226 protein-coding genes, 21 pseudogenes and 2 riboswitches (2 of these 249 running past the window's edge) are annotated in these 225,310 nt (G+C 66.3%); of the genes and pseudogenes, 117 read left to right on the forward strand and 130 right to left on the reverse strand.

Annotation, left to right across the window (positions count from 1 at the left end; all coding sequences use genetic code 11):
• From MSG_RS12800 to gcvP, 10 genes are all read left to right on the forward strand, one after another.
• On the forward strand, positions 1-337 hold the 3' portion of the coding sequence (locus MSG_RS12800; protein ID WP_096440101.1) for a CDP-alcohol phosphatidyltransferase family protein. It extends 260 nt beyond the left edge of the window; only the last 337 of its 597 coding nucleotides appear in the window; its start codon lies beyond the left edge, outside the window; it ends in the stop codon at positions 335-337.
• Positions 330-1,253 carry a DUF881 domain-containing protein gene (locus tag MSG_RS12805; RefSeq protein ID WP_096440103.1) on the forward strand — a complete coding sequence of 308 codons (924 nt, stop codon included), beginning with the start codon at positions 330-332 and terminating at the stop codon, positions 1,251-1,253. The genes MSG_RS12800 and MSG_RS12805 overlap by 8 nt, the downstream gene beginning before the upstream one ends.
• A 37-nt stretch (positions 1,254-1,290) precedes the next feature.
• On the forward strand, positions 1,291-1,623 hold the full coding sequence (locus tag MSG_RS12810; RefSeq protein ID WP_077081077.1) for a small basic family protein: 333 nt from the start codon (positions 1,291-1,293) through the stop codon (positions 1,621-1,623).
• A gap of 22 nt (positions 1,624-1,645) precedes the next feature.
• Positions 1,646-2,476: a DUF881 domain-containing protein gene (locus MSG_RS12815; protein ID WP_105886891.1), complete on the forward strand. Its 831-nt coding sequence runs from the start codon at positions 1,646-1,648 to the stop codon at positions 2,474-2,476.
• Positions 2,477-2,513: 37 nt separating this feature from the next.
• Positions 2,514-2,912 (forward strand): glycine cleavage system protein GcvH, encoded by a 399-nt coding sequence (gene gcvH, locus MSG_RS12820; RefSeq protein ID WP_096440105.1) that lies wholly within the window; start codon positions 2,514-2,516, stop codon positions 2,910-2,912.
• A 292-nt stretch (positions 2,913-3,204) separates the two neighbouring features.
• Positions 3,205-3,660 carry a glycogen accumulation regulator GarA gene (gene garA, locus MSG_RS12825; protein WP_096440107.1) on the forward strand — a complete coding sequence of 152 codons (456 nt, stop codon included), beginning with the start codon at positions 3,205-3,207 and terminating at the stop codon, positions 3,658-3,660.
• A complete protein-coding gene (ftsR, locus tag MSG_RS12830) occupies positions 3,660-4,415 on the forward strand; it encodes a transcriptional regulator FtsR (protein ID WP_096440109.1) in 756 nt (251 codons plus the stop codon). The genes garA and ftsR overlap by 1 nt, the downstream gene beginning before the upstream one ends.
• Before the next feature lie 112 nt (positions 4,416-4,527).
• On the forward strand, positions 4,528-5,022 hold the full coding sequence (locus MSG_RS12835; RefSeq protein WP_076058092.1) for a bifunctional nuclease family protein: 495 nt from the start codon (positions 4,528-4,530) through the stop codon (positions 5,020-5,022).
• 283 nt (positions 5,023-5,305) lie between these two features.
• Entirely contained in the window at positions 5,306-5,938 is a 633-nt protein-coding gene (locus tag MSG_RS12840) for a MerR family transcriptional regulator (protein WP_096440111.1), read from the forward strand.
• A gap of 40 nt (positions 5,939-5,978) precedes the next feature.
• Positions 5,979-6,076: riboswitch (glycine riboswitch) on the forward strand.
• Positions 6,077-6,190: riboswitch (glycine riboswitch) on the forward strand. It begins immediately after the preceding riboswitch.
• Between the two features lie 43 nt (positions 6,191-6,233).
• Entirely contained in the window at positions 6,234-9,071 is a 2,838-nt protein-coding gene (gcvP, locus tag MSG_RS12845) for an aminomethyl-transferring glycine dehydrogenase (protein ID WP_096440113.1), read from the forward strand.
• Between the two features lie 25 nt (positions 9,072-9,096).
• On the opposite strand, the gene MSG_RS12850 is transcribed toward gcvP, so the two are convergent.
• Positions 9,097-9,615, reverse strand: coding sequence for a MarR family winged helix-turn-helix transcriptional regulator (locus tag MSG_RS12850; protein WP_096440115.1), 519 nt, complete (start codon positions 9,613-9,615; stop codon positions 9,097-9,099).
• 77 nt (positions 9,616-9,692) lie between these two features.
• On the reverse strand, positions 9,693-10,184 hold the full coding sequence (locus MSG_RS12855; protein WP_096440117.1) for a beta-class carbonic anhydrase: 492 nt from the start codon (positions 10,182-10,184) through the stop codon (positions 9,693-9,695).
• 210 nt (positions 10,185-10,394) lie between these two features.
• On the opposite strand from MSG_RS12855, the gene MSG_RS12860 reads away from it, so the two are divergent.
• From MSG_RS12860 to MSG_RS12895, 8 genes and pseudogenes are all read left to right on the forward strand, one after another.
• Positions 10,395-11,903 (forward strand): ferritin family protein, encoded by a 1,509-nt coding sequence (locus MSG_RS12860; protein ID WP_096440119.1) that lies wholly within the window; start codon positions 10,395-10,397, stop codon positions 11,901-11,903.
• A gap of 5 nt (positions 11,904-11,908) precedes the next feature.
• A complete protein-coding gene (locus tag MSG_RS12865; RefSeq protein ID WP_096440121.1) occupies positions 11,909-12,154 on the forward strand; it encodes a toluene-4-monooxygenase system B family protein in 246 nt (81 codons plus the stop codon).
• Complete coding sequence (locus MSG_RS12870; protein WP_096440123.1) at positions 12,147-12,482, forward strand: Rieske 2Fe-2S domain-containing protein; 336 nt, start codon at positions 12,147-12,149, stop codon at positions 12,480-12,482. Before MSG_RS12865 ends, MSG_RS12870 begins: the two co-directional genes overlap by 8 nt.
• Positions 12,479-12,790, forward strand: a complete 312-nt coding sequence (locus tag MSG_RS12875; RefSeq protein ID WP_096440125.1) for an MmoB/DmpM family protein — start codon at positions 12,479-12,481, stop codon at positions 12,788-12,790. The genes MSG_RS12870 and MSG_RS12875 overlap by 4 nt, the downstream gene beginning before the upstream one ends.
• 3 nt (positions 12,791-12,793) lie before the next feature.
• Positions 12,794-13,783, forward strand: a complete 990-nt coding sequence (locus tag MSG_RS12880) for a ferritin family protein (protein ID WP_096440127.1) — start codon at positions 12,794-12,796, stop codon at positions 13,781-13,783.
• A gap of 60 nt (positions 13,784-13,843) precedes the next feature.
• Positions 13,844-15,104, forward strand: a pseudogene (locus MSG_RS12885) (DUF222 domain-containing protein).
• A 35-nt stretch (positions 15,105-15,139) separates the two neighbouring features.
• Positions 15,140-15,813, forward strand: a pseudogene (locus MSG_RS12890) (TetR/AcrR family transcriptional regulator).
• Positions 15,803-16,453 (forward strand): enoyl-CoA hydratase-related protein, encoded by a 651-nt coding sequence (locus MSG_RS12895; protein WP_096440129.1) that lies wholly within the window; start codon positions 15,803-15,805, stop codon positions 16,451-16,453. The pseudogene MSG_RS12890 and the gene MSG_RS12895 overlap by 11 nt, the downstream one beginning before the upstream one ends.
• Positions 16,454-16,455: 2 nt before the next feature.
• On the opposite strand, the gene MSG_RS12900 is transcribed toward MSG_RS12895, so the two are convergent.
• From MSG_RS12900 to MSG_RS12935, 8 genes are all read right to left on the reverse strand, one after another.
• The gene (locus MSG_RS12900; protein WP_096440131.1) at positions 16,456-18,540 is read right to left on the reverse strand and encodes a substrate-binding domain-containing protein; all 2,085 of its coding nucleotides are present in this window, start codon (positions 18,538-18,540) and stop codon (positions 16,456-16,458) included.
• Between the two features lie 99 nt (positions 18,541-18,639).
• A complete protein-coding gene (locus tag MSG_RS12905; RefSeq protein WP_096440133.1) occupies positions 18,640-20,826 on the reverse strand; it encodes a malate synthase G in 2,187 nt (728 codons plus the stop codon).
• Between the two features lie 285 nt (positions 20,827-21,111).
• Entirely contained in the window at positions 21,112-22,152 is a 1,041-nt protein-coding gene (locus MSG_RS12910; RefSeq protein WP_096440135.1) for a hemolysin family protein, read from the reverse strand.
• A complete protein-coding gene (locus MSG_RS12915; protein ID WP_096440137.1) occupies positions 22,149-23,519 on the reverse strand; it encodes a hemolysin family protein in 1,371 nt (456 codons plus the stop codon). Before MSG_RS12915 ends, MSG_RS12910 begins: the two co-directional genes overlap by 4 nt.
• Before the next feature lie 173 nt (positions 23,520-23,692).
• Complete coding sequence (locus MSG_RS12920) at positions 23,693-25,129, reverse strand: GuaB1 family IMP dehydrogenase-related protein (protein WP_096440139.1); 1,437 nt, start codon at positions 25,127-25,129, stop codon at positions 23,693-23,695.
• A gap of 22 nt (positions 25,130-25,151) precedes the next feature.
• On the reverse strand, positions 25,152-26,621 hold the full coding sequence (gene gndA, locus MSG_RS12925) for an NADP-dependent phosphogluconate dehydrogenase (protein WP_096440141.1): 1,470 nt from the start codon (positions 26,619-26,621) through the stop codon (positions 25,152-25,154).
• Positions 26,622-26,724: 103 nt separating this feature from the next.
• Positions 26,725-27,675: a M56 family metallopeptidase gene (locus tag MSG_RS12930; RefSeq protein ID WP_096440143.1), complete on the reverse strand. Its 951-nt coding sequence runs from the start codon at positions 27,673-27,675 to the stop codon at positions 26,725-26,727.
• A 14-nt stretch (positions 27,676-27,689) separates the two neighbouring features.
• A complete protein-coding gene (locus tag MSG_RS12935; RefSeq protein ID WP_096440145.1) occupies positions 27,690-28,106 on the reverse strand; it encodes a BlaI/MecI/CopY family transcriptional regulator in 417 nt (138 codons plus the stop codon).
• A gap of 334 nt (positions 28,107-28,440) precedes the next feature.
• Here MSG_RS12935 and MSG_RS12940 point away from each other — a divergent pair, with 334 nt between their 5' ends.
• The 7 genes from MSG_RS12940 (at position 28,441) to MSG_RS12970 (ending at position 33,347) form a co-directional block, all read left to right on the forward strand.
• Positions 28,441-28,854, forward strand: coding sequence for a PaaI family thioesterase (locus MSG_RS12940; protein ID WP_096440147.1), 414 nt, complete (start codon positions 28,441-28,443; stop codon positions 28,852-28,854).
• Positions 28,855-28,907: 53 nt separating this feature from the next.
• Positions 28,908-29,210, forward strand: a complete 303-nt coding sequence (locus MSG_RS12945; RefSeq protein WP_096440149.1) for an urease subunit gamma — start codon at positions 28,908-28,910, stop codon at positions 29,208-29,210.
• Complete coding sequence (locus tag MSG_RS12950) at positions 29,207-29,518, forward strand: urease subunit beta (protein WP_096440151.1); 312 nt, start codon at positions 29,207-29,209, stop codon at positions 29,516-29,518. Before MSG_RS12945 ends, MSG_RS12950 begins: the two co-directional genes overlap by 4 nt.
• Positions 29,518-31,251: an urease subunit alpha gene (locus MSG_RS12955; protein WP_096440153.1), complete on the forward strand. Its 1,734-nt coding sequence runs from the start codon at positions 29,518-29,520 to the stop codon at positions 31,249-31,251. The genes MSG_RS12950 and MSG_RS12955 overlap by 1 nt, the downstream gene beginning before the upstream one ends.
• Positions 31,252-31,256: 5 nt before the next feature.
• A complete protein-coding gene (locus MSG_RS12960) occupies positions 31,257-31,892 on the forward strand; it encodes an urease accessory protein UreF (protein ID WP_096440155.1) in 636 nt (211 codons plus the stop codon).
• Between the two features lie 139 nt (positions 31,893-32,031).
• Positions 32,032-32,703 (forward strand): urease accessory protein UreG, encoded by a 672-nt coding sequence (gene ureG / locus MSG_RS12965; RefSeq protein WP_096440156.1) that lies wholly within the window; start codon positions 32,032-32,034, stop codon positions 32,701-32,703.
• Positions 32,703-33,347 carry an urease accessory protein UreD gene (locus MSG_RS12970; RefSeq protein WP_096440157.1) on the forward strand — a complete coding sequence of 215 codons (645 nt, stop codon included), beginning with the start codon at positions 32,703-32,705 and terminating at the stop codon, positions 33,345-33,347. Before ureG ends, MSG_RS12970 begins: the two co-directional genes overlap by 1 nt.
• Here MSG_RS12970 and MSG_RS12975 read toward each other — a convergent pair.
• From MSG_RS12975 to MSG_RS12985, 3 genes are all read right to left on the reverse strand, one after another.
• Positions 33,344-34,732, reverse strand: coding sequence for an NAD(P)/FAD-dependent oxidoreductase (locus tag MSG_RS12975; RefSeq protein WP_096440159.1), 1,389 nt, complete (start codon positions 34,730-34,732; stop codon positions 33,344-33,346). The genes MSG_RS12970 and MSG_RS12975 overlap by 4 nt on opposite strands.
• Before the next feature lie 175 nt (positions 34,733-34,907).
• Positions 34,908-35,825 carry an LLM class F420-dependent oxidoreductase gene (locus MSG_RS12980; protein ID WP_096440161.1) on the reverse strand — a complete coding sequence of 306 codons (918 nt, stop codon included), beginning with the start codon at positions 35,823-35,825 and terminating at the stop codon, positions 34,908-34,910.
• A gap of 61 nt (positions 35,826-35,886) precedes the next feature.
• Positions 35,887-36,564, reverse strand: a complete 678-nt coding sequence (locus MSG_RS12985) for an SDR family oxidoreductase (protein ID WP_096444444.1) — start codon at positions 36,562-36,564, stop codon at positions 35,887-35,889.
• A 171-nt stretch (positions 36,565-36,735) separates the two neighbouring features.
• Here MSG_RS12985 and modA point away from each other — a divergent pair, with 171 nt between their 5' ends.
• The gene (gene modA / locus MSG_RS12990; protein WP_096440163.1) at positions 36,736-37,512 is read left to right on the forward strand and encodes a molybdate ABC transporter substrate-binding protein; all 777 of its coding nucleotides are present in this window, start codon (positions 36,736-36,738) and stop codon (positions 37,510-37,512) included.
• A gap of 34 nt (positions 37,513-37,546) precedes the next feature.
• Here the strand turns inward: modA and MSG_RS12995 are convergent, their stop codons facing one another.
• Both MSG_RS12995 and MSG_RS25875 read right to left on the reverse strand, forming a co-directional pair.
• Entirely contained in the window at positions 37,547-37,876 is a 330-nt protein-coding gene (locus MSG_RS12995) for a DUF732 domain-containing protein (protein ID WP_096440165.1), read from the reverse strand.
• Between the two features lie 408 nt (positions 37,877-38,284).
• Entirely contained in the window at positions 38,285-38,416 is a 132-nt protein-coding gene (locus MSG_RS25875) for a hypothetical protein (protein WP_258173967.1), read from the reverse strand.
• A 154-nt stretch (positions 38,417-38,570) separates the two neighbouring features.
• Between MSG_RS25875 and MSG_RS13000 the strand changes: the two genes are divergently transcribed.
• The 6 genes from MSG_RS13000 (at position 38,571) to MSG_RS13025 (ending at position 43,484) form a co-directional block, all read left to right on the forward strand.
• Positions 38,571-39,317 (forward strand): ABC transporter permease, encoded by a 747-nt coding sequence (locus MSG_RS13000; RefSeq protein ID WP_096444446.1) that lies wholly within the window; start codon positions 38,571-38,573, stop codon positions 39,315-39,317.
• A 6-nt stretch (positions 39,318-39,323) separates the two neighbouring features.
• Complete coding sequence (locus MSG_RS13005) at positions 39,324-40,445, forward strand: sulfate/molybdate ABC transporter ATP-binding protein (RefSeq protein ID WP_096440167.1); 1,122 nt, start codon at positions 39,324-39,326, stop codon at positions 40,443-40,445.
• A gap of 116 nt (positions 40,446-40,561) precedes the next feature.
• Entirely contained in the window at positions 40,562-41,599 is a 1,038-nt protein-coding gene (locus tag MSG_RS13010) for an alanine and proline-rich secreted protein Apa (protein ID WP_096440169.1), read from the forward strand.
• Positions 41,600-41,728: 129 nt separating this feature from the next.
• On the forward strand, positions 41,729-42,028 hold the full coding sequence (locus MSG_RS13015) for a GlsB/YeaQ/YmgE family stress response membrane protein (protein WP_096440171.1): 300 nt from the start codon (positions 41,729-41,731) through the stop codon (positions 42,026-42,028).
• A 140-nt stretch (positions 42,029-42,168) separates the two neighbouring features.
• Positions 42,169-42,447 carry a GlsB/YeaQ/YmgE family stress response membrane protein gene (locus MSG_RS13020; RefSeq protein WP_096440172.1) on the forward strand — a complete coding sequence of 93 codons (279 nt, stop codon included), beginning with the start codon at positions 42,169-42,171 and terminating at the stop codon, positions 42,445-42,447.
• A gap of 14 nt (positions 42,448-42,461) precedes the next feature.
• The gene (locus MSG_RS13025) at positions 42,462-43,484 is read left to right on the forward strand and encodes a zinc-binding alcohol dehydrogenase family protein (protein ID WP_373421192.1); all 1,023 of its coding nucleotides are present in this window, start codon (positions 42,462-42,464) and stop codon (positions 43,482-43,484) included.
• 6 nt (positions 43,485-43,490) lie between these two features.
• Here the strand turns inward: MSG_RS13025 and MSG_RS13030 are convergent, their stop codons facing one another.
• The 4 genes from MSG_RS13030 to MSG_RS13045 all read right to left on the reverse strand — a co-directional run bounded on the left by MSG_RS13030 (position 43,491) and on the right by MSG_RS13045 (position 48,948).
• Positions 43,491-44,216 carry a CPBP family intramembrane glutamic endopeptidase gene (locus MSG_RS13030; RefSeq protein WP_096444448.1) on the reverse strand — a complete coding sequence of 242 codons (726 nt, stop codon included), beginning with the start codon at positions 44,214-44,216 and terminating at the stop codon, positions 43,491-43,493.
• 506 nt (positions 44,217-44,722) lie between these two features.
• Positions 44,723-47,101 (reverse strand): phosphoketolase family protein, encoded by a 2,379-nt coding sequence (locus MSG_RS13035; protein WP_096440176.1) that lies wholly within the window; start codon positions 47,099-47,101, stop codon positions 44,723-44,725.
• A 46-nt stretch (positions 47,102-47,147) separates the two neighbouring features.
• Positions 47,148-47,990 carry an SDR family oxidoreductase gene (locus tag MSG_RS13040; RefSeq protein WP_096440178.1) on the reverse strand — a complete coding sequence of 281 codons (843 nt, stop codon included), beginning with the start codon at positions 47,988-47,990 and terminating at the stop codon, positions 47,148-47,150.
• 46 nt (positions 47,991-48,036) lie between these two features.
• Complete coding sequence (locus tag MSG_RS13045) at positions 48,037-48,948, reverse strand: undecaprenyl-diphosphate phosphatase (protein ID WP_096440180.1); 912 nt, start codon at positions 48,946-48,948, stop codon at positions 48,037-48,039.
• A gap of 81 nt (positions 48,949-49,029) precedes the next feature.
• On the opposite strand from MSG_RS13045, the gene MSG_RS13050 reads away from it, so the two are divergent.
• Together MSG_RS13050 and MSG_RS13055 are read left to right on the forward strand one after the other, a co-directional pair.
• Entirely contained in the window at positions 49,030-50,514 is a 1,485-nt protein-coding gene (locus tag MSG_RS13050; protein ID WP_096440182.1) for an acetyl-CoA acetyltransferase, read from the forward strand.
• A 109-nt stretch (positions 50,515-50,623) separates the two neighbouring features.
• Positions 50,624-52,738, forward strand: a complete 2,115-nt coding sequence (locus MSG_RS13055; RefSeq protein ID WP_096440184.1) for an NAD-dependent epimerase/dehydratase family protein — start codon at positions 50,624-50,626, stop codon at positions 52,736-52,738.
• Positions 52,739-52,743: 5 nt separating this feature from the next.
• On the opposite strand, the pseudogene MSG_RS13060 reads toward MSG_RS13055, so the two are convergent.
• The 5 genes and pseudogenes from MSG_RS13060 to MSG_RS13080 form a co-directional block, all read right to left on the reverse strand.
• Positions 52,744-53,185, reverse strand: a pseudogene (locus MSG_RS13060) (DUF72 domain-containing protein).
• A 7-nt stretch (positions 53,186-53,192) separates the two neighbouring features.
• A pseudogene (locus MSG_RS13065) lies at positions 53,193-53,836 on the reverse strand (endonuclease).
• Positions 53,837-53,878: 42 nt separating this feature from the next.
• The gene (locus MSG_RS13070) at positions 53,879-54,211 is read right to left on the reverse strand and encodes a TfoX/Sxy family protein (protein ID WP_096440186.1); all 333 of its coding nucleotides are present in this window, start codon (positions 54,209-54,211) and stop codon (positions 53,879-53,881) included.
• 86 nt (positions 54,212-54,297) lie between these two features.
• Positions 54,298-56,616, reverse strand: a complete 2,319-nt coding sequence (gene lon, locus MSG_RS13075; protein ID WP_096440188.1) for an endopeptidase La — start codon at positions 56,614-56,616, stop codon at positions 54,298-54,300.
• Positions 56,617-56,686: 70 nt separating this feature from the next.
• On the reverse strand, positions 56,687-57,361 hold the full coding sequence (locus MSG_RS13080; RefSeq protein ID WP_308737785.1) for a sulfite exporter TauE/SafE family protein: 675 nt from the start codon (positions 57,359-57,361) through the stop codon (positions 56,687-56,689).
• A 242-nt stretch (positions 57,362-57,603) separates the two neighbouring features.
• Here MSG_RS13080 and MSG_RS13085 point away from each other — a divergent pair, with 242 nt between their 5' ends.
• Positions 57,604-58,377, forward strand: coding sequence for an AraC family transcriptional regulator (locus MSG_RS13085; RefSeq protein WP_096440190.1), 774 nt, complete (start codon positions 57,604-57,606; stop codon positions 58,375-58,377).
• Here MSG_RS13085 and MSG_RS13090 read toward each other — a convergent pair.
• The gene (locus tag MSG_RS13090; protein WP_096440192.1) at positions 58,366-58,917 is read right to left on the reverse strand and encodes a CGNR zinc finger domain-containing protein; all 552 of its coding nucleotides are present in this window, start codon (positions 58,915-58,917) and stop codon (positions 58,366-58,368) included. The genes MSG_RS13085 and MSG_RS13090 overlap by 12 nt on opposite strands.
• 159 nt (positions 58,918-59,076) lie before the next feature.
• On the opposite strand from MSG_RS13090, the gene MSG_RS13095 reads away from it, so the two are divergent.
• Positions 59,077-59,289, forward strand: a complete 213-nt coding sequence (locus MSG_RS13095) for a hypothetical protein (protein WP_096440194.1) — start codon at positions 59,077-59,079, stop codon at positions 59,287-59,289.
• Here the strand turns inward: MSG_RS13095 and MSG_RS13100 are convergent.
• On the reverse strand, positions 59,286-60,524 hold the full coding sequence (locus MSG_RS13100) for an alpha-hydroxy acid oxidase (RefSeq protein WP_096440196.1): 1,239 nt from the start codon (positions 60,522-60,524) through the stop codon (positions 59,286-59,288). The genes MSG_RS13095 and MSG_RS13100 overlap by 4 nt on opposite strands.
• An 18-nt stretch (positions 60,525-60,542) precedes the next feature.
• Between MSG_RS13100 and MSG_RS13105 the strand changes: the two genes are divergently transcribed.
• The gene (locus tag MSG_RS13105; protein WP_096440198.1) at positions 60,543-60,977 is read left to right on the forward strand and encodes a DUF1810 domain-containing protein; all 435 of its coding nucleotides are present in this window, start codon (positions 60,543-60,545) and stop codon (positions 60,975-60,977) included.
• Here the strand turns inward: MSG_RS13105 and MSG_RS13110 are convergent.
• From MSG_RS13110 to MSG_RS13120, 3 genes are read right to left on the reverse strand one after another with little or no spacing between them, the layout of a single operon-like run.
• Positions 60,974-62,287, reverse strand: coding sequence for an alpha-amylase family protein (locus MSG_RS13110; protein WP_096440200.1), 1,314 nt, complete (start codon positions 62,285-62,287; stop codon positions 60,974-60,976). The two genes, MSG_RS13105 and MSG_RS13110, sit on opposite strands and share 4 nt — an antisense overlap.
• A 10-nt stretch (positions 62,288-62,297) precedes the next feature.
• Entirely contained in the window at positions 62,298-62,834 is a 537-nt protein-coding gene (locus tag MSG_RS13115; RefSeq protein WP_096440202.1) for an alkyl hydroperoxide reductase, read from the reverse strand.
• A 25-nt stretch (positions 62,835-62,859) separates the two neighbouring features.
• A complete protein-coding gene (locus tag MSG_RS13120; RefSeq protein WP_096440204.1) occupies positions 62,860-63,447 on the reverse strand; it encodes a peroxiredoxin in 588 nt (195 codons plus the stop codon).
• Positions 63,448-63,550: 103 nt separating this feature from the next.
• Here MSG_RS13120 and MSG_RS13125 point away from each other — a divergent pair, with 103 nt between their 5' ends.
• The 4 genes from MSG_RS13125 to MSG_RS13140 are packed head-to-tail and all read left to right on the forward strand — an operon-like array spanning position 63,551 to position 66,453.
• Positions 63,551-64,513, forward strand: a complete 963-nt coding sequence (locus tag MSG_RS13125; protein WP_096440206.1) for a hydrogen peroxide-inducible genes activator — start codon at positions 63,551-63,553, stop codon at positions 64,511-64,513.
• A gap of 9 nt (positions 64,514-64,522) precedes the next feature.
• A complete protein-coding gene (locus MSG_RS13130) occupies positions 64,523-65,224 on the forward strand; it encodes a hypothetical protein (RefSeq protein WP_096440207.1) in 702 nt (233 codons plus the stop codon).
• Positions 65,225-65,234: 10 nt separating this feature from the next.
• Positions 65,235-65,678: a PPOX class F420-dependent oxidoreductase gene (locus tag MSG_RS13135; protein WP_096440209.1), complete on the forward strand. Its 444-nt coding sequence runs from the start codon at positions 65,235-65,237 to the stop codon at positions 65,676-65,678.
• Between the two features lie 16 nt (positions 65,679-65,694).
• Positions 65,695-66,453 carry an enoyl-CoA hydratase/isomerase family protein gene (locus MSG_RS13140; protein ID WP_096440211.1) on the forward strand — a complete coding sequence of 253 codons (759 nt, stop codon included), beginning with the start codon at positions 65,695-65,697 and terminating at the stop codon, positions 66,451-66,453.
• A gap of 31 nt (positions 66,454-66,484) precedes the next feature.
• Here the strand turns inward: MSG_RS13140 and MSG_RS13145 are convergent, their stop codons facing one another.
• On the reverse strand, positions 66,485-66,676 hold the full coding sequence (locus MSG_RS13145; protein WP_096444450.1) for a (2Fe-2S)-binding protein: 192 nt from the start codon (positions 66,674-66,676) through the stop codon (positions 66,485-66,487).
• Between the two features lie 252 nt (positions 66,677-66,928).
• Here MSG_RS13145 and bfr point away from each other — a divergent pair, with 252 nt between their 5' ends.
• The 5 genes from bfr to MSG_RS13170 all read left to right on the forward strand — a co-directional run bounded on the left by bfr (position 66,929) and on the right by MSG_RS13170 (position 72,632).
• Positions 66,929-67,417, forward strand: a complete 489-nt coding sequence (gene bfr, locus MSG_RS13150) for a bacterioferritin (protein WP_096440213.1) — start codon at positions 66,929-66,931, stop codon at positions 67,415-67,417.
• 90 nt (positions 67,418-67,507) lie between these two features.
• On the forward strand, positions 67,508-69,589 hold the full coding sequence (locus MSG_RS13155; RefSeq protein WP_096440215.1) for an MDR family MFS transporter: 2,082 nt from the start codon (positions 67,508-67,510) through the stop codon (positions 69,587-69,589).
• 42 nt (positions 69,590-69,631) lie between these two features.
• The gene (locus MSG_RS13160; protein ID WP_096444452.1) at positions 69,632-70,126 is read left to right on the forward strand and encodes a carboxymuconolactone decarboxylase family protein; all 495 of its coding nucleotides are present in this window, start codon (positions 69,632-69,634) and stop codon (positions 70,124-70,126) included.
• 29 nt (positions 70,127-70,155) lie between these two features.
• Entirely contained in the window at positions 70,156-71,508 is a 1,353-nt protein-coding gene (locus MSG_RS13165; protein WP_096440217.1) for a type I glutamate--ammonia ligase, read from the forward strand.
• The gene (locus tag MSG_RS13170; RefSeq protein WP_096440219.1) at positions 71,505-72,632 is read left to right on the forward strand and encodes an amidohydrolase family protein; all 1,128 of its coding nucleotides are present in this window, start codon (positions 71,505-71,507) and stop codon (positions 72,630-72,632) included. Before MSG_RS13165 ends, MSG_RS13170 begins: the two co-directional genes overlap by 4 nt.
• 313 nt (positions 72,633-72,945) lie before the next feature.
• On the opposite strand, the gene MSG_RS13175 is transcribed toward MSG_RS13170, so the two are convergent.
• The 8 genes and pseudogenes from MSG_RS13175 to MSG_RS13210 all read right to left on the reverse strand — a co-directional run bounded on the left by MSG_RS13175 (position 72,946) and on the right by MSG_RS13210 (position 78,896).
• On the reverse strand, positions 72,946-73,404 hold the full coding sequence (locus MSG_RS13175; protein WP_096440221.1) for a nuclear transport factor 2 family protein: 459 nt from the start codon (positions 73,402-73,404) through the stop codon (positions 72,946-72,948).
• Between the two features lie 148 nt (positions 73,405-73,552).
• Positions 73,553-74,880: pseudogene (locus MSG_RS13180) on the reverse strand (cytochrome P450).
• Between the two features lie 59 nt (positions 74,881-74,939).
• Positions 74,940-75,350: a lipoprotein LpqH gene (locus MSG_RS13185; RefSeq protein ID WP_181159223.1), complete on the reverse strand. Its 411-nt coding sequence runs from the start codon at positions 75,348-75,350 to the stop codon at positions 74,940-74,942.
• Positions 75,351-75,366: 16 nt separating this feature from the next.
• Positions 75,367-76,197, reverse strand: coding sequence for an SDR family oxidoreductase (locus MSG_RS13190; protein WP_096440223.1), 831 nt, complete (start codon positions 76,195-76,197; stop codon positions 75,367-75,369).
• A gap of 38 nt (positions 76,198-76,235) precedes the next feature.
• Entirely contained in the window at positions 76,236-76,709 is a 474-nt protein-coding gene (locus MSG_RS13195) for an SRPBCC family protein (protein WP_170063155.1), read from the reverse strand.
• Between the two features lie 37 nt (positions 76,710-76,746).
• Positions 76,747-77,157 (reverse strand): resuscitation-promoting factor RpfC, encoded by a 411-nt coding sequence (gene rpfC, locus MSG_RS13200; protein ID WP_197705029.1) that lies wholly within the window; start codon positions 77,155-77,157, stop codon positions 76,747-76,749.
• Positions 77,158-77,293: 136 nt separating this feature from the next.
• Positions 77,294-77,875: a chorismate mutase gene (locus MSG_RS13205; protein ID WP_096444456.1), complete on the reverse strand. Its 582-nt coding sequence runs from the start codon at positions 77,873-77,875 to the stop codon at positions 77,294-77,296.
• A 34-nt stretch (positions 77,876-77,909) separates the two neighbouring features.
• On the reverse strand, positions 77,910-78,896 hold the full coding sequence (locus tag MSG_RS13210) for an esterase family protein (protein ID WP_096440229.1): 987 nt from the start codon (positions 78,894-78,896) through the stop codon (positions 77,910-77,912).
• Positions 78,897-79,567: 671 nt separating this feature from the next.
• Between MSG_RS13210 and MSG_RS13215 the strand changes: the two genes are divergently transcribed.
• On the forward strand, positions 79,568-80,692 hold the full coding sequence (locus MSG_RS13215; RefSeq protein WP_096440231.1) for a DUF7159 family protein: 1,125 nt from the start codon (positions 79,568-79,570) through the stop codon (positions 80,690-80,692).
• 9 nt (positions 80,693-80,701) lie between these two features.
• Here the strand turns inward: MSG_RS13215 and MSG_RS13220 are convergent, their stop codons facing one another.
• The 3 genes from MSG_RS13220 to MSG_RS13230 are packed head-to-tail and all read right to left on the reverse strand — an operon-like array spanning position 80,702 to position 83,574.
• Positions 80,702-81,253: a YceI family protein gene (locus MSG_RS13220; RefSeq protein ID WP_096440233.1), complete on the reverse strand. Its 552-nt coding sequence runs from the start codon at positions 81,251-81,253 to the stop codon at positions 80,702-80,704.
• Complete coding sequence (locus tag MSG_RS13225; RefSeq protein WP_096440235.1) at positions 81,250-82,263, reverse strand: alcohol dehydrogenase catalytic domain-containing protein; 1,014 nt, start codon at positions 82,261-82,263, stop codon at positions 81,250-81,252. Before MSG_RS13225 ends, MSG_RS13220 begins: the two co-directional genes overlap by 4 nt.
• Positions 82,264-82,302: 39 nt before the next feature.
• Complete coding sequence (locus MSG_RS13230; RefSeq protein WP_096440237.1) at positions 82,303-83,574, reverse strand: cytochrome P450; 1,272 nt, start codon at positions 83,572-83,574, stop codon at positions 82,303-82,305.
• A gap of 275 nt (positions 83,575-83,849) precedes the next feature.
• Here MSG_RS13230 and MSG_RS13235 point away from each other — a divergent pair, with 275 nt between their 5' ends.
• The 3 genes and pseudogenes from MSG_RS13235 (at position 83,850) to MSG_RS13245 (ending at position 84,685) form a co-directional block, all read left to right on the forward strand.
• Complete coding sequence (locus MSG_RS13235; protein ID WP_096440239.1) at positions 83,850-84,248, forward strand: hypothetical protein; 399 nt, start codon at positions 83,850-83,852, stop codon at positions 84,246-84,248.
• A 47-nt stretch (positions 84,249-84,295) separates the two neighbouring features.
• Positions 84,296-84,403, forward strand: a pseudogene (locus MSG_RS25170) (hypothetical protein); the annotation flags it as partial.
• 54 nt (positions 84,404-84,457) lie between these two features.
• Positions 84,458-84,685: an Rv1893 family protein gene (locus MSG_RS13245; RefSeq protein WP_096440241.1), complete on the forward strand. Its 228-nt coding sequence runs from the start codon at positions 84,458-84,460 to the stop codon at positions 84,683-84,685.
• A gap of 6 nt (positions 84,686-84,691) precedes the next feature.
• On the opposite strand, the gene MSG_RS13250 is transcribed toward MSG_RS13245, so the two are convergent.
• The 3 genes from MSG_RS13250 to pstS all read right to left on the reverse strand — a co-directional run bounded on the left by MSG_RS13250 (position 84,692) and on the right by pstS (position 87,587).
• Positions 84,692-85,822 carry a nitronate monooxygenase gene (locus tag MSG_RS13250; RefSeq protein ID WP_096440243.1) on the reverse strand — a complete coding sequence of 377 codons (1,131 nt, stop codon included), beginning with the start codon at positions 85,820-85,822 and terminating at the stop codon, positions 84,692-84,694.
• Between the two features lie 136 nt (positions 85,823-85,958).
• Positions 85,959-86,423, reverse strand: coding sequence for a hypothetical protein (locus tag MSG_RS13255; RefSeq protein WP_096444458.1), 465 nt, complete (start codon positions 86,421-86,423; stop codon positions 85,959-85,961).
• A 48-nt stretch (positions 86,424-86,471) separates the two neighbouring features.
• Positions 86,472-87,587 carry a phosphate ABC transporter substrate-binding protein PstS gene (pstS, locus tag MSG_RS13260; RefSeq protein WP_096440245.1) on the reverse strand — a complete coding sequence of 372 codons (1,116 nt, stop codon included), beginning with the start codon at positions 87,585-87,587 and terminating at the stop codon, positions 86,472-86,474.
• A gap of 257 nt (positions 87,588-87,844) precedes the next feature.
• Here pstS and MSG_RS13265 point away from each other — a divergent pair, with 257 nt between their 5' ends.
• On the forward strand, positions 87,845-89,785 hold the full coding sequence (locus tag MSG_RS13265) for a flavin-containing monooxygenase (RefSeq protein ID WP_096440247.1): 1,941 nt from the start codon (positions 87,845-87,847) through the stop codon (positions 89,783-89,785).
• A 27-nt stretch (positions 89,786-89,812) separates the two neighbouring features.
• Positions 89,813-90,838 carry an alcohol dehydrogenase catalytic domain-containing protein gene (locus MSG_RS13270; RefSeq protein WP_096440249.1) on the forward strand — a complete coding sequence of 342 codons (1,026 nt, stop codon included), beginning with the start codon at positions 89,813-89,815 and terminating at the stop codon, positions 90,836-90,838.
• Here the strand turns inward: MSG_RS13270 and MSG_RS13275 are convergent.
• The 3 genes from MSG_RS13275 to dtd form a co-directional block, all read right to left on the reverse strand.
• Positions 90,835-91,623 carry an HAD-IB family hydrolase gene (locus MSG_RS13275; RefSeq protein WP_096440251.1) on the reverse strand — a complete coding sequence of 263 codons (789 nt, stop codon included), beginning with the start codon at positions 91,621-91,623 and terminating at the stop codon, positions 90,835-90,837. The genes MSG_RS13270 and MSG_RS13275 overlap by 4 nt on opposite strands.
• Before the next feature lie 21 nt (positions 91,624-91,644).
• On the reverse strand, positions 91,645-92,556 hold the full coding sequence (locus MSG_RS13280) for a class I SAM-dependent methyltransferase (protein WP_096440253.1): 912 nt from the start codon (positions 92,554-92,556) through the stop codon (positions 91,645-91,647).
• Positions 92,557-92,623: 67 nt separating this feature from the next.
• Positions 92,624-93,055, reverse strand: coding sequence for a D-aminoacyl-tRNA deacylase (dtd, locus tag MSG_RS13285; protein ID WP_096440255.1), 432 nt, complete (start codon positions 93,053-93,055; stop codon positions 92,624-92,626).
• 46 nt (positions 93,056-93,101) lie between these two features.
• On the opposite strand from dtd, the gene MSG_RS13290 reads away from it, so the two are divergent.
• Both MSG_RS13290 and MSG_RS13295 read left to right on the forward strand, forming a co-directional pair.
• Positions 93,102-93,413, forward strand: coding sequence for an MTH1187 family thiamine-binding protein (locus tag MSG_RS13290; protein ID WP_096440257.1), 312 nt, complete (start codon positions 93,102-93,104; stop codon positions 93,411-93,413).
• Between the two features lie 73 nt (positions 93,414-93,486).
• Positions 93,487-94,776: a competence/damage-inducible protein A gene (locus tag MSG_RS13295; protein WP_456299068.1), complete on the forward strand. Its 1,290-nt coding sequence runs from the start codon at positions 93,487-93,489 to the stop codon at positions 94,774-94,776.
• Between the two features lie 80 nt (positions 94,777-94,856).
• Here MSG_RS13295 and MSG_RS13300 read toward each other — a convergent pair whose 3' ends face one another.
• The gene (locus MSG_RS13300) at positions 94,857-96,167 is read right to left on the reverse strand and encodes an MFS transporter (protein ID WP_373421193.1); all 1,311 of its coding nucleotides are present in this window, start codon (positions 96,165-96,167) and stop codon (positions 94,857-94,859) included.
• A gap of 165 nt (positions 96,168-96,332) precedes the next feature.
• On the opposite strand from MSG_RS13300, the pseudogene MSG_RS13305 reads away from it, so the two are divergent.
• From MSG_RS13305 to MSG_RS13315, 3 genes and pseudogenes are all read left to right on the forward strand, one after another.
• Positions 96,333-96,839: pseudogene (locus MSG_RS13305) on the forward strand (amidohydrolase family protein).
• Positions 96,840-96,943: 104 nt separating this feature from the next.
• Positions 96,944-97,345 carry a phage holin family protein gene (locus MSG_RS13310; protein WP_096440261.1) on the forward strand — a complete coding sequence of 134 codons (402 nt, stop codon included), beginning with the start codon at positions 96,944-96,946 and terminating at the stop codon, positions 97,343-97,345.
• A 330-nt stretch (positions 97,346-97,675) separates the two neighbouring features.
• The gene (locus MSG_RS13315) at positions 97,676-98,095 is read left to right on the forward strand and encodes an anti-sigma factor antagonist (RefSeq protein ID WP_096444462.1); all 420 of its coding nucleotides are present in this window, start codon (positions 97,676-97,678) and stop codon (positions 98,093-98,095) included.
• Here the strand turns inward: MSG_RS13315 and MSG_RS13320 are convergent.
• The 5 genes and pseudogenes from MSG_RS13320 to MSG_RS13340 form a co-directional block, all read right to left on the reverse strand.
• Positions 98,092-98,331 (reverse strand): annotated as a pseudogene (locus MSG_RS13320) (FAD-dependent oxidoreductase); the annotation flags it as partial. The gene MSG_RS13315 and the pseudogene MSG_RS13320 sit on opposite strands and share 4 nt — an antisense overlap.
• 23 nt (positions 98,332-98,354) lie before the next feature.
• Positions 98,355-98,885, reverse strand: a complete 531-nt coding sequence (locus tag MSG_RS13325; RefSeq protein WP_232011283.1) for a hypothetical protein — start codon at positions 98,883-98,885, stop codon at positions 98,355-98,357.
• A 117-nt stretch (positions 98,886-99,002) separates the two neighbouring features.
• Positions 99,003-99,497: an SRPBCC family protein gene (locus tag MSG_RS13330; RefSeq protein WP_096440264.1), complete on the reverse strand. Its 495-nt coding sequence runs from the start codon at positions 99,495-99,497 to the stop codon at positions 99,003-99,005.
• Positions 99,497-100,126: a nitroreductase family protein gene (locus tag MSG_RS13335; RefSeq protein WP_096440266.1), complete on the reverse strand. Its 630-nt coding sequence runs from the start codon at positions 100,124-100,126 to the stop codon at positions 99,497-99,499. Before MSG_RS13335 ends, MSG_RS13330 begins: the two co-directional genes overlap by 1 nt.
• A gap of 32 nt (positions 100,127-100,158) precedes the next feature.
• Positions 100,159-100,641 carry a carboxymuconolactone decarboxylase family protein gene (locus tag MSG_RS13340; protein ID WP_096440268.1) on the reverse strand — a complete coding sequence of 161 codons (483 nt, stop codon included), beginning with the start codon at positions 100,639-100,641 and terminating at the stop codon, positions 100,159-100,161.
• A gap of 194 nt (positions 100,642-100,835) precedes the next feature.
• On the opposite strand from MSG_RS13340, the gene MSG_RS13345 reads away from it, so the two are divergent.
• Positions 100,836-101,525, forward strand: a complete 690-nt coding sequence (locus MSG_RS13345) for a hypothetical protein (RefSeq protein WP_232011284.1) — start codon at positions 100,836-100,838, stop codon at positions 101,523-101,525.
• A gap of 205 nt (positions 101,526-101,730) precedes the next feature.
• Here the strand turns inward: MSG_RS13345 and MSG_RS13350 are convergent, their stop codons facing one another.
• The gene (locus MSG_RS13350) at positions 101,731-102,711 is read right to left on the reverse strand and encodes an NAD(P)H-dependent flavin oxidoreductase (RefSeq protein ID WP_096440273.1); all 981 of its coding nucleotides are present in this window, start codon (positions 102,709-102,711) and stop codon (positions 101,731-101,733) included.
• Positions 102,708-103,100, reverse strand: coding sequence for a tautomerase family protein (locus MSG_RS13355; RefSeq protein ID WP_096440275.1), 393 nt, complete (start codon positions 103,098-103,100; stop codon positions 102,708-102,710). Before MSG_RS13355 ends, MSG_RS13350 begins: the two co-directional genes overlap by 4 nt.
• A gap of 90 nt (positions 103,101-103,190) precedes the next feature.
• Here MSG_RS13355 and MSG_RS13360 point away from each other — a divergent pair, with 90 nt between their 5' ends.
• The gene (locus MSG_RS13360) at positions 103,191-104,066 is read left to right on the forward strand and encodes a LysR family transcriptional regulator (RefSeq protein WP_096440277.1); all 876 of its coding nucleotides are present in this window, start codon (positions 103,191-103,193) and stop codon (positions 104,064-104,066) included.
• Between the two features lie 24 nt (positions 104,067-104,090).
• Here the strand turns inward: MSG_RS13360 and MSG_RS25590 are convergent.
• From MSG_RS25590 to MSG_RS13380, 4 genes and pseudogenes are all read right to left on the reverse strand, one after another.
• Positions 104,091-104,186: pseudogene (locus MSG_RS25590) on the reverse strand (SRPBCC family protein); the annotation flags it as partial.
• 39 nt (positions 104,187-104,225) lie between these two features.
• Positions 104,226-105,230 (reverse strand): zinc-binding dehydrogenase, encoded by a 1,005-nt coding sequence (locus tag MSG_RS13370; RefSeq protein ID WP_096440279.1) that lies wholly within the window; start codon positions 105,228-105,230, stop codon positions 104,226-104,228.
• A 60-nt stretch (positions 105,231-105,290) separates the two neighbouring features.
• A pseudogene (locus MSG_RS13375) lies at positions 105,291-105,532 on the reverse strand (transcriptional regulator).
• A 31-nt stretch (positions 105,533-105,563) separates the two neighbouring features.
• Positions 105,564-106,289: a hypothetical protein gene (locus MSG_RS13380; protein WP_142404516.1), complete on the reverse strand. Its 726-nt coding sequence runs from the start codon at positions 106,287-106,289 to the stop codon at positions 105,564-105,566.
• A 48-nt stretch (positions 106,290-106,337) separates the two neighbouring features.
• On the opposite strand from MSG_RS13380, the gene MSG_RS13385 reads away from it, so the two are divergent.
• From MSG_RS13385 to MSG_RS13405, 5 genes are all read left to right on the forward strand, one after another.
• Entirely contained in the window at positions 106,338-107,060 is a 723-nt protein-coding gene (locus MSG_RS13385; protein WP_096440284.1) for an MBL fold metallo-hydrolase, read from the forward strand.
• A 331-nt stretch (positions 107,061-107,391) separates the two neighbouring features.
• Complete coding sequence (gene aceA, locus MSG_RS13390; RefSeq protein WP_096440286.1) at positions 107,392-109,692, forward strand: isocitrate lyase ICL2; 2,301 nt, start codon at positions 107,392-107,394, stop codon at positions 109,690-109,692.
• Between the two features lie 350 nt (positions 109,693-110,042).
• Complete coding sequence (locus MSG_RS13395; protein WP_096440288.1) at positions 110,043-110,267, forward strand: hypothetical protein; 225 nt, start codon at positions 110,043-110,045, stop codon at positions 110,265-110,267.
• A 157-nt stretch (positions 110,268-110,424) separates the two neighbouring features.
• Positions 110,425-110,778: a hypothetical protein gene (locus MSG_RS25350; RefSeq protein WP_181159224.1), complete on the forward strand. Its 354-nt coding sequence runs from the start codon at positions 110,425-110,427 to the stop codon at positions 110,776-110,778.
• Between the two features lie 132 nt (positions 110,779-110,910).
• Positions 110,911-112,074, forward strand: a complete 1,164-nt coding sequence (locus MSG_RS13405; RefSeq protein WP_096444464.1) for an LLM class flavin-dependent oxidoreductase — start codon at positions 110,911-110,913, stop codon at positions 112,072-112,074.
• Positions 112,075-112,409: 335 nt separating this feature from the next.
• Here MSG_RS13405 and MSG_RS13410 read toward each other — a convergent pair whose 3' ends face one another.
• A complete protein-coding gene (locus MSG_RS13410; protein ID WP_096440292.1) occupies positions 112,410-112,865 on the reverse strand; it encodes an SRPBCC family protein in 456 nt (151 codons plus the stop codon).
• Positions 112,866-113,203: 338 nt separating this feature from the next.
• On the opposite strand from MSG_RS13410, the gene MSG_RS13415 reads away from it, so the two are divergent.
• A complete protein-coding gene (locus MSG_RS13415; protein WP_096440294.1) occupies positions 113,204-114,277 on the forward strand; it encodes a serine hydrolase domain-containing protein in 1,074 nt (357 codons plus the stop codon).
• Here MSG_RS13415 and MSG_RS13420 read toward each other — a convergent pair whose 3' ends face one another.
• Positions 114,278-114,655 (reverse strand): hypothetical protein, encoded by a 378-nt coding sequence (locus tag MSG_RS13420; protein ID WP_096440296.1) that lies wholly within the window; start codon positions 114,653-114,655, stop codon positions 114,278-114,280. It lies immediately after the preceding gene.
• An 85-nt stretch (positions 114,656-114,740) separates the two neighbouring features.
• Between MSG_RS13420 and MSG_RS13425 the strand changes: the two genes are divergently transcribed.
• From MSG_RS13425 to MSG_RS13435, 3 genes are read left to right on the forward strand one after another with little or no spacing between them, the layout of a single operon-like run.
• Positions 114,741-116,597 (forward strand): fatty acyl-AMP ligase, encoded by a 1,857-nt coding sequence (locus tag MSG_RS13425; RefSeq protein WP_096440298.1) that lies wholly within the window; start codon positions 114,741-114,743, stop codon positions 116,595-116,597.
• 36 nt (positions 116,598-116,633) lie between these two features.
• Entirely contained in the window at positions 116,634-117,305 is a 672-nt protein-coding gene (locus MSG_RS13430; protein ID WP_096440300.1) for a hypothetical protein, read from the forward strand.
• An 11-nt stretch (positions 117,306-117,316) separates the two neighbouring features.
• Positions 117,317-118,084: a YqjF family protein gene (locus MSG_RS13435; protein WP_096440301.1), complete on the forward strand. Its 768-nt coding sequence runs from the start codon at positions 117,317-117,319 to the stop codon at positions 118,082-118,084.
• 9 nt (positions 118,085-118,093) lie between these two features.
• Here the strand turns inward: MSG_RS13435 and MSG_RS13440 are convergent, their stop codons facing one another.
• Positions 118,094-118,861: an SDR family oxidoreductase gene (locus MSG_RS13440; RefSeq protein ID WP_096444466.1), complete on the reverse strand. Its 768-nt coding sequence runs from the start codon at positions 118,859-118,861 to the stop codon at positions 118,094-118,096.
• Between the two features lie 56 nt (positions 118,862-118,917).
• On the opposite strand from MSG_RS13440, the gene MSG_RS13445 reads away from it, so the two are divergent.
• Positions 118,918-119,394 carry a nuclear transport factor 2 family protein gene (locus MSG_RS13445; RefSeq protein WP_096440303.1) on the forward strand — a complete coding sequence of 159 codons (477 nt, stop codon included), beginning with the start codon at positions 118,918-118,920 and terminating at the stop codon, positions 119,392-119,394.
• An 83-nt stretch (positions 119,395-119,477) separates the two neighbouring features.
• Here the strand turns inward: MSG_RS13445 and MSG_RS13450 are convergent.
• Positions 119,478-119,606: pseudogene (locus tag MSG_RS13450) on the reverse strand (DJ-1/PfpI family protein); the annotation flags it as partial.
• Positions 119,607-119,761: 155 nt separating this feature from the next.
• Between MSG_RS13450 and tpx the strand changes: the two are divergent.
• Both tpx and MSG_RS13460 read left to right on the forward strand, forming a co-directional pair.
• Entirely contained in the window at positions 119,762-120,256 is a 495-nt protein-coding gene (gene tpx / locus MSG_RS13455; protein WP_096440305.1) for a thiol peroxidase, read from the forward strand.
• Between the two features lie 195 nt (positions 120,257-120,451).
• Positions 120,452-120,763 (forward strand): DUF4333 domain-containing protein, encoded by a 312-nt coding sequence (locus MSG_RS13460; protein ID WP_232011017.1) that lies wholly within the window; start codon positions 120,452-120,454, stop codon positions 120,761-120,763.
• A gap of 45 nt (positions 120,764-120,808) precedes the next feature.
• Here MSG_RS13460 and MSG_RS13465 read toward each other — a convergent pair whose 3' ends face one another.
• Together MSG_RS13465 and MSG_RS13470 are read right to left on the reverse strand one after the other, a co-directional pair.
• Positions 120,809-121,723 (reverse strand): NAD(P)H-dependent flavin oxidoreductase, encoded by a 915-nt coding sequence (locus MSG_RS13465; protein WP_258173979.1) that lies wholly within the window; start codon positions 121,721-121,723, stop codon positions 120,809-120,811.
• A 26-nt stretch (positions 121,724-121,749) separates the two neighbouring features.
• Positions 121,750-122,130 (reverse strand): NYN domain-containing protein, encoded by a 381-nt coding sequence (locus tag MSG_RS13470; RefSeq protein ID WP_096444470.1) that lies wholly within the window; start codon positions 122,128-122,130, stop codon positions 121,750-121,752.
• Positions 122,131-122,226: 96 nt separating this feature from the next.
• Between MSG_RS13470 and MSG_RS13475 the strand changes: the two genes are divergently transcribed.
• A complete protein-coding gene (locus MSG_RS13475; protein WP_096440309.1) occupies positions 122,227-123,411 on the forward strand; it encodes an acyl-CoA dehydrogenase family protein in 1,185 nt (394 codons plus the stop codon).
• Between the two features lie 9 nt (positions 123,412-123,420).
• Here the strand turns inward: MSG_RS13475 and MSG_RS25880 are convergent, their stop codons facing one another.
• The 3 genes from MSG_RS25880 to MSG_RS13495 form a co-directional block, all read right to left on the reverse strand.
• Positions 123,421-124,116 carry a PE domain-containing protein gene (locus MSG_RS25880; RefSeq protein ID WP_269458598.1) on the reverse strand — a complete coding sequence of 232 codons (696 nt, stop codon included), beginning with the start codon at positions 124,114-124,116 and terminating at the stop codon, positions 123,421-123,423.
• Positions 124,117-124,231: 115 nt separating this feature from the next.
• On the reverse strand, positions 124,232-125,053 hold the full coding sequence (locus MSG_RS13490) for an alpha/beta fold hydrolase (RefSeq protein ID WP_096440313.1): 822 nt from the start codon (positions 125,051-125,053) through the stop codon (positions 124,232-124,234).
• A 12-nt stretch (positions 125,054-125,065) separates the two neighbouring features.
• The gene (locus tag MSG_RS13495; protein WP_096440315.1) at positions 125,066-126,094 is read right to left on the reverse strand and encodes a cation diffusion facilitator family transporter; all 1,029 of its coding nucleotides are present in this window, start codon (positions 126,092-126,094) and stop codon (positions 125,066-125,068) included.
• Between the two features lie 61 nt (positions 126,095-126,155).
• On the opposite strand from MSG_RS13495, the gene MSG_RS13500 reads away from it, so the two are divergent.
• The gene (locus MSG_RS13500) at positions 126,156-127,058 is read left to right on the forward strand and encodes an NAD-dependent epimerase/dehydratase family protein (RefSeq protein WP_096440317.1); all 903 of its coding nucleotides are present in this window, start codon (positions 126,156-126,158) and stop codon (positions 127,056-127,058) included.
• A 25-nt stretch (positions 127,059-127,083) separates the two neighbouring features.
• On the opposite strand, the gene MSG_RS13505 is transcribed toward MSG_RS13500, so the two are convergent.
• Entirely contained in the window at positions 127,084-128,367 is a 1,284-nt protein-coding gene (locus tag MSG_RS13505; protein WP_232011018.1) for a hydroxyacid-oxoacid transhydrogenase, read from the reverse strand.
• A 212-nt stretch (positions 128,368-128,579) separates the two neighbouring features.
• On the opposite strand from MSG_RS13505, the gene MSG_RS13510 reads away from it, so the two are divergent.
• A complete protein-coding gene (locus tag MSG_RS13510) occupies positions 128,580-130,034 on the forward strand; it encodes an aldehyde dehydrogenase family protein (RefSeq protein WP_096440321.1) in 1,455 nt (484 codons plus the stop codon).
• Positions 130,035-130,103: 69 nt separating this feature from the next.
• Here the strand turns inward: MSG_RS13510 and MSG_RS13515 are convergent, their stop codons facing one another.
• Positions 130,104-130,358 carry a hypothetical protein gene (locus tag MSG_RS13515; RefSeq protein ID WP_096440323.1) on the reverse strand — a complete coding sequence of 85 codons (255 nt, stop codon included), beginning with the start codon at positions 130,356-130,358 and terminating at the stop codon, positions 130,104-130,106.
• A 208-nt stretch (positions 130,359-130,566) separates the two neighbouring features.
• Between MSG_RS13515 and MSG_RS13520 the strand changes: the two genes are divergently transcribed.
• Both MSG_RS13520 and MSG_RS13525 read left to right on the forward strand, forming a co-directional pair.
• Positions 130,567-131,211 carry an SOUL family heme-binding protein gene (locus tag MSG_RS13520; protein ID WP_096440325.1) on the forward strand — a complete coding sequence of 215 codons (645 nt, stop codon included), beginning with the start codon at positions 130,567-130,569 and terminating at the stop codon, positions 131,209-131,211.
• A gap of 9 nt (positions 131,212-131,220) precedes the next feature.
• Positions 131,221-132,081, forward strand: a complete 861-nt coding sequence (locus MSG_RS13525) for a class I SAM-dependent methyltransferase (RefSeq protein ID WP_096440327.1) — start codon at positions 131,221-131,223, stop codon at positions 132,079-132,081.
• Between the two features lie 2 nt (positions 132,082-132,083).
• On the opposite strand, the gene MSG_RS13530 is transcribed toward MSG_RS13525, so the two are convergent.
• Complete coding sequence (locus tag MSG_RS13530) at positions 132,084-133,094, reverse strand: NADP-dependent oxidoreductase (RefSeq protein ID WP_096440329.1); 1,011 nt, start codon at positions 133,092-133,094, stop codon at positions 132,084-132,086.
• A 48-nt stretch (positions 133,095-133,142) separates the two neighbouring features.
• Here MSG_RS13530 and MSG_RS13535 point away from each other — a divergent pair, with 48 nt between their 5' ends.
• The gene (locus MSG_RS13535; RefSeq protein WP_096440330.1) at positions 133,143-133,982 is read left to right on the forward strand and encodes a class I SAM-dependent methyltransferase; all 840 of its coding nucleotides are present in this window, start codon (positions 133,143-133,145) and stop codon (positions 133,980-133,982) included.
• Positions 133,983-134,160: 178 nt separating this feature from the next.
• Entirely contained in the window at positions 134,161-135,018 is an 858-nt protein-coding gene (locus MSG_RS13540; protein ID WP_096440332.1) for a TIGR03560 family F420-dependent LLM class oxidoreductase, read from the forward strand.
• Positions 135,019-135,399: 381 nt separating this feature from the next.
• Here the strand turns inward: MSG_RS13540 and MSG_RS13545 are convergent, their stop codons facing one another.
• The gene (locus MSG_RS13545; protein WP_096440334.1) at positions 135,400-136,236 is read right to left on the reverse strand and encodes a glycoside hydrolase family 16 protein; all 837 of its coding nucleotides are present in this window, start codon (positions 136,234-136,236) and stop codon (positions 135,400-135,402) included.
• A 703-nt stretch (positions 136,237-136,939) separates the two neighbouring features.
• Between MSG_RS13545 and MSG_RS25175 the strand changes: the two genes are divergently transcribed.
• Complete coding sequence (locus MSG_RS25175) at positions 136,940-137,089, forward strand: hypothetical protein (protein ID WP_170063156.1); 150 nt, start codon at positions 136,940-136,942, stop codon at positions 137,087-137,089.
• A gap of 131 nt (positions 137,090-137,220) precedes the next feature.
• Here MSG_RS25175 and MSG_RS13560 read toward each other — a convergent pair whose 3' ends face one another.
• The 3 genes and pseudogenes from MSG_RS13560 to MSG_RS25610 all read right to left on the reverse strand — a co-directional run.
• Entirely contained in the window at positions 137,221-137,862 is a 642-nt protein-coding gene (locus MSG_RS13560; RefSeq protein ID WP_096440340.1) for a carboxymuconolactone decarboxylase family protein, read from the reverse strand.
• Positions 137,863-137,949: 87 nt separating this feature from the next.
• The gene (locus MSG_RS25605) at positions 137,950-138,222 is read right to left on the reverse strand and encodes a hypothetical protein (protein ID WP_232011019.1); all 273 of its coding nucleotides are present in this window, start codon (positions 138,220-138,222) and stop codon (positions 137,950-137,952) included.
• A gap of 194 nt (positions 138,223-138,416) precedes the next feature.
• Positions 138,417-138,611 (reverse strand): annotated as a pseudogene (locus tag MSG_RS25610) (hypothetical protein); the annotation flags it as partial.
• 203 nt (positions 138,612-138,814) lie between these two features.
• On the opposite strand from MSG_RS25610, the gene MSG_RS13570 reads away from it, so the two are divergent.
• Complete coding sequence (locus MSG_RS13570) at positions 138,815-139,585, forward strand: glycerophosphodiester phosphodiesterase (protein ID WP_181159229.1); 771 nt, start codon at positions 138,815-138,817, stop codon at positions 139,583-139,585.
• 4 nt (positions 139,586-139,589) lie between these two features.
• Here the strand turns inward: MSG_RS13570 and MSG_RS13575 are convergent, their stop codons facing one another.
• Positions 139,590-140,237, reverse strand: a complete 648-nt coding sequence (locus tag MSG_RS13575) for a cutinase family protein (protein ID WP_096444474.1) — start codon at positions 140,235-140,237, stop codon at positions 139,590-139,592.
• Positions 140,238-140,368: 131 nt separating this feature from the next.
• Here MSG_RS13575 and MSG_RS13580 point away from each other — a divergent pair, with 131 nt between their 5' ends.
• The gene (locus tag MSG_RS13580; protein ID WP_096440342.1) at positions 140,369-141,043 is read left to right on the forward strand and encodes a class I SAM-dependent methyltransferase; all 675 of its coding nucleotides are present in this window, start codon (positions 140,369-140,371) and stop codon (positions 141,041-141,043) included.
• Here MSG_RS13580 and MSG_RS13585 read toward each other — a convergent pair.
• From MSG_RS13585 to MSG_RS13595, 3 genes are read right to left on the reverse strand one after another with little or no spacing between them, the layout of a single operon-like run.
• Entirely contained in the window at positions 141,024-142,100 is a 1,077-nt protein-coding gene (locus MSG_RS13585) for a glucosidase family protein (protein ID WP_096440344.1), read from the reverse strand. The two genes, MSG_RS13580 and MSG_RS13585, sit on opposite strands and share 20 nt — an antisense overlap.
• Positions 142,087-142,845, reverse strand: coding sequence for a class I SAM-dependent methyltransferase (locus tag MSG_RS13590; RefSeq protein ID WP_096440345.1), 759 nt, complete (start codon positions 142,843-142,845; stop codon positions 142,087-142,089). The genes MSG_RS13585 and MSG_RS13590 overlap by 14 nt, the downstream gene beginning before the upstream one ends.
• On the reverse strand, positions 142,839-144,095 hold the full coding sequence (locus MSG_RS13595) for a glycosyltransferase family 4 protein (RefSeq protein ID WP_096440347.1): 1,257 nt from the start codon (positions 144,093-144,095) through the stop codon (positions 142,839-142,841). The genes MSG_RS13590 and MSG_RS13595 overlap by 7 nt, the downstream gene beginning before the upstream one ends.
• A gap of 368 nt (positions 144,096-144,463) precedes the next feature.
• Between MSG_RS13595 and MSG_RS13600 the strand changes: the two genes are divergently transcribed.
• Positions 144,464-145,258 carry a DUF1906 domain-containing protein gene (locus tag MSG_RS13600; RefSeq protein WP_232011021.1) on the forward strand — a complete coding sequence of 265 codons (795 nt, stop codon included), beginning with the start codon at positions 144,464-144,466 and terminating at the stop codon, positions 145,256-145,258.
• A 7-nt stretch (positions 145,259-145,265) separates the two neighbouring features.
• On the opposite strand, the gene MSG_RS13605 is transcribed toward MSG_RS13600, so the two are convergent.
• The 6 genes from MSG_RS13605 to MSG_RS13625 form a co-directional block, all read right to left on the reverse strand.
• Positions 145,266-146,147 (reverse strand): alpha/beta fold hydrolase, encoded by an 882-nt coding sequence (locus MSG_RS13605; RefSeq protein WP_096440351.1) that lies wholly within the window; start codon positions 146,145-146,147, stop codon positions 145,266-145,268.
• A 187-nt stretch (positions 146,148-146,334) separates the two neighbouring features.
• On the reverse strand, positions 146,335-148,575 hold the full coding sequence (gene katG, locus MSG_RS13610) for a catalase/peroxidase HPI (protein ID WP_096444476.1): 2,241 nt from the start codon (positions 148,573-148,575) through the stop codon (positions 146,335-146,337).
• On the reverse strand, positions 148,554-148,994 hold the full coding sequence (locus tag MSG_RS13615) for a Fur family transcriptional regulator (protein WP_105886894.1): 441 nt from the start codon (positions 148,992-148,994) through the stop codon (positions 148,554-148,556). The genes katG and MSG_RS13615 overlap by 22 nt, the downstream gene beginning before the upstream one ends.
• Positions 148,995-149,082: 88 nt before the next feature.
• Positions 149,083-149,298, reverse strand: a complete 216-nt coding sequence (locus tag MSG_RS24880) for a hypothetical protein (RefSeq protein WP_142404517.1) — start codon at positions 149,296-149,298, stop codon at positions 149,083-149,085.
• A gap of 115 nt (positions 149,299-149,413) precedes the next feature.
• Positions 149,414-149,962: a cupin domain-containing protein gene (locus MSG_RS13620; protein WP_096440353.1), complete on the reverse strand. Its 549-nt coding sequence runs from the start codon at positions 149,960-149,962 to the stop codon at positions 149,414-149,416.
• A 27-nt stretch (positions 149,963-149,989) separates the two neighbouring features.
• Positions 149,990-151,033 (reverse strand): class I SAM-dependent methyltransferase, encoded by a 1,044-nt coding sequence (locus tag MSG_RS13625; protein ID WP_096444480.1) that lies wholly within the window; start codon positions 151,031-151,033, stop codon positions 149,990-149,992.
• A gap of 87 nt (positions 151,034-151,120) precedes the next feature.
• Here MSG_RS13625 and MSG_RS13630 point away from each other — a divergent pair, with 87 nt between their 5' ends.
• Both MSG_RS13630 and MSG_RS13635 read left to right on the forward strand, forming a co-directional pair.
• On the forward strand, positions 151,121-151,552 hold the full coding sequence (locus tag MSG_RS13630; protein WP_096440355.1) for a PPOX class F420-dependent oxidoreductase: 432 nt from the start codon (positions 151,121-151,123) through the stop codon (positions 151,550-151,552).
• Positions 151,549-152,367: an MOSC domain-containing protein gene (locus MSG_RS13635; protein WP_232011023.1), complete on the forward strand. Its 819-nt coding sequence runs from the start codon at positions 151,549-151,551 to the stop codon at positions 152,365-152,367. Before MSG_RS13630 ends, MSG_RS13635 begins: the two co-directional genes overlap by 4 nt.
• 6 nt (positions 152,368-152,373) lie before the next feature.
• On the opposite strand, the gene MSG_RS13640 is transcribed toward MSG_RS13635, so the two are convergent.
• Positions 152,374-153,114, reverse strand: a complete 741-nt coding sequence (locus MSG_RS13640) for a cutinase family protein (protein WP_096440357.1) — start codon at positions 153,112-153,114, stop codon at positions 152,374-152,376.
• 308 nt (positions 153,115-153,422) lie between these two features.
• Positions 153,423-153,972 (reverse strand): annotated as a pseudogene (locus tag MSG_RS13645) (thioredoxin family protein).
• A 78-nt stretch (positions 153,973-154,050) separates the two neighbouring features.
• On the opposite strand from MSG_RS13645, the gene MSG_RS13650 reads away from it, so the two are divergent.
• Complete coding sequence (locus tag MSG_RS13650; protein WP_096440359.1) at positions 154,051-154,980, forward strand: DMT family transporter; 930 nt, start codon at positions 154,051-154,053, stop codon at positions 154,978-154,980.
• Between the two features lie 13 nt (positions 154,981-154,993).
• Here MSG_RS13650 and MSG_RS13655 read toward each other — a convergent pair whose 3' ends face one another.
• A complete protein-coding gene (locus tag MSG_RS13655; protein WP_096440361.1) occupies positions 154,994-156,190 on the reverse strand; it encodes a glycosyltransferase in 1,197 nt (398 codons plus the stop codon).
• A gap of 56 nt (positions 156,191-156,246) precedes the next feature.
• Entirely contained in the window at positions 156,247-156,891 is a 645-nt protein-coding gene (locus tag MSG_RS13660) for a cutinase family protein (RefSeq protein WP_096440363.1), read from the reverse strand.
• Between the two features lie 198 nt (positions 156,892-157,089).
• Between MSG_RS13660 and MSG_RS13665 the strand changes: the two genes are divergently transcribed.
• Positions 157,090-157,908, forward strand: a complete 819-nt coding sequence (locus MSG_RS13665) for an LLM class F420-dependent oxidoreductase (RefSeq protein WP_096440365.1) — start codon at positions 157,090-157,092, stop codon at positions 157,906-157,908.
• On the opposite strand, the gene MSG_RS25180 is transcribed toward MSG_RS13665, so the two are convergent.
• Positions 157,905-158,075: a hypothetical protein gene (locus MSG_RS25180; RefSeq protein ID WP_162899206.1), complete on the reverse strand. Its 171-nt coding sequence runs from the start codon at positions 158,073-158,075 to the stop codon at positions 157,905-157,907. The genes MSG_RS13665 and MSG_RS25180 overlap by 4 nt on opposite strands.
• A gap of 157 nt (positions 158,076-158,232) precedes the next feature.
• Here MSG_RS25180 and zwf point away from each other — a divergent pair, with 157 nt between their 5' ends.
• A complete protein-coding gene (gene zwf / locus MSG_RS13670; protein ID WP_096440367.1) occupies positions 158,233-159,732 on the forward strand; it encodes a glucose-6-phosphate dehydrogenase in 1,500 nt (499 codons plus the stop codon).
• A gap of 395 nt (positions 159,733-160,127) precedes the next feature.
• Here the strand turns inward: zwf and MSG_RS26160 are convergent.
• A pseudogene (locus MSG_RS26160) lies at positions 160,128-161,613 on the reverse strand (L-lactate permease); the annotation flags it as partial.
• A gap of 153 nt (positions 161,614-161,766) precedes the next feature.
• Positions 161,767-162,615, reverse strand: coding sequence for an aldo/keto reductase (locus MSG_RS13680; RefSeq protein ID WP_096440369.1), 849 nt, complete (start codon positions 162,613-162,615; stop codon positions 161,767-161,769).
• Between the two features lie 166 nt (positions 162,616-162,781).
• Here MSG_RS13680 and MSG_RS13685 point away from each other — a divergent pair, with 166 nt between their 5' ends.
• Positions 162,782-163,663, forward strand: coding sequence for an HpcH/HpaI aldolase/citrate lyase family protein (locus tag MSG_RS13685; RefSeq protein ID WP_096440371.1), 882 nt, complete (start codon positions 162,782-162,784; stop codon positions 163,661-163,663).
• Here the strand turns inward: MSG_RS13685 and MSG_RS26165 are convergent.
• The 8 genes and pseudogenes from MSG_RS26165 to MSG_RS13720 form a co-directional block, all read right to left on the reverse strand.
• Positions 163,660-163,806: pseudogene (locus MSG_RS26165) on the reverse strand (biliverdin-producing heme oxygenase); the annotation flags it as partial. The gene MSG_RS13685 and the pseudogene MSG_RS26165 sit on opposite strands and share 4 nt — an antisense overlap.
• Positions 163,807-163,944: a hypothetical protein gene (locus tag MSG_RS26170; protein WP_373421194.1), complete on the reverse strand. Its 138-nt coding sequence runs from the start codon at positions 163,942-163,944 to the stop codon at positions 163,807-163,809.
• Between the two features lie 102 nt (positions 163,945-164,046).
• Positions 164,047-164,541: an FKBP-type peptidyl-prolyl cis-trans isomerase gene (locus tag MSG_RS13695; RefSeq protein ID WP_232011287.1), complete on the reverse strand. Its 495-nt coding sequence runs from the start codon at positions 164,539-164,541 to the stop codon at positions 164,047-164,049.
• Positions 164,542-164,780: 239 nt separating this feature from the next.
• Positions 164,781-165,962, reverse strand: coding sequence for a serine hydrolase domain-containing protein (locus MSG_RS13700; RefSeq protein WP_096440375.1), 1,182 nt, complete (start codon positions 165,960-165,962; stop codon positions 164,781-164,783).
• A complete protein-coding gene (locus MSG_RS13705; protein ID WP_096440377.1) occupies positions 165,959-167,422 on the reverse strand; it encodes a biotin carboxylase in 1,464 nt (487 codons plus the stop codon). Before MSG_RS13705 ends, MSG_RS13700 begins: the two co-directional genes overlap by 4 nt.
• A gap of 151 nt (positions 167,423-167,573) precedes the next feature.
• Complete coding sequence (locus MSG_RS13710) at positions 167,574-168,662, reverse strand: cytochrome P450 (protein WP_096440379.1); 1,089 nt, start codon at positions 168,660-168,662, stop codon at positions 167,574-167,576.
• Between the two features lie 145 nt (positions 168,663-168,807).
• The gene (locus MSG_RS13715) at positions 168,808-169,107 is read right to left on the reverse strand and encodes a hypothetical protein (protein ID WP_096440381.1); all 300 of its coding nucleotides are present in this window, start codon (positions 169,105-169,107) and stop codon (positions 168,808-168,810) included.
• A gap of 67 nt (positions 169,108-169,174) precedes the next feature.
• Entirely contained in the window at positions 169,175-169,984 is an 810-nt protein-coding gene (locus MSG_RS13720) for an NlpC/P60 family protein (RefSeq protein ID WP_170063157.1), read from the reverse strand.
• Between the two features lie 116 nt (positions 169,985-170,100).
• Between MSG_RS13720 and MSG_RS13725 the strand changes: the two genes are divergently transcribed.
• The 4 genes and pseudogenes from MSG_RS13725 (at position 170,101) to MSG_RS13745 (ending at position 172,652) form a co-directional block, all read left to right on the forward strand.
• Positions 170,101-170,325 carry a hypothetical protein gene (locus tag MSG_RS13725; RefSeq protein ID WP_197705000.1) on the forward strand — a complete coding sequence of 75 codons (225 nt, stop codon included), beginning with the start codon at positions 170,101-170,103 and terminating at the stop codon, positions 170,323-170,325.
• Between the two features lie 27 nt (positions 170,326-170,352).
• Complete coding sequence (locus tag MSG_RS13730; RefSeq protein WP_096440385.1) at positions 170,353-170,961, forward strand: LGFP repeat-containing protein; 609 nt, start codon at positions 170,353-170,355, stop codon at positions 170,959-170,961.
• A 432-nt stretch (positions 170,962-171,393) separates the two neighbouring features.
• Positions 171,394-171,615, forward strand: a pseudogene (locus tag MSG_RS13740) (DUF732 domain-containing protein); the annotation flags it as partial.
• A gap of 797 nt (positions 171,616-172,412) precedes the next feature.
• Positions 172,413-172,652, forward strand: a complete 240-nt coding sequence (locus tag MSG_RS13745; protein ID WP_096440389.1) for a hypothetical protein — start codon at positions 172,413-172,415, stop codon at positions 172,650-172,652.
• Between the two features lie 152 nt (positions 172,653-172,804).
• On the opposite strand, the pseudogene MSG_RS26015 reads toward MSG_RS13745, so the two are convergent.
• Both MSG_RS26015 and MSG_RS13750 read right to left on the reverse strand, forming a co-directional pair.
• Positions 172,805-172,981, reverse strand: a pseudogene (locus tag MSG_RS26015) (RES domain-containing protein); the annotation flags it as partial.
• A gap of 165 nt (positions 172,982-173,146) precedes the next feature.
• Positions 173,147-174,832 carry a GMC family oxidoreductase gene (locus tag MSG_RS13750; protein WP_170063158.1) on the reverse strand — a complete coding sequence of 562 codons (1,686 nt, stop codon included), beginning with the start codon at positions 174,830-174,832 and terminating at the stop codon, positions 173,147-173,149.
• A gap of 58 nt (positions 174,833-174,890) precedes the next feature.
• Between MSG_RS13750 and MSG_RS13755 the strand changes: the two genes are divergently transcribed.
• Together MSG_RS13755 and MSG_RS13760 are read left to right on the forward strand one after the other, a co-directional pair.
• The gene (locus MSG_RS13755; RefSeq protein ID WP_096440391.1) at positions 174,891-175,124 is read left to right on the forward strand and encodes a hypothetical protein; all 234 of its coding nucleotides are present in this window, start codon (positions 174,891-174,893) and stop codon (positions 175,122-175,124) included.
• Complete coding sequence (locus MSG_RS13760; protein WP_096440393.1) at positions 175,114-175,425, forward strand: type II toxin-antitoxin system PemK/MazF family toxin; 312 nt, start codon at positions 175,114-175,116, stop codon at positions 175,423-175,425. The genes MSG_RS13755 and MSG_RS13760 overlap by 11 nt, the downstream gene beginning before the upstream one ends.
• 31 nt (positions 175,426-175,456) lie before the next feature.
• Here MSG_RS13760 and MSG_RS13765 read toward each other — a convergent pair whose 3' ends face one another.
• The 3 genes from MSG_RS13765 to MSG_RS13775 form a co-directional block, all read right to left on the reverse strand.
• Positions 175,457-175,954 carry a PNPOx family protein gene (locus MSG_RS13765; RefSeq protein ID WP_096440395.1) on the reverse strand — a complete coding sequence of 166 codons (498 nt, stop codon included), beginning with the start codon at positions 175,952-175,954 and terminating at the stop codon, positions 175,457-175,459.
• The gene (locus MSG_RS13770) at positions 175,944-176,522 is read right to left on the reverse strand and encodes a nuclear transport factor 2 family protein (RefSeq protein WP_232011288.1); all 579 of its coding nucleotides are present in this window, start codon (positions 176,520-176,522) and stop codon (positions 175,944-175,946) included. Before MSG_RS13770 ends, MSG_RS13765 begins: the two co-directional genes overlap by 11 nt.
• A 738-nt stretch (positions 176,523-177,260) precedes the next feature.
• Complete coding sequence (locus tag MSG_RS13775) at positions 177,261-178,286, reverse strand: alpha/beta fold hydrolase (RefSeq protein WP_096440399.1); 1,026 nt, start codon at positions 178,284-178,286, stop codon at positions 177,261-177,263.
• A 421-nt stretch (positions 178,287-178,707) separates the two neighbouring features.
• Here MSG_RS13775 and MSG_RS13780 point away from each other — a divergent pair, with 421 nt between their 5' ends.
• Positions 178,708-179,349: a LysE family translocator gene (locus MSG_RS13780; RefSeq protein WP_096440401.1), complete on the forward strand. Its 642-nt coding sequence runs from the start codon at positions 178,708-178,710 to the stop codon at positions 179,347-179,349.
• Positions 179,350-179,393: 44 nt separating this feature from the next.
• Here MSG_RS13780 and MSG_RS13785 read toward each other — a convergent pair.
• Together MSG_RS13785 and MSG_RS24890 are read right to left on the reverse strand one after the other, a co-directional pair.
• A pseudogene (locus tag MSG_RS13785) lies at positions 179,394-179,741 on the reverse strand (ATP-binding protein); the annotation flags it as partial.
• Positions 179,742-179,834: 93 nt separating this feature from the next.
• Positions 179,835-180,023 carry a hypothetical protein gene (locus tag MSG_RS24890; RefSeq protein WP_142404519.1) on the reverse strand — a complete coding sequence of 63 codons (189 nt, stop codon included), beginning with the start codon at positions 180,021-180,023 and terminating at the stop codon, positions 179,835-179,837.
• A 267-nt stretch (positions 180,024-180,290) separates the two neighbouring features.
• Here MSG_RS24890 and MSG_RS13790 point away from each other — a divergent pair, with 267 nt between their 5' ends.
• The gene (locus MSG_RS13790; protein WP_096444486.1) at positions 180,291-181,313 is read left to right on the forward strand and encodes a CobW family GTP-binding protein; all 1,023 of its coding nucleotides are present in this window, start codon (positions 180,291-180,293) and stop codon (positions 181,311-181,313) included.
• Between the two features lie 337 nt (positions 181,314-181,650).
• On the opposite strand, the gene MSG_RS13795 is transcribed toward MSG_RS13790, so the two are convergent.
• Both MSG_RS13795 and MSG_RS25895 read right to left on the reverse strand, forming a co-directional pair.
• Positions 181,651-182,316 (reverse strand): nitroreductase family protein, encoded by a 666-nt coding sequence (locus MSG_RS13795; protein ID WP_096444488.1) that lies wholly within the window; start codon positions 182,314-182,316, stop codon positions 181,651-181,653.
• A 35-nt stretch (positions 182,317-182,351) separates the two neighbouring features.
• Positions 182,352-182,465: pseudogene (locus tag MSG_RS25895) on the reverse strand (2OG-Fe(II) oxygenase); the annotation flags it as partial.
• Between the two features lie 160 nt (positions 182,466-182,625).
• On the opposite strand from MSG_RS25895, the pseudogene MSG_RS13805 reads away from it, so the two are divergent.
• The 6 genes and pseudogenes from MSG_RS13805 (at position 182,626) to MSG_RS13830 (ending at position 189,152) form a co-directional block, all read left to right on the forward strand.
• Positions 182,626-183,086, forward strand: a pseudogene (locus MSG_RS13805) (RNA polymerase sigma factor).
• Positions 183,083-183,685, forward strand: a complete 603-nt coding sequence (locus MSG_RS13810) for a methylated-DNA--[protein]-cysteine S-methyltransferase (protein WP_096440404.1) — start codon at positions 183,083-183,085, stop codon at positions 183,683-183,685. The pseudogene MSG_RS13805 and the gene MSG_RS13810 overlap by 4 nt, the downstream one beginning before the upstream one ends.
• 250 nt (positions 183,686-183,935) lie before the next feature.
• Positions 183,936-184,865: an alpha/beta hydrolase gene (locus MSG_RS13815; RefSeq protein WP_096440406.1), complete on the forward strand. Its 930-nt coding sequence runs from the start codon at positions 183,936-183,938 to the stop codon at positions 184,863-184,865.
• Positions 184,866-184,946: 81 nt separating this feature from the next.
• On the forward strand, positions 184,947-185,555 hold the full coding sequence (locus tag MSG_RS13820; protein WP_096440408.1) for a TetR/AcrR family transcriptional regulator: 609 nt from the start codon (positions 184,947-184,949) through the stop codon (positions 185,553-185,555).
• A gap of 265 nt (positions 185,556-185,820) precedes the next feature.
• Entirely contained in the window at positions 185,821-186,255 is a 435-nt protein-coding gene (locus tag MSG_RS13825; RefSeq protein WP_096440410.1) for an MmpS family transport accessory protein, read from the forward strand.
• Positions 186,252-189,152: an MMPL/RND family transporter gene (locus MSG_RS13830; RefSeq protein ID WP_096440412.1), complete on the forward strand. Its 2,901-nt coding sequence runs from the start codon at positions 186,252-186,254 to the stop codon at positions 189,150-189,152. The genes MSG_RS13825 and MSG_RS13830 overlap by 4 nt, the downstream gene beginning before the upstream one ends.
• Here MSG_RS13830 and MSG_RS13835 read toward each other — a convergent pair.
• The 6 genes from MSG_RS13835 to MSG_RS13860 form a co-directional block, all read right to left on the reverse strand.
• The gene (locus MSG_RS13835) at positions 189,145-189,927 is read right to left on the reverse strand and encodes an SDR family oxidoreductase (protein ID WP_096440414.1); all 783 of its coding nucleotides are present in this window, start codon (positions 189,925-189,927) and stop codon (positions 189,145-189,147) included. The genes MSG_RS13830 and MSG_RS13835 overlap by 8 nt on opposite strands.
• Positions 189,928-190,377: 450 nt before the next feature.
• Positions 190,378-191,781, reverse strand: coding sequence for a WS/DGAT/MGAT family O-acyltransferase (locus MSG_RS13840; RefSeq protein WP_096440416.1), 1,404 nt, complete (start codon positions 191,779-191,781; stop codon positions 190,378-190,380).
• 70 nt (positions 191,782-191,851) lie between these two features.
• Complete coding sequence (ppsA, locus tag MSG_RS13845) at positions 191,852-194,137, reverse strand: phosphoenolpyruvate synthase (RefSeq protein ID WP_096440418.1); 2,286 nt, start codon at positions 194,135-194,137, stop codon at positions 191,852-191,854.
• A 31-nt stretch (positions 194,138-194,168) separates the two neighbouring features.
• The gene (locus tag MSG_RS13850; RefSeq protein WP_096440420.1) at positions 194,169-195,698 is read right to left on the reverse strand and encodes a bifunctional aminoglycoside phosphotransferase/ATP-binding protein; all 1,530 of its coding nucleotides are present in this window, start codon (positions 195,696-195,698) and stop codon (positions 194,169-194,171) included.
• 32 nt (positions 195,699-195,730) lie between these two features.
• Positions 195,731-196,618: a universal stress protein gene (locus MSG_RS13855; protein ID WP_096440422.1), complete on the reverse strand. Its 888-nt coding sequence runs from the start codon at positions 196,616-196,618 to the stop codon at positions 195,731-195,733.
• 59 nt (positions 196,619-196,677) lie between these two features.
• On the reverse strand, positions 196,678-197,592 hold the full coding sequence (locus tag MSG_RS13860; RefSeq protein WP_096440424.1) for a universal stress protein: 915 nt from the start codon (positions 197,590-197,592) through the stop codon (positions 196,678-196,680).
• A 258-nt stretch (positions 197,593-197,850) separates the two neighbouring features.
• Between MSG_RS13860 and MSG_RS13865 the strand changes: the two genes are divergently transcribed.
• A complete protein-coding gene (locus MSG_RS13865) occupies positions 197,851-198,663 on the forward strand; it encodes a universal stress protein (RefSeq protein ID WP_096440426.1) in 813 nt (270 codons plus the stop codon).
• A gap of 14 nt (positions 198,664-198,677) precedes the next feature.
• On the opposite strand, the gene fdxA is transcribed toward MSG_RS13865, so the two are convergent.
• The 9 genes from fdxA to MSG_RS13915 form a co-directional block, all read right to left on the reverse strand.
• The gene (gene fdxA / locus MSG_RS13870; RefSeq protein WP_096440428.1) at positions 198,678-199,034 is read right to left on the reverse strand and encodes a ferredoxin; all 357 of its coding nucleotides are present in this window, start codon (positions 199,032-199,034) and stop codon (positions 198,678-198,680) included.
• Between the two features lie 99 nt (positions 199,035-199,133).
• Positions 199,134-200,012: a universal stress protein gene (locus MSG_RS13875; protein WP_096440430.1), complete on the reverse strand. Its 879-nt coding sequence runs from the start codon at positions 200,010-200,012 to the stop codon at positions 199,134-199,136.
• A gap of 14 nt (positions 200,013-200,026) precedes the next feature.
• A complete protein-coding gene (locus MSG_RS13880) occupies positions 200,027-200,584 on the reverse strand; it encodes a GNAT family N-acetyltransferase (protein ID WP_162899210.1) in 558 nt (185 codons plus the stop codon).
• 553 nt (positions 200,585-201,137) lie between these two features.
• A complete protein-coding gene (locus tag MSG_RS13890) occupies positions 201,138-202,787 on the reverse strand; it encodes a GAF domain-containing sensor histidine kinase (protein ID WP_096444490.1) in 1,650 nt (549 codons plus the stop codon).
• Between the two features lie 151 nt (positions 202,788-202,938).
• The gene (gene dosR / locus MSG_RS13895) at positions 202,939-203,595 is read right to left on the reverse strand and encodes a hypoxia response regulator transcription factor DosR/DevR (protein WP_096440436.1); all 657 of its coding nucleotides are present in this window, start codon (positions 203,593-203,595) and stop codon (positions 202,939-202,941) included.
• 84 nt (positions 203,596-203,679) lie between these two features.
• A complete protein-coding gene (locus tag MSG_RS13900) occupies positions 203,680-204,630 on the reverse strand; it encodes a universal stress protein (protein WP_232011024.1) in 951 nt (316 codons plus the stop codon).
• 66 nt (positions 204,631-204,696) lie between these two features.
• Entirely contained in the window at positions 204,697-205,677 is a 981-nt protein-coding gene (locus tag MSG_RS13905; protein WP_181159226.1) for a 1-phosphofructokinase family hexose kinase, read from the reverse strand.
• A 25-nt stretch (positions 205,678-205,702) separates the two neighbouring features.
• On the reverse strand, positions 205,703-207,742 hold the full coding sequence (locus tag MSG_RS13910; RefSeq protein WP_096440442.1) for an erythromycin esterase family protein: 2,040 nt from the start codon (positions 207,740-207,742) through the stop codon (positions 205,703-205,705).
• 19 nt (positions 207,743-207,761) lie between these two features.
• Positions 207,762-207,932, reverse strand: coding sequence for a hypothetical protein (locus tag MSG_RS13915; RefSeq protein WP_373421195.1), 171 nt, complete (start codon positions 207,930-207,932; stop codon positions 207,762-207,764).
• Positions 207,933-208,312: 380 nt separating this feature from the next.
• On the opposite strand from MSG_RS13915, the gene MSG_RS13920 reads away from it, so the two are divergent.
• From MSG_RS13920 to MSG_RS13935, 4 genes are all read left to right on the forward strand, one after another.
• On the forward strand, positions 208,313-209,101 hold the full coding sequence (locus tag MSG_RS13920; RefSeq protein ID WP_162899211.1) for a bestrophin-like domain: 789 nt from the start codon (positions 208,313-208,315) through the stop codon (positions 209,099-209,101).
• Positions 209,102-209,169: 68 nt separating this feature from the next.
• Entirely contained in the window at positions 209,170-210,024 is an 855-nt protein-coding gene (locus MSG_RS13925; RefSeq protein ID WP_308737786.1) for an FAD-binding oxidoreductase, read from the forward strand.
• Between the two features lie 26 nt (positions 210,025-210,050).
• Positions 210,051-210,989 (forward strand): alpha/beta hydrolase fold domain-containing protein, encoded by a 939-nt coding sequence (locus MSG_RS13930; protein ID WP_096440446.1) that lies wholly within the window; start codon positions 210,051-210,053, stop codon positions 210,987-210,989.
• Positions 210,990-210,997: 8 nt separating this feature from the next.
• Complete coding sequence (locus MSG_RS13935) at positions 210,998-212,296, forward strand: cytochrome P450 (RefSeq protein ID WP_096440448.1); 1,299 nt, start codon at positions 210,998-211,000, stop codon at positions 212,294-212,296.
• A gap of 61 nt (positions 212,297-212,357) precedes the next feature.
• Here the strand turns inward: MSG_RS13935 and MSG_RS13940 are convergent, their stop codons facing one another.
• The 3 genes from MSG_RS13940 to MSG_RS13950 all read right to left on the reverse strand — a co-directional run bounded on the left by MSG_RS13940 (position 212,358) and on the right by MSG_RS13950 (position 215,264).
• Positions 212,358-212,693, reverse strand: coding sequence for a hypothetical protein (locus tag MSG_RS13940; protein WP_308737787.1), 336 nt, complete (start codon positions 212,691-212,693; stop codon positions 212,358-212,360).
• A 187-nt stretch (positions 212,694-212,880) separates the two neighbouring features.
• A complete protein-coding gene (locus MSG_RS13945; RefSeq protein ID WP_232011025.1) occupies positions 212,881-214,332 on the reverse strand; it encodes a PAS domain-containing sensor histidine kinase in 1,452 nt (483 codons plus the stop codon).
• Between the two features lie 74 nt (positions 214,333-214,406).
• Positions 214,407-215,264 carry a universal stress protein gene (locus MSG_RS13950; protein WP_096440450.1) on the reverse strand — a complete coding sequence of 286 codons (858 nt, stop codon included), beginning with the start codon at positions 215,262-215,264 and terminating at the stop codon, positions 214,407-214,409.
• A gap of 212 nt (positions 215,265-215,476) precedes the next feature.
• On the opposite strand from MSG_RS13950, the gene MSG_RS13955 reads away from it, so the two are divergent.
• Positions 215,477-215,866: a nitroreductase family deazaflavin-dependent oxidoreductase gene (locus MSG_RS13955; RefSeq protein ID WP_096440452.1), complete on the forward strand. Its 390-nt coding sequence runs from the start codon at positions 215,477-215,479 to the stop codon at positions 215,864-215,866.
• A gap of 66 nt (positions 215,867-215,932) precedes the next feature.
• Here the strand turns inward: MSG_RS13955 and MSG_RS13960 are convergent, their stop codons facing one another.
• Positions 215,933-216,919: an Acg family FMN-binding oxidoreductase gene (locus MSG_RS13960; RefSeq protein ID WP_096440454.1), complete on the reverse strand. Its 987-nt coding sequence runs from the start codon at positions 216,917-216,919 to the stop codon at positions 215,933-215,935.
• Between the two features lie 172 nt (positions 216,920-217,091).
• On the opposite strand from MSG_RS13960, the pseudogene MSG_RS13965 reads away from it, so the two are divergent.
• From MSG_RS13965 to MSG_RS13985, 5 genes and pseudogenes are all read left to right on the forward strand, one after another.
• Positions 217,092-217,409, forward strand: a pseudogene (locus MSG_RS13965) (transketolase C-terminal domain-containing protein); the annotation flags it as partial.
• Complete coding sequence (locus MSG_RS13970; RefSeq protein ID WP_096440456.1) at positions 217,406-218,596, forward strand: dihydrolipoamide acetyltransferase family protein; 1,191 nt, start codon at positions 217,406-217,408, stop codon at positions 218,594-218,596. The pseudogene MSG_RS13965 and the gene MSG_RS13970, both read left to right, overlap by 4 nt.
• 6 nt (positions 218,597-218,602) lie before the next feature.
• Complete coding sequence (locus MSG_RS13975) at positions 218,603-218,881, forward strand: acyl carrier protein (RefSeq protein WP_096440458.1); 279 nt, start codon at positions 218,603-218,605, stop codon at positions 218,879-218,881.
• Between the two features lie 154 nt (positions 218,882-219,035).
• Positions 219,036-219,989 carry an Acg family FMN-binding oxidoreductase gene (locus MSG_RS13980; RefSeq protein WP_232011289.1) on the forward strand — a complete coding sequence of 318 codons (954 nt, stop codon included), beginning with the start codon at positions 219,036-219,038 and terminating at the stop codon, positions 219,987-219,989.
• 95 nt (positions 219,990-220,084) lie between these two features.
• Entirely contained in the window at positions 220,085-220,525 is a 441-nt protein-coding gene (locus MSG_RS13985; RefSeq protein WP_096440462.1) for a pyridoxamine 5'-phosphate oxidase family protein, read from the forward strand.
• A 43-nt stretch (positions 220,526-220,568) separates the two neighbouring features.
• Here MSG_RS13985 and MSG_RS13990 read toward each other — a convergent pair whose 3' ends face one another.
• Entirely contained in the window at positions 220,569-220,937 is a 369-nt protein-coding gene (locus MSG_RS13990; RefSeq protein ID WP_096440464.1) for a SpoIIAA family protein, read from the reverse strand.
• Between the two features lie 69 nt (positions 220,938-221,006).
• Entirely contained in the window at positions 221,007-222,377 is a 1,371-nt protein-coding gene (locus MSG_RS13995) for a bifunctional lysylphosphatidylglycerol flippase/synthetase MprF (protein ID WP_373421197.1), read from the reverse strand.
• A 381-nt stretch (positions 222,378-222,758) separates the two neighbouring features.
• On the opposite strand from MSG_RS13995, the gene MSG_RS14000 reads away from it, so the two are divergent.
• From MSG_RS14000 to MSG_RS14010, 4 genes are all read left to right on the forward strand, one after another.
• The gene (locus MSG_RS14000) at positions 222,759-223,094 is read left to right on the forward strand and encodes a hydrogenase maturation nickel metallochaperone HypA (protein WP_096440467.1); all 336 of its coding nucleotides are present in this window, start codon (positions 222,759-222,761) and stop codon (positions 223,092-223,094) included.
• Between the two features lie 103 nt (positions 223,095-223,197).
• On the forward strand, positions 223,198-223,356 hold the full coding sequence (locus tag MSG_RS24905; RefSeq protein WP_142404522.1) for a hydrogenase nickel incorporation protein HypB: 159 nt from the start codon (positions 223,198-223,200) through the stop codon (positions 223,354-223,356).
• 214 nt (positions 223,357-223,570) lie between these two features.
• Positions 223,571-224,626: an NADH-quinone oxidoreductase subunit B family protein gene (locus MSG_RS14005; RefSeq protein ID WP_096440469.1), complete on the forward strand. Its 1,056-nt coding sequence runs from the start codon at positions 223,571-223,573 to the stop codon at positions 224,624-224,626.
• Between the two features lie 65 nt (positions 224,627-224,691).
• Positions 224,692-225,310, forward strand: the 5' end (the start) of a protein-coding gene (locus MSG_RS14010; RefSeq protein WP_096440471.1) for a nickel-dependent hydrogenase large subunit. Its footprint extends 1,181 nt past the window's final position; 619 of the gene's 1,800 nt are visible here — the first part of the coding sequence; it begins with the start codon at positions 224,692-224,694; its stop codon lies off the right edge, out of view.

Below are 225,310 nucleotides of genomic sequence, written 5' to 3' on the forward strand. Positions count from 1 at the left end.
GGCGCTGAGCGGAATCGTGCCGTGGTGGTTCGTCGCCACCCTGCTGGTCCGCGACGGGCTGCTGGCGGCGTGCCTTCCGCTGCTGCGCAGCCGCGGGCTGTCGGCGCTGCCGGTGACCTACATCGGCAAGGCCGCGACGTTCGCCCTGATGTCCGGCTTTCCGTTGGTGCTGCTGGGTACCTGGGATGCGGTGTGGAGCCGGGTGATCGGCGCCTGCGGCTGGGGCTTCTTGATCTGGGGCCTGTATGCGTACCTGTGGTCATTCGTGCTCTACGCGGTGCAGCTGACGTTGGTGATGCGCCGGCTGCCCAAAGTGCAAGCGGGCGCCCGTGACTGAGCCCGATCGCCTGCTCGGCGGCTACGACCCCAACGCCGGCCGCAGCGCTCACGCCGCGCAGCGGCCCACGCTCATCCCGGTGCCCTCCCTGCTGCGCGCCCTGCTGTCGGAGCACCTGGACCCCGGCTACGCGGCGGCGGCTGAACGGCGCGGCCGGGCCGGCACGCCGCCGGCCGGGCGCACACGCGCGCTCACCTGGATGTGGCAAGCCCTGGCGGCGATGCTCGTCGCCACGGTCTTTGCCGCCGCCGTCGCGCAGGCCCGGTCCGTCGAACCCGGGGTGCACAGCGCGCAGCAGCTGCTGGTGCGAACTGTCCGGGCCGAGGAGGGCTCCGCGGTCAGGCTGGCCAAGGACCGCAGCGCGCTGTCGGGCAGGGTGGACGAGGTGCAGCGGCACGCGCTGGCCGACAACGCCGAGGGGCAGCGGCTGCTCGGCCGGCTCGACGAGCTGAGCCTCGCGGCGGCCAGCCGGCCGATCATCGGGCCGGGGCTGACCCTCACCATCACCGATCCCGGTGCCAGCCCGAACCTTTCCGACGTGTCGAAGCAACGCGTCAACGGCAGTCGGCAGATCATCCTGGACCGCGACCTGCAACTCGTCGTCAACTCGCTGTGGGCCAGCGGCGCCGAGGGCATCTCGGCCGGAGGCGCGCGCATCGGGCCGAACGTGACGATTCGCCAGGCCGGGGGAGCGATCCTGGTCGACAACAACCCCACCAGCAGCCCCTACACGATCCTCGCGGTGGGGCCCCCGCACGAGATGCGCGACGTCTTCGACAACAGCCCCGGTCTGCAGCGTCTTAGGCTCCTGGAGATCTCCTACGGCGTGGGTGTCACCGTGAACGTCTCCGACGCCCTGTCGCTGCCCGCCGCGTCCGTCCGGGACGTCAAATTCGCCAAACAGATTGGGCCGTAATGAAAACAATCCCGATGTCACAGATGGTGGGCCGCGCATGATCGGCATCGCGGCGCTGGCGATCGGCATCGTGCTGGGCTTGATCTTCCATCCCGCGGTGCCCGAGGTGATACAGCCCTACCTGCCAATCGCGGTCGTTGCCGCCCTGGATGCCGTGTTCGGCGGCCTGCGGGCCTATCTGGAGCGCATCTTCGATCCCAAGGTCTTCGTGATTTCGTTCGTCTTCAACGTCTTTGTGGCCGCCCTGATCGTCTACGTCGGCGATCAGCTGGGCGTCGGCACCCAGTTGTCCACGGCGATCATCGTGGTGCTGGGTATCCGGATCTTCGGTAACGCCGCCGCCCTGCGACGGCGCCTGTTCGGGGCATGACGACCATGAAATCGAGGTCAACATGAGCCAGGACCCGCCAGACGACGGTGGCGAAAGTCGTGGCAGTGCGCCGCACGGCCGCCACGAGTTGCCGTCGAACAGTCCCCGGCCTGAGGTCGGTCCGGTGCAGCGGACGGGGCTGTCGGGGATGGTGCGCGGGGGGCGCTCCCGGCTGATATTCGGCGCGTTGGCGGTGCTGCTGTGCCTGGTCCTGGGCATCGCGATCGTCACTCAGGTCCGTCAGACCAAGACGGGCGACTCGCTGGACACGGCCCGGCCCGCGGATCTGCTCGTCCTACTGGACTCGTTGCGGCAGCGCGAAGCCACGCTGAACACCGAGGTGAACGACCTGCAGAACACCTTGAATTCGTTGCAGGCGTCCGGCAACTCCGACCAGGCGGCGATCAAAAGCGCGCAGGCGAGGCTGGCCGCACTGTCGATTCTGGTCGGCGCCGTCGGTGCCACCGGCCCCGGCATCACCGTCACCATCGACGATCCCGGTCCCGGAGTGTCTCCCGAGGCACTGCTGGACGTGATCAACGAGCTGCGGGCAGCCGGTGCCGAGGCGATCGAGGTCAACGACGCACACCAATCGGTGCGGCTGGGTGTCGATACATGGGTAGTGGGTAGTCCTGGCTCGTTGACCATCGACAGCAAGACCCTCTCGCCGCCGTATTCGGTTCTGGCGATTGGTGATCCGCCCACGCTGGCAGCGGCGATGAATATTCCCGGCGGCGCCCAGGACAGCATCAAGCGGGTCGGCGCACGGATGTCGGTGCAGCAGGCCAACCGGGTTGACGTCACCACCTTGCGACAACCAAAACCGCACCAATACGCTCAGCCCGTCAAGTGAACCTGCCCCTCGAGGCGCCGAAAAGAACAGGATTGCCGTGAGCGATATCCCGCCCGACCTGCACTACACCGCCGAACACGAGTGGGTTCGCCGCAGCGGGGATGACACCGTGCGGATCGGAATCACCGATTTCGCGCAGTCGGCACTAGGTGATGTCGTTTTTGTGCAGCTCCCCGACGCGGGCACGACGGTGACTGCCGGCGAGTCCTTCGGCGAGGTCGAATCGACGAAATCGGTGTCGGATTTGTTCGCCCCGATTTCGGGCACGGTGACCGCGGTCAACGGCGAGCTGGAGAGCAGTCCGCAGCTGGTCAATTCCGATCCTTACGAGGCCGGCTGGCTGGTCGACGTCCAGGTCTCGGACGTCGCCGAACTCGAGTCCGCGATTTCGGCGCTCCTGGACGCCGAGGCCTACCGCGGCACATTGACCGAATGACGGTTGCTAATGTCCCTGCCAGCCCTTCGCACGACGACATCGTGGGTCCTCACCCGGCCCGCGGCGGGCGGACCAGCCGGGGGGCAGGGCGAGCCGGGAAGCCGGCTGGCAATCGTGGCGGCCGTAGGCGCATTCCTTGCCGCTGCGCGGTACGGTCAACACACCAGCAGGAGAAGGCACGTAATCGGCAAGCCTGGGCCAACACACCGAGCGGGAACCTTAGCGTGAAGCCGGCCGAGCGGCCCGGTCAGACATCGCCACAGCGGCCAGTGAGGAGCAGCGCGTGACGGATATGGACAACGACTCTGACGAAGTCACGGTGGAGACCACCTCGGTCTTCCGGGCCGACTTCCTCAACGAGCTGGACGCGCCTGCGCAAACCGGCTCCGAGAGCGCGGTATCCGGGGTCGAGGGACTTCCGTCCGGCTCGGCGCTGCTGGTCGTCAAGCGGGGCCCCAACGCGGGATCCCGCTTCCTGCTCGACCAGCCCATCACCTCCGCCGGTCGGCACCCCGACAGCGACATCTTCCTCGACGACGTCACGGTCAGCCGCCGGCACGCCGAATTCCGGTTGGAAAACAACGAATTCCAGGTCGTCGATGTCGGTAGCCTGAATGGCACCTACGTCAACCGTGAACCGGTCGATTCGGCAGTACTGGCCAACGGCGACGAGGTGCAGATCGGCAAGTTCCGGTTGGTCTTCCTGACCGGGCCCAAGGGCGACGACGACGGGGGATCTTCAGGCTAGTGAGCGCACCCGATAGCCCGGCATTCGCCGGGATGTCGATTGGGGCAGTCTTGGACCTACTGCGGCCGGATTTCCCCGATGTCACCATTTCCAAGATCCGCTTCTTGGAGGCCGAAGGGCTGGTGACGCCGCAGCGCGCCGCGTCGGGGTACCGCAGGTTCACCGCATACGACTGCGCTCGGCTGCGCTTCATCCTGACCGCGCAGCGCGACCACTATCTACCCCTGAAGGTGATCAGGGCCCAGCTGGACGCCCAGCCCGACGGCGAGTTGCCCGCGGTGGGGTCGCCTTACGGCGTACCGCGATTGGTGTCGGTCGGGGGCAGCGCGGAGGTCGGCGACGCCGTCCGGGACGGGTCCGACACGGCCGCAGTGGCCCCGACCCGCGTCCGGTTGAGCCGGGAAGACCTGCTGGCCCGCTCGGGAGTCGACGACGACCTGCTCTCGGCACTGCTCAAGGCCGGCGTGGTCACCACCGGCCCGGGCGGTTTTTTCGACGAGCACACCGTCACGATCCTGCAGTGCGCGCGTGCCCTGTCCGACTACGGCGTGGAGCCGCGGCACCTGCGCGCGTTCCGGTCGGCGGCCGACCGGCAGTCCGATTTGATCGCCCAGATCGCGGGTCCGTTGGTCAAAGCCGACAAGGCCGGAGCCCGGGATCGCGCCGACGACCTGGCGCGTGAGGTCGCGGCGCTGGCCATTACTTTGCACACGTCGCTGATCAAGTCCGCCGTTCGCGACGTTCTGCATCGCTGAGGACTAGACTTCGTTCAACGGCTTGGCATTAGACGGCCCGGAGAAACGTTGCGTTTCGCTGGGTCGGCACGCCGAGCGCGAGGCGGACACGGCACGCGGAGGGCAGACGCAGATGGGTGAAGTTCGTGTTGTCGGCATTCGTGTCGAGCAGCCGCAGAACCAGCCGGTGCTGTTGCTGCGCGAGGCAAACGGTGACCGCTACCTACCGATCTGGATCGGGCAGTCGGAGGCCGCAGCGATCGCACTCGAGCAACAAGGGGTCGAGCCGCCTCGTCCGCTGACTCATGACCTGATCAGGGATCTCATTGCCGCGCTTGGACATTCGCTGAAGGAAGTGCGGATCGTCGATCTGCAAGAGGGCACCTTCTACGCCGACCTCGTGTTCGACCGCAACATCACGGTGTCCGCGCGCCCGTCCGACTCGGTGGCGATCGCGCTGCGCGTCGGCGTTCCGATCTACGTCGAGGAGGCCGTGCTCGCCCAAGCCGGCCTGCTGATTCCCGACGAGAGCGACGAGGAGCCCAACACCGCCGTCCGGGAGGACGAGGTGGAGAAATTCAAGGAATTCCTCGACAGTGTCTCGCCGGACGACTTCAAGGCCACCTGATCGGCCGTTCGCGCTGGCCGCGGGCAGGGGAGAAATGGGCGGCCGCCGGGTACTACCCTAGAGGCCGACATCACGGATGCGTCTCATCTGAAGCCGTGATGTCGACACGCCTGACGGATTCGCGGCCAGTTGCCCTCGGGGCGGCCATACTTTGATGACGGCTTAAGGTGCGGCGGCTATCGAACAGCGTAAGCTCTCTAGCACTCGGGCCTGAGCAAACGTGGCTGTTACGGCAGCCAAGTGCACGCAGCTACTACGAGCGCGATCGGCGAGAGGAACCAGGGTGAGCGAGCAGCCACGGCAGGAACAGCTCGACCTTGCTGCCCATGCGGACGCGGCAACCAGCAGTGAAGCCAACCTCACTGCGGCAAGCCAACCCGTGCAGCCCGGTCTGTTCCCCGACGATTCGGTACCCGATGAGCTGGTCGGCTACCGCGGGCCCAGCGCGTGCCAGATCGCCGGAATCACCTACCGCCAGCTGGACTACTGGGCGCGCACGTCTCTGGTGGTGCCGTCGATCCGCAGCGCGGCGGGGTCCGGCAGCCAGCGGCTGTACTCGTTCAAGGACATCCTGGTTCTCAAAATCGTCAAACGGCTGCTGGACACCGGCATCTCGCTACACAACATCCGCGTGGCCGTCGACCATCTGCGCCAGCGCGGCGTCGAGGACCTGGCCAACATCACGCTGTTCTCCGACGGCACCACCGTCTACGAGTGCACCTCGGCCGAAGAGGTCGTCGACCTGTTGCAGGGCGGACAGGGCGTGTTCGGTATCGCGGTGTCCGGCGCGATGCGGGAGCTGACCGGCGTGATCGCCGACTTCCCGGGTGAGCGCGCCGACGGCGGCGAATCTATCTCCGCGCCGGAGGACGAACTGGCGTCCCGGCGCAAGCACCGCGACCGCAAGATCGGCTAGCCGCGCGGCGCCTACCGGCCGAGTAGACTGGGTCGCGCATCGCACTCGAGCGGGAGAGTTTCGCGGCCGCCAGTCGCGGACGCCGAAGGAGCAATACCTCTCCATCAACCTCTCAGGCACCCGGACCGCACGAGTTAACGATGCCTCTGGAAAGCGGTGCAGACCGGTACGGTCCGCGCCCGCCGATGGGGAAAGGCGCTCGCGCCGAATCTCTCAGGCGCCTGGCGAACAGGTGAAGACAGAGGGAGAGGGCCAGTCGTCCTCTGCCTTCGTGATGCCGTCAGGAGTTTCGCCCGTGGGAGACCAATCAACCTTCGCAGACCGCCACATCGGCCCGGACGACCAGGCCGTCGCGGCCATGCTCGCCGTCATCGGCGTCGGCTCGCTCGACGAACTCGCCGCCAAGGCCGTCCCGTCTGGCATCCTCGACAAGCTGACCGAGACAGGCGCCGCATCGGGCCTGGACGGCCTGCCGCCGGCCGCCACCGAGAGCGAAGCGCTGGCCGAGCTGCGCGCGCTGGCCGACACCAACACCGTCGCGGTGTCGATGATCGGCCAGGGCTACTACGACACCCTCACACCGCCGGTGTTGCTGCGCAACATCCTGGAAAACCCGGCCTGGTACACCGCCTACACTCCATATCAGCCCGAGATCAGCCAGGGCCGGCTGGAGGCGTTGCTGAATTTCCAGACCATGGTCACCGACCTGACCGGGCTCGAGATCGCGAACGCGTCCATGCTCGACGAGGGCACCGCCGCCGCCGAGGCAATGACGTTGATGCATCGGGCGGTTCGCGGCCCGGCGAATAGGCTGGCCGTCGACACCGACGTGTTCGCCGCTACCGCGGCCGTGCTGGCCACCCGCGCCGAGCCGCTGGGCATCGAGATCGTGACCGCCGACCTGCGCGAGGGCCTGCCCGACGGGGACTTCTTCGGCGTCATCGCGCAGCTGCCCGGCGCCAGCGGCCGCATCACGGAGTGGAGTGCATTGGTGGCCCAGGCCCACCAGCGCGGGGCGCTGGTCGCGATCGGCGCCGACTTGTTGGCGTGCACGCTAATCGCGCCGCCGGGGGAGCTGGGTGCCGACGTCGCCTTCGGCACCACCCAAAGATTCGGTGTGCCAATGGGATTCGGCGGGCCGCACGCCGGCTATCTGGCGGTGCACTCCAACCATGCCCGGCAGCTGCCGGGCCGGCTGGTCGGGGTGTCCGTGGACGCCGACGGCGCCCCGGCCTATCGTCTGGCGCTGCAGACCCGCGAGCAGCACATCCGCCGCGACAAGGCGACGTCGAACATCTGCACCGCCCAGGTGTTGCTGGCGGTGATGGCCGCGATGTACGCCAGCTACCACGGCGCCGACGGGTTGACCGCGATCGCGCGCCGGGTGCACGGCCACGCCGCGGCCATCGCCGCCGGGCTGGGCTCGGCAACCGATGCGGCGCTGGTGCACGACACGTACTTCGACACCGTGCTGGCCCGGGTGCCCGGGCGCGCCGACGAGGTGCTGGCCGCGGCCAAGACCAAGGGCATCAACCTGTGGCGGGTCGACGCCGACCACGTGTCGGTCGCGTGCGACGAGGCGACCACCGGTGCGCACGTCGCCGCGGTACTGCAGGCGTTCGGGGAGTCACCCGGCGAGCCCTCCGACATCGAGATCGCCACGCGCACATCGGAATTCCTCACCCATCCCGCCTTCACGCAGTACCAGACCGAGACGGCAATGATGCGCTACCTGCGCACGCTGGCGGACAAGGACATCGCGTTGGACCGCAGCATGATTCCGCTCGGCTCGTGCACGATGAAGCTCAACGCCGCCGCCGAGATGGAGTCGATCACCTGGCCGGAATTCTCCCGGCTGCACCCGTTCGCCCCGGTCGCCGACAGCCCGGGACTGCGGCGGCTGATCGCCGACCTGGAGGCGTGGCTGGTGGGAATCACCGGGTACGACGCGGTCTCGCTGCAACCCAACGCCGGCTCGCAAGGCGAGTACGCCGGCCTACTCGCGATCCATGGCTACCACGCCAGCCGCGGTGAGCCGCACCGCAACATCTGCCTGATCCCGTCCAGCGCGCACGGCACCAACGCCGCGTCGGCCGCGCTGGCGGGCATGCGGGTCGTCGTGGTGGCCTGCCTGGACAACGGTGACGTCGATCTCGACGACCTGCGCGCCAAGATCAGTCAACACGCAGACCAGCTGTCGACGCTGATGGTCACTTACCCGTCCACCCACGGCGTCTACGAGCACGACATCGCCGAGATCTGCGCGGCGGTGCACGACGCGGGCGGCCAGGTGTACGTCGACGGCGCTAACCTCAACGCACTGGTCGGCCTCGCCCGGCCCGGCAAGTTCGGCGGTGACGTCAGCCACCTCAACCTGCACAAGACGTTCTGCATCCCGCACGGCGGTGGCGGCCCGGGCGTGGGCCCGGTAGCGGCGCGAGCGCATCTGGCGCCGTTCCTGCCGGGTCACCCGCTGGCCCCCGAGCTGCCCAAGGGCCACCCGGTGTCGTCGGCGCCCTACGGCTCAGCCTCGATCTTGCCGATCAGCTGGGCTTACATCCGGATGATGGGCCCGGACGGGCTGCGCGCGGCCTCTTTGACCGCGATCACGTCGGCCAACTACATCGCGCGACGCCTCGACGAGTACTTCCCGGTGCTCTACACCGGGGAGAACGGCATGGTCGCCCACGAATGCATCCTGGACCTGCGCGGCATCACGAAGTCGACCGGCGTGACCGTCGATGATGTGGCAAAACGATTGGCAGACTATGGTTTTCACGCGCCGACCATGAGCTTTCCGGTGGCCGGCACGCTGATGGTGGAGCCGACCGAGAGCGAGAGCCTGACGGAGGTGGACGCCTTCTGCGAAGCCATGATCGCGATCCGCCGCGAGATCGACCGCGTCGGCTCGGGGGAGTGGCCCGCCGAGGACAATCCGCTGCGGGGCGCCCCGCACACCGCCGAGTGCCTGGTGACCGACAAGTGGGAGCACCCCTACACCCGCGAGGAAGCGGCCTATCCGCTCGGGACGGCGTTCCGGCCGAAGGTGTGGCCGCCGGTGCGGCGCATCGACGGCGCGTACGGCGACCGCAACCTCGTCTGCTCATGCCCGCCGGTGGAGGCGTTCGCGTGAGCCGATGTCCGGTCTGCGCAGACCGTCACGCGGTGACGTGTTCGGCGCAGTCGACTCGCAGGTCCGCGATCGTCATCGGGATGTCGTAGAAGATGCAGCGGTAGCTTCGCGTGTCGGTCTGGACGGTTTCGAGCTGGACGCACGTGCTACATGCGCGTACCACCGGAAGTAGTTGGGCTTCATGGAGTTTCGCTATCACCAGCAGCAATGTGTCCAGCAGCTGCTCGGCTTCGGCACGGTCTAGCTTGGATGTCGCGACCTCGGCGCGTGCGGTCCACCGCGACAGTTCGGCCGCGGTCTTGCGGCCGGCCCGGGTCAATGCCAAGTCGTGACGGCGGCGGTCGTCGGGATCGGGCGTCCGAGCCACCAGGCCCTTGCGGACCAGCGCGGCGATCGCGTCACTCACGGTGGGATCGGCGACATTGAGTTCGCGAGCCAGCATGGTGCTGCGCGCGACGGGCGGCGGGCCGACGTAAAGCCAAGCGAGTAACCGCATTTGGGTGCTGGACAAGTCGTGGCTCTCTGCGGCCCGCCTGGCCAGCACGTGCAGAGCCTCGCCGACTCGGTCGAGGGCCGCGACGATCTTTGAGTCGAGGCTTAGGTGGCGTGCGCCTTCGGCCTTCAGCGCACGACCTCGTTCAGCTTGCCGGAGGCGACGTCGAAGATGAAGCCACGCAGCGATTCGTGCCTGGTGACAAATGGGCTGGCCTCGATGCGGCGCAACGACTGCCGGACGTCCTCCTCGAGATCGGAGAAGGCCTCGCCAGCCCATCCGGGTTTGATCCCCGTCTCGTCCTGAATGGTCTTCTTGAAGTCGTCGTCGGTAAAGGTGAGCATTCCGCAATCGGTGTGGTGGATGAGAATGATCTCCTTGGTACCCAGCAGGCGTTGGCTGATCGCCAGTGACCGGATCTCGTCATCGGTCACCACGCCGCCGGCATTGCGGATGACGTGAGCCTCACCGTCACCAAGTCCCAAAATCCGGTACACGTCGAGGCGGGCGTCCATGCATGCCAGCACCGCGACATGCTTGCTGGGCGGCAGCGGCAACGGCCCCTCGAAGGTGCTCGCGTAGGCGGCGTTGTTGGCCAGGTATTCGTCGGTAACCGTCATTGCAAACCTCGTCCCCTCTAGTTTTTCTGCCCCGGGTGGCACTCGTTCGGATGTTAGCGGCGATGCATAGCGGACTTGACCCTGCGAATCAGCCTGATCCTAATGCTTAGGAGTCCTCGGGATATACCGCATGATGGTTACCGTTCGCGTCATCGACGCAGCTCGACGTGGCTGACATCGCGCCCCCTATGACCGATCAAGGACGAACACATGCCCAAACTTTCCCGCAGTGATTGGTACGACCTGGCCCGCGACACCAATTGGACGTTTCGTTACGCCACCGAGGACGAGGTCTTCCCGGAAGAGCTGTCCGGGACGCACCGCGTTTCCGCCGAGGGCTGGCTCAAGTGGGACGAGCCTTACAAGATCGGCTACCGCGAGTACGTGCACAACCAGGTCACCAAGGACACGACGACGTACTCGCTGAAGAATGCGATCGGACGCTCGAAGCTGTTCGGGCGACTGGACCCCGGCTGGAAATCGGTGATCGTGGCGCACTACGGGGCGATCACGATGCCGGAGTACCTGGCGTCCATCGGTGAGGCGCGGATGGGCCGGTTCGGCCGCTCGGCCGCCTGGCGCAACACCGCCACCTTCGGCACCCTCGACGAGGTCCGCCACGGTCAGATCCAGGCGTTCTTCCCCTACGGTCTCCTCGACAAGGAACCGCGAGGCGACTGGGCGCTCAAGGCGTTTCACACGAACGACTGGATCGTGCTCGCGGTGCGCTATTTGTTCGACGACATGTTCGTGGCCAACGACGCCTTGTCGATCGCGCTGCAGTTGACCTTCACCTTGGAGACCGGGTTCACCAATCTGCAGTTCCTCGGGATGGCCGCCGACGCCATCGATGTCGGCGACCTGGAATTCGGCGCGCTGATCAGTTCGATCCAGACCGACGAGGCGCGCCATGCCCAGCAGGGCGAGCCCACCATCAAGGTGCTCATCGACAACGGCGAGGCCGAGTGGGGCCAGTTCCTGATCGACCACATGTTCTGGCGGTCGTGGCGCATCTTCGCGCTGCTGACCGGGTTGTCGATGGACTACTACACCCCGCTGGAAAGCCGGCGGATGAGTTTCAAGGAGTTCATCGAGGATTGGGTGGTCAAACAGTTCGCCGACCAATTCCGCGACTACGGGCTCGAATTCCCTTGGTATTGGGAGGAATTCATCAACGAGTTGACCTGGTATCACCACGCTATCCACCTCGGCGTGTGGTACTACCGGCCGACGGTGTGGTGGAATCCCGACGCGGGCGCGTCGGAGGCCGAGCGGCTATGGCTCGAGGAGAAGTATCCGGGTTGGAACCGCGACTTCGGCAAGCACTGGGACGTCATCACCGAGAACATCCGCAACGGTGACATCGCCGCGACCCTGCCCGAGACCCTGCCGATCACCTGCAACATGTGCCAGCTGCCGATCGTGCGCGCCGCGGGCGTGATCGTCGGCGCGCACACCGATCCCGCTCCGCTCACCCATGTGCACAACGACCGCAAGTACTTGTTCTGCTCCGAGCCGTGCCGGTGGATCTTCGCCCAACGGCCGGATCGATTCGCCGGTCACCAGTCCCTGATCGACCGGGTCCTGTCCGGCGAGATCAGCCCACCCGACCTCGGCACTGTCTTGCAGTACTTCGGGCTCTCGGCCGAGGAACAGGGCCAAGACGCCGACGCATACGCGTGGGCACTGGACGGCTCGACCAACGGATCGAAGGGCTGACAATCATGGCACTCCTTCCGCTGACCGCCCTGTTCGAGGGCGACGTCCTGGAACTGCTGATCCCCGTCGACGACGCAGACAGTGTCGAAGCCGTCAGCGCGGCCATCGCCCACCATGTCGTCGGGCACCGCGTCGCCCCACGCAATGCCCTGATCCGGTTGCGGCACAACGGCAAAGTGCTGGACCCGCAGGCCGGCATCGGGGCATCCGGTGTCGGGCCACTGGATCATGTCGAGGCCTTCTATGACTAGTGCGACGACCTGGACCGTCGTGGCCACCCTCGACGATCTGTGGGAGGGCGAGGTCGCGGAGTTCGCGGTGGGTGACCGGCCGATCCTGCTCGCCCACCTGCGGAGCGGAGAAATCCGCGCCTACGACGGTCTGTGCCCGCACGCCGGCTTTCCGCTGGCCGATGGCGATGTCGAGAACGACATCCTGACCTGCGGCGCCCATAGCTGGGAGTTCGACCTGTCCACCGGTGCCGGGGTGAATCCGGCCAACTGCCGGCTGCACACCTACCCGGTACGCCTGGACGGCGACCTGATCACCGTATCGCTGACCGAAGGAGACCACCGATGACCGCCGCCGCGGAGCAGGACAAACTCGTCGGCCCGGTCGTGCGCGGCTTCGATCCCGACATCGTCTCCGCACTCACCGACGCCATCTACATCGACAACCCCGACGCTGCCATCACCATCGACGACCATGCCGGATATGTCCGCATCCACGCCCCCCGGTTCCTGCGCGTGACCCGCGCCAGTCTGGAATCCGTTGCGGGCCACCCCTTCCCGCTGGCCACCCTGGAACCGGCACTGGTGGCGTTCGCGGGCCGGATCCGCTACGTCGGCGACGACGAACTGCACTGGTACCTGGAGCGAGAGGACTAACACATGACCGCGGCGAAAACCCGGCCGCTCAAAACCTGGAGCATCACCGGCGACACCCGGCGCAAGCCAACCGAATACGAGGCCGTCACCGGCCAATTCCACTACCACTTCAACCGCAGGCCGGCCCCCTTCGACCTCGACCCCGGCAGCGCCATCAACCGCTGGTACCTCAAACACCGCGAAGGCTCACCACTGCAGGCCGACACCTGGGAAGACTTCCGGGACCCCGCCGCGCTGAATTACCGCCGCTACATCGCACTGCAACACGACCGCGAGATCTACGCCGAGGGCGTGGTCGACCACTACGAGGCGCTCGACGGCGACGACAAGCTCGATCCCGCCTGGATCGAGACCCTGACCCGCATCTATGTGCCCGCCCGCTACCTGTTGCACGTCCTGCAGATCACCAGCCTTTACGTCGGCCAACTCGCCCCGAGCGCATACATCACCAACGCGGCGTTCTTCCAGGCCGCCGATGAGCTGCGCGCGCTGCAGTGGGTCGCCTACCGCGCCAAGTCGCTCTCGCTGACCCACGGCACACAATTGGCCAATACGGAAGCGACCCGGCGAATCTGGGAGACCGACGAAGCCTGGCAGCCCGCCCGCGAAACGCTCGAGCGCCTACTACTGGCCTACGACTGGGGCGAGGCCTTCACCGCGCTGAACCTGGCTGTGAAGCCCGCACTCGACGCGTTCTTCAAAGAAGCCTTCGTCGACCTGGCCAACCACAACCGGGACGGATTAACCGCCGCACTGCTGCAAGAATCCCGAGTCGACACCACGCGCAACCAAGCCTGGCATGCGGCACTGGCCCGCTACGCGGTGAGCGCTGATTCCACCAACCGCGCGGTCATCGACGGCTGGATCGAGAAATGGCGTCCCCGCGCCGAGCAGGCCGTCGACGGACTTGCCGCTGCCCTCCCCGATCCCGACGACAGCCAAGACCGGGCGGCGCGGTCGGTCGCCGCCTTCACCGCCCAGTGGGCCGACTGACCGCACCGGGGCGAATCACCGGGCGATGCGTTGTCGGTGGCGATGTCCATAATCGAAAGTATGTTCGATACTGCTGAGACGGCCGACCCATCGGCGCTGATCGAGCGCATCGCCGAACTGGAACGGGTCAAGTCCGCGGCCGCTGCGGATCAGGCTCGAGCGGCGGCCGCCTTGGACGCGGCGCGGTGCGCAGCCGAGGCGGCCGCCGGGATCCCCGCGGCCCAGCGCGGGCGGGGTGTGGCCGGCGAGATCGCGCTGGCCCGTCGGGACTCGCCCGCCCGGGGCAACCGGCACCTCGGCTTCGCCAAGGCCCTCGTGCACGAGATGCCGCATACTCTGGCGGCGCTGGAATGTGGGGGGCTTTCGGAATGGCGGGCCACGCTGATCGTGCGGGAGAGCGCTTGCTTGGACGTGGAGGACCGCCGCAGGCTGGACGCCGAGCTGTGCGTCGACGTGACCCGCTTGCACGGCATGGGCGACGCACGAGTGGTCGCCGCAGCCAAAGCGATTGCCTACCGGCTTGATCCGCATGCCGTCGTCGAACGGGCGGCCAAGGCCGAGAGCGAACGCACCGTCAGCATCCGGCCGGCGCCCGACACCATGACCTATCTGACGGCGTTGTTGCCGATGGCCCAGGGAGTTTCGGTGTATGCCGCGCTGCGCCGAGAGGCGGATACGTGCAGCGACGGACGCCCGGGCGGACAGGTCATGGCCGATACCCTCGTCGCACGGATCACCGGGCGGGACGCCACGGTCCCGGCCCCGATCGCCGTCAACCTGGTCCTGTCGGATGAGACGTTGTTGGGCGGCAGCGCGGCGCCGGGCGATGTCAGCGGCTACGGTCCTATCCCGGCGGCGGTGGCGCGCGATGGTGTCCGGCGCCGCAGGCGACCGACGGTCCCGAGCGACCCTGCGCAGGCTCTATGCGCATCCCCGCTCCGGTGCGCTGGTGGCGTTGGAATCGCGAGCCCGGCTGTTCCCGCGCGGGTTGGCGGCGTTCATCGAGTTGCGAGATCAACGCTGTCGCACCCCATACTGCGACGCGCCGATCCGACACCGCGACCATGCGCAACCCTGGTCCGAAGGAGGACCTACCGCCGCCGCCAACGGTCTCGGCTTATGCGAGCAGTGCAACTACACCAAGGAGTCCGCTGGCTGGCAGGTCACCACCGGCATCGATGAAACCCATACGCACATAGCGTCATTCGCCACCCCGACGGGTCGGACCTACCGGTCGGCAGCTCCGCCACGGGCGCCCACGATCACCATCAGCGACGTTGAAGTGCGAGTCGGCATCACACTGGCCCGGCATGCCGCCTAGCAGTAATAGAGCGACTGCTCTGTTATTGTGACTGGGTGCCCCGCCCGCGCCTGCACGATCCCGACATCGTTCTCGATGCCGTGGAGGCGCTTGCCGCGCGCTCGGGGCCGGCTGCGGTGTCGATTCGTGCGATCAGCGCGGAGGTCGGGGCGTCTAACGGGGCGCTTTATCACACGTTCGCCTCGCGAGGCGGGTTGATGGCACACGCCTGGCTACGCGCGGGTCGACGATTCTTGGCGGTCCAGACAGCGCTGGTCGACCAGGCCGGGGCGCAGTTGGGGGAGGGCGCCGGTGTCGATGCCGTCGTGGCCGCCGCCGACGCGCCGGTGATCTTCGCCCAGAAGTTTCCCGATTCGGGCGCGCTGCTGTTGAGCGTGCGTCGCCAGGACGTCCTCGCCGGAGACGTTCCGGATGAAACTGCTTCGGAATTAAGGGAATTGGCAAGCTACTGGTCAACCTGATGGTGTGCTTGGCGATCGAGATGTGGGACCGCAAAGACGCCGCCGCCGTTGAGGTCATCACCGCCTGCATCGTGGACCTACCGACCGCGCTGCTGTTGCGGCGAGGACGCCTGGGCAGCGCCAGTGCGCGCGCGCAGCTGCACGCCGCCGTTCGCGCGGTGCTGGCGGTGGGGCCAACGCCACCGCGTCGGCGTCGAGCCGATCCGCCCCTCACACCGCCGCAGAAAGGTAAGCTGCGTGACGCTTGAAATCGAGTACGACGAGAAGATCGCGGTCCTGAATCTGGGCGGCGACGAAAACCGTTTCTCCCCGGCATTTTTAGACGACTACGACGCCGCGATCGACCAAGTCGTCAGCGACGGCGCTCACGGACTGGTGACCGTTGCCAGCGGCAAGTTCTACTCCAACGGCTTGGACCTGGAGTGGCTAAGTGCCCACCCGGAGCAGGGCGAGGAGTACATCGGCCGCATCCATCAATTCTTGGCGCGAACGCTGACGCTGCCGGTGCCCACCGCGGCCGGTCATGCATTCGGCGCTGGTGCGATGCTGGCCCTGGCCCACGACTTTCGCGTCATGCGTGCGGACCGGGGATACTTCTGCCTTCCCGAGGTTGACATCCGTATCCCGTTCACCCCGGGCATGGCAGCGCTGGTCCAGGCCAAGCTCGGTCCGCAGGCGGCGGTCGCGTCGATGACGACCGGGCGGCGATTCGCGGGGCCCGACGCCGAGAAGGCCGGCATCGTCGACGCCACCGCCGGCGAAGGAGAGTTGCCCGGCGCCGCCATCGACCTACTTCGCCCGCTGGGCGCCAAAGACGCCGGCACGCTGGGCGCGATCAAGACCACCATGTTCGGTGCTGTCGCCCGCGCACTAACCGACGCCGGGTGACGTCAACTCAAAAAGGTGTTGATCGCGTTAGCCAGGTCGGGGGAGGCCGAGGTGGCCAGGTTTTGGTAGCTGCCACCACTGATCTGGGCGACCGCCTCCCAAGTCGCGCGATCAGGGTCGCCGCCGAAGTCGATGACGTTGACCGCGATCGGCTTGGCCGGGTCGGCGCTGGTGCGCAGGAAATTCTGCAGGCCCGGACCGTCGAGGGATTGGTCGGTGTGCGGCCCCGCGGTGATCACCAATATCGAATTCGTCTGCCCGGCAACAAATTTGGCCTGCGCTTCTTGGTAGATCAAGCGCAGCGTGGTGAACGACACGGCCCCGCCCGGCGACGCATACTGCTTGTCCAGCGCGCCGGTCAGTGCCGACGTTCGGGGTTGCCCGTTGACCTGGTCGCCGAGCGGGCCGATCGCGACCTCGGAGCGACCCTCGTGACCGTCGAATGTCCACAACCCCAGGATTGCGCTGGGCGGCAGCGCCTTGATCTTGTCGCTCAGTGCGGCAATCACGTTGGCGAGCCTGGTCTTTCCGCCCTCCTCGCCGGGCATCGACTGGTCGAGCATGATGGTCGCGGCCGACCCACTGGACGGGGTCGCCATGGCGTCGGCCAGCGTGACACGCATGGTGTCGTCACCCATCGACAGCGTCGATCCCAGGGTGGCGAAACTGGTCACGGGGCTGCTCGGCGGATTGACGCCGTTGACGCGGAACCCGGCCTTGGCCAGTTTCGCGAGCTGCTCGGGCTTGCGCATGTAGTGCGTGAACTCGCTGGCCGCCGAGGTCTGCTCCGACGACAGCCACGAGCCACTGAGCAACACCGTCGGATAATCGGCGACCGGGGTCGGCCCGGACGGCAGCCAGGAGGCCAGCGTGTTCTTCGCGTCGGCCAGTGACTGGCCGCGCTGGAACAGCTGCTGCTCGGTGGTGATCACCGCGTGCACCGGCGATGTCGCAGCGTCACCGGGCTTGAGCAGCACATTCATCGCTTCGGCCAGCGAGTTGTCCGCCAGCTTGGGTTGCCCGTTCAGCACGCCGCGCAGCGCGGCCGTCCCCTGCGTCGCGGGCGCACCGGGTGGCGCCGACGCGGCCGCCACCGCCTCACCGGCCAGGTATGCGGCGTCGCTGTTGCCGCGGGTCGGCAGCGCCAGCCGCAGCGAGCCCCAGCCGGGCAGGTTCACACCCGCCAGGGAGTTCGGGCTGGACTGCAGCCCGGGCAGCGCCCCCCAGCCCTGGTTGGACAACGCGTGCTGCAGCTCGGGCCGCAGCGCGAGCAGTACCGGCGACGTCACCAGCGAGCGGCTGTCGCTGATCGTCTTCTGACCGGCCACGGCGCTCAGGCGCGCGGCGGACACCGAGCTGCCAGGGATCCACAGGGCCGGCTGGCCGCCCAGCTCGGCGGACCACCTGCCGATGAATCCGGCCACGACGGCGTCGGAGCCGGCGGGCTTGACTTCGACCACCATGCAGTGGTCGCCGACCGGCCGAGCCGTCGAGTTATAGCTCTCCGCGAGCTGCTGCACCTGATCGGCGATCGACGAGTCGACAACGACGGAGACCGCCTCTTTGCCGCCGACGCAACGCGCGGCTGCCTGCTCCGAGCGATGGGAGAGCGCGTCGCCGAAAAAACTCCACAGGATGACGGTGCCGACCACCACGACGACGGCGACCAGCGCGACGATCACGCCGATGCTGACTCCGCGTCGGCCGCTGGTGCTGCGGTGACCGCCCCGCCAGTCGCTGAGCATCCGGCGCTTACCGCCGAACAGACCCATGCCGGCCGGCGCCGGTGGGGGGCCCGCCGGGCCTGCGGGTCGGGGCGGGAATTCGGGGTATTCGTCGTCGGCCGGGCCGACGGCCAGGGCATCGTCTTCGCCGTAGCGATCCTCATCCACGGCGAAGTCCGCGTCGGCGAAGTCCGCGTCGGCGAAGTCCGCGTCGGCGAAGTCCGCGTCGGCGAAGTCGTCCTCCGCGAAGTCGTCGTACCCGCGATCGGCATCGAGGTGGCGGGCCGCGTAGTCGTCGGCGGCGGCATCGTCTTCCGGCTCGCGGACGGAGTCCCCGGGTTCGGGCCTGCTGTGCCTACCCATGCCGGTGCCCGCTGCCTTTCTGCCGTGTCATCGTCGTACTTGTGCCGACAGCGGCGCAGCGACTGACCACGAGACGCATTGCCGCAGGTTGCACCCGCATCAGTCGCGCGCGCGAGCCTTGAATTCGCGACGGCGCCGATGCAGGATCGGCTCGGTGTAGCCGTTGGGCTGCCGACCGCCGGACAGGATCAGCTCCTGCGCGGCGGCAAACGCGATGCTGTCGTCGAAGTTCGGCGCCATCGCCCGGTACGCCGCGTCACCGGCGTTTTGCTGGTCCACCAGCGGCGCCATCCGCTCCAGGCTGGCCCGCACGTCCTCCTCGGTGATCACGCCGTGGCGCAGCCAGTTGGCCAGCAGCTGGCTGGAGATCCGCAGCGTGGCGCGGTCCTCCATCAGCGCGACGTTGTGGATGTCGGGCACCTTCGAGCAGCCGACACCCTGCTCCACCCAGCGCACCACGTAGCCGAGGATGGACTGACAGTTGTTGTCGAGTTCTTCGCGCACTTCCTCCGGGGCCCAGGCCAATTCCTTGGCCAGCGGGATGGTCAGCAACTCGTCGATGTTGGTGCGCTTCTGGCCCGCGAGCTCCTCCTGGACGGCGCCCACGTCGACGTAGTGGTAGTGCATCGCGTGCAGGGTGGCGGCCGTCGGGGAGGGCACCCACGCGGTGGTGGCCCCGGCCTTGGGCTGGCCGATCTTCTGCTCGACCATGTCGGCCATCAGTTCGGTCATGGCCCACATGCCCTTGCCGATCTGGGCCCTGCCCTTGAAGCCGGCCGCCAGGCCGGTGTCGACATTGGCGTCCTCGTAGGCCTTGATCCAGGTGCTGTTCTTCATCGCACCCTTGCGGATCATCGGGCCGGCCTCCATCGAGGTGTGGATCTCATCGCCGGTGCGGTCCAGGAACCCGGTGTTGATGAACACCACCCGGTCGGCGGCGGCCTTGATGCACGCCTTGAGGTTGAGCGTGGTGCGGCGTTCCTCGTCCATGATGCCGACCTTGAGGGTGCCCTGCGGCAAGCCCAGCACGTCTTCGACGCGGCTGAACAACTCGCAGGTGAAGGCGACTTCCTCGGGGCCGTGCATCTTGGGCTTGACGATGTAGACCGAGCCGGTGCGGCTGTTGGTCAGCGGGCCGTTGGCGTCGCCGGTCTTGAGGCCGTGGATCGCGGTGACCCCGGTGAACAGGGCGTCCATGATCCCTTCGAACACCTCGATTCCGTCGGCGTCGACGATCGCGTCGTTGGTCATCAGGTGGCCGACGTTGCGGACGAACAGCAGGCTGCGACCGGGCACGGTCAGCTCGCCGCCGTCCGGCGTGGTGTAGGTGCGGTCGGCGTTGAGCACGCGGGTGAAGGTCTTGCCGTCCTTCTTGACGTCCTCGGCGAGGTCGCCCTTGTTCAGTCCCAGCCAGTTGCGGTAGCCGATGACCTTGTCGTCGGCGTCCACGGCGGTCACCGAGTCCTCGAAGTCCATGATCGTGGTGATCGCCGATTCCAGGACCACGTCCTTGATGCCGGCGGCGTCGGTCTTGCCGACGGGGGACTGCGGGTCGATGAGGATCTCGATGTGCAGGCCGTGATTGACCAGCAGCACCGACCAGTTGGGGGAGCCGAGTTCGCCCGTGTACCCGACGAACTTCTCGGGGCTGGCCAACGCGGTGGTCTGGTCGCCGAGGGTGATCTGCAGCTGGCCGTCGGTGATGCTCAGCCCGGTCGCGTCGGTCCAGGAGCCCGCTGCCAACGGCACCGCCTGGTCGAGGAACTTGCGCGCGTAGGCGATCACCTTGTCGCCGCGCACCGTGTTGTAGCTGGTGCCCTTCTCGGCGCCGTCGGTCTCCGGGATGACATCGGTGCCGTACAAGGCGTCGTACAGCGAGCCCCACCGCGCATTGGCGGCGTTCAGCGCGAACCGGGCATTGAGCACCGGCACCACCAGCTGCGGTCCGGCGGTCGTGGTGATCTCGTCGTCGACGCCCGAGGTGGTGATCGTGAAGTCCGCGGGTTCGGGGAGCAGGTAGCCGATTTCGGTGAGGAACTGACGGTAGGCGTCGATGTCGAGGGGTTCGATCACGCGCTGCCGGTGCCACTTGTCGATCTGGGCCTGCAGCTGGTCGCGCCGGGCCAGTAGATCCTGGTTCTGCGGGGTGAGGTCGGTGACCACCTTGTCGACCCCCGCCCAGAAGCTGTCCGCGTCGATGCCGGTGCCGGGCAGGGCCTCGTTATTGACGAAGTCGTAAAGGACTCGGGCCACGCGTAAATTACCCGCGGAGACGCGGTCGGTCATGTTTCTCCTCCAAAATTGCTTCATTGGTCCCATTCGCCCGCGACTGGCCCCAACTAGCTATGCCACCAGCCTACCGGCCGGCAGCCCGAACGAGCGTATCCTCCCAGCCCGCAACAGCAGGTCAAGGCGAGGCTGACCGAGTCCGCCCGGGACGACTCGACCGCGCCGATCGATCGCTTGCCGGCAACGCATCCACTACGGGCCGAAACGCTGGTCGCCAGCATCTGCGGCGCACCGGCGCCGTTCAATCATAGGGCCTGCCCGGCGGGCGGCCCGACGGCCGGCTCACTGAGCGTCGCGCATGCTGCCGACCAGATCCCCCACCAGGTCCTCCATCGCCACCATGGCCACCACGGCATCGTTGTCGGTCACCAAGGCCAGATGGCTGTTGCTGCGGCGCATCCGGGAGAGGGCATCGGCCAGCGCCAGCGACCTCGGCACCCGGGGCAGCGGGCGAACCAATGCCAGGTCGATCACCGTCTTCGGATCGTCGCCGAGGGTCAGCATGTCTTTGATGTGCAGATAGCCGATGAACGTCCCCTCCCGGGTCGCCACCGGGAAGCGGGAGTAGCCGGTGTCGGCCAGCGCGGCTTCGACATCCCCGATCGTGGGCCCGGACCCCGGCGCGGCGACCGGCACCGCTCGCACATCGGTCAGGGCTCTGGCCACATCGCCGACCACCCGGGTGCGGATCTGCAGCGCCCGGGTCAACCGGGTGTGCTCCTCGGGGTCCAGCAAGCCTTCCGACACCGACTCGGCGATCATCGCGCTGAGCTCGGCGGGGGACACCGTGATGTCCAGCTCATCCTTGGGTTCGGTGCCCAGCGCCCGCAGGATCGCGTTGGCGCATTTGTTGTAGAACACGATGAACGGCCGGGCGACCCGCACGTAGGCCAGATACGGCGGCACCAGCAGCATCGCGGTCCGCTCGGGCCCGGCCAGGGCGATGTTCTTGGGCACCATCTCGCCCAGCAGCACATGGAGCGTCACCGCCAGCGCGAGCGCGATGATGAACGACAACGTGTGCACCAGCGCGGGGTGCATGGCGGTGAGCCCGAACGCCGAATGCAACAGGCTGGCGACCGACGATTCCCCGATCCGGCCGAGCAGCAGCGACGCGACGGTGACGCCCAGCTGCGAGCCGGCCAGCATGGACGACAGCTGTTCGCCGGCGCGAATCACTCTGACCGCCCGGACCTTGCCCTGCTCGGCCAGCGCCTCGAGGCGGTCCCGCCGCGCCGAGATCAGCGAGAACTCCGCGGCCACGAAGAAGGCGTTGGCCGCGATCAGCAGCAGCGCGAGCAGCACCCCGAACGCGTTGTTCATGACGCGCCCCGTCCCGCGGTCGATTCGGCGCGGGTGCCCAGCTCGGTCAGCTCGAGCACGTCGATGCGGTGGCCGTCCATCTGCACCACCGTCGCGCGCCAGCGCAGCGAATCGTTGGGCAGGCCGTCCCCGTCCCGGCCGCGCAGTTCGACCGTTTCACCGGCCGCCGGGATATGGCCGAGTTCGCGCAGCACCAGCCCGCCGATCGTCTCGTAGGGCCCTTCCGGCGCCCGGAAACCGGTGGCGAGAGCGACCTCGTCGATACGCAGCAGGCCCGAAACCCGCCAGCCGCTGCCGGCGAGCACCACGTCCGGTGTGGCGTCGTCGTGCTCGTCACGGACGTCGCCGACGATCTCTTCGATCAGGTCCTCGAGGGTGACAATGCCGGCGGTACCGCCGTATTCATCGACGACCATCGCCGTCTGCAGGTCGTTGCCCCGGATTTCCGCCATCACCGCGTCGCCGTCCAGGGTCGACGGAACCACCGGGACGGGCTGGGCGACTCTGGCCAGCAGCGTCCGCCCGCGCTCGGCCCGCGGAATCTTGAGCACCTGCTTGACGTGGACGATCCCAACGGTCTCGTCCAGGTCGCCGTCGACGATAGGGAAGCGGGAGAACCCCGACTCGACGGCCGTGGCGATCAGATCGCTGACCGTGTCGTCGGTCTGCAGTGCCACGATCTTGGAACGCGGCGTCATGAGCTCCTCGGCGGTCAGCGCGCCGAACTGCAGCGAGCGCCGCACCAGCGCAGCCGTCGCGGGGTCCAGGGCCCCGCTGCGCGCCGAGGTCCGCACCAGCGACAGCAACTCCTGCGGCGAGCGTGCCGACCGCAGCTCCTCGGCCGGCTCGATGCCGAACTTGCGCACCAACCAGTTCGCCGCGCCGTTGGTCAACCGGATCACCGGGGTGAGCAACCGCGAGAACAACATCTGGACGCTGACCACCGCACGCGCCGTCGACAGGGGGCGCGCCACCGCGAGGTATTTCGGAACCAGCTCGCCGAAGACCATCGACACCGACGTCACCAGCAGCATGACCAGGAACGCCATGATGCCGTCGCCGACCGGGTCGGGGACCCCGAGCGCGTCCAGCCACGGATGCGGCAGATCGGCGACCATGGGTTCGGTCAGGTAACCGGTCACCAGCGTCGTGATCGAGATGCCGAGTTGCGCGCCGGACAGCTCGAACGACAGGTTGTTCTGGGCGCGCTGGATCAGGCGATCGCGGCGCCCGCCCCGGCGCGCGTTGGCGTCGACCGCGGCGCGGTCCAGCGCCGTCAGCGAGAACTCGGCCGCGACGAACACCGCGTTGCCGAAGATGAGCAGCGCAATAGCCGCCACGCTGACGAGGGTGGAGGTGAGGTTCATGACCGGCCCGTCATCGGGACGGGCCCGAAGGCCCCGACGGGTGCCTGCGGCACGTCATCCCTTTCGCTCATCTAGCTTTCGGGCCGAGCAGCACGCTGCTTGGGCCAGTGATATCACCGGAATTCACATGGTAGCGAAGGCATCCGGCAGGGCAGGGGCGACGTGCCGCGGGTTCACCAACCGAGCGGAAGCGGATGTCCCTCGGCGAAGCCGGCCGCCGACTGCACGCCGACGACCACCCGCTCGTGCAGCTCGGCCAGGGTCGAGGCGCCGACATAGGTGCACGTGCTGCGCACGCCCGAGGTGATGTGGTCGATCAGGTCCTCGACGCCGCCGCGGTCGGGGTTCAAACCCATCCGCGACGTCGAGATACCTTCCTCGAACAGCGCCTTGCGGGCGCGGTCGAACGCGGTGTCGGCCAGTGTGCGGGCGACCACCGCGCGCTTGGAGGCCATGCCGTAGCTCTCCTTGTAGGGATGGTCGTCGCGGTCCCGCATCAGGTCGCCGGGCGACTCGTAGGTGCCGGCGAACCACGACCCGATCATGACATTGGACGCCCCGGCCGCCAGCGCCAGCGCGACGTCACGGGGATGCCGAATCCCGCCATCGGCCCACACGTGTCCGCCCGACTGCCTTGCCGCGGCGGCACATTCGAGCACGGCGGAGAACTGCGGGCGGCCGACGCCGGTCATCATCCGGGTGGTGCACATCGCGCCCGGCCCGACGCCGACCTTCACGATGTCCGCTCCGGCGCTCAGCAGGTCCCGGGTGCCTTCCGCCGACACCACGTTGCCGGCCGCCAGCGGCACACCCAGCTCCAGTGACGCGACGGTCTTGATCGCCTCGAGCATCTTGACCTGGTGCCCGTGCGCGGTGTCGATGACGAGGACGTCGACGCCGGCCTCGGCCAGTGATCGCGCCTTGGCGCCCACGTCCCCGGTGATGCCGACGGCGGCGCCGATCCGCAGCCGCCCGCCGGCGTCGGTGGCCGGGGTGTAGATGCCGGCGCGCAGCGCTCCCGTGCGCGTAAGCACTCCGGCCAGCGTGCCGTCGCCGTTGGTGACGACGGCAACGCCGATCGGCGAGTGTTCGAGCAGGTCGAAGATCTTGCGCGGCTCGGTGCCGGCGGGAGCGGTCACGAAGTCCGTGACGGCCACATCGCGCACCCGGGTGAAGCGGTCAACGCCCTCGCACGACGATTCGCTGACCAGGCCGATCGGCCGCCCCTCGAAGAGCACCACGGCGACGCCGTGCGCACGCTTGTGGATCAGCGCCATCGCGTCGGACACCGAATCATCGGGCCCCAGCACCACCGGGGTGTCGAGAACCAGGTCACGGCCCTTGACGAACTCCACGGTTTGCTGGACGGCGGTGATCGGCAGATCCTGCGGGAGGATCACGATGCCCCCACGGCGGGCCACGGTCTCCGCCATCCGCCGCCCGGCGACCGCCGTCATGTTGGCGACGACCACCGGGATGGTGGTGCCGGTGCCGTCGCTGGCGGACAGGTCGACGTCGAACCGCGACGCGACATCGGACCGGTTCGGCACGATGAAGACGTCGTTGTAGGTCAGGTCATAGCCGGGCCGATGCCCGTCCAGAAACCTCATCGCAGTCGCTGAGCCCCCTTGGCTAGACCGGCACTTCGCTGTGGTCCCCACTCCACAGTGTATGGAATCGTTTAGCCGGATCCTCGTCGATGCGACCGTAGGTGTGGGCTCCGAAGAAGTCGCGCAGGCCCTGGGTCAACGCGGCGGGCAGCCGCTCGGTGCGCAGCGCGTCGTAGTAGGACAGCGCCGACGCGAAGCCCGGGATCGGGATGCCGAGCTCGGTGGCCTTCGCCACGACGCGGCGCCAGCTGTCGATCGACTCCTCGATGGCGCTGCGGAAATACGGCGCAACGATGAGCGTCGGCAGGTCGGCGTCTTCGTCGAAGGCCTCCTTGATGCGGTTGAGGAACTTGGCCCGGATGATGCAGCCACCGCGCCAGATAGTGGCCATGTCACCGGGGGTGATACCCCAGTCGTACTCGGCGCTGCCGGCCTGGATCTGGTTGAAGCCCTGGGCGTAGGCGATGATCTTCGACGCGTACAGCGCCTTGCTCACGTCGTCGATGAATTGGGTTGCCTCGCTTGGCTTTTTACCCAGCCGCCCGGACGCCAGGCCGGTGGTGGCCTTACGCTGGGCGACCGAGCCGGACAGCGCGCGGGCGAACACCGCCTCGGCGATGCCGGTCACCGGCACCCCGAGGTCCAGGGCCGACTTCACCGTCCAGCGGCCGGTGCCCTTCTGCTCGGCCTCGTCGAGGATGAGGTCGACCAGCGGCTTGCCGGTCTTGGCGTCGGTCTGGCGCAGCACCTCGGCGGTGATCTCGATCAGGAAGCTGTCCAGGTCGCCCTTGTTCCACTCGGCGAAGACGTCCGCGATCTCGCCGGCGGTCTTGCCGAGGCCGTCGCGCAGCAGCTGGTAGGCCTCGCCGATCAGCTGCATGTCGGAGTACTCGATGCCGTTGTGCACCATCTTGACGAAGTGCCCGGCGCCGTCGGGGCCGATGTGAGTACAGCACGGCACCCCATCGACGTGGGCGGAGATCTCCTCGAGCAGCGGGCCCAGGGATTTGTAGGACTCGGCCGGACCGCCGGGCATGATCGACGGGCCGTTCAGCGCGCCTTCTTCGCCGCCGGAGATACCGGCGCCGACGAAGTGCAGGCCGCGCTCCCTGATCGCCTTCTCGCGGCGGATGGTGTCCGTGTAGAGCGCGTTGCCGCCGTCGATGATGATGTCGCCTTCCTCCATGGCGTCGGCGAGCTCGTTGATGACGGCGTCGGTGGGGTCGCCGGCCTTGACCATTATGATCACCCGGCGCGGCTTCTCCAGCGCGTCCAGGAATTCCTCGATGGTCTCGGAGCGCACGAACTTGCCCTCGTTGCCGTGCTCCTTCAGCAGCGCGTCGGTCTTGGCGATTGAGCGATTATGCAAAGCCACCGTGTAGCCGTGGTGGGCGAAGTTGCGGGCGAGGTTCGAGCCCATCACGGCCAACCCCGTGACGCCGATCTGCGCGGTGCCGGTCGTGGAATTCGATTGAGTGTCCGACGAACCCATGTCTTCGCCTCTCAGGTCGGAGAACTTAATTTCGGTAGCGACTCCGACCTCACTGTGGCACAGCGCGGTGATCGTCGCTCAACGTGTTCGGCCCTCGCCCGCGTCAGAGGTTGAACAGCCGCTGCAGCTCCGTGAGCCAGGGCACGGCGAGCGCGATGGTCGGCACCACGAATATCGCGGCCGCGGTCAGGTAGGCGCTCGCCGAGAGCAGCCGGCTGTTTCCGTTCCCGGCGAGCCGGCGGACTCGTACCACGGTGCTCGGGCCGGTCGCGGCCAGTGCGCCCGACGGGGCGCGGCCCGACGCGCAGGCCACCAGTGCGCGGGCCAGGGGAGTGCGTCCGGTGGCTCGAACCGCGGCGTCGTCGGCAAGCAGCTCGACCAGCAGTTGCACCGCACGCAGCGCGTTGGCGCTGCGGACCAGGCGCGGGAAGGCGGCGTGCACCGCGGTGAACGCCTCCAGCACGAGGTCGTGCCTGGCCCGCAGATGGGCCCGTTCGTGGGTCAGGATGGCCGCCACCTCGTCGTCGTCGAGCGCTTTCAGGGTTCCCTCGCTGACCACGACGCGGCTGCGCACACCCGGCAGGCAGTAGGCGAGCGGTTGCGCGACGTCCAATACGCGCAGATCGCGGGTGCGCGAGCAGGGCCGGGTCAGGGCCGCCGCATGGCCGACGTCGACCAGGTCGACCACCATGCGGTGGTGGGCGCGGCGGCGCCGGTTGGCGATGGCCACCCGCAGCAACGCGACGCCCAGCCGCGCGCCGATGAGCACGGTCACGGCGAACACCGCGACATAGACGGTCCACCGCGGCCAGCCGAGCCGGACGGCCGCTCCCAGGACGCTGGCGGTGGGTCGGCCGTCGGCGCCCGGCATCAGCACCCGGGTGGCGATACCGAGGCCCGCGCTGAATGCGGAGAGGACCGCGGCCAGGGCGATCGCCTGCCACAACACCATCGCGGCGCGGGGGGCGCGCAGCGGCCAGCTCGCTCGGGCTAGCAGTGCCGGGACTGGACCGGCCAGCAGCACCGCCAGGATGGTGAAGGCCAGCGCGGTCACACCGTAAGTGTCCCTCAGCCCTCCGTGGTAGCGCCAGCGGGCGCCGTATTGCGTTGGTTCGCTTCCAGTTCGGCGAGCGCACGTCGCAGCGCCTCGGCCTCGTCGGCGCCAACCCGCTCGACGAAGTGCACCAGGGCGGCCTGCCGGCCGCCCGAATCCTCGGCCTGGTCGAGCGCATCGACCATCAGCCCGGCGACCAGCTCGTCGCGGCCATGAACGGGCGCGTACCGGTGCGCCCGGTCGTCGCGGATCTGCGACACGAGATTCTTCTTTGCCAGGCGCTGCAGGACGGTCATCACCGTCGTGTAGGCCAGGTCGCGACGCGCCGACAGCGCCTCGTGCACCTGGCGGACCGTCTGCGCCTCCGACATGGACCACAAGTGATCCATAACCGCACGTTCGAGTTCCCCCAGCCGTGTCAGCTTGGCCATAGTTCGTTCATCTCCATCAGGGTCGAAACCAGCGTACTCCGGCTTACTACGAATCGTCGTAACGTCGACGGGGCAATTGCTGTTCCCCGCCGCCAGCCCTCAACGCCCCGTCGCGCCTGGCCAACACATTACGCCAAAAGGCTCTTGCAAAATTAGGGCAGCCTTGCCTATGCTGATCGTGGTCGAGCGATAAATGACCGCCGGAGCGTCCTGAGGGCTGCAGTGACCCCCGGTCTACTCGATCGGCGAGCCCCGTGCCTGTGCGCACGGGGCTCGCCTGTTTTACCCGGACGACAGTGCCGGTACGCCACGCCGCATGGTGTAGACACAAAACGTGCCCACACCACCGGACGCCGCCCTGCCCGAGTTCACCGCGCCCTTCGACACCGAGCTGGGACTGCGGTTCACCGAACTCAGTCCGGACGGTGCCCGCGCGCAGCTCGAGGTGACGCCAAAACTGCTGCAGCCGATGGGCCTGGTGCACGGCGGCGTCTACTGCTCGATGATCGAGAGCATGGCCAGCGTCTCGGCCTACGTGTGGCTGTCCGGATATGGCGGCGGCGACGTCGTCGGTGTGAACAACAACACCGACTTTCTGCGTTCCATCGGCTCGGGCACGGTCTACGGCGCCTCCGAGCCGATTCACCGCGGCCGCCGTCAGCAGCTGTGGCTGGTGACCATCACCGACGACGCCGATCGCGTCGTCGCGCGGGGACAGGTCCGACTGCAGAATCTCGAAGCCCGCTGAGGCTCAGCCAGTTCCGCACGCCTCATCGCGGGCGGCATGGCAGGATCGAAAACATGCGCTTGACGCCGCACGAACAGGAGCGATTGCTGTTGTCCTACGCCGCCGAATTGGCTCGCCGCCGCCGAGCCCGGGGCTTGCGGCTGAATCATCCGGAGGCGATCGCGATCATCACCGATCACATCCTGGAAGGAGCGCGCGACGGCCGCACCGTCGCGGACCTGATGGCCAGCGGCTGCGACGTGCTCAGCCGTGACGACGTAATGGAGGGCGTCCCGGAGATGCTCGCCGACGTGCAGGTCGAAGCGACGTTCCCGGACGGCACCAAGCTGGTCACCGTCCACCACCCGATACCATGATCCCCGGCGAAATCCTCTACGGCCGCGGCGATATCGAGATCAACCCCGGTGCCGCCCGCATCGAGATCCAGATCGTCAACACCGGCGACCGCCCGATCCAGGTGGGCAGCCACGTCCATCTCCCGCAGGCCAACTCGGCGCTCTCGTTCGACCGCGGCGCGGCACACGGGTACCGGCTGGACATCCCTGCGGCCACCGCGGTACGTTTCGAACCCGGTGTGCCCAAACATGTTCAGCTGGTTCCGCTGCGCGGACGCCGCGAGGTGCACGGCCTGAGCTTGAACCCACCCGGACGGCTGGACGCCTGATGGCCAGCCTGTCGAGGGACCGCTACTCCGCGCTGTTTGGGCCCACAACCGGGGACCGGATCAGGCTGGCGGACACCGACTTACTGGTCGAGATCACCGAAGACCGCAGCGGCGGCCCGGGATCGGCCGGCGACGAGGCGGTGTTCGGGGGCGGCAAGGTGCTGCGCGAGTCGATGGGCCAGGGACGCGCGTCCCGCGCCGACGGTGCACCCGACACCGTGATCACCGGCGCGGTGATCCTCGACCACTGGGGAATCATCAAGGCCGACATCGGCATTCGCGACGGCCGGATCGTCGCCATCGGCAAGGCGGGCAACCCCGACGTGATGTCGGGTGTGCATCCCGACCTGGTGGTCGGGCCGTCCACCGAAGTCATCGCGGGCAACGGCCGAATCTTGACCGCCGGCGCCATCGACTGCCACGTGCACCTGATCTGCCCGCAGCTGATGTCCGAGGCGCTCGGGGCCGGCATCACCACGCTCATCGGCGGCGGCACCGGCCCTGCCGAGGGCACCAAGGCCACCACCGTGACCCCGGGCGAATGGCACCTGGCCCGGATGCTCGAGGCGCTCGACGGGTGGCCGGTGAACTTCGTGCTCCTCGGCAAGGGCAACACCGTCAACCCCGAGGGCCTGTGGGAGCAATTGCGCGGTGGTGCTTCGGGATTCAAGCTGCACGAGGACTGGGGTTCCACGCCGGCGGCCATCGACGCCTGCCTGACCGTCGCCGACGCCGCCGGCGTGCAGGTGGCGCTGCACACGGACACCCTCAACGAAACGGGCTTCGTCGAGGACACTTTGGCCGCGATCGCCGGCCGCTCGATCCACACCTATCACACCGAAGGCGCCGGCGGCGGCCACGCTCCCGACATCATCCGGGTGGCGAGCGAACCGAATGTGCTGCCGAGTTCCACCAATCCGACCCGCCCGCACACGGTGAACACCCTCGACGAGCACCTCGACATGCTGATGGTCTGCCATCACCTCAACCCGCGGGTGCCGGAGGATTTGGCCTTCGCCGAGAGCAGGATTCGCCCGTCGACCATGGCGGCCGAGGACCTGTTGCACGACATCGGCGCGATCTCGATGATCGGCAGCGATTCGCAGGCGATGGGCCGGATCGGCGAGGTGGTGCTGCGGACCTGGCAGACCGCGCACGTGATGAAACGCCGCCGCGGCGCTCTGCCGGGTGACAGCTCGGGCATCCATGGGGCCGACAACCTGCGCGCCCGACGTTATGTCGCCAAATACACCATCTGCCCGGCCATCTCGCACGGCCTGGACCACGAGGTCGGCTCGGTGGAGGTGGGCAAGCTGGCCGATCTGGTGTTGTGGGAACCTGCCTTCTTCGGGGTGCGCCCGGAGGTGGTGCTCAAGGGCGGCATGATCGCGTGGGCGGCGATGGGTGACGCGAACGCGTCGATCCCGACGCCCCAGCCCGTGTTCCCGCGCCCGATGTTCGGCGCGGCACCGACGGCGGCCGCCGCCACGTCGGTGCACTTCGTGGCGCCGCAGGCCATCGACGCCGGCCTGGCCGACAGGCTCGACGTCAAGCGGCGCTTGGTCGCGGTGCGCGACACCCGCGCGACCGGCAAGGCGGCACTGCCGCTCAACGACGCGCTGCCCGACATACAAGTAGACCCGGACACCTTCACCGTGCGCATCGACGGCGAGGTCTGGCACGAGCAGCCGGCCACCGAATTGCCAATGGCGCAACGCTATTTCCTCTTCTGACACCCATGGCCGCACTCGCAACGCTGCTCACGCTGGCCGATTCGCGACTGCCGGCCGGCTCCCACGTGCACTCCGGCGGCGTCGAGGAAGCCGTCGCCGGCGGCCTGGTGATCGATGTGGATACGCTGACCGCGTTTTTGCAGCGCAGGATTCGCAGCCAGGGGCTGGTCACGGCATCGATCGCGGCCGCGGTCCATCGCGGAGAACTCGGTCCGGAGCGGGCCGATCAGGAGACCGACGCCCGCACCCCGGCCCCGGCCGCCCGGCAGGCCTCGCGCAGCCAGGGCCGCGGATTGGCGCGGCTGGCGCGGCGAGTCTGGCCCGAGGCCGGCTGGGACGAGCTCGGGGCCCAGCCACATTTGGCCGTGGCGGCTGGACGGGTCGGTGCCGTGAGCGGCCTGTCGCCCGAGCAGGGCGCGCTGGTGATCGTCTACACCACGATGACCGGCTCGGCCACCGCGGCGCAGCGACTGCTGGCGCTGGACCCGGCCGACGTGGCGGCGCTGACGTTTCGGCTCGCGGACTTGTGCGAGCGCACCGCCGCGCAGGCGTCGACCGGGCTGGCCGACCTGTCCGACCCCCTGCTCGACACCCTGGCTCAGCGGCACGCCGAACGGGATCGGCCGCTGTTCGTGTCCTGAGGGATGCGGCGGGACGGCATCGTCGTGCGGCGCACCGGGCATCCCGTGGTCAGCGTTCAGTCGCAATCCGGTTCCGGTTACGCTGGCCAGCACCGCGCCAACGGCGAGCTACCCCCTGTCGTTTCTTGAGAGGCCCCTGATGCCAACACATCTGCATAGTCATCCGCACACCCATCACGATCGCCCCAAGCGGGTCCGGCAACCGGGGGAGCCGCTGCGCATCGGGGTCGGCGGGCCCGTCGGTTCGGGGAAGACCGCGCTGGTCGCCGCACTGTGCCGGCAATTGCGCAACGAGCTGTCGCTGGCGGTGCTGACCAACGACATCTACACCACCGAGGACGCGGACTTCCTGCGCCGGAATGCGGTGTTGCCGGACGATCGGATCGCGGCCGTGCAGACCGGCGGGTGCCCGCACACCGCGATCCGCGACGACATCACCGCGAACCTGGATGCGATCGACGACCTGATCGGCGCGCACGAGCGGCTGGACCTGATCCTGGTCGAATCCGGCGGCGACAATCTGACCGCCACCTTCTCCTCGGGCTTGGTGGATGTGCAGATCTTCGTCATCGACGTGGCGGGCGGCGACAAGGTGCCGCGCAAGGGCGGACCGGGCGTGACCTACTCAGACCTGTTGGTAGTCAACAAGACTGACTTGGCGCCACTGGTGGGTGCCGACCTGGAGGTGATGGCTCGCGACGCCGACGCGATGCGCGGCGGCCGCCCGACCGTGCTGCAGTCGCTGACCAAAGACCCGGCCGCGACCGAAGTGCTGGACTGGGTGCGCGAGCAACTGGCCGCCCCCGGCTGATGCGCTCCGACGTCCTGCTCGTCGCATCCGGCGATCGGCTCCCGCGCATCGAGTGCAGCGGCGGGATCCAGGCCCGCTACACCGAGCCCCGCACCGTGCACCTAGTGTCGGCGGCGGCGACCCCGCTGGGCGGCGACACCATCGACATCCGCGTGATCGTCGATGGCGGAGCCACATTGAAGGTGCGCAGCGCCGCCGCAACCCTCGTGCTGCCCGGAGCCGACAGCCCGACATCGCATGCCCGCTGGCACGTCGAGGTGAACGGGGAACTCGACGTCGATCTCGAACCGACGATCGTCGCCGCCGCCGCCCGGCACCAGTCCACCGTAACCGTGCTGCTGCACGACAACGCCCGCATCCGGTTTCGGGAGCGGGTACAGATCGGCAGATGCGATGAGCGCGAAGGCTTTTGGTCCGGCTCGTTGCGGGTCGACCACGTCGACCGCCCGCTGCTGCGGCATCGGCTGGAACTGGGCGCCGGATCCCTGTTCGACGACGCCATCGCCGCACCACGCGCCACGGTCAGCGAACTACGCTACCCGACAACGGATTTCGGTCCGCAGATGCCGGATGGCTCGACCGTGCTAGCCCTGGCCGGCGGCGGAACTCTCAGCACCTGGCAGGCCGACCGGCTGGTCGGCTAGCTGGCCCGCTTGGCGGGCGCCGGACGCTTGGCTTCCGCCGCAAGTACCGCCAGCTGCTCGATGCGAGTGCGGGCGTACGCCTGCTGTTCGGTAATGGTCAACTGGCCGCGCTGCGTGCTCAAGAACGTCACGGTCCAGGACAACAGGGTGCTGACCTTGGTCTTGAACCCGACCAGATAAACCAGGTGCAAGACCAGCCAGGCGAACCAGGCCAGCAGGCCGCTCATCTCCACCGGACCGACCTTGGCCACCGCGGAGAACCGCGACACCGTGGCCATCGAGCCCTTGTCGAAGTATTGGAACGGCTCGCGCTCGGCGGGGTCGGCGCCTTCCAGCTCCGCCTTGATCACGGTGGCAACGTATTTGGCGCCCTGGATCGCACCCTGCGCGACACCCGGCACGCCGTCGACCGCGGCCATGTCACCGACGACGAACACGTTCGGATGCTCCGGGATGGACAGGTCCGGCAGTACCTTGACGCGGCCGGCGCGATCGAGCTCGACCGGCGACTGTTCGGCCAGATCGCGGCCCAGCCCGCTGGCCTGAACGCCCGCAGACCAGACCTTGCAAGCGGATTCGATGCGGCGGATGGTGCCGTCGGAGTCTTTGACGGTGATGCCGTCGCGGTCGACGTCGGTGACCATCGCGCCCAGCTGAATCTCCACGCCCATCTTCTCCAGCCGGGCCGCGGCTCGCTGGCCGAGCTTGTCGCCGAACGGCGGCAGCACCGCCGTCGCCGCGTCGAGCAGGATCACTCGCGCCCTGGTCGAGTCGATGTGCCGGAACGATCCCTTCAGCGTATGAGCCGCTAATTCCGCTATCTGCCCGGCCATTTCGACGCCGGTCGGCCCAGCGCCGACGACGGTGAACGTCAGCAGCTTCTTACGGCGTTCCGGATCACGAGACCGCTCGGCCTGCTCGAAAGCGCTCAGGATCCGGCCGCGCAACTCGAGCGCGTCATCGATCGATTTCATGCCCGGCGCGAACTCGGCGAAGTGATCGTTGCCGAAGTAAGACTGGCCCGCGCCGGCAGCGACAATCAAACTGTCGTAAGGGGTTTCGTAGGTGTGGCCCAGCAAGTCGGAAATGACGTACTTTCCGGCCAGATCAATATGGTTGACATCACCAAGCAGCACCTGGACGTTGCGCTGTCTGCGCAACACGACCCGCGTCGGCGGGGCGATGTCGCCCTCGGACACGACCCCGGTGGCCACCTGGTACAGCAGCGGCTGGAACAGATGGTGCGTGGTGCGCGCGATCAATTTGATGTCGACATCGGCATGCTTGAGCTTCTTTGCCGCGTTGAGTCCACCGAATCCCGAACCGATGATGACGACTTGATGCCGACGTTTCGGTTCAGCTGTGGCTCCTGGCTGGGGGCTCATGGGGTCGTTGCTCCTGACGGGGCTCCATTGATGCGCGAATGCAGTTGGCTACCACGCTAGTCAACGGGCACAGCCGAAACCCAATAGTAAGCCTGTGTAATCAACCACACTCGGCCGTTACCCCAGGTCGCCAGAACGTGATTCACGTCATGGCGGCCCCAGATTGAGGTGTCGCTTACAGACCCACCACCGGTCGCAAAGCCTCGCCGGCTGCCTTGACGATGCCGGGTGTGTAGAACGGGATGTTGATCAGCACGCTGTCGATCCCGGCGTCGATCACTTTGGTTTTGATCTGATCCGCAACCGAATCGGGGCTGCCCGCTACCATGCGCTGCGTCATCTCCGCCGGAATCTGCTCGGCGCTGACGTCGTCGTCGAGCAGCACGGTGATCAGCATGCTGGTTTCGAGCGTGGCCGGATCGCGGTCGACCTTCTCGCACTGCTCGCGCACCACCGCGATCTTGCGGGGCAGTTCGTCGAACCCGGCGATCACGTTGAAGTGATCGAAGTGTCGCGCGGCCAACGGGATCGTCTTCTTCTCGCCGCTGCCGCCGATCATCAGCGGAATATGTTCGCGGAAACGGGGATTCGCGAGCGCCTCGGCGGCACGGTAGTAGGTGCCCGAGTACGTCGGCCGCTCACCCTTGATCATCGGCAGGATGATCTGCAGCGCCTCGTCGAGCCGGTTGAACCGGTCGGTGAAGGTGCCGAAGTCGAAGCCCAGCTGATCGTGCTCGAGTTCGAACCAGCCGGTGCCGATGCCCAGAATCGCGCGGCCCTGGCTGATGACGTCCAGCGTGGTGATGATCTTTGCCAGCAGCGTCGGCTTGCGGTAGGTGTTGCCGGTCACCAAGGTGCCCAGTTGCACCCGTTCGGTCGCGGTGGCCAGTGCGCCGAGCGCGGTGTAGGCCTCCAGCATCGGCTGGTCGGGATCGCCCAGCATCGGCAGTTGGTAGAAGTGGTCCATCAAGAAGACCGAGTCGAAGCCGGCCGCTTCGGCCTCCTGGGCCTGGGCGATGACAGTGGGGAAGAGCTGCTCCACCCCGGTGCCGTAGGAAAAGTTGGGAATCTGCAGACCGAGTCGAATAGCCACGTTGTCTACCGTAGCGATCGGCCCCGAAAGGGGAAGACTCTCAGCTGAAAGCGAAAGCCCGTCAGGCGAAGTGCGCCAGCGCGCCGTGACTGACGTGCAGAGTCTGGCCGGTGATGTGGCGAGCCGCCGGTGTGGTCAGGAACAACGACAACCGGGCAACCTCGGCGGCGACCGACGCCGGCGTACGGGAGAGGCCGTCGTACCCGGCCTGCGCACCGCGGCCGCTGGCCACCACGTTGACGGTGATGCCGCGGGTGCCGAACACCGTCGCCTGTCCGGCGACCCAATTCGACAGGGCCGCCTTGATGGCGGCGTCCGCACCGCCGGCGGGCGGGTTTTCCGGCACGACACTGATGATGGAACCGCCGGAGCTCAGATTGTCACCGACAGCCTGCACCGTCAGCACCGCAGACAGCAGCGTCGCATCGAGGGTGTTGCGCCACGCCTTGGCGGTGTCGGCGAGGGAATAGGTGCGCGGATCTCCGGCATCCCAGGACGGTGCCGGCACATTGACGATGGTGTCGAGGTGGTGGGGAAACAGCCCGCGAGCATCCTCCAGGCTGGCCGGGTCGGTAGTGTCGCAGACGATCGCATCGACGTCGAGTTCCTTGGCGGCGACCTCGAGATCGCTGCGCCGCGCGCCCACGAGGGTCACGCTGTGGCCGTCATCGCGGAAGCCCTCGGCTACCGTGCGTCCGAGTTCCGTGTCTGCACCGGTGACCAGCACTTCCACTGCCATGACCTCCTCGTGCTCACCGTTGAATCTCCGCATGCGTTATGGCGTCGATCAAAACGATGTTACTGGACAGTAGCTCTAAGGGGAAATTAAGGACAGCGCGACGCGCGGGCGGATTCATAACTATTTGGCGGTCAGTGGGCCCGGTGCCGCTCGCCTCGCTAAGTTCTACCCATGCGTCGGATCGCCGCTTGGATATCGGCCATGCTGCTCGCGGCTCTGGTGGGGTGCAGTCAGAAGGCGCCGTCGCCGCCACCGTCGCCGACCACAACGCTCGCCGGATCGATCGTGGTGTTCGCCGCGGCCTCGCTCAAGGCCGCGTTCACCCAAATAAGTGCCCAGTTCCAGAGCGACAATCCCGGCAGCGGCGTGGAGCTCGATTTCGCCGGATCCTCGGAGCTGGCCGTTCAGCTGACGCAGGGGGCGACGGCCGACGTGTTCGCGTCCGCCGATACCGCGCAGATGAACGCGGTCGTCAAGGCCGGACTCCTGGCGAGCGACCCGACGAACTTCGCCTCCAACACGCTCGTCATCGTCACCGCGCCGGGCAATCCGAAGAAGATCGGCTCGTTCGCCGACCTCGCCAAGCCCGGCATCAGCGTGGTGGCCTGCCAGCAGCCGGTGCCCTGCGGGGCGGCGACGCAGCGCGTCGAGAACAGCACGGGCGTGCGCCTCAACCCAGTCAGTGAGGAGCCCAGCGTCACCGACACCCTGAACAAGGTGGTGACGGGACAGGCCGATGCCGCGCTGGTCTACGTCACCGATGCCAAGAACGCCGGCAACAAGGTGGCGACGGTCGAATTCCCCGAGGCCGTCGGCGCGACGAACGTCTATCCCATCGCGGTGCTGAAGAAGGCGCAGCGGCCGGCGCTGGCGCAAAAGTTCGTCGGCCTGGTGACCTCGGCGGGCGGCCAGCAGATCTTGGCCCAATCGGGCTTCGCCAAACCCTGATTCCGCCCACCACGCCGAGTCCCTCCCTGCTGTCTCAGGGCGGCGGAAGTTCGCCTTGGTGCCGGGGGCAGTAGACAGTCACCGATGCGGTGATGAATCTGACCACGGTTCTTCGTACGCGATCCGGCTGCAGACGTAAGGCCGGACTGTCCGCAAACGAAATGTTCATCTCGTTGTCCACCACCGCGTCGACCGAGGTGCCCCCATCGAGTTCGCCACAAATCTGATGGGCTTGGGCGACGAGCGCGGGCACGTTGTCGACGGGGGGAATCTGCAATTGCTGGAGCTGCGCAACAAACTGATCCTGCTGCTGGCTGGGGTCGGCAGCCGCCGCGCCAGCACAGACAATGGCGGCGGTCAGCATCGCCGAGACACTAACCAGAGCGCTGGTTCGCACGGCAGGATTTCCGTTTCTTCGGCGTCATCTGCTCGGTCTCCGTTGAGTCCGACACCCGCCGCCAACGGTGGAGACGTCCGACGTCTGCAATGATGAATATCGTAACTGGTGGTAAGCCCGAACTACCACTGGGCTTTTCACGCAGGCCCGCAGATGAGGGATGCAGCGTGACGGCTGATCGCAGGCGAGTGATACGTGCTGAGCGAGCGGTGCTTGCCGCCTTGGTCGGCACCGCCTTGAGCGCGGTGGGTGCAGCGCACGTCCCGGTGAGGATGGCGTCGACCGGCACGGTCTCCGCCGCACTGATTCGGTCAGTACCAATGGGGGAGATCACGCCCGACCCCCCACAAATCCCGGCGCCGACGATAAATCCGGTCACGCCGCCCGCCGCACCCGCGCCCCCGCCCCGGCCAGCACCGCCTGTCGCAACGCCGGCACCGCCGGCACCGTCGGCACCGCGAGTAGAACAACCGCAATCGCCGCCGCCCAATCAGGACGGACCGGCACCAACACAGCAGACGACGCCGCCGTCCCAGCCCCCGCGGGGCCACGTCCAGCTCGCACCGTGAAAACGAGCGGTGGCGCGCTCAAGCAGGTTAGGTAAGTACCCATCAACGCACGTTGCCCGGACCTGCCTCGTTGGGTGTACATCCCCGCCGCGATGGGGTCGCTGTTCGTGGTGCTGCCGCTGGCGGCGATCGCGATCAAGGTCGACTGGTCGCATTTCTGGTCGCTGATCACCAGTGTGTCGTCCAGGACGGCGCTGCTGCTGAGCCTGAAGACCGCCGCGGCCAGCACCACACTGTGCGTACTCCTGGGCGTGCCGATGGCGCTGGTGCTGGCCCGCAGCACGGGGCGGCTGGCGCGCGTGCTGCGCCCGCTCATCCTGCTGCCGCTGGTGCTGCCCCCGGTGGTCGGCGGCATCGCGTTGCTCTACGCGTTCGGCCGGCTGGGACTGATCGGCCGATACCTGGAAGCCGCCGGCATCAGCATCGCGTTCAGCACGACCGCCGTGGTGCTGGCGCAGACGTTCGTCTCGCTGCCGTTCCTGGTGATCTCCTTGGAGGGTGCCGCCCGGACCGCGGGTGCGGACTACGAGGTAGTGGCCGCGACGCTGGGGGCTCGGCCCAGCACGGTGTGGTGGCGAGTCACCCTGCCGCTGCTGCTGCCGGGCATGTTGTCCGGCGCGGTGCTGGCGTTCGCCCGCTCGCTGGGGGAGTTCGGCGCGACCCTGACCTTCGCGGGCTCACGCCAGGGCGTGACACGGACCCTGCCGCTGGAGATCTACCTGCAGCGGGTGACCGACGCGGACGCGGCGGTGGCCTTGTCGATTCTGCTCGTCGCGGTCGCGGCGCTGGTGGTCCTGGGCGTGGGCGCCGGCCGGCTGACCGGATACGAAGCCAGGTAGCCGGCCGTGAGCGGGCTGCAACTTCGTGCGGTGGTGGCGGACCGCTCGCTGGACGTGGAGTTCGCCGTGTCTGCGGGCGAGGTGCTCGCGGTGCTGGGACCCAACGGCGCGGGCAAATCGACCGCCCTGCACGTCATCGCCGGGCTGGTCCGTCCCGACGAGGGCGTGGTGCGGCTGGGCGATCGGGTGCTGACGGACACGGCCGCGGGGGTGGACGTCGCGACCCACGACCGCCGGGTGGGGCTGCTGCTGCAGGACCCGCTGCTGTTTCCGCACCTGAGCGTCGTCGCCAATGTCGCCTTCGGACCGCACAGCCGTCGCGGGATGTTCGGTTCCGGGCGGGCCGACGAGAAACGGGCCGCACTGCGCTGGCTGCGCGAGGTGGATGCCGAGCAGTTCGCCGACCGCAGGCCCCGACAACTGTCCGGCGGCCAGGCGCAGCGGGTCGCGATCGCGCGGGCGCTGGCCGCCGAGCCCGAGGTGCTGCTCCTCGACGAGCCGCTGACCGGCCTCGACGTCACCGCGGCCGCGGCCATCCGCGGCGTGTTGCGGACCGCCGTCAACCGCAGCGGCTGCGCCGTCGTCCTGATCACCCACGACCTGTTGGATGTGTTCACGCTCGCCGATCGCGTGTTGGTGCTCGAGTCGGGGAAGATCGCCGAGATCGGCCCGGTGCCCGCTGTGCTCACCGCGCCGCGCAGCCATTTCGGCGCCCGGATCGCCGGGATCAACCTCGTCAACGGGACGCTTGCGCCCGACGGTTCGCTGCATGCGTCCTCGGGTGCACGCTGGCATGGGACCCCGGCGCCGGAGCTTGGCAGCGGGCTCGCCGGCGGCGACGCGGCGATCGCGGTGTTCGCACCGACAGCCGTGGCCGTATACCGACATCGGCCGCACGGCAGCCCGCGGAACTGCGTCGAGGCCACGGTGGCCGAGCTGGACATCCGCGGCTCCGCCGTGCTGGTGCGGGGGGTCCAGCAGGCCGACGGCGCGCCCGGCCTGGCGGCCGAGATCACCGTCGACGCGGCCGCCGAGCTGCAGCTGACACCCGGCGAGGTGGTCTGGTTCGTCGTCAAGGCCGCCGAGGTGTCGCTGTACCCGTCCGCCCGACGACACGCCGGGCGGTGAGGAGCTGAACTGCGTAGACGCCGGCCACGTTGCAGGTTGGCAACAACGGAAAAACCGCATGACATCTCCCGCTTGGCATCCTTGCGTCGCAGCCGTAACACGGTAGGTTCGTCGCCATGAGCCAGGTGGACCCGCATTCGACCCGCCGCAGGGGGCTGTGGGCGACGCTCGCGATCGCCACGGTCACCAGTGCCAGCGTCGTCACGATTGCCTTGCCGGCAACCGCGAAGGCCGACCCCGAGGTTCCGACTCCGGTCCCGCCGACCACGACGACCGCGGCGCCTCCAGCATCACCGGCCCCTCCGGTGTCGCCGGCTCCCGCCGCATCGCCCGCCCCGGGTGCCCCGCTGCCGCCGCAGGCCCCGCCGGCGTCTCCGGGGGCGCCGGTGCCGCCACCGCCGGTCGACCCGAACGCCCCGCCCCCGGCGCCGGGCGACCCCAACGCCCCGATCCCGCCGCCGCCTCCGGACCCGAATGCCGGCCGGGTCGGCAACGCCGTGGGCGGCTTCAGCTTCGTCGTGCCGGCCAGCTGGGTGGAGTCAGATGCCACCCACCTCGACTACGGCTCGGAGCTGCTGAGCAAGACCACGGGGCCGCCGTCGGCGCCCGGCCAGGCGCCTCCGGTCGCCAACGACACCCGCATCGTGATGGGGCGGCTGGACCAGAAGTTGTATGCCAGCGCCGAACCCAATGACGCCAAGGCCGCGGTCCGGCTCGGCTCGGACATGGGCGAGTTCTTCATGCCCTATCCGGGCACCCGGATCAACCAGGAAACCACACCGCTCAGCGGCGCCAACGGGCTGACGGGCAGCGCCTCGTTCTACGAGGTCAAGTTCAGTGACGCGTCGAAGCCGAACGGTCAGATCTGGACCGGCGTGGTCAGTTCGCCCGCGGCGACGCCGGGCGGCGGCGCAGCTCAGCGTTGGTTCGTCGTGTACCTGGGCACCTCGAACAACCCGGTCGACAAGGGCGCCGCCAAGGCTCTCGCCGAGTCGATTCAGCCGTGGACGGCCCCGCCGGCGGCACCGGCCCCGCCGGGCGCACCGGCACCGGGGGGGCCGGCTCCCACTCCGGCCCCGGCTCCGGGGGCGCCGGCCACCGACGCCACGCCTACCGCGACCCCGACGCCACAGCGGACCCTGCCGACGACCTAGCGGGTCCACCGGCGAGACCCCGGGCCGACCCACCCCGATGCGGTATTTAAAGGGGTGCGAAAACGGGGTATACGCAAGGCACGGCCCGGCCGTTGAGCTGGGCTCTGCCAGCGATACAAGGAGACCCCAATGGACATCACGGCAGCTACTGAACACCTCGCCCGATCCACGACGCTGACAAGCGTCGGGATCATCGGCTACATCATCATCGGCGGCCTCGCCGGTTGGATCGGCAGCAAGATCGTCAAAGGCGCGGGCTCCGGCATCCTGCTCGACATCGTGATCGGGATCGTCGGCGCGCTGCTCGGCGGCTTCCTGCTGAGCTTCTTCGTCGACACCGCCTCAGGCGGTTGGATATTCACCTTCTTTACCGCGCTGCTCGGATCAGTCCTCCTGCTCTGGATCGTCGGCCTGGTGCGCAAGACCTAGGCATTCGGGCAGTCGGGGCGGGCAGGTAAACGCGCGCCGCGACAAGCGAACTCGCCCCGATCGCCGCGCGGTTGGCGCCACCCTGAGCGGGGTATTGCTCCCAAGGTCCCCTTATCAGCTAACCCGCAAAGGAGCCCGTCGTGGTTCTGCACATCATCTGGCTAATCGTGTTGGGTCTCATCGTCGGCCTGATCGCACGCGCCATCGTCCCGGGCAAGCAGCCCATGGGCTGGATCGCGACGGCCCTGCTCGGCATCGTCGGCTCGTACGTCGGCGGCACAGTGGGCAGCATCGTCTTCCCGCCGCACGTGTTCGACATTCACCCGCCCATCCAGCATTCGTTCCTCGGGGCGCTGGTGGGAGCGGTGATCCTGTTGCTGATCTACAAGTTCGCCACCTCGCGCACCAAGACGCTCTAGCCCATCATGGGGTGATGGCCCCGGCGGCGAAGACGATGCAGGCGTGGCAGGTTCGGCAGCCGGGGCCGATGGCCACCCGGCCGCTCGAGCGGGTCAGCACCGACATCCCGCGGCCCGGCCCCGCGGAGTTACTGGTGGCCGTGCGCGCCTGCGGCGTGTGCCGCACCGACCTGCACGTCACCGAGGGCGACCTTCCCGTCCACCGCGACCGCGTCACGCCTGGCCACGAAGTGGTGGGGGAGGTTGTCGAAGTCGGGGCCGACGCCGGCGACGGGTTTCGCGTGGGCGACCGCGTCGGCATCGCCTGGCTGCGCCACACCTGCGGCGGGTGCGCCTATTGCCGTCGGGGCGCCGAGAACCTGTGCCCGCAGTCCCGCTACACCGGCTGGGACGCCGACGGCGGTTACGCCGAATTCGCAACGGTGCCTTCGGCTTTCGCCCACCACTTGCCGAGCGGCTACACCGACAGCGAGCTTGCGCCGCTGCTGTGCGCCGGCATCATCGGCTATCGCTCGCTGCTGCGCGCCGAGCTGCCTCCCGGTGGGCGGTTGGGCCTGTACGGCTTCGGCGGCAGCGCCCATATCACCGCCCAGGTCGCGCTGGCGCAGGGCGCCGAGGTGCACGTGATGACCCGTGGCCAGGAGGCGCGCGAGCTGGCGATCCAACTCGGCGCCGCGTCGGCGCAGGGCGCCGCCGATCCGCCGCCCGTGCCGCTGGATGCGGCGATCCTCTTCGCACCGGTAGGCGAGCTGGTGTTGCCCGCGCTCGAGGCGCTGGACCGCGGCGGCACCCTGGCCATCGCGGGGATCCACCTGTCGGATATCCCGACCCTGAACTACCAGCGTCACCTGTTCCAGGAACGGCAGCTCCGGTCGGTCACGTCGAACACCCGGGCCGACGCCCGCGAGTTTCTGGACTTCGCCGGCCGGCATCGCATCGAGGTGACCACGCCGGAATATCCGCTGGATCAAGCCGATGAGGCGCTGGGGGATCTGGCCGCCGGGCGCGTTGCCGGCGCCGCGGTGCTGCTGGTGTGACCGCGCTCAGGACGACAGGTGCCAGACCAGCGCCGCGGCTAGGGCACCCATCCCGTTCAGCGACCAGTGCAGCGCGATCGGCGCGATCAGGCTGCCGCTGCGACGGCGCAGCCAGCTGAAGACTAATCCGGCCGTGCCGGTGGCCAATACCGCCAACGTCACCCCGGCCAGCATTCCGAGGAACCCGCCGCCGAACAGCCGGGTGAAGCCGACGTTGCTACTCGTCAGGCCAAGCGACGTCGCGACATGCCACAGCCCGAACAGCAGCGAACCCACCAAGGCGACCCCGCGGAAACCCCAGGCCCGGTGCAGCGCGCCATGCAGCACGCCGCGGAACGCCAGCTCCTCGGGGATGACGGTCTGCAGCGGGATGATCACCATCGAGGCGACCAGCGCACCGGAGATCGTGGCGTAGTGATTGTTCATAAACATGGGCCGCGTCATCGGCAGCAGCACGCCGACCGCGATCACCGACGCCACGACGGCGACCGCCCCGAGCGCGTAGGCCAGGCCCGACCTCCAGTGTTCGCGGCCCAGGCCGAGGTCGGCCCAATCCAGGCCGTTGGACCGCATCAAGAGCACCAGCCCGACGGCGGCCGCCGGCACGGTCGCGATGCTCGCCAGCGGCGTGGTGAAGTGCGCGATCAGGTTCGTGAGCACCAGCACCAGGACGACGACGCCGAGGTCCAGATAAATCCGCAGCCGGTGCAGCGCCGACAACTCCGACACCACCGGATGGATGGCATCGGAAGCGGGGGCGGCGGGCACTCGTCGAGTTTACCCGCGGGCCGCGACCGACCCTCAGGCTCGCTTCCACCTGCGGGGTGGACACCCGTTCCAGCGGACGTGGGCGCAGGTGGACGCGGCGGTCGCCGAGTAGCCGAGCCGGCGCGCGGTTTCCTCGACCGTCAGACCCGAGTTGAGCAGTTCGGCGAGTTGAAGGCGAACCGCAGCCTGCTTACCGCCGCGGTCGAGGAGACCGCTCGCTGGGGCACTGCGGTCCAGTGGGTGACCAGGACCGCGACCACCGCATATCGACTCGCTCCTCGACGACGTCGAAGGCCTGGAGCTGGCCGGACCGGTGCGATGGGGGACGACGCCGTCCCTGAAGGGTCCGGCCTCGGTGCCGGTGCGGATCCGGCGGCACTAACCGGTTCTGCTCGGCACTAGCGGTTCTGCTCGCTCGGCTCCCACTCTGATGTGTCGTCTCCCTCCCATCACTCACCACGGTCGTTCTGCTAGCTCGACTCCCACGTCCAGTTGGCGATCGCCGGGTCGTCCTCGCCGTGCTCGCGCGTGTAGATCCGGGCGTGCAACCGCGCGTCGGCCATCCGCTGGCGCAGCAGCGCGGCCCGGTCCGCCAGCCCGTCCACCCGGTCGATGACGTCTATCACCAGGTGGAAGCGGTCCAGGTCGTTGAGCATCACCATGTCGAAGGGCGTCGTGGTGGTGCCACGCTCCTTGAACCCCCGGACATGGACGCGCGGGTGATTGGTGCGGCGATAGCAGAGCCGGTGGATCAGCCAGGGGTAGCCGTGATAGGCGAAGATCACCGGCTTGTCCCGGGTGAACAACGCGTCGAATTCCCGGTCGGACAACCCATGCGGGTGTTCGGAATCCGGCTGCAGGCGCATCAGGTCGACGACGTTGACCACCCGCACACCCAGGTCGGGCAGCTCGCGGCGCAGGATGTCGGCGGCGGCCAGGATCTCCTGTGTCGGGATGTCCCCGGCGCACGCCAACACCACGTCGGGCTCGCCGGTTGCGGTGCTGGCCCACTCCCAGATGCCCAGGCCGCGGGTGCAGTGCGCGATCGCGGCGTCCATGTCGAGGTACGCCAGCGCGGGCTGCTTGCCGGCCACGATGACGTTGACGTAGTCGCGGCTGCGCAGGCAGTGGTCGGCCACTGACAACAGCGTGTTGCCGTCCGGCGGCAGGTACACGCGCGAGATCTCGGCCCGCTTGTTGGCAACCAGGTCGATGAAGCCCGGGTCCTGATGCGACGCCCCGTTGTGGTCCTGGCGCCACACGTGCGAGCTCAACAGGTAATTCAGCGACGCGATGGGCCGTCGCCAGGGCAGTTCCCGGCTGGTGGCCAGCCATTTCGTGTGCTGGTTGAGCATCGAGTCGACGATGTGCACGAACGCCTCGTAGCAGTTGAACAGCCCGTGCCGGCCGGTCAGCAGATAGCCCTCCAGCCAGCCCTGGCACAGGTGCTCGGAGAGCACCTCCATGACGCGACCGTCGGGTGCCAGGCCGTCGTCGTCGGGCTCGACCTCCGACATCCAGACCTTGCCGGTCGCCTCGAAGACAGCGGACAGCCGGTTGGACGCGGTCTCGTCGGGCCCCATCAGCCGAAAGCGATCCGGGTTGCGGGCGATGACGTCGCGCAGGAACGTGCCGAGCACCCGGGTGGCCTCGTGGGTCGCGGTGGCCGGCTGCGACACCGGCACCGCGTAGTCGCGAAAGTCCGGCAAGTCCAGCTCCCGCAGCAGCAGCCCGCCGTTGGCGTGCGGGTTCGCGCTCATCCGCCGGGCGCCCGTCGGCGCCAGCGCCCGCAACTCCGGCCGCAGTGCGCCGTCGGCGTCGAACAGCTCCCCGGGCCCGTAGCTGCGCAGCCACTCCTCCAACTGGGCGCGATGCTCGGCGTTCTCGTGCGTCTCGGCGAGCGGCACCTGGTGCGCCCGCCAGGTGCCCTCGACGTGTTTGCCGTCGACCACTTTGGGCCCCGTCCAGCCCTTCGGAGTGCGCAGCACGATCATCGGCCATACCGGGCGCTCGGTCGTCGCGCCGTCGCGCGCGGCGCGCTGGATGGCTGCGATGTCGTCGAACGCGTCGTCCAGCGCCGCGGCCAGCTCCTGATGCACGAAACCCGGGTCGTCGCCGGCGACGGTGATCGGCCGGTAGCCGTAGCCGCGCAGCAACGACTCGAGCTCGGCGTGCGGGATCCGGGCCAGCACCGTCGGGTTGGCGATCTTGTAGCCGTTGAGGTGCAAGATCGGCAGCACCGCGCCGTCGACGGCCGGATTGAGGAACTTGTTGGAGTGCCAGCTGGCGGCCAGCGGGCCGGTCTCGGCCTCGCCGTCGCCGATCACGCAAGCGACCACCAGGTCCGGATTGTCGAAGGCGGCACCGTAGGCGTGCACCAGCGCGTAGCCGAGCTCGCCGCCTTCGTGGATGGAGCCCGGGGTCTGGGCCGCGACGTGGCTGGGGATGCCGCCGGGGAAGGAGAACTGGCGGAACAGCTTGCGCAGCCCTTCGGTGTCCTCGCCGATGCCGCTGTACACCTCGGTGTAGGTGCCTTCGAGGTAGGCGTTGGCGACCAGGCCGGGGCCGCCGTGGCCGGGCCCGGTGACGTAGATGACGTTGGCGTCGCGATTGCGGATGACCCGATTCAGGTGCGCGTAAATCAGGTTCAGCCCGGGCGTGGTGCCCCAGTGCCCCAGCAGCCGGGGCTTGACGTGCTCGGCGGCGAGCGGCTCCGTCAGCAGTGGATTGTCCAGCAGGTAAATCTGTCCGACCGACAGGTAATTGGCGGCGCGCCAATACTTGTCGAGCAGCGTGAGTTCATCGTCGGAGAGTGCTTCGGGCGCTTTGGTCGAGGTTTCGAGGCTCACGTGCCCGATTGTCCGCGACGCCGCTGAAGGCCGCTAGGTAAGAAGGTCACTCCTCGCCGCGGGCCCGCGCCTCGTAGTCCCGGCGCTTCTCGTCGTCGACGTCGGTGAAAACGTGCTCGCCGCCGAGGAGACGGTTAAGGCCCTCCGACAATCCTCGTGGCATGAACTTCTGCGACGCGATGAGAGCCCCGGCCAGCCTGGTGACGCGAACTCGCGGTCTGGGGTGGTCTATCAACTTGACGATCGCGTCGGCGATGTCGGACGGTTCGGCGTTTCTGATGCCCTTGGCACCCTGGGTTCCGGCGATCAGTTCGGTGTTCACGAACGTCGGATTGACGAGCGAGAACTGCACACCCGTGCCGCGATATTCGATCCTGGCCGCGTCGGTGTAGCCGACCACGGCATGCTTGCTGGCGCAGTAGGTGGCCGCGCCGGCGAGGTAGGTCTCCCCGGCCAGCGACGCGACGTTGATGATGTGGCCTTGCCCACGCGGGATCATGCGCGCCAGCGCCAGTTTGCTGCCCAGCATGACGCCGTAGACGTTGATGTCGAGGATGCGCCGGGTGACGGCGTCGGGCTCGTCGACGATGCGGCCGAGCGGCATGATGCCGGCGTTGTTCACCAGCACGTCGATCGGGCCGAACTGGCGCTCGACGGCGTCGAGGAATTCCGCGAACGACTGCGGGTCGGTGACGTCGAGTTTGCCGTAGACGTCGAGGCCGAGCGCGGTCCCGGACTCCTTGACCTTGACCTCGTCGATGTCGCCGATCGCGACCTTGGCGCCCAGATTGTGTAGTGCGGTCGCCGTGGCGAGCCCGATGCCGCGGGCGCCGCCGGTGATCACGATGACCTTGTCGCGGACCTTCAGTCCAACTGCCGTGTCTGCCATCTGGTAAGCACAGCACTTCCGGTTCGCGCAGGCAACGAGCTCCGACCTAGTGCAGCGTCAGCCAGGCCAGGCTGGCCGCCCCGACCACCGCGCAGTAGATGGCGAAGGGTGTCAGCGTGCGGGTTTCGAAGTACCGGGTGAGGAAGCGCACGGCGAGGTAGGCGCAAATGAAGGAGGCGATGCTGCCCGCCAGCACCTGGCCGCCTATCCCGCTGCCCAGCGGGCCGAACAGATCCGGGATCTTGTACACACCGGCGGCCAGGATGATCGGCGTCGCCAGCAAGAAGGAGAAGCGGGCGGCGTCTTCGTGCGACAAGCCGCGCCACAGACCGGCGACGATCGTGATGCCGGAACGGCTGATGCCGGGCAGCAGCGCCAGGATCTGGGCGGCGCCGATCAGCACCCCCCGGCCGACGGGCAGCTGGGCGAGCCGGTTGTCGACCGCCTCGCCGGTGTGCCCGACGGGGGCGCCGACCGGTTCGGGGACCGCGGCCGCGGCGCGACGGCGCAGCACCTCGCCGGCATACAGCGCAATCCCATTGAGCAGCAAGAAGATGGCCGCCGGGACCGGCTTGCCCAGCGTCGTGCGAAAGAGCTTCTCCAGGAACAGCCCCGCCAGGCCCACCGGGATGGTGCCGCCCACCAGCAGCCAGGCCAGGCGCTCGTTGGACGTCCGGATCCGGCGATGGCGCACCGAGGAGAAGAGGCCGGTCAGGACGCGCAGCCAGTCCCGCCAGAAGAACACCAGCAGGGCCGCCGCGGTGGCGACGTGTAGCCCCACGATGAACGCCAGGTAGGGCGACTGGGGCGCGGAGACGTTGAGGTCTTGGGCCCATTGGCCGCCGACCAGCGCGGGCACCAGGATCGCGTGTCCCAGGCTGGAGACGGGGAACAGCTCGGTGACCCCCTGGGCGGCGCCGACGATGACGGCCTCGACGTAGCTCAAATGTGCGTTCATTCGTCGAAAGTCTCCATCCCTCTTGGCCCTAGGCGCTGTCCACCGCCGAGCGTGACACTAGCGTCACGCTAGGTTCGTCGTATGCCGCTGGACCCCAGGACGCCGGTGCTGATCGGCTACGGCCAGGTCAACCACCGAGACGCGATCGACCCGGACACGCGATCCGTCGAACCGGTCGACCTCATGGTCGCCGCCGCCCGCCCGGCCGCCGATTCCCGGGTTTTCGAGGCGGTGGACTCGATCCGGGTGGTCAACATGCTCTCGGCGCACTACCGGGACCCCGGGCTGTTGCTGGGCCAGCGCCTCGGCGCCTCCGATTTCACCACGCGGTACAGCCCGGTCGGCGGCAACGTGCCGCAGTCGCTGCTCAACCAGGCGTGCCTGGACATCCAGCGGGGCCGCGCCGGGGTGGTGTTGCTGGCCGGCGCGGAGACCTGGCGCACCAGGACCAGCCTGAAGAAGCTGGGCGCCAGGCTGACCTGGACCGCGCAGGACGACTCCGTCCCGTTGGCCGAGGTGAGCGGCGAGGACGTGCCGATGGCCGGCGACGCGGAGCTCCGGATCAAACTGGACCGGCCCGCGTTCGTCTACCCGCTATTCGAGCAATCGCTGCGCATCGCGTCCGACGAGGCGATCGACGACCACCGCACGCGTATCAGCGAGTTGTGGGCGCGCTTTGCCGCCGTCGCCGTCGACAACCCGCACGCCTGGATCCGCAAACCGGTCACCGCCGAGGAGATCGCGCGGGCCGGGCCGCAGAACCGGATGATCAGCTGGCCCTACACCAAGCTGATGAATTCCAACAACATGGTCGACCAGGGCGCGGCGCTGATCGTGGCCTCCGTCGAACAGGCGCAGCGCCTGCGGATCCCGGCCGAGCGCTGGGTTTTCCCGCACGCGGGCACCGACTCCCACGACACTTCGGCGATCGCCGAGCGCGAGGAGCTGCACCGCTCGCCGGCCATCCGGATCGGCGGCGCGCGGGCCCTGCAGCTGGCCGGCCTGGGCATCGACGACGTCGACTACGTCGACCTGTACTCGTGCTTCCCGATCGCGGTGCAGGCGGCGGCGGCCGAACTCGGCTTGGCCGTCGACGAGCCCGCGCGCCCGCTGACCGTCACCGGCGGCCTGACCTTCGCAGGCGGCCCGTGGAACAACTACGTCATGCATTCGATCGCCACCACGGCCGAGCTGCTGGTGGCCAACCCCGGCCGCCGCGCGCTGGTCAGCGCCAACGGCGGTTACCTCACCAAGCACAGCTTCGGCGTGTACAGCACCGAGCCCCCAACCGAATTTCGTTGGGAGAACGTGCAATCGGCGGTCGATCGGGAGCCTACCCGGGACGGGCTGGTGGAGTGGGAGGGCGTCGGGACCGTCGAGGCATGGACGACGCCGTTCGACCGCGACGGGCGGCCGGAGAAGGCCTTCTTGGCTGTGCGCACACCCGACGGTTCCCGCACCCTGGCCGTGATCGCCGACCCCGCCGCGGCCGCGGCGACGGTCAGCGAGGACATCGGCGGCGCCAAGGTTGCCGTCGCCGCCGACGGCAGCGCCGCGCTGCGCTGATAGCTCAGAAGTATCGGCCCAGCTCACGTGATCTCGGGGGCCTAGCGGTCGCGCGATTGGCACGAGCTTGCCTATTGTCGAAGATGGACGTTGGGGGAGGTGAGCCCAGGTGCACATCCTGGTTACCGACGCCACCGGCACCGTCGGGCGGCTGGTCGCAAGGCAGCTGATTGCTGCCGGGCACACGGTCAGCGGCATTGCCGAGTTTCCCCACGCCTGCCTGGACGCAGGCGTCGATTTTGTGCGGGCCCCGCTGACCGACCCGGTTCTGCAGCAGCTGGCCGACGAATCCGATGCGGTCGTCCATCTCGCCCCGGTGGACTCGACGGCTCCCGGCAGCGCCGGCGTCGACGGTGTCGTGCGCGTGACGCATGCCGCGGCCCGCGCCGGCGCGCGCCTGCTGTTCGTCAGCCAGGCCGCCGGCGCGCCCGACGTCTACGAACCGGCCGAGGACCTGGTATCGACCAGTTGGGGGCCCAGCCTGATCGTCCGGATCGCGCCCCCGGTCGGTCGACAGCTCGACTGGATGGTGTGCCGCACCCTGGCAACGTTGCTGCGCGCCAAGGTTTCCGAGCAGCCGATACGGGTGCTGCATCTGGACGACCTGGTGCGCTTCCTGGTCCATGCGCTCGACACCGATCGCACCGGAATCGTGGATCTGACCACCCCGGACACCATCAACGTGATCACGGCATGGCGGCTACTGCGATCGGTGACCCCGCGCTCCCGCCTGCATCGCATACCCAGCTGGCCGCGTCCGTTCCCCGACCTGGACACCACTGCCGCACAAGAGGATTGGGCTTTCGAATTCGGTTGGAAGGCGGTCGAAGCGGTGGGCGACACCGCCCGCGGACTCATCGGCCGCAGGGCCGGGCCCGCCGGGGCGACGGAGCACGGCGGCCGGCTGCCGATCCCGATCGAGGTCCCGCCGCGCCCGGGGGCATCGTCCGAGCTGCGCAGCGCGGCACCCGAAGGCCTGGAAGGCGAATTCGACGACCGCATCGATCCGCGGTTCCCCGTCTTCAGCGCCGCCGGCCTCGCCGAAGCACTACCCGGGCCGTTGACCCCGATCACGCTGGACGTGCAGATGGGCGGCCTGCGCGCCGCCAACCACGCGATGGGCCAGGTGCTGGCACTGGGCGGCGTCGTCGGCGACGAGTGGGGGAGCCGGGCCATCGCGGCGTTCGGTCACCGACCCTACGTCGGGGTGTCGACCAATGTCGTCGCGGCCGCCCAACTACCCGGTTGGGACGAAAAGTCCATCGTACAAACGGCTTTAGTCGACCAACCGCAGGTCGGGGACCTGTTGCCGTTCGGGCAGCCCCGACTGGCCGAGGGACCGCTCGGCTCGCTCGCCAAAGCGGTCGTCGCGGCGCGATCGCTGGGACTGTTGCGTCATCTGCGGGCCGACACCAGGGCCTACACCGCGGCGGCGTTCGCCGAACACGCCGATCCGCTCCAGCTTGGCCTGCTTTCGGAGGCCAGCCTGGGCGTGCGGATTCGCTTGTTGCGCGACCGGATACATCAGGGCTGGATGCTCACGGCGCTGTGGTTGATCGACACCGGCATCACCGCCGCGGCACTCGAGCCCACCGGCGCCGGGACCCGGGTTCCCGGCGTGGGCATGATCATGCAAAGCACCCACGTCGAAGCGGAACTCACCGGCCTTGCAACCGTTTTACGCGACGATCCGACGTTGGCCGCCCTGGCCGACGAAGGCAACCTCGCGAGTATCCGCGCGTTGTCACCCCCGACCGCCCGTCTCGTCGACGCCGCAATCGGCCGGATCGGGCACCGCGGACCGAGTGAGGGCGAGCTGGCGAGTCCGACATTCAGCGATAACCCGCGGATGCTGCTGACGGCGGCCGCCGAAGCCGCGGCAGCTCCCGCCCGGCCGACGCCGCCGCCGAGTCTGGCCCAGCGCATTGTCACCAACGCCCGCGTGTCCCGGGAGCTGGCCCACGATACGACGCAGCGCTTCACACACGAACTCCGAATGACTTTGCGCGAGTTGGGTTCCCGTTGGGCCGCGGCGGATCTGATCGATGTCGTCGATGATGTGCACTACCTGACGTGCGACGAATTGGTCACCGTGCCGGCCGACGCGCGGTTGCGGATCAAGCGGCGCCGCACCGAGCGGGAACGATTGCAGGCACACCACCCGCCGGAGGTCATCGACCGCGCCTGGACGGCCGTCGACGAGGGCGACGCCGTCACCGACTAGCCTGCTCAGCGCAGAAGTTCCTTCAGGCAGAGTGCATTTCGGACCGCGTGGCCGCCCAGGTCGTTGTTGAAATACATCCACACGTTTTTCCCTCGGCGTCCCAGGCCGTGATGCGGTCGGCCCAGCGGCGCAATTCGTCGTCCGAGTACGACCCGGTGTACATCGCGTCGCCGGCCAGCCCGTGCATGCGGGCATAAACCAGATCGGTGGTGGCCCGCGCAATGCAGGCCAGCCCTTCGCCGCTCATCACCACATAGGCGGCGCGGTGGTGCTCCAGCAGCTGGTAGACGGCCGAGTCGTCCCACGACGGGTGCCGCAGCTCCACGGCGACCCGGATCGACGCCGGCACGAGCTGGCCAACCGCTGTGCAGACGGAGTTCCCGGCGGGTACAGCACGCCCGCCCAGTGGTTGTACGACCAGCCGGAGGTACCGATCCGGATGGTCACCGCGTCGTCAACCGACCACCTGCCGGCGCAGGTCGTCGTCCAGCGAGATGCGGACGAGCGCGGCCGCCAGACGAGCGTTGTTGCGCGGCGACAGCTTGCCGAGCGCCTCGGCGTCGGTCGGCAGGCCCAGTGTCTTGGCGGCGGCCCTGGCGCGATCGTCGAAATAGGGTCGCACCCAGGTCCAGGTGTCTTGAACCTCACGAAGGTAGATGTCGGCGCCGGTATCGCCAATCCCTTTGAATTTCTTCAGCATTCGCTTCGCCGCGGCCACCTCGTGCCGGCTCGACTCGGCGATTTCGCGCAGATCGTCCGAATACTGCTCGTGCACCACCTCCGCCAAGGCGATCAGGCGAGTCGCGGAGCTCTCGTCATAGCGGACGTATGGGCGCGGCCGAAGGCGCCGATCATGGTGCACCGCTCGGCGGCCAGCACCGCCTCGGGTGTACGCAGGCCCGCTTTGAACACCTCGCGCGCGGCGCGCGTGGCGATGGCGGCATCGATGGGCTTGCTGGCGAGCATGCACAACATGAGCAGCTGGAACAGGGGCATCGGCTTGTCGTTGACGCGTATCCCGGCCTCGTCCGCGTATGTGGTGCCGGCGACCTTGAGGACGCGTCGCACCAGCTTTTGAAGCTCGCCGGACTTGCTCATGCCTTGGCAAATACCCCCGCGGCAAACCGGCAAACTTGCCGGCTACTTCGGCGGCAGCGTGTCGACGTAGCCGACACCCTGGGCGATCCAACTCTCAAGCTGGCGTGTGGTTTTCACACCCGCGCCGTCGACGCGCAACCAGCCGCGAGTCTCGCGGCCGGCCATCACCATCGGGCTCACGTGTGCGCGCTTGAGCAGCCTGGCGGTGTCGTCGGGGGGCACCCGCACCATCAGCCCGCCCTTGCCGCTGACCGCGACTGCCATGTGCCCGCGGATGAGAAACGCCAGGCTGCCGAACATTGCCTTCTCGTCCACGCCGCGTAGCTGCGCGAGCAACTCGCGTACCCGGTTCGCCAGGTCCTCGTCGTAGGCCATGTGCCGACAGTAACGCCGTCCACCGACCGGCCGCACGACACGGGTGCGCGCCGAGCGTGACACCAGGGCCACGTTCGCGGCAGGCCTCAGGCGGCCACGGTCGCCGGTTCGGCCACCGCTTCCAGCGCCTGCGCCACGATGTCGGCGACGTCGGTCATCGGCTTGACCGTCAGCGCATCGAGGACCTCCGCCGGCACGTCGTCCAGGTCCGGCTCATTGCGAATCGGGATGAACACCGTTGACAATCCTGCCCGTTGGGCCGCCAGCAGCTTCTGCTTGACACCGCCGATGGGCAGCACCCGACCGTTCAGCGTGACCTCGCCGGTCATGCCGACGTCGGAGCGCACCTGACGCCCGGTGGCCATCGACACCAGCGCGGTGACCATCGTGACACCCGCCGACGGGCCGTCCTTGGGCACCGCGCCCGCGGGCACGTGCACGTGGATGCGCTGGTCCAGTGCCTTGGGGTCGACACCCAGCTCGGCGGCGTGTGAGCGCACATAGGACAGCGCGATCTGCGCCGATTCCTTCATCACGTCACCCAGTTGCCCGGTCAGTTGCAAACCCGGCTCACCGTCGGTCGCCCCGGCCTCGATGTAGAGCACATCGCCGCCCAAGCCCGTCACGGCCAGGCCGGTAGCGACTCCGGGCACCGCGGTGCGTTCGGCCGACTCCGGCGTAAACCGCGGCCTGCCAAGGTAATCCACCAGATCGGGCTCGTCGATCGTCACCGGTTCGTCGGCGATCTTCGTCGTCACCTTCCGCAGCGCCTTGGCCAGCAGCCGCTCGAACTGCCGCACGCCCGGCTCGCGGGTGTAGTCGGCGGCGATCTTGCGCAGCGCCGCGTCGGTCACGGTGACCTCGTCATCGTTCAGCGCCGCCCGGTCCCGCTGGCGAGGCAGCAGGTAATCCCGGGCGATGGCCACCTTGTCATCCTCGGTGTAGCCGTCGATCTGAACCAGCTCCATGCGGTCCAGCAGCGCCGACGGGATGTTCTCGATCACGTTGGCGGTGGCCAGGAACACGACATCGGACAGGTCCAGATCCAGGTCCAGGTAGTGGTCGCGGAAGGTGTGGTTCTGCGCCGGGTCCAGCACCTCGAGCAGGGCAGCGCTCGGGTCGCCCCGATAGTCTGAGCCGACCTTGTCGATTTCGTCCAGCAGCACAACGGGATTCATCGATCCCGCCTCGCCGATGGCACGCACGATGCGGCCCGGCAGCGCGCCGACGTAGGTGCGCCGGTGCCCGCGGATCTCGGCCTCGTCACGCACACCGCCCAGGGCGACACGCACGAATTTGCGGCCCAGCGCCCGCGCCACACTCTCGCCCAGCGAAGTCTTGCCGACGCCGGGGGGACCGGCCAACACCATCACCGCGCCGGAGCCACGGCCGCCGACGACCTGCAGGCCGCGCTGCGCGCGGCGGGTCCGCACGGCCAGGTATTCGACGATGCGGTCCTTGACGTCGTCCAGTCCGTGGTGATCGGCGTCCAGGATCTCCCTGGCGGCGGCCAGGTCGGTCGAGTCCTCGGTGCGGATGTTCCACGGCAGGTCCAGCACGGTGTCCAGCCAGGTGCGGATCCAGCCGCTTTCCGGGCTTTGGTCGCTGGCCCGTTCCAGCTTGCCGACCTCGCGCAGCGCGGCCTCGCCCACCTTCTGGGGCAGCTCGGCAGCCTCGACACGGGCCCGGTAGTCGTCGGACCCATCGGGCTCACCCTCGCCCAGCTCCTTGCGGATGGCGGCCAGCTGTTGGCGCAGCAGGAATTCCTTTTGCGTCTTCTCCATGCCGTCGCGGACGTCCTCGGCGATCTTGTCGTTGACCTCGACCTCGGCAAGGTGTGAGCCGGTCCAGTCGATCAGGACGCGCAGCCGCTCGGCGACATCGGTGGTCTCCAGCAGCTCCCGCTTCTGCACGTCGGTCAGGTACGACGCGTACCCGGAGGTGTCGGCCAGCGCCGACGGATCGGTCAGGCTGTTGACGTAGTCGATGATCTGCCAGGCCTCGCGGCGCTGCAACATGGCCAGCAGCAGCTTCTTGTACTCGGCCGCCAGGCCCTTGACCTCGTCGGTCGGCGCGGCCTCGGGGACCTCGGTCACCTCGACCCACAGGGCCGTCCCGGGCCCGGACGCCCCCGTCCCGATCTGCGCCCGGCGTTCACCGCGCACCACGGCAGCGGTGCCACCACCGCCGGCGATGCGCCCGACCTGCAGAATCTTCGCGATCACGCCGTGCGAGGGGTAGCGGTCCTCAAGTCGCGGGGCGATCAGCAGTTCCCCGGATTCGCTCGCCTGGGCCGCGTCGATGGCGGCGCGGGCGGCCTCGTCCAACGCGATCGGCACGACCATCCCGGGCAACACGATCGAGTCGGTCACGAACAACACGGGAACTGATTTGGCTTCAGACATCTCTTCTCCAAAGGTTTAGTCTGATGCGCTCAACCTTGATCGAGTCCAGTTTGTTCCCGCAGCCATGGAGTCAGCCCGCCGTTGTCGCCACCATGGCGACCAGGATGACCCCGAGCAGGATCAGGTAAGCGGCGGCGTGGACGCGGTCGGGAATCTTGCGTCCGGCCAGGATGCGCTTGGTGAGCGTGATCGCGGGAACCGAGCCGGCGAGCAGGGCGGCCGCGGCGGTGAGGCCGACGTAGCCGAGCTGACCGGCATGGGCGGCCGCCGGCGGGGCGAGCGCGTAAACGGCGGTCCCGACCACTGCGACGGGCAGGCTGAGCGGGTTGGCCAGCGCCGTGGCGTCGGCCATGGCAACGCCCTTGCGCCGCATCAGGGGAACGGTGATGACGCTGCCGCCAATGCCGAGAAAGCTTGCGAAGGAACCGATTCCGATTCCGGCGAACGTCGACGTCATGCGGCTCAACGGTTGTGGGGCGACCGTGGCGCTCGTGTTGGTCAGAAAGCCCTTGCGGATGACGCTGTCGACGATGATCGCGGCGATGTAGGCGACGAACAGTATGTGCAGCAGGCTCTCCGGCGCCCAGTCAGCCGCGGCCGCCCCCAGCGCCGCCCCGACTCCGATGAATCCCGTGATCGGCCAGAGGTAGTCGAGGCGCAACAGGCCGAGCCTGGCGCTGGCAACGGTCGCCGATGACGCGTTGACGACCATGATCGCGGTGGACGTCGCGACGGCCGTGTGCATCGCTTGAGCTCCATCAGGGCCTCCGCTGGTGGCCTACACCGCGGCGTAAACGGCCGGAACGGTCACGAAGCCGCCTCCGAAGCCGAAGAGCACGGTCGTCAGCCCGGCGAGGCAGCCGACTACGACCAACAGCGCTATGAATCCGAGCATGTCGCCGACGGTAAGCCCCCCGATCGATGGCGTACAATCGCGGTTCTGCCAGTTACACGTTTATTTGCGACACAACGCGCTAGTCTGAGCGGGTGCGCAACGTGCCACTCGACGACGTCGACGCGATCGACCGCCCGGTGTTGGCAATCGGGACCGACTACCCGGCGAACCATCTTTTGGAATCTCACCGGCACCGCCGCGCCCAGCTGCTCTATGCGGCGACCGGCATCATGCGCGTCGACACGGCCGCGGCCGCGTGGACCGTGCCCACGCAGCGGGCGGTGCTGATTCCGCCTGTTGTCGACCATCAGGTGCTCATGGACGGCGTCAGCACCCGCAGCCTCTACCTCGAGCCGTCGGCGGTCCCGTGGTTCCCCGCCCGCTGCCAGGTGGTGGACGTCTCGCCGCTGCTGCGGGCCCTGCTGCTCGCCGCGGTCGAGCTACCGGCGGACTACGACCCGCACGGCCGCGACGGCGCGCTGGTTGAGCTGATCGTCCATGAGATCCGGTCGCTGACAGCGCTGCCGCTGGACCTGCCCATGCCCGGACGCGACGACTTGCGCGCCGCGTGCCGGGCGTTCGCGCTGGCCCCGAGCATCGAGCAGTCCCCCACGCAGTGGGCCGCCGACCTAAACGTCAGCACCCGAACCTTTAACCGGCTGTTCCGCGCCCAAACGGGCATGACATTTCAGCAATGGCGCCAGCGCGCCTGCGTACTGCACGCTATCCGGCTGCTCTCAGTGGGCACGCCCGTGACGCGGACCGCGACCGAGCTGGGCTACGACACGCCGGCGGCTTTTTCGGCGATGTTCACCCATCAGGTTGGCTCGCCGCCTAAGTCGTTCCAGCACGGGCTAATTGGCTAAGACACGCCGCCGTGCCCGGAAGGCCTGCACCTTGGCCTTATTGCCGCAGGTACTCATTCCGCACCAATGCCGGTTGTGCCCGCGGGAGGAATCGACATAGAGGCGCGTGCATCCCTCGTGCGCGCAACGCTTGACGTTGCCGATGTCATGTCCCGCTAGCAGGTCAACCAGATCGGCGGCCACGCTCGCAAGCAGCTGCGACGCAGTGCCCTCGCGACGTACCGAGCCCGTTCGCAGCAATCGCGGCGTCAGCCGGGGTTGCGCCGCCCGTTGGTTGATCAGCTCGACATCGGCGGCTGGGAGGTGGTGCTGCTCGATCCTGGCGATCGCGATCCGGTAGCCGGCTTCGCGCACTGCGATGGCGGCCGCGAGATCGTCATCGGTCACCCGGAATGCCTCATCCACCAGTCCGGCCTGGACCGCCCACTGCGACAGTCGTTCGGGGCTGCTCAGCAGCTCCTCGGCCTCGGCGCCCCCGCGGCATTTGAACGTGCCGAGAAAGTCCAGGCATAGGCGTCCGCTCACATACGTGAAGGCCATGTAACCACCTTGACAGGTTTCACTGCGTCCTGCAAGATGTAACTAGTTAAGTCGGTTACATAGACCCGGGCGAACGCGGAAGAACCAGCAGACAAGCGCCACCGTCTAAGCCGAGTAAAGGACCGCCTTATCTCGTAGAGAGGTGAAAGGAGCCTCGAAATGATCACGAAAATGGTTGCCGCAACAGCGATCGCCCTCGGCCTGTCGGTGCTCGGCGCAGCCCCGGGCAACGCCGACCCGAGCCACCAGTCGAATCCGCCCGGCCCGAATCCATTCGCCGGTCTCACCTGCGAATGCCAGCCGAAGCCGCCGTTCGCCGTCCCGTTCCAGCCGGAGATCGATCGGGGACTGCAGGCAGCGCTGGCGGGCTAGCCCGTAATCGGGCCTAGCCGGCGTAATTGCGTGACGTGGTGCGGCGCGAGCTCCTCGAGGCAGCTCACGCCGAGCAGTCGCATGGTCCGGGTCAGCCCGCTGTGCAGGATGTCAATCGCGCGATCGACACCCGCCTCGCCCCCGGCCATCAGCCCGTAGAGATAGGCCCGCCCGACGAGCGTGCAACGCGCGCCGAGCGCGATGGCCGCGACGATATCGGCGCCCGACATGATCCCGGTGTCCACCAGGATCTCGGTGTCCCTGCCCAGCTCGCGCGCCACCTCGGGCAGCAGGTGGAAGGGGACCGGGGCCCGGTCGAGTTGGCGCCCGCCGTGATTGGACAAGACGATGCCGTCCACGCCGCGATCGACGACGGCGCGGGCATCGGCGAGCGTCTGGATGCCCTTGACCACGAGCTTGCCCGGCCACTGAGCCTTGATCCACTCCAGGTCGTCGAACGTCAGGCTGGGGTCGAACATCGTGCTCAGGTATTCCGCGACGGTGCCCGGCCAGCGATCCAGCGAAGCAAAGGCCAGCGGTTCGGTGGTCAACAGGTCGAACCACCACTTCGGGTGCGGCACCGCGTCGAGAACGGTGCGCAGCGTCAGCGTCGGCGGGATCGTCATCCCGTTGCGGTTGTCGCGCAGCCGCGCGCCGGGGACGGGGACGTCGACGGTGGCCAGCAGGGTGTCAAAGCCCGCGTCAGCGGCGCGCTGCACCAGGGCTATCGAGCGATCTCGGTCGCGCCACATATAGAGCTGAAACCACTTGCGCCCGTTTGGAACTGCCGTCACCAGGTCTTCGATCGCGCAGGTGCCCAGCGTCGACAGCGAAAACGGTATCCCGGCGCGCCCGGCCGCTCCCGCTCCGGCGATCTCGCCCTCGGTGTGCATCAGCCGGGTGAATCCGGTCGGCGCGATGCCGAACGGCGCCGCGACGGGCCGGCCCAACACCTCCCACCCGGTGTCCACGTTGCTGACGTCCCGCAAAATCGTCGGGTGAAACTCTATGTCGCGGAAGGCTTGTCGCGCACGTTCGAGGGACAGCTCGTCTTCGGCGGCGCCGTCGGTGTAGTCGAACGCGGCCTTGGGGGTGCGGCGCTTGGCGATGCGCCGCAAGTCGTCGATGGTGAACGCCGCCGCCAGGCGGCGCTCGGTCGCACTGAATCGGGGCCGCTTGAATTGCAGCAACGGCGCGAGGTCGCGCATCTTGGGCGCTCGTCGTTTGACTGCCATATGTGCCACCGTAGTCATATGGAGTCGGCGAGCGACCCGTTCGATCTAAACCGCTTCGTCAAGGCGCAGGCCCCGGTGTACGACACGGTCGTGGCGGAGTTGCGGAGCGGCCGAAAGCGCAGCCACTGGATGTGGTTTGTGTTCCCGCAACTGCGCGGGCTCGGCGGCAGCTCGACGGCCGTCCGATACGGCATCGCCTCGCTGCAAGAGGCCCGCGCCTACTTGAGTCACGAGCTGCTGGGCCTGCGGCTGCGGGAGTGCGCTCGGCTGGTCGACGCGGTGCAGGGCCGCTCGGTGGCGGAGATCTTCGGCTCGCCCGACGACCTCAAACTGCGCTCGTCGATGACGCTGTTCGCGCTGGCGACCGACGATGCCCGGGACTTCACCGCGCTGCTCGACAAGTATTACGGCGGCGAGCAGGACCCGCAGACGCTGGCCCGGCTGCGGCTCTAGCCGGGCTGCAGAATCTGCCAGCCGTGCGGCTCGACGACCACCGCGTCGACGATTTCCTGGGGCGGGGCCGACGAACCGGCGAGCACGCGGGCGCGGGCGGTACCCAGCTCCGGCAGCGCCAAGGACAGCGGCTTGTCGTCGATGTTCAGCGCGACCAGCAATGCATCGTCGCCGCGTCGGGTCGTATAGCAGTAGTGGCGGTTGGTCAGCCGCACCGATGTGGTGGTGGCCCCGTGCAGCCACGGGTGGCGCCGGCGGAGCCCGACCAGATACTGGTGCAGGCCCCACACCTTGGCGCCGAAGGCATCTAATGGCATTGGGGGAGAGCCGAACTCGGGACGCACCGCATCGTCACCGCCGTAGCGCTCTTCCTTGACGCCACGGAATCCGAGCTCGTCGCCGGCGTAGATGCTGGGCACGCCGCCGACCGTCAGCAGGACGACCAGCGCGTGGGCTAGGTGATCGGGCCGCTCGAGCCGGCTCGCGATGCGGGTGACGTCATGATTGCCGATGAAGGTCAGCGGCGTGAAGCTGTTCAGCAGCTCGCCGTGCCGCTGCAAGGCCCAATCCAGCTCGAAGAAGTTGCCGTCGTTCAGGCTGCTCCAAATCGCCTTCCACAGCTCGTATTGGGTAGCCGAATCGAATCGGGCCGCCTTGACGACGGCGGCGTAGTCGCCGTGGATGAGCTCGCCGACAAACCACGCGTCTGGGAACTTCTCCCGGACCCGGGGCAGCACGTTCGACCAGAATTCCGGCGGCACGGCGTAAGCCGCGTCCAGCCGCCACCCATCGGCGCCGCGCTGCAGCCAGTGGGTCATCACGTCGGCAACGTAGTCGACCACCCGCGGGTCCTCGTGGTTGAGGGTGATCAGCTCGGCGTGGCCCTCGAAGGTGTGGAATCGGCCGGGGCGTCCGCGAAACCAGCCGGCCGCCTCGGCGCCCTGGGCCGCATCACGGTACTTCTCGAAATCGACGCCGACATGGTTGAACACGCCGTCGAGCAGCACCCGCAGGCCACGACCGTGCGCCTCGGCGACGACGTGGTCGAAATCGTCGCCGTCGCCGAGGCGCGGGTCGATGCGGTAGTGATCGGTGGTGTCATAGCCGTGGGTGCGCGACGCGAAGACCGGGCCCAGCGCAATCCCGGAGGCCCCCAGGGCGATCGCGTGATCGAACCAGTCGACGAGGCGCCGCAGCCTGTGCTCGCTCGCGTCCGGCGGAGCCAACCCCCCGGGCGTGGGAAACGCTCCCACAAAGCCCAAGGGGTACACCTGCCACCAGATCGCGTGCGCTACCCAGGATGCGGTCACGAACCTACGATCAGCCGACTGCAGCCAGTGTCTCGGCGGCGGTAATCGCCTGCGCCACACCGGCAACGATGGATGCCGCCTTCAGCGCTTCCAGAATGACCTCGCGGTCGACACCGGCCTCCCGCAGCGTGTGCTCGTGGGCGACGACGCAGTGCGAACAGCCGTTGATCGACGACACCGCGAACGACCAGAGCTCGAAGTTCGCCTTGTCCACGCCCGGGTTGCCGATGATGTTCATCCGCAGGCCGGGACGCAGGTCGTCGTACTGGCCGTCCAGGAAGCCGCGACCACGGTAGAACACGTTGTTCATGCCCATGATCGCTGCCGCGCCCAACGCGGCCTGATACGCCTCTGCGGACAGGTTGTCAGCGGCCTCGGTACCAATCTCGCTGAGCACCTGAGGGTTTCGCGTCGCCGCGGCGCTGGCCAGCAGCGTGCCCCACAGTTGCTCCTCGCCGAGGACGGTGCTGCGGGCGATCGAGCCAAGGTTGAGCTTGAGGTCCTTGGCGTACTCGGGCAGTGCTTCCTTCAGGTTCTCGATGCTCATCACAACCTCCAGATCAGAGCCGGAATTACGCCGACGCCTTGAGCAGCTCGCCGGCATCCAGCGTCGGGTCGCCCTTGCGCCAGTTGCACGCGCACAGCTCGTCGGACTGCAGGGCGTCGAGTACCCGCAGCACCTCGTCCACGTTACGCCCCACGGATCCGGCGGTCGCCGAGACGAATTGGACCTCGTTGTTGGGATCCACAATGAAGGTCACGCGGTCGGCCACACCGCCGTCGTTGAGCACGCCGGTGGCCAGGGCCAGTTCGCGCTTGATGTCCGAGAGCATCGGGAACGGCAGCTTCTTGAGGTCCTCGTGTTGCACGCGCCACTGGAAGTGGACGAACTCGCTGTCGACGGAGACGCCGAGCACCTGCGCGTCGCGGTCGGCGAACTCGTCGTTCAGCTTGCCGAACGCGGCGATCTCGGTCGGGCAGACGAACGTGAAGTCCTTCGGCCAGAAGAACACGATCCGCCACTTGCCCTCGTAGTCGTCGCTCGAGACGGTCTTGAAGTAGTCTTCGGGCTGCTTTGCGTCGACCTTCGACAGGTCGCCACCGATGAGGCCGGTGAGCTCGTACGCGGGGAATTGATCGCCGATGGTCAGCAACGACATGGCCGCTCCTTATTTGGATTAGTTCAAGTTTAACTGGTCACTCACCATGTTGCCGGGAGCGGCCTCTGAAGTAAAGGTGATATATCGCACTATACTTATTGCTATGACCGATAAGAGTTTTCAGCCCACCCTGGCGGGACTGCGGGCCTTCGTGGCGGTAGCCGAGAAGCACCATTTCGGAAGCGCCGCAGCGACTCTCGCGGTGAGCCAGTCGACCTTGTCGCAGGCCCTGGCCGCGCTAGAGGCCGGTCTTCGCACCCGCCTCGTCGAGCGATCCACCCGGCGTGTCCGCTTGACGCAGGAGGGTGTGCACCTGCTGCCGCTCGCGCAGGCCGTCGTCGCGGCGACGGATGCCTTCAGCGCCGCCGCCGCCGGGACCTCCGATCCGCTGCAGGGCAGCCTGCGACTCGGGCTGATTCCGACCGTCGCGCCCTACGTGCTGCCGAGTGTGTTGGAAGGACTGGCGATTCGCCTGCCGGCGCTGACCCTGCGAGTCGTCGAGGATCAGACCGAACGCCTGCTCGCGGCGCTGCGCGACGGCGGGGTGGACGCGGCGCTGATCGCGTTGCCCGCCGAGGTCGCCGGGATCAGCGAGATACCCATCTACGACGAGGACTTCCTGCTCGCCGTGCCGCCTGGGCATCCGCTGTCGGGCAAGCGCCGGGTGCCGACCTCCGCGTTGGCGGAGTTGCCGCTGCTGCTGTTGGACGAGGGCCACTGCCTGCGCGACCAGGCCCTAGAAATCTGCCAAAAGGCCGGCTTACCAGCAGAACTCGCCGACACGCGGGCCGCGTCGTTGGCGACCGCGGTGCAATGCGTGACCGGCGGATTGGGCGTCACGCTGATACCGCAGAGCGCGGCCCCGGTGGAAGCCGCGCGCAGCCAACTCGGGCTCGCGCATTTCGCGGCTCCCCGCCCCGGTCGGCAAATCGGCCTGGTGTTCCGCTCGTCGAGCGGCCGCGACGAATCCTATCGGCGGCTGGCCGCCGTCATCGGGGAGTCGATCGGCAGTGAACAGCAGGTGCGGTTGGTCAAACAGCGTCACTCGGCGGCGGCCGCCAGTTAGGTTCTGGCTATGGAAAAGGTGATTGCGGTGCTTATGCGTGCCGACACGGATGACGAATGGTGTGCCCGCCAACGAGGTCCGGTCGCAGACAAGCTGTTGGCTCTGGGCCTGCCGGGCCTGGCCGTCAACGTCCGCGACGAGGCCGTGCGAGGCTCGCTGATGACGATGACCGTGCTGGATCCGCCCATCGCCGCGGTGGTCAGCATGTGGACCCAGCAGTGCTATGGCGAACCGATGGCCGCCGCGCTGGACCTGCTCGCCGCCGAGTGTCAGCAGTTGGCCGCCTACTTGGTCACCGAATCCAGCCCACTACCCGGTCCGGATATCGAACCCGGAGCTCGCACAGTCGGTTTCGCGAACGTCGTGCTACTGCGCCGGCCGGCCGAGATGGAGCAGGCGTTCTGGCTGGACCGGTGGCAGCTGCACCAGACATCGGTCGCGATCGAAACGCAGTCGACGTTCGGCTACACCCAGAACTGGGTGGTGCGCACGCTCACTCCAGGGGCCCCGGGAATCTCGGGCATCGTCGAGGAGTTGTTCCCCGCGGAGGCGATTGCCGATTTGCACGCGTTCTTCGGTGCCGCCGACGATGACGACTTGAAGGACCGCGTGGGCCGGATGGTCGCCAGCACCAGCGCGTTCGGCGCCAACGAGAACATCGACTCGGTGGCAACGAGCCGCTATGTGTTCAGGACGCCGTTTCACACGTAAGGGGCCGCAGATGACGACACTGCAAAACGCCGTGGCGCTGGCGGCGACGGAGAGCGGTCTGGCGGTGATCTCGACGGTTCGCGCTGACGGGACCGTGCAGGCCTCGCTGGTGAACGTGGGCCTGTTGCCGCACCCGGCGACGGGGGAGCCGGTGCTGGGTTTCACCACCTACGGCAAGGTCAAGCTCGCCAACTTGCGCGCGCGGCCGCAATTGGCCGTCACTTTCCGCAACGGATGGCAGTGGGCGACGGTCGAGGGGCGCGCCGAGCTGGCCGGCCCGGAGGACAGCCAACCTTGGCTTGCCGACACCGAGCAGTTACGGGTGCTGTTGCGCGACGTGTTCAGCGCCGCGGGCGGAACGCACGACGACTGGGACACCTACGACCGGGTGATGGCCGCCGAGCACCGCGCCGTGGTGTTGATCGCGCCCACCCGCGTCTACAGCAACGGGTGACGTTTAGGCTGCAGCAGTGACGCTGCAGATCGACGACCACAACCGGGTGCGCACGCTGACGCTGAACCGGCCCGAAGCGCTCAACGCCTTCAACGAGGCCCTCTACGACGCCACCGCCGAAGCGTTGCTGGCCGCCGCAGTCGATCCCGAGGTTGCGGTGGTCCTGCTGACCGGGACGGGCCGCGGCTTTTCGGCCGGCACCGACCTCGCCGAAATGCAGGCACGAATCACCGACCCCGACTTCGTCGAGGGCAAGCATGGATTTCGCGGCCTGATCGACGCCCTGAGCGCGTTCCCCAAACCGCTGATCTGCGCCGTGAACGGCGTCGGCGTCGGAATCGGGGCGACCATCCTCGGTTACGCGGATATGGCGTTCATGTCGTCGACGGCGCGGCTGAAGTGCCCGTTCACCAGCCTCGGCGTGGCACCCGAAGCGGCGTCGTCGTACCTGCTGCCGCAACTCGTGGGCCGGCAGAACGCGGCCTGGCTGCTGATGTCCTCGGAGTGGGTCAGCGCCGCCGACGCGCTGCGGATGGGATTGGTGTGGCGGGTCTGCGATCCCGAAGAGCTACTGCCCGAGGCGCGTCGGCACGCGGAAATCCTTGCCTCCCGGCCTATCTCGAGCCTGATGGCAGTCAAGCACACCATGATCGAGCCGGTCCGTCCGGAGATCGCTGCCGCGACCGCGCGGGAGAACGCGCACTTCGCCGAGCTGATGGGCGCCCAAGCCAATGCCGCGGCTCTGGCGTCTTTCGCGGAGCGAAAGCAAAGCTGAATCGCCGGCCGAAAGCAGTACTGATCGAGCCTTAGCGAGACACCGCGGACTCGAGTTCGGCCTCGACTTGTTGTTCGATGATCGCCCGCACGGTGCGCCGGCACCGTCCACAGTCGCCCCCCGCGCCGCAGGCCGCGGCCACCTCTCGGGAGGTGGAGGCGCCGCGGGCCACGCACTCGGCCACGGTGTGGTTGGTAACGCCGACGCACAGACATACGTACATCAGTGCACCCTCCACACGCGCGCGGCAGCCCGGACTGACCTCATATTAGCGGAGTCTAACCTAACTAGATAAGTGGACGCTAACCTAAGTTTCGCCGGCGGACGCCTCATCCGCCACACTGAGCCCAGCCAAACCTTGCTGGAAGATTCCAAACCCGCATGGCAAAGTCAGCTACAGCCAGGCGGCTGCGCCCCGCGCATCCCGCCCGTAGCGGCTCGATACGACCAGCCTTCACACGTATAAGGGAGTGACATGCAAGGGGATCCGGATGTTTTGCGGCTACTCAACGAGCAACTGACCAGCGAGCTGACCGCCATCAACCAATACTTCCTGCACTCCAAGATGCAGGAGAACTGGGGCTTCACCGAGATTGCTGAGCACACCCGCGCGGAGTCGTTCGACGAAATGCGCCACGCCGAGGCCATCACCGACCGCATCCTGCTGCTGGACGGCCTGCCGAACTACCAGCGCCTGTTCTCGCTGCGCATCGGGCAGACGCTGCGCGAGCAATTCGAGGCGGATCTTGCCATCGAGTACGAGGTACTCAACCGCCTCAAGCCCGGCGTCATCACGTGCCGCGCGAAAGAGGACAGCACCAGCGCCTTCCTGCTGGAGAAGATCATCGCCGACGAGGAAAACCACGTCGACTACCTGGAGACCCAGCTGCAACTGATGGACAAGCTGGGTGAGCCGCTGTACTTGGCGCAATGCGTCTCGCGGCCGCCGGGATCCATCGCCTAGTCCCGTCATCGGCGCAACAGACCCGCGGCCAGATTGCCGCGGGTCGACCCTGGGCTCCCATTAGCATCGGACGCCGAGGGGAAGGCAGGCATGACGAGCCCGACAGCAGTAACCCAAGCCCGCCCCGCGGTGCAATCCACCCCCAGCGGCGAGCTGCTCAGCCAGCAACGCCGCAATCTCATCTTCGTGGCGATCGTGCTGGGGATGCTGCTCGCCGCGCTGGATCAGACCATCGTCGCGACGGCGCTGCCGACCATCGTCGCCGACCTCGGCGACGCCGGACATCAGTCCTGGGTCGTCACCAGCTACCTGCTGGCATCGACGATCGTCACCGCGCTGGTCGGTAAGCTCGGCGACCTGTTCGGCCGCAAGCGCGTGTTCCAGGCCGCCATCGTGTTCTTCGTCATCGGGTCGGTGTCCTGCGGGCTGGCTCAGTCGATGGGCATGCTCGTCGCGGCGCGGGCCCTGCAGGGCATCGGCGGCGGCGGCATCACCGTGACAGCCAGCGCGCTGATCGGTGAGGTGGTTCCACTGCGGGAGCGGGGCCGCTACCAGGGCATCCTGGGTGCGGTCTTCGGGGTCACCACGGTGGTCGGCCCGCTGCTCGGCGGCTACTTCACCGACTATCTCACCTGGCGGTGGGCGTTCTGGGTGAACGTGCCGATCTCGGTGCTCGTCATTTTCGTTGCCGCAGCGGCCATCCCGGCGCTGGCCTCGTCCACCAAGCCGGTCATCGACTACGCCGGGATCGTGTTGGTCGGCCTGGGCGCCGCCGGCCTGACCCTGGCGACCAGCTGGGGCGGCACCCTGTACGCCTGGGGTTCGCCCACGATCCTCGGGCTGTTCGCCGCCGCCGTGGCGGCGCTCGTCCTGTTCGTGTGGGTGGAAAGCCGCGCGCCGCAGCCGATTCTGCCGCCGCGCTTGTTCGCCAGCCCCGTGTTCACCGTCTGCTGCGTGTTGTCCTTCGTGGTGGGCTTCACGATGTTGGGCGCTATGACGTTCCTGCCCACCTTCATGCAGTACGTCAACGGCGTCTCGGCGACTACGTCGGGGCTGCGCACGCTGCCGATGGTGGTCGGGATGCTGATTACCTCGACCGGTAGCGGCACGCTGGTCGGACGGACCGGCCGATACAAGATCTTTCCGGTCGCCGGCACAGCGTTGATGGCGCTGGCCTTTGTGCTGATGTCCCGGATGGACCCGACCACCTCGGCCCTGTTCCAGTCGCTGTACCTCGTCGTGCTGGGCGCCGGCATCGGGCTGTCCATGCAGGTGTTGGTTCTCATCGTGCAGAACACCTCGAATTTCGAGGACCTCGGTGTCGCCACCTCGGGCGTGACCTTCTTCCGCACCATCGGAAGTTCCTTCGGCGCGGCGATATTCGGTTCGCTATTTTCCAACTTCTTGAGGGGCCGGCTCAACGCGGCCCTGGCCGCGAGCGGGGTGTCGCCGGAGGCGGTCAGCTCGCCGGGCGCCTTGCATCGCCAACCCCATAGCGTGGCCGCCCCCATCGTGGCCGCCTACTCCCAATCGCTGAGCGAGGTGTTCTTCTGGGCGGCGCCCGTTGCGCTCGTCGGGTTCGTCCTGGCGCTGTTCTTGCGCGAGGTGCCACTGCGTGAGATCCACAACAGTGCGGTCGATGTCGGCGACGGGTTCGGCATGCCGAGCACTGACACTCCCGAACGGATGCTGGAGAACGCGATCGCGCGGATGCTGCGTGGCGATCCGGGCGTGCGGTTGCGCAGTATCGCGATGTGTCCCGATTGCCGCCTCGACGTCGCCGGCCTGTGGGGCGTCATGCGGATCTACCGCTTCGGCCAGATGTACGGGACGGCTCGACTCACCGCTATCGGCGACTCGTTGCGCATCCCGTTCGAGGTGTTGGAGCCGACATTCGGCCGGCTGGTGGCGGGCGGCTACGTGCAGCGCGACGGCGACATGATGTGGCTGACCACGGCCGGCGTACAGCAGATCGACTACGTGTATTCGCTGCTGCTCGCCTGGATCGTCGACAAGCTGGGGCGCTCACCCAGCTACCAGGGGCGGCCGGACCGCCAAGCGGTCGAAACCGCCCCCGAACATATCGCCCATCGCGTTCTGGCCCAGCGTGATTGGCACGACGACGCCACCCGCACGGGGGCGCTGAAGGCCGCCGTCGGTGGCAAATATTAGAACGTGTTCCAAAAAGCCCGGGCGCGGGCGTACCATCACGCCATGAGCCGTATCGGTACATTCGCTGACGACGACATCTACAGCTGGGCCACCAAGTCTCCCGACCTCGGCGGCGCGATCGCCAACTTCAGTCAGGCCGTCTACACCAAGAACCGCCTGCCCCTGCGCACTCGCGAAATCGCCCGCGCGGTGATCGCCCACGACAACGAATGCACCGTGTGCCTGAACACCCGCGACGCCGACGGGCCGGCCGCGGGCGTCGACGAGGAGCTCTACGAGCACGCGCTGGAGTGGCGCACCTGGCCGGGGTACAGCGAGCAGGAGCGGCTGGCGGCCGAGTTCGCGCACCGATTCGGCACCGAGCACACCAAGCTGCGCGACGACGAAGATTTCTGGGCACGGGCCAACCAGCACTTCTCCGAGGAGCTGCTCGCCGACCTCGCGATGTCCTGCGCGCTGTGGGTCGGGATGGGACGCATGCTGCGGACCCTCGATATCGGCCAGACCTGCATGCTGACCCTGCCCAGCCGCGCCTAGCCATCGCCTCAGCGCCGTTCCGGGCTGCCGTGACAACGACACCCCGCGTGACCGCGGCGGTGGCCCAGCTGCAGGCCGAGGGCGTCGACACCGTCATCGGCACCGTGGTCAACGCGGCTGGACTCACCCACGCCAAGGCCGTCCCGGTCGAACGCGTCGCCGTATTCGCCGACCCCGGGCTGGGGGCGAGCCCGGCGTGGCATGGCTTCGCGATCGACCAGACCGGGCTCGCCTTCACCGACAACGTCGGCGTGGTCGGCGACCAACGCATCCGCATCGACCTCGACGCCCTGCGCAACCTCGGCGACGGAGTGGCCTGGGCCCCGGCGGCATTCTTCGATCAGGACGGGACCCCGGTTGCCGCCTGCGGCCGCGGGGCGCTGCGCCGGGTCGAGGCCGCGCTGGCCGAGGCCGGCCTCGCCGCAGAGGTCGGCCATGAAATCGAGTTCGTCCTCGTCGACCCGGACGGCGCTCAGCTGCCCTCGACGCTGTGGGCGCAGTACGGACTGGCCGGCGTGCTCGAGCGCGAAGCCTTCGTCCGCGATATCTTCGCCGCGGCCGCTACCGCAGGCGTCGGCATCGAGCAGTTGCATCCGGAGTACGGCGCCAACCAGTTCGAGATCTCGTTGTCGCCGCTGTCGGCGGTGGCCTCCGCCGACCAGCTGGTGCTGGCTCGGATCGTCATCGGCCGCGCCGCGCGCCGCCACGGGCTGCGCGTCAGCCTGTCGCCGGTGCCTTTCGCCGGAAGCGTCGGATCCGGTTCGCATCAACACTTTTCGCTGACGGCCTCCCAGGGGCCGCTGTTCTCCGGCGGACCCGGTGTGGCGGGTATGACGGCGCCGGGGGAGCGCGCCGTAGCGGGAGTGCTTCGCGGATTGCCGGAGGCCCAAGGCGTACTGTGCGGCTCCATCGTGTCGGGACTGCGCATACAGCCCGGCAACTGGGCCGGGGCCTACCTGTGCTGGGGCACCGAAAACCGGGAAGCGGCCGTGCGATTCGTCAAGGACGCACCCGGCGCCACCCACGGCGCGAACGTCGAAGTGAAGATCATCGATCCGTCGGCGAACCCCTATCTGGCATCGGCGGCCGTGCTCGGCCTGGCGCTCGACGGAATCCGCCGCGGGGCGGCGCTGCCGCCGGAAACCGCGGTCGATCCCGCACAACTGTCCGAAGCCGACCGCAACAGCGCGGGCATCGTGCTGTTGCACCAGAAGCAGCCGGACACCATTGCGGCGCTCGATGATTCGACGCTGCTGCGCGGCATTCTGGGCGATCCCGCCGTCGACGTGGTCGTCGCGGTCCGCCGGCTGGAGCAGGACCGCTACGGAAATCTGAGCCCCGAGCAGCTGGCGGACAAGTTCCGGATGGCGTGGAGCCTGTGAAGGTGGCCGAGTCCTGCGCGCTGGCGGAACAGATCGGCGCGGCCGCGTTGATCGACCAGCACGTCCATGGTTGCTGGTTGCGGGCGGGGGATCGCGGCCGGTTCGAGAACGCCCTCAACGAGGCGAACACCAAGGCGTCGACGGATTCGGGGTTCGACTCGCAAATCGGGTTCGCGGTCCGCGCTTACTGCGCTCCCATTCTCGGCTTGTCCAAACATGCAGAACCGCAGGACTATTGGGAGCGTCGCAGTGAATTCAGCGAGCGCGACTTGGCCGGCCTATTCCTGCGGGCGGCCCGCGTCAGCGACTGGCTGGTGGACACCGGAATCGGCAGCGACCTCGCCGGGGTGTCCGAGCTGGGCGAGCTCTCCGGCGATCGCGCACACGAAGTCGTCCGGCTGGAGCAGGTTGCCGAACAGGCCGCACACGCATCCGGGGACTATGCGTCGACGTTCCGGGAGATACTGCACCGCCGCGCCGCCGGGGCGGTGGGGACCAAGTCGATCCTGGCATACCGCGGGGGGTTTGACGGCGACCTTACGGAGCCGCCGGCGGCGCAGGTCGCCGAGGCCGCCAGCCGGTGGCGTGACCGCGGCGGCACCCGTCTGGACGATCGGGTGCTGTTGCGGTTCGGCCTGCACGAGGCGCTGCGCGTCGGCAAGCCGCTGCAGTTGCACGTCGGATTCGGGGATCGAGACTGCGATCTGCACAAGTCGAATCCGCTGTATCTGCTTGATTTTCTGCAGCAGTCGAATGACATCCCGATCGTCTTGCTGCATTGCTATCCCTACGAGCGGGAAGCGGGTTATCTGGCGCAAGCCTTCAACAACGTCTACCTCGATGGCGGACTGAGCGTGAACTACCTTGGCGCCAGGGCGCCCTCGTTCATCGCCCGGCTGCTGGAGATGGCGCCCTTCCGCAAGATTCTGTACTCCTCGGACGGATTCGGCCCCGCCGAGCTGCACTTCCTGGGCGCCGCCCTGTGGCGCAACGGAATTCATCGGGTGCTGCGCGGCTTCGTCGATAGCGACGAATGGAGCGAGGCCGACGCGGTGCGGGTGGTCGATCTCATCGCCCACGGTAATGCCGCCCGCATCTATCGCCTCGGCGCGGCAGCGGGCTGATCGGCGTCGCCGGAATGACCTTTCCGGCCCGGAAAGTGGTCGCGCACGCCGGTGGTCGGGCGGAAAGATACCGCAGGTATGACTCATTGGACTGGGGTACAATAACAGCGCTGTAATCGGGCAGCAGCAATAGCAATCGGGGTGCATGCGATGACACGTTTTCGCAGCAAGGCCGGCGCCATCGCGCTGATACTGGCCTTCACAGCTACGACCGCGTCAGGGTGCACGACGCCCATCACCATCGACTGCACTGGAACCACGCTGACCTGCTCAGGCGGCTAGGCTAATCAGGCCCTTCGTGCGCAACGGGCGATCAGACTAGCGCGGAAGCATCAAAAACCCAGCTCACATCCGCATTCGCCAAGTTCTCGAAATGATTGGGCGGCGCGAAGCTCACCAGACTGTTCATGTCCCAATAGTCTTTCCAGAGCGTGACTTTCCCGTCGACCACCTTATGAACGGTGACGAACCTGAGCACGCCTTGCTCACCGGTCGCGAACGTCCAGGTCTCGGAGTGTTCGTAGATGACATCGGGTCCGTTCGACACCAGCAGACCGTCGTGGTTTTCGTAGCCTGCCAGCGGCCCGAGACCCATTTTCAGCCGCTTCACGATGTCTTCGGGGCCGCGGGCCGACAAGGCCGGAACCGGCATATCGACGTACAGACAGCCCGTTGCCAGGAAGGTTTCGATCGCTTCCCAATCGCGGCGCGACAGTGCGCGCCACAAGCCGACAACGACATCCTCGACGGCAATCGTAGAAACTTCTGTCATAGCGGCAAATAAACCCGGTTGCCGGGTGGGTGTCAATCATGGTTCTGCAACGACATCGTTCCCGCTACCACCCCGGGCGGCGCGGCGGACGCCTGGCAGCGGGTGTTGGCCTGGTTCGGCCGCTACCTGGCCCCGCATTGGTCGAGCCCTAGCGGTCGAAGCCGGCCATCGAATGGGCGCGGCCGAGCGCTACCGGCAGCGTCGACCACCCGCGCAGCACCCGGGTGTCCCGCCGGCTACCGGCTCCCGCCGCGCGCACGTCGGGGAAGTGCTCGAAAAACGCCCGCAACCCCACTTCACCCTCGGCGCGGGCGAGTGCGGCCCCCAGGCAGAAGTGCCGGCCGCCAGAAAACGCGAGATGCCTTCCCACATTGGGACGTTCGATGTCGAAGCGATGCGGGTCCGCAAACACGGCGGGATCCCGGTTCGCGGCCGCCAGGTAGACCACCACCAGCTCGCCGCGACTGATCTGCCGGCCCGCAAGCTCGACATCGCGCAGCGCGACGCGGGCGGTGAGCTGCACGGGTGAATCCAGCCGCAGGATTTCCTCGACGGTGTTGGGCCACAATTCGCGACGTTCGCGCAGCGTGCGAAGGTGCTCGGGGTGGTCCAGCAACATGTGAATTCCGTTGCTCAACAGGTTCACCGTCGTCTCGAAGCCGGCGGCCAGCACCAGCCCGGCGATCGCCAGCAGTTCGGTATCGGTGAGATGCGTTTCGGCAGAGCCGTTTTCCGATGTCCGGATCAACTGACTCATCAAGCTGTCACTCGGGGAGCGCCGCAGCTCCCGCAGATGGTCGGCCAGCCAGAAGTTGAAGCCGGCGATCCCTCGTTGCACGCTGCGGTATTGCCGCCACGGCAATCCGATATCCAGGCTCGGCGCCGCGAGTTCGCCGAACTCCAGCACGCGCCTACGGTCCTGGTCGGGCACACCCAGGATGTCGCTGATGATCGACACCGGAAGTTGGGAGCAATACCGCGCCACGACGTCGACGACACCACCGGACTCGGCGGCCAGCTGATCCAGCAGGCCCACGGCGGTCTGCTCGACGCGATCACGCAGCCCGGCGACCGCCCTCGGGGTGAAGACCGCGGACACCGACTTGCGATAGCGGGTGTGGTCGGGCGGCTCCACGGCCAGCAGCGACGGCGGCCGCAGCGGATGGAGAAGATCGTCGCGGGTCTGCCGCTCCAGCCAGGCGAGCGGCTTTGGCAGGTTTGACCCCATCATCAGGACGCGGAAATCGTCGGAGCGCAGCAACTCGGCGGCGAGGGCGTGGTCGACCGTCAGGTAACTGACGCGACTCTTCACCAGTGCGCCTTGCGCCCGAACCTCGTCGTAGAAGGGCACCGGGTCGGCCCCGCCACCTGCGGATCGGCCACCAGCCGAGAATTCAGATCGCCCCGTCGTACCCCGATCGCTGCGGCACCCCGGAAAAACCCGTGCATCGCAAGCCAGTGCAACCTCTCCTGCACAGCCCCTCCGTAGAAGTGGTCGTCGTCGTCAAGCGTAGGCCGGTAGGCACCGCGCCGCGTCAGCACTCGGCGGTGAGCTTGAAATCCGTGGTGACCACCTTGTTCGGATTGCTGTTGTTGATGCCGTAGGCGCTGCCCGTGATCGTGTAGGCGGTGTTGTTGACCTCAACGCGGGCCTCACCCACGCCGCCTTGCCAGGTGCTGCCGGTGAATCCGGCGAAGTTGCGGATCTTCACCCACTGCGGAATGGCCCGATCGCCGCTGAGTAACACCACCGCTTCGACCTGGCTGTCGTGATCACGGATGTCGATGGTCCGGTAGCCCTGCAGCTGGCTGCACTGGGCCGGGCGCGTGGTGTGCGTGGCCCCGTCGATCGTCAGGTGCGCGGCCGCACGGGGGGTGGTGGGGTGGCTCCCGCAGCCCGCAAGGCCGGCGACCACGACAGCGGCCGCAATCAACTCTGTTCGCACCGGCTCCGCTCCTTCACTACCGTTCCGACATCAGCCCGGGGAGGGATTTGGCGATGCGCCCCCGCACGAGTTCCGGGCTCAGCCCCTTGAGCAGGTCAATCCAGCGAATGCTCTTCGGCACGTACCAGTGCAACCGTTTCGGGTCGTGGTAAGCCTGCCACGCGGCCTGCGCCACGCTCTGTGCGGGCATCAGGCGGAACATGCCCTTTCGGGGCGCGCCGGCCCGAAACTCCTCGGGCGACTTCGGCACCTCGCCATCGTTGGAGTGGTTGCGGGTCGAGGTCAGGATCGCGGTGTCGATCAGGCCGGGTAGCACGTCGGCGACCCGGACGCCGTGTCGATGCCACTCCACGCTGAGCGCCTCGGTCAGCCCCTTGACCGCATGCTTGGTCGCCGAGTAGACGGCGATGCGCGGCATGCCGTAGGTCGCCGACGAGGACGACGTCGAGAACATCAGGCTGCCCGGCGCCTTTTTTAGATAGGGGAGCGAGCTATAGGCGCCGGTCAGAACCGCTTTGAAATTGACCTCCACGACGCGCATCGCGGCTTCGTGTGGCACGTCCTCGAACCAGCCCGATTCGCCGATGCCGGCGTTGTTCCACATCATGTCCAGCCCGCCACCGGCATTGCCCGCGCAGAAGTCGGCCAGGGCGCTGTCCAGGGCCGCCTTGTCCGTCACATCTACGGCGCGTGTCCACAGGCGCTCGTCACCGAGCTCTGGGCTCAGCGTTGCCAGGCCATCGGCATTGCGGTCCACCGCCCCGACTCGCCAGCCCTTGGCATGGAAGAGCTTGGCCCCCTCCCGGCCCATGCCGCTGCCAGCTCCAGTGATGAAGACTGATTTCACATTCCTGTTTTCGGCGCCTGGCATGGAAGCCTTTCCCGTCAGCCCGCCTCGACCGCGTCTTTGATGCGGTTGAGCGTCTTGGTCATATCACGGACGTTGCGCCGCTTCCGCAAGAAGCCGCCAAACACCCAGTAGACGCCCAACCACGGGGCGGGATTGAGCCGGAACGACTCGGTCACGTCTGTGCCGTCGCCCGAAGGCGCCAGCCGATAGTGCCAGTTGTTCACCGCCCTATCGCCCAGCAGAACCGTGAAACCGAATTCGCGGCCGGGTTCGCACGCGGTCACTTCACAGGTCGTCCAATAAACCGGACCTATTTCATTTCGCCGAACGTGGCCACGAAATTTAGCGCCGAGTGCCGGGCCGGTTGCATCGCCGAGCCACTCCGCTTCCATTACTTCGGGGGAGAACCGTCCAGTGTTACGGACATCCGCGATCAGATCCCAGATCTTGGCCGCGGGCGCCGCCATGTGCACCGTAGCCGAACCTTCCATGCCCCGATCCAAACACATGTGCCGATCGCGTCATAGACCCCGGCTGCGGTTGCTATCAGTGCGGCAACGCCGCCTGGATAAGCCCGTTGATGATCTCCTTGATGCCCTGGGCGGGGTGCGAGTACCACCCGATCGGCAGACCTGATTGAGCACCGCACTTTGGCCAGGCTTCGACACCGTTGTCCGCGAAAACCCGGTTAGCAACGGCGATTTGCTGCTCCCTGGTGGCCGCCGCAGGGTTGCCGACACCGCCGTATCGGGCCCAGGTGTCCGGTTTGAATTGCAGTCCGCCGTATTCGCCGTTCCCTGTGTTGGCGTGCCAGTTGCCACCGGACTCACACTGCGCGATCGCATCCCAGTTGGGGGTGGGGGCGGCGCCTGCCGCCGCGGTGGACGGACCAAGCGACGCTGCGATGAACCCGCCGACGACGACGGCCTTGATGAGAGGCTTGGCGAGATTTCTCATGTCGAGCAATTCGGCACGTGTGTACAAAACGTTACCGTTTTGATTAATTCGCGAGATAAGAAATTTATGGCAGTTTTATGGCAAGGAAATCAGCGCCCGGCCACCCCCGGCAGCACGTTAGTTAGCCCGGCAAAGGTCAGGCGCAATACGACCGAGTCGCGGCCACCAGGGCCTGCTGATAGAGGCCATCGAGGTGGCGCGCCCGGACGACGTCGCTGCGCGCGGCGTCGAGCTGCGCGGCGCACTGCGGCGAATGCAAGAGCTCCCACTTGGCCGCGATCTGGGTCAGCATCGTCTGGTTGAAGCCGTCGATCGCCGACCGTGAGGCCGCCAGGTCGGGCGCACCCGCCGGCGCGTTGGACGGGGTGAGCTTCCAGTCGCCGAACCGGCGGTATTCGATGCCCTCGGTGGCGCTGATCTGGTCGCCGAACACCCGGGCGACGTAATCCGGGTCGAGGTCCCGGTCCGCTGCGTCCGCCCTCATGGCGGCAAGTTCCTGCTGCACGCGGACCGGGTCCTCGATGGCGTCGTGCGTATTCCACTTGGAGGCCGCCACCGGCTCGGCGATCCGCAACCGCTGGGCGGCGGCGTCGACCAGCTCGGTCAGCGGGCCGGATCCGTCGGCTCGGGACGGCGCGATCGGGGTGGCCGTCAATACTGCGCATGCTCCGGCGGCGCCAACGGCCCATAACGCGCTACTGCGCCTGACAATGGCCATCAAGCGCAGTAGCGACATTCTGAAGTTGAGCCGGTTATCCGCCGCCGGGGGTCGCGCCCAAGGTCGTCTGCAGGTCACCCTTCATAGCGTTGAGCTGAGCGCCCCAGTACTCCCAGCTGTGGGTTCCGTAGTTGGGGAAGTTGAACACGGCGTTGTGGCCACCCGCGGCGGTGTAGGCCTCCTGGAACTTCTTGTTCACGCCGATCATGAAGTTGCTCTCCAGGAACGTCGCCGGCAGGTTGGCACCACCGAGTTCGTTGGGGGTTCCGTTGCCGCAGTACACCCAGAGTCGGGTGTTGTTGGCGACGAGCTGGCCGACGTTGACCAGGGGATCGTTGCGCTGCCACGCGGGGTCGTTGTCCGGCCCCCACATGTCTTCCTTCTTGTAGCCGCCGGCATCGCCCATCGCCAGGCCTATCCAGCCCTGCCCGGTGGACGGGCTGAGGTAGCCGGACAGCGAGCTGGCGTAGATGAACTGGGCCGGGTGGTAGATCGCCAGATTCATGGCTGAGGCACCGGCCATCGAGATGCCGACTGCCGCGCCACCGTTCGCCTTGACGCCTTTCTGCGACGCCAGGTAGCCGGGCAGCTCGCTGGTCAGGAACGTCTCCCACTTATAGGTCGAACAGCCCGCCTTCCCGCAGGCAGGGCGGTACCAGTCGGTGTAGAAGCTCGACTGACCACCGACGGGCATGACGATCGACAGGCCGGACTTGTAGTACCACTCGAACGCCGGGGTGTTGATGTCCCAGCCGTTGTAGTCGTCCTGGGCCCGCAACCCGTCGAGCAGGTAAACCGCAGGAGACCCGTCGCCACCGCTTTGGAACTGCACCTTGATGTTGCGACCCATCCCCGCCGACGGCACCTGCAGGTATTCGACGGGCAGCCCCGGGCGGGAGAATGCTCCCGCGGTCGGTGCACCGCCGGCAAGACCGATCAGGCCCGGCAGGGCGATAGCCGCTGCCGCACCGACTAAAAGCCGGCGCCCCCAGGCCCGGACCTTCTCGCTCACGTCTGTCATACCTGCGCCCCTTGTCCTTAGGTCGTGGTGGCTCTGGGCAGAAATTTACCGTGAGAATGCGCCAAATGTCGATTAGGACGCGATGCCATCTCGGTCGTGCATCGGTTTGCGCCACCAATTTCGCAGCCCGGATAACCCGGCTTGTTGGCGCCCCGGCCGTCGGCTGCGCATCCGCCGGATGCCCGAAGCCACACCGGAACCGCCTGGCAGCGGGCCTGCGCCAGGATGGCGGCCGTCCCCCATCGGATGGCCCCAAACGGCGCGCGATTGGAATGTACGGCCCGATTTCTACCCGCCGAACTCTGCCGGCAAATCCGTTGCCGGTTTAACCGAAATGCGGCGCCAGTACATCGGCAGCTGCGCCGGGCTCGGAGGCGGCGCCGTGACACCGCCCCGGCGGGTGCGCGCCCGGAAATTCTTGGCGCCGTGCGCCGCCGGGCCGCACCGCCGGCTGCGGACGTCGGATGCCGCGGGTACGCGACGCCGAGCGCCCGTGTTCGTCTCGTTATTTGGCATCGGTGCAGCCGAACTTGTGGGAACCGCGTAGGCTCTCACGGAGCAAGCCGATGGAGACCTATCCCGGTCCGTTCCGGCTCTCAGGAATCACCGCACCCGCGGCCTCGTGGTGCGCCTGGGATGTCCGCAGTTCCGGGAACGATCGAGGTGCAAATTTGGAAACGGTACTGGGGCTATCGCTGACGCCTACCACCGTTGGGTGGGTCCTCGCTGAAGGACACGGCGCAGACGGCACCATTCTGGACCACAACGAGCTGGAGTTGCACGCCGATCGCGGCGTGCGTGCGGTGCACACCGCCGAGCAAGTGACGGAGGAAGTGCTGCGGGTGCACTCGCTGGCCGGGGCCAGCGACCACCACCTGCGGGTCATCGGCGTGACGTGGAACGACGAGGCGGCGGCCCAGGCGGCGCTGGTGATGGAAGCGTTGACCGACGCAGGATTTGACAATGTGGTTCCGGTTCGACTGCGCGACTCCATCGAGACCCTCGCGGTGGCCATCGCGCCGATCATCGGCTACGAGCAGACTGCCGTCTGCGTGCTGGAGCACGAATCGTCGACCGTCGTGATGGTCGACGGCCATGAGGGCGACGCGCAGACGGTCGTCAAGGAGGTCGGCGGCGGCTTCGACGGGCTGCGGTCCTGGTTGACCGGAATGTTCCACCGCACGGGCTGGCGCCCGGGCGGAGTGGTCGTCGTCGGCGCCGACGACGACCTCACCGGGTTCTCGTGGCAGCTTGAAAACGCTTTGCCCGTGCCGGTTTTCGCCCAGACTATGGCCCAGGTGACGGTCGCGCGCGGTACCGCGCTGGCAGCGGCTCAAAGCACCGAGTTCACCGACGAGCGACTCATCACCGAAGCCTACGAACAGCCCGTCGCGGCGCCCGCGCCCCGCCCCGGCCGCCGGTCCTATGCGGGGGCCGTGACGGCCTTGGCTGCCGGCGCGATCACCTTCGTCTGCTCGACATCAATGGCGCTCGGCATCCAGCTCGCCCCGGACGCGCAACACGGACCGACGAAGCGCACGGCATCAACTCCGCAGGTCGCCGAGGCGGTCGCGCCGGTCGCCGCACGTCCGCCCGCCGCCGAACCTACCGCGCCCCGGTCGCCGGCCCCCGCCGGCGAACCGGTCGCGCACTCCAGCGCCCCGGAGGACCAGCAGGGTGGCGAGGCGGGACAGCCGGATGTCCACGGCCGGCAGCCCTATTTGACGCGCATGCTCGAACACATTCCCGGTGACGCCGGCGACCAGGCCGCCGCCGACGACCCGGAGCAGCCCTGAACCGCGTCATCACTCGCCTTTGGGGTGCACCGCGGTGAAAGAGACCGCCACATCATCGGCGACCTGCACCGAACCCATGAGCAACGAGTATGGCCTGACGCCGTATTCCGACTGGCGGACCACCGATTCGGTTGACAGGCGCCACGAATCACCGAGATCTTGTGTGCGCAAATCGATTACGTGCTCTCGGGCCTTTCCCCGGATCTCGAGCCGGCCGGCGAGGCGATAGCCTTCGTCGGTCTGGTCGATAACCTCCGCGGCGAACCGGATCCGCGGAAAGCGACTGGCATCCAACGATTTCAACGCGTTGGAGCGCGCCAATACCTTCTCCGGGCCGGATAGGCCTTTGACGCCGCCCTCGCCGCGCAATACCTCGAATGAATCCGTCTCGACCACCAACTCGACGCCGATCGGATCGGCGCCGTCGAATCTCACCGTTGCGTGCCAACGCGTCACCGCGATGGTGAGACGGTGGCCCATGCGTGCGGCCCTGCCCGCGACACCGGTGCGAACGAGCAACTCACCGTCGGACGGGTCGAGGGTCCAAACCGTCGCGGTCACATCGTCAGGACGGTGCGGTAATGCGCCCGACCCTGCTCCAGGGCCGCGAAACCTTCCGCGGCCTGCGCCAGTGGCAGCTCCTCGATCCACGCCCGCACGCCGGACAGGACCGCGAACTGCATTGTGTCCTCTACCTCTTTCGCGGTGCCGGAGGGATGCCCGACGATGCTGAGGCCGGGGGTGATGAGCTGAACGGGACTGATCGGCAGCGGCTCGGGCGTGACACCGATGGTGACGAGCTCGCCCTGCGGCGCGATCCCGCCAACCGTCGCCGCCATGGCCGGGGAGCTGCCCGCGGTGGCAAGCACGACGGTCGCGCCGCCCAGCGCATTCAACGCCTCGGCGGGGTCGCTCGCTGTCGAGTCAATGTAGTGGTGAGCACCCAATTTTCGGGCGTCGTCTTCTTTACCGGTGCCGCGGGCGATCGCGATGGTCTCGAACCCCATCGCCCGTGCGAACTGCACGCCGAGATGGCCGAGACCGCCGACGCCGAGGATCGCCACCCGGTCACCGGGCAGCGCCTTGGTGTGCCGCAGGGCGTTGTAGACCGTGGTCCCGGCGCAGCCCATTGGGGCGGCTTCGGTGTCGGTGAGCCCGTCCGGGATCCGGGCGAGCGCACTGACCGGCACGGTCGCCGACTCCGCGTACCCGCCCGGATAATGCCAACTCGGCACCTTCCCGCTCCGGCAGTGGATGAATTGTCCCTTGCGACACTGCTCGCAGCGGTAGCAACAGCCGCCGAACCAGCCGACGGCGACGCGATCCCCGATGTTGAAATCCTCGATACCCTCGCCGAGTTCGGCTATTTTCCCGGCGATTTCGTGGCCCGGGGTCAGCGGCCACGTCATGTCCGGAAACCCGCCCGCGACGAAGTGGGAGTCCGTTCCGCAAATGCCGCACGCGGTGATGGTCAGCCGCACCTCGTCGCGACCCGGCGGGATGGTTTCAGCATCGACCAGCTCCAAAGCTGCACCGGCGGACGGAACGTGGACAGCTCGATGAGTCGGCATGAACCTAGCTTGTCACCCCTGCGATCGCCGCGCGAGCGGTCATTTCACCGAGCCGTTGGTGTGGTAGTCGACCTGCCAGTGCTTGATGCCGTTGAGCCAGCCCGAACGCAGCCGCTCGGGCGTCCCGATCGATTCCAGGTCGGGCATGGTGTCGGCGATCGCGTTGAACATCAGATCGATCGTCATGCGCGCCAGATTGGCCCCGATACAGTAATGCGCGCCGGTGCCGCCGAAGCCCACATGCGGGTTGGGATCCCGCAGGATGTTGAAGGTGAACGGGTCGTCGAAGACGTCCTCGTCGAAATTGGCTGAGCGATAAACCATTACGACGCGCTGGCCCTTCTTGATCTGCACGCCCGACAGCTCGTAGTCCTCCAAGGCGGTCCGCTGGAACGACGTGACCGGGGTAGCCCACCGGACGATCTCGTCGGCCGTGGTGACGGGCCGCTCCCGCTTGTACAGCTCCCACTGATCCGGGAAATCGGTGAAGGCCATCATGCCCTGCGTAATCGAGTTGCGGGTGGTCTCGTTGCCGGCCACAGCCAGCAGGATGACGAAGAAGCCGAACTCGTCGTCGGAGAGCTTGTGGCCGTCGACATCGGCCTGGACCAGCTTGGTGACGATGTCGTCGCCGGGGTTTTGCGCCCGGTCGGCGGCCATCTGCATCGCGTAGGTGATCAGCTCGACCGAGGCGCCCATGGGGTCGTTGCGGGCGAACTCGGGATCCTGATCACCGACCATCTGATTGGACCAGTGGAACAGTTTCATGCGGTCCTCTTGCGGCACGCCCATCAACCCGGCGATGGCCTGCAGCGGCAGCTCGCAGGACACCTGCTCGACGAAATCGCCGGAACCCTGCGCGGCGGCCGTCTCGACGATGCGCCGCGCCCGCTCACGCAGGTCGTCGCGCAGCAGCTCCACCGCGCGCGGGGTGAAGCCGCGGGAGATGATCTTGCGCAGGTGAGTGTGCTGTGGGGCGTCCATGTTGAGCAGCACATACTTGCCCGTCTGGCGCTGCCCCTGGACCGTGCCCTCGCGGTAGCGGGGCAGTGCGGTGTTCTCCAGGCTGGAGAACACGTCGCTGCGCCGCGAGATCTCTTTGACGTCGCGATGCTTGGACACCACCCAGAAGCCACCGTCGTCGAACCCGCCCACCCCGCTCGGCTGATCGTTCCACCAGATCGGCGCTGTCCGGCGCAGCTCGGCCAGTTCCTCGACGGGCAGTCGCTCGGCGTGGACGTCGGGGTCGGTGAAATCGAATCCAGGGGGCAGGTTGGGGACGGGCTTGGTGGTCGACTCTGTTGTTGACAAGGCGCACTCCTCGATACGAAGTCTTCTAGTCGTCCTCTTGTGCAAATAAACCATTGCCACGCCGCATTTGGGAAGGTTCCGGGCAAGATCGCCGACGCCGAACTGCAACACGTTCAGCTGCGCCGAGCCGCGCGGACATCGGCACCCGGCGGCGGTGCGCCCCCGCGACACCGCCGATCGCCCGCGGACCGGCTGGATCTTGTGGGCCAGAGCACAGTCGTTATGCTTTGTGCAGGTCACCGGTGGGCCGGGTGGCATCGACTCGAGGGTGGAACATGATTCGCGAACTACTCACCAGCGCTGCGCTCGCGGGTGCCGCGCTTGGGGCGGCGCCGATCGCGGCGGCCGGCTACGACGGCGACGTGCCGGGGATGAACTATCAGGCCTCGCTGGGCGCGCCGTGCGACAACTACCAGAGCTTCATCTTCGGACGCGGCCCCAGCGGCCAGGCCGAGGCGTGCCATTTCCCGCCGCCCAACCAGTTTCCGGCGGCGACCACCGGTTATTGGGTGATTTCGTACCCGCTGTACGGAGTCCAGCAGGCCGGCGCCAAGTGCCCGGGCCCGCAGGCCGCCGCGCAATCGGACCGCGGACTGCCGATGCTGTGCCTGGGCGCCCAGGGGTGGCAAGAGGGATGGTTCACCGGCGCGGGGTTCTTCCCGCCCTCCGGATAACGACGATCATGCGCAGCGATCAGCCCGCCGCCGGGGTGGTGCCGCGCTTGTGGCTGGGTCTCCTGGGCATCGCCATGGCCATCCGGTTGAGCCGAATCCTGCGCTCCGGCGCCGAGGTCCCCGAGGACTATTGGCGCAAGCTGGTCAGCTACTGACCCTCTAGAGTCGTAACCAAGTTCGTTTCAAGTCCCGCAACGAAAGGAGCCTTCATGGCCGTCAATCCCCGAGACGCCGTGGACGCGGTCAAAGACATCGCGACCAATGCCGTCGAAAAGGCTTCCGACATCGTCGAAAACGTCGGCGACATCATCCGCGGCGACATCGCCGGCGGCGCCAGCAGCATCGTTCAGCATTCCATCGACATCGCGACGCACGCGGTGGACCGCACCAAGGAAGTCTTTACCGGCGGCGGCAAGTACGAAGTCGACGACGAGTAGCCACCGTCAGACGGCGGCAGCCTCGTTGAGTTCGTCCAGCTTGGACGTCGCCTCCAGGTACTCCTGCACCCACCGCTCGATCACGGTCGACGTCTTCTCGACCTTCGTGAATTGCCCGACCACCTGACCGACGGGGTTGAATGCCACGTCGACGGACTCGTTGGGGTACCGGTTGGTGGCGCGCACGGCCATGCCGGACACCATGTACTGCAACGGCATACCGAGCGGCTTCGGGTTGTCCGGCTGCTCCCACGCCTCGGTCCAGTCGTTGCGCAGCATCCGGGCCGGCTTGCCGGTGAACGAACGGCTCCGCACGGTGTCGCGGCTGCCGGCCTTGACGTAAGCCTGTTGCTGCACCGGGGTGTTGGACGATTCCTCCACCATCAGCCATTGCGAGCCGGACCAGGCGCCCTGGCAACCCAGCGCCAAGGCGGCGGCGATCTGCTGGCCGCTGCCGATGCCGCCCGCGCCGAGGACAGGGACCGGAGCGACCTCCTTGACGACCTGCGGCCACAGCACGATCGAGCCCACCTCGCCGCAGTGCCCGCCGGCCTCGCCGCCCTGAGCAATGATGATGTCGACACCCGCGTCGGCGTGCTTGCGGGCCTGCGAGGGGGAGCCGCACAGCGCGGCGACCTTGAGCCCGGCCTCATGGATGTGCTTGATCATCTCCGCCGGCGGGGTGCCGAGCGCGTTGGCGATCATCTTCACCTTCGGGTGCTTGAGCGCCACCTCGACCTGCGGCGTGGCCGTCGCCTCGGTCCACCCGAGCAGCTGCAGGGTGTCGCCGTCGCTGTCCTCGACGGGCACGCCGTGGTCGGCAAGGATCTTCTTGCCGAAGTCCAGGTACTCCTGCGGGACCAGCTTGCGCAGCGTCTCGGCCAGCTCCTCGGCAGACTGGCCCGAGTCCATGCCCTCGTACTTGTTCGGAATCACGATGTCGACCCCGTACGGGTGGTCGCCGATGTTTTCGTCGATCCACTTGAGTTCGATTTCCAGCTGCTCGGGGGTGAAGCCGACGGCGCCGAGCACGCCGAACCCGCCGGCCTTGCTGACAGCCACCACGACGTCACGACAGTGGGTGAAGGCGAAGATCGGGAACTCGATACCGAGCTCGTCGCAGATAGGGGTGTGCATCGCAACTCCTGGGGCGCTGGCCGGAACTGAAACGTGTTCTAGTTTAGTACGCGCCGCCATGACGTGGCCAGGGGCCCTCGATTGGCGGTCGGCAACTACGACGCGTCGCCGTGACCTGTCAGGTCGCCGTGACCTGTCAGATCGCCAGGGCATCGCACACCCACAGGACCACGAACGCCAGCATGCAACCGAAACAGACGAGGTGGTCGCGGCAGACCGACCGGGCTAGGCGACTCTGCTCGAGGGCGCTATCGTCGCGGCGCCCCAGCCGAATCGCGTCGGGGACCGTTTGCGTCAGCGCTAGCATCGTCGGGAATCCGGCGAGTCCGGCCGACGTCACCAACAACCAGCCGGGATCTTGCCCGCGGGTTGCCTGAAACCCCAAAGCCGCCAACAGAATCAACATGACCAGGGCGATCAGCCGGCTCATCGGTCGCGAGGTGGTGGTCGCGCGGTGGTAATACGCAGCGACGGAAGCCAGCATCGGTTCCGGCAGCTCGCCGCCGGAGGACCGGTGGCGCAGGCTTTGCGAATCGAATATCAGATCCATCCACAGGACGGCGAGCAAAAACCCGCCGCAGGCGGTCAGTAATGGGGCCACGGCATTCACCTCCGGTTTGCCCTGAGCTAAGGCGCCGGTGAGCCGCTCTCACGCGATGGCATTGACCGAAGCCAGCAACCACGACTTCCACGCCTGCGGAATCGGGATGTAACCGTTGTCCGCCAACCCATCCTGCCCGGCGCCGAGAGCGCTCTCCAGAAACGCCCGCACAGCCGCGGCGACCTGCGGGTCCGCGTACTTCGAACAGACGATCTCGTACGTGGCCAGCACAATCGGGTAGGCCCCGGCCTGCGTCGGGTTGTAGAACGACACACTGTCGAGGACCATGTCATTGTCCCGCCCGATCACGGCTGCCCCGCCAATCGTCTTGCCCACCGAGTCAGCGCTGATCGCCACCGGGTCCGGACCGGCCGGGGTGATGATCTTTGCCGTGCTCAGATGCTTCGCCTGGGCGAACGACCACTCGTTGTAACTGATCGTCCCCTCGGCGGCCTGGACGGCCGACGAGGTGCCGTCGTTGCCGGTGGCTCCCGCACCGACTCCGCCGTTGAATGTCTTGCCGGTGTCCTTGCCCCAGGCGCCCCGAGACGCCGCGTCCAGATACCTCTGGAAGTTATCCGTCGTCCCGGACAGGTCACTACGGAACACCACCCGAATCGGCTCGGCGGGCAGCGCAACGCCCGCGTTGAGCGCTTGGATCGCGGGATCGTTCCAGGTGGTGATGGCACCCCGGAAGATTCTCGCAGCGGTCGGGGCGTCCAGGTTCAGCGAACTGACGCCCTTGACGTTGTAGGTGATCGCGATCGGCCCGAAAACCACCGGCAGGTCCCAGGCCGGGGAGCCACAGCGCTGCTGGGCAGCCGCGTACTCGTTGCCGGCCAATGGCGAGTCGGAGCCGCCGAAATCCGTTTGGCCTCCGTTGAATTCGCTGATTCCGGCGCCAGAGCCGTCGGCGGTGTAGTTCAAGGTCTGACCCGGGCAGGCTTGTTCGAAGGCTTTGACGAAGCGAGTCATCGCGTTGCCCTGGGCCGTCGATCCGCTGGCCTTCAGCGTCGGCTTCCCGCCGCAATGCACCGTCACCGAAAACGAGGCCGCCGCCGGCGCAGACCCCTCGGCCGCGTCCTTGCCTCCCCCGCACCCCGATAAGACCAGTGCAGCGCTGGCCAACATGCTCAGCGCGGCGCCAAATCGGTTGCGCTTCAATTCGGTTCCTCACTGTTGCCCTGGCTCCCGCGCGCTGATCGGCCATCTCAAGCAGCCACGAGCCAAATATTAACAATGCCATCCCCACCGATGACCGCCGAAAACACATGTCGGCGACGCGGTGTCGACACAACTCGGGGGCGAAGACGGCGGCGACTCTTGATCCGTTCCGGCGCCAGAGGGTAGCGTAGTGGCACTAATTACGAAACCCGCCGTAGCGTAATTTTGGTTCCTCATCCAGCGGAAGGATCGACCCGATGCGCAGCCGTTACGCAGGCGATCCCTTCACCACGTCCACGCCCGAGATCGCGGCCGCGCTGGAGGATGTCAGCATCCCCACGCTGCTGCTGTCGCTTGTGCACATCACCGGCGACCCCCGCTTCATTCGCGACTTCAAGCAGATGGGGATCTTTCTCAACGAGGTGCAGGGATTTATGTCGGAAGAGGACAAAGCCCGTGCCCGCGCCGAGGCGCTGACGGTGATCACCGACTACCGCGACCGCGGCTGTCCCGAGCCGGCACCGCTGAGCCCCGAGCTGATCCGCGAAATGCTGGATTGGGCGGCGTGCGAGCACGTTCCCGACGACTACCTGGCACTGGTTTCCGAGGAGTTGGATCTCGACGGCACCGATCCTCGACGCCCGGTGGCCCTGCCGAGCGAGCGCACCGCGGATCTTCCTGTCGTCGTCGTCGGGTGCGGCGAATCCGGCATTCTGGCGGGCGTTCGTCTCAAGCAAGCCAATATTCCCTTCACCATCCTGGAGAAGAACGCCGGCCCCGGCGGAACATGGTGGGAGAACAGCTATCCCGGCGCGCGCGTGGACGTGGCGAACCACTTTTATTGCTACAGCTTCGAACCCAACAATGAGTGGACCCACTTCTTCGCCGAGCAGTATGAGCTGCAGGACTACTTCTCCAAGGTCATCGAAAAGCACGACCTGGCCGAACACATCAGTTGGAGCACCGAGGTCGTCGCGGCCGAGTGGAACGACGACGACGGCGTGTGGAACGTTTCGCTGCGCGACGTCGACGGCGGGACCCAGACGCTGCGCGCCCGGTCCCTGATCACCGCGGTAGGCCAGCTGAATCGGCCCAACATCCCGGCGATCGACGGGGCGGACCGGTTCGAGGGTCCGGCGTTCCACTCCGCCGCCTGGGACCACTCGGTCGACCTGACCGGCAAGCGGGTTGCCTTGATCGGGGCCGGCGCCAGCGGCTTTCAGATCGCACCCGCGATCGCTGGGGACGTCGAGCATCTCACCGTCTTCCAGCGGACCGCGCAGTGGATGTTCCCGAACGCGATGTATCACGACGAGGTCGGCGACGGCGTGCGCTGGGCAATGCGCCATCTGCCGTTCTACGGACGGTGGTACCGGTTCCTGGTGCTGTGGCCCGGCTCGGACAAGGGCCTCGACGCCGCCGAAGGCGACCCGAACTACACCGGCGACGATGCCGTCAGTGACATCAACGCCGCCGCCGCAATGATGTTCTCGCAGTGGATCACCAGCCAGGTCGGCGACGGCCCGGACTCGCAAGAGTTGCTGGCCAAGGTGATGCCCGACTATCCCGCCTGCGGCAAGCGCACCCTGCAGGACAACGGCAGCTGGTTGCAGACGCTGCAGCGCGACAACGTCAATTTGGTCCGCACCCCGATCCGGGAGATCACCACCCACGGCGTGGTCACCGACGACGGCGTGCACCACGACGCCGACATCATCGTCTACGCCACCGGCTTCCGGCACACCGACGTGCTGTGGCCGCTGAAAGTGATCGGCCGCAACGGAATCGACCTGCACCGGCTTTGGGGCAGCCGCCCGTACGCCTACCTGGGCATCACGGTCCCGGACTTCCCCAACTTCTTCATCATCTACGGACCCGGGACGCACCTGGCCCACGGCGGCAGCCTGATCTTTCAATCGGAACTGCAGATGCGCTATATCGACCAGTGCCTGCGGTGGATGGCCGAGACGGGCGTGCATTCGGTGGAACCCCGGCCCGCGGCCGCCACCGACTGGCACCAGCGCACGCAGGAGAGGATCAAGAAGATGGTGTGGTCACATCCCGCGGTCAAACATTCCTACTTCAAGAACGCCGACGGCGAGATACACACCGTCAGCCCGTGGCGCCTCAACGAGTATTGGGCCGCGGTGCGCGAGCCCGATTGGTCCCAGTTCGTTGTGCGACGTCAAAGTTCTTGATACAGCTGAGAAAGCGAGCACCCCACTATGCGCACGGTAGTCGTCGACGGGCCCCGCAGCATCCGGGTCGACACCCGTCCCGATCCCGCCCTTCCCGGACCCGACGGGGCGATCGTCGAAGTGAGCGCGGCCGGCATCTGCGGATCCGACCTGCACTTCTACGAGGCCGACTTTCCGATGCCCGGCCCGATCGCGCTGGGCCATGAGGCGGTTGGCACGGTCGTGGAGGTCGGCCCCGACGTGCGCACGGTCCGGGCCGGCGACCAAGTCATGATTTCTTCGGTGACCGGCTGCGGCGCCTGCCCCGGATGCGCCACCAACGATCCGGTCTTGTGTCATTCCGGCTTTCAGATCTTCGGCGGCGGCGTGCTCGGCGGTGCGCAGGCCGACCTGCTCGCGGTTCCCGCAGCCGACTTCCAATTGCTCAAGATGCCCGAGGGGATCAGCACCGAGCAGGCGCTACTGCTCACCGACAACCTGGCCACCGGCTGGGCAGCAGCGCAGCGCGCAGACATCCCGTTCGGCGGCACCGTCGCGGTCATCGGCCTGGGCGCGGTCGGACTCTGTTCGCTGCGCAGCGCGTTGTTCCATGGCGCTGCAACGGTTTTCGCGGTAGATCAAGTTGACGGCCGGTTGGACCGGGCCGGCCGGTGGGGCGCGACGCCCGTGAAAGCGCCAGCCATCGAGGCGATCCTGGCGGCGACGGGAGGCCGGGGCGCCGACGCGGTGATCGATGCCGTCGCCACGGACGCCTCCCTGACCGAGGCGATCAACACCGTACGGCCCGGTGGCACCGTCTCGGTGGTCGGTGTGCACGACATGAATCCGTTCCCGCTCAACGCCTTGGGTTGCCTGATTCGCAGCACGACGGTGCGTTTCACTACGGCGCCGGTGCAGCGCACCTGGCCCGAGCTGATCCCGCTGCTGCAGTCCGGCCGACTCGACGTCGACGGCATCTTCACCACCACGCTTCCATTGGACGAGGCGGCGAAGGGCTATGCGACCGCCGAGTCGCGTTCGGGCGACGACGTGAAGATCCTACTGACGCCCTAGCCGTTTGGGCGGTCCCGGCGCACGTGGTTGGCCAGATAGCGCAGCGTCCGCACCGGCCTGCGAGGCCGAACCGACGCCAGACACATCACCGGCCAGCCGTGCGCCGCGGCCGCGGCAGCAAGCCCGGAGCGCGGGTTCACCGGTCGCGGAAAGCCGACGACCGACATCGACGCCGCGTCCTCGTCACCGTCGGCGTAGAAGTAACTGCCTTGCACCGCAACGTCATTGTCGGCGCAGAACTGCTGGACCGCCGCGGCCTTCGTGGCTCCCCACACGATCGGTCGCTGAATTCCGCCGGTCAGACGACCTTCCCCGTCGAGCTCGAATCTGTTGCACTGCACGTTGGAGATGCCGAGGAAGCGGGCCACGGGCAGCGCCTGAATGGACAACGCCGACGAGCTCAGCACCACGGTGTGTCCGCAGTCCTGGTGAGCCTGCACGATGTCATGCATGTGTGAGTACACCCGCGAGGCGACGCGTTCGACAAACAGTCGCTCACCCAGCTCGTCGAGATTCGCGAGCGATTCGCCGCGCAGATAACCCGCCGCCCGGACGATCAGGTGCTCGAATTCCAAGCGGCCGAATCGATATCGCAGCGCCGCCTCGAACACCCCCAGCAGCTCGCCGAACCCGGCCTGCCGGCGCCGGATCCGGTCGCCCACGTGGACCGCGGCGGTGAAACCGTCGACCAGGGTGCCGTCGAGATCGAAGAACGCGCCGACCCCGGGGCCAGGTGCGCCGGCCGCCACCTCGGCGATGGCATCGGCGGGGGAGAGGATCGTCATCGCAACCACGGTCGCCCTCGCTTACCGTACCGCCGTGATGTATTGGGAGTTCATGAAGCTGTCGATCTTGACGTCGACGTCCGGCGGGGTCAGGCCGTAGCCGGCTTGCAGATCCAGGGTGTTGCGGACCGGATCGACGGTCCACCCGTGACCGGCCAGCCAATCGGCGGGGTCGGATTTGGGCTCGTAGGTCAGCGCCGAGAAGTCGACGTCGCCCGACTTGTTGACACCGGGATGACTCGTTTCCAGGGCCTCGAGCTGACTGTGGTCCAGTCGTGATCCCAGCGCGCCCACGGCAACTCGGCTGCCGGGCGCGCTCAGGCCGCTGATCCGGGTGAACAGCTTGTTCTGGGCGTCGTCGGTGAGGTAGGGCAGTATCCCCTCGACCGACCAGGCGCTCGGGCTTTCCGTGTCGAACCCGGCCGCTTCCAACGGCCTGGACCAGTCGGCGCGCAGGTCGGCGGCCACTTCGCTGCGCAGCGCTTTCGGAGTGGCACCCTGCTCACCCAGCACACGGCTCTTGAATTCCAGCACTTTCGGCAGATCGATTTCGAAAACCGTTGTCCCGTCTAGCCATTCGAGGCGGTATGCGCGAGAGTCCAGGCCGGCCGCGACGATCACCGCCTGCCGGATGCCGGCGTCTGTTGCCGAGGCGAAGAAGTCGTCGAAGAACCGGGTCTGCACGCCGTACAGCCGGGGAAATGCCGTCTCGTCGTCATTGGTGCCGGGGTTGGCCAGCACCCCGGCGAGATACGGGTCTCGCGACGCCGCGACGAAAAGCTTCGCGTACTCGTCGCGAACCAGCGGGTGCGGGCTCAGGGCATGCAGTGCGCGCCATCCCGCCACCAGCAGCGCCGTGTAGCCGACGCTGCTCACGATGTCCCAGTGGTCATCGTCGGAACGCAGCGAACCGAATTCGGGTGTCGCACTCATGCGGGGCCCCTCCATCCCAATTCGCGGATACGCAGCCGACACAACCAAAGTACCCGCGACCGCGCCGTCACAGCTCGAGCAACACCGTCACCGGACCATCATTTGTCAGCTCGACCTGCATATCCGCCCCGAAGACACCGGTCGCCACGACGGCACCGAGGCCCCGCAACGCCTCGGTGAACGCCGCCACCAACGGCTCGGCCACCGGCCCTGCCGCGGCGGCATTCCACGACGGGCGGCGTCCCTTCGCGGTGTCGGCGTACAGCGTGAACTGGCTGATCACCAGGATGGGTGCATGCACATCCGCGGCGGACCGCTGGTCGGCGAGAATGCGTAGATTCCAGAGTTTTTCGGCCAGCCGCTGCGCCTTGTCACGGTCGTCACCATGGGTGACGCCGACGAAAGCCAGCAGGCCCTGCCCCGCCGGGCGAATCGCCCCCACCACCCGGCCCTCGACCGATACCGAGGCCGACGAGACTCGTTGCACCAGAACCCGCACGCGCTCGATGCTGCCAGGCCGGCCATGGGTTGGGTACGCTCGCCGGGTGTCTGTGTTGGTCGCGTTCTCCGTCACCCCGCTCGGCGTTGGCGAGGGTGTCGGCGATATCGTCGCCGAAGCGGTTCGGGTGGTTCGCGATTCCGGCCTGCCCAACAAGACCGATTCGATGTTCACCGTGATCGAGGGCGACACCTGGGAAGAAGTCATGGCGGTCGTGCAGCGCGCGGTGGAAGCGGTGGCCGCTCGCGCCCCACGCGTGAGCACGGTGATCAAGGCCGACTGGCGAGCGGGCACCAGCAACGCCCTGACCGAGAAGGTCGCCACCGTAGAGCGGTATCTCGCAGGGGGTCAGGCCTGACGAGCGTGCACTGACCGGCGTGCGCGCACACGCGACGCCGGGGATGCGCACTGGCGCCAGTAGGCTCATGCCGGTGAGCGCACGCGCAGGCATCGTCGTCACCGGTACCGAAGTCCTCACCGGCCGCGTCCAGGACCGCAACGGGCCGTGGATCGCGGACCGGCTGCTCGAATTGGGTGTGGAGCTGGCTCACATCACCATCTGCGGCGACCGCCCTTCCGACATCGAGGCCCAGCTCCGCTTCCTGGCCGACCAGGGCGTGGACCTGATCGTCACCAGCGGCGGCTTGGGTCCGACGGCCGACGACATGACCGTCGAGGTGGTGTCGCGCTTTTGCGGGCGGCAGCTGGTGCTCGACGGAGAAGTCGAGGCGAAGATCGCCAACATACTGAAAAAGCTTATGGCGCACTTCGATTCGGAAAGTTTTGACGCGGTGCGTGCCGCCAACCGCAAGCAGGCGATGGTTCCCGCCGGTGCACAGGTGCTCGATCCCGTGGGGACCGCCCCCGGCGTCGTGGTGCCCGGAAAGCCCACCGTGATCGTGCTCCCCGGACCCCCGCGCGAGCTGCAGCCGATGTGGCACCGGGCCATCGAAACTGCCGGCGCGCAGGACGCGATCGCCGGCCGGACTATTTACCGGCAGGACACCATCCGGATGTTCGGACTGCCCGAGTCGGGCCTGGCCGAAACGCTGCGGGACGCCGAGAAATCCGTGCCCGGATTCGCATCGCTGGAGATCACCACGTGCCTGCGGCGGGGCGAGATCGAGATGGTCACCCGCTATGAGCCCGACGCTGCCGACGCCTACGCCCGACTGACCCAGTTGCTGCGCGATCGGCACGGTAATCAGCTGTACTCCGAGGACGGCTCGCAGGTGGACGATCTGGTCGCGCGGTTACTGTCCGGCCACCGGATCGCCACCGCGGAGTCCTGCACCGCGGGTCTGGTGGCCGCCCGGCTGACCGACCGGCCCGGTTCGTCGGAGTACGTGATGGGCGGCGTCGTCAGCTATTCCAACGACGCCAAAGTGCAGCTGCTCGGCGTCGACGCCGCGCTGATCGCGGAGCACGGCGCGGTCTCGGAACCGGTGGCCGAGGCGATGGCCGCGGGCGCCTTGCAGCGCTTCGGTGCCGATACTGCCATCGCGATCACCGGAATCGCCGGCCCCGGCGGCGGAACGCCGGAAAAACCGGTGGGCACCGTGTGTTTCACCGTGCGGCTCGCCGCCCGCGGCGCCGCGGCCGAGCAGATAGTCACTCGGACGCTGCGGCTGCCTGGCAACCGCTCCGACATCCGGGAACGCTCGGCAACGGTCGCGATGCACATGCTGCGCCGGGCCCTGAGCGGACAGGCGCCGCTCTAGCCCGACGGTGGCGACCCGCCTCGCCCAGCCAGGCCGCGCTCGCGATCGCCACTAAGCCCGATGGTGGCCACCCGGTAAGGTCACTTTAGTTCCGTTGGCAGGAAAGCGCTTTCGGTGGTGCCGAAGCGGATTCCCGTCGCGTCCTTGCCAATCAGCGTCAGAAACGCCACGGCGATCAACACCGGCACGATCGTCACGGTCAATGCGAATGGATAGCCGTTCGACTCGGCCAGCCGCTCCTGGATGGGCAGATTGAACGCGGCCAGCAGATTGCCGAGCTGATAGGTCACCCCGGGGTAGAGGCCGCGGATGGCGTCGGGCGACATCTCGGTCAGGTGCGCGGGAATCACGCCCCAGGCGCCCTGCACGCAGACCTGCATCAAGAACGAACCCAGGCACAGCATCGCGGCAGTCCGAGAGTAGGCGAACAACGGAACGATCGGCAGCCCCAAAATCGCACAGAACACCACGGTGTAGCGGCGGCTGAACCGTTGCGACATCGAGCCGAAGAACAGCCCGCCGATGATGGCACCGATGTTGTAGACCACCACGATCCACTTGACCGTCACGCTGTTAAGGCCGGCGCCGTGGTTGGCCGTCGACCCGAGGAACGTCGGGTAGACGTCCTGGGTGCCGTGGCTCATCCAATTGAAGGCGGTCATCAACAGCACCAGGTAGACGAAGCGGCGGATGATCGCGCCGTCACGCAGCACGTCTCGAATGCGGGTGTTGGTGAGTTTCATCTGGTCCTGGGCGGCCTCCCATACCTCCGACTCCTGCACCCGGTACCGGATGATGAGGCTGATCAGAGCCGGAATGACGGATAGGCCGAACAGCCATCGCCAAGACAATCCCAGCCAGTCCAGCACGACCAGCGATCCCACACTGGCCAGCAGGTAACCGAACGCGTAGCCCTCCTGCAGCAGCCCGGAGAAAAAGCCCCGCCGTTCGGGTGGGACCTTCTCCATGGCGAGCGCGGCGCCCAGCCCCCATTCGCCGCCCATGCCGATGCCGTACAGCAGTCGCAGGATGACCAGCACCGTGAAGTTCGGCGCGAACGCGCACAAAAATCCGACGATCGAGTAAAAGATCACGTCCACCATCAGCGGGGTCCGGCGGCCGACGCGGTCGGCCCACAGCCCGAACAGCAAGGCTCCCACCGGACGCATCGCCAGGGTCGCCGTCGTGATGAAGGCGACCTCTGCCTTGCTGTGGTGAAAGGTCTTTGCGATGTCGGCATACACGAACACCACGATGAAGTAATCGAAGGCGTCCATCGTCCAGCCCAGCATCGCGGCAATGAAAGAATTTCGCTGATCGGCGTTGATCCGTTGAGTTGTCACGTCAGCATCGTGGCGCACCCAGCGCCCCGATGCGAGCCGTTTCACCATGGAAACCGCGAGAGTAGGTTTCCGGTACATGCGGATCATCGATGCCGATGGTCACGTTGACGAGAACTCCTCGTTGGCGATCTAAGCGATCAAGCGCTGGCCGGACTACATGAAGGCTCGCAACCTCGACCCGACCCGTTTTACGCCACCGCGGTGGATCTGGGGATGCCGCTGGGTGTGCACGGCGCCCCCGGTACCCACCTGCCGAAGATCGGCGTGGACCGCTTCACCAACTACATCCAGGTGCACTGCATCAGCTTTCCTTTCGACCAGATGACGGCGATGACCGCGATGGTGTCCGGCGGCGTCTTCGAACGACATCCGCAGCTGCGCGTCGCCTTCCTCGAGGCGGGCGCCGGGTGGGTGCCCTTCTTTATCGATCGCCTCCACGAGCATTACGAAAGCGAGGGGACTGGGTCGACCGCGGCTGGCGGCGTGATCCGTACGAGTATCTGCCGGGCGGGCAACATCTAGGTGACCTGCGAGCCGGAAGAACCGATCCTGCCCGGCGTGATCGACGTGCTCGGCGCCGACTTCATCATGTTCGCCAGCGACTACCCGCACTGGGACGGCGAGCAGCGGAGAGCACCAAGCATATGGACCCGCGCCGACATCAGCGAGGAGGCACGTGAAAGATCGGCGGGAGCAATGCGCAGCTCTTCTACACCCTGAATTGAGCCGCTGCGCAAGCCTCGGAGGCACCCGATCAGATTGTCCGAGAGCCAATTTGGCTAGGCCGTTACGTGTGGGGCCGTTCGGTGGCAGGATCTTGCGACATGGGTCCGTTTCTCGCTCGCGCCGCGTTGACCGGCTTGGCGTTGTGGGTGGTCACCAAGTTCGTCCACGGCCTGACCTTCGTCGGCGGCGCCAACACGTTGCAGCGGGTCGGCATCATCTTCGTCGTGGCGGTGATCTTCGGAGTGGTCAACGCGATCATCAAGCCGATCGTGCAGTTGCTGTCGATCCCGCTCTACATCGTGACGCTCGGCCTCTTCCACATCGTCGTCAACGCGTTGATGATCTGGATCACCGCGCGGATCACCGAAAACACCACCCACTGGGGCCTGCAGATCGATCACTTCTGGTGGACCGCGATCTGGGCCGCGATCGTGTTGTCGATCGTCAGTTGGCTCCTGTCGATCGCGAGCCGCGACGTGCGGCGCGCGACCAGCCGGTAGGCGAACACACGCGCGAGTGGCAACGGGCGCGCGCGGGCGTGTAACGCGATGTTACGGGCGTACCGACGTCCCGGTTAAGCGGTTAAGCTGATCGAAATGGTATGGGTTTCAGGGACGTTCGAGACCGCAGGCCGGGAGCAACCGACAACAGCCGTTTGCAATTTGCGGACGACGAATTTGTGAAATTTCGCGTCGGCAAACCCTAATTGCACATATGCTAAGCACCACCATCGCAACCGATCGGGTCCTCGGTTCGACGGCCAGTCCAGCCACCTTTCGAGACAAGGCGGCGTCGCCACCAGCCCCTCAAGACGACGGGATGCCGCAATGATGCATAGTGCCGCGGTTGGAAGCTCCTCGCGGGCTTTCAACGGCTCATTCCGTCCGCAAGCCGCCGACGCGCAGAGCGCCTTGCGCGCAGTCACCGAATGTAGCGGTTCCTCGGTGGTCATCCACGTGGGCGGCGACATCGACGCCAGCAACGAAAGCGCGTGGCGCCACCTGCTGAGTCAGGGTGCCGCCCAGGCCGTCGCGCCCGGTTCGTTCGTGATCGACCTGCGCGAGCTGGATTTCATGGGATCCCGGGGTTATGCAGTGTTGGCGCACGAAGCCGTGCAATGCCGCGGTCGCGGCATCAGCCTGCGGTTGGTGACCAGCCAGCCGATCGTGGCCCACACGTTGACCGCGTGCGGGCTGCGCCCGCTGGTCCCGACCTACGCGACCGTAGAGACCGCGCTCGCCGTCGGCTAACGATCGGCGCCGGCCAGCCGCACCACATCGCGCGCGCAACCCCAAGACAGTGTCACCCCGTTGCTGCTGTGCCCGTAATTATGGATGCAGCGCCCCGACCCCAGTGGCTCGGCCTCCAGGCGCACCGACGGGCGGTCCGGACGCAACCCGGTGATCGTCTCGATGATCTCGGCGTCCCGGAGCCGCGGCTCGATGTCGCGGCAGCGCCGCAGGATTCGGTCCGTCACGTCGGGGTCGCCGGGACCCGGTCATGGCTCGATCAGGAATGCGGCGGGGCGGGCTGGCCGCGCGGCGCAAGCAGCCCGTTGAGGATGCCGAGGCCGGCCTGCACCTGCGGGCCGGAAGCTTCCGGCGGCGGGGTGGCGTCCGGAGTCAGCTCCCAGGGTTGGCAGCCATCGGTCTTGAACGCTTTGTCCGTGCCTTGAATCTGGACGACCTGCGCCTTCTTGCTCAGCGAGTTGTCCAGCAACGCGCCGTCGGGGTTGCCCATCCGCTTCCAGTAGCACGTCCCGTTCCCCACGGGGCCCGCGCTCGAGTAGGTGCCCGGCACGATATCCGAACCGACCGCGTAGGTGCCGTCCTTGTCGATGGTCGTCTTCGGCTCGGATCCCGGCGTCGGCGACGGTGTGGCGCCCGGCGAAGCCGCGGGCGACGGTGACGCCGAGGGCGCTGCTGAAGGTGCAGGTGAGGCGGCCGGGGACGGCGAAGCCGAGGCCGTCGGCGACGGGCCCCGCGTCTCGTCCGGATCGGCGGCGGCGACGGCCGTCGACACGGCCCAGCCCGCGACCATCAGACTCGCAGCGGCCACCCGCGCAACGCTTGGTACTCCATCCATAGGAATCGAGGGTACCGGCGTCGAGAACCTAATTCACGTCGTTGTGAGATCTCCTCGGACGACCACGGACGCCTAGGCGAGGCGTCGCACCGTGCCGGCGAACCCGAGCGTGTGCTCGTAGGTGTCCAGGTTGTAGCGCGAAATCCTGGCGTGCACCGGGCGTTCGAGGAAGAAGCGCAGCACCGGGTTGTACGCGTGGTAGGTCTCGTGGAACGTCAGCACGGTGGTGCCGTCGGGCTGCTCCTCGAGTTCGTGATACCCCTCGGCGCGCGACCACAGCGGTGCGCCGACCGCCACGTAGCGCGACAACTTGTTCAGCTCGGCCTCCGTAACGGTCTCCCAGGACCGCGCCCGGCCGCCGGACAGAAGGTATTTGGGTACGGGAAAGACGCAGGTGCGGACCAGTCCCTCGCCGGCCTCGTTGCCCTCGTTGAGGATTTCCATGCTGCCGGTCGGCCACATGAGGACCCGGGGTCGGGGCGCATCCGGCGGCACCGGCGGGTGCAAGGCCCGCCAGACTTTCCGCGGCGGCGCGTCGATGTGGAATTTCACGGTGTAGGACTGCATCAGCCGTCTCCCCAGCCATCCCAATAGGTGATGGTTTCCGCGGGCGGCCGCGCGGCCGGCCGGAACTCAGTGCCGATCGTGTAGGCGACCGGGAACAACGCGGCCTGGGTGACCGTGGCCGGGATGCCGAGCAACTCGGCGACCTCTTTCTCCTTGAACAGGTGCATGGTCGTCCACACCGATCCCAGCCCGCGGGATCGCAGCGCCAGCAGGAAGCTCCAGCCCGCCGGGATGATCGAGGCCCAGGCCGCCGCGGCAATGCCCAGCTCCGCGGTGTCGATGCGCTGGGTGAGGCACGGAATCACGTGCACCGGAACCTGCCCCAGCGTCTCGGTCAGGCTCATCGCGCTCTGGTACACGCGCTGCGTCTGCGGGTCCGTCGCGTTCTCGGCGGCGTACGCCAGGTACTGCGCGCCGATGGTCCGGTAGATCTCGGCGATCGCGGCACGCTTGTCGGCATCGGTGATCACCAGCCAGCGCCAGTCCTGGGTGTTGCTGGCCGTGGGCGCCTGCATCGCCAGCTGGATGCATTCCAGGATCACATCGTGGCTGACCGGACGGGTCAGGTCGAGTCGCTTGCGAACCGCCCGTGTGGTGCTCAGCAGCTCGTCGACGGTGGCGATGTCCATGGGTTCCCTCCGGAGGTTCGGCCGATACTCGGTCAGAGGTCGACGGCGCAGGACTGCTCCACGCCCAGCACGGTCAGGGAGCGCCCCAGGCCGAGAAATACGGCGACGCACAGCGTGAGGTCCAGAATCTCCTCGTCGGAGAACGCCCCCCGAAGCCGTTCGAAGAACGCGTCGCCCATCGACGCGTGGTCGGTCGCGAAGCGTTCGGCGAATTCGATGGCGAGCCGTTGGCGCGGCGTGTAGCCCGGGTAGCTGGCGTACGCCGCGACGTTGTCGTAGAGCTCGGCCGGCACGCCCGCGTCGAGCACCGACTGGGCCCGAAAGCCCGAGCACGCAACGCAATCGTTGATCTGCGCGATCCGCATTCTGGCGAGTTCACGCTCGTCGGCGGGCATAATGCTTTGCTGATACCCACCGCGGATCATTCGCTCGACCATGCCACCAAGCTCCGGTCGCATCGTCCAGATCATGGTGGCTTCGCCGCCGGGGCCGTCCGGCACATCGAGCCTTGCCATCAACGAACTCCTGCCCGGTAGGGGGCGTACCGGATCGAGCAAACCAGATTCTCGACTCAGCTGTCTAGATCGCCCGGCCAGCGCAATAGCGCCTATGTAGACCCGGCATGGACCCGTTAGGCTTTCCGGTCTACCGTCCCTTCAGCGGCGTCTAGCCCCGGCGCCGCGACTGGGAGGTACAGCGCGTGCTGTTCATGCACGAGGTACACACGGTGCGTGGCCGCGCCGAAGACGAGTTCGAAGCCGCCTTCCGTGACGGCTGGTTGCCCATGCTCGCCGCCGGCGACGATGCCCGGCTGCTGTGGTACTCCAACCAGGCGCACGGCAGCGGCCCCGCCTACACCGTGATCACGGTGACCGCCGTTCGCGACGGAGCGGCGTGGGAGCGGCTGACGCTGCGGGTCCAAAAAGGTGACCTGCGGGAGTGGATACGCGGCCTCGACGAACTGCGCCACGAGGTCGACGCCAAGCTGCTGGTGCCGCTGCCGTGGTCGCCGCTGCAAGACGTGCGGTTCGACGACGTGCCCGTCGACGGGCGCGAGCACGAGATGACGCTCTACATGGAAGACACCATGTGGCCGTATGAAGACAAATTCGAGGAATACATCGTCCGCTGCGGCGAGGTGTATGCCAGAAGTCTCGACGAACCGTCCTCGATGCTCACCATGCACGCCGCCTTCCAGCCGGCGCTGGGCAGTCACGTGCGCCGCGAGGTGATCCTCATGCAGCGCATCAGCCGGCCGGAGGCGCTGCTGGATCTGCTGCGCAGCCACATCCCCGCCGAATACCGCGCGCCGGGCACCTGGATGCACGACGCCCTCGACTTGCGCGACCAGTGGACCACCCGGTTGCTGCGGACCGCCGAGTGGTCGCCGCTGTACTAGGAGCACGACGCCGCCGTGAACACGGGCAACGCCGTCGACGACCGCTCCATCAGCTACGGCGAGCTGATGACGACGGTAAGACGTTGTGCCACTGGCCCTCTCGTGCACGGCGTGACGCCGCCGCAGCGCGTCCCGGTCGTCGACACCGGCAGGTCGAGCACCGCGGATCGGGCAGCCAGTTGTTCGAAGCCCTCAAATGCCGCGATCAGTGGGACACCCGGTTGCTGCGGACGTCGGCCGGGTCACCCCCGTATTGAGCGTCGCGCACCATCTCGCGCACGATGTCGGCAGCCGGGCGGATATCGTGGACGAGCCCTATCGCCTCGCCCACGATGATCGGGGCGGCGTCGAAATCCTCTGCGGCTACGGCCTTCTGGAATATCTCCAGCACGTCCGACTGTGCCGCCGATAGCCCGTCGCTGCCGTGCCACGCGTCGAGGAACGGGTTGCTCAATGCTCGGACCGTATATTCGTGAGGCCAGTCGAGCTGCCGCACTACGTCATACACGCGGGTCCGAAGAGTTGCGTCCCCGCCGGCGGACATCGCCCGTTGCTGGGCTCGCCGTGACACCAACGCCTCCGCGCTCGCCCAAAACCGTGTTCCTACCAGGACCCCGTCGGCGCCCAGAGCCAGCGCCGCCGCAAGCCCTCGGCCATCGGCGACACCGCCGGCCGCCACCACCAGGGTTTCCGGCGACCGCGCTGCGACGAGGTCGGCCACCTCGGGCACCAGCGTGAAGGTGGACCGAGCGGTCATGCCGTGACCGCCGGCCTCGCCACCCTGTGCCACGATGACGTCGGCGCCGGAGTCGAAGGCCTGGCGGGCGTGCTCGAGGTTCTGCACCTGGGCGATCAGCGGAACACCGGCCACGCGAATACGGTCCGCGAACGGGCGTAGATCGCCGAACGACAACATGATTGCGGCGGGCTGCCGCTCGAGCGCCCGGTCGAGCAGCGCGGGCTGCCCGGCCAGGCCCCAGGTGATGAAGCCGCATCCCACCGTGGCTGCTCCGGCGTTGTCGAATTCGCTGTCCAGCCAAGCGGCATCGCCGTAGCCGCCACCGATGAGGCCCAGGCCGCCAGCCGATGTCACCGCAGCCGCGAGCCGGCCGCCGGAGACCATGGCCATGGGCGCGAGCACAATCGGGTGCTCGATGCCGAAGAGGTCGGTGAGCCGGGTACTCATGCGAGCTCTCCGGTGAGAAATTGTGCCCGGCCATGGCCGAAAGACCAGTCCTCGTCTCCATTTTCGGTGATCGAGACAATCAGGTCGGCCGGTTCCACCCCGCATCGCTCGGCGAGGTTGGCTGCCAACAATTCGTAGAACCGTTCCTTCATGGCCCGGGTACGGCGCCGGCTCACCACGTGCACCACCACCAGCCGCGACGAGCGGTCGATACCCAAACCTGTGTCCCACGCGACGATTTCGTGCTCTGGATGGGTGTGCACCACTTGATAGCGGTCGCCCGGTGGCACGGCGAACGCTCCGACGACGGCGTCATGCGCCGCGTCCAGCAGCGCCCGGACCTCCGACGGGCTACGGCCCTCGATGAGATTGATGTACAGCAGCGGCATTTTTTCTCCTCTGGTCTGCCCGGTTACGACGTTAGGTCGGCCCGCAGCGGCGGTGAAATGCCTGTCGTAAGGCATCTATGCTCTTCAGGCATGGGCGTGCTGGACGGCGGACGCGTCGAGCTGCGTCATCTGCGGGCGTTCGAAGCGATCGCGCGGCTGGGATCGTTCACCCACGCCGCCGATGCGCTCAACATCACCCAACCCGCGCTGAGCCGCACCATTGCGCAGCTGGAAGACGCTCTCGGGGTGACCCTTCTCGATCGCAGCTCACGGCACGTGGAGATGACCCGGGCCGGCCGCTCCTTCTTCGACCATGCCGAACGGGTCCTCGCTGAGTTGGAACGTGGCATCGACGCCGTGCGCCGGCAGGCGAGTATTCGTCTCGGATTCAGCTGGCTGTTGCCCGACCCGTGGGCGCAGGACACCGTGGCACTGTTCGAGCGGGCCACTGCCGTGACGGTCAGTCTGATCCGGACGGACGATCCGTTGGCGGCCGTGCAGCAGGGCAAGGTCAATGTCGCCGTGGTACGCGGACAAGTGACGTCAACCGCCGTGCGCTTGGTCCACCTGTTCGACGAGGCGCGGGTGGCCGTGTGCGCCGTCCACTCGCCGTTGGCCACCGCGCCGGAATTGGACTGGGCCGACATCCCGCGCTGGCCGCTGGTGGTCAATATCGTCAGCGGGACCACCGGGCCGTGGTCCTGGCCGGCGGGAGAGGGCCCCGAAACCGTGCTCGAGACAACAAATTTCGACGAGTGGATCGAATCCGTCGCCGCCGGTCGCGGCATCGGGGTGATTCCCGACGTCGCCGTCAGGCGCAACATTCATCCCGGCGTGCGGTTCATCCCCCTGCGGGGGGCACCGCGGAGCCCGGTGGCCCTTGCTTTCCTGCCGCGGGCCCGCAATGCCGAACTGCGCCGCTTCGTCGAGGCTGCGGTCGCGAGCGCGGCGGAGTGCGGCGCCTGAACCGCCCACGCATCCTTCAGGCAGGGACCACTCGGGCAGTGATTCAACGTCGAATAGCACGTCCATGATCTCGTCGGGAGTCGCCTCGATGACGAGCTCACGTGAATCGGAGACGGCCATGCGGGCATGGTAACCGCCCGGCAACCACCCAAACCCGACTCAGGGCACCAGGACGACCTTGCCGATGTTTTCGCGCGCCGCCAGGATCCGGTGCGCTGCAGGCGCCTGCGCGAACGGCACGGCGGCGTGGACGACGGGGGAGATGGTGCTGTCCTGCAGCGCCGTGGTGAGCGGCGTGATCCAGGGTTCGAGGGTGCCGCGGTCGTCCCACAGCCGCAACATGTTCAGGCCGATGACAGCCTTGGACTCCGCGAGCTGGTCTAGCAAGTTGAAGCCGCGCAGCATCGCCAACGCCTGGGGCGCCGCCCGGCGCAGCGAGCGCTTCTCACCCTCCTGCAGATTCGAAACCCCATACCCGACAAGCCTTCCGCCCGGACGCAGTAGCGCGTAGGACCGCCGCAGCGACGTCCCGCCAAGCGCATCCAGGACCACGTCGTAGGGGTCGAGGCCCTTCCACCAACCATCGCGCCGATAGTCGATCGCGCGGTCCACTCCCAACTCGGCGAGCTTCGCGTGCTTTCCCGGCGATGCGGTGCCGTGCACCTGCGCGCCCGCGGCCTTGGCGAACTGGATGGCCGCGATGCCGACGCCGCCGGCCGCGGCGTGGATCAGCACGCGCTCGCCGGCGCGCAGGGACCCGTAGCCGTGCAGCGCCGCCCATGCGGTGGCGTAGTTGACGGGTACGGCTGCGCCCTGTTCGAAGCTGAGCGCCTCAGGCAGGCTCACCGAGTCGCCGGCCGCGACGTTGACGATTTCGGCGTAACCACCGAAACGCGTTCCGGCCAAGACCCGTTCGCCGACGCGTCCCGGATCGACGCCGTCGCCGACGGCCTCGACCGTCCCGGCGACTTCGTAGCCGACCACCGCCGGGAGCTTCGGCGCGTCGGGGTAGAGCCCGACGCGGGCAAGATGGTCGGCGAAGTTCACTCCGGCCGCGCGCACCGCGACCCGTAGCTGACCCGGACCCGGCGGCGGCGGGTCCGGGCGCTGCTGGACCTGCAGCACCGATGGGTCGCCCCGTTTGGTGATCACGACTGCGCGCATCGCGTTGCCCTTCTCATGCCTGCCCGGCGGTCTCGGCCAGCCGGGTCCTCGGGATCGCATTCACTTGAGCTCCTGTGCTGTCTTGGCGAGAACGGCAAGCCTTGCGCGCCAGAACTTCTCGAATGGTTGCAGCCACTGGTCGAGCTGCGCGAGCGGCTCCGCGGTCAACCGGTAGATGCGTCGCCGGTCGCTGAGTTCCCCCGCGGACAGCTCCCGCTCGGCAAGGATTTCCAGCAGCTGCCGGCGCACCGGATTCGCAGTGCGAGAAAAACGCGATCGGACGCCGCCACGCCCAGCAATATACGTCGGGAATTTCCGACACGTTAATGGCGCTCAGGGGTCGCCGGCGAACCACGCGGTGGCCACCGTCCGCGTCTGCGGAGGCGGAAAGTGGGCGTCACTCGGTCCCAGCGAACCGACCTTGACCGTCCAGATCGTCTGAGAGCGATCGATCGCAGGAGTGCCGGGGTTGGGGGTGGCGGCGACGAGCACGGCCGGGGTCTCCCCGGGGCAGCCGTACGCGCCGACCAGGCCGTCGTCGCGCCCTCCCGAGGCGCCGCCGTTGCGCAGGCGACATTGGGTGCCGTCGTCGAGGAGCAACGCAAACGGGGCCGGCGTCGCGGTCGGATGAACGTTGGGCAGCGGGCTGGTCTGGACCACGCGGTGCAGGGTTTTGGCCCACGGGTCGTCGAGGCACAGCAGGCTGTGCCGCTCCGACGGCCAGCACACGTCTGCCCCAGCGGCGCTGGGCGCGCACGAATAGATGTTGTCGGCGATCGCAGCCCGCGATGCGTCGCAGCCGAAGACCTCGCTGACGCCGGCCGGGTCACGCGGGGCGGGCGCCAACCGGTAGCCGTTGGCCGGATGCCCGTTTGCGTCGACGGCCACCGTCGCGATCACGCGGGTCCCGATGAATCTGACCAGCGACGCGGGCGGCGCAGGGGTGGTGGTCAGCAGCCCGCCCGTCGTCCGCCGGTACCAGAACACCCCCGTGGTGGCGGCGGCGAGCACCGCAGTGATGGCGGTGGCGATGAGAATCCAGCGCAATCTCCGCCTCATGACCGCATGGTACTTTTCTGCCCGCTGCCGGCGCGCTACCTTCGACCTGTGCACTTCGCGTGGGAGTTGCTGGGCCCTGGCGTGCATCGCTGTCGGCTGTCGTTCTGCGATGTCACCGTGGGTGTGGTGTCGGGCGTTGCCGGAGCGCTGCTGGTCGATAGCGGCACCACGCTGACTGAGGCGGCCGCGATCGATGCCGATGTGCGTGAGCTCGCCGGACACCCGGTCACTCATATTGTGTTGACACACAAGCACTTCGACCACGTTCTTGGTTCGGCGTGGTTCACCGGCGCCGAGGTTTACTGCGCGCCCGACGTTGCGGATCACCTGTCATCGAATACCGGGCAGCTCCGCGACCACGCCCTCAGCTACGGGGCCGACGCCGCGGAGATCGACCGCGCGATCGCGGCGCTGCGCCCCCCGCAGCATGCCGTCTACGAGGCGGTGATCGACCTCGGGGACCGCAGCGTGACAGTCGCGCACCCAGGCCGGGGCCACACCGCGTCCGACTTGGTGGTGAGTGCACCCAGGCCCGACGGGGACGAGGGCTCCGTGGTGGTTTTCACCGGCGATCTCGTTGAGGAGTCCGCCGACCCGTATGTCGATGCCGATTCCGATCTGGCGGCCTGGCCGGCGACCCTGGACCGGTTGCTCGCGCTCGACGGGCCTGACACCATCTATGTCCCGGGACACGGCAAGGTCGTCGACGCGGAGTTCATCCGACGCCAGCGGGACTGGTTGCACCGACGGGTGGGCTCGGCGCCCGGCTAGGGGCGGACAGGGCGACATGCCACCGGTGACAGCGCAAACTCCGTTTGCGCGGCGCCGATTCTTCCCGCGGTTTGCTGGCGGTGGGGATGTTCTTTTGTTTAAGGGTTTTTGCGGTTTGCTGAACCGCGCCACGCGGTTCGACCGCAGCCGACACCGATCCGGCCGGTCGACCCGGTCCGGCAAACGAAAAGCGTTGCACTCCAACGGTTAGCCGCGTCTGACAACGGCTTTGGTCCGGCTTAGAATCTCATTATTCAGCAATGATTGAACTCTTGGGTCCGGGGCTAGACTCACGTGCAGCGGAATCGTGCTGGAAGAGGAGCGTAAGGCCATGGCCATCATCGACGCGGACACCGAGGTCCCCGCCCCGTTCGAACAGGATCTCGAACAACAAATAGCCGCCACACAACGATACTTCGACGACCCACGTTTTGCGGGCATCATCCGCCTTTACACGGCCCGCCAAGTAGTGGAGCAACGCGGCACGATTCCGACCGACTACACCGTGGCCCGCGAAGCGGCGACGGCCTTCTATCCACGGCTTCGCGAGCTCTTCGCGGAGAAGAAAAGCATCACCACCTTCGGCCCGTACACGCCCGGCCAGGCCGTGAGCATGAAGCGGATGGGCATCGAGGGCATCTACCTCGGCGGTTGGGCAACCTCGGCCAAGGGTTCGACCACCGAGGATCCAGGACCTGATCTGGCCTCATACCCCCTCAGTCAGGTTCCCGACGACGCCGCGGTGCTGGTACGCGCCCTGCTGACGGCCGACCGCAATCAGCATTACCAGCGCCTGAACATGAGCGAGCAGCAGCGCGCGACGGCCCGGGAGTACGACTTCCGGCCGTTCATCATCGCCGACGCCGATACGGGTCACGGCGGCGATCCGCACGTGCGCAACCTGATCCGGCGCTTCGTCGAGGTCGGCGTGCCCGGGTACCACATCGAGGACCAGCGGCCGGGTACCAAGAAATGCGGTCACCAGGGAGGCAAGGTTCTGGTGCCCTCCGACGAGCAGATCAAACGCCTCAACGCGGCGCGTTTCCAGCTCGACGTCATGCGGGTGCCCGGCATCATCGTCGCGCGCACCGACGCCGAGGCGGCCAACCTGATCGACAGCCGCGCCGACGAGCGCGATCAGCCGTTCCTGCTCGGCGTCACCAACCTCGCCATCCCGTCGTACAAGGCCTGCTTCCTGGCGCTGGTGCGACGGTTCTACGAGCTCGGCGTCAAGGACCTCAACGGGCATCTGCTGTATGCGCTTCCCGAGGGCGAATACGGCATCGCCAACGCGTGGCTCGAACGCCAGGGCATTCTGGGCCTGGTCTCCGAAGCGGTTACCCAGTGGCGGGAAAACGGTCAGAACTCCATCGACGACGCCTTCGACCAGGTCGAGTCGCGGTTCGTCGCGGCCTGGGAGGACGACGCCGGGCTGATGACCTACGGCGAGGCCGTCGCGGAGGTGCTCGCGTTCGGCGAGAGAGAGGACGAGCCGCCGGGCATGAGCCCAGACGAGTGGCGCAAGTTCGCCGCGCGCGCATCCTTATACGCGGCCCGGGCGAAGGCCAAGGAGCTGGGTGTCGACCCGTCCTGGGACTGCGAGCTGGCCAAGACCCCGGAGGGTTACTACCAGATCCGCGGCGGCATCCCGTACGCCATCGCCAAGTCACTGGCGGCGGCACCGTTCGCCGACATCCTCTGGATGGAGACCAAGACGGCGGATCTTGCCGACGCCAAACAGTTCGCGGACGCGATCCACGCCGAATTCCCCGACCAGATGCTGGCCTATAACCTCTCGCCGTCGTTCAACTGGGACACGACCGGCATGAGCGACGAGGAGATGAAACAGTTCCCGGCCGAGCTCGGCAAGATGGGCTTCGTCTTCAATTTCATCACCTATGGCGGGCACCAGATCGACGGTGTGGCGGCCGAGGAGTTCGCCACCAACCTCAGGCAGGACGGCATGCTCGCGCTGGCTCGCCTGCAGCGCAAGATGCGCCTGGTCGAGTCGCCCTATCGGACGCCGCAGACCCTGGTCGGCGGCCCCCGCAGCGACGCCGCGCTGGCCGCGTCGTCGGGCCGCACCGCGACTACCAAGGCGATGGGCAAGGGCTCGACGCAGCACCAGCACCTCACCCAGACCGAGGTGCCAAAGAAGCTGCTCGAGGAATGGCTGGCGCTGTGGAGCGAGAACTACCAGCTGGACGAGAAGCTGCGGGTGACCCTGCGGCCGCGGCGCGCCGGCTCCGACGTGCTCGAGCTCGGGATCTACGGCAACGGCGACGAACAGCTGGCCAACGTCGTCGTCGACCCGATCAAAGACCGGCACGGCCGCAGCATCCTGCAGGTGCGCGACCAGAACACCTTCGCCGAGAAGCTGCGCCAGAAGCGGCTGATGACGCTCATCCACCTCTGGCTGGTGCATCGGTTCAAGGCCGACGCGGTGTACTACGTGACGCCGACCGAGGACAACCTCTATCAGACCGAGAAGATGAAGTCCCACGGAATCTTCAGCGAGGTCTACCAAGAGGTCGGCGAGATCATCGTCGCCGAGGTGAACAAGCCGCGCATCGCCGAGTTGCTGACTCCCGACCGGGTGGCGCTACGGAAGCTGATCACCAAGGAAGGCTGATCGCGCCCGCCAGCCGGTTCACGAAACTGTTTGGCGGGCAACATATTTCGCAGATCACGGCCGCTTGCCGCGGCACCGCGCCGTCATGCGTGCTCCAACGCCGCGGATAAAAGTTTGCTAACTCCGCTCCTGCGGAGCTGGTGACGCAGCCCTCCGGCGCTCGGCGATTCCGAGCCGCCAGGAGCGGGCCCGCTCCCCATGCGTGATGAGCTGCTCCAACATGGCGCGGCAGCGCGGCGCGCCAGCGATTAGCAGCCAGAGCATATTTTTTGTTCCGGCAATAGTTGCATAGGTGTATAGTTTAGCTAGTGGCAATTTCCCCCAATTGTGACGATCGAGAGGACGAACCGATGAAGTCTCCAACCAAGATGACGATGATGACCTTCAGTGGAGCGGCCGCGCTGGCCTTTGCCGTGGGATTCGGCGGCGTCGGCCCGACGCCGGTGGCCAACAAACCCAACCCGCCGACCAGCGCCTCGGCGCATGTGGTCCAGGCTCGGGCAGAGGCCGGCTCTACCGGGTCCCTGACGCAGCACGCTGAGTTCGTCGGATGCATCTCCGACCTGAATTGCTAGGCACCGGCAAATCACCGATAGCCCATCCCGCTGCCGGGGTGGGCTATCGAGTTTTTCTGCGCGACATCAGCTTCGGCGCCGTTTGCCGACCAAGCGAGCGGGTAATGAATCGGGGACCGATAGTTTCGCGCACGCAGTAATGAGAGCGAGGAGTCTGATGAGAACTGCAGCTAGGACGGCGTTTGCCGTTTTCGGCGGGGCAGCAATGCTCGTCGCGGCGGTGGGCTGCGGGGGCGGGAACAAGGGCGCTCCGAGCAGCACGACGCCCACCACATCGACTACTTACTCCAGCGTCGCGCCGTCCAGCGCTCCCGGCGGCGGAGGCGGCAGCGTCCCGGGTGGCCCGACCGGCGGCGGCGAGCCGGGCGGGGGAAGCGGCGCCATCCCGGGTGGCCCCACGGGTGGCGGCGGCCCCGGCGGCGGAAGCGGCAGCATCCCCGGCGTCGGCGGGGGCGGCGGCGGACCCGGTGGCGGCGGCGGCTGCATCGGCAACCTCTGCGGCGGCGGGTGAACCGCGCCTTGCGCCGGGCGCCACGGCACTGCAGCACCGAATAGATTTGCTGGGTGCCACGGATGTCACCTGGCGCCGGGCGCCCTGAGTTATGGTTCTCCGCAGCCCCACCGCGAAGGGAGTCCCATGACCATGACCAAGCTCAGGTTCGGATACTTCATCGCCCCGTTTCACCGCGCCGGCACCAACCCGACGCTCGCGCTGCAACGCGATCTGGAGTTCGTCCAGCATCTCGACGCCCTGGGCTTCGATGAAGCGTGGATCGGTGAGCATCACTCGGCGGGCAGCGAAATCATCAGCTCGCCAGAGATTTTCATCGCGGCTGCTGCGGAGCGGACCAAGTGGATCCGCTTCGGCACCGGGGTCATTTCGCTCTCGTACCACAACCCACTGTGGGTGGCCGACCGGTTGATGCTGCTGGATCACCTCACGCACGGCCGCATCATCGGGGGCGTGGGACCCGGCTCGCTACCCAGCGACTCGTCGATGATCGGGCTCACCCCGACCGACACCCGCGAGCTCCTCGAGACCAACCTCGACATCGTCGTTCGGCTGTTGGCGGGGGAGACGGTGAGCGCGAAAACCGCTACGCATCAACTGTTCGACGCCAGGCTGCAACTCGCTCCCTACTCCGACGGGGGTGTCCCGCTGGCGGTGGCCGCGGTGGCCTCGCCGACGGGCGCGCGACTGGCCGGCAAGTACGGCATCGGTCTGCTGTCCATCGGCGCCACCCTCACCATCGAGGGGTTCAACGCGCTGCAGTATCACTGGGACATCGTGGAAGAGCGCGCGGCGGTGTTCGGCACCCGGGTCGATCGCAGGAACTGGAGTCTGGTCGGTCCGTTCCACGTCGCCGAAACCGACAAGCAGGCGCGCGAGGACGTCAAATTCGGGCTCGAGTCCTGGTTCCGGTACTTCCAGAAGGTGGCCGCGTTCCCGCAGATGACCATGCCGGGCGAGCAGATCGACGAGATGATCGACGTCATCAACGAGAACGGCGCGGGCGTCATCGGCACGCCCGAACGGGCGCGCGAACAGGTGCAGCGGATGTGGGATCAATCCGGCGGCTTCGGCTGCATGCTGCAGATGGGCCACGAGTGGGCCAATCCGGCGGCGACCAAACGGTCCGCCGAGTTGTTCGCCGCCGAAGTGATGCCGCATTTTCAGGGCCAGGCGCAGCCGACGCTGGACGCCGCCGGGCGCGCCAGCGATGCGCGGGAAGGCCTTGCCGAATCGCAGAATCAGGCTGTCGCGCACATGACCAAGAAGTACCAGGACGAGGTCGACTCGAAGTAGCCCGCGCGCGGTTTCCTACGTCACCGCTAGGCCGTTCTCAGGCCACGCTAGCGACGTGGCGCAAACCTGATGTATGACCCCTCCGGCTTTCGGCTCCGGCACCCCGCGCCGGCACCTGCGAACCATGCAATCGGCCGCGGTCGCGGCCCTCGCGATGCTCGCGCTGTTCAACGCCGCGCGACCCGACACCGCACCGGGATCGGTGCGTCTGACGGCGATGGGCTCACCATTGCCTGCCGCCCCGCCGGGCGTCGCCCGCGGCGGCCTGGCGACCGATGACGGCGACGATCACGCCCAGCCACAAAACGCGAAAGCCATTGCGCGACAACGCGAAATCATCGGCCGGATTCGGCCGCCCGCACCAGCCGCTTGGCGAAAAAGCGGACCGCCCCGCCCATCGCGGCCCGCATGAAGGGGCCCGTCCCACGAACTCCCTCGACGAACGACCCGGTCCACCGGATGTCGGTACCGCCGGCCGCATTCGGCGTCAAAATCACTTCGCCGTGGTAATCCTTGGCCGGGGAGGCAGGCCCGACGAGTTTGTAAGCGTGCCGGCGATCCTGCTCGTACTCGACAGTTTCTTCCTGCACCAGGACAGGCCACAGCCCGATCTTTCGCACCGCACCGACGCCACCAGGGGCCGGATCGCCTTCGCGAGCCCAACTCGATTGCAGGATGATCGGTTTGGCCCAGTTCGACCAGTTCGCGCCGTCCGCCACGAGCCCGAACAGGGTGGCGGCAGGCGCACTGCTGGTCAAGTTGACCTCAAAGGAATACTTCCGACCCGACATCCCCAACTCCCGGTGACTTGCGCTGAACGAAACTGCGCGTACCCTACCGCGGAAACGGACCGGGCGGTCCACCGGCCGGGGCAGCGAAATTCCCCGACACGAGGACCCCCGCCGCCGGCCGATTGCGGCCCGCGGCAGCCGTCTCGCGTGCATACTCACCCTGTGGGCTCGGCCGGCCCGCCCCGGCCGGGCCGACACGGCATTGGCAGCTGGGCTGCGGCGATCGGGATTCGCGCCTGGCGATGCTGAAATGCCGCGAAAACGCCTGGCGGACAGCATTTTCAGGGCCGCCAGCTGGGATCGAGGGACATGGTGACGTGCGGCGACACCTGGTACTGATGGCGGTCGCGTTGGCGCTCGCCGCCTGCGGCAAGCCCACCGCGGCACCCGCGTCGAGTATCACGACGACCACGAACGCGGCCGACAACGCGGCGGCCAAGGCCAACAGCCAGCGGGTTCTCGACGACGCAGTCACACCGGGTGGGCCGGGCTGCTCAGCCGCGGTGGGTTCGGCGGGCAACGTCGTCTGGACCGGGGTGCGCGGCGCTGCGAACATCGCGTCCGGCGCGCCGATCACGCCCGACACCGTGTTCGACATCGGTTCGGTGTCCAAGCAGTTCACCGCGACCGCGATCCTGCTGCTTGCCGGGGCGGGAAAGCTGAGTGTTGACGACCCACTGTCCAAATATCTGACCGGGTTCCCGGCCTGGGCGTCCACCGTGACCGTCACCGAATTGATCCACCAAACCAGCGGCATCCCCGAGTACGAAGCCCTGCTCAATTCGCGCGGGCTCCACGCCACCGACCGCACCACCCAAGAGCAGGCCCTACAGGCGGTGGCGTCGGTTCCGCAGTTGGCTTTCCCGGCCGGCACCCGATTCGCCTACTCGGGTTCCAACTATCTACTGCTCGGCGAGATCGTATACCGGGTGTCGGCGCAGCCACTGCCAGAGTTCCTCAGCGCCAATATCTTTCGCCCACTCGGCCTGGCCATGACGATGGATCCGGTCGGCCAGGTTCCGCAGAAAGCAGTCTCCTACACCGGCGGCAGCGAGGGCTACCAGGTCACCGGCTCCGCCTGGGAGCAGGTCGGCGACGGCGCCGTGCAGACCACGCCCAGCCAGCTGGTCGGGCGGGCGGACAATTACCGGACCGGCCGCGTGGGCGGACCCAAACTGCTCGAGGCGCAGCTGGCCGGGGCGATGGAGATCGGCTCGGGTATCCCGGTGCGCTACGGCGCCGGCATCTACATCAAAGCTGACGGCGTCCTCGATCACGACGGCGCGTGGGCTGGGTACGTCACGGCATTCCGCGTCAGCAAGGACCGGCAGACATCGGTGGCCGTCAGTTGCAACACCGATGACCAGATCGCGGAGGCATTGGCCGAGTCGATAAGCAAGCTCTGGATGTAACTAGGCGAACTCGACGACGAGCCACCACACCAGCGCGCCGGCCAGCGCGAGCAGGCCCAGCATGATCACCGCGCGGGCGACCCGCGACTGGCGGTGGAACCACTGACCCAGCTGAGCACAGCGCCAATCCGTCCACGCATACGCGCGCGCGGCCCAGTCGGCTTCGACCGCCAGCAGGCGGAAGGCGACGAGCAGCGCGGGAATCCCGAACTCGGGGAGCGCCACGATCATCGGGACCGCGGCGACGAGCAGGACGGCGCCGAGCACGGCGACAGCAACCCGAATCGGAATCGCCCTGGCCCGGCCGCGTTCGCGGTAAGCGAGCACACGGGCCAGCGCGTCGGCGCGGCTTTCGCTGTGGCGATCGGCAGCGTTCACAGATGCTCCTCGACCCCCCGCGACGGCTTACGGCACGGACTCTATCGGAACAGGGCCACGGCCGGCGGGCACCTAGAATTCGGGTATGAATTACGGTCCCGCACAGGACTCCGTGGCTCCAAAAGGCCTGCTACTCATCGAGGATTGCCTGGATGCCGACGGCCAGATCGCGTTGCCGCCGGGCACCACCCTGATCTCTCTCATCGAGCGCAACGTCGCGAACGTCGGCGACACGACGGCTTATCGCTACCTGGACTACGCCCGCTCCGAGGGAACCGTCCTCGACGTGACCTGGGCCGAATTCGGCACCCGGCTGAAGGCCATCGGTGCGCGCGTGCAGCAGTTTGCCGGCGACCAGGACCGCGTCGCCATCCTGGCGCCGCAGGGCATCGACTACGTGGCCGGCTTCTACGCCGCGATCAAGGCCGGGTCCATCGCGGTACCATTGTTCGCTCCCGAACTGCCCGGTCACGCCGAGCGGCTCGAGACTGCGTTGCTGGACTCCCGGCCCGCCGCCGTGCTGACAACGGCCGCGGCCCAGGACGCGGTCGAGGGTTTCCTGGACACCGTCCCGCAACTGCCGAGACCGGACGTCATCGTCATCGACCGGGTGCCCGACTCCGAGGGCGAGTCGTTCGTCCCGGTCGAGCTGGACATCGATCGGGTTTCGCACCTGCAATACACCTCGGGCGCGACGCGACCGCCAGCCGGCGTGGAGATCACCCACCGGGCGGTGGGCACCAACCTGGTGCAGATGATCCTGTCGATCGACCTGCTCAACCGAAACACGCACGGCGTCAGCTGGTTACCGCTCTACCACGACATGGGGCTGTCGATGATCGGCTTCCCGGCCGTGTACGGCGGTCATTCCACGCTGATGTCGCCCACCGCGTTCGTGCGCCGGCCGCAGCGATGGATTCAGGCGCTGGCCGCCGGGTCGCGGGAAGGCCGCGTGGTGACCGCCGCCCCGAACTTCGCGTACGAATGGGCTGCGCAGCGCGGCATTCCCCCAGCCGGTGACGACGTCGATCTCCGCAATGTCGTGCTGATCATCGGCTCCGAACCGGTCAGCGTCGAGGCCATCGCGTCGTTCAACAAGGCGTTCGCCCCGTACGGCTTACCGCGCACGGCGTTCAAACCGTCGTACGGCATTGCCGAGGCGACGCTGATGATCGCCACGATCGACCACGATGCCGAGGCGACGGTCGCCTACTTCGACCGCGAACAGCTGGGCGACGGCCACGCGGTACGCGTCGCGGCGGATGCGGCCGATGCCGTGCCGCACGTGTCGTGTGGCCGGGTCGCTCGCAGCTTGTGGGCGGTGATCGTCGATCCGCAGACCGGCGCCGAATTGCCCGACGGACAGGTCGGCGAAGTGTGGCTGCAAGGCCACAACGTCGGTCGCGGCTACTGGGAACGGCCCGAGGAGACCGCGCTGACCTTCGGCGCCCGGCTGCGGTCACGACTGGCAGAGGGCAGTCACGCCGCGGGGGCGGCCGTCGACGGCGCGTGGCTGCGGACCGGCGATCTGGCCACCTATCTCGACGGCGAGCTCTATGTGGCCGGGCGGATCGCGGACCTGGTGGTGATCGACGGTCGCAATCATTACCCACAAGACATCGAGGCCACCGCGACCGAGGCCGCGGCGATGGTGCGGCGCGGCTACATCACGGCCTTCGCGGTGCCGGCCGAGGCGGCACCTGGTGGTGACGGCGCCGGCTCGCGGCTGGTGATCATCGCCGAGCGGGCCGCGGGCACCAGTCGCGACGATCCGCAACCGGCGATCGACGCGATCGCGACGGCGGTGTCGCGTCGCCACGGCTTGACCGTGTCCGACGTGCTTTTCCTGCCGGCGGGCGCGATCCCCCGGACCACCAGCGGCAAGCTGGCTCGCGTGGCCTGCCGCGCGCAGTACCTCAGCGGGGCATTGGGCGCGCATTAGCGGTCGTCGTTGACCGGTGACTGGCATCCTGGCCATGTGGGTGTGCTGATCCGGCTGACCGAGCTTCTCCTCGTGATCCTGCCGCTGGCGGGTGCGGTCGTCGCGGTGCTCCGAGCGTTGGGCACCAACAGGCGGCGCGCCGAACCTCCACGGGGCGACGTCGAGGCAAGAACCACGACGACATTGCCCGAGGGCGCCGAGAAGGATCACATCGCGCGATGGCAATCGCTGCGGCGCGTCATCGGCGAGCACCGCCAGACCGACGATCGTTGGCTCGAGTACGAACTTAACTTCGCCAAGCTGCTGGACTTTCCACTGATGACCGACATGCGCAATCCCCTCACGGTCGCCTTTCACAAGGCCAAGCTGCGCGCGGACCTGCTGCGCCCCGTCAAGGCCGAGGACCTGCTCGAAGACGCCGAGGCCGCCGACCGCTACTTGACCGCGGTCGCCGATTACGTGACCGCCTTGAACGCCGCCGAGACCGAGGCAAGGCGGCGGCGCCGCAGCGACTTCTCGCGGGACGACCAACAACGGATCGCCCGCGCCCAGAGCCTGTTGCGGGTGGCCTCGGATTCGGCGGCAGCGCCGCAAGAACGCCACAACGCCTACGACCTGGCCTGCAAAGAACTCGACGGCCTCGTCGTATTGCCGTCGGCGACGCAGGCCGACATCGAGCGTGGGATATCCGGCGAGCTAGAGGGATAGGCGATGCGCGCATGACGACACCCGATCCGCCGGCCGAATGGGCTGCGAGCCCGGACCTGGCGGGATTCCCGGTCACCGCGCCGGCGCTGCCCGGTCCGGTCACCATTGACCAGCGTTGGAGCCGGCTGACGTTCCTGCATTGGCCGGTGCGGCCGGCGAGCGTCGCCGACCTGTATCCGCCCGGTACCCGTCCGGATGTCTTCGCCGACGGCATGACCTACGTGGCGTTGGTGCCCTTCGTGATGACCAGCACCAAAGTCGGTGCCGCGCTGCCGCTTCCGTATTTCGGCAGCTTCCTGGAAACGAACGTCCGGCTGTATTCCGTAGACGACGCCGGCCGCCACGGCGTGTTATTCCGGTCGCTGGAGACCGCTCGCTTGGCCGTGGTGCCCGCCGTTCGGTTGGGCCTCGGGGTTCCCTACGCTTGGGCGCGGATGCGGCTGACCCGGCACGGCGACCAGTTCACGTACGACAGCGTGCGCAGGTGGCCGCACCACGGCCTGCGCAGCCGGCTGACCATCGCCGTCGGCGACATGGTCGAGCCGACCCCGCTCGAGGTCTGGCTCACCGCCCGCTGGGGTGCGCACACCCGCAAGGCCGGCCGGACCTGGTGGGTGCCCAACGAGCACGCCGCGTGGCCGTTGCGGGAGGCCCATGTCATCGAGCTCGGCGACGAGCTGGTCGCGGCCGGCGGAGTGCAACCCGCCGGCGACCGGTTGCGCGCGCTGTTCTCGCCGGGCGTACGGACGCGGTTCGGCCGGCCTTGCGTCGTGCGTTGACCGTGCCCGTCACGAACAGGTGTAGCCGCCGTCGATGACGACGTCGGAACCGGTCATATAGCTCGACGCGTCGCTGGCCAGGTAGAGGTACAGGCCGGTGAGTTCCTCGGGCCGGCCCATGCGGCCCAGCGGGATCTTCGGCTCCCACTGCGCGTGGTATTCGGTCAAGGGCTCTACAAGTTCGGTGCGGATGTAGCCCGGGCTGACGCTGTTCACCCGGATCTGATGCGGTGCGAGTTCCACGGCCATCGCTTTGGTCAGTTGGATGACAGCGGCCTTGGAGGCGCAGTAATGGCTCACCTGTTGCGGGGTATTGATGATGTGCCCGGACATCGAGGCGGTGGTGATGATGGCCCCGCCGCTGCCCTGTTCGACCATCGCCCTGGCCGCAGCCTGCGCGGTGAGGAACACGCCGGTCACATTGGTGTCTTGGATCTTCTGGAAGTCCTCGACCGACATGTCCAGCAGCGCAACGACATTGACGATGCCGGCGTTGCAGACGGCGATGTCGACGCCGCCCAGCTCGGCAGTCGCCAGGTCCAGCATGCGGGCGACCTGCTCGGGTTGGGTCACGTCGCAACTGATCGGCACGACGCGTCCGCCGGCCGTGCGAAGTTCCGCCGCGACGTCGTCGAGAACCGCGGGATGCCGCGCCGCGATGGCCACGTCGGCACCGGCTTGCAGGTAAGCCTCAGCAACTTTCTTGCCGATGCCGCTGGAGGCTCCGGTCACGAGAGCCCGCTTGCCGCGCAGGTCGAACAAGTCCAAGACGCTCATGAACATCCCTATCAGACGGGTCACATTCAACTGAAACACGTTTTAGTGTGTGCGTCATGGGCAAATTCAGCAGGGCCGAAATCGAGCAAGCTGTCGAGCACTACACAGCAGTCGCCGAAGGGTGCAGCACTTCGGGGGACTGGCGTCCCTTCGCCGATCTGTTCACCGAAGACGTCGTCTACATCGAACACCACTACGGCGTCTTCCACGGTCGCGAGGCCGTGCGAGACTGGATTGTTGCGGTGATGGCGCCATTTCCGCACATGCGTTTCCCCAGTGACTGGATTGCCTACGACGACGACAACGACGCCGTCGTCATCATGATCAAGAACCTGCTCGACCACCCGACCGATCCCAACGGTGAACCATTCTGGTTCCCGAACTGGACGCGCCTCGTGTACGCCGGCAACGGCCTGTTCTCCAGTGAGGAAGACATCTACAACCCCAACCGCGACGCGCCCAGGGTGGTGGGTGCGTGGCTGCAGGCCGGCGGTCAGCTCCAGTCGACCGAGATCCTGCAGCCGGGCGCCTAACCAAGACGACGAGAGCGGCAGCCGCCCTGATCGCGAATCGCACTGGCCGGAAACAGGGCCTCGTCAGGCCTTGCCGAGTGGGGTCACCTGGCCGACGCGAACCGCTTTCCCCGCCGCGACCGGACCGCGGTCAGCGCCTGCTCCCACGCCAACATCGTCGTGGCCTTAAGGTTAGCCGGCTTGGCGCTGTCCTTCGACAACAGCGCGGTCGAGGGCCTGCACGCCGGGAAAGCCGACGATAACGACCTGGCGAGGCATGGGTTCAGTGTTGGCCACATCAGGGCATGTCGTCTACGCCTAGTGCCCCACTAATTAGGACATTGGACCTGACCCCGGGGCCCCGAGCACGTATTGGCAGACTGTGCCCATGGCACAGATAACCTTGCGTGGAAACCCGATCAACACTGTCGGCGAGCTTCCTGCCGTCGGATCTAAAGCCCCAGCCTTCAGCCTGACCGGCACGGACCTGAGCGCGGTCAGCAGCGACCAATTCAGCGGCAAATCCGTGCTGCTGAACATCTTCCCGTCGGTGGACACGCCGGTGTGCGCGACGAGCGTGCGGAGGTTCAACGAGCGCGCGGCCGGCGGCGGCGCGACCGTGGTAAACGTGTCGAAGGATCTTCCGTTCGCGCAGAAGCGATTCTGTGGCGCCGAGGGCATCGAGAACGTCACGACGGCCTCCGCGTTCCGGGACAGCTTTGGCGAGGACTACGGCATCACGATCGCCGACGGCCCGATGGCCGGGCTGCTCGGCCGGGCCGTCGTGGTGATCGGCGCCGACGGCAATGTTGCCTACGCGCAACTGGTTCCGGAGATCGCCGAAGAGCCCGATTACGAAGCGGCGCTCGCCGCGCTGGGCTGAACTTCAGCCCCAGGCCGGCGTCAGCGTGCGCCGGATATCGCGCAGCCATCGGCGGTAACTGTGGTGCGGCCCCGCAGCGGGTTGCTCCGAAACGCTCCGATGGACTCTGAGCTGTGGCGGCGGCGCTTTCCCGTGTTAGCCTTGCGATCCCAGCCGAGTGAGCCTGCCGCTCGGAGAACAAGGAATGAGCGCGCGATGATGCGTATCGCCCAGGTCGCGGCGGCGGCCGTCATCGTCAGCTCGATGGCCGTGCTGTCGGTCGGCTGCAGCAGCAAAGCAACGGTCAAACCCGACGGAGCGGCGCGGTCGGTCGTCGACGTCGTGTCCAGGCAGACTGGCTTCAAACCCACCGACGTGCACTGCCCCGACGGCGTGGAGGCCAAGGTGGGTGCGCAGTTCGACTGCCACTTCACCGGGCCCGAGGGCAAGGCCTACGTCGCCAACATGAAGATCACCAAGATCACCGGTGACAACGTCGAATTCGACGTCAATACCCATCAGAGCTAGCGCCGCGTGGTCGATCGTGCGGCGGCCCGATACCCCCGAAAATCGTTACAGCTCATCGGCCCCGAGCCGCCGGGCCGTGGCGGTCAGCACCTCGCAGCAACCGGTCCACATCCGCTCGATGATGTCGGCGGCCGGCGGGAGGTCGTCGATGCGGCCCGCGACCTGACCGGTGTTGGCGACGCTGGCGTCCATGTCCCCGTCGAAGTAGAGTCGCTGAACCCGCTGCAGCGCGGCACCGCCTTCCGCGAAAGGTCCGGAAACGTCCAGCCTTTCGGCGGCCTGGGTCCGGATCACCCGCATCATCCGTTTGCCGTCGAGGGGGAGTAGCACCGTCGAGGTTTCGTCGGCGTCGACCACGGCTTGTTTGAGATTGCCGTGCACCGGCGAATCCGCCGACGCCAGCAATCGGGTGCCCATCTGGACCGCCTCCGCGCCGAGCACGAAGGCGGCGGCCATGGACGCGGCATCGCAAATCCCGCCCGCCGCGACGATCGGGACGTCCACCTGCGCGGCCACCAAGGGGAGCAGCACCATCGTCGAAGCACCGAATCGGTTCTTGAAGCCGCCGCCCTCGACGCCCTCGACCACCAACCCGTCGACCCCGGCGTCGACCGCCTTCCTGGCCGCCGCCAGCGTGCCCACCACGTGGAACACGGTGATGCCCGCATTGTGCAGCCGATCGATGAACAACGATGGATCACCGGCCGAGGTCGTCACGAACCGAATGTCGTTGGCGACAAGCAGATCCACCACCGCGGGATCGCGGTTGAACATCAGCGCGATGTTGGCACCGACGGGGCCGTCGGTGAGGTCGCGCACCCGGCGCAGATCGGCCCGCCCTCGGTCAGAGGTGGTCTCGATGATGCCCAACGCCCCGGCGTTGGACACCGCCGCCGCGAGCTGGGCTCCGGCGATATAGGTCATCGGTGCCTGAATGATCGGGATGTCGATCCGGGCCAGGGCGCAGACCCGGTTGGCGGTCCCGGTCACCGGCCGCGCGGATCGACGAGGTCCCGAAAGCTTTCCGCGGGAACGACCGCCGCGCCCCGGCTGCGCACCCGGTCGGCCAGCAGCTTGTCCGATGTCACGACCCGAATATCGGGTGCGCTGTCGGCGGCGTGGACCAGCCGCACGATCTCGTCGTCGGCCGAATTCGCCGCCGCCCGTGGCGCATGCGCCACCTCGACCACCGACGACGAAATGGCCGGGGTCGGCGGCCGCTCAAACACCACGGTCACCGCGTCCCCTCGAGCCAACGCCCATTGGTCCAGCCTCTCCACCAACGTGGCCATCGCACGGTTGCGGTCCTTCCACCAGCCGTCGGGGCGACTGCCAATCACATTCATACCGTCGACGATCCACCACACCCACCCACCGTAGAACCAGACGTCGATTTCGCGGCTAGACACTTTGGGCAATTGGTACGGTCACGGATATCAATGTCCTCGACAGGGAGAGCGCCAATGACGTCGTTAGCCGACACGGATGACCGGGTCGTTTCACTGGCCCGCGGCATGCGCGAACTCGTGGGCGCCCAAGCCGCGGAGTGCGAGCGGATTCGCACCCTGACCCCGGCGGTGGTCGAGGAGATGTGGTCCAGCGGGCTGATGTCGGCGTTCAACCCCACGGTCGCTGGAGGAGTCGAGCCATCGTTTGCCCAGATGATCGAGACATGGATCGAAATGGCTTGGCAGGACGGCTCGTTCGGATGGGTCGGCATCGCCAACCTGCCTTCCTCGTTCGCCGCGGCCGCCTATATGTCCGACGAGGGCTTCGCCGAGGTCTTCACCGCCCACGACAATCACGTCACGATGGGCGGCCAATTCTTTCCCAACGGGCAGGGCACGGTCGTCGACGGCGGGTATCTGTTGAACGGCGCGTGGAGCTTCGGCTCGGGCATCGGGCACGCCGAGTACATCGCGGCGGGATTCCTGCCGCTGGACAACGGCGAGATGCGCTGGATCTCCGAAGGACTACCCGAGATGCATGTGGCCGTGCTGCCGCGCGAGCAGGTCAGCTTCAACGACGGCTGGCACGTGCAGGGGCTCAAGGGAACCGGTTCCTACGACTACAGCGTGACCGATGTGTTCGTCCCGGCCAGCCGCACCTTCGAACTGTTCACCCGTGCGCCACGCCGCGGTAGCTCGCCGGCCACTCGGATGGGGCTGATGCCAGTCACCGCGGCCGGTCACGCGTCGTGGGCACTGGGCGTGGCCAAGAGCATGCTCGACGACGTACAGGAGCTGGCCGCCACGAAGTTCCGGATGAGTGACATGGCGTCGCTGGCCAGCCGCCCCACGTTCCAGAAGGGGCTAGCACACCATCGCGCCGCCTGGCGCGCCGCGCGCCTGCTGGTGCTCGATGCGTTCACCACCGGCGAGGCGGCGGTCGCGGCGGGCGAAGATCTCACGCCCGGTCTGCGCGCCGACATGCGCGTCGCGGCCGTCTACGCGACCGACATCGCGCGCAGCTGCGCCGAGTGGGCCCACCTGGTCGCGGGTACCAGCTCGATCCGCGAGGGCAGCCGCCTCGAGCGCGCCTTCCGCGACATCTACACCGGAACCCAGCACGCCTTCATCAGCGAGAAGGTTGCGATCGACGCGGCGCAGATATGGCTGGGCATCATCGAGGATCAGCCCGGACTGTAAGCCGTCCGCTCAGATCAGCTCTTCACCGGGCGGCTTGCCCGCGGCATCCTCGGCGGCGGGCTGATCGTCGCCCGCCAGCGAAGCGGGCACCGCCGCCGCCGCACTGCCGCCCGTCGCGCTCGCGCCGCCCATCGACGTCATCGAGCTGAGCGAGCTCAGCGGCGCGCTGGCGGCACCGACCACCGTCGATGCGGCGCCCATGGCGCCGGAGATCGTGGTCCCCGTGGGACTCGCGGCGGCGGGAGCAGCCACGGCCGGTGCCGTCACCGCGCCCTCGACCAGGTTGGCCATCAGCGGCGTTCGCGCCGCCGTTCCGGCCGCACCGGGAAGTGTCTCGGCGCGCAGCAGCCTGCCGCTGGAAGCCGAGGCGAACCCGGCGGCTTCGACGAGGCTGGTCTCCATGGCATTGGCTTGCAGAGCGCTGGCCGCGGTCGCGTCGGTCTGCGCGTACATGCGGGCGACGTCCACAACCGCCGCGCCGGCTTTGGCGAGCTCCTGCTGGGCGGCGGTGTTGGCGGCGAGCGCCGATTCGGCCGCCGCTCCGAACGCCAGCGAGGCCATGATCGAGATCTCTTCGGCTCCCGCGGGTGCCAGGGCCGTGATCGCCGGCGCCGCCGCGGCACCGGCGGCGACCGCAGCGACGCTCATCTCGATCAACTGTGCACCGATTACCGCAGCGGCCGGATCGTGCGACATGGTTGTCATGTGCGTCCTGCTCCTCGGGACTACCGCCGTCAACTCGGGTCCAGCTTTGCTAGGCGGATGAGTCGATTCTACCGAGGCGGATCAGCTGCCGAGCTCACGTTTTATCGACTGCCCGTCACAGGTGTCTCAGCAGGCGCGCGGCGAACGTCTCGGGATGCTCTCGGTGCATGAAATGGCCGCCGGGGACCTCCTCGACGAGGTATTCATTGTCGAACATTCGGGCGGCCCGCCGGTAGTCCGATGGTTCGGCGACCGGGTCGTCGAGTCCCGCAAACACCACTGTCGGCACGGTGATTCGCGCCCTCAGCGATGCGCTCGGGACCGGGGAAAGCTTCCGGTAATAGCCGAATGCCGCGTTCAGGCTCACGGGGTCCGCGAAGCTTGCACGCACGGCATCGAACTCGGACGGATCGGGGTTCCAGGTCGGGGACCAACGCCGATAGATTGCGGGCAGCGCGGCGAAATCGTTGTGCGCGAAGCGGTTCGGCGCGCCCGGCAGCTTGTAGGCGGCGAAGTGGCGAACCCCCCACAGCTTCTTCAAGGTGGGTTTGAGCGTCCCGGGGTGCGGAATTGCAAGAACGATGAGCTTTTTGACGCGGTCGGGCCCCAGCGCCGCCGCGCCATAGGCCGCCGAAGCTCCCCAGTCGTGGCCGATGACGACCGCGTCGTCGGCACCCAACGCCTCGATCAGGGCGAGCGGGTCACGCGCCAACGTCTCCTGATCGGGGTCGCGGTCGGGAATGCCGCTGGGACGATACCCCCGCATGAACGGGCTGACCGCGCGGTAGCCGGCAGCGGCGATGCGTGGGCGCACATCATCCCAGCTGTGGGCCGTGTCCGGGAACCCGTGCAGCATCAGCACGAGGGGACCGGAGCCCTCCTCGAGATAGGCGAATCTCAGCCCGCTGGCATCGACGTAGTGAATGTCATCGGCCATGCCTCGCAGACCTTACGCCGATGCTGCGACTTCGGGGCTGTCGACGTCCGCGTGCTGGGCGGGGTAGGCGTGGATCAGCGCGCTGGTGAGCTTCGGGACGGCACGGGTGAGGTGGTGTTCGGCCTCATGGGCGATGCGGTGTGCCTGCGCCAGATTCAGTGTGGGGTCGACGTCGAGTTCGGCGTCGGCATGAAGGCGATGCCCGATCCAGCGCATCCGCACACTGCGCACCGCGTGGACGCCGGGCTGGGCGGCCAACACGTGCTCGGCGATGTCGACCGTCGCGGGATCCACGCCGTCGAGCAACCGGCGGAACACGTCGCGAACCGTGGTTCGCAGCACGGCCAGGATCGCGACCGTGATGACCAATCCGATGACCGGGTCAGCCAGCGGAATGCCCAGCGCCGCGCCGCCGGCCGACAGCAGCACCGCCAGGGAGGTGAAGCCGTCGGTACGCGCGTGCATGCCGTCGGCCAGCAGGGCAACTGAGCCGACGTGGCGCCCGACCCGAATCCGGTAGAGGGCCACCCATTCGTTGCCGAGGAAGCCGATCAGACCCGCCACGGCGACCCAGCCGATGTGGACGATCGGCTGCGGGTGGATCAAGCGGCGGACCGCCTCGTACCCGGCAACGATCGCCGACAGGGCGATCATCGCGACCACGAACAGTCCGGCCAGATCCTCCGCGCGGCCCAGGCCGTAGGTGTAGCGCGGCGTCGCGGCCTTCGTGCTCAGTACGAACGCGACCCATAGCGGCGCCGCCGTCAGCGCGTCGGAGAAGTTGTGGATGGTGTCGGCGGCCAACGCCACCGACCCCGAGACGATCACGACGACGATCTGCGCGACCGCCGTCAGCGCGAGCACCACCAGGCTGATCTTGACCGCGCGGATCCCGGCGGCACTGGATTCCAGCGCGTCGTCGACGCTGTCGGCCGCGTCGTGCGAATGCGGCCCGAAGATCTCGCGGATGACGCCACGCAGCCCGTGCGGGTGATGGTGCCCACGGCTGTGGACGTGCCCCGGGTGGCTATCTGCATGCATACGCAGATAATAAGTCAACAAACCGTCCTACGCCCGCCGAACCGTCGCATACCATCAGCGCATGCGCGGCTCGAAGATATTGATCACCGGTCCCACCGGGCAGGTTGCCACCCCCATCGCCGAGGCGCTGGCAGCCGAGAACGAGGTGTGGGGCATCGCCCGCTTCACCAACCCCGCAGTCCGGGACAGCCTGGAGAAGGCGGGCGTGCGGTGCCAGGCCGTCAACTTGTCGGCAGGCGACTTCACCGGGCTGCCAGACGATTTCGAATATGTCATCAACCTGGCGGTGGCCAAGAGCGGGGACTGGGAAAAAGACCTCGGGGCCAATGCCGAGTCGGTCGGCCTGCTGATGGCGCACTGCCGCACAGCGAAGGCGTTCCTGCACTGTTCGTCGGGGGCGGTGTACGACCCGCCAGGCGACGAGCCCCGCACCGAGCTCGCAGCTTTGGGCGACAACCACAAACCGCTGTTCCCGACCTACTCGATCTCCAAGATCGCCGGCGAGGTCGTGGCACGCACCATGGCCCGCGTTCTCGATCTGCCCACCATCATCGCCCGGCTCAACGTCCCCTATGGCGACAACGGCGGCTGGCCGTTCTATCACATGGAGATGATGCTGGCCGGGATCCCGATTCCGGTCCCGGCGGGCGGCGCGGCCCGCTACAACCCGATTCACGAAGACGACATCATCGCGACCATTCCGAAGCTGCTCGAGGCGGCGTCGGTTCCGGCGACCACGGTCAACTGGTGCGGTGAGCAGACTGTGAGCCTGCAGGAGTGGTGCGGCTACCTGGGCTCGCTGGTCGGCAAGGAGCCGGTCTTCGAGGAGAGCGCGCAGGCGCTGCGCGGCAATCCCACCGACCCCGCCCGCATGCACGAACTCGTCGGCACGACCACCGTCGACTGGCGCGACGGCTTCCGCCGGATGGCGGTCAAGTTCCACCCGGAGCTGGTCGGCGCGTAACCAATCCCGTTGGGGCAGTCGGTAATCACCAGTAGCGCAGCGCCCGGCGGAACAGTTCGGCAAGCACCGGTTTGGTCATCTCACGCGGGGCGTTCTGCAGCAGCCGCTGCTGCGGAAAGGCGCCGTCGGTCAGCGCCGCGACGTCGTCGTCGGTGTAGCCCACGCCGCTGAGCCCGTTGGGCATGTCGACCGCACGCATGATCCGGATGAGCTCCGTCGCGAGCACCTCGCCGGCATCGTCGGGGCCGGCGTCGCGGGTGTCCGCGCCGAGCAGCGCGGCGGCCTGCAGGTGCCGCTCCGGGCTCACCTCCGCGGTGAACCGGAAGACCGCGGGCGCGTTGACGATGACCGACATGCCGTGCGGCACGAGCGGCTCGTCGGCCGGGTAACCCGGCGGGTGGAAGTCGCGAACCAGGCCGGCGACCGCGTACGCCATGCCGTGCGGGGCGTGCACGCCCGCGTTGCCGAAGGCGATCCCCGCCAGCGTCGCGGCCCACATCATCTGCTCGCGGGCCACGCCGTTCGTGGCGTCGCGGACGGCCGCCTCTAGGTTCTCGCCCAGCACTCGCAGTGCCTCACGGCAGCCCAGGTCGCTCCACGGGTTGGCGCCCTGGCTCATCGGACGCAGGTGGGGACGCGGGGGAGCCGGCCGGTGCACGTAGGGCCGAGCGGTATACGACTCCAGGGCGTGCGACAGCACGTCGAGGCCCGCGGCGGCGACGACCCCGGCGGGCAGGGTGGCGGTGCAGTCGGGATCGACGAGGGCTTCGGTGGGGCGCAACGCGTTGGCCGCGATGCCCGTCTTGGCTGCCATCGACAGCAGGTCGAAGATCGCGATACCGGTGACCTCGCTGCCGGTGCCCGCAGTCGTGGGGCACGCGATGTGCGGCTTAAGCGGCCCGGGGATGGGCTTAGCCTCGCCGATCGGCGCATTGACATAGGTGAGTAGGTCCGCGGGATGGGTGGCGAACAGGTTGGCGGCCTTACACGTATCGATGACAGAGCCGCCGCCAAGTGAGACATAGCCGTCGGGGGCAGCCTCTTGCGCGAACCGCGCCGCCGCCGCGAACGACGCATCGGTGGGCTCGACGTGCACGTCGGTGTAGCTGACCACGTCCAATCCAGCGGCTGTCAGCGAGTCGCGCGCGGTCGCGAAGATTCCGAGTTCGGCGACGGCGGCATCGGAGAACAGCGCTACCCGCCGCATTCCCAGTGCGCTGGCCCGGTCGCCCAACTCGGCCAGGCACCCGCGTCCGAACGTTATCCGGGAGGAGTCGACGGTGAAGGCTTCATCGCAGCCCTGCGCCACGGCAGGAAAATCGCAGCACCCCATTCGTCTATCAAAGCCCGCCAGGCGCCGGCGCGGGACGGCGGCTTGCCGAAATCGTTCTCCACCACGCGGCTCTTGGCGGCGCGGACGCCAAGACCTTGACCCCGCGCCGCCCGCGATGCTAAGCAGGTGCTCAGCACTCGACGGATCGGGCGTGTGTGCCCAACGGCGGGCGATCGGGAAGGGATCGGATGAGTCTGCAGGCAGTATTGGATGACCTGACAAAGCGCTCGGGCTCGGGCGAGGCCATTCCGATCATCAACCCCGCGACCGAAGAACAGATCACCGAATTCACCGACTGCGGCGAAGACGCGGTCAACGAGGCCGCGGCGCGGGCGAAGGCCACCTTCGCCTCGGGTGTCTGGTCCGATCTTCCTGGTCGCGAGCGGGCCAAGATCTTGTGGCGAATCGGGGACCTGATCGACGAGCACGCGGAGGAGTTCGCGCGACTCGACTCGCTCAACACCGGCATGCCCCTGATGCAGGCACAGTTGCAGATGTCGACGTGTTCCGAGTTCTTCCGCTATTACGCGGGGTGGTGTTCGAAGATCAACGGCGTCGCGTACGACGTGAAGACCGACGGCATTGCGACCGACACGTACGTGAACATGCACGCCTACACGCTCAAAGAGCCATACAGCGTGGTGGGTCTGATCTTCCCGTGGAACGGCCCGATCTTCAACGCGAGCGCGAAGCTTGCCCCAGCCCTGGCCGCCGGGGGCAGCCTGCTGGTCAAGCCCGCCGAAGAGACGCCGCTGTCGGCGGTGTTGCTGGACAGGCTCATTGACGAAGCCGGCGTCCCCGAGGGTGTCGTCAACCTGCTGACCGGATACGGGCACACCGCGGGCGCCGCGATCACCGCACATCCCGACGTGCAGAAGGTCGCCTTCACCGGCTCGACCGAGGTCGGCAAGGCGATCGTGCGGGCGTCGGCGGACAACCTGAAAAAGGTCACGCTCGAACTCGGCGGCAAGTCGCCGGTGCTGATCTTCGACGACGCCGATCTGGACAAGGCCATCATGATGGCGTCGTTGGGTATCTTCGTGCACTCCGGCCAGGGCTGCGTGTGCGGGTCGCGAATCTTCGCTCAACGCGGGGTCTTCGATCGGGTCGTGGAAGGCATCGCGGGGATGGCGAACATGTTCAAGCTGGGCGCCCCCGGTGAGGAAGGCTGCGTCAGCGGCCCGCTGATCAGCCAGAAGCAGCTGACCCGGGTCATGGGCTACATCGACGAGGGCAAGAAGGGCGGCGTCGACGTGGTGGCCGGCGGCTACCGCCTGGACCGCAAGGGCTACTTCGTCCACCCGACGGTGCTCACCAACGTCGACCCGGGCATGCGGCTATACCAGGAGGAGATCTTCGGGCCGGTGGTCAGCATTCTGCCGTTCGACGACGAGGACGAGGCTGTGGCGCTGGCCAACGACACCACCTACGGCCTGGCGGCCACCGCCTGGACGGAAAACCTCGGCCGGGCGCACCGGGTCATGAAGCGGTTGCAGGCCGGCAGTGTCCAGGTGAACTGCCAGCTGGTGTTCGACCACGACGTGCCGTTCGGCGGCTACAAGCAGTCCGGTTGGGGTCACGAGTTCGGCAAAGAGGGCCTCGAGATCTACCTCAAGACGAAGTCGGTCTGGGCCCAGCTCTAACCCCCGTGGCACAGCGGAAGGCTCCGAACCCCAATGGGTTTCGGAGCCTTCCGCCGGTGGGCGACTGCGTCAAGATCCTTTGTTGTACCGGGTCAGAAACCCGACGGACGCGATCGCCGCGGCGGTACCGATCACGCCCCACAGCACGATCTGGAACGCCATCGCGCCGAAGTACCAGCCAAATGTCATTCCGATGTAGAGCATCCAGATCAGCCGGAAAAAGCTCCACACCGCAACCAGGCCGGTGCTGATCCCCACGTACAGGCAGCGCTGCCGGTCGACGCGGTTGATCTGCTCTTGGATGCTGCTCGGCACGATGTTCATTTGCTGACTTCCTTTCCTGGGCGCACCGCCTCGCTGGCGGCGTCGTTGGGACCAGTACAGCCAGCCGGATCGGCTACCGATCCCAAGAACTCCCGCACCACGACGAAGCGCGTTATCCGTCATCGGCGCAAGGGCAAGAGTCGGGCGGCCCGGCCGTTGGGGAATGACCTCACTTGCGTCGCCGGGGTGCAGGTGGGTCAATGCACATATGAATCCGTTCAGGCTCGCCGAGCAGCTCGCCGAATCGATCTTGGCGGTGGGTGGCATCCGGATCGGTACCGAAGAGGCGAAGTACACCCACAGTGCCCTAACCGGCACCGTCGAGATACGTCGCTATGGTCCTAGGATTGCCGCCGAGACGCTCGTCGACGCCGACGAAAACCGGGCACGCGAAGTGGGGTTCCGACGATTGGCGGGATACATATTCGGTGGCAATGGGCGCGATCAATCGATCGCGATGACGGCGCCGGTCAGCCAACAATCGAGCCGGCGCGGCGCGCAGATCGCGATGACCGCACCCGTGACCCAGTCGGTCGGCGCCGAGACCGGTTGGACAATAAGGTTTTTCATGCCCGCCAAGTGGACGATGGAAACCCTTCCCAAACCAAACGATGACCAGGTTCGGCTCGTCACGGTGCCGCCCGTGACCGTGGCCGTGCTGCGATTCAGCGGCGACCGCAGCCCCGAGGCGGTCGCCGCTCGCACCGACGAGCTGCTGAAAATACTGCAGGGCAGAGGCATCGAGACCACCGGAGAGGCTCAGGCCTGGTTCTACGATCCACCCTGGACGCTACCGATGCGGCGCCGCAACGAGGTCGCGATTCCGATCGATCCGGCGTCGGCACCAGCGTAGTCGCCCGGCATGGAACGTCATGGCAGCCCCTTCGTCGTCGCGACCGGCAACCAAAATGTGGATGCCACGCTGCTGACGGGTGTCTCGAAAACGGCGCTGCTGACCCTCTACGGCAGGGCATACCAGGCCCGGCACCCCGACCCGATCATCGACGATCCGATGGCCATCGAGGCGGTAGCATCCCTCGATTTCGACTTCGAGAAGTTCGGGCGCAGGGGCCAGGAGATGGCGCTGCGCTCACTTGCCGTCGATCAGTGTGCGATCGAATACCTCGCCATGCGGCCCGGGGCGACCGTCGTCGCGCTTGGCGAAGGTCTGCAGACTTCCTTCTGGCGGCTGGACCGCGCCCTGCCCGACCCACAATTCAGTTGGCTGTCGGTGGATTTGCCTGCGGTCATCGACCTGCGACAGCGCCTGCTGCCGAAATCCCCGCGGATCACCCATCTCGCGCAGTCGGCCCTCGACTACAGCTGGATCGAGAAGGTCGACGCCGCAAACGGCGTTTTCGTCACCGCCGAAGGACTGCTGATGTACCTGCAGCCCGACGAAGCGCTGGGACTGATCGCCCAGTGCGCCAAGCGGTTTCCGGGCGGCCGAATGTTCTTCGATCTCCCTCCGACCATCGTCAAGAAGGTCGCGCGCAGGGGGCTGCGTTCGTCCAAGCACTACCGGGTTCCGCCGATGCCGTTCAGCCTCTCGATAGGTCAACTGAGAAAGCTTGCGGATACCGTGCCCGGAATCGTTGCGATGCACGATGTTCCGATGCCCGCGGGACGGGGGTTGTTCTTCGGTAAGCTGTACCCCGCGTTCTGGCGCTTCCCGCCGACCAAGCCCTATCGCGGCGTCTTCGCGATGCTCGAATTCGGCTGATGTCAAGCGACTTTCACTATTAACTTGCCCACGTTCTTTCCGTCGAACAGCATGTTGATTGCTGTCGGCAGCTGCTCGAAGCCCTCGACCACGGTCTCGAGCGGCGTCAGCTTGCCGTCGGCGATCAGACCGGCGATTTCGCGGTTTGCCTCGGCAGCACGCCCCAGATGGTCGAGCACGATGAACCCTTGCAGCGTCGCGCGCTGAATCAGCAGGTTGCCGAACGCGCGCGGACCGGGCGGTGGGTCAGCCTCGTTGTAGCCCGAGATCAGGCCGCACAGCGCGACGCGCGCGCCGATGTTGAGGCGTGCGAAGACCGCGTCCATGATCACACCGCCGACGTTCTCGAAGTCGACGTCGATCCCGTTGGGCGTTGCCGCGCGGAGTTGGGCAACCCAATCGTCGGCGCGGTAGTCGACGGCGGCGGCGAAGCCGAGCTCCTCGGTGAGCAGCCGGCATTTGTCCGGCCCGCCGACGATACCGACGACCCGCGCCCCGTCGGCCTTGGCGAGCTGGCCGGCGATCGAACCGACCGCACCGGCGGCAGCCGATACGACCACGGTCTCACCCGGTTGCGGCTTGCTGATATCGCGGATCCCCACCCAGGCGGTTAGCCCCGTCGTTCCGAGCGCGCCCAGGTAGGCGCTCGGCGAGATACCGTCGGCGACATCGACTCCGAACAGCGGCGCCGTGTCCGAGACGACCACATACTCCTGCCAACCGACGAGCCCCTGCACGATCTGCCCGACGCGATAGTTCGGGTTCTTGGATTCGACGACTTCACCGAGGCCGCCGGCGCGCATGACTTCGCCGATGCCGACCGGAGGCAGATAGGTCGGGGTGTCGTTGATCCAGGTGCGGTTCGTCGGATCGAGCGAGATCCAGTCGACGCGCACCAGTGCCTCGCCGTCGGCGATCTCGGGTACGGCCTCCTGGACGAGCTCGAAGGTCTCGGGACCAATGCGGCCGGAGGGGCGCTCGCGGAGCAGAAAGCGACGGTTTCGATCGGGCATGAGCGCACGCTACGCCGGACAGTCGCGGCCGGTGCTATAACCCCTCCTATGGCCGACCACACGATCACTCATGTTTCCGATACCGCCCGATGGACGGCGCTGCACCGGGCCACCGAGACGGCGCGTCCGGACCCGCTGTTCCGTGACCCGCTCGCGGAGCGTCTCGCAGGTGAACAGGGCCGCGCCATCGCGGCCAACGTGCCCTGGCGGGACCGCAGCGGGTTTTGGCTGGTCGCGCGCACGAAGCTGATCGACGACGCCATCGCCGACGCGCTGGCGAACGGCTGCGACCGCGTGCTGAACCTGGCCGCCGGTCTGGATACCCGGCCCTACCGTCTAGACCTTCCGTCCGAGCTCACCTGGATCGAGGCCGATCTGCCCAAGCTGCTCGCGGAAAAGGCACAGCTGCTGTCCGACGAGACGCCGCGCTGCCGGCTGATCCGCACGGCCGTCGATCTCGCGGACCCGGACGCCCGGCAGGCCTTTTTCGACGAGGCGCTGGCCGGCGCGACGAAGGCCTTCGTGCTGACCGAGGGACTGTCGATGTACCTCGAATTTCACGACATCGAAGCGCTTTCGGGCGCGATCAAACGGCCCGAGGTGACCTGGTGGATGCTCGATGTCGCCTTCCCCGGCCTGCGCAAGCGGATCAACAAGAATGTCGACGGGATAGCCGAAAGCGCTCCGTTCAAGTTCGCGCCGGAAAACGGGCTGACGTTCTTCGAGGACCGCGGCTGGCGGGTTGTCGAGGCGGAGTCGGTGCTCGAGGCCGCCCACCGATTTCACCGCTTGCCGCTCTGGATGCGCCCGCTTGCCTGGCTGCCCAAAGCGGATCTGCGCCATCCGGGCAACGCACCCGGAAGTGCGGTCGCGCTGCTTACTCATTGATTTCGCGATCGCCAACTTCCAACCCGCGCAACTGATTTGCGCGAATTAGGAGCACCCTGAATCGTGATGGCGGGCCTTTCCTTAATGCAGCAAGTCCGGGACCTTACGATCGGGCAACGCAATTGCAAGCCAACGCTGTTGGCAGGCGAGAAGGGGGCGCCGATTCTATGATCACCACATGCGTATCTCGGTCAAATTTGACCAGAGTTTCGAATACCCCGAACTCGAACAATTGTGGCGCGTCGCTGATCGCCTGGGCTTCCCCTCGCTGTGGGACTACGACCATTTCTACGGGCCGGCGGAACACCCGGCCCCGACCTATGAGGGTTGGACCACGTTGGCCGCAATGGCCGCCGTCACCGAACGGGCGCGAATCGGTTGTCTGGTTTCCGGCGTGACCTACCGGCATCCAGCGATCCTCGCCAAAATGGCGGTGACCGTCGACCACATTTCCGGCGGCCGGCTCGACTTCGGCATCGGCGCCGGCTGGCACGAGGCCGAACATCGCGGGTATGGGATCAGTCTTCCCAGCCCTGGCATCCGGGTCGCGATGGTCGACGAGGCACTCACCGTGATCCGGCGCCTCTGGACACAGGACTCGGTCACCTTCAAGGGGCAGTTCTTCACGCTCGAAAACGCACTCTGCGAGCCGAAGCCCCTTCAGCAACCGCACCCGCCGATCGTGGTCGCGGGGACCGAGCCAAAGATGTTGCAGGTCATCGCCCGCCACGCCGATATCTGGAACATGCCTGGGCACGAGGGGCCCCAACGATGGCAGGCGGTCAACGCTCGACTCGACGAAGCATGCGTCGACGTGGGACGCGACCCGGCCGACGTTCGGCGTTCCGCACAGCTATCGCTGCACCCTGCGGTGCCCGACGATGTCGACGAGCAGTTGGCACTATTGCCCGAATTCGAGCGACTCGGCTGCCAGCACATCGTGTTGGCGTTTCGCCAGCCACCGACGACGGCACTGCTCGAACGCTGCGTCGCATTGGATTCACCATCAGCTACGCCGCCGACCGTCGCCCTCTAGACACGGCGGCCCTCGTCTCGCCTGGTTTGCTCGAGAGACCCATTCACAAAGCGACCTGCGTGGAGCAGTGTGAGCTGGATGGACGCCTTGCGGTTTGCCGCTGTGCCGATGATGGCGTTGACCGTGTCTCCTACGGCGGCCGGCTCCCACCCGTGCAACCCCCGGCCGCACCGGTGCCGTTCGCGTTGGTGCGGAACCGCCGCACCCGTAGTTCTCACGTCGCCGAACCAGGACGACGGAAGCGGCATCGACCGATCCGAGGCTGCGTGGACGGTCAAGGTCGGTCGGCTGGGCACACCAGGAGCCCACTTTCCACCACCGCAGACGCGCGCCGTGACGACCGCCTGGTTCGCCGGTGACCGAATCCCGGGTTGAGCCGCCCTACCAGACCCGAATCCAGTCGATGAGCATGTCGGCGGGATAGGTGCCGGGGCCCGGGTCCTCACCGCCCGAACCGGCGACCGCAAGATTGAACACGGGATACGCCGTGTATCCGGGCGCGTTGAACGGCCAGTCCGGCAGTGAGCTGGCCGGCACGTCGAAGTAGGGCGCGGCGCCTTCGGTGTAGTCCTTCCAGAAGCGGATGCCGGCCTCGTCCCATTGCGTGCGCCAGGTATGCCACGCGCTGTCCACCGTGATGTTGTGGGTCTTCCACTCGCCGCCGTTGGCCTTGGCGTGCACGGTAGTGGCCGACGGCCACTTGCCGTTGCCGTACCACTCCATGATGTCGATTTCGCCCTGATCTTGATTGCCCAGCCAGTAGGCCGGCCAGGCCCCGGCCGTCAGGCAGTTCAGCTTGATCCGGGCTTCCCAAGTGTGGCCGACGCCGCCCCGCCAATTGCTCTGCACCTTGCCGCTGAAGTACGTCGGGCCGTCTTTCGCGGCACGCAGGACCAGATTGGAGTTGCCGTCGAGGAATACGTTCCGGCGATCGTCGCGGTACTGCCCGATATTCTCCGGCCGCTCCCAGAACGTCGGGTCCTTGATCACCTCGCGCGCGGTCGCCACCGCCCACTTGGCTGGGTCAGGGGCCGAGCCGGCGGGACCGTCGAATTCGTCCTGGAAGATGTACGTCCCGCTCTGACCGCTGGGCGCATCCGGCGGCGACGTCCGGCCGGCCGGCGCGGGTTGGGCTTGGGCCCCAGGGAGGGGAAGCGCGGCCGCCAGCACGCCGATCCCTGTCGTCAACATCATGCGGCGACGGTCCATCGAAGGCATAGGCAAGCGACGATAGCAGCCGCGGGCCTCTGGGGTCGAAACACGAATTTGTCGGTGGCCGTCGCTAGCATTCGGCTCGCAGTCGGGTTCCGAATACGGCGACGGCACGGTACTAGCGTGGGTTTTACGACAAATTCACGGCTAATTCTCATGCTTGCGCTTGGTTTGGTCTCAGCATTGGCTGGGCATCCTGGACACGAACAGATAACACGTTCGTAGCGTTGCGGCAGAGTTGGTTTGCCCTGGGAGGAGTTGACAATCGTGGCGAATGCGTCCGGGGCGACGGTTATTTTCCTTGAGTCTCATCCGACATGGATTGCCGCGCATCGCCACGAACGAGAGCGCCAAGAAGCGATGCGGCGCCACCCCTCGTTTGGGGCTCGGCGTGGTTCGGCCGAATTAGACAGCAAACTGACTGCGGGCACTCACCACTTCCGGCTGTATCCCGGTACTGACACTCCGGCCTGAGGATTTCCGGAATTTGCGGGTTAAGAATCCAAGTCGTGGCTGGGCATTCAGCTAACCATTAGGATCGCCCCGCATCTTATATGTGGGGTTTTGCTATCGCGTCCGCATTTTTGACTGGCCCCCGAAGATGTCCGACAACTCGAATCCGCCGCCGGGGCAGCCGTTCCCTGACTGCGGCAATGTCGCCTTCGCCACTGCATTCGGACTGCACGCGATCGATCACTTTCGGCGGGGGATGACAGCTTCGCGGCCGTCGGTCATGGTCGGCGGCACGATCCAGGGCGTTTTCGTGCTGATCGCTTTGGTACTGGTTTTGCGACGAAATCGCTGGGCGGCCCGGGCCGCCTACCTCGTCGGCTTCGGCAGTGCGGCACTGTTCGCCTAGGCGCACGTGCTGCCCACATTTCTGCCCGGGTATCACGACAGGGCACTGGTACCACGTCAGCTACGAAGCGTGACAGCGCATTGTTGACCGGCAGCGCCGGAAACCTTCGATGGCCGCCCATTTCGATCACATCAGGAGCCCCCGGACGTTGCGGCACCGATGTCCAGCACACCACCGCCCTCCGGGTCGTCGACCTCCACGACCGGGTCGTCGACGTCGTCGAATTCCAGACGCAGTGCCCGCGACATGATCGCGTGCATTACATACATGGTGGTGGTGTAGGTGAACTCGAGGATCTCGGTGTCGGTGAACACCTCCCGCAATTGGTCGAACAGCCGCTCGGGGACCCGACCGTGTTGGCCGGCAAGACAATCGGCGTAGGCCAGCAAAAGCCGCTCGGGGTGATCGAAACAATCGGCCGTCTGCCACGACGGTATCGCGGCGATCTGCTCTTCGGATAGCCCCGCCGAGCGGCACGCCTTGCAGTGCTGGGAGTAGACGAACTGGCTGCCGACCACCCATCCCGCCCGAATCTGGCCTAGCTCACGGTGATCGGCGCGGATGCTGACCTCCTGGCGGTACAGGCGGAAGCCGCGCACCGCGTGGCGCAGTGCGGCGGGGGCCTGTGCCATCACGGTCCACCAGTTGCCCGGGGTCCCTCCGATGGCGCCGGGCTCGGCGACCGGATCACGATCTCCGAACATAGAGTCATACATCTTCAACGTGAACTCATCACTGACCTCGCCGCGGGGAACGGGATTCAGGCGTGGCATGGCGCGTCCTCTCTGGCCGCGGCAACGACCCCGGCGGGCCGCGCGTGGATTGCATTCAATCCCAGCCCGACTGCAGCGTCAATGCAGCTAGGGGCGCACGCCCGAGAGCACCATTGCGGCGAACGCGTCGCCGATCTCGGTCAGCGAGTTCCGTCCGCCAGGGACATACCAGGGGTGGATCCAGTTGTGCATGCCCAGGATGCCGAGCATCGCCAGTCGCGGGTCGAGATCCTTGCGGAAGACACCGGACGCGACGCCCTCCTCGACGATGGCGAGCAGCGTTTTGCCGTAGGCATCGGCATTTGCGACGATGTCGCTGGCTTCGGGCATGGCGGCCAGGTGCTGACTTTCGCTGAACAACAGAAGGCTTCCGGACTGGCGGCGAGATCCTCGATGTAGGCGTGCAGGGCGCGGCGCAACTTCTCGTCAGCCGGCACATCGGAGTCGAGCGCCTCACGGCAGTGCCGGGTCATCGTGTAGGCGGGCTGCTCGATCAGTGCGACGAGCAACTCTTCCTTGGTGCCGACGTAGTAGTAGAGCGAAGCCCGGTTGATGCCGACCTCGATAGCGACGTCTTCGAGGCGGGCCCGCGCGAAGCCCTCCCGCCGGAACACCTCGGCAGCACCCTTGAGGATGGTCTGCCAGCGCTCGCCAGAGGCCCGACGGTCGGCGTTGCGCCGTTCATGGCGTCGGCGTGCGTTGTCGCTCTGCTGGCGTATGGCGGGAATCGGTCCGTCCTCTCCGTTCATGCGTCGCGTTGTCACGGTGCGCTATCAGTGCCACACGCTGCGGAAACCCACTTACCAACATGAGCGTAGCGACCAGCCTGCGGTAGTTCGGGCAGATCGCCTACCCGCACCCCTTTCGGGCCGTAGCCTTGCCCCGAAGCAGCCGACAACAGGTGCAGGATCGGTGGGTCATCACGATGCGGTTCGACGGCGCTACGCCCAGCGTGGAATTTCTTCGCGGTCCCGGCCCAATCGCGATGGCGCACAGGGGGTTTACGTCATCCAGATTGCCGATGAACAGCATGGGCGCCTTTCACGAGGCGACGCGGCTCGGATTCCGCTACATCGAGACGGACGTTCGGACAACCCGTGACGGTGTCGCGGTGATCCTGCATGATCGTGCGCTCCAGCCCGAGTCGGGAGTCTCGGGCGCGATCGACCGATTGTCGTGGCGGGAGGCCCGCGCGGCGGATCTGGGTGCCGGAGAGTCCATCCCGACGCTGGAAGAGTTGCTGGCTGCACTGCCTGGCGTGCGCGTCAACATCGACATCAAGGCCGCGTCGGCCATCCAGCCGGCGGTCGACGTGATCGAGCGGATGAACGCCCACGACCGCGTGCTGGTGACATCGTTCTCCGACCAGCGCCGGCGCCGCGCGCTGCGCCTGCTGTCCAAGCGAGTCGCGAGTTCGGCAGGCAAGACCGCGTTCCTGGCGCTGCTGGCGGCGAAAACACCCGTCAGCCGGGCTTACGCGTGGCGGATCGTGCGCGACAGCGACTGCCTTCAATTACCGGCGCGGGTAGGGCGCCTGGCCGTGATCACGCCCGGGCTGGTGCGGGCCGCGCATGCGGCGGGGCGCCAGATTCATGCGTGGACGATCAACGATCCCGCAGTCATGCGAGCGCTGCTCGACATGGGTGTGGACGGCCTCATCACCGATCGGGCCGACCTGCTCCGCGATGTCTTGATCGCGCGCGACGAGTGGTCGCCGCCCTAGGCGTCTACTGCAACTTGGCGGCGACGAAATCCGCGGCCTGGTTGGCCATCCCCGCGTCGATGTACGCTCCCGCGAGGTGTTGCGGCCAGTTTTCCTTCCAAGTGTTCGGGTCGGCCGGATTGCAGATGGGGTCGGCGCCGTGACACAGATCGATGGTCCGGTCGTTGTAGGTCGGGTTGAAGTTCGTAATGGGCCCGACCCACTGACTTCCGTTGCCGAACAACGCGACGGCGGCGATATGCTGGTCTGTTCCCGGCGGCAGGGGGCTGTCGAAGCCGAACGCGCCGATGGGCGCGGCCAGCACCACGTCGGTCACGGCGGCGCCCAGCGAATAGCCGCCCAGCACCAGCCGGGTGTCCGGGCAGTTGGCCACCATGTCCTGCACGTGGTGGCTCATGTCGTTGGCGCCAATGTCGACCTGGGTGTCAGCCGGGTACCGCACTGCATAGACGCCGACGTTCTTGTTGACCTTGGATTGCAGCGCACTGATGAAGGCGCTGCCGAGTTGACCGGTACCGGGCGATTCGTTGCGCCCGCGCGCGAAGACCACCTGAACGGGAGGGCAATTCGCGGCAGCGGCCGGCGGCGCTGCGCCCAGCGTCCCCGATGGCAGCAGCACGGCCGGCAGAGTCAGCACTGCTGCGATCCCGATCGCCCCTAGGGCGACACCGAATGATTTCCACACAAGTAGAGCGCGCACAGCACGATCGTAAGACGATCAGGCGACCCCCCGCTGGGCAGGGCAGGGCACTGCGCGCAAGAACCGACCGATAGGTTCAACCGATGAGTCAGACCAACACCGACCGCTTGTTCGCGCTGGCCGATCAGGTGCGCGGATTCATGCCCGCCGACGAGGGGCGTGCGTTGTACGACGCCGCCGTGCGGTACCTCGGCGGCGGCATCGGCGTCGAGGTGGGCACCTACTGCGGTAAATCCACCCTGCTGCTCGGCGCGGCGGCCCAGCAGACCGACAGCGTGCTCTACACGATCGACCATCACCACGGCTCGGAGGAGCATCAGGCCGGCTGGGAGTATCACGACGCGTCGTTGGTCGACGAGGTCACGGGACTGTTCGACACGCTGCCCACGTTTCGTCGCACCCTCGACACCGCCGGGCTCGACGACCACGTGGTGACCGTCGTGGGCAGGTCGCCGGTGGTGGCCCGCGGGTGGGGGGCACCGCTGCGGTTCCTGTTCATCGACGGGGGACACTCCGAGCAGGCCGCGAATGAAGACTTCGACGCATGGGCGAAGTGGGTGGCGCCGGGCGGGGCGCTGGTGATCCACGACGTGTTCCCGGACCCCAAGGACGGCGGCCGACCGCCGTACCACATCTACCGCCGCGCAATCGATTCCGGTCAGTTTCGCGAGGTGTCCGCCCTCGGATCGCTGCGGGTGCTCGAACGCATCAGTGGTCAGCCCGGAGAGCAGCTCGGCGTCAACGGCCCGGCCCGCTGACCACGCATTCGCAATCGAAGTCGGTCTGCAGGCCGATCGGCAAGCCCTCCGCGCGGAAAATCCCGGCGCCGCCGGTCGTGTCCGACAGCGCGTCGGCCGCAAGGATCATCACCGCGCCGGTCCACGTGGTGCGCTCCTCCGGCCAGCGCTTCCCGTCGGCGAACACCAAACCGGTCCAATACGAACCGTCGCCCTCGCGCAGATGCTGCATCGCGGCGAATTGTCGGTGCGCGGCCGAGCGGTGACCGATGGCGTCGAGCGCCATGACCAATTCGCAGGTTTCCGCGCCGGTCACCCAGGGCCGGTCGTCGACGCACCGAATGCCCAAATCGCCGACCACGAAGTCATCCCAGCGCTGCCTGATGCGCGCTTGTGCCGCCGGGCCCCGAAGCGCACTGCCGAGGATGGGGTAATACCAGTCCATCGAGTAGCGGTCTTTTTCGGTGAAGGCCTCCGGGTGCGCGACCAGCGCATGGCCCAGCCGGCCCACCGCCAGCTCCCATTCCGGCTGCGGGTCGCCGACGAGGGCGGCCAGTGCCAGCGCACACCGGATGCTGTGGTACATGCTGGCACAGCCGGTCAGCAAAGCTTCCGGCACGGGCCCGGTTTCGCTTCGGGCCCAACAGATTTCGCCGTAGCCGACCTGAAGGTCGATGACGAAGTCGATCGCCTTGTGCACCACCGGCCACATCGACTCGGCGAATGATTCATCGCCGGTGACCAATGCGTAATGCCACACACCGGTGGCGACATACGCGCAGAAATTGCTGTCACTGTTGGCGTCTTCGATGACCCCCGAGCGGAATTGCAAAGGCCAGGAGCCGTCCGGTCGCTGCGTGCGGCGACTCCATTCGAACGCAGCCCGCGCCGGCTCGAGCAGGCCGGCCGTGGTGAGCGCCATCGCCGATTCGACGTGATCCCAAGGATCGGTATGCCCGCCTTCGAACCAGGGGATGGCGCCCGAGGATTCCTGCTCGGCGGCTATGGACAATGCGGTCTGATGGCATTGTTCCGGGGTGAGGACACCCGGGACTGCCGGGGGGCTAAACCGACGCAACTGATCGTCCTGGCTTCGGTCGACTTTGCACGCTCCGTGGCTTGCGGAAATACAGCGCAACGCTCTTTCCGACAAGTGGATTGAGCACCGACTCGGCCAGCTGGGTCACCTTCGGCCGCTGCATGAGATCCCACACCAGCAATTTGTGATAGGTGGTAACCGCAGGATGATCAGTATTCGAAACGCCGACAGCGCATTTCAGCCACCAGAACGGTGAATGCAGGGCGTGTGCGTGATGGGAATGCGTCAATTCCATTCCACCGCCGCTGATTTTGTCCCGCAGCTCGCTGGCACGATAGATGCGAACGTGGCCGCCCTCGTTGCTGTGGTATTCGTCGGAGAGCAGCCAACAGATCCGCTCGGGCAGCCACCGTGGCACGCTCACCGCGAGCGCACCGCCGACTTTGAGCACCCTGATCAGTTCGGCGATCGCGGCGTCGTCATGGGGGACGTGTTCCAGGATTTCGGATGCGATGACGCAATCGAACGTTTCGTCGGCGTACGGCAGGCTCAACGCGTCACCGGCGACCGCCTGCGCCGAGGCCGTGGCGGGTGCCTCACCGGCTTCGGCCATCGCGCGCAGCAGGGTGTCCACGGACTCGAGTTCGGACTCGTCCTGATCGAAGGCGACGACGTCGGCGCCGCGGCGATAGGCTTCGAACGCGTGCCGGCCCGCGCCGCAGCCCACGTCGATGACCTTGGTGCCCGGGCCGATGCCCAAGCGGTCGAAATCAACCGTCAGCATTGAGCCCCGCCTCTCGCGGCGGCCGTGCGGTCAACCGCTCGCTCATAGACTCCAACCGTCTGGGCCGCCACCGCTTCCCAGCTGAAGACGTCGATGGCGCGAGCCCTTCCGGCCTTGCCCAGACTGCGACGCTTTTCCGGGGAGTCGAGAAGCTCGCCAAGGGCACCCGTCAGCGCATCGACGTCGCCGGGCGGCACCAACTCGGCGCAGGCGCCGTCGGTCCCGAGGACCTCGGGCAGGGCGCCCACGCGGCTTGCGACGATCGGAGTGCCGCTGGACATGGCTTCCACCGCGGGCAACGAAAACCCTTCGTAGAGCGACGGAATACACGCAACTTCGGCCGACGCGAACAGGTCGGCCAGCTCGGCATCGGACAGGCCGCTGGTGATGTGAACGATGTCGGAGATGCCCAGTTCGGCGATGAGCTTGTGAGTGGGGCCGTTGGGTTCGACTTTCGCCACGAGCCGCAACTCGAGGTCGCGGTTCACGCGAAGCTGCGCAATGGCTTTCAGCAACGTGGCGACACCCTTCAGCGGGGTGTCGGCACTGGCGATGGCTATCACCCGGCCGGGTTGCCGCGGGGCCGAGTTGGGTTTGAACAGTTCGGTGTTGACCCCCAAGGGCACCACGTGGAGTTGATCGGGTGCCACGCCGAAATCGGAGACGATGTCGGCGGCCGACGACGACGACACCGTCAGGAGGTCGGGAATCTGACGCGCCACTTCTTGCTGCATGTCCAGGAATCCATACCAGCGGCGCACCAGGGGCTTGCGCCACCACTGCGCGGCAGCGAGGTCGAGCACCCGATCGCGGGTGATGGGGTGGTGCACGGTGGCCACCACCGGCAGGCCCGCGCCGGCCAGCGTGAGCAGTCCGGTTCCCAGGCTCTGGTTGTCGTGGATGACGTCGAAGTCCTTCGCGCGGTCGGCCAGCAGCCGGGCGACGCGCAGCGTGAACGTCCGCGGCTCGGGGAAACCCGCGGTCCACACGGTCAGGAGCTCACGCAGGTCGATTGAGTCGCGAATTTCGCTCGGCCGGGGAATCCGGAACGGGTCGGGCTCCCGGTACATATCGAGGCTGGGGACCTTCGTCAGCCGCACGCGGGGATCGAGCAGTTCCGGGTACGGCTGGCCGGAAAATATCTCGACGTCGTGACCCAGTTCCACCAGACCGTGGCTGAGATGTCGTATGTAGACGCCCTGCCCGCCGCAATGAGTCTTACTACGGTAGGACAGTAAGGCAATACGCATACTCAACTCTTCTTTGCTGGTTAGCGAACGCGGAAGGGCACCGAATCCATCGCGATCAACGGGCTCCCGAACTCCGTGACAGCAAACTGGACATGTGTCCAGACTATAGTTCGATCAGCTAATCGACGCAACGCGCTACCAAACACCTATTAATACTAGGTCTCGGCCCTATTTGCGCGGCAAAGAGGGTCAGCTGATAACTGCTCCGGGGTCATGCGGGGCCGGGCCCTGGGCGGAACATGTTGCGACCCAAGGGGCTGCGCTCGGGGGAGCGGCCGTTGCAAATTGTTTGCTGGACACGCCGGGTTCGCGATCGCAGCGATTTGATCCAGGCGTGCGGCCGGGTCTGATCTTGCTAACATCTCGCCGTGCAAGATTCGGGGGCCCCACGTCGTCGACAGGGGTCGATGACGCGCCGCGAGGCCCTCAAATACGCGCTCACACCGGCTCTGCTCGGCCTTGCTCCGCTGGCCACGAGTGCTCCTCGGGCAACCGCCGACAATATCCAGCTGATCGATTTCGCGGAGAAGCGGATCGCGCCCGAGGAGATCAAGGCGGCCGGTTACGCCGGGGTGATCAACTACGTCTCGCTGGAGCGACCAGGAGCGCATTTCGAGGCGAAACCCCTCACCCGTGAGTATGCCGACGCGCTGCGCGCCGCGGGTCTGCACATCGTGAGCAACTACCAGTACGGCAAGCCGGGATGGCCCACGCCGTCGGATTTCACCCGCGGGCACGACGGCGGAGTGGCCGACGCCCAGACCGCGCAGCAGTTGCACGCCGCGGCCGGCGGGCCGAATTCGGCCCCGATCTTCTTCAGCGTGGACGACGACATCAACGCCGACACCTGGAACGGGCCGGCAGTGGACTGGTTTCGGGGGATCAACTCCGTCCTGGGTGTGGGGCGCACTGGCATCTATGGGCACGCGAAGGCGTGCGGGTGGGCCATCCGTGACGGCGTGATCGGGAATTCGACGAGCGCAGGGCACCGGTGGGCCTGGCAGACGAAGTCGTGGTCGCACGGGGAACGGGAGTCGATGGCCGTGCTGTATCAGGCGGTCGTGAACAGCCCGTCGAATCCGAGCCCGCTGCTCGGCGGGATCAACGTGGACATCGACGACGTCCTGGCCGCCGACTACGGGCAGTGGGACCTCGACCGATGACCCGCGGTCAGGACAACCCGAGCCGCAGCGGGTCCTTGATGCACTCCTGGGGCTCAGTGGAGGCGATGAAGTTCTCCAAGATGTCGGCCACCGCGGCGGGCGCCTCCACGTGCGGAAAGTGTCCGACGCCCTCGAGCACCTCGAGCCGGCTGCCGTCCACCGCGTCGTGGGCCGCGTAGGCGTGCGCGACCGGGATGATCCGGTCCTGATCTCCCCAGATGAGCAGCGTGGGTAAGCCGGCCGCGATATGAAGCTTGTTCAGCGCACTGACCGCCTGGCCCCGGTAATCCACCACCGAGCGCAGCGTCCGCAGGAAGGCTTGGCGGGTCCGCGCGTCCGAGAGGGAGCAATAGGCGCTCCACATCTCACCGGCGCGGGGCGCCTGGATGCCCGCCGCGGACAGCCATGAGGCCACCTTGTTGCCGAGGTTGAGCACCGGTTGCGGCACGACCACCGGCAGCACCAGCTCGGCGCCGGGAGCAGACAAGAACCGCAACACGGGGCTCAGGTCGGGGCCGAGGCCGCCGCTGCCGATCAGGGCCAGCCGTTCGCAGTAGTCGCGGTGCTGGTGGGTGAATTGCATCGCGATGCCGCCCCCGAGGGACTGGCCGATCACCGTGGCGCGATCCACCCCCAGCTCGTCGAGCAGGTCGCGCAGGAAAACCGCGAACGCACCCAGGGAGTAGTCGCCACGCGGTTTCGCCGACGAGCCGTGGCCGAGCAGGTCCGGCGCGATCACCCGGTACTTCTTGGACAGCTGCGGGATGATCGCGCGCCAGGTCGCCGAACTTCCGGCCATCCCGTGGATCAGCAGCAGCGTGTGTCCCTCGCCGGCATCGCGGTAGGCGATCCGGTCCCCGTGCAATTCGAGGTAGGTCAGTTCGCTCATGGCACCCGTTTACCCAGCTTTGGTGGTTGAACGCGTCGGCCAACTACTACGATAGCTAACCTACGCCATCGTAGGTTACTGGTGGGTAATACTGTGGCCGGACTCACTCGGACGCGGACGAGATACGCGACACCCCGCGGGCGGAGGCCTCGCGGGGTGTCGCACCGTGCGGACGATCAGACCGTCATCACTTCAGGTCGTACCGATCGTTGTTCATCACCTTGACCCACGCCGCGACGAAGTCCTCCACGAACTTGCCCGCGTTGTCGTCCTGCGCGTAGACCTCGACCAAGGCGCGCAACACCGAGTTCGACCCGAACACAAGATCATTCGCGGTTGCCGTCCACTTCTGGGCTCCCGTCGCCCGGTCGCGGCCCTCGTAGACGTTCTCCGTGGTCTCTGACGGCTTCCACTCCGTGCCCATGTCGAGCAGGTTGACGAAGAAGTCGTTGGTCAACGCGCCCGGTCTGTCGGTGAACACACCGTGCTTGCTGCCGCCGTGGTTGGCACCCAGAGCGCGCAGACCGCCAATGAGCACGGTCAGCTCCGGGCCGGTGACACCGAGCAGATAGGCCCGCTCGAGCAGAAGCTGCTCCAGCGGGGCCTTCTCGCCCGGCCGGACGTAGTTGCGGAAGCCGTCGGCGCGCGGTTCGAGCACCGCGAACGACTCCACATCGGTACTCTCCTGCGAGGCGTCGGTGCGTCCGGGCGCGAAGTGCACCACGATGTCGTATCCGGCGTCCTTGGCCGCCTTCTCGACCGCCACCGAACCGGCCAACACGATCAGGTCGGCCAGCGAGATCTTCTTGCCTCCCGAGGCCGACGTGTTGAAGTCCTGCTGGATCTTCTCCAGCACGGGCAACACCTTGTCCAGCTCGGAGGGCTCGTTGACCTCCCAATTCCGTTGCGGTTCAAGGCGAATCCGCGCCCCGTTGGCGCCACCGCGTTTGTCGGTGTTGCGGTAGCTGCCCGCGGCCGCCCAGGCGGTCTTGACCAGCTGCTGAACCGTCAGGCCGGAGTCGAGCACCTTCTTCTTCAGGGCCGCGACATCCTTGTCGTCCACGAGCTTGTGGTCGACGGCCGGAACCGGATCCTGCCACAGCTGCGGCTCCGGAACCCACGGCCCGAGGTAGCGGCTGATCGGGCCCATGTCGCGGTGCAGCAGCTTGTACCACGCCTTGGCGAAAGCGTCGGCCAGTTCCTCGGGGTGGTCCAGCCAGCGTCGCGTGATGTCGCGGTAGATCGGGTCTTCCCGCAGCGAGACGTCGGTGACCAGCATGGTCGGGGCGCGACCCGGGCCGCCGAACGGGTCGGGGATGGTGCCGGTGCCGGCGCCGTCCTTCGCGGTGAACTGCCACGCCCCGCCGGGGCTCTTGACCAACTCCCACTCGTAGCCGTACAGGGTCTCCAGGAACGTGTTGTCCCACTTGGTCGGCGTGGGCGTCCAGACGACCTCCAGGCCGCTGGTGATGGCGTCCTTGCCCGAGCCGCTGCCGAACGTGCTCTTCCAGCCCAGCCCCTGCTGCTCGATCGGAGCTCCCTCCGGCTCCGGACCGACCAGGTCGCCGCTGGCGGCTCCGTGGGTCTTGCCGAAGCTGTGGCCACCGACGATCAGCGCGGCGGTCTCCACGTCGTTCATCGCCATCCGGCCGAACGTCTCACGGATGTCGATCGCGGCGGCGACTGGATCCGGCTTGCCTTCGGGGCCTTCAGGATTCACGTAGATCAGGCCCATGGTGGTGGCACCGTAGGGCTGCGCGAGGTCGCGCTTACCCGAGTAGCGCTTATTAGTGCCCAACCACTCGGCCTCTTCGCCGAAGAGGATCTCTTCCGGCTCCCAGACATCCTCGCGGCCGAATGCGAAGCCGAAGGTCTTGAATCCCATCGAGTCCAGCGCCACGTTGCCGGCGAAGACGATCAGGTCCGCCCACGAGATCTTGTTGCCGTGCTTCTTCTTGACCGGCCACAGCAGCCTACGGGCCTTGTCCAGGCTCGCGTTGTCCGGCCAGCTGTTGAGCGGGGCGAAGCGTTGCAGCCCCTGACCGGCGCCACCGCGGCCGTCGTAGATGCGGTAGGTGCCCGCGGCATGCCAGCTCATCCGGATGAAGAAGCCGCCGTAGTGCCCGTAGTCGGCGGGCCACCAGTCCTGCGAGGTGGTGAGCACCGAGATCAGGTCGGCTTTGAGCGCCTCGACGTCGAGCTTAGCGAAATCCTCGGCGTAGTCGAAGTCGTCGCCCAGTGGGTTGGCCTGCGGCGAGTGCGGATGCAGTTTCGACACGTCGACCTGGTTGGGCCACCAATCCTGATTCGTCAGGGGCGCGCCGTCTTTCGCGGTCGGCGAGGAGATGGTCGGATTTTCGCTTTCGGACACAACTTTCCTTTCGGTGATGGTGATCGGGCTGTGATCTAGGAAATTGCAGTCGAGCAGTCGGGACAGAAGCCCCAATAGATGACTTCGGCCTCGTCGAGCACGAAGCCATCGAGCACGTTGTTGTCGTCGGACGGCGTCAGGCAGGGCGCGTCGCCGACGGCGCAGTCGATGTCGGCAATCACCCCGCAGGAGCGGCACACCAGGTGATGATGGTTGTCACCAACGCGTGCTTCGTAGCGGGCGACCGACCCCAGGGGCTGGATCCGCCGCACCAAGCCGACTGCGGTCAGCGCGTTGAGCACGTCGTAGACGGCTTGGCGGGAGACGTCGGGCAGACCCTGCCGCACCGACGAATAGATGGTGTCCGTGTCTGCATGCGGATGGGCGTGCACCGCTTCGAGCACCGCCACTCTCGGCCGGGTCACTCGCAGGTCAGCCAACCTCAGCTGCTCCGCGTAGTCCGACGTTGACGACACACAGTCAATATGGCGCACTTATCTGGAATGAGTCAAGACTCTATTGGGAGGAAGGTGCGTAAATCTTTGGTGCGTCAAGACGCGGGTTTCACCGCGCTGCTGCAGGGGTGATCGTAATCTGTTCTTTACCAATGGTTTTCGATGCAGTATCGGTTCCTGGGCAGTCGCCGCGCGAGCACTGCGGCAACGCGATCTGCACGACAGCGGCGGCCGCGATGAGCACGAATAACCCCAGCAGCAACCGGCGGGGCCGGCTACCGGGAAGTATCAGCCGGGCAAGCCCAGCACTGTTCTCGGTCATCATTGAATGGCGAATCCCTGGGCTTTCCTTTGCTGGCTCAGGGCTGAACCCGCGCAAAGACGACGATGGGTACCAAGTAGCCCAACGCGCGAACTCTGAAACGTCGAAACGCCGGTCGTTACACCTGGCGCCACGACGGTTGCCCTGGATCCACCAGCCGTTGCTCCATCGGCCCCACCCCGAAGACGGCGATCACGGCCGGATCCGGCTGGTTGGCCGGAACTCCGTCGTAGTGGGGAGTCCTCGCCGTCCGCCTCACGTAGCCGCCGGGCCCGACCGGCAGCGCATCTTGTGGCTGAAATTCGTTGCCACTGTTCACAAACCAGGTGCCGAAGACCACGACTTGAATCCGGTCGGTCGCGTAGGTGTGCGGCGCACTGAACCAACCCGGATTCCACTTCATCAACACCAGATACGGACCCGGTTTGTCGAAGTCTCCGTACAGCTTGGCCATCTCACCGCTGTGCGGCGGCAGATTGCCCCATGGCGCGAAGTCGATCTGGTCGTACGGCTGAACGAATGTCTCGCGCGGATCCGGCCCCGTTTCGGGTGGCGGAGCCAAGGGCACCGTTCCGATATCGCCATCTCTGTCGCCAGCGGCGATCGCCGCCAACAACAGAGGCGTCGCCGCCAACAGCGATCGCCGGTTGGGTCCCCTGGTGACCATCGCATCACCTCCCAGTCACCGAGTAACTCAATCCTCTTTCTGGTAAACGAGCCAACGCAATTCGATCGGCGACTCCTCGGGCGCGACATCGAAGACGTCCAGCCCGCGCGACCATCCGTCGAACCATGCGGTGGGCGGCCACGCACCGTCGGGCAGATGGGTCTTCTCGTACTCGTAGGCCGAATCGTCGCCGACGAGGCGCAGCGGAAGTCGGTCTACCGCCGCGTCGAGCTCGTCGCGGGTGAAGAACGTGGTGTTGCATTGCTGCCCGAGTTCGCGCGCCGCGTCGTCGGGGAGATAGCCCGGTCGGGTGAGGAAGGCGTTGAACACGATGCGGCCGGCGGGGGCCAGGAACTGCGCGGCGAGTTCGAGCAGACCGCGCAGATCCCGCGCCGTGCGAAAATCGGGGACCAGCTCGGAGGCCACGATCAGCTGGTACTCGTCGTCAACACTTTCCAACGCCGTGAAGACGTCGCTTTGGATGACCCGCACCCCGAGCGAATGTCGTTCGGCCTCGGCGCGGATGATGTCGGCGAACTTTGCCGCCATCTCGACGGCGTCTACCGGGTGCCCGCGCCGGGACAGGGCCAGGGCGTTGCGCCCCGTTCCCGCGCCGATGTCCAGGACGCGATGCGTTTGGGGCTCGGGCGCTTCGGACGCCAGCGCCCACACCCGGGCGTCGGGTTCGAGGCCGAACAACGGCCCCTCACGCGTGCTCACCCAGTTGTCGTAATCGCCGCCGATCGTCGACCACTGGGGCTTGACCCGATAGTTCAGCATCACCCCGAAGGGCGAGGTGTACTCGATGACGATGTTGGACCGGGACGAGGCCTGGAACGCCTTGGCGAGCTCGCCCTGCAACACCGTTTTGAGCTGCGCGGATTCTTCCGATGTGTAGATCACGCCGAGGCTGGCGAACAGGTTCTGGCACATCGTGAGGTACTCGTCGATCATCGCCGGAACCGCCGGCAGGATCAGCTGACCTTGAGCCACCGTTCGGCGATACAAGCGCCGGGCCATCGCTTCGCGCAAGGCGGACACATCGAAAGACCCGGGGGGCCGAGGCTCCATCAGACCCTTGTACACGACCGAAACCATGACCGCACGTGGGGTCGGCCGAAGCTGTACAGTCAGGCCGTTCACCGATAGGGGGAGGCCATGAGCAGCGGGCCCGCCGATCTCAAAGATCAGAAGTTCGTGTCGTTGACGACGTTCAAGCGCAACGGTGATGCGGTCGCCTCGGCCATGTGGATCGTCGGTGACGGCGAGCTGCTGTGGGCCTGGACGCCGGCTGATGCGTGGAAGGTCAAGCGGATTCGCCGCGATCCGCGTGTCATCCTCGCGCCCTGCGGGCGAACTGGAAAGGTCCGTCCCGGCCAGCCCGTCGTCGACGCGACCGCCGAGGTAGTCACCGACGCCGACCAGGTGGCCCGGGTCGAATCGCTGGTAAAACGCAAGTACGGCGTGGAGTTTCGCCTCGTGACTCTCATCGAGGCCGTGCTGGCGCGGGGCCGCAAACCGCGGTTCGCCATCCGCATCACGCCGTCGCAATCCCGGACCGCGATTTCACCTGACGACGAAGTGCGATGAACGAGCCGATGCGCGTGCAGAACCTCTGCCGGTACCCGGTGAAGTCGATGCTCGGGGAAACCGTCAGCAGCCTGTTCGTCGACGAGGGCGGCGCCGCAGAAGACCGCCGCCTGGCGCTCGTCGACACTGTGACGGGCCATGTGGCCAGCGCCAAACAGGCTCGGCTCTGGCGTGAGCTGCTCAAGTGCACCGCCACCGCAGATAGCGGGCACGTGAGCATCGGATTGCCCGACGGCACGACGGTCGCGGCGGAAGATCCGCAAATCGACGACCTGCTTTCCCGATTCCTGGGCAGGGCGGTGCGATTGATCCGCCAGCGCCCGGATGGCGCCACGCTCGAGCGTCCGGACCCTGAGGGACTGCTCGAGCTGGGGCTCGACGCCAAGGTCGCGGGCCGCATCCTCGAGATCGGGCAGGCGACACCCGGCCATTCGTTCACCGACGACGCCCCGTTGCATGCGATTACCACGGCGACGCTGGACCACATCGGGGTGGAGGCGCTGCGCTACCGGCCAAATCTGGTGATCGAGACACCGGACGGCTACCCGTCCTACTTCGAAAATAATTGGTTGGGAAGGGAAGTGACCGCCGGCGAGGTGCGCATGCGCGTGCTGGACCTCACTCCGCGCTGCGTAGTCCCCACGCTGGAACACGGGCCACTACCGCGGGCCCCACAGGCGCTTCGCATACCGGCTGCCGAAAATCGCGTAGCGGCAGGGAGTTCCGGGGTGGGCGCCTGCGCGGGGGCATATCTGGTGGTGCTGACGGCCGGAGTCATTCACGTCGGCGACCGAGTGGTCGTCACCGACGCGTAGGCACGCCTAGTTTCCGAACCCCGTGCCGGGACTGCGGACGGTGAACGCGGATCCCGTGGGAGTGCTGTCCAGGCGGCCGACCGCGAAATCTGTCCCCTTGTCGACGATGTTGGAGTCGTCTGCGTAGGTGTCGTGGGCGGAGAAGTTCAGTCCGTCGGAGCATACCGGGTCCTCGGGGGCGCACACCTTGATGGTCTTGGCCTGGTAAGTCGGCCCGATGACGACCGGGGGTTGGCCGAGTAAGTTCATGGCGCGCACGTTGGGCATGCCGAACAGCACGACGGCGGCGACGTGGTTGGCGATGTCCGGCGAGAGCGGCTTGGGCACGGTCGCGGGGTCGATGCCGTCGGGCACCGCGGCCGAGGTGACAAAACCCATCACGGCCGCACCCTGGGAGTAGCCGCCCAGCACCATCTTGGTGTTGGGGCAGGCGCCGGCCTCGGACACCACATGCGCGCCCGCATCCCTGATGCCGTCCAGGCCGGTGGACCATTCATTGCTGGCGGGGTAGTTGACCGGATACACCTCCACGGACTTGCCCGGCTCGCGCGCCCGCAGCTGGTCGACGAACGCCTGCCCGGTCGGCCCCACGCCCGGGTCCTCCCCGGTGCCACGGGCAAACACCACCTGCACATCGGGACACGGCTCCGCGGACGCGACGGGGGCATCGGAGGTCACTACCGCTCCGAGGGCACACGACGCGACGAATGCGGCAGCCAGCAAGCGAAACATGTCACGGTCGTTCATGTCGCAATAAGTGCCCCGAGAGCAACCTCCTCAAACGAGTGAGATTCAACACGAGTTCACAGGCACCGCCGCCGCTGCGACGGTATTGCCCGGGAGTCACTCCTTCGGTCCCGACCGTCCACCCGATGTCTTTGTCGCAGCGGCCATTAGCTGTGGCGGTGACAATCCCGGTTGTCGGGGGCAAGACAACGGTGCGGTCTTCGCACGGCTTGCGGACAGCTCGGATTGCGCGCGCCTGCTGCGCAATTGGCGGCCGATCAGTTATTCGTTCGGCCGCATGCCATTTCGTTCTACGGCCCGGGCACGCATTACCGCCACTTGATGCCGCACCCGATGGACGGCCGCTGATCGGGGTCGACGGGCCGCCCGGCCAGCACCGCATCGACGGCAGCCCGGACGTCCGTAGCCGTCACTGGCAGTCCGTTGCGCGGCCGGGAATCATCGAGTTGGCCTCGGTAAACCAGCCGACGCTCGCCGTCGAAGACGAACGTGTCCGGCGTGCACGCGGCCGAGAAGGCGCGGGCAACTTCCTGGGTTTCGTCATAGAGATACGGGAACGTCCAGCCGTGGCGGCGGGCCTCGGCGGCCATTTGCTCCGGTCCGTCCTGCGGGTGCGTCGTGATGTCGTTGCTGGAAATCGCCACCATCGCCACGCCTTGATCGGCGAGGTCCCGGCCCAACTGAGCAAGACCGGCCGCCACATGCTGCACATACGGGCAGTGGTTGCAGATGAACGTGACGACCAGTGCGGAACCCGTCAGCTCGTCGAGACGGACCGTCGCTCCGGTTGCCGGGTCCGGCAGCGCGAACGGCGGCGCGGGGGGTCCCGAGGGGGAGCATCGTGGACTCGATAGCCATGTCGCCAGCCTAGCTTCGGCACCGGCCCTCGCCCTGTCCCGAGTTAGCCGCGAAGGCATCTCGGGTATCCGGGCGATCATGGGGTGGGTGACGCATCACGCAATCGCGATCGTCTCGGGCCTACTCGCCGCATTGTGGGCCGCGGTCGGCATCGTGGTCCGGCAGCGCGTCGCGCAGGGCGTCCCGGCCGATCGTGACGACTCGGCGCCCGTGCTGTCCAGCCTGCTGAGCGTCCCGCTGTGGTGGGCGGGCACCCTCGCTGCTGTCGCCGGCTACGCGTTCCAGGCCTTGGCGCTGGCGCACGGATCGCTGCTGCTGGTGCAGCCGTTGCTGGTCTCGTCGCTACTGTTCGCGTTGCCACTGAGCGCGCGGCTTTGCCATCAACACATCAGCCGGGCCGACTGGGGCTGGGCCATCGTGCTGACCGCCGCGCTGGCCGTCTTCGTCCTGGTCGGCCAGCCCCGCGAAGGCCACAATCGTCCCCCGATACCCGCGTGGAGCCTGGCGTTGGCGCTCACCGTGCCGCTGGTGATCGTCTGCCTGGTCGCAGCCCGCCGCACCGCCGGGCGGGTGCGCGCGATGCTGCTGGCACTCGCGGTCGCGGTCCTGCTCGGCATGATCGCCGTCGTGACCAAGATCTGCACGCACCGATTCTCGGTCGGCGGTTGGCACGGGCTCATGACCGTGCCCGCCCCCTATCTGCTGGTTGCGCTGGCGGTGGCGGTGACGGCAGTGCAGAATTCGGCGTTTCATGCCGGCGCCCTGCAAGCATCGGTCCCGATCATGTTGGTGGGTGAGCCCGTCGTCGCTGTGGTGCTCGGCGTCGTCGTGCTCGGTGAACATCTCGCGGTGCGGGGCTCGGCGGGCCTGGGTCTGGCCATCGCCATCGCAGCCATGGCGGCATCCGCCATCGCGCTGAGCCGCGACCAGGCGCTCGAATCGGGCAGCACTCCCGCCAGAGAACTCGGCGTTCGGTGCGATGACGAATGCGGTGCGGTGCGGTACTAGCCCGCTTCGGGGCTTACCCCGGCGGGCCGACCCCGCGTCGGGCGGTGTCTTCCAGCAGATCGGCGGTGCGCGTGACGCTGTCGGCGGAAGTGATCATCTGATCGGAGACCTCACGCGCCCGCGCGCGGTATTCGGGGGCCAGGACGCGGCCCAGGTCGGCGGTCAGCGAGTCCAAGGTACTCTCCGAAAATGCCCGTCCCGCACCGGCTTCCAACCCAGTGACGGCGTCCGCCCACATCGGCTGGTCGAGCCAGAACCAGAGGATCAAGCTGGGGACCCCGGCCCGCAACGCCGCGGCCGTGACGCCCGCGCCGCCGTGGTGTGCGATCGCGCGACAAACCGGAAAGACGGCGGCGTGGCTTACCTCGCTCACCACCATCGTGTGTTCGAATCGCGGGACATCGGTGAAATCGTTTGGGCCGCTGCAAATCAGCGCTCGCTCGCCGAGCCGCGCGCAGGCCGCACTGATCACGGCGACCGTCTCGGCGGGCGAGGCGATGGGCGTGCTTCCGAAACCGAAGTAGATCGGTGGAGCTCCGTCGGCGATCCAGGACAGCACCTCGTCGTCGGCGTCGCTTCGCAGTTCCAGCGTCAGTGCGCCGACGAAGGGCAGTCGGCCGTCCGCATCCACCCATTCGGCAGGCGGGCCGGGCAAGCAGAGTTGGTCGTAGGCCTGGATCTCCAGCGGTGTCGTCGCGGCCGCAGCCGTCTTCGGCAGGTTCAACGCCCGGCGCTGCGCATCGTCAGTCTGCTTTGTCAGTTGCGTATACATCTGCCACGACGACCAAACCCGCCTCGGAAAGAAGTGCAGGGTGGCCAGTGGAATGCCTTGGTATTCGGCAACATTGGCCGCCAGCCCCTGCTCGTTGAAGCCTGCCACCAGCAGGTCGGCCCCATCGGCGAGCGCCGCCAGCGTGGTGGTCTTCGCCGCCTTGACCTGGTTGATGTTCTGGATCGCCTCGTTCAGCGCGACCACCGGATCGTCGAGGTTTGCCGCGTAGTCGGCCACCAAATCCGCAGCCGAATCCAATTGGTCCCACGTGTCCGGCCCGTATGCGGCCGCGGCGACTCCCGTCGATTCGACGAAGGGAATCATGTTGGGCGCGACCGCCATCTGGACGTCGTGGCCTCGGCGCAGCAGTTCCCGGGCCGCGGTCGCCACGGGCTCTACGTCGCCGCGACTGCCGTAGCCGGCGAGCACGACTTTCATCGACGCAACCTAACTGGCGGTGAGGGCCAACGGCGGAAGGTGTCGGTGGCTAGCGCTCAGTGCAGCCGGTTCGCCGCGAATGTCGCGGCCTGATTCACCATCCCCGACTCAATGTAGGAAACGTGGGCGATGATGTTGCCGCCCGCGGAGCAGATCGGGTCGTCGGGGGCGCACAGGCTGATGGTCTTGGAGCCATACGCGGGATTGATGGTCGGCAACGGCTGGCCGCCCCACAACATGCTGGAGAAGCTGCTGGTGGGCTCGCCGAACAGGGCGACAGCCGCGACGTGATCGGCGACCGTGGGCGGCACCTGGTTGGTGGCCAGGTCGATCACCGTCGAACCCTGGGAGTACCCGCCGAGCACCAGCTTGGTGTTGGGGCAGCTGGCAACCGTATCCTGGATGTGCGCAGCCGCATCGTTGGCGCCCGCGGAGGCGCTGTTGTGATAGTCGTCATTGGCCGGGTAGTTGACCGCGTAGACGTTAATGGACTTTCCACCGATCTGCGAGGTCAGCGAGTCGACGAAGGCCTGGCCCATGTTACCGAGGCCCGGTTCCTGGTGGGTGCCGCGAGCGAAGACAACGCCGACGTCCGAGCAGGGATCAGCAGCAGCTGCCGGGCTTCCGAGAGGGGTGCTCAGCAAACCCCACACGGTTACAGCCGAGACGCCAACGATACGAACAACTCTGCGTGCACTCATGCTCAAATGCTGACATACCGCCAGAGGCCTCGTTACGAGCGGCTGGTTCACCCGAGTCAATCGCCGCATCGGCCGCCTGGGAGGTTGCCGGAGGGAAGGAATCGGATTGTCCCGAAGTTTGAGAGTAGGTGACCTGGCGAAGACGTGCCGATACGGTCACTGAGGGCAGCAACGGGTCGGCAGGAAAGGCGACGACGGGTGAGCGACTCGAACCGGGTGAGGGTCGGTGTTCAGCTTTGGCCGGGCGGAACGCCGGACTACCGGACCTGGCGCCAGGCGGTGCTGCACGCCGAGGAGCTGGGCGTGGACGCCATCTTCGGCTACGACCACTTCCACAAGCCGTTCGTCCAGATCGTCGAAGGCAGCCCGCAGCTCGACGATGACCAGCCAGATGTCAACAACTTCGAGGGGTGGACCGCGCTGGCCTCATGGGGTGAAATCACCAGTCGCGCCGAAATCGGACTGCTGGTTACCGGTCTTCCATACCGGAACCCCGACCTGGTCGCCGATATGGCGCGCACCGTCGACCACATCAGCGGGGGACGCCTGATCCTCGGCGTTGGGGCCGGCTGGTATCCGAAGGACTTCATGGAATACGGCTACGAATACGGCTCCACAAAATCACGGATGGACCAGTTCGACGAGGGCCTGGCACGTATCGAACACCGGCTCAACCGGTTGACGCCCCGGCCGGTGCGCGAGATCCCGATCCTCATCGGGGGAGGCGGCGAGCGGCGCACCCTTCCCGCGGTGGCGCGGCACGCCCACATCTGGCACAGCTTCGAATCGCTCGAGGAATTTCGCCGCAAGAACGACTTGCTCAAGCGGCTTGCCACCGATGCGAGCCGCGACGAGGCGGCCATCGAACGGGCGGTGGCGTGGACGGACGCCGCGACAGCCGATGCGTTCGTCGATGCGGGTGTCACGTTGTTCACGACCGAGATTCATCCGGACGCCGGCGGCTACAACTTCTGCGAGCTGGAAACGATGCTCGCCTGGCGCGATCGTCGCGGCTAGTCCGGAGGCTCGTCTTCCGAGCCGCGGGTGCGGGCGTGTTCGCGTTCGCTGCGTCTGCCGGGGACGCCTTCGGCTTCCCGCTCGCGGGCGACCTTCTCGTCGAGCTGGTCAACGATGTCTTCCAGGTCCTGAGCGCGACTCAGTGGGTCCTGATCGGATGCGGTCATGTCGGCTTTCTGTGACTTCGGCCTTCGGGCGGCGGCCCCCGTCGATGCGAGCCGGTGGTGAGGCGGTACCCGGTGCCGTGGGATGTAACCGGCAGGGATGAACGAACATGCGCCACGAGAGCTGCGGACTCGCCGCGACGGTGGAAGTATCTCGGGAGTGGCCACCAAGAAACCGCAAACGATCTCTTACCCGGCGCCCGACTCACGTCCGCACCGCCACGACTACGACCCGCTCGATCCCCATGTCATCGTGCTGTTCGGCGCGACCGGGGATTTGGCCAAACGCAAGCTGATCTCCGGTCTGGCATATCTGGACCAGTCGGAGCTTGCTCCCGACATCCAAGTCGTGGCGACATCGCTGGAGGAGCTCAGCGACGACGAATTCCGTGAAATTGCCAAGAACGCGATCGACTCGTACGGCACGCACAAGCTGACGCCCGAGCAGTGGGCCGACTTCGCGAAGATCGTGCACTACGTCCCGCAGGGCGCCGGGCCTCAGGCGCTTGCCACCGCGGTCGCCGAGGCCGAAGCCAACCTGGGACCGAAAGTGCGGCGCCTGCATTATTTGTCGGTCCCCCCCAAGGCGGCGCGCGACGTCATCACCCTGCTGCGGGAGGCCAACCTGGTCGAACGCGCACGCGTGGTGATGGAAAAGCCGTTCGGCACCGACCTGGACAGCGCGGTCGCCCTGAACGACTTCTTGCACCAAACCTTCGACGAATCTCAGATTTTCCGGATCGACCACTTCTTGGGCAAGGAGGCGGCCCAGAACATCCTCGCGTTCCGGTTCGCCAACGGTCTGTTCGAGCCAATCTGGAATCGCAACTTCATCGACCACATCCAGATCGACATTCCCGAGACACTCGGGCTGGATCAGCGGGCGAACTTCTACGAGAGCACCGGCGCCTACAAGGACATGGTTGTCACGCACCTGTTCCAGGTGATGGCATTCGTGGTGATGGAACCGCCCACGGCGCTGGAGCCCTACGCCATCAGCGAAGAGAAGAACAAGGTGTTCCGCTCGATGCTGCCGGTGAAGACCGCCGACGTAGTCCGCGGCCAGTACAGTGGATACCGCGAAGAGCCCGGCGTAGCAAAAGATTCCGACACCGAGACGTTCATCGCGCTCAAGGTCGGCATCGACAACTGGCGCTGGGCCGGCGTGCCGATCTATCTGCGCACCGGCAAGAAGATGGCCGAAGGCATTCGTATCATCTCGATCGCGTTCAAAGAGGCGCCGCGCAGCATGTTCCCGCCGGGATCGGGGGTGGGGACCCAGGGTCCCGACCACCTCACGTTTGATCTGGCCGACAACTCGAAGGTCTCGCTGTCGTTCTACGGCAAGCGACCCGGGCCCGGGATGAAGCTCGACAAGTTGTCCATGCAGTTCTCGTCGAAAGAAATCGACACCGCAAACCAGACGCTGGAGGCCTACGAGCGTCTCATACTCGACGCGATGCGCGGGGACCATACCCTGTTCACCACCGCCGAGGGCATCGAATCACTATGGGCGCGTTCGCAAGACCTGCTTGACGACCCGCCGCCGGCCAAGGTGTATCCGGCCGGAACGTGGGGGCCCAACGCCATTCATCAACTGATCGCGCCCAACGCGTGGCGGTTGCCGTTCGAGCGCGGCTGGCGCGAGTCCAGAACCTGACGACACACCACCCACGTAGCCCGTCAGCCCGGCACCGATCCCGCCCGCATGTTCGACCCGCTCGCGGGGTGACCGCCCGTTACCGAAGTCAATGACGAAAGCCGGTATCGGAGGTCGAATTCTGGCTAGCGTGCAGCGTGCCTTCGCCTAGACCGTCTCGTGTTCTGCGATCCAATGGGTGACGGCATCTTCGGGGGCGACCGCGATGCCCACTCCGGCGTCGTCGGCGGCCCGCTCAAACCGGTCGAGCAACTCCGTCGGGATCGACGCGTTGACCCTGGCGCGCGCTGCTTTCGGCTTTGGCGGCGGGGCGGCCGCTTCGTGGCGGGCGGCAGTGGATTCCACGACGTCGCGCAGCGCGGGTATCTCGTCGAGCAGGCGGGCAAGGTCGTCGCTTCCTTGCCGTGCAACCCGACCGCGGCGGCACCGATCGCGAGGTTCTGCGGCGAAACCATCTTTCCGAGCACGCCCCCGGAGCTGTTGCCGGCCGCCATCAGCACCGGGGAGAGCCCGGCTTTCGACGCGGCAGTCACCTGCAGGGCGCCGAACAACGAGTTGGCCGAGGTGTCGGAGCCGGTGACGGCCGTGCCGAGCCAGCCCAAGATGGGCGACAGCAACGCGAAGGCACCCCCGGTGCCGGCCATCCAGGTGCCCAGCGTGATGGTCTGCCCGGACGCGTTCATCACGAATGCCAATGCGAGCACCGCCATTACGGTGATGATCGCCCATCGAAGCTGATGCAGCGTCGCGCCATACGCCTTGGCGGCCCCAGCCGGCGACACGCGCAGCACGATCACGGTGAGCAGACCCGCGGCGAGCATCTGGGTGCCCGGTGTGGTCAAGAAATTGAACGTAAAGGCCGAAATCGTGGACGCGGCGCCGTTGGCCGTGAGCAGGTGCAGGCCCCGGCCAGTGCACGGTGCCGGTCGGGGAGTCGAGAAGCCGCTTGACCGTTGAGATTTGGCAGACGACGAAGACAGCGATGATGATCAGGTACGGCGCATAGGCACGTCCCACCTCGGCGCGTGAGCTCACCTCAGCGATGTCCGGGACGGCGCGAGACTTGTTGCGCGAGTATCGAATTCGAACCATTGAGACCACGGCCAGCGCGGACAGCAGGGAGGCGACCACATCGGCCAGCGGCACCGAGACGAAGTTCGAGGTGGCGTACTGGGCGAGCCCGAAAACCACACCGCCGATCAGCGCCGGCGGCCAAGCCTCGCGCAGACCGCGCCGACCGTCGACGATGGCGACCAGCGCCAGGGGCACGACGGCCGACAAGATCGGGGTTTGGCGTCCCACCATGGCGCCCAAAGTGTCTGTGGGCAAACCGGAGACCTTTGCCAGCGTGATGATGGGCGTGGCCATCGCCCCCAATGCCACGGGCGCAGTGTTGGCAACGAGTGACAGCGCGGCAGCCTTCAGCAGCCCAAAGCCGAGAGCCAGCAACATCACCGAGGTGACCGCCACGGGCGTGCCGAATCCGGCCAATGCCTCGAGCAACGCGCCGAAAGAGAACGCGATGACGACGGCCTGGATGCACTGATCGTCGCTGACCGTGGCGAAGCTGTGCCGCAACACGTCGAAATGTCCTGTCTGAACTGTCATGTGGTACACCCAAATCGCGTTGATCACGATCCACAGGATCGGGAAGAAGCCGAAGGTTGCGCCCTCGCTGCCTGCCGCCAGCACCTGACCGACCGGCATGTGATACGCGGCGACGGCGATCCCGAGCGAGATGCCGAGCGACACCACCGAGGCGATCCAGGCGCGCACCCGCAGCGCGCCGAGCATCACGAACAGCGACGCCAGCGGTAGGGCGGCCGCCAGCGAACTCCAGGCCAGCGAATGGGCCACAGGGTCAAGGATTTGGCGATACACGTCAGGCTGCCTCCGCGTGCGGTATTAGCCGCCCGTCGAGACTCCGAAACGTGTGCGCGCGTCGACAATCGGCGTTGTCGCCGGCATCTGGAAGTTACCCGCGTAACTTCGCGCCTCCAGCGTCAACCGCGATGTCGGCGAACGGCAGAGCGCTCAGTCGGGGATGTAGTCGAACTTGTCGGGGTTAGGACCGTTGCGACCGTCTTCGCCGCTGTCCAGCGCGGAGATCGCGTCCACGTCGGCGTCGGACAGCTCGAAGTCGAAGATCTCGAAGTTCGACTTGACCCGTTCGAGGGTGACCGACTTCGGGAAGACTACGTCGCCGCGCTGGATGTGCCAGCGGAGCACCACCTGCGCGGGCGTCTTGCCAAGGCCGTCCGCGATCTTTCCCACCACCGCATCGCCAAGGACCTTGCCCTGGGCGATGGGGGACCAGGCCTCGGTCACGATGCCGTGGTCGCGGCCGTAGGCTCGCACCCGCTCGTTAGCGAAGTAGGGATGTACCTCGATCTGGTTGACCGCGGGCACCGTCTCGGAGCCGCCGGCGAGGCGATCCAGATGCTCGGGCTGGAAGTTCGAGACGCCGATGCTGCGGGCACGTCCGTCCGCGGCGAACTCCTCGAGCGTGTTCCACGTCGACACGAAGTCGCCGTCGTACAGCGTCGGCAGCGGCCAGTGGATCAGAAACAGGTCGACGTAGTCAGAGCCCAGTGCGGACAGCGTCGCGTCGAATGCCCGGCGCGCGTCGTCGGGCCGGTGAAATCCGTTGTTGAGCTTGCTGGTGATGTATACCTCGCCGCGGTCCAATCCGGCGTCGCGAACGCCCTGGCCCACTTCCTTCTCATTGCCGTACATCTCCGCGGTGTCGATGTGGCGATAGCCCACCTCGAGGGCCGAGCGGACCGCCGCGGCGGTCTCGTCGGGCTTGATCTGAAAGACGCCGAACCCCAGCTGGGGGATGACGTTGCCGTCGTTGAGGTTGATTGACGGGACAGTGCTCATGCGTTCAGCCTCCTGATCCAACGGGCAATTTCTCTGGTGTGCCCACTTCTGGGCATAACCCAACACCGACCCTCACCGTCAACGCAAAGACATGCTTGATTAATTTCAAGCAGGGCACCGCGATATTACGCTTGCACAAGCCTGACGACAGGAAGGGCACGAGTTCATGGCACCGACACCGCGCCCGCGCCGATCTGCCCTATATCTCCCCGGCAACAATGCCCGGGCGTTGGAGAAGGGTAAGACGCTGGCGGCCGATGCGCTGATTTTCGATCTCGAAGATGCGGTCGCGCCCAATGCCAAGGCCGAATCGAGAACCAGGGTTTGCGAAGCGATCTCGGGCGAGAGCTACCGACCCCGCGAAATCGTGGTGCGCATCAACGGGTTAGGCACCGACTGGCACGACGACGACCTGGCGGCCGTGGCCGGTTCCGCCGCCGAGGGCGTATTGGTGCCCAAGGTCGAGCGAGGCGCACAGGTGCAGGCCCTGGTGAACGCGCTCGATGCACACGGCGCGCCGGAATCGTTGCGGCTGTGGGTGATGGTCGAAACGCCCGGCGCCTTCCTGCGGGTCGAGGAGATCGCCTCAGCCAGCGAACGTCTGGCGGTTCTGGTGATCGGCACCAACGATCTGGTCAACGACTTGCACGCGTTGCATGTGCCCGGACGCGCGACGGTGGTGCCCGCGTTGTCGCTGGCCGTGCTGGGCGCGCGCGCGGCCGGAAAAATCATCTTGGACGGCGTGTTCAACGCGATCACCGACGAAGACGGCTTTCGCGCCGAGGCCCGGCAGGGCCGTCAGATGGGTTTCGATGGCAAGACGCTGATTCATCCGTCCCAAATCGCCCCGGCTAACGAGGAATTCGGCCCATCGCAAAAGGAGCTCGACGACGCCCGCACGATCATCTCCGCCTACGAAGACGCACAGGCGGCGGGCAAGAGCGTCGCGACGGTCGATGGCCGCATGGTCGAGAGCCTGCATGTGCGTGACGCCCAGCGGATCGTCGCGCTGGCGGAGCGCATCGCGGAAATGGACTCCGCGTCCTAAGCGAGTTCGTCGAGTAGCGCCCGGTTGAGGTCGAAGGCGAGTCTGACCTCGTCGACTATCCGGTCGATCGCTTCCGCGTCGGTAGTGAGCGCGTCGAGGCGGGCGCGATACGAATCCTTGAAGGGCTTGGCTCGCATCGGGAATTAGCCCCCGGCGGTAACCCGTCCGTCGAGCAATTCGGAGACGAATTGGCTCTGCTCGGCGGCCCGATGTTCGGCGGCCGATCCGTCCTTCATCGCAGCCGAAAGACGGCGGACCTCGGGGACCACGGATGGGCACATGTCCCGCTCAGATCACATTGGAGGTATTGACACGAAAGTCAACAACGAAGTCGTGCAGCAATGGATTGGCGGCCGGCCCTGCCCCGCCCCTGAGCTGGAGGCTCAGGCCGAAGCGCCGAGAATCTTGATCGCGAAGATCAGCGAGTCGCCCGGCCGGATCCCGGCGCTGGGCTGACCCTCCGGGTATCCGTCTGCGGAGACCATCGCGACCGCAACCGTGGATCCGACAGTTTGGCCCGCGATCGCCTTCTGGAAACCGGGCACGACTCCGGTCAGCGAAAAGCTGACCGGGGCACCCCGGTCGAAGCTGCTGTCGAACACCGAACCGTCGCGCCCATTGACGCCCATATAGCAGACGGAAACCCGGGCAATGTTCGAGACCACCGGCCCGTCTCCGGCGTGCAACGTGTGCACCTGGGTCTGGGCGACGCTGAACGGGGTTGTCACGTTCACGCGGGGAGCGGTCGCATCCGTCGGGCCGGTGACCGCGATGCTGCCGGTGGTACCGTTCAATGTCCAGTCGACCGGTGCATTGTTCGCCGGAGCCGCGGTGGGGCACGAGCCGGCCGCGGTTGCCGTACCGGATGGGCCGAACATCAAAACGGTTGCAGCGGCAGACACGGCGATTACGATGGAAGACTTCACGGCCGCCACGCTACAGCTACTTCTCGCACGCATTTAACGGTAGCCCAGTAGTGACTGGCCGGGGCGCGTATGGCACCCAGATCAGACCTTTGATGATTCCGATGACGACCGACGTCGCCACGGGGTCGTTGCATCGGGGGCAGCACTGAATACGCCGCAGCTGGAAGCGTCGAGACCACGAAAACTGTTTGCTAGCTTGTAATTTCACACAATTCTTGCGCTACCGCATCGAAGGCGCGCAGCGCGTCCAGCATATGCGGCTCGTGCGAGTCGGGCTGCGTGGATAACTTGGCGGCAACGACTTCGGCAGCACGGTTGATGTAGATCATTTGACCGCACATGCCCTGGCACAACACGACGTTGTTACCGGGGTAGGGGAACCACATCTGGTTGCGGTACATCCCGCCGGGCAGGTCGGTGTCGTGGTCGGGGCTGGCGGCGAACGCTTGACGCGAGTCCGGCCCGCCGTCAAGAGTGTCCGCGATCCAGGCAGGCGGCACCACCTGCCGGCCTGTCAACGACATGCCATCGCGCACGAACAGCGATCCGAACCGGATCATGTCGGTGAGACAGGCGCTGATGCCGCCGTCGAAAAACCCGGTGCCGTCCGCGTCCACACCGATGGTGGCGTCGAGTTGAGCGCCGATGCGGCTCCACAGCAGTTCCGACATCAGTTCGGGCATGCGCCGGCCGCCGGCGACCTCGCAGATCCAGCCGAGAACGTCGGTCTCACACGAGCGGTATTGGAACGGGCCGCCGTGCGCCGACTGCTGCCGCAAAGTCAGCAGGAAGTCGCGCAGCGTCGACGGAGCGTCGGGATTGGTTCTCGGCGCCCACCCCATCGCCTGGTCGAGGAGGTGTATCTCGGCGGCGGGGGCGCCGTAGTTTTCCGAAAAGGCGATACCCGATCGCATGTCCAGCAGGTGGCGCACCGTCGCACCCGCATACCCGCAGTTTTGCAACTCGGGCACGAACGCTGTGACGGGCGCGTCGAGGTCGATCACGCCGGCTCCGTGCAGCGCGCCGGTAACGGTTGCCACCAGCGACTTGCTCACCGAGAACAGCAGGTGCCGCGTGTCAGCCCGCATGCCGTCGAGGTACTCCTCGGCCAGCAACGACCCACGGTGGCAGACGGCCCATCCGTCGGTGGCGGTGTTGGCCATCACCGCGCCCACGGTCGTGGGCGCCCCGTCGGTGCTCGTCACCGCGATCGCGGCCAGGGGAGAGGCGGCCGAAGGCAACGTCGCGACCGGCCCGGTCCCGCGCGAGATGGAGGCGGTCGGCACAAACTCTTCGACGTGCTGAAATGACCAGTGCGCGTGCGGTGCCCGCAGCCAGTTGTCCAGCGAGATACCCGCCGGGACGCGTGTCACGCTCGTGCGACGAGCCGAGAAACGATCGGCGCGGCGGGCGTCAGGGGCGTCGAGGTGAACTTCGCCTTCATGCCCTTCACCCAGCGCTGGCAGCGCTCGCTGAGCTGATAGTCGTCGGTCTGCAGGTGTGAGCGAGTGACGAGCACGCCGAGTTGGGCGCCCTCAGAACGTAAGTCACCGGGTGCCGCGACCCGCAGGTAAAAGGCCTCGGAGCCGTCGAGCAGCGTGGCCCAGTCGTTGGCTGTCCGCGAAAAGGAGACCCGACCGTCGTCGTCGATGCGCCATACGCCGGTGCGTGGCGTCGCGGTAAAGATCTCGATCTCCGGCGACGTCTCGGTGATGATCACCTGGCCCCAGACCTCGTCTTCGCCATAGCCCCGCTCCCAGCGTGCGTTGATCTCATCGATGTCGAGCTCGTATTCCACATCCATGTACTCGAGCAGGTGAAACAGGAACAGCGGCATGTCGGCGTAGGCCTCGGTCGTCAGGTTCGTCATCGGGCTGGCGCCGCTGAGGCGCGGGTTCACCTCGCCGAGGTAGAGCTCGTCGGAGTCGAGGTCATGCAGGAGGTCCACCTCGAAGTAGCCGAGGTAACCCTCGCGGCGCATGACGTCGCCCAGCTTTGTCACCATTTCTCGCGCGGCGTGCGTCTGGGCGGGCGGCAACACCTCGTGCCAGATGTCATTGCCACACCAGCTGCCCCGGCTCGGCGTCAGCTCCGAGTAACCGACGAGGCTCGTCATCGCGGGACCGACCACGGTGCCGTGGCGGGTCACGGCACCTTCGAGACACACCTCGACATTGCGGATGCGTTTCATGACTTTGAGATCCTGCCCGACCAAGTCTCCGGCGTGCTCATCCCAGTCGCGCTGGCCGTGCACAAAGAACGTCCCGCTGCCGGCATTGCCGTAAGCGATCGAGATGACGAGGTCGTCGCCCAATCCAGCGCCCTGTGACAGCGCCAGCAGTTCGTCGTAGGATCCGGCCCGTCCGATCGTGTTGGGCACGCTCGGTATACCCGCGTCGTTGGCCAGGCGCGTCATCACGATCTTGGAGCCCAGGCGCTGGCGCAGCTCGATCGGTGGATGCATCACCTCGAGGCCCGCCGATCGCGCAAGGGCCTGGATTTCCTCATTCGTCATCACAAAGCAGCACTTGCCGCCCGGACCTTTACCCGCGATGAACTCGAGCGTCTCGGGATCGGACAGCAGGTGGCTGCACACCTCGTCCATGGAGTCGAAGTCACGGCGGTCGCGTCGCCGGGGCACGAACACGCGCGAGTGCGTGCCCTCGAACGAGTCGAAGTAGGTCAGGTAGAAGAAGTTTCGTATCCAGCGGTCAACGCCGAGCAAGTTGAATGGGGTGGGCGAGATGAAGAACAGCGGCACCTTGTTCGTGTGAAAGAACGCACGTATGTCGGAAAGGCCGTTCAGCACGCGACGCGGCTCGGGCGCCGTCATGCGGGCGACGGCGGTGTCGAGGCGGGGACCGTTACAGTCAGCGCGGCGGCGAGCTCACGTGAATTCATGGCACAAGTCTGCGGAATCATCGGCGCCGACGGCAACCCCGCGGGGGTAGCTAGGCCCGATTTGCCAGCCCCAAGCCACCCGGTCACAATTGCGACCACCGCAGCGGCACAGACTCCGGAACCCAGCCGTCGAATACCGCGCACGACAGCGGCCCGTACGTTTTGGGATGCCACGCCTTGGGGACACGGCCGCCCTTCCAGTCGAAATAGAAGAACGGAACCTCAGCAAGCCACACCTCGAAGAAGTCGCTTAGCAAATCCCGGGCCAGGTGCGAGGCCGGACACCGGTGCGGGCCGCCGCCGAAACTCCAATGCCGATGTGGGCCCTCGAGTTTCATCTCGTGACCCGACATGACGTCGGCCTCGTCGCGGTGAACGAGACCGACCAACAACTCGACAGGACAGCCGGCGGGGACCGTCATCCCGCCGACCGTCACGTCGCGAGTGGTGATTCGCGAGACGGTCTTGGCTCCGCCATCCAACCGCAGCAGTTCTTCGATGAAATGGCTTTGCGAGCTTGGCTTTTCGCGTAAGTACTGCTGAAGCATCGGCCGGCGCGCCAGCAGCGCCAGTCCGGCCTTGATGGGGAACGACGCGAACATGAAGCCGCGAACCACCGACCCCATCAGTCCCAATACCTCTTCGGCGGTGAGTGGTGCGGCGGCAAGCCGGCTGATCAGATCGGGGCCACCCAGCGGCGCCTGGCGGATCTTCGCGATCAGCTGCGGGTTGACCGTTTCGAGTGCGACATCCGCTGGCAGCCCGCAGGCTGACATGGCGCCCGCGTGACAAAGAACCTCGGCGACGCGCCCGCCGTTGCAGCGGTCCAGGCTGGCGGCTACGGCGCCGATGCCTTCTTCGACGATGCCGCGCACGGGCTTCAACATTTCTCGCGAACCGCCCGGATTGAACACCTCGAGCAAGAATTCTCGGTAGGGGGCCCAGGGCGGATTGCCGGGCATCAGTTCGCCCTGGCGGCTGGCAAACACCTCGCCATCACGGATGGCGGCGAGAACATCGTCGCGGTGCCATAGCGCGTACGTGCCGTGCGGCTCCCGCAGCACTCGCTGACCGGCCCGCTCAGCAGCCTCGCGCCACTCCCGAAATCGCGCGGTGGCGTCCTCGTCGGACCGCATCACCTCCCGCGTGGCCTCGGCACCGGACCCGCTCACCGCGCACCACCGACCTTCCCGACCGGCGCCCGCCGCGAACCCTCCCCAGGCGCAGCCACCTGCAATTCCAACGCCGCCACTCTATCCACACCAGCGGCCGTGCGCTCCTCGCGGCGAATCCGTTCAGGTCGCGATCGGCCGGCACTTACTCCGCGTCATGCACGGCAGCAAGGCGCTCGCTTACCCGGGCCAGCGCCTCGTCGAAGATCCCGACTTTTTCGCCGCGTTTCTCGTTGGCCGGCTGAGCGGAGCCGCGGGCGCCTGCGGCCTCTACCCGGGCCGCGCCCTGACGGCGCAACAGGTTGAAGTTCTTTTCGCGCGCTTGCCTCAGCCTGCTCTGCAGATCCTTCAGCGACTTCTCGTCCATGCGCGTGAGAGCCTCGGGGTGGCTCTCGGCAATCAACGAACTCTCCTGCTGGGTCAGGTTCACCTGGTGGTTGCTCACCGTAGATTCATACCGTGCCCAGGAGGCTCTGGCGCGTCGGCGTCCTCGCCGACAACATGATCGCCCGTCAGCCGATTGGCCGCCAGGCACCTAGAACGGCCTCCCGGTACCAGCCCAGCCGATTGCGGATCTGGACCCCGGGGACGTTCTGGGCGTCGAGTCGGCTATCGATGATGCGTTGATCATCGATGTAGATGACCACGTGCGAAGCGTGGCCCGTATTTCCATTGGGGTGCAGATAAATCAGATCTCCGGACCGAAAAGGACCATCTCGACCGACGCGAAGGCCCATCGGGCCGGCGGTGCCGTCGAACTGTTGGTGAACATCGCCACTGAACTTGATTCCCAAACCGTAGTTGTAGACCCACGCGGTGAAATTGGAGCAGTCCAGGCCTCGGCCGGCACCCCAAGCGGCCGGACCCCGCGGAGCGTCGGGATCGGGGTTGTCTTCGGAGACACCGGCATAGGTCGACGTTGGGGGATCCCAGTCCGGAATGTGATGGTGACGGTATTGCAGTCCTAGCGGATTGCCGGGGAGGTAGATATAACGCATCGCCACGGCGAGAATGCGTTCTTGCTTCCAGACGCTGGGATCACAACCCGCGTTCAACGGGATATCCGGCGCCGGTAGAGCGTTCGCGCGCGGTCCCCACCCTGCGTTTGGGTAATCCCCTTCGGCATTTTTCGAATACCACCGGCCCGGAGGGTCCTGAGTTTGGGGCAGGGCGTCACGGTCGGCGAAATCCGCGGTCAACGAGTCCCAACTGCACGAGAAAGGGTACGCGGTCGCGGCGGTGTCCCCACGGGAGAAGCCGACCGTCCCGCCGACACCCGTTACCGAACCCGCCACGCAGATGGCGAACAGAATCGACAGCACAAACTTCATTCGACGCGTCAAGAGGCCCTCGGCTTACCCCAGCGCTTCGCGCTGACCAAGCAATGCTAATCCAGGCGAAAACACCAGGTCGACAGCCGGACTCCGGTTGGGAAGCGATGTCGGTGTTGGAGGCGTTGCGCCAGGAGTCCACCGACGATGTGGTGCGCACGGAACTCGTCGGCTACGTCCGCGACCCCGAGCGGCGCAGGCAAGCCCGAGAGACTATGGCAGCATTCGGAATCAGCCTCGACGCGGTAGCGCGGGCCATCGCGTTTGCGATCGACCAGCCTCCGGATGTCGAAATAGGTGACATCACCATCCGGCCGACGAGGCAGGGGTAGCGGTAGTTGAATACAGAGGGGAAGCCCATGAGAACGCTCGCACAACGCCGCCCGGCAGTCGTCGGCCTGGTCGCCATTGCGCTCGTCGCTGCCGGCTGCAGCAATGGCAAGAGCGTCGATGCGACGCCAACGCCTCAGATCGGGACCAGCGCCACCTCCACCTCTGAACCACCGACACAGCCCGCCGAGCTGAAGCTCATCGGGGAGCGCGACGTCGAGGTGACTCTGACCGGACCGATCGCTGCCAAGTACTCGTCGGCAACCGAGGCCCAGAAAAAGGCTCTCGGCAAGCCGCTGACGGGCGACCGCAACGCGGGGACGCGGCAGAGCGGCTTGGTTTTCCAGCAGTTCCAGGGCGGCGTGATCACCGCCAAGAACGACCAGGCCGGCACGCCCGCGTATATCACCGTGGGCAAGATTCGGGAGGCCTGGAACGTCCCGCGAGACCCGAACGGCGTGCCTCAAGTCACCGGCAGCAACGGTTCGGCAGGCCCGCTGGGCTATCCCATCAGCGACGCGAACGCCGTCGGCGATCTACTCGTATCGAACTTCGAGCACGGCAAGATCGCGTACAACCAGAAGACCAGCCAGGTCGAGGTGACGGTAAACGGCCAGGTCGTACCGTCCTGGCTCTAAAATCCGCTACTGGTAACCCGTCCGGTTCCCGCTGCGCCGTAGCAGTCCAGTCAGGTCAACTGCCCCTGTCGACGTTGCTGTTGCAGCAACATCCACGTTGGCTCATGCCGCCAGCTTTCGTCCTGAAGTTGAGATCGGCGGCGTGAACACCCGCGTGCTTGCCGAGCGTCGACGGCCTCGATAGCCAGTAGATGTGCGGTCTGCAGTGCAGAATCAAACCATGGCTCAGCTCTCGTCGGCGGTAGCTACGGTTTGGCTGGCGGCTCAGTCACCGGGCCGTCGCCGCTGCCAACTTTGCATATTCAATTGCTTATCGGTTGGTCCGTGCTTGTGAAAGCCGTGATGCTCACGGCCTGGTGCGCCGTGTTGGTCGGCGTCGCGCCGCCGGCCCACGCCGCCGACGACGACACCGCCTACTAGGCTGCCCTCCAAACAGTGGGTGTCCCCGCCAACAGTCCCGTCACGGCACCCGCCTACGGTCGGGGACTGTGTGACCGCCTTTCCCAGGTGGGTTTCGACCCCCTGGTGACGATGGTCCAACACGACATGGCAACCGGCACGACGAAACATCAAGCCGCGTTGGTCATCGGCGCGGGAGTCTCGAGCTATTGCCTCCAAGAAGTCGATCTGCTGCCGAAAACCTTGATCTACTGATATCGGCAGCCAGATACGTTCTGTCGCAATACCATTCGCGACCGTGTTGCCATCGCCAGTGGAACACTGTGCATCCTGTTCCGAAGGCGATACCGTTGGCGTCCTGCAAGTCAGAAATGAGACTAAAACTCTTAATATGCGCGTCCGAAACGATGCGTGTCCGGACAGTCAAGTCGGTCTGGTGCGTCGAACTCAACTGTGGGGAGGTGTCCGGGTGCTGGCATTGACCGCAATGACAGCCCAGTTCGAATCAGACCGGGCGCGGCGGCGTCGGGGTGGATCGGCGCTCTGCGACGCGGAAAGGCTTGGACGCAGAGGGATTAGCGCCCCGGTAGTAGATCCTATCCGGTAGTGCAGGTTGTGGCCGTACACGTAATCGTGATCGGAAAGGTACAACCCGACACCGCCAAAGCGGTGAAGCCAAGCATTACGGCGACAATAATCCGCGCGCCAACAACGGACATAACAGCAGCCCCTCCGTCGAAGTGAAACTTCTATCAGAAGCTCCAACTGCTTTGGCAGAGCGCGCTTTAGCATAAGTCAATTGCACCGACGTCAGCCGGCGTTGTCTCTGATATCACACCAGCCGGCGCCGAGACCGGGCGGTTGCGAGCAATTTTGGGCGGCGCGCTGTCCTTGGCTTATCCGTGAAGATCATCCGCGGGTATCGATCGTTGCTCCAAGCGCGGGGAAGTTGTGCTGTGACCGTTAAGGAGTGTTGCCGCAATCTTGATCTCACACTCTTACCGTGGATTACGAGATAACGCCTATTAGCGACCGCAAAACTGGGGGTTCATATGACGACCGCAATCGCCGCGGGTGAGACAGTCGAGAAGGACGCGAACGACGCGAACGATCTTGTTCTGGCGGTCGCAGCGATGAACGCATTTGCGCCTCTTGGCGGCACGGTTCTTGTCGACAAACTGCGCTGGCGCCCCACGGAAGAAGAGATCCTGGGCACGTCCATCACAGTGATTTTGGTGTCCCTCATGGTGCTGATCAGCGTCGCCGTGGGCACGGCCGTGACAATGAGTTAGCGACCGGAGATGCCTGATCCGGTCAACTCGCACACGGGTGAGGCGCTTTTCGGCGGTCGCATATTTTCGCTGGCGCAGCGGCCACGCTTGCAGCGCCACTCGAGATCGATCACCAGGGCGCAACCGTCCATGAGGTCGGGGGTGCACAAGTCTTAAACGACGCTGTGACCCAATCGCTTTGCGGCGCCTGCTATTCGGGTGACAAGGTCAGGATGGTTGAGAGGCAATGATAATTTCGGCCGGCCCGGCATGGCCGTCAACGCCGGTAAATATAGCGCGAGGCACGGCCCGCCGGCGAACCTACTGTTGTAGCGCAGACCCCGAAGATGCCGATGTTAACTAGGCGATTGGTGGTACCGATAGACCTGCGCTAGCCGAAACGCGGTTGCATCACCAAATAGATACCAAGTGGTGACCTTTCAGCGATCAGCTCGGAAGAGCCGTACCAAACAACCTGTCGCGCAAGCGGATTGACTCCTCGGCGCTTAATCGACCTATCCCACGATTGCCCGTGCTGCGCGCTCGGCGATGAGCATGACGGGCGCATTGGTGTTGCCAGAAGTGATGGTGGGCATAGCCGAAGCATCGACCACTCGAAGGCCGGCGACGCGATACACGCGGCAGTCGGTGTCTAGCACCGTGGCGGCCGAGCGCGGCCGACCTTGCGCGTCAAAGGCTCCCATCGCGCACGTACCCACCGGGTGAAAAATAGTCGTACCGAGTTCAGCCGCCGCCTGCTGCAGATCATCGTCGCTCACCAGTTGCGGGCCGGGCAGCAACTCTTGCGGGCCGTAGCGGGCCAGAGCCGCCGCCGCCATGATCCGCCGGGTCATCCGCAGGCCAACCACTGCGGTTCGACGATCGGCGTCAGTAGACAGGTAATTGCACAGAATTTTCGGGTTGGTCAGTGGATCTGGATCCGCCATGCGCACATGGCCGCGCGAGCTAGGGCGCAAATTGCAGACCGACGGAGTGATCGCTCCGAAGGGGTGCAGCGGTTCGCCGAACTTTGGCAAAGACAAGGGCTGCACATGCCATTCCATATCGGGACTGGGTAGCGCGGGATCGCTCTTGGCGAAAGCACCCAGGGTGGAAGGCGGCATGGTCATGGGTCCCGATCTCAGCAGCAAGTACTGAATTCCCATGCCCGCACGGGTGATCCAATTCCGGTACAGCGTGTTGACGGTCGAGGCCCCCCGGATCCGGTAGACCGATCGAAGCTGCAAGTGGTCCTGGAGGTTTTCGCCCACGCCTGGCAGGTCCACGGCCACCGGCACGTGATACTGGGCAAGCAGGCCAGCTGGGCCGAGACCCGAAACCTGCATCAGATGCGGCGAGCCGACAGCTCCGGCGCTCAGGATCACCTCCCGGCGGGCCTGGACGTCGACGATTTGGCCGCCGCTGAGCATCCGCAGGCCGGTGACGCGGTGCCGCGCGGTGGTCCAGGCACCGTGACGCTGATCCTCGCGGACCTCGTCGTCCATCAGCAGCCGCAAGGCCTGCGTTCGCGTATAGACAGTGAGATTTGGCCGATGAGCGATGGGATGCAAGAAGGCATCAGCCATCGACCAGCGGCGGCCGCGCCGCTGATTGACATGAAAGTACGCACTGCCGGCGTTGTCGCCCCGGTTGAACTCCTCGATGGGGGCGATGCCCACCTGGGCAGCGGCGGCCTGCCAGGCGTTCAAGATCTTCCAGCTCACGCGCGGCCGCTCGACGCGGATCTCACCGTCGGCGCCGTGCCAGTCGTCGGCGCCACCGAAGTAGCTTTCCAGCTTCTTGTAGATCGCCAGCGTCTCGCCTGGACGATCCGTCCCGCCCCAGAGCCATCTCTCGTCACCCGTAGCCTGCGCCCACGCGTCGTAGTCGGTAGCTTGTCCGCGCATGTGGATCATCGCGTTAATCGACGAGCAGCCGCCGATCACCCGCCCCCGCGCGTAGAGGATGCGCCGGCCGGCCAGCCCTGGTTCGGGCTCAGTCGTCAAACACCAATCGGTGCGGGGATTGGCCATCGTGTACAGATAGCCCACCGGCACCTTGATCCAGAACCAGTCATCTGTGCCGCCTGCCTCAATCAGGAGCACACGCCGATCCGGGTCAGCGCTCAGCCGATTGGCGAGAAGGCAGCCCGCGCTGCCCGCTCCCACAATGATGAAGTCGAATTCGGCCACCAGGCTCATTCTGGTATCGGTCCTCCATGGCGTCGGATTGTCTTACAAAACGTCGAACACTGTTGTAATGGCGGACACAATCACCTTCAGGCCCGACGAAGAGACATCGAAGGCGCTGGCGGCCTTGACGAAAGATGGAACCGCCGTGTCCGTAGCCGTTCGATCTGCTCTTATCGATGCCGCACGTCGGAAGGCCAGCGCGGCGATTCGTGCCGAGCCGGAAAGGCTTTCTGAAGACGAGTCCGACCGCGCTGAGGCCACGCAGGTGCTGCCCGACATGGAGACGTTGCGTGCGTGGTGAGGTCTTTCAGTTGCGTGCCCCGCGGGGGAGTCGCGGTCACGAGCAGTCCGGTTCCCGCTACTTCGTAGTAGTCCAGTCAGATCAACTGCCCCTGTCGACGTTGTTGGTTGCACCAACATCCACGTCGGCTCGTGCCGCCAGCTTTCGTCCCGAAGTTGAAATCGGCGGCGTGAACACCCGCGTGCTTGCCGAACAGGCCGCCGCCGTTGACCCGGGCCGACTCGGCACGAGCGTCGGGTTCCTAAGATTCGATGAGATGCGCCGCGTTGATGCGGCAGTGCGCATCGTCCTCGATCTATGAGCGCCGGGCAGCCTCGGACTGGTGGGGTGCATCAACCTGCCGTCTTGTGCACCCACAGGAAATCGTGGATCCCGGCGAGACGCAGTGTGATTCGCTGGCGCAGCGGCCACGCTTGCAGCGCCTCCGAGCCGGAAAGTAACTCCGGACGCTCCAGCTGGTAGGTCTGTCCCTTCCAGGCAAGCGCGCACGTCCCCGTTCCCATCACGTTGCGGTACCAGTCGGTCTGGCTGCCGTAACCCAGCGGCAGCAGGAACCCGTCACCGTAGGCCTGAGCGCCCAGCGCCGTGTGATAAGTGCGTGCACTGCGACGTCCGACATGGGTGAGCAAGGCGAACGGGGAACGCCGACTACCCGCACTCTTGCGGGTCATGTCGTTGTATTTTTGGAAGGCGCTCGCTCGCAGCAGCTTGCGGTAGCGTCTACCAACCCTGGGCAACACCGACACCGCCGTTAGGACCACGCCACCGAGCACAAGCGCAACGACAATGCCCACCCGCCTTTGCAGACGAATCTGCTTGTCACTGACCATGTCCAGCTCCTTTGGTGTGACCGATGATCTCGACGAGGTCGTCACGTGTGATCTTGAGTTGTCGGATATACGTGTCGGTGTCCCAGTAGTTGTGGATGTCGGTGATCTGGCCGACCTCATTGACACGCAGGAAGCACGACACGGCCATTCGGTAGGTCGCGCCGGTGGCAGCAAACGTGGGGGTTTCGATCTCCTCGACCGCGACCACGCCGTGGTCGCAGACGATGTTTTCGATCTCCATATGCAGATCGGGGAATGCCGCCATGTTCTGCTCGATGGCGTTTCGCATTGCTTCCCTGCTCAGCGTCACCTCTCGCAGCGGATTTCGGCCGGACACCTCGGGCGCAAGCACCGCTTCGAGCTCGTCGAGGTTCTTGGTGTTCCATGCGTGGAAGAACTTCGTGACGACATCCACCGGTTTGGTGGTCGGACTAGGGGCAGCGGGGTGTGGTTGCGTGCCCAGCGCTGAGTACAAGCGCTCCAGCTGGCTCTGGTCGATGCCGAGCTGCTGAGCCATGGCTGACGCGTCGAAGACTTCGATCCCTCGGCTGATCTTTCCGTGCATCATTTCGAACACCACGTGCGCCTTCCCAACACGGCGCGTTCGGATCCCTCGGGAACAACGGTGACACCATCCAGGACGATGGGGCCGCGGATCGTGGCATGCGTGTCATAGCTGACGCACGCCCATTGCTCGCCGCCCTCGAGATGGGTGATCTGTTTCTGCCCTTAATGGGTTGGCCCGCAACCATGGTCGCCAATTGCCGGCCAGCCTGGCTGATCTGCGCCAAGCCCCGGTAGACGGTACCGGTAGGGATGACCCGGTATTCGCCGTCGGGCTGCCAGCAGGCCAGTTCGGCGTCGACATCATTGCGATCGATTGCATCGACCCACGCCCGAATTACCGCCAAGTTGTCTTGCTCGGGCATCTGAAGACCCCTTCCTCAGATCGTCAGCAGGGTCCGACGCTGACGCCGCTATGTTGTTCTTCCCGCGTCGACGACAGGACACGCGACCGCTCCTGTCGACGGGCATTCCGGTCTCCCAGGACGTCTGATCTGAAGCATCATTGAAACAGCCAATGAATCATTATCACATCAGTGCTGGCAGGCCCATCGCGAATCGAACGCTCATCGGCGCGGGATCGAGGCAGTTTGGTCAATTCGACCTGGCCTAGCGGGTGAGGGCCGCTCAGGTCGCCCGTTGATTCATCGAACGAAGCGGCGACGTTTACTGGTGACCTGCCATATTCGATTCGTGCATATTCCTCGAGGCCGGCTTTCCGGACGGGTAGCCTGCAGGGCGGCTAGGGCAGAGGGTCTGTGACTTTGCTAGGTCCGTGGTTGGTTTGGTAACCGGGCACCGCTGCGAGGAAGTGCAGCAGCTCTGTGCTGACGTCGGCGGCCCGCTCTTCTTGGAGCCAGTGTCCCGCGCCGTCCAGTGTCACTTCATGGTAGGGCCCGGTCGCGACTTGGGTGGCTCGGTTGCGCGGGGTGAACCCCTGGGTGGGGTCGTTGGTACCGATGATCACCAGCGCCGGCGCAGCGACGGTGGCTGAGGCGGGGTTGGCCAGGATTTCCCAGTTGCGATCGAAGTTGCGGTACCAGTTCAGGGCTCCGGTAAAGCCCGTGCGCGTGAATTCGTCGACATAGTAAGTGAATTCGCCGTCATCGAGCCAGGCAGGTGGATGTCCCGGTTCGGGTAGGCGGTCGACGAAGCCCATGGGGCCCGGTGCGATCATGCGCGTCGCCGCGTCGGGGTCAGTCAGTGATTGCAGGTCGAAACTCATGATCCGCCGTAGCGCCTGGGCTGGGTCATGGTCGAGTTCGGCGTCAGCGGGGCCGGGCTGTTGGAAATAGAGCATGTAGAGGAAGCTGTCGCCGACCATCTTGCGGAGGGCCTGCGTGGTGGGCAGCTTTCCGCGTGGCGATGGGGGAAAGTTCAGCCCCACGACGCCCGCGACTCGGTCGGGGTGCAGGTGGGCGGCAGCCCAGGCCACCATTCCACCGAGGTCATGGCCGATCCACACCGCTCGTTTGGCGCCGATATTGTCGAGCAGGCCGACCAGGTCGGTGGTGAGGGCGGTGATGTCGTAGGAATCGACGTCATCTGGGCAAGAGGAGCCACCGTAGCCGCGCTGGTCCGGTGCGAGTACGTGATAGCCGGCAGCCGCAAGGACCGGCAGGATACGGCGCCAGGAATACCCGAGGCTGGGAAACCCGTGCGCGAGAACGACCGCCGGACCATCCAGGGGGCCGGCTTCAAACACTCGCAGCCGTACCCCGTTGGTGTCGACTAACCGTTGCTTCAACAGCGTGCTCTTCCGTTTCATGGGGCGCGCGGACCTACGTCGCCGAGAAAGGATTGCAAGCCTTGCCGCGCGACTCGCTCACCCGCGGCCTATCCTCTCAAATCAGCTGCCGGCGGATATCGGCAAGACGATGCCGTACGTCATGGACGGTGGCGCCGCGGTCACGGTGATCGCCTCACCGCTCTTCCGTCACGAGCTCCGGGAGCCCGTATTTGGGCCGCGAATGCGGACGCCACGGCCGCGCAGTGGGCAAACCGCTAGGGCAGACTCCCACCTCTGGCGCGGACATTTTGCGCCGCGATTTTGATCGCGAAGCCGAGGGGAGTCGTTTGGATCACGAATTTCGGAGCCGTCGGCTGTGGTGGGGGGAGATGTCGGCGAGCGCGGCTGCACGCGCCGGATTCGTGGCATTAACGACGCGTATCCGTGACAGAATCCGACGGTGATCGACTGGCATCTGTTCGGAGCGTTCGTGGTAGCGGCGCTGATCTTGGTGATCGTGCCGGGCCCGGACATGATCTTGATCGTGACGTTGGGTAGTCGTCGTGGTCCCAAGGCCGGCGTTGCCGCCGCTGCCGGCGTGGCTGCTGGGCTGACAGTGCACATGGTCATCGCGGTGGTGGGATTGGCCGCGGTGTTGCACCGGTTTCCCGCGGTATATGAGGTTTTGCGATGGACCGGCGTCGGCTACCTGCTCTATCTGGCATGGTCGACGTGGCGAGCCGGTGGCACCGCAGCTGGAGAGGTGGCTCACGCGGAGCCGGCGCAGGTGAATCGGCCGGTGCTCTCGGCATTCCGGAGCGCGACGATCACCAATGTCCTCAACCCGAAGGTGATCTTGTTCAACGTCGCGTTCCTGCCGCAGTTCGCCAACCCGGAGCTGGGGTACATGCCCTTGCAATTGGCGTTGCTCGGCGCGGTGCTGGTCATCATCGATTTCGCGATCGACGGACCGATCGGGTACTTCGCTGGGACCCTTGGCGAGCGTATCCGCACTGCGAGTCAGACCAGCACCCGTCGTGTCAATCGTGTTGCGGCAGCGATCTTTGCCGGTTTGGCCGGCTGGCTGGCGGCGACCTCGTAGAGCCTGTCGGGCAGCGGTAGCCTGGTGCAGATTTCGACCTTGGTTCAGGTGTCGGTGTTGCCAGGATGTTTACCGGTCCTGGCGCGGGGCTGGGCCAAGCGGTAGGAGTTGGTGCCGGTTTCGATGATGTTGCCGCCGAAGGTAAGTCGGTCGACGATGGCGGCGCAGAGGCGCGGGTCGGTGAAGGTATTGGTCCAGCCGCTGAAAGCTTCGTTTGAGCCGATGGCCACGGAGTTCTTTTCGTCGCGTTCGGTGAGGACCTGAAACAGCAGTTCGGCTCCGCGGCGGTCGAGTTCCATGTAGCCCAGCTCGTCAATGCACAGCAGGTCCACCCGGCCGTAACGGGCGATGGTTTTCGCGAGTTGCTTCTCGTCGGCGGCTTCGAAGATTTGGACGCAGCCGAAATCTAGGAAGCCGACGCTGCCGTCGATGTTGAAGGCGACGTGCAGTCGGGGCGGGTCTGATTCATCTGATGAAGACGGACTTCACTTGACATAATGTCGCTTATCGGTAAACGGCATACGCTGCGCGGGGTGGCGAACATGGGTAGGTCGTTGATGCCTCATTGGCCGCCAGCGCTCGGTTCGGTGATCCGCGGCGTGTTCTTGAAGTTCGAGATCGATGAAGGCGTCGATCATCGCGTCGTACACGCAGCGCACCACGTCCGGGGACACTGCGCAACTGTAGCCGCAGCGCTTCCACGCCAAGACGAACCGACAAGCCGATCTCAGGCTTCGGTCATGGCCCTCACGGGTCCGGCTCGATGGTATCGGCGCCCGGGGTCCACATCGCCCATCCAGGGCAGCGACTCTCAATACGTCACTGTGACGAATTGAGAGTCGCTGGCAGTGCATTTGAGGCTTCGGTCGGGCGTTCCGCCCACCGCATCATTGCGGGCTTATTGAAAACCATTAGCATTATCTAGCGGCGAAAGGATGGGTGTGCGGGCAATCCCTGTGATTGGCTTGACGGGATATCTCGGTGCGGGCAAGACGAGCCTGCTCAATCACGTGCTCCGTAGTCCGGGAGCTCGGATTGGCGTCATCGTCAACGACTTCGGAGAGCTCAACGTCGACGCCATGCTGGTGACCGGACAGGTCGATGAGCCCGCGTCGATCGCCGGCGGATGCATCTGCTGCCTGCCGGATGACGGTGGGATCAACGAGGCTTTGACGAAGCTCGCCGATCCGCGCCTGGATCTGGACGCGATCATCGTCGAGGCAAGCGGACTGGCGGAACCCGTCGCGGTGGCCCGGATGATCGGCTTCAGCGACGTTCCCGGCGTGCGGTTTGGCGGACTCGTCGACGTTGTCGATGCCGCGACGCACTTTGACACCGTCGATGTCGGCAACACGCCACCGGCTCGCTACGGTGCGGCCTCCCTTGTCGTCGTCAACAAACTCGACCGGCTCCCCCGCGTCGATCGCACCGCCACGGTTGAGCGGGTGGAACGCCGCGTGCGAGAACGCAATCCACGCGCCACCGTGATCGGAGCGGTCGGCGGCCAGATCGACCCCGACCTGCTGTATGACGCGGCGGGAATGGCCGCCGAATCGGGCCAGCTCTCGCTGCGCGAGCTGCTTGTCGATGCTCCGACGGTCCACGATCACGACCACAGTTCACCCGCCGACTCGGTCACTGCGGTCAGCGACGGGGAAATCGATCCGGGCGCACTCATCGATTTGCTCGAAGATCCGCCGCCCGGGGTGTACCGGCTCAAGGGAGCCGTGGTCATGCAATACGGCAAGGCCGCGCCCACGTTCGCGATAAACCTGGTCGGCACGGCGATCCACATCGCGAACGCGCCGCGCGGAGCAGCACCGAACTGTCTAGTCGCGATCGGAATGGGCCTCGACGCCGACGCCGTGCGCGCCCGACTCGACGCCGCGCTGCGGCCCCACTCCGGAGCGGTCACGCTCGCCGACAGTCACCGACTCCGGCGATATCGCCGACACAGTCTCTGATGAAGCCCCGCCGCCGGTTATGATTCGTCACTGTGATGAATTACGTTGGGCTGCCCGGATATTCGGATAACGCAGTTGATGTGCGTCGGGTTATGAAGTGCGTCATGGCCGCCGGTTGAGGTTCGACACACCGAACCGTCTCCGCTGCTAAGCCGCCCCGGTGCAGTATTGCTGCGCGCAGCCCGGGGCAGCCACTCCCCTTCGGCTGAGCCCGCCAGCTGCCAAAGCGTCACAGTGACGTTTTCACGCGTAACAAGGACACCGAATGTTCTGCGTCCGAACCCAATTCACGGCAATTAATGGGCCGTTGTCCCCTCGTGAACTCTCCGGGCAGCCGCTAGGTGCCGAACGGCACTCCGTCGAAGCGCTCGGCCGTGGCGAACTCGCAGACCGGCCGCCGTCGCAGCTTGGTCAGCTGGCGCACCGGTTTGCCCAGCGGTACGACGGCGGCGATGGCGTAGGTATCCGGCACTGCGAGAAGGCTTTTGACGCGGGGTTCTTGGGCGACAGCCATCGTGGTCAGCACGCCGCCGTAACCCTCGTTGCGGGCGGCCAGCAGGACGTTCCACACGAACGGGTACACCGACGCGCCGGGCACCACCGCGATGCGGTCCAGGTCTTGGTCGGTGGCGGCGACGACGGCGAGATCCAGGCAGACGACCAGAACCACCTGCGCCGCCCGGAGCGAGGCGGACATCTGCGCGGGCGCCTCGGTTTCCGCCATCGTCGACGCCGTTACGGCAGTGGGCTGCAGCGGATTCCATGGTGACTCGCCGTTGGCGAGCTGCGCAGTGTAGCGGCGGGCTGCCGGAAGCTCCAGCTCAGCCAGAGTCGATCGAGTGTCCGCATCGCGCACCACAATGACGCGGACACCTTGCCGGTTGCCGCCGGTCGGCGCGAATCGGGCGTTGTCGAGGATCCGGCCCAGGACATCGTCGGGAAGCGGATCGTCGGTGAATTCGCGAACCGCGGAGGTGGATCGCATGACGTCGTACAACTCCATGACCACCATGGTGCCGCACCCCGCGATGGCGGTGCTCAGGCGGCGTCATGAAAGACGAGGCCGAGGGTGCAGCGCTGGCCGGAGCGCACGACGGACACGCCGTGGCGCACCGGGTGCGTCAACTCAATCCTCACCGAGAAGACCCGTCGCCGGCTGGAACGTGAGATCTCCCTTGTCAGGCGTTACGTCATCCGACAATCTGCCAATGTGGCCGCGCCTATCACATTTCAGCTCACGCCGGCGTCTACCGGGTGAAGTCGCTACTTTTCGGGGAGGACGCCAGATGCCGGGCCAGCCGGTGACGCCAGCGTGACGGCGACACAACACGTCAAGCAGCCGTTTGAGGCCGTTGTCGCCCAGCACGGCACAACGGTGCTACGCGTCGTCCGCGCCGTGGTCGGCCACACCGACGCCGACGACGCCTGGTCGGATACATTCCTGGCCGCCCTGAAGGCGTACCCTCAGCTGCCCGCCGACGCCAATGTCGAGGCGTGGCTGGTGACGATCGCACACCGCAAAGCCATCGACATCACCCGCCCGGCGGGCAAGGCGTCGATCATCGCGATCTTGATCTGGACGCCGCCGTCGGCGCGCTGCCGCCCAAACAACGCCAAGCCGTCGCCTACCACTATCTCGCGGGCCTGCCCTACTCCGAGATCGCTGACATCCTCCACTGCAGCGCCGCCGCAGCACGCCGTGCCGCCGCCGACGGCATCGCCACCCTCCGACGAACCTATCCGCGTCTTGACACCGCAAGGAGCACGCAATGACCACCCGCGAACTCGCCGATCACTTCCCCGTCGTCCCGGGGCATCTGGAGCGCCTGCGCGTTCGCCTGGAAAACGCAGCTCAGGCCGAGGACCTCCTCGACATCGCCTACCGCACAGTGGATTCCACCGTCGGCACGCTGTTGCTGGCCGCCACCCCCCGCGGGCTGGTACGGGTCGCTTTCGCCAACGAGGACTACGACAACGTGCTAGCGAGCCTGTCCCAGCGAATCAGCCCACGGGTGTTGCGGGCACCCGCGAGGCTGGACCCGGTCGCACGGCAACTCGACGAATATTTCACTGGCAACCGCCGGCGGTTCGACGTGGACTTGGATTGGTCTCTTTCCCAAGGCTTTCGGCGCACGGTGCTGGAGCGCCTCAATTCCGACATCAGCTATGGCTCCACCGCGAGCTACGCCGCCCTGGCCGCGCTGTCGGGCTCCCCGAAGGCCGTGCGCGCCGTCGGCACCGCCTGTGCCACCAACCCCGTTCCCATCGTCGTCCCGTGCCATCGGGTGATCCGATCCGATGGAGCCACCGGGGCCTATCGTGGCGGCCCGGCGGCCAAGCGCGTCCTGCTCGATCTCGAGCGAATGCAATGACGGCCTGCGGACCGGCGCGCAACCGCGTGTCGCCGCTCGGCGCGGTCGTTGCCACGCCGGGCATCGACCCTGTGCCGAATGCCCACGCGGCGGCAAGACCTTTCGCGAAGGAGATGGATGCTCAGCTGCATCGGGAGCGAAGGGGTGGGGGACACCGCGGACCGGGCTCAACCCGCGTGCACCGTGACGATTCTCAGCGCCGGTTACCCTGCACAGATTGACGGTTCGGCCCGCTGAACAGAGAGCATTCATGGCAGACGAGTTTCCCGACAATGCCTTTACGTCACGGGAGGCGTTGGATCCCCAGCTGCGTACGGTCGCCCGCTTCTTGCCGCGGGGATACGCGCTGCATCGCGGTTACAAGGTTCAGCGGACGCTGATGAATCTCATGGGCCATGCGGGCCGGTTGCGCAACGTGCCGGTCGCCGCGGTCAACGAGCACGTCACGGTTCGTCTGCACCGCCCGACCGCCCGCTCCGGCCCCACCCCGGCGCTGTTGTGGATCCACGGCGGCGGCACGATCATGGGCACCGCGGTCCAAGAGGACAAATACTGCCGCAAGCTGGCCCGCCTCACCGGGGTCGCAGTGGCCGCGGTCGAGCACCGCCTGGCCCCTGAGCACCCGTACCCGACGCCACTGGAGGATTGCTATGCCGCGCTGCAGTGGCTGGCCCACCAACCGTGGGTGAATCCGGATCGGATCGCCGTCGGCGGCGCCAGCGCCGGCGGGAATTTCGCGGCCGCGCTGGCGCAGCGGGCCCACGACCGCAAGGACGTCAAGGTCCGCTATCAGATGCTGGTGTATCCGATGCTGGACGACCGCACCGGCGCGAACGGCGACGGGCCCAAACGCATCATGTGGACCGAAGACGACAACCAACGGGCCTGGAAGTGGTACCTCGACGGCGCGGACCCCATCGAGGCGGCCCCGGGGCGCCGGGAGGACCTGTCCGGGCTGCCTCCGGCCTGGATCGGCGTCGGGACGCTGGACTTGTTCTATCCGGAGTGTCTGGACTACACGCGACGCCTGCGCGAGGCAGGAGTGCCGGTACATCAGGAGATCGTTCCCGGCGCTTTTCATGCGTTCGATTTTCTCGCCGAGAAGGCGCCGATTTCGGTGAATTTCTTTGCCAGCCAACGCGATCACCTCTGGGCCGCAGTGGCTACTTCAGCTGAGTGAGCGACCCGAGCTGCGCCCGTCGCGCAACGCGACCGGGGCCATTCGACTGTAAAGTCTGCAGAACGTGCAACCATTAGTGGCATGGCCGATCAGTTGGGACTGCGCGAGCGCCGTCGCCGCCAGACCAGCGCAGACATCCGCGACGCCGCCGCGCACCTGGCGCTCGAACGCGGCTTCGACAAGGTGACCATCGAGGAAATCTGCATCGAAGCAGGCATCTCGACCCGAACCTTTTTCAACTACTTCCCCAACAAAGAGTCCGCGATCGCCTACGGCCCCTCGGACATACCGCCCGAGCTGGTCGCGGACTTCGTGGCGGCCGGTCCCGCGCCGTACTCGGTAGTGCTGGCCGAGCTGATCACGTTGGCCGCGCACCATCTCCGCGATGTTCCGCCGCCCCGCAAACAGGCTGCCCACATGCTCGAACTCGCCAAGACCTCCCCAGCGGTGCTGGCGGCGTTCCTCGCCGATCTCGAGCGGTTCCAACATCAGCTGATCGACATCATCGTCCGCCGCCAGGGAATGCAGCCCGACGACGAGATGGCCGCCTTGATCTCGGCGCTGGCGTTGACGGCGGTGCGGTCCGGTATCGAGAAGTGGGCAAGCGGCGAACCGGGTGATCCGGACGACACGCCGATGCCCTATGTCGAACGCGCTGCCGCTCTCGTGAACAGCATCTTTACGAAGTGATCTGAAACACCGCGAGGCTATGTTGCATACTCTGCAAGATATGCACATTATGTACTATGCGCTGGTGGGGATACTCGCACCGCGCCCGCGAAGCGGGCGACGGCTGGGTGCCGGCAACAACCGCAGCTGCACCCAGGCGGCTGTACCTGCGCTTGACTATCGGACGCGCCAACCGCAGCAATCGTTGGGATTGGCCGCGTCCCGCGCGCGCCGGGTAGACCCGCACCACTTCGCCGCAGCCGTGACGAGGAAGGGAATCAGGTAGTTGCAGCTACAGAAGCTCGCGCGCAACGCATGGTTGCCCCTGTTAATCGTGGCGGTCGTCGTGGTCGGCGGGTTCGCCGTGGTCCGGGTCAAGTCATTCTTCGGCGCCAACGACACCGGCGTGCTGACGAGCCCGCGGCTCGATGATTCCAAGCCGTTCAAGCCCAAGGTCGTCAAGTACGAGGTCTTCGGCTCGGCAAGCCACGCGAACGTGAACTACCTGGATCTGTCCGCCGACCCGAAGCGGGTTGACGACGCGCCGCTGCCCTGGACGCTGGTCCTATCCACCACCGCCCCCTCCGTCTTTCCCAATCTGTCCGCACAGAGCGACGGCGACACCCTCGGTTGCCGCATCACCATCGACGACGAAGTCAAGGACGAGAAAGTAACCACCGGCGTGCACGCCCTGACCTTCTGCTTGGTGAAATCAGCATGAGCGCAACGATCGACGACGCCCGGACGGATACCATCCCGGTCCCCAAAGAGCCGGTGCGCGAGAACATTCCGCGGTTCATTCGGAAGTTCGCGGTGCCGGTCATCCTGGGCTGGATCGCGATCATCGCGGTGCTGAGCACGATCGTGCCCGACCTGGACACCGTCGGGAAGATGCGGTCGGTGTCGATGGCGCCCGACGATGCGACGTCGGTGATCGCGACTAAGCGCATGGGCGCGGAATTCAACGAGTACAAATCCAACAGTTCGGTCATGATCGTGCTGGAGGGCCAGCAACCGCTGGGCGCCGATGCCCACGCCTATTACGACAAGATCGTGGCAAAGCTCGACGCCGACACCAAACACGTTGAGCACGTGCAGGATATGTGGAGCGACCCGCTGACCGGAGCGGGGGCGCAGAGCAACGACGGCAAGGCCGCCTACGTCCAGGTGTACCTGGCTGGTAATCAGGGCGAATCGTTGGCCAACGAGTCGGTCGAGTCCGTACAGGACATAGTCAAGAGCGTGCCTGCACCCAACGGGGTGAAGGCCTACGTCACCGGGCCCGCCGCGCTGTCGGCCGACCAGCACATGGCCGGTGACCGCAGCGTGCAGATCATCACGATGTGCACGTTCACCGTGATCATCGCAATGATGCTGTTGGTCTACCGGTCGATCATCACGGTATTGCTCACATTGTTGATGGTGGTACTCGAGCTGTCGGCCGCGCGCGGAATGGTCGCATTCCTGGGCTACCACAAGATCATCGGGCTCTCGACATTCGCGACCAACCTGATCGTCACCCTGGCGATCGCGGCCGCCACCGACTACGCAATCTTTTTGATCGGCCGCTACCAAGAGGCCAGGTCCAAGGGCCACACTCGAGAAGACGCCTACTACGACATGTTCCACGGCACCGCACACGTGGTGCTCGGCTCGGGCCTGACCATCGCGGGCGCGACGTTTTGCCTGCACTTCACCAACCTGCCTTATTTCCAAACCCTGGGCATCCCGCTCGCCATCGGCATGGTCGTCGTGGTGGTGGCGGCATTGTCGCTGGGACCCGCAGTCATCGCGGTGGCAACGCGGTTCGGCAAGACGCTCGAACCTAAGCGCACGCAACGGATTCGGATGTGGCGCAAGGTTGGTGCCGTCATCGTGCGCTGGCCCGGCCCGATCCTGGTCATGACGATCGGGGTGGCACTCGTCGGTCTGCTGACCCTGCCCGGATACCGGACCAACTACAACGACCGTAACTACCTGCCCGCCGACCTGCCCGCCAACGAGGGATACGCCGCCGCGGACCGGCACTTCTCACACGCGCGGATGAACCCCGAAGTGCTGATGATCGAAAGCGATCATGATCTGCGTAACTCCGCGGACTTCCTGGTGATCGACAAGATCGCCAAGGCAGTCTTCCGGGTGCCGGGAATCGGTCGCGTGCAGGCCATTACCCGGCCCGAGGGCACCCCGATCGAGCACACCTCAATCCCCTTCCAGATCAGCATGCAGGGCGTGAGCCAGCAGATGAACCAGAAGTACCAGGAAGATCAAATGGCCGACATGCTCAAGCAGGCCGACATGATGCAAACGACCATCGACAGCATGGAAAAGATGTCGAGCATCACCGCGCAGATGTCCAACGACATGCATCAGATGGTCAAGAAGATGCACGAGATGACCATCGACATCAACGAATTACGGAACCATATGGCCGATTTCGAGGACTTCTTCCGGCCGTTCCGCAGCTACCTCTACTGGGAGAAGCACTGCTTCGACATCCCGGTGTGCTGGTCGATTCGCTCCGTCTTCGACGGTTTGGACGGCATCGACACGATGAGCGACGACATCGAGAGCCTGCTGCCGATCATGGATCATCTCGACACCCTGATGCCGCAGATGGTGGCGCTGATGCCTTCGATGATCGAAAACATGAAGGCCATGAAAACGACGATGCTGACCATGTATTCGACCCAGAAGGGTCTGCAGGATCAGCAGAACGAGGCGCAGAAGAACTCCAACGCCATGGGTAAGGCCTTCGATGCGTCCAAGAACGACGACTCGTTCTACCTACCGCCGGAGACGTTCAACAACAAAGAGTTCAAGAAGGGAATGAAGAACTTCATCTCCCCCGACGGTCATGCCGTGCGCTTCATCATCAGCCACGACGGCGACCCGATGTCGGCAGAAGGCATCGGGCACATCCCGTTGATCAAGAAGGCCGCCTACGAGGCGATCAAGGGCACGCCGCTGGAGGGCTCGAAGATCTACCTCGGGGGCACGGCGGCAATCTACAAGGACCTCAGTGACGGCAACACCTACGACCTGCTGATCGCCGGAATCGCCTCGCTGTGCCTGATTTTCATCATCATGCTGATCATCACTCGGGGCGTCGTGGCCTCCGCGGTGATCGTGGGCACCGTCTTGCTGTCGCTGGGTGCGTCCTTTGGGCTTTCGGTGCTGATTTGGCAACACATCATCGGCATCGAGCTGCACTGGATGGTGCTGGCGATGTCGGTGATCATCCTGCTCGCCGTCGGCGCCGACTACAACCTGCTGCTCGTCGCGCGGTTCAAAGAGGAGATCCACGCCGGCCTCAACACCGGCATCATCCGATCGATGGGTGGCACCGGCTCGGTCGTTACCTCCGCGGGTCTCGTCTTCGCCTTCACGATGATGACCATGGCGGTCAGCGAGCTGACGGTCATCGGTCAGGTCGGTACCACCATCGGTCTCGGCCTGCTCTTCGACACGTTGGTCGTCCGGTCGCTGATGACGCCGTCGATCGCCGCGCTGCTGGGCAAATGGTTCTGGTGGCCCCAACGCGTCCGGCAACGCCCCGCGCCCTCGCCCTGGCCGAAGCCGGCCCAGCACACCGAAATAGCAGTTGCCGCTAGGTGACCCAGGCCGGCTGCTCATCGGTTTCGACCGCGGAGAAGTCCTTGTGACCCAGGCCGGCGGTGGTGCCACCGTCGACCACGAACTCCGAACCGGTCGAGTAGCTCGACTCGTCGCTGGCCAGGTAGACCACAAGGTTGGAGACCTCCACGGGTTGGGCCGCTCGGCCCAGCGCGGTCTGGAAGATGTCGTCGGGAACCCAGTCCGTCATCGGAGTTTTGATCAGTCCGGGATGGATCGAGTTCACCCGGATTCCGCTCGGGCCCAATTCCAGGGCCGCCGACTTCGTCAACCCCCGGACGGCGAATTTCGTTGCAGTGTAACCATGGCAGGCGATGGTGCCCGCGATGCCCTCGATCGAGGAGATGTTGATGATTGATCCTCGTGCGGCTTCCTTCATGGGCCTCACCACGGCACGGATGCCGAGAAACACACCGGTCAGGTTGATGTCGAGGATGCGTTGCCATTCCGAGATCGCGTAGTCCTCAAGCGTGCCGACGTTGATGATGCCCGCGTTGTTCACCAGCACGTCGATGCCACCGAACTCGTTGAGGGCGGTCGCCACCGCTGCATCCCAGTCCGCGGGTTTCGTCACGTCGAGGTGCAGATAGCGGGTCGCGTCCCCGACCTCGGCCGCCACCGCCTTGCCCTCGTCGTCGAGGATGTCACCGAACACCACCTTGGCGCCTTCGGCCACCATCGTTCGCACGTGCGAGGCACCCATCCCCCGGGCACCGCCACTGACGAGCGCGACCTTTCCCGCTAACCGTTCTGCCACTGCAAGTCTCCTGTCGGGTCCGTGGGAGTCGAGTATGCGCCCGGCCTGCGGCGTGCGCATACGACCCTCCCGCCGACCGGGACACAGCCGTCACCATACAGACAAGGACGGGTGTATGACGAGAATTTGCCGAAGCGCCTTTGCGTCTCGCCTCGAGCGGTACCGCGTCAGCCGGCCACGTACGAGGGATGACGGCGCATTGCCTCGCGGCGGTCGCGCGCGCGACGCTGAGCCGCGGTCCAAACCGGATGCGACTCAGCCGCAATCACCGCGGCACCGACCGGACGCACAGGGGTTGTCCGGTCGTCGCAGGATTCCGGTGCTCCCCGAGCGGGATGACTGTCCATTAAGTCTCACTAGCGCGAAATTTACTACCCAGTGCACTGATTGCACCAGCTCAGCGGACCCATCGGTAGGGGCTTTGGTCACCGAAGGTGACAGTTTGCCCGCTCAGCGATTAGCACTCCGACGCGCAGTGCGTTTGCGTGCACGTTGGCGACTGGCGGCAAGCAATCGCGCGACCCCATCCTCAATTCCGGTGGCGAGTGCATCGATGTCGGGTGCGGTGGCGTAGTCGGCGGTAATGCCGAAGACAAACGTGTCTGCGTAACTGAGCATCGCGATACCGGTGCGCAATTGCAGTGCGATCGGAGGAATCGGAAGGACTTCCAGTACCTCGCACCCCATCAACTTTTGCTGGGTGCGGGGGCCGGGAACGTTGGTTGCCAGGGCGACAACGGCCCGCTGGGGCAATCGCATCAGCAAGCGAATCGTCCATGCCGAGAACGCAAATGGCACGCTTTTGAGCGCCGAAACCGCCGCGCTGCCGCCTTCGGTTTGGCCGCTGGCCTTGACCCGGCTGAGCCTGCTGCGCACCAGCTGCAGCTGCTGCAGCGGGTCAGGCTCGTCGACGGGCAGCAACGGCAGCATGGTCGACACCTGGTTGTCGGTGGCACTCATCCCGTCTGCAGTGCGGACGGAGACGGGCACCAGGGTGCGCAGCGAATGGTGGCCTGGCCGCTCGCCGCGGTCGAGCAGCACCCTGCGGTAACTCGCCGTGATCGCCGTCAGCGCGACGTCGTTCAGCGTCACACCGAATGTTCGGGAGACCTCCTGCATGTCGGCCAAGCGCACACGGGCCGCGCTGTACCGGCGCATCGCCGTGACCGGCCCGTTCAGCGATGTTTTCGGGGTTGGGCTCAGCAGGCTGGTCGCCAATTCCGTCACGCCCAGCCCGGCGTGGCCGGCGGCCATCGCCGTCGTGACTGCGTGTCGTCCGAGCCTGCTCACCAACTCCACGGGGTTGAAACTCAGCTTCGGCGGACTCGACCTGGGTTGGCGTCCCTTCTTGGCACCCCGGATGTCTGTGGCGAACGAGGCTCCGGCGCCGTCGTCGCTGAACTGTGCGAACATCTGCGTGGTGGCGATGCCGTCGGCGATGCAGTGATGGACCTTGATCAAAACGGCCCACCGGTCGCCGCTCAGCCCCTCGATGATCCAACAGTCCCATAAGGGTCGCTCCCGGTCGAGGCGGTGCTGCATCAAACTCGCGATCAATTCGAAGAGTTCGTGGTCGCCGCCCGGATCCGGCAGTGCGACTCGGTGCACGTGGCGCAAGACATCGAAGTGAGGGTCATCCGCCCATTCCGGTCGGCGCAGATCGAACGGGAAGGTTCGCAAAACTTGGGTGCAACGCGGAATCGCTTGCAGCCGTTCGGCGGCGACCGAAACAAACTCCTCGTAGCCCGGAACCGGACCTGCCATGATCGACACACTGCCAATCGCCAGACTCACATGTGGATCGGTGTCTTCAGCCTCCAGGAAGCCCGCATCCAGCGCGGTTAGTTGCTCCATTCGACCCCTCCTTTCCAACTCAGGCCCTCGGCGCGCACCCAGGCGTCCAATCCGCCGAATGGCTGGGCAATTAGGAGTTCCGCGCGGATTCGAGCAATAGCCGGCGTTCCGCGGCGGCCACGATGCGGCGAGCGACCGCGGCGGCGTCCGGATTGACCGAGATCGAGGTGATTCCCATCCGAACCAGGTGTTCGGCGAACGCCGGGTTGGTCGAGGGCGCCTGGCCACACAACGACGACGTGATGCCGTGCTTTCGCGCAATGGCGACGATGCGGCCTATGGCATCGAGCACAGCGCCATCGGATTCGTCGAACAACTCAGCGCAGATGTCGGAATCACGGTCGACTCCCAACATCAATTGGGTGAGATCGTTGCTCCCAATCGACACTCCGTCGATACCCAACCCGATGTACTCGGGAAGCCAATACATCACGGATGGGACCTCGGCCATCACCCAGCGATGCAAACCGCGCTGCCCGCCGAGCGGGCTCGCGTCGACCAGCGACAAACATGCCTCCAATTCCCATCGCGTTCGCACGAACGGAATCATCAGGTGCACATTGGGGTTACGTTCCCGTACCCGAGCCAGCGCTTGCAACTCGAGGTCGAACAGTTGGGGCTCCTTGATGTATCGATAGCAGCCGCGGTAGCCGATCATCGGGTTGTGCTCGACCGGCTCGTAAAGGTCACCGCCGCGCAGGCCGCGGAACTCGTTGCTACGAAAGTCGGTCGCGCGGTAGATGACCGGCCGGGTTCCGAAGGCGGAGGCGATGCGGCCGATGGATGCCACCATGGCATCGACCAGATCGGACTGTTCGCCGTGCGCGACCAAGTCGCGGGGATGCCTGCCCGAAAGTGCTTGGGTGAGCATGAACTCGGCACGCAGCAATCCAACGCCGTCGACGTCCTGGGCAGCGACCGACTCGGCCGAGTCCGGCATGGCCAGGTTGACGTAGATCTTGGTTCCGGTTGTTTCGCCGATGTTCGCCGTCGCGGGCGGCTCGATCGTCGCGGCCCGCAACTCCGGCTTGGCACTCCCGGCGACGACGCTGCCGTGACCGCCATCGACGGTAACCGTCTGGCCGTCCTGCAGAATCGTCGTCACATCGCGCGCACCGACGACACATGGAACCTTCAGCTCACGCGCGACGATGGCCGCGTGGCACGTCATGCCGCCCGTCTCGGTAACCAGGGCCGCAGCGCGGCGAATGGCCGGGAGCCAATCCGGATTGGTCATGGGGGCTACCAAAATCTCACCGTCGGCCAATTGGCCGCCCTCCGACGGAGTGCGCAGGACTCGCACGCGCCCAGAGGCGATACCCGGCGCCGCAGGCAACCCGCGTACCAAGACGCTTCCAGATTCCGCGCCGTCGGATGGCGTGGAGGTGTGCAACGTCGTGATAGGCCTTGCCTGCACCAGCCAAGCCTTCCCGCCGGTGATCGCCCACTCGACGTCCTGCGGACAACCGTGGTGCGCCTCAACGGCCTTTGCCAGTTCGGCGACGCGGCGCACCGACGCAACGTCGAGAACACGCGCCTGCGCCTGCGCGGGGTCCAAGTCCACGACCGCGTCGTGGCCGTCCGGACCACGCTCGATCTTGAAAGCCTGGTAACCGGTCTTGGCATCGAGCACTTTCAGCGACTCCTTGTCCACCAGGTAGGTGTCGGGCTGAACCTTCCCGGAGACCACAACCTCACCGAGGCCCAGCGCAGCCTCGATGACTATATGGCTCGACACCCCCGTGCTGGGATCGGTGGTGAACGCCACGCCGGACTTCTCGGAATCGATCATCTGCTGGACGACCACAGCCATCGCCGGGTCCGCCTCGAATCCACGACTGGCACGATATGTAACGACCCGTGGGCTGAAAAGCGATGCCCAGCAGGCTATCACGGCGTCGACGAGCGCGGCTTCGCCCGCCACATTCGTCAATGTCTGGTTCATCCCGGCAAACGATGCATCACGACCGTCCTCTCCGGTTGCCGAAGAGCGCACCGCTACAACGCAGTTCGATCCGAGCCCACGATACGAGTCGAGCAGCTTTGTGCGAACGTCCTCGCTCACGCCGGCCTTGACGACCAAGTCCTGCATTCGCCGACACAGCTCAGCAAGCCGGGCAGCATCATCGACCTGCGTCAGTGCCTCGTGGTGCAAGGCAGCAAGTTCGAGCTCCACTCCCCCCGCCTGCATCGAAACCAGGTAGCTGGACCGCAACAACACAAAGCCCGGCGGAACCGGGAAGCCGGCAGCCACCAGCTCGCCCATATTGGCGCCCTTACCGCCGGCCTCTTCGGCGTCATCGAGGCGTAACCCCGAGATATCTGAGACATAATCGCTGGCAATGGCTTTCGTCATCACTTCCGTTCCTCTCAATACACCGATTCATTCAACGCAGACCGGGGGCGTAGATTGATCGGCGCCAGACCTCCTGCGCCGTCTCGGCAGAGTGCTCAAGCAGCCGAGAGGTATCCACCACATGCGCGGTGTCCCAATCACTGTCGCGACACGCCAGCGCCGCCGCGATGGCCGGCGTCACTTCCGAGGCGCCCGGCCGCCGCGTCGCTATTCTGTCGGCTGCCACATCGGGCGTGGCCACACACCTCAGCTCCACCAGCGCCGAAAGCGTCTCCGTCGCCAGTTGACGAGCGCTCGCACGAAGATGCGGATCGCGCCACGTGCCGTCGAGGATGACGGATTGCCCATTGCCCAATAGCTCGCGAGCCCGCCCCAGGACCGTGTCGTAGACGGCTCTTGTGTTCCTGGCGCTGTAGAGCCCTGCTTCGAGCGCGCCCGATTCGCCGGTGATGACCTGCGACTCCCGTAGTTCGTGCCGCACGTCGTCGGTCGAAATCACCTGCGCGCCCACTCGTTCCGCCAGCGCTCCGGCGAGCGTTGACTTCCCGGTCCCTGGATTTCCGCCGACCAACGCAAGACGTACGCTGCCCTGCTCCAAATGCTGGGCCGCAATGGTCAGATGGCGAGCCACGCCTTCGGCCGCGTCGAATTTGCCCTGCGACAGGCGCACGCACCCTACTTTGGCCCGCACCACCGCTCGGTAGGCGATGTAGAAGTTGCGCAGCGACGACGGCGCGTCGTCACCCGAGTGCTCGGCGTAGCGCTGAAGAAAATAGTCGCCAAGGTCCTTGCGGCCCAGGAATTCCAAGTCCATCGCCAGGCAGGCGGCGTCATCGATGCGATCGACATAGCGAAGTTTGTCATCGAACTCGAGACAATCGAGCACGGCGAGCTTGCCATTCCGAAAAAAGATGTCGTCGGCAAGCAGATCCGCGTGGCCGTCGACTATGCAACCCGTTTTGACCCGGCGGCCGAACAAGGGGGCACGGCCCGAGGTGAATTCGCTGGCGAGGCGTTGAATACGTGCCAGCGAATCGAAGGTGACCTCCAGCACGGATCTGCCGGCGTGCCAGTTCATTTCCAACAGGTTCTCCCGCCACCGTCCATCGACCGCGCGGAGTTTGCCCTGGGTATCGATCTCTCGGCTTCGTTCGGCCTTCTCGTGAAAGCGTGCGAGTAGGCGGGCGACCGCGTCCAGCGCCACGCGCACTTCGTCGTCGCAACCGCGGGAGACCATAGACGCCAGCCGGTCCTGGTCGCGGTAGCGCCGCATCACGATCACCGGTTCGGCGGCGCCGCCGTCTGGACCGGTCAAATGCGCTACGCCAAGATAACTATCCGGGGACAGCCGGCTATTCAACTCGACCTCCCGCACGCATGCGCGCTCGCGCTGCTCAACGGTCCTGAAATCGAGGAAATCGGTCAGCACGGGTTTCTTCGCCTTGTACGCACGGTCGCCGACCAGAACGACTACGCCCGTGTGGGTTTCGCGCAGATCAGCGCGCGGCACTTCAACCGTCACCGACTCGGCGAGTCGTTCTGCCCCCGGCGCAGCCGTCATGATGGCAGCCCTTCCCTGATGGCGACGAGATCTTACGAGGAACGCGCGACGATCACCGGCACCCGCACCGATTGCACGACCGCGTTGCTGACAGAACCCAACAGCGTGCCGGTCACCCAGCCGCGGCCGTGGCTGCCCAAGACGACCAGCTGGGCCGTCTCCGACTGCTCGACGATTTGCCGAGCGGGTCGGTTGCGAGCGATGACTCGAGTTACCCGAACGTCCGGGTAGCGTTCCTGCATTCCCGCCAGAGACTCGGCCAGATTCCGTTCTGCTTCCTCCCGTACCGTTTTCCATTCGTACTCGGGAAGTTCGAAATACTCCGTGTCACTCCACACATGTACCGCCCTCAGCTCGACACCGCGGCGTGACGCTTCGTCGAACGCGATGCCGGTCGCGATCTCCGATGCCGGCGACCCGTCGATACCGACCAGCACCGGGGCATCCTGAGGCGGCGGGGTATAGGAAGAACGCTCGTGTATCACCGCGACCGGGCATTGGGCACGACGCACGACGGCGGAACTCACCGATCCGAGCAGCACCCGCTCGACCGCTCCCCGTCCGGTGCTGCCGACGACGATCATCTCCGCCTGCTCAGAAATTTCGATCAAGGTCGACGCCGGGGGCGAATACCTGACCTCGCTTGCTATTTCGATCCTGTGACCGGTCGGCACTGCCTCGCGCGCGACTTTGGCCGCCTGCTCAAGCTCTTGACGACCGTCGTCTTCCTGCCACATCGGAGCTCCGGTCGGCATCGGTATCTGGGGAAACGTCGGGACGAACGTCTTGAACATGTGGACGAGCTGAAGCGGCACATTTCGCATAGCGGCATCGCGCGCCGCCCACAGAACGGCGTCATTCGACGCTGCCGACCCATCGACCCCAACGACGATGCCGTAACGCTTGCCGGGTGAAGACATTCCTATTCTCCTCTAACTACCGAAAACCCTGTGCCAGAACATCTGTCGTTCATGACGCGTTAGTCGTCAGTCGATTTGAGCTCTTGCCGATGCGGTCTGGCAACGATTACCGGCGTACGGACCGCGTGGACCACCGCATTACTGACCGACCCCAGTACGGTGCCCACCATGCCGCCTCGGCCGTGGCTGCCCACGACGACGAGCTGAGAGGATTCCGCCAACTCCATCAGCACCCGGGCCGGGCGGTCGCAGACCACGGTTCGGCGGACCATGACATCGGGGTAACGTTCCGTCCATCCCGCCAGGCGTTCCGCCAGGCTGCGCTCGGCTTCGGCCTTCACCGCCGGCCAGTCCAGCTCGGGCAACTCGAACAACGCGGTATCGCTCCACGCGTGCAGCGCGGTCAGCTCGACACCACGACGCGACGCCTCGTCGAACGCGACGGCCGTCGCGAGCTCCGACGCCGGCGTTCCATCGATTCCTACCAAAACCGGAGCTTCAATGGAGTACGGCTTCGCTGGGTCTTCGTCATGGATGACCGCCACCGGGCACCGGGCGCCCCGGACCACGCCGGAGCTGACCGAACCAACCAGAGCACGGGCCACGGCGCCGCGGCCACTGCTGCCGACGACCACCATCTCCGCCTCGTCGGACAACTCGATCAGCGTCGGGACCGGAGGTGAGCGCCTCAGGTCACTGATCACATCGATACTGCGGGCAGGCCTGGCGGCGTCTTCCGCGATCTTGATCGCCTCGTAAAGCACGCGCTGACCGTCGTCCTCCTGCCACACCGCGGCGTCCACCGTCAGCGGCATCTGCGGCCATACCGGGACGGCGGTGTTCACCATGTGGACCAGTGTCAGCGGAATGCTCCGCATCGCCGCTTCATGGGCCGCCCAGCAGACGGCGAAATTCGACGCCGATGATCCGTCGACGCCGACAACGACGCCGTGGCGCTTGACGGGTTCTGACATTTCGCCCTCCCTTTGATGTCGGTAACTGAGACGCTATTGATCCGACGGCGGCCGGTCATGAGGCTTTAGTCCCCGGATACGTGGCCCTGAGGCCCGTCCTGGGCACGCATCCACGCTGCCGCGCAAGCCACCCGGTGACCATGTGCCGCCCGGCGGGGGTCTAAGGGCCCTGCTCGAATGGCACCGGCTCGCAATAGTGTCCAAGGCAGGACCGGTCGTGAGCGTTCCGGTGCGCCAAGCCTTCGATCGGAGGATGTGATGAACCATCCGCAATTGCGGCAACGGATCGTTGTGGGTATCGACGGTTCCGACGCAGCCATCACCGCTGCCAAATGGGCTGTGGCCGAAGCGACTAGCCGCGACGTACCGTTGCGCCTGGTTCATGTCCTGCCCGAACGCCGGTCCGATGGAGCCGCCGGGGACGACAGTCTCGATATCGAATACGGCGAGACGGCGCTTCGCAGCGCCTGCGCCGCGATTCATGCCACGGGGGAACAGGTCAAGATCGAGACCGATCTTGTCCATGGATCGCCGATGAATGCTCTGATCAGCGAATCGCACGACGCGGCGATGGTCTGCATGGGGTCGGTCGGAATCGGGAACTTCGCCCGCAGGGTCATCGGGTCCACCGCTGACGCCGTTGCGCGGCAAGCTCATTGCCCCGTGGCCGTCATTCGCCACAACCGTGACGCGGACGAATCTCAATCTGGATCGATCGCCGTGGTCGTCGACGAGTCCTCTGGCAACGATGCGGTGCTCGAGCAGGGATTCCGGGAAGCGCGACTTCGCGGGGCGCCCATTCTGGCGTTGGGGGTGTGGCGTTGGGGGTTGGGCGAAATCCCATACCGCCAGTTGGATCACCGCCTAGGGCGGTGGGTGTCCGAGTACCACGAGGTCCATGTGCAACCGGCCGCCGCTCGGCGCGGGGCCGCCGAATTCATCGCGGGCACAGAGGAATCCATTCAGCTCGCGGTGGTGGGCAGCGCCGACGCCGGAGATGTCGCGCGTATCGTCGGCTCGATCAAGCCGCGCTTCCGCCACTCCGGATGCTCGGTTCTGGTCGTACGCTAATCACGACGACGGCGTTAGGGGTGACCGGGTGCCGACGCAGCGGGCATCGCCGCGATCAACGCGGTGTCGACCCCGACTCGGCCTAATGTGCTCGCGCCTCCCGGTGTACCGAGCCGGCATCCACGCCCCGGAAGCGGTTGATCGAAGAAAGCGGCGTTGTCTGCCAGGTGGTGCGCCTGGTCGTCCGGGAGATCACCCTCCCAGTAAATGGCATCCATACGGCAAGCCGGCTTGCAAGCACCACAATCGACGCACTCATCCGGATTGATGTACAGCGTTCGAGCGCCCTCGTAGATGCAGTCGACAGGGCATTCCTGCACACAGGATTTGTCCATGACATCCACACACGCGGCACCAATCACGTAGGTCATAGCTTTCGACGTTAGTCAGCGCGAGGAAGCTACGCGGCAGCCGAACGCCATCTGCTGGGAGGACCAAAGGCCCTGATGTGCCATTGCACCGACGGGCCTCTAGCGAACGACGATCACCGGCACGGTCGCGGCCTGAGCCACCGTCGAGCTGACCGAGCCAAGAAGCATGCCGGTGAACCCTCCGCGCCCGTGGCTTCCAACGATCACCAGCTGAGCGTCCTTGGACTCGTCCAGCAGCCATTTGGAGGGCTTGTCGCAGCAGATCACACGCCGTACGGGCACGTCGGGGTATTGCTCGTGCCAGCCGGCGAGACGTTCGGCGAGGACCTCCCGTCCCCGGGCCTCGCTGTCCTGCCAGTCCATCCCGACCATCGGGAACACACCGACATCACTCCAGGCATGCAGAGCCACCAGCTCGACGCCCCGGCGGGCGGCTTCATCGAAGGCCAGGGCGGTGGCCGCCTCGGAGGCCGGCGATCCGTCGATGCCGACCACCACCGGTGAATCGGGCTCGGGAGGCGCGCTGTCACCACATCGAATAACGGCCACCGGGCAATGCGCATGATGTATGAGTGCCGACGTGACCGAGCCGAGCAACAACCGCCCCACCGCTCCCATCCCCTCGCTCCCCGCCACGATCATCCACGCATCTTTGGACGCCTCGATCAGCGCGGGAGCAACGCTGGAATAGACCATTTCGGTGTGTATTTCAGGCGGCTGGAAACCAGCCAGGTGCACAGTGAGCGTTTTGCGGGCCTGATCGATGACGTGTTCACCGCTTTCCTTCTGCCACTCCGGCATTTCCACATACATTTGCCCAACCGGCCAGCCGACGACCACGGGAGCAACGGCGTGCATCAACGTGATGGGCAGGTGGCGCATCACGGCCTCATGAGCCGCCCAGGCCACCGCCGCATCGGACGACGCGGACCCGTCGACGCAGACCAATATTCCGTGTTTCGTTGTGTGCTCTGACATTTGCGCTTCCCTTGCTAAGCGATCGCTTCGGCGATCGTCGGCTTTTCGTCAAGACCATCCGGCAGCTCGATCTCCAGGTGGCGAACCGTCCCGTAATCCGTTGAAGTGCAGGGCAACCCGATATCAGCCAGCACCTTGAGCATGAGGTCGTTCACACAGAGGACATCGGCCACAAACCGTTTCACTTCATCGGTGCGGGCGATGCGGGCCAGGTGCTCGAGCAATGCCGTTCCCGCTCCCAGCGAATGATTCTCATGAGCAACCGTTGCTGCGATTTCCGCAACCTGGGGATCATCCGGGGTGACGACGTAGTTCGCCACACCGATCAGCCGGTGACCATCGAATGCGCCCAGGGCGTACCACCCCTGTGCGGGCTCGGTCATCTTGGTAATGAGCTGACGTAAGTCAATCGGGTTCAGCGTGAAGAAGCGGAAATACCGATCTCGGTCGCTGAGGTGTTGGTGAAGCGCCAAGATCGCGTCGGCGTCGTCGGCCCCGAGGCGGCGCAGGGTTATCCGTCGTCCGTCGAGCAATCGAGCCGTGGCGGCGAACTCCGCCGGCTGATCGCTCATCATCACTCCTCAAAAGTCTTGCCCGCCGAGAGTTCGCAGCCAGGTGTGCTGCCCTGCACATCACGCTATGGCCGGCCCCGGCCGCCCGGCAGGGCCGTTGGACTCCCGTCCCGGCGCCTTTGGTCCCGTACGACCCGAGGCCGTGCCGCGTCCGGGTCGCGCGGTGAGGTGCCGGGGCCGGTCAATCACCGTGGCATGCCGTTACGGACAGCCGTAATATCTACCGCTATGGCCGCTCATCGGCTTCGCTGCGGTAGCTGCGGGTCCGTGTTCTACGGTCGTGCCGACGCGCGCTTCTGCTGCGGGGCCTGCCGGCAGCAGGCCTACCGAGAACGGGCCCACGAGGCCCAGTTTGCCGCCACGCGGGGCCGGGCCGCCTCGACGCGGGGCCAGGCCGCGGCGACGCGGCGCAGCGCGCAAGAAACCTGCGTGCGCGCAAGGGCGGTTCGGGAAGAGACGCACGAAACGCTGCGCAAGTCCCGAGCAACCCTCATCGCGTGCAAACAGCCGCTCACGGATCGCACCGGGCCGGGTCGGTGACCTTCGCCCGCGGTCAGTGATCGGCCAGCGGCGCCGTCCAGCGAACTCGCATACCGTCGCCGGGAGCGCTGATGATCTCGCATCGTCCGCCGACCTGTTCGGCCCGGTATGACATGTTGGCGAGACCGCTGCGGCGTGCGTTGTCGACGGGCATTCCCTCACCATCGTCGACGATCTCGACGGTGAGCATGTCGTCCACTCGGACTTCGATGTTCAGCCGGGAGGCGCCAGAGTGGCGAACAGCATTGCTGACGGCTTCCGCGGTGACCGCTTCAGCATGGTCGGCTAATTCACCGCTCACCGCAGTCGTGGGTCCGTACATCCGGAGGGTGGTGATGATGTCGCGGTTATCGGTCAGCTGGGCCACCACACGTTGGATCCGATTCCGAAAGTCCCCATCGAGCTCCGGTGGGGATTTCAGCTGGAAAATGGTGGTGCGGATCTCTTCGATGATGGTCTGCAGATCGTCCAACGTACGGTTGAGCCGGTCGGCGACCTCCGGTGAACGTACCCGAGCGACTGTTCCCTGCAGGTCCATGCCGGCGGCAAACAGCCGCTGGATGACGTGGTCGTGCAAGTCGTGGGCGATGCGCTCGCGTTCGCCGACCAGCGTCAGCTGTCGGGCATGCTCGCGACCAGTGGCGAGCATGAGCGCGATCGCGGCGTGTGTTGCGAAGTCGCTCACCAGGTCGAGGTAGCTGTCGTGGAACGGTGGCAGGCCGGCGCCGCGCGCCAGCGCGATCACGCCGGCGACTTCATCGCGCGTCCGTAGCGGCATCACGATCGCAGAACGCTGCCCGACATCGGTAAATGCCTGTATCGGATAGCGCAGCGCGTCGGTGATCAACGGCTCACCCGTCCGAAATACCTGGCCGCTGGTGGAGGCGTCGACTGGAACCCGCTGGCCCAGCACCTCAGCGGCGTTCATCCCCACCGCGGCAGAGACGATCAGCGTGTCGATTTCGTCAATAGGTTCATCGGCGTCAAGCGGAACGAGCACGATCGCTTGTTCGGATTCCGTTAGGGCACAAGCACGTTCGGCGATCAACTGAAGGGGAGGAATACCTGGCTCGACACTGGACAGCAGGGCGGTGGTGATTTCCCTGCTGGCGTCCATCCACTTCACCGACATACGCTCGCGTTCGAATATTTGGGCGTTGTCGATCGCAACTGCGGCCGCGAACGCCAATGCGCGCGCGGCGACCTCATCAGATTCCGAGAACAAACGCTCCGGTTCGTCGTGGGTCAGATAAAGGTTGCCAAATACCTTGCCGCGGACCGTGATCGGGACACCGATGAATGCCTGCATCGGCGGATGATGCTCGGGGAACCCAACGGCCGCCGGGTGCTTCGTCAGGTCGTCCAGGCGCAATGCCGGCGCATCGAGGAGCGACAGGCTCAGAACGCCTTTGCCGACCGGCAGCGGCCCGATCTCGTGCGCCAGGTCCGCGTCGATTCCGTCGTGGACAAACGCGACCAACATGCCGTCGGAATCGCGGATCGCCAGCGCGCCGTACGGGGCCGACGTCAGATCGCGGGCTGCCCGGACTATCCGCCGCAGCGTCGCGTCCAAGTCGAGATCCGAACCGATCTCGACGATCACCTGCAGCAGCTGCTCCATTTGGTCGCGAGCAGCCAACAACTCGTCCAGTTGCTCATGCATCCTGTGGACGAGCCCGCGTTGCCCCAGACCGGCAAAAGCCGAGGTGCTGTCGTCGCTGGCCACCCGAACCAGCTTAATCGCATGGAATCAGCACCCCAAGAAGTAACCGCCAGCGAGCAGCGCGGCGCCGCTGCGCTGGCCAACTGCCTGGTTAGGTGTCCACGTTTGGCGGGGGGGGCTGCTGGTCCAGCTTCGAGGCGAATACCGCCGCCTGCGTCCGCCTTTCCATGCCGAGTTTGGCCAGCAACCGCGATACGTAGTTCTTCACGGTCTTCTCCGCGAGGAACATGCGAGCGGCGATTTGCCTGTTGGTCAATCCCTCGCTCAGGAGCGCGAGCAGGGTCCGCTCCCGCTCAGTCAATCCGGACAGGGGGTCTTTGTTCTCAGCGGCGCCGCGCAGTTTCGACATCAACGCCGCTGCTGCCCGATTGTCGAGCAATGACTTTCCGGCACCGACGTCTTTTATCGCCTGCGCCAACTCCATACCCCTGATGTCCTTGACGACATAGCCGCTGGCTCCGGCGAGAATCGCCTCGAGCATCGCCTCGTCGGAGGTAAACGACGTCAGCATCAGACACCGCAGTTCGGGAAGGGTCGACAGCAGGTCGCGGCACAACTCGATTCCGTTTCCATCGGGAAGACGCACATCAAGCACCGCGACATCGGGCTGCAACGCGGGTATGCGCACCAGCGCCTCGGCCACCGAGCCCGCATCACCGATGACCTCGAGTTCCGGGTCCGCTGCCAGCAGGTCGGCCAGACCGCGACGAACTACCTCATGATCGTCGACCAGAAAAACCCTAACCATCGTGTGTCCTTCCTAACCGGCCACTCCTGGAAAGAATGATGCACGCCCAATGTCAATATCCCACACCGCCGCGTTCGTCCGGTTTCACAAATTCTGCTGGTTGACGATGAGCAGCGAGCACTGGGCGTCACGCAGGATGGCACTGCCCCGCGGTCCGAGCAGTTCGTCGAGGTGCGGTCGGCTGTGCGCCCCCACGACCATGAGCGTCGTCGCGCGGCGCTTGTGAGCCACATAGTCCAGCAGACTGCCGTGTGCCACCACCGACTCCACCCGGACATCGGGATAACGCCGTCTCCATCGGGCCAGCCGGCGATCGAGATCAGCGCGTGCCCGGTGATCGCCATCGGTCGTGGTGTCGTCGCCGCCGGGCGCCGCGGGCGCGCATACCACCGCTCGCACTCCCACGTTGCGTAAGCTGGCTTCCTCTATGGCGGTACCCAGCAAAACGCCGTTGTCGGGCGAGCCGTTCACTTCCACGACAACGTCATCCGCGCGCTGCGCGGGGCGCTGCTCGTGGTGACCCCGGACGATCGCGACCGGGCAGCGCGCCGAGACGGCCAAAGCCCCAGCGGTGGAACCTGTTCGGCCTGGTTCGAAGTGACGCAAACCGAGTGCGCCCACACATACCAGGGATGCTGCCGCCGATGCGCGAATCAAGGATCCGACCGGCGGCCCCTGGGCTATCTCGGTCTCTATTTTCACCAGCTGGTTCTTGGCTTCGATCGCCGTGACTGCCCGCTGGATCGCCGTCTGCGCCGCGGTGAGCTTGCTGGCCATGGCGTCCGGTTCTACTTCGTGGCCGTTTTCCTGCCCAACAGTGTGGAGCAGACGCAGGGGCACGTCCCGGCGCACCGCCTCGTCGACCGCCCAGAGCGCGGCATGGATGGCCGCCTTGGAGCCGTCTATACCGACGACAACCGGTCGGTAGATAGGCAACTCACTCATCGCAGTGCGCTCCTTGCCAAGCGGCGGCCGATCGATTCGATCGGTTGAAGGCAACGCTATTGAGTCAGGCGTCGTTTTCGAAGGGGCCATAAGGCCCCTCCGTGGTTGTCGTTCGTCCCGACGCGGGGCGATATTCCAGGTGTCCGCAACGGGCCTTCAGGTGCCGCGCGTCAGGTCACAGGGTTCGCCAGACACCGCGAATAGCCTTTCCACATCCGCTCGTTCGCAGACCGCCGTCCCGGGAGTCGTCAGCATGGCCGCGCCCGCCGCAATGCCCAATCGGACGGATTTGATCAGCGGCCAACCGCGGGCAAGCCCTATGACGATGGCGGAAACCATGGCATCGCCTGCGCCAACGCCGCTTCTGCCCAGGGTCGGAATGGCCGAAAATCGCTGGCTAGCCCGCTCCGTGGCGAGTAGCGCCCCGTTGGCTCCCAGCGACACCAATACCACTTCGGCGCAACCCTTTTCAATCAGGCCGCGCGCGGCGGCGATTTGTTCGGCCTCGGTAACCAGCGGTAGTTCGACGCATTCCCGCAACTCACGCAGGCTTGCTTTGAGCAGATATATCCCGGACGACACGTGCTTCAAGCCTCCGCCCGAGGTATCCAGGATCAAGCGGGCACCCAGACTCCCGCAGATGGCGGCCACGCGCTGGTAAAAGTCCGCGGGCACGCCCGGCGGCAGGCTGCCGCTCGCCACGACGAATTGGGCCGATTTCGCCAACTTCCGTAGGTGTTCTAGGCAACGTGACTGTTCTGCCGGCGTCAGGCTCGGCCCGGGAAGGACAAAACGGTATTGCTCACCGGTGCTGTCCTCGTTGACGGTGAAGCTTTCCCTCGTCGCGGCCGCGATCCCGACGTGCCGAAAAGGCACACCCGCGCCATTGAGCAGCGACATGAGGAGATCACCGGTCGGGCCGCCGGCCGGAAAGAGCGCTAGCACCGAACCACCGAGTACACGCGCCACCCGGGCGACGTTGATGCCACCACCGCCGGGGTCGTAACGTGGTGTGCCGCAGCGTAATTTGTCAGTAGTCCGGACGACGTCGACGCTCGTGGTGATGTCCAGCGCCGGATTCATGGTCAACGTGACGATCTGCGCTCGGCTATCCCCCGGCCCGGCTGGCGGTTGCATTTCGCGTCGACTCCAGTCGTGCTTGCTATAGCCCGGACGGGTAAGTTTCGGGTGTTTCGCCGACGATCCACAGACTCGTAGGCTCTAGGGGTTCGAGCGCACGGGTCTGATCGATATGAATCATCGCGTCGAACTGGTCCGCGGGCCGGACGTGGAAATAGTGACTTTGTCGCTCTGTTTCCGGCCGGTAGATCACCCCGATGGCACGTCCCAAGCGAACGACGCTGAGCGGGTCGGCCGCGTCCGGGCTGAGGTCCGCCGAGACCAGGAAAGATTTCCGGCCGGTCTCGTGGAGGAGTTCCTCGATGCTCCCATTGAGCGCTGGACGAACGCCCTTCCGCTCGGCGATGCCACCCCATTCGCTGGCGGCGGTGACGGTGCCGGCGTAAGTGCTGAGCCCGATCAGGCGCGCCTGATCGCCATATCGTTGGCGAACGAGTTGGCCGAGCGTGAGCTGCCCGTCTGACGAGACCTCGGTTGCCCGCGCATCACCCACGTGAGAGTTGTGTGCCCACACTACTATTCGTGCCGACGGAACGTCGTGATGCCGATCCAAATGTTTCAGCAGCGCGTCAAGAGTTTGCGCCATATGCTGATCGCGCAGATTCCACGAAGTGACTCGGCCGCTGAACATGGCACGGTAGTACTCCTCCGCGTTGCGAACCGTTTGCGCGTTCTGCTCCGCATAGAACAGTTCGTCTTCGGCGAGCAGTCCGTCCCTGCGGGCGTAGGCCAAAGCGTTGCGCTGGATCTCGACCAACTGCTCGATCGCTTGCCGCTCGCACGATGGTCCGGCGCCGAATGCCGCGGAGAACCCGTACGCTTGACCATCATCGGCCGACGCATGGTCGAAGCACGCATAGCGTTCCCGGGCCCGCGCCGCAGCCTTGGGGTCGACCTTGTCCAGGTAGGCGATCACCTCCTGCATCGAGCGATGCAGGCTGTAGAGATCCAATCCATAGAACCCGGCCTGCGGCTGATCACCAGAGTGTTGCCGCCGGTTTCGTATCCGCAGCCAATCGACGAAGTCACGGACAACGGTATTGCGCCACATCCAGGCCGGAAAGCGCTCGAAGCCGCTCAACGCGTCGTTCACGCTCTCGTCTACTCCGTGCCCGCGGACGTACCGATTCACCCGATAGGCGTCGGGCCAGTCCGCCTCCGCGGCAACGGCGCAAAACCCCTTCTCCTCGATCAGCCATTTCGTGATGGTGGCCCGAGCCTCGTAGAACTCGTGCGTACCATGCGAACTCTCGCCGATCAGCACGACCCGCGCGTCACCGATCAGCTCTTCCAACGCCTCGCGCGGCGGGACACCCTCCGGGGCATCGATCGCGACGCTCCCGATCACCTCAGCCGCGGTCCGGCCGGCCGGTCGGGCCGCCACCTCTGTGGTGGGAGTGGCGAGCAGCTGATGCACCTCCTCGTCGGTGACCTGTCGGAAATCCCAGAACGACTCCCCCACCGCAAGGAAAGGGGTGGGCATGCTCGCACAGACCACGTTGTCGACGAGTCCGGCAAATTCCCGGCAGGTGGATTCCGGGGCCGCCGGCACCGCAATCGCGATGTGGGCGGGATCGGCCTCTCGAAGAGCCTGCACCGCGGCGAACATGCTTGCACCCGTAGCTAATCCGTCGTCGACCAGAATGACGGTCTTGCCGGTCACGTCCAACGGCGCGCGTCCACCGCGATACGACGCCTCGCGCCGGAGCAGTTCTCGGCCTTCGCGCTCGGCCACGGCACGCAGTTGCTCGGGCGTGATCCGCAAGCCGCGCATCACGTCATCGTTGACCACCACACGGCCGCCGCTCGCCAACGCCCCCACCGCAAATTCCTCATGTCCCGGAACACCGAGCTTGCGCACGATAAAGGCATCCAGCGGAGCCCCCAGGGCCGCCGCCACCTCCCATGCCACGGGTAAGCCACCCCTCGCCAGGCCCAGGACAATCACATCCGGCCTGTTGCGGTAGGCACTCAGGAGGTTCGCCAGCACCCGGCCGGCCTCGCGGCGGTCGCGAAACACGCGCCGCGGCGGACGCCGGGAAACATCAGCTGCTCTAGTCATCGCACAACCGCTATCGCCGTCAGTTGGCGAACTGAATCTGAACGTGCCGTTCCGCCGGCCCATCCTCGAGCCGCATCACTCGGGAGTCGAAGACCGGACGCAGCCCGGCCAGGGCGGGAAATCCGGCGAACAACTCAGGGAATTCGGGAAAGAGCGACCTCGGCTTACGTTGAACGGCAAGAATACTCATGGGTATCTCCTAAATTCGATCTTGCCCGATGCGAAGTCCATCTGACCAAGTCAGCCAAATCGTCAAAAGAGTCCGAAGTCCCAACGCTGTGGGCCGTCCGTCAGCTCTCGCACACGCGTGGCCAGCGGCGCTGGTCGGCTGGTTGTCACAGCGCCAGTGGGGCCGGTTGTAGCCCGTGGCGTTACCTGCGAGTGCGCGCGGCTTCCAGCGCGAGGGCGACTTGGGCTTCGGCGCTCGCCACGGCGCGACTGGTGCAGTTGGATCCCGAATCGGCCGGCTGGTATATAAAAGCCTGCACCTGATCCGGAAGCGGGGCCCCACAGATGACCGTCACCCTAGGCTCCGCGCTCATTTCGCTTTTCCTGGTCTTCGCTGTCGCGGTGGCGCTGGGACTCGGGATCCGCCGAGCGGCGGTGCGCCGCGGCGTCAGCGACAACGAGAATCCGCTGGGCAACAACGAAGGCCTCGGCCCAGCCGTGGGTTTTATCAGCGGGTCGACGGCTTTCCTCCTCGGAGTCTTGATGCTGGCCTCACTGAATCACTATGACCGCGCCAAGGAGATCGTCGCCGACGAGGCGCTTGCGTACTCCGCGGCGTTCGACGGCACCGCCGGGCTGGCCCCGGCCGACCAGGCCAAGATCCGGCGGGATCTCGTGTGCCTGATGCGATCGGTCACCACCAAATCCTGGGCCGCCGCGTCAACACAGGATCTCACCGGATCGGAAAACTCCCACGCCTGGCGGGCACGCGCATTTGATGATCTGAACGCCGCCGAGCCGAAGACGAAAGCGCAAGAGAGCAGCGTCGGGATCGTCAATTCCCAGCTGATCAATGCGTCCAAAGCGGGGCAACACCGACTGCTGGTCGCCGAGGGGGATCTTCCCACCGCGCTGTGGATTCTCGTGTATGTCAGCATATTCGCGCTGGCTTCGATGCTCACTGCACTGCTACGGGACTATTTGAGTCCGACTCTGGCCGCCGCAGCGCTGACGGCGCTCCTGATAGTCAGCGCCGCCATGGTGACGACGCTGACGGTGTTCGCCGAGCCCTTCTCCCAGGGAGACGGTGTCTACATTTCGCCCCGGGCCCTCAACGCCGTCATGATCCGCCTGCAGGGCTCCTACCCCGACACCAACTGGGCGCCGTGCGAGACCCTCGTAAACTCCTAGACTCCTCACGCGCGTCGAGGAAGCCGGCGGTGCCGGCGCGCTAATTTTGCCCGGGCGGCGCAGCGACTGTGCGAAATCAGGGCTTCTTCATCGGCGACGTCACCGTCCCCCGCCAACACATCCCGGAGATGCAGCAGGCAATCCAGGATGCCGCCAAGCGGCACTCCGATGCGCTGCTGTTCATCGCGGTGACCGGGCATGCCGGTGACGGTGACCTGCACCCGACCACGTTCTACGACAAGGAGAACCCTGATGCGGCAGCAGCGCTGGAGGCCGCCAACAACGAAATCATCGAAGCGGCACTGAGATTGGGTGGCACCATCACCGGCGAGCATGGTGTTGGTACCGAGAAGATCCAATTCATGACCAAACGCTTCACCCCGGCCGAGATCGCCGCCCAGCGCGTCCTCAAGCGGGTCTTCGATCCCGCGCAGCGTTTCAATCCCGGCATCATGCTGCCCGAAGCTTCGCCCGAGGAACCCGTGCTGCCCGCTTTCGAGGTTGCGGTGCGCGCCGCGCTCGACCGTCATCCGGGTTCGGCCGCGCACGTCGACGGTGCCGACACCACGGTGGAGGTGAACACCGGCAACTTAAACTTGGCGGTCGGCGCCGCGGTCACCCTCGGCGAACTCTTGCAGAAGCTGGAAGAGCAAGGCGTTGCCTGCCCCGCCATCCCCGCCGCTGACCCGGAGCGCACCGTCGGCGAACTGATCGCGACCGCCAGCGGTGCCGAACGCCTGGCCGTGCGCCACGGGTTGCTCGGCGTGGAGGCCGTTCTCCCCGACGGCGCCCACGCCGCCCGCTTCGGCGGCCAGAATATGAAAGACGTCGCGGGCTACGACACCAAACGCCTATTCATCGGCGGCAACAACGCATTCGGAACGATCGCCAGCGCCATCTTCAAGATTGCGGTCACCCGGTGACGGCGCGGGCGCGATAACGCGGACTCATGTCCTGGCAGATGCACGCCATCGCTACCTACGGGGGGCTGATACGTCGACCCCGCACCTACGCGACACCCCAAAGCGCGCGCGCCTACCTCAACCGCCCCAAGGGTGCCGGTGAACCACCCCCACAACTGGTCACGTCAGCTCGCTACCGGCTGACCCGCGGCGTCGTGAACGGGTTCGTCTGCCACACGGTGCAATCCGCGAACAGCGAGCACATTTCTGTCGGTGGGCCGTCGGTCATCTACGTCCACGGCGGTGCCTACGTCAACCAAATCCAGCGTGCGCACTGGAAACTGGTCTGCGCTATCGCCGATGCGACCCGCCGCCCGGTGCACGTACCGCTCTATGGGCTCGCACCGCAGCACTGCGCCGAAGAAGCGATCGACTTCCTTGGGATAGTCATGGGCCGGGCCGCACAGCATGGGTCCGTCTACCTGGCCGGCGACTCCTCGGGAGCAGGGCTGGCGCTGGCAGCTACCCAATCAATCATCAGCGCCGGCGCTACCCCACCCCTAGGCCTGACTCTGATCAGTCCCTGGCTCGACATCGCACTCACTAATCCCGCCATTGACACCATCGCAGAGCGCGACCCGTGGCTCGCGGTTCCCGGGCTGCGCGAGTGCGGCCAGGTGTGGGCGGGAAACCTGTCCGCGGAGGACAGCCGAGTCAGCCCCATCTTCGGTGAGTTGCACAACCTTCCGCTGATCGACCTCTATGTCGGCGACCGCGACATTTTCGTCGCCGACTGCCGTCGGCTACGCGACGGCACCGGCACCGGCACCGGCCGCATGACCTACCACGAGCAGCCCGGGGCGATTCATGTCTACCCACTTCTACCGGTTCCTGAAGCCAAGCCTGCACGACATAGGTTGCTCAGCCACATTGATGCCGCTGTCAGCACGGCGCGCAACGACGACGACCGCCGCGATCTACATTAGGAGACTTGATGAGCCGCGCAGTCGTCTTGCCGCACGCCTCCACACTCGAGAGCTTGCGCTTCACAACGCTGGTGGCACTGCCCAATCTGGCCGAGGGACTGTTCAGTCGCCGGCCCGTAGTGACCGCTGCGCTGAACCAGCTCGGTGTCGCCCGCCGTGCACACCGACTGCTAGCTGCCTTGCATCGCCGCTACGGTGACGGACCTGTCTGGGTGAACGTAGCGGGCAAGCCGACGCTGCTCGTCTTGGGCCCTGATCAGATCCGCTTCGTTCTCTCCCACGCGCCCGAGCCTTTCGCGTCCGATCCCGAACCAAAGCTCTCCGGAATGAGCAAATTTCAGCCGCATGCCCTGACAATATCCCGGGGCGATCACTGGTCCGACCGCCGTCGATTCGCCGACGTAGTGCTGAAGCACGCCACTGGCGGCGGGACGCTCGCGAATCGATGCGACACCGTCGCCGACGAGGAAGCCCGGACGCTCCCCGACAACCTCGATTGGCCACGGTTTCACACGGCACTACAGCGGATTGCACGCCGGATTATACTGGGCGACAACGCCATCGACGACACGCAAATCTCGGCGCAACTGGCCACCCTGATGAGTAAGGCCAACCCGCCCGGCAAGGGCGACCCCAAGCTGTTCACTATCTTCCTGGCCGCCCTGGACCGCTACGTGCAAGCCGCAGACCCAGACGGCCTGGTCGGCCTGCTGGCCGAGGCGCCCGCCAGCGACGTAACTCATCCGACCCATCAAGTAATTCACTGGATGTTCGCGATGGGTGACACGTTGGCGATCAACCTCTGGCGTTGTCTGGCGCTGCTGGCCACGCACCCTGACATCCTGATGAAGGCGCAGAGCGGAATCGATCAAAACAACAGCCATGACTACCTCGTTGGCTGCCTATGCGAAGCAATGCGCCTGTGGCCCAGCACGCCCGTACTGGCGAGAACGCTCACCCGGACCACTGAGTGGGATGGCGCAACGGTGCCCGAAGGCACCCACGTCATGATCGTCAACACCTTCAATCACCGCGACACCAGCCGGTTGCCCGAGGCCGACCGCTTCAGTCCCACTGCGTGGACCGAAGGGTCCGCTAACACCTCGTGGTCATTGAACTTCTTCAGTCACGGCCCTCAAGGATGTCCCGGAGCCGACCTTGCGCTGCAGCTCGGCGCCGTCGTTTTGACAGCAGTACTAGGCGAGCGCAGCCCAACGGCGACGGGCGCCAAACTCAATCCACACCAGCCGTTGCCTCTGACGCTCGACCACTCGCGCGTCGAGATTCGATTGACACCTCGCCACTGACAACAGCTGCCTTGCGCACCGGGCGACGGCGCCCGGAACCGCTGGACCACTCACCGCGGACTCAGCTGTCGCGCACCACGCCGATGTAGCACATCACGCGATCGAGAAGGAGGTCATAAGCGTCGCCATCTTCCACGATGCGGTGCAGCCCCCGACGGCGAAGGTAGCCGTCGAGTCGTCGATCCAGCGGCCAGTCGGCATAAGTGTCGTCGGCGTAGTCCGAATTCATGAAATGCCAGGCAAGTGCATCGACATCCGCGTCCGTGAGCAACACTGAACCGCTTGACGTAGCGCTCATTTCGCTTCCTTCGCCGGCAAGGAATACATGAATCGGGGGTGTGACCAACTGCGGGCCCTGCGCCGATCCGGCCACAGGGAATTCAGCAGGTTGAACCATTGATCACGAGTTATCTGCCTGGCCTCCGGAATCCGCGACTGCAGGTTCCGCCTGTCGTGGACTCCCACTGTTTCACTCCTACCGCGCGGCGGCCAAAGAACCAGTTCCATGCTCGCGGCGTTGTCAGGCGACGAATAGGGCCGAAGTCCCCTAAAGTCACAATGCGGGCAGGGCGTGCCGGACGCGCCTAGGGCAACGGGACCGTCCACCGCAGCCGGGTGCCACCGCCCGGGTCGGCGCGAACGCTCAGGGTGCCTCCCGCCGCCTCAGCACGTTTGCGCAGGCCGCTCAAGCCGGTTCCTACGACGTGGTCCGGGATGCCTCTACCGTTGTCGGCGACGTCGATCCGCAGGTCGTCCGCGACATCGATCGCCACGATCAGCCTGCTGGCTCCCGAATGCTTTACCGCATTCCCAATCGCTTCCTTCAGGACTGCTTCGGCGTGCTCCGCCAACGCCGGTTCGACAACCGACAGGGGGCCCTTGTACTGCACGGTGGTGGCGAGATCCTGAGAGAGTTCGTTGATTACGTCGTCGAGACGCTGACGCAGGCCGGGAGTATCGCTCGGTCCGACGCGCAGACCGAAGATCGCATTGCGAAAGTCCTGCACGACCCCGTGCAGGTCGTCCACCGCCGCGCTCAGGCGTTGCTGCACCTCGGGCGACCGCGCCCGCGGGATGGTGCCTTCCAGCGCCAGTCCGACAGCGAAAACTCGTTGGAGCGCGTGATCCTGCAGGTCGCCGGCGATGCGCTCGCGTTCGGCGAAAACCTCGGTCTCGGCCCGCGCATCGGCAAGCTGCGACCGAAGCGCCAGCTGCTCGGTGACATCGCGGATTGCTGCCGAAACCAACACGCCCTGGTCGGTGCGCAACGGGCTCAGGCTCACCTCGATCGGAAACTCGCTGCCGTCACGCCGCTGCCCCCATAGCTGCAGACCCACTCCCATCTGCCGCGGCACGAGCTCGGCAAAAAAATCGGCGCGGTGGCGCTCATGATCGCCGCGAAACTGTGGCGGAATGAGGACCTCGACCGTGCAACCGATCAACTCCTCGCGCGAATAGCCGAACATCTGGTCGGTCCGGGCATTGGCGAGCATGATGCGACCGTCCGACGCGACGATCACCATCGCGTCCGGTGCCGACTCCAACAGCCCGTGAAACATGGTTTCGGCCCGCTGATGCTCGGCGGTCAGGTCCCGGAATATCTGCGTGAAACCCGTGACTTCGCCAGTCTCGGCGTGAATCGAACCTAGTAGCACGCCGGCGCGGAATCGCCGACCGTCCTTGCGCAGTCGCCAGCCCTCGAACTCCAAGCGCCCCGACTCGCGCGCGGCGGAAAGCTCTCGTTCGGGCATCCCCGCCCGGCGGTCCTCTTCGAGGTAGAACGTCGACATCGGCCGGTCGAGGATGTCGGCAGCCGAGTATCCCGTCAACGCGTGCGCGCCCGGGCACCAGCGAACCACGTTGCCGTCTACATCGAGTTGGGCGATTGCGTAATCGCCGATGGCATCCAACATCGCGTCAACGTCGCAAAGGCGTTCTTGCGCGCTCTTATTCAGCAACGTCGCGCTTAGGTAGCGTTCAGCTCCCGGCGATGTCATCAGGCTCGGCCCTTTCTCGTCCTCTTCCAAGCCCCACACGCCCAGATGCTACCGTCCGCATTCTCGCCGGCACCGCGGATTACTTGCGGTGAACTAGCTCCGCCGAATGATTGTCATGGCTGGCGGGCCAACCTCTCCAAGCCGACGACGAGCAGTGAGCAGTCGCTGGCCCGCAAGGCCTGCCCTCCATCGGGGCCGAGCAGCTGTTGCACCTCACCGGCCCTGGCTGAACTGATCATGATCAGCTGGGTGGTCGCGGCGTGAGCGCATACATAACCGAGAAACGAACCCGCCAACGGCTCGATGCCGATCTCGACCTCCGGATAATCGTTTCGCAGACGCTGCAACAGAACGTCCAAAGCCCCACGGTTCGTCCGATCACCGTGGCCGCCCCTGCCTGAGGATTGCGCTGTGGTGAGCACTCGCAGGGGGGCCTGACGCCGCAGGGCCTCGTCGACGGCGAAGTCCAAAACATCGAGATCGTCGGGCGACTCGTCGACACGCGCCAGTATGCAACGGGCACCGGACCTCGCCGCGCCGCTTCCTCGAACGATTGCGACCGAGCAGTGAGCAGACCGCGCCAATTCTCTTGCCGTGGAACCCAGCCAGTCGTCCGGATGTTGCGCCGCACCCTTATCCCCCACACATAGCAACGTCGCGAAACGGGAAGCAGCGATCAGTGCCGGCACGGGTCGTCCGTCGAAGATTTCGGCCTCGAGCTTCAACGACTCGCCCATTTCGTCGACGGCGCTGCACGCACCGTGCACCACCTCCTCCGAAGCCATCAGCGCCGCCCTCGCCCCACTATGCTCGGTCGAACAGGCTGGCGTGACATAGATCAGGCGAAGCGGAATATCGGTGCCGGCTACCTCTGGGACGGCCCAGCGAGCGGCACGAATCGCGGCCTGCGATCCGTCGATGCCGACGATGACGGACTTGGGTGGATACCGATCCAACATGGCAGACTCCATGCGACTGAGCGATTTCGAGGACTCGTACAAGACGCTAGTTGGTGCCTCCACTCACCCTGAGAGCCTTTGGTACTCACTTGGAGATTCCTTGTCCCTCGCGTAGCGCCACCGGCTGGTCTGGGGTGCACACGCGTTGCGAAGTGTTGACTTCAGGCCCTATTCCGCGATCCGGGACAGCAGCTCAGATACCAGCGGGGAAAGGTGGACTGATCATGGCCTTGCTTGACAACGTTCGGGTGTTCAACAAGCGATTGCTGAACCCGCTGATGCTGCGGTTGGCAGGCCGCAAATACTGGTACGCCTCCGTCGTCGAGCACACTGGGCGACGCTCGAGCAAACCGTACGCGACGCCGGTCGTCACCGAGCAAACCGGCGACGGCTTTGTCATTCCCCTGCCGTACGGAACGAACGTCGATTGGTTGCGCAACGTCCTTGCCGCGGGGCGGGCGACTATCCGGGCTCATGGCCGCACGTACCAGGTGGTGCAACCGGAGATCATTTCCCCGGACGCGGCCGCACCACAGCTGCGCCCCGGCCGTCGGCGCACCTTCGATCTGGCTGGCGTGAAGCACTACCTCAGGGTGAAGTCCGAGCCGACGTAGCCGCAGCCAATACTGATTCTGTTGCGATGCAACGCAATTCATCCTGTCAAATTTCGGACGCAAGGTTCAGGAGCGAATCTCCAACACTTCGCTCAGGGGTCGCCGCGGCGTCGGGTCGGGAGCCAACTCGCCTTCCGGTTCGATGCCCACTCTGATCAGCACCTGTGGCATGGCGGCGGGACCCGTTGCGAAATCCCGAATCATCTCACGGCTTGCTTCCAGCTCCGTGACGTGTGTGACCGGACAGGTTGCCAGTCCGACCATCGTGCACTCCAGCAGGATCCCCGAAAGAGCCTCCCCGCAGTCGAGTGCGTCTTGGTGGGAGTCCGTCATGGTGGACAACATCAGAATTTTCGCTTCGTCGTAGCTACCTGCCGAGCTGCTTTGATCGAGCGGATCGGTAGGAAAGCGACGGTTGACGTCGACTCTGCGATCATCGGGCTCCGATACGAGCGCGCTTTGCGGTATGCCTTCTGCTCGCTCCACCGATGCTGTCCACCAACGCAATTCGTAGTGATACAGGTCGTCATAGCGCCGTAACGCCTCGGCGAGCCGCGCCGCTTCCGCCAGCCGTGGCCGCGCGTCGTCGCTCAGCACGTCGAGGGTGACCAGGTCGCTGTCGAATGAGCTTCGCAGTACTGGCTCGAACGACGCCCAGCGTTTCGGTGCCCGGAAGGGCAGTCGGTTCGTGCGCCGACGCCGTATCGCGTCGGCGCGATCGCGGCGCGCCTGCGGGACGTAATCGACTGGCGTGAAGTCGACGGACGCGAGGTGGTCCGGATTATTCGGATTCGGGAACCGTTCGACACTCGTCGTCCATCCGGCAGCGGCCATGGCAACCTGAAAATGGTGCAGTGCCGCGCCACAGCCGATCAGCGCCTCGCGACCCGACCTGTCTGCCGATCTCACTGTCTGCCGCGGGTCGACGAACAGATCGACGCTCTTATCGTCCGCAACCCACCGCCAAGGCTGACTATTGTGCAGCGAGGGAGCGCGACAGGCCAGCTCCACGGCCGCCGCGATCAGCTCGGTGTCCGCCACCATGTGCGTCATCCCTCTCACCTGCCTTCCGCCTGGCTACGACCTTGCGCTGCGAGGACATCCAGGCGCCAGAGTCCTTAGTCCTCAGCGGCGGGTCGGCTGAGCTCCCCGCCTCAGGACTGATGACTTTTGTCTCTATCGCGCCTCGCGCGCCCCGTAAAACGATGACAATGCCCGAGTTGACTTGTTACTGAACGGGATAGACTGCGAAGTGGTGGATCTCCGGGTGCTGCGGCCGCTCGACGAGGACACCGTCCTGGAATCAATCCGCAAGACGCACCGTGCCGTCGTCGTCGACGAAGCCTGGCGCACAGGCAGTTTGGCGGCCGAGGTGATGGCTCGTGTGATGGAGGGTGCCTTCTACGACCTCGACGCACCCGTGGCGCGGGTGTGCAGCGCCGAAGTCCCGATACCGTATGCGAAACACCTGGAGCAGGCGGCACTCCCCCAGCCCGCGCGGATCGTTGACGCCGTCAAAAGTCTCTTCGGGGAATCGCCGTGATCGAGTTCAAGATGCCGGCCCTCGGCGCGGACATGGACGAGGGCACGTTGAACGAGTGGTTGGTCAAACCCGGCGACAAGGTGACGCGTGGCCAGATCGTGGCCGTCGTCGAAACCACCAAGGCGGCGGTTGAGGTCGAATGCTGGCAAGAGGGCACCGTTGACGAGCTGCTTGTCGCGGTCGGTGAAACCGTCCAGGTGGGTACGGTGATGGCTACGTTGCTGGCACCCGACGAGCGTGCCGAAGCGCGACCGCACCGACGGCCTCGCCGCCCGGCAAGAGGTGCCGGTGCGGCACCGACGACCGCTCGCTCGACGAAGCCCGCGGCCGTCACCTCTCCCGCCGCACCACAACGACGCCGCTGGATATCGCCCGCCGCGCGCCGGCTCGCCCAAAAACTCGGTGTTGATGTCGACGCTGTGAGCGGCACCGGACCGCAGGGAGCGGTCACGATATCCGACGTGGAACACGCGACCACCGCGAAGAAGCCGGCCACCACGGCAACATCAGCCGATCGTGCGGCGCAGATGCGCAAGTCCATCGCGGCCGCGATGAGCCGATCGAAGCGGGAGATTCCCCACTATTACCTGGCCGACGAGATCGTGTTGGAAGGTGCGCTCGCCTGGCTCTCCGCGCGAAACGCGCAACGTTCGATCGATGAGCGGGTGCTGCCCGCCGTATTACTGCTGAAAGCCGTCGGACTCGCTGCGCAGCGATTCGGCGAGTTCAACGGATTCTGGCGGGACGACGGCTTTCAAGCCGCGCCGGGCGTCCACGTCGGGGTCGGCATCTCGCTGCGCGGCGGGGGCCTGGTGGCGCCGGCGATTCATGACGTTGCCGAGAAGAAGCTGGAGGAATTGAGGGACGACTTAACCGATCTCGTGACCCGGGCGCGCTCCGGGTCGTTGCGCAGTTCGGAGATGTCGGATCCGACCATCACGGTAACGAACCTGGGTGACCAAGGCGTCGACACGGTCTTCGGCGTGATCTATCCCCCGCAGGTGGCGCTGGTCGGCTTCGGGACGCCCGCCCAACGCGTACGGGTCATCGACGGGGGAATCCGGGTTGTCACCACTGCGCACGCGACACTCGCGGCCGACCACCGCGCCAGCGACGGTCACCGTGGCGCCCTGTTTCTGAGCGCAATCGACGAGCTGCTCCAACAGCCCGACCTCCTGGAAAAGTGATCTGCCATGACTTCATCCACAGACACTCGCGCAGCGGTGTTGTCGGTATTGACGACCATTGCCCCCGAAGTCGATCCCGATGAAATCTGCGATGACATTGCGCTGCGACGCCAGGTCGATCTCGATTCCATGGACTGGCTGAGTTTCCTGCGCGGCATCCATCGGCGGCTGCACATCGACATCCCGGAATCGGACTACGGCTCGCTGCGCACGCTCGACGATGTGGTCGAGTACGTGGAACACCACGCCGCTGGCGGTGCACCGGCTGCCGAGGAACGGGGCTGATCGACGCGGTCGACCGTGCGCCGGCTTTGCCGAGTGTCACTCGTCGCCGGGGACATACGGCCCTAGTCCTCCCGCCCGCCAAGCCCTACCGTCTCATTGAAGCCGTGGAATGGGATGAGGGGTCCGCATCGTGCGATCGACACCGGACATCGGGGTGCTCAAGCACGCGATACAGCTGGCCTGCCGGGCTCCGTCGGTGCACAACAGCCAGCCTTGGCTGTGGGTGGCGGAGGCAGGAAGCCTGCGGCTGCTCGTCAACCCCCACCGGATGGTTCCAGGCACTGACAATTCCAGTCGCGAAGCGATAATCAGTTGCGGCGCAGTGCTTGACCACCTGCGCGTCGCCATGCTCGCTGCCGGCTGGCGGTCAAACGTCAAGCGGTTCCCGATCAGGTCCGATCCGAATGTACTGGCATCGGTCGAATTCTTCAGGGTCGAACACGTCACCGACGCCGAGCGCGAACGCGCCGGGGCGATCTTGCAACGCAGGACCGACCGTCTCCCGCTGGGCCAACCGACGTATTGGGAACTCTTCGAGCCCAGACTGCGCGGCGTTATCGACAGCGCCGTCGTCAAGCTCCAGGTGCTTCCCGACGACGCGCGACCGCGACTGGCCGAGGCCACCCGATTAACCGAGGAATTCCGCCGCGACGACTGGCTCTACCACGCCGAATTGGATTGGTGGACATCACCGTTCATGCTCGACGACGGGTTGCCCGCGACCGCGTTAACCTCCGACAACGAGCAGCACCGCGTAGGCGTCGGACGCGAGTTCCCCACCAGGATTCATGCGAACAGGCGCCGTGAGGTCGAACTGGACTGGTCGAAGATCCTGGCCCTGTCCACCGCACACGACAACAGAATTGACTGGCTACGGTGCGGCGAAGTGCTATCCGCCATATTACTCGAGTGCACCCTCGCGGGCATTGCGACGTGCACGTTGACACACCTGACCGAGGTGAACGAAAGCCGTGAGATTTTGCGCGGACTGATCGGGGCGGACTTACACCCGCAGGTACTGGTCCGCGCCGGGATCGCGCCGTTGCTCGAAAACGTTGGGGCACCGACCCCGCGGCGTCCGTTGCACGACGTCCTGCACGTCCGCTGATCGACCTGTCGCAAGCGCCAGACAACTTTGGACCCTGGGACGCGAGGACCTTTGACCGGCTCCGCTTGCCGGGGTTCGCCAATAGACTCGTCGCTATGACAAATCCCCGAAGCGGTCATGAGGTCACCATCTTGTCGGCGAGCGAATGCTGGGAGATGCTGGAGAGCGCAACGCTGGGGCGGCTTGTCACGAGTGTGGACGGCAAGCCCGAGATCTTCCCGGTCAATTACGTCACCCAAGGCCGAACAATCCTTTTCCTCACCGCGGAGGGCACCAAGCTCGTCAGCACCGCGATCAACCACCAGGTGCTCTTCGAGGTTGACGACCACAACGCCGCGTCGGGCTGGAGCGTCATCGTGAAGGGTGTTGCCCGCTCGCTTCACAACGATGAGGACATCGAGAAGGCCGAACGTGCCCAGTTACTCTCTTGGATCTCTACGGAGAAGTCCCATTACGTGCGGGTGCTGCCGGAAACGGTGACCGGACGGCTATTCCAGTTCGGCTCGCCCCCGATGGAAAGTGCTCTCCACCTCTGACCGGTAGGCTGCCGAGAGCGCCGAGGGCGCCGAACCAACCCGATCACCCGGCGGCCCACTCCGTGGCACGGTCGAGCTCATCGAGGCCGAACACGGCGAGCTCGCCGGGAATCATCCACTGCAACGCATGCAGGGTGTGGGCAACCCATTCCTTGTCGGACACGACCGCGATTCGTTTGAAGGCCGAATGGTGCGGCAACACCGTGCCCAGACCCAGTTTAACGTCCTCGACAAACCCACCCGGCCCGAAGCCCTCGTAGTCGGAGGCGATGACTTCCACGATCCGGATGTCACCGCGGCTCAGATACTCGTCCAGGGTCGGCTTGACATCGTGCAGTTCGCGGCCTGACAGCCGGCCCGACACCCGGAGGCCGATCACCCCCTGCGGCATATCCGGTAGCACTTCGATCATCGGAATCTCCTCCTTTGACGACACAACTTCTACTGAGGTCGGCATCCATTCCGCCGCAGCCGTACCGGGTTAGGCTCCGAAATAGTGTGGCACCAGCCGCAGGTGGCGCGGGCGCGGCAGGAATTCCAGCGACAACAACACCATCAATGCGGCCGGTATGTGGCGGGCGCACAGCACTGCGTAACGTCGCTCGGCGAGCGAATGAAACTTGCGAAGGTAGCGGTAGAGGGACTCCAGACGAATCAACGGATCCAGCAGGTGAATCAATCGGTACGCGACGCGCTCGCCCAAGCCGGGATGTTCGGTCTCGAAGATTTCCGGAAATGCCGCGAAGGCCAGCGAAAGCCGCAGCGCGCCCTTGTCTTTCGCGTCGCTGATCATATCGGTGGTGAGCCGCTCATCGACCCCGTTGGGTGCTCCCGGGCGACGAAACGGCACATCGAGACTCACCTCCGAGCCTTGCCCGGCGGTTGTGTACCGGTGAAATGCGACGACACGCCCGTGTCGATCGCGCGCGATGGCCAGCTTAATGCCCGGATAGCGGCCCCGCAGCGCGCCATCGAGGTTCATGCAGAATCCGCGCTCCGTCCGTGCGGCACGGTGTGCCGCGTACAGCACCTCGGTCAGTTCGACCTTGAGCGCGTCATCCAGCTGCTGCTCGCCGACGATCTCGGTGCTGATGCCGCAGTTGTGCGTGCGCTGCACCGCTTGGCGCAAGTTGCGGAATCTGCGCCCGCGCAAGGTGAAGCGGCGCACGTCGACAACAACGTCGCGCCCAATCGGTACCACCAGCGTCGATTTTCCGAGGCGGCCATCACGCCACAGCCCGACGTGTCGTTCGCCGGCGGCCAACACGACGATCCGCCAGCCCCGACTACCGCACATGCGGACGAAATCGTCTACCAACATCTGGAATTGCCTGACTTCACCGATCGGATCGCCACTGACGACGGCAAAGCCCAGCCGCGTGCGGTAGGCGACTGCCGCGGTCTTGTCGGGATTGAAGTAGTAGCTCTTGCTCGAATGCATGGCGAACGGCGCCAGCGGGTCCCCCCTGGTGGAGTCGACCAAATGCCAGATCCACCCGAGCATTTCGGGTTGTGGTTGCGCACTGGTCGGCCACATGAGCGCGAGCCCACTGCTCGCAACCAGAACGTTGCCGAACAGTCCGAACTCCCAAAAATGTGCGCCGACTCCCGCGCATACGGCGGCCGCCGCGGTCGCGGCATGACCAGCGGTCACCGGCCGGCCGAGAAATGTTCCGCGTGCGATCAGGGCCACCGCGATCAGTAGGGCAATCGACCAACCCAACCGGCCGGGGCCGATGCGGTCGTGCCCGAAGTGTTCGCGTACGCCGAGCACGATCAGCCAAGCCGCGACACACAGCAGCATCGACACACTGATGACTCGGGCGGCCGCAACGTCGCCGGCGACCAACAGTCGCTCCGTGGTCTGAGCGCTGGCATGGTGACCACGGCGCTGATCGAATCGTGCGGCGCGGTCAGACACGGGTCGACCCATCTGTTGGAGACCTGCAGGCATCAACCCAACCGTATGCGCCTCGCCCGCGGAGTCGCGAGAGTCGTTTGTCCCGGACTTGCGGCCCTTAGGCCCCCAGCGATCGGTACCCGGGCGGCGGGGCGCCAACCGATGGCGGATGCCCCGTGTACCTGGGACATCGGCCCGACCGCGACGATGACCCACTCGGACATGCGCACGCTGCGGCGGGAGTTCGCGGCAAGCGCCGCATCGGCTATTCGCCACCGCGGTGCGGGTGTAGAAACGATTTCATGGGTCTGCACCCGGCGGCGGTGACCGGCGATGCATGAACTCTCGCTCTGCGAGGCGATCGCCGGTCTGGTCAAGACACATGCCGAGGGCCGGCACGTGGAAGTGGTACGCGTCCGGATCGGCGCTCTTCGCCAGGTCGTGCCGGATTCGCTGTCGTTTTGCTGGATGCTCGTCCGGGATGCCGAGGATATGCCGGACGCCGAGCTGGAACTCGAGTGCGTGACCGCGGCGGTGCGCTGCCGTGCGTGCCGGCGCCAGTCCGAGATCACGTCGGCGTGGTCCATCTGGTGCCCGCAGTGCGACAGCCCCGACGTGGAGGTGATGCGGGGCAACGAATTTCTGGTGACCTCGTTGGATGTCTCGTGAAAGGCATCCGCCATGAACCGATTTGATCGGTAGGGGGCGACTCCACAATCGGGAGATTCCATCGCCGACGAACCCGCGTGATGTTCCGGTCGGTGGACGTCGAGTGGACAAGTACGTCGCGCGCATCCTGGAAGTCAACACCTCCGCGCTGATCCTGCCGATGAGTGCGCGCACCGGAGACGGGGACGGGCCCATGGTTCGGACGGCCACGACGATTCGTCGCAGATCCACGATCGGCGCGGACGGCCTCGCGCGTACGTAATTAGCCAGTCTCGCTTGTTGGCCGAAAACCATTGCGGAAAAAGGTAATATCTTGCCCCCACGAGGCCGTGGGACATTTGTGCAGTTGCCGGGAAAGCGGTACCCGTTGACAACGCTTGAGGGCCGGAGTAGACCCAAAAACAGCGCTACGCAAGTGGGCCGACGGTCGACTCCGGTGGCGCAGGGGCCCCAGCCCGGCCCCGGAAAGCTGCGGCATGCCGACAGAAGCAGCAGTCAAAGCAGAGGAAACTTTGATCCACGTTCTCTGGATCAACGCGGGTCTGAGTTGTGACGGTGATTCGGTGGCGCTGACTGCCGCCACCCAGCCCACCGTCGAGGAGATTGCGCTGGGAGCTCTTCCCGGCCTCCCCAAGGTCGCCGTTCACTGGCCGCTGATCGACTTCGAATGCGGACCCTCCGGCGGGGCCGACGACTTCCTCGAGTGGTTCTTCAAGGCCGATCGGGGCGAGCTGGAACCATTCGTGCTCGTCATCGAGGGATCCATTCCCAACGAGAAGATCAAGGACGAGGGGTACTGGTGCGGGTTCGGTAACGACCCGGCGACCGGACAGCCGATGACCACCAGCGAGTGGCTCGACCGGCTGACGCCGAAAGCCACCGCCGTGGTCGCGGTCGGGACGTGTGCGACCTACGGCGGCATCCACGCGATGGCGGGCAACCCGACCGGGGCCATGGGCGTTCCCGACTACCTCGGCTGGGACTGGAAGAGCAAGGCCGGCATCCCGATCGTCTGCGTTCCCGGCTGTCCGATCCATCCCGACAATCTCTCGGAGACGCTGACCTACCTGCTCTACATGGCCACCGGTCAGGCGCCGATGATCCCGCTCGACGATGCGCTACGTCCGCAGTGGTTGTTCGGTAAGACGGTGCACGAGGGTTGCGACCGGGCCGGGTACTACGAAGAGGGCGATTTCGCCACGGAGTATGGGTCACCGAAATGCATTGTGAAGCTCGGGTGTTGGGGCCCGGTAGTCAAATGCAACGTGCCCAAACGTGGCTGGATCAACGGCATCGGCGGTTGCCCGAACGTCGGCGGCATCTGCATCGGATGCACCATGCCCGGCTTCCCCGACAAGTTCATGCCGTTCATGGACGAGCCACCCGGCGGCAAGATCTCCAGCACCGCGTCGGGCCTGTACGGGTCGCTGATCCGCGGCTTGCGCCACATCACCGAGCGCACCGTGGACAAGGAGCCGCGCTGGCGCCACAACGGTAACCAGCTCACCACCGGGGCGCGCCGCACCTGGTAGGTGACGGCCCGCATCATCCCGGTCTCACGACCTTCACAGCCCGCGGGCAGAAAGCGGTAATTGTAATGACAACGATCGTTCCCAAGCCGACGCAACAGAAGCGTGAGCCAGGCCAACTCGTCGAGATGGCGTGGGACCCGATCACGCGGATCGTGGGTAGCCTCGGCATCTACACCAAGATCGACTTCGAGAACAGAGAGGTCGTCGAGTGTCATAGCACGTCGTCGATCTTCCGGGGCTACTCGATTTTCATGAAGGGCAAAGATCCGCGCGACGCCCACTTCATCACCAGCCGCATCTGCGGTATTTGCGGCGACAACCACGCCACCTGCTCCTGCTACGCGCAGAACATGGCCTACGGCGTGAAGCCACCGCACATCGGCGAATGGATCGTGAATCTGGGCGAGGCAGCGGAATACATGTTCGACCACAATATCTTCCAGGAGAACCTGGTCGGCGTGGACTTCTGCGAGAAGATGGTTGCGGAGACCAACCCGAGCGTCCTTGCGCTGGCCGAGAAGACGGGGGCAGCGCACGCCGATGCGCACGGGTACAAGACGATCGCCGAAATCATGCGCTCGCTCAATCCGTTCAGCGGTGAGTTCTACCGCGAGGCGCTCGCGGTCAGCCGGTGGACGCGAGAGATGTTCTGCCTCATGGAAGGCCGCCACGTGCACCCGTCCA

The sequence above is a fragment of the Mycobacterium shigaense genome (assembly GCF_002356315.1).
Lineage (GTDB): Bacteria > Actinomycetota > Actinomycetes > Mycobacteriales > Mycobacteriaceae > Mycobacterium > Mycobacterium shigaense.

Excerpts from the sequence above, each read along its gene's own strand:
- MSG_RS12810 (WP_077081077.1), top strand. The coding sequence starts at position 1,291 with ATGATCGGCATCGCGGCGCTGGCGATCGGCATCGTGCTGGGCTTGATC.
- MSG_RS12815 (WP_105886891.1), top strand. The coding sequence starts at position 1,646 with ATGAGCCAGGACCCGCCAGACGACGGTGGCGAAAGTCGTGGCAGTGCG.
- garA (WP_096440107.1), top strand. The coding sequence starts at position 3,205 with ATGGACAACGACTCTGACGAAGTCACGGTGGAGACCACCTCGGTCTTC.
- MSG_RS12835 (WP_076058092.1), top strand. The coding sequence starts at position 4,528 with ATGGGTGAAGTTCGTGTTGTCGGCATTCGTGTCGAGCAGCCGCAGAAC.
- MSG_RS12855 (WP_096440117.1), bottom strand. The coding sequence starts at position 10,184 with ATGACGGTTACCGACGAATACCTGGCCAACAACGCCGCCTACGCGAGC.
- MSG_RS12860 (WP_096440119.1), top strand. The coding sequence starts at position 10,395 with ATGCCCAAACTTTCCCGCAGTGATTGGTACGACCTGGCCCGCGACACC.
- MSG_RS12865 (WP_096440121.1), top strand. The coding sequence starts at position 11,909 with ATGGCACTCCTTCCGCTGACCGCCCTGTTCGAGGGCGACGTCCTGGAA.
- MSG_RS12870 (WP_096440123.1), top strand. The coding sequence starts at position 12,147 with ATGACTAGTGCGACGACCTGGACCGTCGTGGCCACCCTCGACGATCTG.
- MSG_RS12875 (WP_096440125.1), top strand. The coding sequence starts at position 12,479 with ATGACCGCCGCCGCGGAGCAGGACAAACTCGTCGGCCCGGTCGTGCGC.
- MSG_RS12880 (WP_096440127.1), top strand. The coding sequence starts at position 12,794 with ATGACCGCGGCGAAAACCCGGCCGCTCAAAACCTGGAGCATCACCGGC.
- MSG_RS12900 (WP_096440131.1), bottom strand. The coding sequence starts at position 18,540 with ATGGGTAGGCACAGCAGGCCCGAACCCGGGGACTCCGTCCGCGAGCCG.
- MSG_RS12905 (WP_096440133.1), bottom strand. The coding sequence starts at position 20,826 with ATGACCGACCGCGTCTCCGCGGGTAATTTACGCGTGGCCCGAGTCCTT.
- MSG_RS12910 (WP_096440135.1), bottom strand. The coding sequence starts at position 22,152 with ATGAACAACGCGTTCGGGGTGCTGCTCGCGCTGCTGCTGATCGCGGCC.
- MSG_RS12915 (WP_096440137.1), bottom strand. The coding sequence starts at position 23,519 with ATGAACCTCACCTCCACCCTCGTCAGCGTGGCGGCTATTGCGCTGCTC.
- MSG_RS12920 (WP_096440139.1), bottom strand. The coding sequence starts at position 25,129 with ATGAGGTTTCTGGACGGGCATCGGCCCGGCTATGACCTGACCTACAAC.
- gndA (WP_096440141.1), bottom strand. The coding sequence starts at position 26,621 with ATGGGTTCGTCGGACACTCAATCGAATTCCACGACCGGCACCGCGCAG.
- MSG_RS12935 (WP_096440145.1), bottom strand. The coding sequence starts at position 28,106 with ATGGCCAAGCTGACACGGCTGGGGGAACTCGAACGTGCGGTTATGGAT.
- MSG_RS12945 (WP_096440149.1), top strand. The coding sequence starts at position 28,908 with ATGCGCTTGACGCCGCACGAACAGGAGCGATTGCTGTTGTCCTACGCC.
- MSG_RS12950 (WP_096440151.1), top strand. The coding sequence starts at position 29,207 with ATGATCCCCGGCGAAATCCTCTACGGCCGCGGCGATATCGAGATCAAC.
- MSG_RS12955 (WP_096440153.1), top strand. The coding sequence starts at position 29,518 with ATGGCCAGCCTGTCGAGGGACCGCTACTCCGCGCTGTTTGGGCCCACA.
- MSG_RS12960 (WP_096440155.1), top strand. The coding sequence starts at position 31,257 with ATGGCCGCACTCGCAACGCTGCTCACGCTGGCCGATTCGCGACTGCCG.
- ureG (WP_096440156.1), top strand. The coding sequence starts at position 32,032 with ATGCCAACACATCTGCATAGTCATCCGCACACCCATCACGATCGCCCC.
- MSG_RS12970 (WP_096440157.1), top strand. The coding sequence starts at position 32,703 with ATGCGCTCCGACGTCCTGCTCGTCGCATCCGGCGATCGGCTCCCGCGC.
- MSG_RS12975 (WP_096440159.1), bottom strand. The coding sequence starts at position 34,732 with ATGAGCCCCCAGCCAGGAGCCACAGCTGAACCGAAACGTCGGCATCAA.
- MSG_RS12985 (WP_096444444.1), bottom strand. The coding sequence starts at position 36,564 with ATGGCAGTGGAAGTGCTGGTCACCGGTGCAGACACGGAACTCGGACGC.
- modA (WP_096440163.1), top strand. The coding sequence starts at position 36,736 with ATGCGTCGGATCGCCGCTTGGATATCGGCCATGCTGCTCGCGGCTCTG.
- MSG_RS12995 (WP_096440165.1), bottom strand. The coding sequence starts at position 37,876 with ATGCTGACCGCCGCCATTGTCTGTGCTGGCGCGGCGGCTGCCGACCCC.
- MSG_RS13000 (WP_096444446.1), top strand. The coding sequence starts at position 38,571 with ATGGGGTCGCTGTTCGTGGTGCTGCCGCTGGCGGCGATCGCGATCAAG.
- MSG_RS13010 (WP_096440169.1), top strand. The coding sequence starts at position 40,562 with ATGAGCCAGGTGGACCCGCATTCGACCCGCCGCAGGGGGCTGTGGGCG.
- MSG_RS13015 (WP_096440171.1), top strand. The coding sequence starts at position 41,729 with ATGGACATCACGGCAGCTACTGAACACCTCGCCCGATCCACGACGCTG.
- MSG_RS13025 (WP_373421192.1), top strand. The coding sequence starts at position 42,462 with ATGGCCCCGGCGGCGAAGACGATGCAGGCGTGGCAGGTTCGGCAGCCG.
- MSG_RS13040 (WP_096440178.1), bottom strand. The coding sequence starts at position 47,990 with ATGGCAGACACGGCAGTTGGACTGAAGGTCCGCGACAAGGTCATCGTG.
- MSG_RS13045 (WP_096440180.1), bottom strand. The coding sequence starts at position 48,948 with ATGAACGCACATTTGAGCTACGTCGAGGCCGTCATCGTCGGCGCCGCC.
- MSG_RS13050 (WP_096440182.1), top strand. The coding sequence starts at position 49,030 with ATGCCGCTGGACCCCAGGACGCCGGTGCTGATCGGCTACGGCCAGGTC.
- MSG_RS13070 (WP_096440186.1), bottom strand. The coding sequence starts at position 54,211 with ATGGCCTACGACGAGGACCTGGCGAACCGGGTACGCGAGTTGCTCGCG.
- lon (WP_096440188.1), bottom strand. The coding sequence starts at position 56,616 with ATGTCTGAAGCCAAATCAGTTCCCGTGTTGTTCGTGACCGACTCGATC.
- MSG_RS13080 (WP_308737785.1), bottom strand. The coding sequence starts at position 57,361 with ATGCACACGGCCGTCGCGACGTCCACCGCGATCATGGTCGTCAACGCG.
- MSG_RS13090 (WP_096440192.1), bottom strand. The coding sequence starts at position 58,917 with ATGGCCTTCACGTATGTGAGCGGACGCCTATGCCTGGACTTTCTCGGC.
- MSG_RS13095 (WP_096440194.1), top strand. The coding sequence starts at position 59,077 with ATGATCACGAAAATGGTTGCCGCAACAGCGATCGCCCTCGGCCTGTCG.
- MSG_RS13100 (WP_096440196.1), bottom strand. The coding sequence starts at position 60,524 with ATGGCAGTCAAACGACGAGCGCCCAAGATGCGCGACCTCGCGCCGTTG.
- MSG_RS13105 (WP_096440198.1), top strand. The coding sequence starts at position 60,543 with ATGGAGTCGGCGAGCGACCCGTTCGATCTAAACCGCTTCGTCAAGGCG.
- MSG_RS13115 (WP_096440202.1), bottom strand. The coding sequence starts at position 62,834 with ATGAGCATCGAGAACCTGAAGGAAGCACTGCCCGAGTACGCCAAGGAC.
- MSG_RS13120 (WP_096440204.1), bottom strand. The coding sequence starts at position 63,447 with ATGTCGTTGCTGACCATCGGCGATCAATTCCCCGCGTACGAGCTCACC.
- MSG_RS13125 (WP_096440206.1), top strand. The coding sequence starts at position 63,551 with ATGACCGATAAGAGTTTTCAGCCCACCCTGGCGGGACTGCGGGCCTTC.
- MSG_RS13130 (WP_096440207.1), top strand. The coding sequence starts at position 64,523 with ATGGAAAAGGTGATTGCGGTGCTTATGCGTGCCGACACGGATGACGAA.
- MSG_RS13135 (WP_096440209.1), top strand. The coding sequence starts at position 65,235 with ATGACGACACTGCAAAACGCCGTGGCGCTGGCGGCGACGGAGAGCGGT.
- MSG_RS13145 (WP_096444450.1), bottom strand. The coding sequence starts at position 66,676 with ATGTACGTATGTCTGTGCGTCGGCGTTACCAACCACACCGTGGCCGAG.
- bfr (WP_096440213.1), top strand. The coding sequence starts at position 66,929 with ATGCAAGGGGATCCGGATGTTTTGCGGCTACTCAACGAGCAACTGACC.
- MSG_RS13155 (WP_096440215.1), top strand. The coding sequence starts at position 67,508 with ATGACGAGCCCGACAGCAGTAACCCAAGCCCGCCCCGCGGTGCAATCC.
- MSG_RS13160 (WP_096444452.1), top strand. The coding sequence starts at position 69,632 with ATGAGCCGTATCGGTACATTCGCTGACGACGACATCTACAGCTGGGCC.
- MSG_RS13175 (WP_096440221.1), bottom strand. The coding sequence starts at position 73,404 with ATGACAGAAGTTTCTACGATTGCCGTCGAGGATGTCGTTGTCGGCTTG.
- MSG_RS13195 (WP_170063155.1), bottom strand. The coding sequence starts at position 76,709 with ATGTGTTTGGATCGGGGCATGGAAGGTTCGGCTACGGTGCACATGGCG.
- rpfC (WP_197705029.1), bottom strand. The coding sequence starts at position 77,157 with ATGAGAAATCTCGCCAAGCCTCTCATCAAGGCCGTCGTCGTCGGCGGG.
- MSG_RS13205 (WP_096444456.1), bottom strand. The coding sequence starts at position 77,875 with ATGGCCATTGTCAGGCGCAGTAGCGCGTTATGGGCCGTTGGCGCCGCC.
- MSG_RS13210 (WP_096440229.1), bottom strand. The coding sequence starts at position 78,896 with ATGACAGACGTGAGCGAGAAGGTCCGGGCCTGGGGGCGCCGGCTTTTA.
- MSG_RS13225 (WP_096440235.1), bottom strand. The coding sequence starts at position 82,263 with ATGCCGACTCATCGAGCTGTCCACGTTCCGTCCGCCGGTGCAGCTTTG.
- MSG_RS13235 (WP_096440239.1), top strand. The coding sequence starts at position 83,850 with ATGATTCGCGAACTACTCACCAGCGCTGCGCTCGCGGGTGCCGCGCTT.
- MSG_RS13245 (WP_096440241.1), top strand. The coding sequence starts at position 84,458 with ATGGCCGTCAATCCCCGAGACGCCGTGGACGCGGTCAAAGACATCGCG.
- MSG_RS13250 (WP_096440243.1), bottom strand. The coding sequence starts at position 85,822 with ATGCACACCCCTATCTGCGACGAGCTCGGTATCGAGTTCCCGATCTTC.
- MSG_RS13265 (WP_096440247.1), top strand. The coding sequence starts at position 87,845 with ATGCGCAGCCGTTACGCAGGCGATCCCTTCACCACGTCCACGCCCGAG.
- MSG_RS13270 (WP_096440249.1), top strand. The coding sequence starts at position 89,813 with ATGCGCACGGTAGTCGTCGACGGGCCCCGCAGCATCCGGGTCGACACC.
- MSG_RS13275 (WP_096440251.1), bottom strand. The coding sequence starts at position 91,623 with ATGACGATCCTCTCCCCCGCCGATGCCATCGCCGAGGTGGCGGCCGGC.
- MSG_RS13280 (WP_096440253.1), bottom strand. The coding sequence starts at position 92,556 with ATGAGTGCGACACCCGAATTCGGTTCGCTGCGTTCCGACGATGACCAC.
- MSG_RS13300 (WP_373421193.1), bottom strand. The coding sequence starts at position 96,167 with ATGGTGAAACGGCTCGCATCGGGGCGCTGGGTGCGCCACGATGCTGAC.
- MSG_RS13310 (WP_096440261.1), top strand. The coding sequence starts at position 96,944 with ATGGGTCCGTTTCTCGCTCGCGCCGCGTTGACCGGCTTGGCGTTGTGG.
- MSG_RS13315 (WP_096444462.1), top strand. The coding sequence starts at position 97,676 with ATGCATAGTGCCGCGGTTGGAAGCTCCTCGCGGGCTTTCAACGGCTCA.
- MSG_RS13325 (WP_232011283.1), bottom strand. The coding sequence starts at position 98,885 with ATGGTCGCGGGCTGGGCCGTGTCGACGGCCGTCGCCGCCGCCGATCCG.
- MSG_RS13330 (WP_096440264.1), bottom strand. The coding sequence starts at position 99,497 with ATGCAGTCCTACACCGTGAAATTCCACATCGACGCGCCGCCGCGGAAA.
- MSG_RS13335 (WP_096440266.1), bottom strand. The coding sequence starts at position 100,126 with ATGGACATCGCCACCGTCGACGAGCTGCTGAGCACCACACGGGCGGTT.
- MSG_RS13340 (WP_096440268.1), bottom strand. The coding sequence starts at position 100,641 with ATGGCAAGGCTCGATGTGCCGGACGGCCCCGGCGGCGAAGCCACCATG.
- MSG_RS13345 (WP_232011284.1), top strand. The coding sequence starts at position 100,836 with ATGCACGAGGTACACACGGTGCGTGGCCGCGCCGAAGACGAGTTCGAA.
- MSG_RS13350 (WP_096440273.1), bottom strand. The coding sequence starts at position 102,711 with ATGAGTACCCGGCTCACCGACCTCTTCGGCATCGAGCACCCGATTGTG.
- MSG_RS13355 (WP_096440275.1), bottom strand. The coding sequence starts at position 103,100 with ATGCCGCTGCTGTACATCAATCTCATCGAGGGCCGTAGCCCGTCGGAG.
- MSG_RS13360 (WP_096440277.1), top strand. The coding sequence starts at position 103,191 with ATGGGCGTGCTGGACGGCGGACGCGTCGAGCTGCGTCATCTGCGGGCG.
- MSG_RS13370 (WP_096440279.1), bottom strand. The coding sequence starts at position 105,230 with ATGCGCGCAGTCGTGATCACCAAACGGGGCGACCCATCGGTGCTGCAG.
- MSG_RS13380 (WP_142404516.1), bottom strand. The coding sequence starts at position 106,289 with ATGAGGCGGAGATTGCGCTGGATTCTCATCGCCACCGCCATCACTGCG.
- aceA (WP_096440286.1), top strand. The coding sequence starts at position 107,392 with ATGGCCATCATCGACGCGGACACCGAGGTCCCCGCCCCGTTCGAACAG.
- MSG_RS13395 (WP_096440288.1), top strand. The coding sequence starts at position 110,043 with ATGAAGTCTCCAACCAAGATGACGATGATGACCTTCAGTGGAGCGGCC.
- MSG_RS25350 (WP_181159224.1), top strand. The coding sequence starts at position 110,425 with ATGAGAACTGCAGCTAGGACGGCGTTTGCCGTTTTCGGCGGGGCAGCA.
- MSG_RS13405 (WP_096444464.1), top strand. The coding sequence starts at position 110,911 with ATGACCAAGCTCAGGTTCGGATACTTCATCGCCCCGTTTCACCGCGCC.
- MSG_RS13410 (WP_096440292.1), bottom strand. The coding sequence starts at position 112,865 with ATGTCGGGTCGGAAGTATTCCTTTGAGGTCAACTTGACCAGCAGTGCG.
- MSG_RS13415 (WP_096440294.1), top strand. The coding sequence starts at position 113,204 with ATGGCGGTCGCGTTGGCGCTCGCCGCCTGCGGCAAGCCCACCGCGGCA.
- MSG_RS13425 (WP_096440298.1), top strand. The coding sequence starts at position 114,741 with ATGAATTACGGTCCCGCACAGGACTCCGTGGCTCCAAAAGGCCTGCTA.
- MSG_RS13435 (WP_096440301.1), top strand. The coding sequence starts at position 117,317 with ATGACGACACCCGATCCGCCGGCCGAATGGGCTGCGAGCCCGGACCTG.
- MSG_RS13440 (WP_096444466.1), bottom strand. The coding sequence starts at position 118,861 with ATGAGCGTCTTGGACTTGTTCGACCTGCGCGGCAAGCGGGCTCTCGTG.
- MSG_RS13445 (WP_096440303.1), top strand. The coding sequence starts at position 118,918 with ATGGGCAAATTCAGCAGGGCCGAAATCGAGCAAGCTGTCGAGCACTAC.
- tpx (WP_096440305.1), top strand. The coding sequence starts at position 119,762 with ATGGCACAGATAACCTTGCGTGGAAACCCGATCAACACTGTCGGCGAG.
- MSG_RS13460 (WP_232011017.1), top strand. The coding sequence starts at position 120,452 with ATGATGCGTATCGCCCAGGTCGCGGCGGCGGCCGTCATCGTCAGCTCG.
- MSG_RS13475 (WP_096440309.1), top strand. The coding sequence starts at position 122,227 with ATGACGTCGTTAGCCGACACGGATGACCGGGTCGTTTCACTGGCCCGC.
- MSG_RS25880 (WP_269458598.1), bottom strand. The coding sequence starts at position 124,116 with ATGACAACCATGTCGCACGATCCGGCCGCTGCGGTAATCGGTGCACAG.
- MSG_RS13490 (WP_096440313.1), bottom strand. The coding sequence starts at position 125,053 with ATGGCCGATGACATTCACTACGTCGATGCCAGCGGGCTGAGATTCGCC.
- MSG_RS13495 (WP_096440315.1), bottom strand. The coding sequence starts at position 126,094 with ATGCATGCAGATAGCCACCCGGGGCACGTCCACAGCCGTGGGCACCAT.
- MSG_RS13500 (WP_096440317.1), top strand. The coding sequence starts at position 126,156 with ATGCGCGGCTCGAAGATATTGATCACCGGTCCCACCGGGCAGGTTGCC.
- MSG_RS13510 (WP_096440321.1), top strand. The coding sequence starts at position 128,580 with ATGAGTCTGCAGGCAGTATTGGATGACCTGACAAAGCGCTCGGGCTCG.
- MSG_RS13515 (WP_096440323.1), bottom strand. The coding sequence starts at position 130,358 with ATGAACATCGTGCCGAGCAGCATCCAAGAGCAGATCAACCGCGTCGAC.
- MSG_RS13520 (WP_096440325.1), top strand. The coding sequence starts at position 130,567 with ATGAATCCGTTCAGGCTCGCCGAGCAGCTCGCCGAATCGATCTTGGCG.
- MSG_RS13525 (WP_096440327.1), top strand. The coding sequence starts at position 131,221 with ATGGAACGTCATGGCAGCCCCTTCGTCGTCGCGACCGGCAACCAAAAT.
- MSG_RS13530 (WP_096440329.1), bottom strand. The coding sequence starts at position 133,094 with ATGCCCGATCGAAACCGTCGCTTTCTGCTCCGCGAGCGCCCCTCCGGC.
- MSG_RS13535 (WP_096440330.1), top strand. The coding sequence starts at position 133,143 with ATGGCCGACCACACGATCACTCATGTTTCCGATACCGCCCGATGGACG.
- MSG_RS13540 (WP_096440332.1), top strand. The coding sequence starts at position 134,161 with ATGCGTATCTCGGTCAAATTTGACCAGAGTTTCGAATACCCCGAACTC.
- MSG_RS13545 (WP_096440334.1), bottom strand. The coding sequence starts at position 136,236 with ATGCCTTCGATGGACCGTCGCCGCATGATGTTGACGACAGGGATCGGC.
- MSG_RS25175 (WP_170063156.1), top strand. The coding sequence starts at position 136,940 with ATGACAGCTTCGCGGCCGTCGGTCATGGTCGGCGGCACGATCCAGGGC.
- MSG_RS13560 (WP_096440340.1), bottom strand. The coding sequence starts at position 137,862 with ATGCCACGCCTGAATCCCGTTCCCCGCGGCGAGGTCAGTGATGAGTTC.
- MSG_RS13580 (WP_096440342.1), top strand. The coding sequence starts at position 140,369 with ATGAGTCAGACCAACACCGACCGCTTGTTCGCGCTGGCCGATCAGGTG.
- MSG_RS13590 (WP_096440345.1), bottom strand. The coding sequence starts at position 142,845 with ATGCTGACGGTTGATTTCGACCGCTTGGGCATCGGCCCGGGCACCAAG.
- MSG_RS13595 (WP_096440347.1), bottom strand. The coding sequence starts at position 144,095 with ATGCGTATTGCCTTACTGTCCTACCGTAGTAAGACTCATTGCGGCGGG.
- MSG_RS13605 (WP_096440351.1), bottom strand. The coding sequence starts at position 146,147 with ATGAGCGAACTGACCTACCTCGAATTGCACGGGGACCGGATCGCCTAC.
- MSG_RS24880 (WP_142404517.1), bottom strand. The coding sequence starts at position 149,298 with ATGATGACCGAGAACAGTGCTGGGCTTGCCCGGCTGATACTTCCCGGT.
- MSG_RS13620 (WP_096440353.1), bottom strand. The coding sequence starts at position 149,962 with ATGGTCACCAGGGGACCCAACCGGCGATCGCTGTTGGCGGCGACGCCT.
- MSG_RS13625 (WP_096444480.1), bottom strand. The coding sequence starts at position 151,033 with ATGGAGCCTCGGCCCCCCGGGTCTTTCGATGTGTCCGCCTTGCGCGAA.
- MSG_RS13630 (WP_096440355.1), top strand. The coding sequence starts at position 151,121 with ATGAGCAGCGGGCCCGCCGATCTCAAAGATCAGAAGTTCGTGTCGTTG.
- MSG_RS13635 (WP_232011023.1), top strand. The coding sequence starts at position 151,549 with ATGAACGAGCCGATGCGCGTGCAGAACCTCTGCCGGTACCCGGTGAAG.
- MSG_RS13640 (WP_096440357.1), bottom strand. The coding sequence starts at position 153,114 with ATGAACGACCGTGACATGTTTCGCTTGCTGGCTGCCGCATTCGTCGCG.
- MSG_RS13650 (WP_096440359.1), top strand. The coding sequence starts at position 154,051 with ATGGGGTGGGTGACGCATCACGCAATCGCGATCGTCTCGGGCCTACTC.
- MSG_RS13655 (WP_096440361.1), bottom strand. The coding sequence starts at position 156,190 with ATGAAAGTCGTGCTCGCCGGCTACGGCAGTCGCGGCGACGTAGAGCCC.
- MSG_RS13660 (WP_096440363.1), bottom strand. The coding sequence starts at position 156,891 with ATGAGTGCACGCAGAGTTGTTCGTATCGTTGGCGTCTCGGCTGTAACC.
- MSG_RS25180 (WP_162899206.1), bottom strand. The coding sequence starts at position 158,075 with ATGACCGCATCCGATCAGGACCCACTGAGTCGCGCTCAGGACCTGGAA.
- MSG_RS13680 (WP_096440369.1), bottom strand. The coding sequence starts at position 162,615 with ATGAGCACTGTCCCGTCAATCAACCTCAACGACGGCAACGTCATCCCC.
- MSG_RS13685 (WP_096440371.1), top strand. The coding sequence starts at position 162,782 with ATGGCACCGACACCGCGCCCGCGCCGATCTGCCCTATATCTCCCCGGC.
- MSG_RS26170 (WP_373421194.1), bottom strand. The coding sequence starts at position 163,944 with ATGTGCCCATCCGTGGTCCCCGAGGTCCGCCGTCTTTCGGCTGCGATG.
- MSG_RS13695 (WP_232011287.1), bottom strand. The coding sequence starts at position 164,541 with ATGTTCGGCCCATCCGGTACGGCAACCGCGGCCGGCTCGTGCCCCACC.
- MSG_RS13705 (WP_096440377.1), bottom strand. The coding sequence starts at position 167,422 with ATGACGGCGCCCGAGCCGCGTCGCGTGCTGAACGGCCTTTCCGACATA.
- MSG_RS13725 (WP_197705000.1), top strand. The coding sequence starts at position 170,101 with ATGTCGGTGTTGGAGGCGTTGCGCCAGGAGTCCACCGACGATGTGGTG.
- MSG_RS13730 (WP_096440385.1), top strand. The coding sequence starts at position 170,353 with ATGAGAACGCTCGCACAACGCCGCCCGGCAGTCGTCGGCCTGGTCGCC.
- MSG_RS13745 (WP_096440389.1), top strand. The coding sequence starts at position 172,413 with ATGACGACCGCAATCGCCGCGGGTGAGACAGTCGAGAAGGACGCGAAC.
- MSG_RS13750 (WP_170063158.1), bottom strand. The coding sequence starts at position 174,832 with ATGAGCCTGGTGGCCGAATTCGACTTCATCATTGTGGGAGCGGGCAGC.
- MSG_RS13755 (WP_096440391.1), top strand. The coding sequence starts at position 174,891 with ATGGCGGACACAATCACCTTCAGGCCCGACGAAGAGACATCGAAGGCG.
- MSG_RS13765 (WP_096440395.1), bottom strand. The coding sequence starts at position 175,954 with ATGGTCAGTGACAAGCAGATTCGTCTGCAAAGGCGGGTGGGCATTGTC.
- MSG_RS13770 (WP_232011288.1), bottom strand. The coding sequence starts at position 176,522 with ATGATGCACGGAAAGATCAGCCGAGGGATCGAAGTCTTCGACGCGTCA.
- MSG_RS13775 (WP_096440399.1), bottom strand. The coding sequence starts at position 178,286 with ATGAAACGGAAGAGCACGCTGTTGAAGCAACGGTTAGTCGACACCAAC.
- MSG_RS13795 (WP_096444488.1), bottom strand. The coding sequence starts at position 182,316 with ATGGAGTTGTACGACGTCATGCGATCCACCTCCGCGGTTCGCGAATTC.
- MSG_RS13810 (WP_096440404.1), top strand. The coding sequence starts at position 183,083 with ATGACCACCCGCGAACTCGCCGATCACTTCCCCGTCGTCCCGGGGCAT.
- MSG_RS13815 (WP_096440406.1), top strand. The coding sequence starts at position 183,936 with ATGGCAGACGAGTTTCCCGACAATGCCTTTACGTCACGGGAGGCGTTG.
- MSG_RS13820 (WP_096440408.1), top strand. The coding sequence starts at position 184,947 with ATGGCCGATCAGTTGGGACTGCGCGAGCGCCGTCGCCGCCAGACCAGC.
- MSG_RS13830 (WP_096440412.1), top strand. The coding sequence starts at position 186,252 with ATGAGCGCAACGATCGACGACGCCCGGACGGATACCATCCCGGTCCCC.
- MSG_RS13840 (WP_096440416.1), bottom strand. The coding sequence starts at position 191,781 with ATGGAGCAACTAACCGCGCTGGATGCGGGCTTCCTGGAGGCTGAAGAC.
- ppsA (WP_096440418.1), bottom strand. The coding sequence starts at position 194,137 with ATGACGAAAGCCATTGCCAGCGATTATGTCTCAGATATCTCGGGGTTA.
- MSG_RS13850 (WP_096440420.1), bottom strand. The coding sequence starts at position 195,698 with ATGACGGCTGCGCCGGGGGCAGAACGACTCGCCGAGTCGGTGACGGTT.
- MSG_RS13855 (WP_096440422.1), bottom strand. The coding sequence starts at position 196,618 with ATGTCTTCACCCGGCAAGCGTTACGGCATCGTCGTTGGGGTCGATGGG.
- MSG_RS13860 (WP_096440424.1), bottom strand. The coding sequence starts at position 197,592 with ATGTCAGAACCCGTCAAGCGCCACGGCGTCGTTGTCGGCGTCGACGGA.
- MSG_RS13865 (WP_096440426.1), top strand. The coding sequence starts at position 197,851 with ATGAACCATCCGCAATTGCGGCAACGGATCGTTGTGGGTATCGACGGT.
- fdxA (WP_096440428.1), bottom strand. The coding sequence starts at position 199,034 with ATGACCTACGTGATTGGTGCCGCGTGTGTGGATGTCATGGACAAATCC.
- MSG_RS13875 (WP_096440430.1), bottom strand. The coding sequence starts at position 200,012 with ATGTCAGAGCACACAACGAAACACGGAATATTGGTCTGCGTCGACGGG.
- MSG_RS13880 (WP_162899210.1), bottom strand. The coding sequence starts at position 200,584 with ATGAGCGATCAGCCGGCGGAGTTCGCCGCCACGGCTCGATTGCTCGAC.
- MSG_RS13890 (WP_096444490.1), bottom strand. The coding sequence starts at position 202,787 with ATGCATGAGCAACTGGACGAGTTGTTGGCTGCTCGCGACCAAATGGAG.
- dosR (WP_096440436.1), bottom strand. The coding sequence starts at position 203,595 with ATGGTTAGGGTTTTTCTGGTCGACGATCATGAGGTAGTTCGTCGCGGT.
- MSG_RS13900 (WP_232011024.1), bottom strand. The coding sequence starts at position 204,630 with ATGGCCCCTTCGAAAACGACGCCTGACTCAATAGCGTTGCCTTCAACC.
- MSG_RS13905 (WP_181159226.1), bottom strand. The coding sequence starts at position 205,677 with ATGCAACCGCCAGCCGGGCCGGGGGATAGCCGAGCGCAGATCGTCACG.
- MSG_RS13910 (WP_096440442.1), bottom strand. The coding sequence starts at position 207,742 with ATGACTAGAGCAGCTGATGTTTCCCGGCGTCCGCCGCGGCGCGTGTTT.
- MSG_RS13915 (WP_373421195.1), bottom strand. The coding sequence starts at position 207,932 with ATGAGTATTCTTGCCGTTCAACGTAAGCCGAGGTCGCTCTTTCCCGAA.
- MSG_RS13930 (WP_096440446.1), top strand. The coding sequence starts at position 210,051 with ATGTCCTGGCAGATGCACGCCATCGCTACCTACGGGGGGCTGATACGT.
- MSG_RS13935 (WP_096440448.1), top strand. The coding sequence starts at position 210,998 with ATGAGCCGCGCAGTCGTCTTGCCGCACGCCTCCACACTCGAGAGCTTG.
- MSG_RS13940 (WP_308737787.1), bottom strand. The coding sequence starts at position 212,693 with ATGGTTCAACCTGCTGAATTCCCTGTGGCCGGATCGGCGCAGGGCCCG.
- MSG_RS13950 (WP_096440450.1), bottom strand. The coding sequence starts at position 215,264 with ATGGAGTCTGCCATGTTGGATCGGTATCCACCCAAGTCCGTCATCGTC.
- MSG_RS13955 (WP_096440452.1), top strand. The coding sequence starts at position 215,477 with ATGGCCTTGCTTGACAACGTTCGGGTGTTCAACAAGCGATTGCTGAAC.
- MSG_RS13960 (WP_096440454.1), bottom strand. The coding sequence starts at position 216,919 with ATGACGCACATGGTGGCGGACACCGAGCTGATCGCGGCGGCCGTGGAG.
- MSG_RS13975 (WP_096440458.1), top strand. The coding sequence starts at position 218,603 with ATGACTTCATCCACAGACACTCGCGCAGCGGTGTTGTCGGTATTGACG.
- MSG_RS13985 (WP_096440462.1), top strand. The coding sequence starts at position 220,085 with ATGACAAATCCCCGAAGCGGTCATGAGGTCACCATCTTGTCGGCGAGC.
- MSG_RS13990 (WP_096440464.1), bottom strand. The coding sequence starts at position 220,937 with ATGATCGAAGTGCTACCGGATATGCCGCAGGGGGTGATCGGCCTCCGG.
- MSG_RS14000 (WP_096440467.1), top strand. The coding sequence starts at position 222,759 with ATGCATGAACTCTCGCTCTGCGAGGCGATCGCCGGTCTGGTCAAGACA.
- MSG_RS14005 (WP_096440469.1), top strand. The coding sequence starts at position 223,571 with ATGCCGACAGAAGCAGCAGTCAAAGCAGAGGAAACTTTGATCCACGTT.